General features: G+C 60.0%; 206 protein-coding genes and 2 tRNA genes (1 of these 208 cut by a window edge). 92 read left to right on the plus strand and 116 right to left on the minus strand.

Features of this window, described 5'->3' with window-relative positions:
* The 6 genes from V1T76_RS03395 to V1T76_RS03420 form a co-directional block, all read left to right on the plus strand.
* On the plus strand, positions 1–1,115 hold the 3' portion of the coding sequence (locus V1T76_RS03395; RefSeq protein ID WP_330559198.1) for an aspartate aminotransferase family protein. It extends 280 nt beyond the left edge of the window; the window shows 1,115 of its 1,395 coding nt (coding positions 281–1,395); its start codon lies beyond the left edge, outside the window; its stop codon occupies positions 1,113–1,115.
* Between the two features lie 185 nt (positions 1,116–1,300).
* Positions 1,301–2,284, plus strand: coding sequence for an iron exporter MbfA (gene mbfA / locus V1T76_RS03400; RefSeq protein ID WP_330559199.1), 984 nt, complete (start codon positions 1,301–1,303; stop codon positions 2,282–2,284).
* 164 nt (positions 2,285–2,448) lie between these two features.
* Positions 2,449–2,841 carry a YciI family protein gene (locus tag V1T76_RS03405; RefSeq protein WP_148585369.1) on the plus strand — a complete coding sequence of 131 codons (393 nt, stop codon included), beginning with the start codon at positions 2,449–2,451 and terminating at the stop codon, positions 2,839–2,841.
* Positions 2,810–4,054 carry an RNA polymerase sigma factor gene (locus V1T76_RS03410; RefSeq protein ID WP_330559200.1) on the plus strand — a complete coding sequence of 415 codons (1,245 nt, stop codon included), beginning with the start codon at positions 2,810–2,812 and terminating at the stop codon, positions 4,052–4,054. The genes V1T76_RS03405 and V1T76_RS03410 overlap by 32 nt, the downstream gene beginning before the upstream one ends.
* A 141-nt stretch (positions 4,055–4,195) precedes the next feature.
* On the plus strand, positions 4,196–4,579 hold the full coding sequence (locus V1T76_RS03415) for a VOC family protein (RefSeq protein ID WP_330559201.1): 384 nt from the start codon (positions 4,196–4,198) through the stop codon (positions 4,577–4,579).
* 122 nt (positions 4,580–4,701) lie between these two features.
* Positions 4,702–5,103, plus strand: coding sequence for an MAPEG family protein (locus V1T76_RS03420; protein ID WP_330559202.1), 402 nt, complete (start codon positions 4,702–4,704; stop codon positions 5,101–5,103).
* 24 nt (positions 5,104–5,127) lie between these two features.
* Here V1T76_RS03420 and V1T76_RS03425 read toward each other — a convergent pair whose 3' ends face one another.
* Entirely contained in the window at positions 5,128–5,922 is a 795-nt protein-coding gene (locus V1T76_RS03425; RefSeq protein ID WP_330559203.1) for a MipA/OmpV family protein, read from the minus strand.
* A 229-nt stretch (positions 5,923–6,151) separates the two neighbouring features.
* Here V1T76_RS03425 and V1T76_RS03430 point away from each other — a divergent pair, with 229 nt between their 5' ends.
* Positions 6,152–6,640, plus strand: a complete 489-nt coding sequence (locus tag V1T76_RS03430) for a TetR-like C-terminal domain-containing protein (protein WP_330559204.1) — start codon at positions 6,152–6,154, stop codon at positions 6,638–6,640.
* Positions 6,641–6,659: 19 nt separating this feature from the next.
* On the opposite strand, the gene V1T76_RS03435 is transcribed toward V1T76_RS03430, so the two are convergent.
* The 8 genes from V1T76_RS03435 to V1T76_RS03470 all read right to left on the minus strand — a co-directional run bounded on the left by V1T76_RS03435 (position 6,660) and on the right by V1T76_RS03470 (position 14,645).
* Complete coding sequence (locus V1T76_RS03435; protein ID WP_330559205.1) at positions 6,660–8,132, minus strand: GGDEF domain-containing protein; 1,473 nt, start codon at positions 8,130–8,132, stop codon at positions 6,660–6,662.
* A gap of 318 nt (positions 8,133–8,450) precedes the next feature.
* The gene (locus tag V1T76_RS03440; protein WP_330559206.1) at positions 8,451–9,224 is read right to left on the minus strand and encodes an enoyl-ACP reductase FabI; all 774 of its coding nucleotides are present in this window, start codon (positions 9,222–9,224) and stop codon (positions 8,451–8,453) included.
* A 374-nt stretch (positions 9,225–9,598) separates the two neighbouring features.
* On the minus strand, positions 9,599–10,132 hold the full coding sequence (locus V1T76_RS03445; protein WP_330559207.1) for a DUF934 domain-containing protein: 534 nt from the start codon (positions 10,130–10,132) through the stop codon (positions 9,599–9,601).
* A 34-nt stretch (positions 10,133–10,166) separates the two neighbouring features.
* Positions 10,167–10,928 carry a phosphoadenylyl-sulfate reductase gene (locus tag V1T76_RS03450; RefSeq protein ID WP_330559208.1) on the minus strand — a complete coding sequence of 254 codons (762 nt, stop codon included), beginning with the start codon at positions 10,926–10,928 and terminating at the stop codon, positions 10,167–10,169.
* Positions 10,915–12,573, minus strand: a complete 1,659-nt coding sequence (locus tag V1T76_RS03455; protein ID WP_330559209.1) for a nitrite/sulfite reductase — start codon at positions 12,571–12,573, stop codon at positions 10,915–10,917. The genes V1T76_RS03450 and V1T76_RS03455 overlap by 14 nt, the downstream gene beginning before the upstream one ends.
* Before the next feature lie 60 nt (positions 12,574–12,633).
* Positions 12,634–12,933 (minus strand): DUF2849 domain-containing protein, encoded by a 300-nt coding sequence (locus tag V1T76_RS03460; protein ID WP_330559210.1) that lies wholly within the window; start codon positions 12,931–12,933, stop codon positions 12,634–12,636.
* A gap of 21 nt (positions 12,934–12,954) precedes the next feature.
* Positions 12,955–14,418, minus strand: a complete 1,464-nt coding sequence (cysG, locus tag V1T76_RS03465; RefSeq protein ID WP_330559211.1) for a siroheme synthase CysG — start codon at positions 14,416–14,418, stop codon at positions 12,955–12,957.
* 2 nt (positions 14,419–14,420) lie between these two features.
* Positions 14,421–14,645, minus strand: a complete 225-nt coding sequence (locus tag V1T76_RS03470; RefSeq protein WP_330559212.1) for a hypothetical protein — start codon at positions 14,643–14,645, stop codon at positions 14,421–14,423.
* 50 nt (positions 14,646–14,695) lie between these two features.
* Here V1T76_RS03470 and V1T76_RS03475 point away from each other — a divergent pair, with 50 nt between their 5' ends.
* Positions 14,696–15,793, plus strand: coding sequence for a hypothetical protein (locus V1T76_RS03475; RefSeq protein ID WP_330559213.1), 1,098 nt, complete (start codon positions 14,696–14,698; stop codon positions 15,791–15,793).
* 142 nt (positions 15,794–15,935) lie between these two features.
* Here the strand turns inward: V1T76_RS03475 and V1T76_RS03480 are convergent, their stop codons facing one another.
* Both V1T76_RS03480 and V1T76_RS03485 read right to left on the minus strand, forming a co-directional pair.
* The gene (locus tag V1T76_RS03480) at positions 15,936–17,663 is read right to left on the minus strand and encodes a methyl-accepting chemotaxis protein (protein WP_330559214.1); all 1,728 of its coding nucleotides are present in this window, start codon (positions 17,661–17,663) and stop codon (positions 15,936–15,938) included.
* Between the two features lie 214 nt (positions 17,664–17,877).
* Positions 17,878–19,044, minus strand: coding sequence for an acetyl-CoA acetyltransferase (locus V1T76_RS03485; protein WP_330559215.1), 1,167 nt, complete (start codon positions 19,042–19,044; stop codon positions 17,878–17,880).
* A 573-nt stretch (positions 19,045–19,617) separates the two neighbouring features.
* Between V1T76_RS03485 and V1T76_RS03490 the strand changes: the two genes are divergently transcribed.
* On the plus strand, positions 19,618–21,288 hold the full coding sequence (locus V1T76_RS03490; RefSeq protein WP_330559216.1) for an alpha-glucosidase family protein: 1,671 nt from the start codon (positions 19,618–19,620) through the stop codon (positions 21,286–21,288).
* 89 nt (positions 21,289–21,377) lie between these two features.
* Positions 21,378–22,166 carry a glycosyltransferase family 2 protein gene (locus tag V1T76_RS03495; protein ID WP_330559217.1) on the plus strand — a complete coding sequence of 263 codons (789 nt, stop codon included), beginning with the start codon at positions 21,378–21,380 and terminating at the stop codon, positions 22,164–22,166.
* Positions 22,167–22,206: 40 nt separating this feature from the next.
* Here the strand turns inward: V1T76_RS03495 and V1T76_RS03500 are convergent, their stop codons facing one another.
* A complete protein-coding gene (locus tag V1T76_RS03500; protein ID WP_330559218.1) occupies positions 22,207–23,400 on the minus strand; it encodes an HD domain-containing phosphohydrolase in 1,194 nt (397 codons plus the stop codon).
* Positions 23,401–23,575: 175 nt separating this feature from the next.
* On the opposite strand from V1T76_RS03500, the gene V1T76_RS03505 reads away from it, so the two are divergent.
* Positions 23,576–24,832, plus strand: a complete 1,257-nt coding sequence (locus V1T76_RS03505) for an NAD(P)/FAD-dependent oxidoreductase (RefSeq protein ID WP_330559219.1) — start codon at positions 23,576–23,578, stop codon at positions 24,830–24,832.
* On the plus strand, positions 24,829–25,284 hold the full coding sequence (locus V1T76_RS03510) for a YaiI/YqxD family protein (RefSeq protein WP_330559220.1): 456 nt from the start codon (positions 24,829–24,831) through the stop codon (positions 25,282–25,284). The genes V1T76_RS03505 and V1T76_RS03510 overlap by 4 nt, the downstream gene beginning before the upstream one ends.
* A gap of 150 nt (positions 25,285–25,434) precedes the next feature.
* Here the strand turns inward: V1T76_RS03510 and V1T76_RS03515 are convergent, their stop codons facing one another.
* Positions 25,435–25,794 (minus strand): BA14K family protein, encoded by a 360-nt coding sequence (locus tag V1T76_RS03515; protein WP_330559221.1) that lies wholly within the window; start codon positions 25,792–25,794, stop codon positions 25,435–25,437.
* Positions 25,795–26,177: 383 nt separating this feature from the next.
* On the opposite strand from V1T76_RS03515, the gene V1T76_RS03520 reads away from it, so the two are divergent.
* Positions 26,178–26,390, plus strand: a complete 213-nt coding sequence (locus tag V1T76_RS03520) for a cold-shock protein (protein WP_006934329.1) — start codon at positions 26,178–26,180, stop codon at positions 26,388–26,390.
* 225 nt (positions 26,391–26,615) lie between these two features.
* Here the strand turns inward: V1T76_RS03520 and choV are convergent, their stop codons facing one another.
* The 3 genes from choV to V1T76_RS03535 all read right to left on the minus strand — a co-directional run bounded on the left by choV (position 26,616) and on the right by V1T76_RS03535 (position 29,523).
* Positions 26,616–27,659 carry a choline ABC transporter ATP-binding protein gene (gene choV, locus V1T76_RS03525; RefSeq protein ID WP_330559222.1) on the minus strand — a complete coding sequence of 348 codons (1,044 nt, stop codon included), beginning with the start codon at positions 27,657–27,659 and terminating at the stop codon, positions 26,616–26,618.
* On the minus strand, positions 27,656–28,501 hold the full coding sequence (gene choW / locus V1T76_RS03530; protein ID WP_330559223.1) for a choline ABC transporter permease subunit: 846 nt from the start codon (positions 28,499–28,501) through the stop codon (positions 27,656–27,658). Before choW ends, choV begins: the two co-directional genes overlap by 4 nt.
* A gap of 77 nt (positions 28,502–28,578) precedes the next feature.
* The gene (locus tag V1T76_RS03535) at positions 28,579–29,523 is read right to left on the minus strand and encodes a choline ABC transporter substrate-binding protein (protein WP_330559224.1); all 945 of its coding nucleotides are present in this window, start codon (positions 29,521–29,523) and stop codon (positions 28,579–28,581) included.
* A gap of 362 nt (positions 29,524–29,885) precedes the next feature.
* Between V1T76_RS03535 and betI the strand changes: the two genes are divergently transcribed.
* The 4 genes from betI (at position 29,886) to V1T76_RS03555 (ending at position 35,264) form a co-directional block, all read left to right on the plus strand.
* Positions 29,886–30,488: a transcriptional regulator BetI gene (gene betI / locus V1T76_RS03540; protein ID WP_330559225.1), complete on the plus strand. Its 603-nt coding sequence runs from the start codon at positions 29,886–29,888 to the stop codon at positions 30,486–30,488.
* 15 nt (positions 30,489–30,503) lie between these two features.
* Positions 30,504–32,162, plus strand: a complete 1,659-nt coding sequence (gene betA / locus V1T76_RS03545) for a choline dehydrogenase (protein WP_330559226.1) — start codon at positions 30,504–30,506, stop codon at positions 32,160–32,162.
* A gap of 58 nt (positions 32,163–32,220) precedes the next feature.
* On the plus strand, positions 32,221–33,684 hold the full coding sequence (betB, locus tag V1T76_RS03550) for a betaine-aldehyde dehydrogenase (RefSeq protein ID WP_330559227.1): 1,464 nt from the start codon (positions 32,221–32,223) through the stop codon (positions 33,682–33,684).
* 296 nt (positions 33,685–33,980) lie between these two features.
* Positions 33,981–35,264, plus strand: coding sequence for an adenylate/guanylate cyclase domain-containing protein (locus V1T76_RS03555; RefSeq protein WP_330559228.1), 1,284 nt, complete (start codon positions 33,981–33,983; stop codon positions 35,262–35,264).
* A 138-nt stretch (positions 35,265–35,402) separates the two neighbouring features.
* On the opposite strand, the gene hemP is transcribed toward V1T76_RS03555, so the two are convergent.
* The 11 genes from hemP to kynB form a co-directional block, all read right to left on the minus strand.
* On the minus strand, positions 35,403–35,618 hold the full coding sequence (hemP, locus tag V1T76_RS03560; protein ID WP_330559229.1) for a hemin uptake protein HemP: 216 nt from the start codon (positions 35,616–35,618) through the stop codon (positions 35,403–35,405).
* 508 nt (positions 35,619–36,126) lie between these two features.
* A complete protein-coding gene (rirA, locus tag V1T76_RS03565) occupies positions 36,127–36,591 on the minus strand; it encodes an iron-responsive transcriptional regulator RirA (RefSeq protein WP_006934312.1) in 465 nt (154 codons plus the stop codon).
* A gap of 101 nt (positions 36,592–36,692) precedes the next feature.
* Positions 36,693–37,760, minus strand: coding sequence for a LacI family DNA-binding transcriptional regulator (locus V1T76_RS03570; protein WP_330559230.1), 1,068 nt, complete (start codon positions 37,758–37,760; stop codon positions 36,693–36,695).
* Between the two features lie 295 nt (positions 37,761–38,055).
* Complete coding sequence (locus tag V1T76_RS03575; protein WP_330559231.1) at positions 38,056–39,234, minus strand: NAD(P)/FAD-dependent oxidoreductase; 1,179 nt, start codon at positions 39,232–39,234, stop codon at positions 38,056–38,058.
* A gap of 187 nt (positions 39,235–39,421) precedes the next feature.
* On the minus strand, positions 39,422–39,973 hold the full coding sequence (locus tag V1T76_RS03580) for a GrpB family protein (RefSeq protein WP_330559232.1): 552 nt from the start codon (positions 39,971–39,973) through the stop codon (positions 39,422–39,424).
* Positions 39,974–40,236: 263 nt separating this feature from the next.
* Positions 40,237–41,442: an ABC transporter substrate-binding protein gene (locus V1T76_RS03585; protein WP_330559233.1), complete on the minus strand. Its 1,206-nt coding sequence runs from the start codon at positions 41,440–41,442 to the stop codon at positions 40,237–40,239.
* Positions 41,443–41,535: 93 nt separating this feature from the next.
* A complete protein-coding gene (locus V1T76_RS03590) occupies positions 41,536–42,522 on the minus strand; it encodes a branched-chain amino acid ABC transporter permease (protein ID WP_330559234.1) in 987 nt (328 codons plus the stop codon).
* A 16-nt stretch (positions 42,523–42,538) separates the two neighbouring features.
* Complete coding sequence (locus tag V1T76_RS03595) at positions 42,539–43,411, minus strand: branched-chain amino acid ABC transporter permease (protein ID WP_330559235.1); 873 nt, start codon at positions 43,409–43,411, stop codon at positions 42,539–42,541.
* A 5-nt stretch (positions 43,412–43,416) separates the two neighbouring features.
* Positions 43,417–44,124 carry an ABC transporter ATP-binding protein gene (locus tag V1T76_RS03600; RefSeq protein WP_330559236.1) on the minus strand — a complete coding sequence of 236 codons (708 nt, stop codon included), beginning with the start codon at positions 44,122–44,124 and terminating at the stop codon, positions 43,417–43,419.
* A complete protein-coding gene (locus tag V1T76_RS03605; RefSeq protein WP_330559237.1) occupies positions 44,121–44,891 on the minus strand; it encodes an ABC transporter ATP-binding protein in 771 nt (256 codons plus the stop codon). Before V1T76_RS03605 ends, V1T76_RS03600 begins: the two co-directional genes overlap by 4 nt.
* 70 nt (positions 44,892–44,961) lie before the next feature.
* Positions 44,962–45,600 (minus strand): arylformamidase, encoded by a 639-nt coding sequence (kynB, locus tag V1T76_RS03610; RefSeq protein WP_330559418.1) that lies wholly within the window; start codon positions 45,598–45,600, stop codon positions 44,962–44,964.
* Positions 45,601–46,017: 417 nt separating this feature from the next.
* Between kynB and V1T76_RS03615 the strand changes: the two genes are divergently transcribed.
* Positions 46,018–48,096, plus strand: a complete 2,079-nt coding sequence (locus V1T76_RS03615) for a putative bifunctional diguanylate cyclase/phosphodiesterase (RefSeq protein ID WP_330559238.1) — start codon at positions 46,018–46,020, stop codon at positions 48,094–48,096.
* Here V1T76_RS03615 and kynU read toward each other — a convergent pair.
* Positions 48,089–49,309: a kynureninase gene (gene kynU / locus V1T76_RS03620; RefSeq protein WP_330559239.1), complete on the minus strand. Its 1,221-nt coding sequence runs from the start codon at positions 49,307–49,309 to the stop codon at positions 48,089–48,091. The two genes, V1T76_RS03615 and kynU, sit on opposite strands and share 8 nt — an antisense overlap.
* A 249-nt stretch (positions 49,310–49,558) precedes the next feature.
* Between kynU and V1T76_RS03625 the strand changes: the two genes are divergently transcribed.
* Entirely contained in the window at positions 49,559–50,953 is a 1,395-nt protein-coding gene (locus tag V1T76_RS03625; protein ID WP_330559240.1) for an L-serine ammonia-lyase, read from the plus strand.
* A gap of 94 nt (positions 50,954–51,047) precedes the next feature.
* Positions 51,048–51,452: an MAPEG family protein gene (locus tag V1T76_RS03630; protein ID WP_330559241.1), complete on the plus strand. Its 405-nt coding sequence runs from the start codon at positions 51,048–51,050 to the stop codon at positions 51,450–51,452.
* Here the strand turns inward: V1T76_RS03630 and V1T76_RS03635 are convergent, their stop codons facing one another.
* The 5 genes from V1T76_RS03635 to V1T76_RS03655 form a co-directional block, all read right to left on the minus strand.
* Positions 51,453–52,070 carry a GntR family transcriptional regulator gene (locus V1T76_RS03635; RefSeq protein ID WP_330559242.1) on the minus strand — a complete coding sequence of 206 codons (618 nt, stop codon included), beginning with the start codon at positions 52,068–52,070 and terminating at the stop codon, positions 51,453–51,455.
* Between the two features lie 83 nt (positions 52,071–52,153).
* Positions 52,154–53,242: an anhydro-N-acetylmuramic acid kinase gene (locus tag V1T76_RS03640; RefSeq protein WP_330559243.1), complete on the minus strand. Its 1,089-nt coding sequence runs from the start codon at positions 53,240–53,242 to the stop codon at positions 52,154–52,156.
* Positions 53,239–54,591 (minus strand): aspartate aminotransferase family protein, encoded by a 1,353-nt coding sequence (locus V1T76_RS03645; protein WP_330559244.1) that lies wholly within the window; start codon positions 54,589–54,591, stop codon positions 53,239–53,241. Before V1T76_RS03645 ends, V1T76_RS03640 begins: the two co-directional genes overlap by 4 nt.
* A gap of 380 nt (positions 54,592–54,971) precedes the next feature.
* Entirely contained in the window at positions 54,972–56,873 is a 1,902-nt protein-coding gene (locus tag V1T76_RS03650) for a CHASE2 domain-containing protein (protein WP_330559245.1), read from the minus strand.
* Entirely contained in the window at positions 56,870–57,388 is a 519-nt protein-coding gene (locus tag V1T76_RS03655; protein ID WP_330559246.1) for a FecR family protein, read from the minus strand. Before V1T76_RS03655 ends, V1T76_RS03650 begins: the two co-directional genes overlap by 4 nt.
* 124 nt (positions 57,389–57,512) lie before the next feature.
* On the opposite strand from V1T76_RS03655, the gene V1T76_RS03660 reads away from it, so the two are divergent.
* Positions 57,513–58,214, plus strand: coding sequence for a Crp/Fnr family transcriptional regulator (locus V1T76_RS03660; protein WP_330559247.1), 702 nt, complete (start codon positions 57,513–57,515; stop codon positions 58,212–58,214).
* A gap of 165 nt (positions 58,215–58,379) precedes the next feature.
* On the plus strand, positions 58,380–58,646 hold the full coding sequence (locus V1T76_RS03665) for a BA14K family protein (protein WP_330559248.1): 267 nt from the start codon (positions 58,380–58,382) through the stop codon (positions 58,644–58,646).
* Here the strand turns inward: V1T76_RS03665 and V1T76_RS03670 are convergent.
* Positions 58,636–58,809, minus strand: a complete 174-nt coding sequence (locus V1T76_RS03670) for a hypothetical protein (RefSeq protein WP_330559249.1) — start codon at positions 58,807–58,809, stop codon at positions 58,636–58,638. The two genes, V1T76_RS03665 and V1T76_RS03670, sit on opposite strands and share 11 nt — an antisense overlap.
* Before the next feature lie 263 nt (positions 58,810–59,072).
* Between V1T76_RS03670 and V1T76_RS03675 the strand changes: the two genes are divergently transcribed.
* Complete coding sequence (locus V1T76_RS03675; RefSeq protein ID WP_006934282.1) at positions 59,073–59,282, plus strand: cold-shock protein; 210 nt, start codon at positions 59,073–59,075, stop codon at positions 59,280–59,282.
* A gap of 231 nt (positions 59,283–59,513) precedes the next feature.
* On the plus strand, positions 59,514–59,762 hold the full coding sequence (locus V1T76_RS03680) for a hypothetical protein (protein WP_330559250.1): 249 nt from the start codon (positions 59,514–59,516) through the stop codon (positions 59,760–59,762).
* A 70-nt stretch (positions 59,763–59,832) separates the two neighbouring features.
* On the opposite strand, the gene V1T76_RS03685 is transcribed toward V1T76_RS03680, so the two are convergent.
* From V1T76_RS03685 to V1T76_RS03710, 6 genes are all read right to left on the minus strand, one after another.
* The gene (locus V1T76_RS03685) at positions 59,833–60,603 is read right to left on the minus strand and encodes a GNAT family N-acetyltransferase (RefSeq protein ID WP_330559251.1); all 771 of its coding nucleotides are present in this window, start codon (positions 60,601–60,603) and stop codon (positions 59,833–59,835) included.
* A complete protein-coding gene (locus V1T76_RS03690) occupies positions 60,539–60,847 on the minus strand; it encodes a hypothetical protein (RefSeq protein ID WP_050789366.1) in 309 nt (102 codons plus the stop codon). Before V1T76_RS03690 ends, V1T76_RS03685 begins: the two co-directional genes overlap by 65 nt.
* 648 nt (positions 60,848–61,495) lie before the next feature.
* Positions 61,496–61,572 (minus strand) — tRNA-Arg (locus V1T76_RS03695).
* Positions 61,573–61,786: 214 nt separating this feature from the next.
* Complete coding sequence (locus V1T76_RS03700; RefSeq protein ID WP_330559252.1) at positions 61,787–63,259, minus strand: sensor histidine kinase; 1,473 nt, start codon at positions 63,257–63,259, stop codon at positions 61,787–61,789.
* An 81-nt stretch (positions 63,260–63,340) separates the two neighbouring features.
* On the minus strand, positions 63,341–64,771 hold the full coding sequence (locus tag V1T76_RS03705; protein WP_330559253.1) for a dihydrolipoyl dehydrogenase family protein: 1,431 nt from the start codon (positions 64,769–64,771) through the stop codon (positions 63,341–63,343).
* Between the two features lie 37 nt (positions 64,772–64,808).
* The gene (locus V1T76_RS03710; RefSeq protein ID WP_330559254.1) at positions 64,809–65,618 is read right to left on the minus strand and encodes a TVP38/TMEM64 family protein; all 810 of its coding nucleotides are present in this window, start codon (positions 65,616–65,618) and stop codon (positions 64,809–64,811) included.
* Positions 65,619–65,954: 336 nt separating this feature from the next.
* On the opposite strand from V1T76_RS03710, the gene rpmH reads away from it, so the two are divergent.
* The 12 genes from rpmH (at position 65,955) to V1T76_RS03770 (ending at position 76,537) form a co-directional block, all read left to right on the plus strand.
* Positions 65,955–66,089 carry a 50S ribosomal protein L34 gene (gene rpmH / locus V1T76_RS03715; protein WP_006934271.1) on the plus strand — a complete coding sequence of 45 codons (135 nt, stop codon included), beginning with the start codon at positions 65,955–65,957 and terminating at the stop codon, positions 66,087–66,089.
* Positions 66,090–66,148: 59 nt separating this feature from the next.
* The gene (gene rnpA, locus V1T76_RS03720; protein ID WP_006934270.1) at positions 66,149–66,550 is read left to right on the plus strand and encodes a ribonuclease P protein component; all 402 of its coding nucleotides are present in this window, start codon (positions 66,149–66,151) and stop codon (positions 66,548–66,550) included.
* Positions 66,551–66,556: 6 nt separating this feature from the next.
* On the plus strand, positions 66,557–68,377 hold the full coding sequence (gene yidC / locus V1T76_RS03725; RefSeq protein WP_330559256.1) for a membrane protein insertase YidC: 1,821 nt from the start codon (positions 66,557–66,559) through the stop codon (positions 68,375–68,377).
* A gap of 461 nt (positions 68,378–68,838) precedes the next feature.
* Positions 68,839–69,846 carry a hypothetical protein gene (locus V1T76_RS03730; protein ID WP_330559258.1) on the plus strand — a complete coding sequence of 336 codons (1,008 nt, stop codon included), beginning with the start codon at positions 68,839–68,841 and terminating at the stop codon, positions 69,844–69,846.
* A 226-nt stretch (positions 69,847–70,072) separates the two neighbouring features.
* Positions 70,073–70,732: a transglycosylase domain-containing protein gene (locus tag V1T76_RS03735; RefSeq protein ID WP_330559259.1), complete on the plus strand. Its 660-nt coding sequence runs from the start codon at positions 70,073–70,075 to the stop codon at positions 70,730–70,732.
* Positions 70,733–70,975: 243 nt separating this feature from the next.
* Complete coding sequence (locus V1T76_RS03740; RefSeq protein ID WP_330559260.1) at positions 70,976–71,653, plus strand: CatB-related O-acetyltransferase; 678 nt, start codon at positions 70,976–70,978, stop codon at positions 71,651–71,653.
* A gap of 34 nt (positions 71,654–71,687) precedes the next feature.
* Positions 71,688–72,335 carry a ribosome biogenesis GTP-binding protein YihA/YsxC gene (yihA, locus tag V1T76_RS03745; RefSeq protein WP_330559261.1) on the plus strand — a complete coding sequence of 216 codons (648 nt, stop codon included), beginning with the start codon at positions 71,688–71,690 and terminating at the stop codon, positions 72,333–72,335.
* 99 nt (positions 72,336–72,434) lie between these two features.
* Positions 72,435–73,322, plus strand: a complete 888-nt coding sequence (argB, locus tag V1T76_RS03750) for an acetylglutamate kinase (protein WP_006934251.1) — start codon at positions 72,435–72,437, stop codon at positions 73,320–73,322.
* Positions 73,319–74,062 carry a pyrimidine 5'-nucleotidase gene (locus tag V1T76_RS03755; RefSeq protein WP_330559262.1) on the plus strand — a complete coding sequence of 248 codons (744 nt, stop codon included), beginning with the start codon at positions 73,319–73,321 and terminating at the stop codon, positions 74,060–74,062. Before argB ends, V1T76_RS03755 begins: the two co-directional genes overlap by 4 nt.
* Positions 74,063–74,196: 134 nt before the next feature.
* On the plus strand, positions 74,197–75,099 hold the full coding sequence (locus V1T76_RS03760; RefSeq protein ID WP_330559263.1) for a DUF817 domain-containing protein: 903 nt from the start codon (positions 74,197–74,199) through the stop codon (positions 75,097–75,099).
* A 63-nt stretch (positions 75,100–75,162) separates the two neighbouring features.
* Positions 75,163–76,026, plus strand: coding sequence for a LysR substrate-binding domain-containing protein (locus V1T76_RS03765; RefSeq protein WP_330559264.1), 864 nt, complete (start codon positions 75,163–75,165; stop codon positions 76,024–76,026).
* 130 nt (positions 76,027–76,156) lie between these two features.
* Entirely contained in the window at positions 76,157–76,537 is a 381-nt protein-coding gene (locus V1T76_RS03770) for a hypothetical protein (RefSeq protein ID WP_330559265.1), read from the plus strand.
* Between the two features lie 65 nt (positions 76,538–76,602).
* Here the strand turns inward: V1T76_RS03770 and pcaF are convergent, their stop codons facing one another.
* Genes pcaF through V1T76_RS03785 form a run of 3 tightly spaced genes read right to left on the minus strand, consistent with a single transcriptional unit; the run spans position 76,603 to position 79,208 of the window.
* On the minus strand, positions 76,603–77,805 hold the full coding sequence (gene pcaF, locus V1T76_RS03775) for a 3-oxoadipyl-CoA thiolase (RefSeq protein ID WP_330559266.1): 1,203 nt from the start codon (positions 77,803–77,805) through the stop codon (positions 76,603–76,605).
* Position 77,806: 1 nt separating this feature from the next.
* Positions 77,807–78,475 carry a 3-oxoacid CoA-transferase subunit B gene (locus V1T76_RS03780; protein ID WP_330559267.1) on the minus strand — a complete coding sequence of 223 codons (669 nt, stop codon included), beginning with the start codon at positions 78,473–78,475 and terminating at the stop codon, positions 77,807–77,809.
* Position 78,476: 1 nt separating this feature from the next.
* Positions 78,477–79,208: a 3-oxoacid CoA-transferase subunit A gene (locus tag V1T76_RS03785; protein WP_330559419.1), complete on the minus strand. Its 732-nt coding sequence runs from the start codon at positions 79,206–79,208 to the stop codon at positions 78,477–78,479.
* Positions 79,209–79,412: 204 nt separating this feature from the next.
* On the opposite strand from V1T76_RS03785, the gene V1T76_RS03790 reads away from it, so the two are divergent.
* Entirely contained in the window at positions 79,413–80,171 is a 759-nt protein-coding gene (locus tag V1T76_RS03790) for an IclR family transcriptional regulator domain-containing protein (RefSeq protein ID WP_330559269.1), read from the plus strand.
* Between the two features lie 266 nt (positions 80,172–80,437).
* On the opposite strand, the gene V1T76_RS03795 is transcribed toward V1T76_RS03790, so the two are convergent.
* The 5 genes from V1T76_RS03795 to V1T76_RS03815 all read right to left on the minus strand — a co-directional run bounded on the left by V1T76_RS03795 (position 80,438) and on the right by V1T76_RS03815 (position 84,817).
* On the minus strand, positions 80,438–81,931 hold the full coding sequence (locus V1T76_RS03795; protein WP_330559270.1) for a TIGR01777 family oxidoreductase: 1,494 nt from the start codon (positions 81,929–81,931) through the stop codon (positions 80,438–80,440).
* A 2-nt stretch (positions 81,932–81,933) separates the two neighbouring features.
* Positions 81,934–82,581, minus strand: coding sequence for a DUF4166 domain-containing protein (locus tag V1T76_RS03800; protein WP_330559271.1), 648 nt, complete (start codon positions 82,579–82,581; stop codon positions 81,934–81,936).
* A gap of 189 nt (positions 82,582–82,770) precedes the next feature.
* Positions 82,771–83,328, minus strand: coding sequence for a GbsR/MarR family transcriptional regulator (locus V1T76_RS03805; RefSeq protein ID WP_330559272.1), 558 nt, complete (start codon positions 83,326–83,328; stop codon positions 82,771–82,773).
* A gap of 89 nt (positions 83,329–83,417) precedes the next feature.
* Entirely contained in the window at positions 83,418–83,903 is a 486-nt protein-coding gene (locus V1T76_RS03810; protein WP_330559273.1) for a MerR family transcriptional regulator, read from the minus strand.
* A 140-nt stretch (positions 83,904–84,043) separates the two neighbouring features.
* Positions 84,044–84,817 carry an SDR family NAD(P)-dependent oxidoreductase gene (locus tag V1T76_RS03815; protein WP_330559275.1) on the minus strand — a complete coding sequence of 258 codons (774 nt, stop codon included), beginning with the start codon at positions 84,815–84,817 and terminating at the stop codon, positions 84,044–84,046.
* Positions 84,818–85,013: 196 nt separating this feature from the next.
* Between V1T76_RS03815 and dgoD the strand changes: the two genes are divergently transcribed.
* On the plus strand, positions 85,014–86,162 hold the full coding sequence (gene dgoD, locus V1T76_RS03820; protein ID WP_330559276.1) for a galactonate dehydratase: 1,149 nt from the start codon (positions 85,014–85,016) through the stop codon (positions 86,160–86,162).
* Positions 86,163–86,197: 35 nt separating this feature from the next.
* On the opposite strand, the gene V1T76_RS03825 is transcribed toward dgoD, so the two are convergent.
* Together V1T76_RS03825 and V1T76_RS03830 are read right to left on the minus strand one after the other, a co-directional pair.
* A complete protein-coding gene (locus V1T76_RS03825; RefSeq protein WP_330559277.1) occupies positions 86,198–88,873 on the minus strand; it encodes a bifunctional diguanylate cyclase/phosphodiesterase in 2,676 nt (891 codons plus the stop codon).
* A gap of 164 nt (positions 88,874–89,037) precedes the next feature.
* Positions 89,038–89,943 (minus strand): EamA family transporter, encoded by a 906-nt coding sequence (locus V1T76_RS03830; protein ID WP_330559278.1) that lies wholly within the window; start codon positions 89,941–89,943, stop codon positions 89,038–89,040.
* Positions 89,944–90,205: 262 nt separating this feature from the next.
* On the opposite strand from V1T76_RS03830, the gene dapD reads away from it, so the two are divergent.
* Positions 90,206–91,060, plus strand: a complete 855-nt coding sequence (gene dapD / locus V1T76_RS03835) for a 2,3,4,5-tetrahydropyridine-2,6-dicarboxylate N-succinyltransferase (RefSeq protein ID WP_330559420.1) — start codon at positions 90,206–90,208, stop codon at positions 91,058–91,060.
* Positions 91,061–91,134: 74 nt separating this feature from the next.
* Here the strand turns inward: dapD and V1T76_RS03840 are convergent, their stop codons facing one another.
* From V1T76_RS03840 to V1T76_RS03850, 3 genes are read right to left on the minus strand one after another with little or no spacing between them, the layout of a single operon-like run.
* Positions 91,135–91,728 (minus strand): hypothetical protein, encoded by a 594-nt coding sequence (locus V1T76_RS03840; protein WP_330559279.1) that lies wholly within the window; start codon positions 91,726–91,728, stop codon positions 91,135–91,137.
* Positions 91,725–92,897 carry a succinyl-diaminopimelate desuccinylase gene (gene dapE / locus V1T76_RS03845; protein WP_330559280.1) on the minus strand — a complete coding sequence of 391 codons (1,173 nt, stop codon included), beginning with the start codon at positions 92,895–92,897 and terminating at the stop codon, positions 91,725–91,727. The genes V1T76_RS03840 and dapE overlap by 4 nt, the downstream gene beginning before the upstream one ends.
* A gap of 44 nt (positions 92,898–92,941) precedes the next feature.
* Positions 92,942–93,367 (minus strand): DUF805 domain-containing protein, encoded by a 426-nt coding sequence (locus V1T76_RS03850; RefSeq protein WP_330559281.1) that lies wholly within the window; start codon positions 93,365–93,367, stop codon positions 92,942–92,944.
* Between the two features lie 360 nt (positions 93,368–93,727).
* On the opposite strand from V1T76_RS03850, the gene V1T76_RS03855 reads away from it, so the two are divergent.
* Positions 93,728–95,845: a mechanosensitive ion channel domain-containing protein gene (locus V1T76_RS03855; RefSeq protein WP_330559282.1), complete on the plus strand. Its 2,118-nt coding sequence runs from the start codon at positions 93,728–93,730 to the stop codon at positions 95,843–95,845.
* 364 nt (positions 95,846–96,209) lie between these two features.
* Positions 96,210–97,031 carry a DUF2189 domain-containing protein gene (locus V1T76_RS03860; RefSeq protein ID WP_330559283.1) on the plus strand — a complete coding sequence of 274 codons (822 nt, stop codon included), beginning with the start codon at positions 96,210–96,212 and terminating at the stop codon, positions 97,029–97,031.
* 102 nt (positions 97,032–97,133) lie between these two features.
* On the opposite strand, the gene V1T76_RS03865 is transcribed toward V1T76_RS03860, so the two are convergent.
* Genes V1T76_RS03865 through V1T76_RS03875 form a run of 3 tightly spaced genes read right to left on the minus strand, consistent with a single transcriptional unit; the run spans position 97,134 to position 101,992 of the window.
* The gene (locus tag V1T76_RS03865; RefSeq protein ID WP_330559285.1) at positions 97,134–98,273 is read right to left on the minus strand and encodes an ABC transporter permease; all 1,140 of its coding nucleotides are present in this window, start codon (positions 98,271–98,273) and stop codon (positions 97,134–97,136) included.
* Between the two features lie 3 nt (positions 98,274–98,276).
* The gene (gene rbbA / locus V1T76_RS03870; RefSeq protein WP_330559286.1) at positions 98,277–100,970 is read right to left on the minus strand and encodes a ribosome-associated ATPase/putative transporter RbbA; all 2,694 of its coding nucleotides are present in this window, start codon (positions 100,968–100,970) and stop codon (positions 98,277–98,279) included.
* Positions 100,971–100,975: 5 nt separating this feature from the next.
* Positions 100,976–101,992 carry an HlyD family secretion protein gene (locus tag V1T76_RS03875; protein ID WP_330559287.1) on the minus strand — a complete coding sequence of 339 codons (1,017 nt, stop codon included), beginning with the start codon at positions 101,990–101,992 and terminating at the stop codon, positions 100,976–100,978.
* 667 nt (positions 101,993–102,659) lie between these two features.
* Between V1T76_RS03875 and V1T76_RS03885 the strand changes: the two genes are divergently transcribed.
* Positions 102,660–103,112 carry a hypothetical protein gene (locus V1T76_RS03885; protein WP_330559289.1) on the plus strand — a complete coding sequence of 151 codons (453 nt, stop codon included), beginning with the start codon at positions 102,660–102,662 and terminating at the stop codon, positions 103,110–103,112.
* 48 nt (positions 103,113–103,160) lie between these two features.
* Here the strand turns inward: V1T76_RS03885 and truA are convergent, their stop codons facing one another.
* The 4 genes from truA to def form a co-directional block, all read right to left on the minus strand.
* Positions 103,161–103,982 (minus strand): tRNA pseudouridine(38-40) synthase TruA, encoded by an 822-nt coding sequence (gene truA, locus V1T76_RS03890; protein WP_330559290.1) that lies wholly within the window; start codon positions 103,980–103,982, stop codon positions 103,161–103,163.
* Positions 103,982–104,521 (minus strand): GNAT family N-acetyltransferase, encoded by a 540-nt coding sequence (locus tag V1T76_RS03895; RefSeq protein ID WP_330559291.1) that lies wholly within the window; start codon positions 104,519–104,521, stop codon positions 103,982–103,984. The genes truA and V1T76_RS03895 overlap by 1 nt, the downstream gene beginning before the upstream one ends.
* A gap of 22 nt (positions 104,522–104,543) precedes the next feature.
* Positions 104,544–105,482, minus strand: coding sequence for a methionyl-tRNA formyltransferase (gene fmt / locus V1T76_RS03900; RefSeq protein WP_330559292.1), 939 nt, complete (start codon positions 105,480–105,482; stop codon positions 104,544–104,546).
* Positions 105,483–105,773: 291 nt separating this feature from the next.
* Complete coding sequence (gene def / locus V1T76_RS03905; RefSeq protein ID WP_330559293.1) at positions 105,774–106,292, minus strand: peptide deformylase; 519 nt, start codon at positions 106,290–106,292, stop codon at positions 105,774–105,776.
* A gap of 160 nt (positions 106,293–106,452) precedes the next feature.
* Here def and V1T76_RS03910 point away from each other — a divergent pair, with 160 nt between their 5' ends.
* Together V1T76_RS03910 and V1T76_RS03915 are read left to right on the plus strand one after the other, a co-directional pair.
* Positions 106,453–107,640 (plus strand): DNA recombination protein RmuC, encoded by a 1,188-nt coding sequence (locus V1T76_RS03910; RefSeq protein ID WP_330559294.1) that lies wholly within the window; start codon positions 106,453–106,455, stop codon positions 107,638–107,640.
* Positions 107,641–107,732: 92 nt separating this feature from the next.
* The gene (locus tag V1T76_RS03915) at positions 107,733–108,299 is read left to right on the plus strand and encodes a hypothetical protein (protein ID WP_330559295.1); all 567 of its coding nucleotides are present in this window, start codon (positions 107,733–107,735) and stop codon (positions 108,297–108,299) included.
* Positions 108,300–108,408: 109 nt separating this feature from the next.
* Here V1T76_RS03915 and V1T76_RS03920 read toward each other — a convergent pair whose 3' ends face one another.
* The 3 genes from V1T76_RS03920 to V1T76_RS03930 all read right to left on the minus strand — a co-directional run bounded on the left by V1T76_RS03920 (position 108,409) and on the right by V1T76_RS03930 (position 111,119).
* A complete protein-coding gene (locus V1T76_RS03920; protein WP_330559296.1) occupies positions 108,409–109,281 on the minus strand; it encodes a C40 family peptidase in 873 nt (290 codons plus the stop codon).
* Positions 109,282–109,307: 26 nt separating this feature from the next.
* Entirely contained in the window at positions 109,308–109,658 is a 351-nt protein-coding gene (locus V1T76_RS03925) for a MarR family transcriptional regulator (RefSeq protein WP_006934185.1), read from the minus strand.
* A 72-nt stretch (positions 109,659–109,730) separates the two neighbouring features.
* Complete coding sequence (locus tag V1T76_RS03930) at positions 109,731–111,119, minus strand: leucyl aminopeptidase family protein (protein ID WP_330559297.1); 1,389 nt, start codon at positions 111,117–111,119, stop codon at positions 109,731–109,733.
* A 187-nt stretch (positions 111,120–111,306) separates the two neighbouring features.
* Between V1T76_RS03930 and V1T76_RS03935 the strand changes: the two genes are divergently transcribed.
* The gene (locus V1T76_RS03935) at positions 111,307–112,083 is read left to right on the plus strand and encodes a tetratricopeptide repeat protein (protein ID WP_330559298.1); all 777 of its coding nucleotides are present in this window, start codon (positions 111,307–111,309) and stop codon (positions 112,081–112,083) included.
* A 225-nt stretch (positions 112,084–112,308) separates the two neighbouring features.
* On the opposite strand, the gene V1T76_RS03940 is transcribed toward V1T76_RS03935, so the two are convergent.
* The 9 genes from V1T76_RS03940 to V1T76_RS03980 all read right to left on the minus strand — a co-directional run bounded on the left by V1T76_RS03940 (position 112,309) and on the right by V1T76_RS03980 (position 121,377).
* Positions 112,309–113,286 (minus strand): type II secretion system F family protein, encoded by a 978-nt coding sequence (locus V1T76_RS03940; protein WP_330559299.1) that lies wholly within the window; start codon positions 113,284–113,286, stop codon positions 112,309–112,311.
* A gap of 8 nt (positions 113,287–113,294) precedes the next feature.
* Entirely contained in the window at positions 113,295–114,317 is a 1,023-nt protein-coding gene (locus V1T76_RS03945) for a type II secretion system F family protein (protein WP_330559300.1), read from the minus strand.
* 7 nt (positions 114,318–114,324) lie between these two features.
* A complete protein-coding gene (locus tag V1T76_RS03950) occupies positions 114,325–115,836 on the minus strand; it encodes a CpaF family protein (protein WP_330559301.1) in 1,512 nt (503 codons plus the stop codon).
* 31 nt (positions 115,837–115,867) lie between these two features.
* A complete protein-coding gene (locus V1T76_RS03955) occupies positions 115,868–117,175 on the minus strand; it encodes an AAA family ATPase (RefSeq protein ID WP_330559302.1) in 1,308 nt (435 codons plus the stop codon).
* Positions 117,176–117,184: 9 nt separating this feature from the next.
* Positions 117,185–117,895, minus strand: a complete 711-nt coding sequence (locus V1T76_RS03960; RefSeq protein WP_330559303.1) for a CpaD family pilus assembly protein — start codon at positions 117,893–117,895, stop codon at positions 117,185–117,187.
* A gap of 16 nt (positions 117,896–117,911) precedes the next feature.
* On the minus strand, positions 117,912–119,321 hold the full coding sequence (locus V1T76_RS03965) for a type II and III secretion system protein family protein (protein ID WP_330559304.1): 1,410 nt from the start codon (positions 119,319–119,321) through the stop codon (positions 117,912–117,914).
* A gap of 38 nt (positions 119,322–119,359) precedes the next feature.
* On the minus strand, positions 119,360–120,130 hold the full coding sequence (gene cpaB, locus V1T76_RS03970) for a Flp pilus assembly protein CpaB (RefSeq protein ID WP_330559305.1): 771 nt from the start codon (positions 120,128–120,130) through the stop codon (positions 119,360–119,362).
* A 400-nt stretch (positions 120,131–120,530) separates the two neighbouring features.
* The gene (locus tag V1T76_RS03975; RefSeq protein WP_330559306.1) at positions 120,531–121,037 is read right to left on the minus strand and encodes an A24 family peptidase; all 507 of its coding nucleotides are present in this window, start codon (positions 121,035–121,037) and stop codon (positions 120,531–120,533) included.
* A gap of 151 nt (positions 121,038–121,188) precedes the next feature.
* Entirely contained in the window at positions 121,189–121,377 is a 189-nt protein-coding gene (locus V1T76_RS03980; RefSeq protein WP_006934161.1) for a Flp family type IVb pilin, read from the minus strand.
* 526 nt (positions 121,378–121,903) lie between these two features.
* On the opposite strand from V1T76_RS03980, the gene V1T76_RS03985 reads away from it, so the two are divergent.
* The 5 genes from V1T76_RS03985 to V1T76_RS04005 all read left to right on the plus strand — a co-directional run bounded on the left by V1T76_RS03985 (position 121,904) and on the right by V1T76_RS04005 (position 126,328).
* A complete protein-coding gene (locus tag V1T76_RS03985; protein ID WP_330559307.1) occupies positions 121,904–122,368 on the plus strand; it encodes a pilus assembly protein N-terminal domain-containing protein in 465 nt (154 codons plus the stop codon).
* 27 nt (positions 122,369–122,395) lie between these two features.
* The gene (locus V1T76_RS03990) at positions 122,396–122,950 is read left to right on the plus strand and encodes a TadE/TadG family type IV pilus assembly protein (protein WP_330559308.1); all 555 of its coding nucleotides are present in this window, start codon (positions 122,396–122,398) and stop codon (positions 122,948–122,950) included.
* Complete coding sequence (locus V1T76_RS03995) at positions 122,934–123,542, plus strand: TadE/TadG family type IV pilus assembly protein (protein WP_330559310.1); 609 nt, start codon at positions 122,934–122,936, stop codon at positions 123,540–123,542. Before V1T76_RS03990 ends, V1T76_RS03995 begins: the two co-directional genes overlap by 17 nt.
* A gap of 195 nt (positions 123,543–123,737) precedes the next feature.
* The gene (locus V1T76_RS04000) at positions 123,738–125,153 is read left to right on the plus strand and encodes a bifunctional enoyl-CoA hydratase/phosphate acetyltransferase (RefSeq protein ID WP_330559312.1); all 1,416 of its coding nucleotides are present in this window, start codon (positions 123,738–123,740) and stop codon (positions 125,151–125,153) included.
* Positions 125,153–126,328, plus strand: coding sequence for an acetate/propionate family kinase (locus V1T76_RS04005; RefSeq protein WP_330559314.1), 1,176 nt, complete (start codon positions 125,153–125,155; stop codon positions 126,326–126,328). The genes V1T76_RS04000 and V1T76_RS04005 overlap by 1 nt, the downstream gene beginning before the upstream one ends.
* A 37-nt stretch (positions 126,329–126,365) precedes the next feature.
* On the opposite strand, the gene V1T76_RS04010 is transcribed toward V1T76_RS04005, so the two are convergent.
* Positions 126,366–127,340 carry a PhnD/SsuA/transferrin family substrate-binding protein gene (locus V1T76_RS04010; protein WP_330559315.1) on the minus strand — a complete coding sequence of 325 codons (975 nt, stop codon included), beginning with the start codon at positions 127,338–127,340 and terminating at the stop codon, positions 126,366–126,368.
* 51 nt (positions 127,341–127,391) lie between these two features.
* Here V1T76_RS04010 and V1T76_RS04015 point away from each other — a divergent pair, with 51 nt between their 5' ends.
* Positions 127,392–128,012, plus strand: coding sequence for an HAD family hydrolase (locus tag V1T76_RS04015; protein ID WP_330559316.1), 621 nt, complete (start codon positions 127,392–127,394; stop codon positions 128,010–128,012).
* A 45-nt stretch (positions 128,013–128,057) separates the two neighbouring features.
* Here the strand turns inward: V1T76_RS04015 and V1T76_RS04020 are convergent, their stop codons facing one another.
* The 7 genes from V1T76_RS04020 to V1T76_RS04050 form a co-directional block, all read right to left on the minus strand.
* The gene (locus V1T76_RS04020) at positions 128,058–129,086 is read right to left on the minus strand and encodes a histone deacetylase family protein (protein WP_330559317.1); all 1,029 of its coding nucleotides are present in this window, start codon (positions 129,084–129,086) and stop codon (positions 128,058–128,060) included.
* 53 nt (positions 129,087–129,139) lie between these two features.
* Positions 129,140–130,138 (minus strand): aldose epimerase family protein, encoded by a 999-nt coding sequence (locus V1T76_RS04025; protein ID WP_330559318.1) that lies wholly within the window; start codon positions 130,136–130,138, stop codon positions 129,140–129,142.
* 81 nt (positions 130,139–130,219) lie between these two features.
* The gene (locus V1T76_RS04030) at positions 130,220–131,719 is read right to left on the minus strand and encodes a phosphomannomutase/phosphoglucomutase (protein ID WP_330559319.1); all 1,500 of its coding nucleotides are present in this window, start codon (positions 131,717–131,719) and stop codon (positions 130,220–130,222) included.
* A 63-nt stretch (positions 131,720–131,782) separates the two neighbouring features.
* Positions 131,783–132,310, minus strand: coding sequence for a retropepsin-like aspartic protease family protein (locus V1T76_RS04035; RefSeq protein ID WP_330559321.1), 528 nt, complete (start codon positions 132,308–132,310; stop codon positions 131,783–131,785).
* Between the two features lie 66 nt (positions 132,311–132,376).
* A complete protein-coding gene (locus V1T76_RS04040) occupies positions 132,377–133,276 on the minus strand; it encodes a ribokinase (RefSeq protein WP_330559322.1) in 900 nt (299 codons plus the stop codon).
* A 107-nt stretch (positions 133,277–133,383) separates the two neighbouring features.
* On the minus strand, positions 133,384–134,013 hold the full coding sequence (gene upp, locus V1T76_RS04045) for a uracil phosphoribosyltransferase (protein WP_006934144.1): 630 nt from the start codon (positions 134,011–134,013) through the stop codon (positions 133,384–133,386).
* 65 nt (positions 134,014–134,078) lie between these two features.
* Positions 134,079–135,320: a DUF1688 family protein gene (locus V1T76_RS04050; RefSeq protein WP_330559324.1), complete on the minus strand. Its 1,242-nt coding sequence runs from the start codon at positions 135,318–135,320 to the stop codon at positions 134,079–134,081.
* Positions 135,321–135,468: 148 nt separating this feature from the next.
* Here V1T76_RS04050 and V1T76_RS04055 point away from each other — a divergent pair, with 148 nt between their 5' ends.
* Positions 135,469–136,725, plus strand: coding sequence for an MFS transporter (locus tag V1T76_RS04055; RefSeq protein WP_330559325.1), 1,257 nt, complete (start codon positions 135,469–135,471; stop codon positions 136,723–136,725).
* A gap of 324 nt (positions 136,726–137,049) precedes the next feature.
* Here the strand turns inward: V1T76_RS04055 and V1T76_RS04060 are convergent, their stop codons facing one another.
* The 13 genes from V1T76_RS04060 to V1T76_RS04120 all read right to left on the minus strand — a co-directional run bounded on the left by V1T76_RS04060 (position 137,050) and on the right by V1T76_RS04120 (position 150,295).
* Positions 137,050–138,054, minus strand: a complete 1,005-nt coding sequence (locus V1T76_RS04060; RefSeq protein WP_330559326.1) for an adenosine deaminase — start codon at positions 138,052–138,054, stop codon at positions 137,050–137,052.
* Positions 138,055–138,175: 121 nt separating this feature from the next.
* Positions 138,176–139,396: a phosphopentomutase gene (locus V1T76_RS04065; protein ID WP_330559327.1), complete on the minus strand. Its 1,221-nt coding sequence runs from the start codon at positions 139,394–139,396 to the stop codon at positions 138,176–138,178.
* 83 nt (positions 139,397–139,479) lie between these two features.
* On the minus strand, positions 139,480–140,796 hold the full coding sequence (gene deoA, locus V1T76_RS04070) for a thymidine phosphorylase (RefSeq protein WP_330559328.1): 1,317 nt from the start codon (positions 140,794–140,796) through the stop codon (positions 139,480–139,482).
* Positions 140,797–140,819: 23 nt separating this feature from the next.
* A complete protein-coding gene (deoC, locus tag V1T76_RS04075) occupies positions 140,820–141,602 on the minus strand; it encodes a deoxyribose-phosphate aldolase (protein ID WP_330559329.1) in 783 nt (260 codons plus the stop codon).
* The gene (locus V1T76_RS04080) at positions 141,599–142,408 is read right to left on the minus strand and encodes a purine-nucleoside phosphorylase (RefSeq protein WP_022999730.1); all 810 of its coding nucleotides are present in this window, start codon (positions 142,406–142,408) and stop codon (positions 141,599–141,601) included. Before V1T76_RS04080 ends, deoC begins: the two co-directional genes overlap by 4 nt.
* Positions 142,409–142,424: 16 nt before the next feature.
* Positions 142,425–142,823, minus strand: coding sequence for a cytidine deaminase (locus tag V1T76_RS04085; RefSeq protein WP_006934135.1), 399 nt, complete (start codon positions 142,821–142,823; stop codon positions 142,425–142,427).
* Positions 142,820–143,788, minus strand: a complete 969-nt coding sequence (locus V1T76_RS04090; RefSeq protein ID WP_330559330.1) for an ABC transporter permease — start codon at positions 143,786–143,788, stop codon at positions 142,820–142,822. Before V1T76_RS04090 ends, V1T76_RS04085 begins: the two co-directional genes overlap by 4 nt.
* 2 nt (positions 143,789–143,790) lie before the next feature.
* A complete protein-coding gene (locus V1T76_RS04095) occupies positions 143,791–144,897 on the minus strand; it encodes an ABC transporter permease (protein WP_330559331.1) in 1,107 nt (368 codons plus the stop codon).
* On the minus strand, positions 144,894–146,450 hold the full coding sequence (locus V1T76_RS04100; RefSeq protein ID WP_330559332.1) for an ABC transporter ATP-binding protein: 1,557 nt from the start codon (positions 146,448–146,450) through the stop codon (positions 144,894–144,896). Before V1T76_RS04100 ends, V1T76_RS04095 begins: the two co-directional genes overlap by 4 nt.
* A gap of 72 nt (positions 146,451–146,522) precedes the next feature.
* Positions 146,523–147,515: a BMP family lipoprotein gene (locus V1T76_RS04105; protein WP_330559333.1), complete on the minus strand. Its 993-nt coding sequence runs from the start codon at positions 147,513–147,515 to the stop codon at positions 146,523–146,525.
* A gap of 85 nt (positions 147,516–147,600) precedes the next feature.
* Positions 147,601–148,602, minus strand: coding sequence for a BMP family lipoprotein (locus V1T76_RS04110; RefSeq protein ID WP_330559334.1), 1,002 nt, complete (start codon positions 148,600–148,602; stop codon positions 147,601–147,603).
* Between the two features lie 68 nt (positions 148,603–148,670).
* Positions 148,671–149,654: a sugar-binding transcriptional regulator gene (locus V1T76_RS04115; protein WP_330559335.1), complete on the minus strand. Its 984-nt coding sequence runs from the start codon at positions 149,652–149,654 to the stop codon at positions 148,671–148,673.
* Positions 149,655–149,713: 59 nt separating this feature from the next.
* On the minus strand, positions 149,714–150,295 hold the full coding sequence (locus V1T76_RS04120) for a hypothetical protein (protein ID WP_330559336.1): 582 nt from the start codon (positions 150,293–150,295) through the stop codon (positions 149,714–149,716).
* Between the two features lie 407 nt (positions 150,296–150,702).
* Here V1T76_RS04120 and V1T76_RS04125 point away from each other — a divergent pair, with 407 nt between their 5' ends.
* The 5 genes from V1T76_RS04125 to V1T76_RS04145 all read left to right on the plus strand — a co-directional run bounded on the left by V1T76_RS04125 (position 150,703) and on the right by V1T76_RS04145 (position 156,674).
* The gene (locus tag V1T76_RS04125) at positions 150,703–151,437 is read left to right on the plus strand and encodes a DUF1194 domain-containing protein (RefSeq protein ID WP_330559337.1); all 735 of its coding nucleotides are present in this window, start codon (positions 150,703–150,705) and stop codon (positions 151,435–151,437) included.
* A gap of 295 nt (positions 151,438–151,732) precedes the next feature.
* A complete protein-coding gene (locus tag V1T76_RS04130; protein WP_006934126.1) occupies positions 151,733–152,164 on the plus strand; it encodes a methylglyoxal synthase in 432 nt (143 codons plus the stop codon).
* Positions 152,161–153,201, plus strand: coding sequence for an ROK family protein (locus tag V1T76_RS04135; RefSeq protein WP_330559338.1), 1,041 nt, complete (start codon positions 152,161–152,163; stop codon positions 153,199–153,201). Before V1T76_RS04130 ends, V1T76_RS04135 begins: the two co-directional genes overlap by 4 nt.
* An 11-nt stretch (positions 153,202–153,212) precedes the next feature.
* On the plus strand, positions 153,213–155,684 hold the full coding sequence (gene hrpB, locus V1T76_RS04140; RefSeq protein ID WP_330559339.1) for an ATP-dependent helicase HrpB: 2,472 nt from the start codon (positions 153,213–153,215) through the stop codon (positions 155,682–155,684).
* Positions 155,685–155,789: 105 nt separating this feature from the next.
* Entirely contained in the window at positions 155,790–156,674 is an 885-nt protein-coding gene (locus tag V1T76_RS04145) for a hypothetical protein (protein ID WP_330559340.1), read from the plus strand.
* A gap of 520 nt (positions 156,675–157,194) precedes the next feature.
* Here V1T76_RS04145 and putA read toward each other — a convergent pair.
* Positions 157,195–160,335: a bifunctional proline dehydrogenase/L-glutamate gamma-semialdehyde dehydrogenase PutA gene (gene putA / locus V1T76_RS04150; RefSeq protein WP_330559341.1), complete on the minus strand. Its 3,141-nt coding sequence runs from the start codon at positions 160,333–160,335 to the stop codon at positions 157,195–157,197.
* 140 nt (positions 160,336–160,475) lie between these two features.
* On the opposite strand from putA, the gene V1T76_RS04155 reads away from it, so the two are divergent.
* The 4 genes from V1T76_RS04155 (at position 160,476) to V1T76_RS04170 (ending at position 164,675) form a co-directional block, all read left to right on the plus strand.
* Entirely contained in the window at positions 160,476–160,931 is a 456-nt protein-coding gene (locus V1T76_RS04155) for a winged helix-turn-helix transcriptional regulator (protein ID WP_006934117.1), read from the plus strand.
* Between the two features lie 120 nt (positions 160,932–161,051).
* Positions 161,052–162,275, plus strand: coding sequence for an ABC transporter substrate-binding protein (locus V1T76_RS04160; protein WP_330559342.1), 1,224 nt, complete (start codon positions 161,052–161,054; stop codon positions 162,273–162,275).
* Positions 162,276–162,285: 10 nt separating this feature from the next.
* Positions 162,286–163,989 carry an ABC transporter permease gene (locus tag V1T76_RS04165; RefSeq protein WP_330559343.1) on the plus strand — a complete coding sequence of 568 codons (1,704 nt, stop codon included), beginning with the start codon at positions 162,286–162,288 and terminating at the stop codon, positions 163,987–163,989.
* A gap of 8 nt (positions 163,990–163,997) precedes the next feature.
* On the plus strand, positions 163,998–164,675 hold the full coding sequence (locus tag V1T76_RS04170) for an ATP-binding cassette domain-containing protein (RefSeq protein WP_330559344.1): 678 nt from the start codon (positions 163,998–164,000) through the stop codon (positions 164,673–164,675).
* Between the two features lie 307 nt (positions 164,676–164,982).
* Here the strand turns inward: V1T76_RS04170 and bfr are convergent, their stop codons facing one another.
* Entirely contained in the window at positions 164,983–165,468 is a 486-nt protein-coding gene (bfr, locus tag V1T76_RS04175) for a bacterioferritin (protein WP_330559345.1), read from the minus strand.
* A gap of 112 nt (positions 165,469–165,580) precedes the next feature.
* Positions 165,581–165,823, minus strand: coding sequence for a (2Fe-2S)-binding protein (locus tag V1T76_RS04180; protein WP_330559346.1), 243 nt, complete (start codon positions 165,821–165,823; stop codon positions 165,581–165,583).
* Positions 165,824–165,948: 125 nt separating this feature from the next.
* Here V1T76_RS04180 and V1T76_RS04185 point away from each other — a divergent pair, with 125 nt between their 5' ends.
* The 5 genes from V1T76_RS04185 to V1T76_RS04205 all read left to right on the plus strand — a co-directional run bounded on the left by V1T76_RS04185 (position 165,949) and on the right by V1T76_RS04205 (position 172,237).
* On the plus strand, positions 165,949–166,707 hold the full coding sequence (locus V1T76_RS04185; protein ID WP_330559347.1) for an SDR family NAD(P)-dependent oxidoreductase: 759 nt from the start codon (positions 165,949–165,951) through the stop codon (positions 166,705–166,707).
* A gap of 191 nt (positions 166,708–166,898) precedes the next feature.
* A complete protein-coding gene (locus tag V1T76_RS04190) occupies positions 166,899–169,334 on the plus strand; it encodes a methyl-accepting chemotaxis protein (protein WP_330559348.1) in 2,436 nt (811 codons plus the stop codon).
* 262 nt (positions 169,335–169,596) lie between these two features.
* Complete coding sequence (locus V1T76_RS04195; protein ID WP_330559349.1) at positions 169,597–170,550, plus strand: class I SAM-dependent methyltransferase; 954 nt, start codon at positions 169,597–169,599, stop codon at positions 170,548–170,550.
* Entirely contained in the window at positions 170,547–171,374 is an 828-nt protein-coding gene (locus V1T76_RS04200; RefSeq protein ID WP_330559350.1) for a TrmH family RNA methyltransferase, read from the plus strand. Before V1T76_RS04195 ends, V1T76_RS04200 begins: the two co-directional genes overlap by 4 nt.
* Positions 171,375–171,379: 5 nt before the next feature.
* Positions 171,380–172,237 (plus strand): SDR family oxidoreductase, encoded by an 858-nt coding sequence (locus V1T76_RS04205; RefSeq protein ID WP_330559351.1) that lies wholly within the window; start codon positions 171,380–171,382, stop codon positions 172,235–172,237.
* A 78-nt stretch (positions 172,238–172,315) separates the two neighbouring features.
* Here the strand turns inward: V1T76_RS04205 and V1T76_RS04210 are convergent, their stop codons facing one another.
* Positions 172,316–172,951 carry a peroxiredoxin gene (locus V1T76_RS04210; RefSeq protein WP_040439782.1) on the minus strand — a complete coding sequence of 212 codons (636 nt, stop codon included), beginning with the start codon at positions 172,949–172,951 and terminating at the stop codon, positions 172,316–172,318.
* Between the two features lie 211 nt (positions 172,952–173,162).
* Here V1T76_RS04210 and V1T76_RS04215 point away from each other — a divergent pair, with 211 nt between their 5' ends.
* From V1T76_RS04215 to V1T76_RS04245, 7 genes are all read left to right on the plus strand, one after another.
* Positions 173,163–173,621 (plus strand): YtoQ family protein, encoded by a 459-nt coding sequence (locus tag V1T76_RS04215; protein WP_330559352.1) that lies wholly within the window; start codon positions 173,163–173,165, stop codon positions 173,619–173,621.
* Positions 173,622–173,890: 269 nt separating this feature from the next.
* Positions 173,891–174,091 (plus strand): cold-shock protein, encoded by a 201-nt coding sequence (locus V1T76_RS04220; protein ID WP_006934095.1) that lies wholly within the window; start codon positions 173,891–173,893, stop codon positions 174,089–174,091.
* Between the two features lie 79 nt (positions 174,092–174,170).
* Positions 174,171–175,484, plus strand: a complete 1,314-nt coding sequence (locus V1T76_RS04225; RefSeq protein ID WP_330559353.1) for a tetratricopeptide repeat protein — start codon at positions 174,171–174,173, stop codon at positions 175,482–175,484.
* Positions 175,485–175,594: 110 nt separating this feature from the next.
* Positions 175,595–177,196, plus strand: a complete 1,602-nt coding sequence (locus V1T76_RS04230; RefSeq protein ID WP_330559354.1) for a B12-binding domain-containing radical SAM protein — start codon at positions 175,595–175,597, stop codon at positions 177,194–177,196.
* Positions 177,197–177,243: 47 nt separating this feature from the next.
* Positions 177,244–178,509 (plus strand): TCR/Tet family MFS transporter, encoded by a 1,266-nt coding sequence (locus V1T76_RS04235; protein WP_330559355.1) that lies wholly within the window; start codon positions 177,244–177,246, stop codon positions 178,507–178,509.
* 15 nt (positions 178,510–178,524) lie between these two features.
* Complete coding sequence (locus tag V1T76_RS04240) at positions 178,525–179,205, plus strand: alpha/beta hydrolase (RefSeq protein ID WP_330559356.1); 681 nt, start codon at positions 178,525–178,527, stop codon at positions 179,203–179,205.
* A gap of 44 nt (positions 179,206–179,249) precedes the next feature.
* Positions 179,250–179,921 (plus strand): hypothetical protein, encoded by a 672-nt coding sequence (locus tag V1T76_RS04245; RefSeq protein WP_330559357.1) that lies wholly within the window; start codon positions 179,250–179,252, stop codon positions 179,919–179,921.
* Positions 179,922–180,132: 211 nt separating this feature from the next.
* Here the strand turns inward: V1T76_RS04245 and V1T76_RS04250 are convergent, their stop codons facing one another.
* Entirely contained in the window at positions 180,133–181,176 is a 1,044-nt protein-coding gene (locus tag V1T76_RS04250) for a M42 family metallopeptidase (protein ID WP_330559358.1), read from the minus strand.
* Positions 181,177–181,389: 213 nt separating this feature from the next.
* On the opposite strand from V1T76_RS04250, the gene V1T76_RS04255 reads away from it, so the two are divergent.
* The 3 genes from V1T76_RS04255 (at position 181,390) to mepA (ending at position 184,647) form a co-directional block, all read left to right on the plus strand.
* Positions 181,390–182,199: an alpha/beta fold hydrolase gene (locus V1T76_RS04255; protein ID WP_330559359.1), complete on the plus strand. Its 810-nt coding sequence runs from the start codon at positions 181,390–181,392 to the stop codon at positions 182,197–182,199.
* A gap of 212 nt (positions 182,200–182,411) precedes the next feature.
* Positions 182,412–183,497: a patatin-like phospholipase family protein gene (locus V1T76_RS04260; RefSeq protein WP_330559360.1), complete on the plus strand. Its 1,086-nt coding sequence runs from the start codon at positions 182,412–182,414 to the stop codon at positions 183,495–183,497.
* A gap of 19 nt (positions 183,498–183,516) precedes the next feature.
* Complete coding sequence (gene mepA / locus V1T76_RS04265; RefSeq protein WP_330559361.1) at positions 183,517–184,647, plus strand: penicillin-insensitive murein endopeptidase; 1,131 nt, start codon at positions 183,517–183,519, stop codon at positions 184,645–184,647.
* A 17-nt stretch (positions 184,648–184,664) separates the two neighbouring features.
* Here the strand turns inward: mepA and V1T76_RS04270 are convergent, their stop codons facing one another.
* The gene (locus V1T76_RS04270; protein ID WP_330559362.1) at positions 184,665–185,180 is read right to left on the minus strand and encodes a GNAT family N-acetyltransferase; all 516 of its coding nucleotides are present in this window, start codon (positions 185,178–185,180) and stop codon (positions 184,665–184,667) included.
* Positions 185,181–185,419: 239 nt separating this feature from the next.
* On the opposite strand from V1T76_RS04270, the gene lepA reads away from it, so the two are divergent.
* Entirely contained in the window at positions 185,420–187,225 is a 1,806-nt protein-coding gene (lepA, locus tag V1T76_RS04275) for a translation elongation factor 4 (RefSeq protein WP_330559363.1), read from the plus strand.
* A 239-nt stretch (positions 187,226–187,464) separates the two neighbouring features.
* Positions 187,465–188,049, plus strand: a complete 585-nt coding sequence (locus V1T76_RS04280; RefSeq protein WP_330559364.1) for a PhnA domain-containing protein — start codon at positions 187,465–187,467, stop codon at positions 188,047–188,049.
* 17 nt (positions 188,050–188,066) lie between these two features.
* On the opposite strand, the gene V1T76_RS04285 is transcribed toward V1T76_RS04280, so the two are convergent.
* The 3 genes from V1T76_RS04285 to V1T76_RS04295 all read right to left on the minus strand — a co-directional run bounded on the left by V1T76_RS04285 (position 188,067) and on the right by V1T76_RS04295 (position 189,923).
* Complete coding sequence (locus tag V1T76_RS04285) at positions 188,067–188,666, minus strand: short chain dehydrogenase (RefSeq protein WP_330559365.1); 600 nt, start codon at positions 188,664–188,666, stop codon at positions 188,067–188,069.
* Positions 188,663–189,025 (minus strand): MerR family transcriptional regulator, encoded by a 363-nt coding sequence (locus V1T76_RS04290; RefSeq protein ID WP_330559366.1) that lies wholly within the window; start codon positions 189,023–189,025, stop codon positions 188,663–188,665. Before V1T76_RS04290 ends, V1T76_RS04285 begins: the two co-directional genes overlap by 4 nt.
* A 61-nt stretch (positions 189,026–189,086) precedes the next feature.
* Positions 189,087–189,923 (minus strand): LysR family transcriptional regulator, encoded by an 837-nt coding sequence (locus V1T76_RS04295; RefSeq protein ID WP_330559367.1) that lies wholly within the window; start codon positions 189,921–189,923, stop codon positions 189,087–189,089.
* 98 nt (positions 189,924–190,021) lie between these two features.
* Between V1T76_RS04295 and V1T76_RS04300 the strand changes: the two genes are divergently transcribed.
* A complete protein-coding gene (locus V1T76_RS04300) occupies positions 190,022–190,429 on the plus strand; it encodes a tautomerase family protein (RefSeq protein ID WP_330559368.1) in 408 nt (135 codons plus the stop codon).
* Positions 190,430–190,601: 172 nt separating this feature from the next.
* Here the strand turns inward: V1T76_RS04300 and V1T76_RS04305 are convergent, their stop codons facing one another.
* Positions 190,602–190,739, minus strand: a complete 138-nt coding sequence (locus V1T76_RS04305) for a hypothetical protein (RefSeq protein WP_006934065.1) — start codon at positions 190,737–190,739, stop codon at positions 190,602–190,604.
* 132 nt (positions 190,740–190,871) lie between these two features.
* Here V1T76_RS04305 and V1T76_RS04310 point away from each other — a divergent pair, with 132 nt between their 5' ends.
* Positions 190,872–191,789 (plus strand): LysR substrate-binding domain-containing protein, encoded by a 918-nt coding sequence (locus V1T76_RS04310; RefSeq protein ID WP_330559369.1) that lies wholly within the window; start codon positions 190,872–190,874, stop codon positions 191,787–191,789.
* Between the two features lie 39 nt (positions 191,790–191,828).
* On the opposite strand, the gene V1T76_RS04315 is transcribed toward V1T76_RS04310, so the two are convergent.
* The gene (locus V1T76_RS04315) at positions 191,829–192,782 is read right to left on the minus strand and encodes a YihY/virulence factor BrkB family protein (RefSeq protein ID WP_330559370.1); all 954 of its coding nucleotides are present in this window, start codon (positions 192,780–192,782) and stop codon (positions 191,829–191,831) included.
* Between the two features lie 199 nt (positions 192,783–192,981).
* Here V1T76_RS04315 and V1T76_RS04320 point away from each other — a divergent pair, with 199 nt between their 5' ends.
* From V1T76_RS04320 to pheT, 4 genes are all read left to right on the plus strand, one after another.
* Positions 192,982–193,104, plus strand: coding sequence for a hypothetical protein (locus tag V1T76_RS04320; RefSeq protein WP_330559371.1), 123 nt, complete (start codon positions 192,982–192,984; stop codon positions 193,102–193,104).
* Between the two features lie 152 nt (positions 193,105–193,256).
* Positions 193,257–194,339 carry a phenylalanine--tRNA ligase subunit alpha gene (gene pheS / locus V1T76_RS04325; RefSeq protein ID WP_330559372.1) on the plus strand — a complete coding sequence of 361 codons (1,083 nt, stop codon included), beginning with the start codon at positions 193,257–193,259 and terminating at the stop codon, positions 194,337–194,339.
* A gap of 25 nt (positions 194,340–194,364) precedes the next feature.
* Positions 194,365–195,018: a phenylalanyl-tRNA synthetase subunit alpha gene (locus V1T76_RS04330; RefSeq protein WP_330559373.1), complete on the plus strand. Its 654-nt coding sequence runs from the start codon at positions 194,365–194,367 to the stop codon at positions 195,016–195,018.
* A 58-nt stretch (positions 195,019–195,076) separates the two neighbouring features.
* The gene (pheT, locus tag V1T76_RS04335) at positions 195,077–197,494 is read left to right on the plus strand and encodes a phenylalanine--tRNA ligase subunit beta (RefSeq protein ID WP_330559374.1); all 2,418 of its coding nucleotides are present in this window, start codon (positions 195,077–195,079) and stop codon (positions 197,492–197,494) included.
* A 60-nt stretch (positions 197,495–197,554) separates the two neighbouring features.
* Here pheT and V1T76_RS04340 read toward each other — a convergent pair whose 3' ends face one another.
* Together V1T76_RS04340 and V1T76_RS04345 are read right to left on the minus strand one after the other, a co-directional pair.
* Complete coding sequence (locus V1T76_RS04340; RefSeq protein ID WP_330559375.1) at positions 197,555–197,893, minus strand: hypothetical protein; 339 nt, start codon at positions 197,891–197,893, stop codon at positions 197,555–197,557.
* Positions 197,894–198,211: 318 nt separating this feature from the next.
* Positions 198,212–198,529, minus strand: coding sequence for a hypothetical protein (locus V1T76_RS04345; protein WP_330559376.1), 318 nt, complete (start codon positions 198,527–198,529; stop codon positions 198,212–198,214).
* Between the two features lie 195 nt (positions 198,530–198,724).
* Between V1T76_RS04345 and V1T76_RS04350 the strand changes: the two genes are divergently transcribed.
* On the plus strand, positions 198,725–199,369 hold the full coding sequence (locus tag V1T76_RS04350) for a nucleotidyltransferase family protein (protein WP_330559377.1): 645 nt from the start codon (positions 198,725–198,727) through the stop codon (positions 199,367–199,369).
* Between the two features lie 31 nt (positions 199,370–199,400).
* On the opposite strand, the gene pabB is transcribed toward V1T76_RS04350, so the two are convergent.
* From pabB to V1T76_RS04375, 5 genes are all read right to left on the minus strand, one after another.
* Positions 199,401–201,257: an aminodeoxychorismate synthase component I gene (pabB, locus tag V1T76_RS04355; protein ID WP_330559378.1), complete on the minus strand. Its 1,857-nt coding sequence runs from the start codon at positions 201,255–201,257 to the stop codon at positions 199,401–199,403.
* Positions 201,258–201,458: 201 nt separating this feature from the next.
* Positions 201,459–202,958, minus strand: coding sequence for a methyl-accepting chemotaxis protein (locus V1T76_RS04360; protein ID WP_330559379.1), 1,500 nt, complete (start codon positions 202,956–202,958; stop codon positions 201,459–201,461).
* On the minus strand, positions 202,955–203,278 hold the full coding sequence (locus V1T76_RS04365; protein ID WP_330559380.1) for a hypothetical protein: 324 nt from the start codon (positions 203,276–203,278) through the stop codon (positions 202,955–202,957). Before V1T76_RS04365 ends, V1T76_RS04360 begins: the two co-directional genes overlap by 4 nt.
* A 294-nt stretch (positions 203,279–203,572) precedes the next feature.
* Positions 203,573–204,238, minus strand: a complete 666-nt coding sequence (msrA, locus tag V1T76_RS04370; protein WP_330559381.1) for a peptide-methionine (S)-S-oxide reductase MsrA — start codon at positions 204,236–204,238, stop codon at positions 203,573–203,575.
* A gap of 171 nt (positions 204,239–204,409) precedes the next feature.
* On the minus strand, positions 204,410–204,724 hold the full coding sequence (locus tag V1T76_RS04375; RefSeq protein ID WP_157139774.1) for a hypothetical protein: 315 nt from the start codon (positions 204,722–204,724) through the stop codon (positions 204,410–204,412).
* Between the two features lie 655 nt (positions 204,725–205,379).
* Here V1T76_RS04375 and V1T76_RS04380 point away from each other — a divergent pair.
* Positions 205,380–205,469: transfer RNA gene (locus tag V1T76_RS04380), tRNA-Ser, on the plus strand.
* Between the two features lie 245 nt (positions 205,470–205,714).
* Here the strand turns inward: V1T76_RS04380 and V1T76_RS04385 are convergent.
* From V1T76_RS04385 to V1T76_RS04395, 3 genes are all read right to left on the minus strand, one after another.
* Complete coding sequence (locus V1T76_RS04385; protein ID WP_330559382.1) at positions 205,715–207,088, minus strand: NAD-dependent succinate-semialdehyde dehydrogenase; 1,374 nt, start codon at positions 207,086–207,088, stop codon at positions 205,715–205,717.
* Between the two features lie 50 nt (positions 207,089–207,138).
* The gene (locus tag V1T76_RS04390; protein ID WP_330559383.1) at positions 207,139–207,900 is read right to left on the minus strand and encodes a hypothetical protein; all 762 of its coding nucleotides are present in this window, start codon (positions 207,898–207,900) and stop codon (positions 207,139–207,141) included.
* A 421-nt stretch (positions 207,901–208,321) separates the two neighbouring features.
* A complete protein-coding gene (locus tag V1T76_RS04395) occupies positions 208,322–210,169 on the minus strand; it encodes an ABC transporter ATP-binding protein (RefSeq protein ID WP_330559384.1) in 1,848 nt (615 codons plus the stop codon).
* A 585-nt stretch (positions 210,170–210,754) separates the two neighbouring features.
* Here V1T76_RS04395 and V1T76_RS04400 point away from each other — a divergent pair.
* Together V1T76_RS04400 and V1T76_RS04405 are read left to right on the plus strand one after the other, a co-directional pair.
* Positions 210,755–212,059, plus strand: coding sequence for a hypothetical protein (locus tag V1T76_RS04400; protein ID WP_330559385.1), 1,305 nt, complete (start codon positions 210,755–210,757; stop codon positions 212,057–212,059).
* A gap of 6 nt (positions 212,060–212,065) precedes the next feature.
* Positions 212,066–212,857 (plus strand): hypothetical protein, encoded by a 792-nt coding sequence (locus tag V1T76_RS04405; RefSeq protein WP_330559386.1) that lies wholly within the window; start codon positions 212,066–212,068, stop codon positions 212,855–212,857.
* 253 nt (positions 212,858–213,110) lie between these two features.
* On the opposite strand, the gene V1T76_RS04410 is transcribed toward V1T76_RS04405, so the two are convergent.
* A complete protein-coding gene (locus V1T76_RS04410; RefSeq protein ID WP_330559421.1) occupies positions 213,111–213,596 on the minus strand; it encodes a hypothetical protein in 486 nt (161 codons plus the stop codon).
* A gap of 181 nt (positions 213,597–213,777) precedes the next feature.
* Here V1T76_RS04410 and V1T76_RS04415 point away from each other — a divergent pair, with 181 nt between their 5' ends.
* Positions 213,778–214,677 (plus strand): LysR family transcriptional regulator, encoded by a 900-nt coding sequence (locus V1T76_RS04415; protein WP_330559387.1) that lies wholly within the window; start codon positions 213,778–213,780, stop codon positions 214,675–214,677.
* A 135-nt stretch (positions 214,678–214,812) separates the two neighbouring features.
* Here V1T76_RS04415 and V1T76_RS04420 read toward each other — a convergent pair whose 3' ends face one another.
* Positions 214,813–215,466 (minus strand): peroxiredoxin-like family protein, encoded by a 654-nt coding sequence (locus tag V1T76_RS04420; protein ID WP_206910896.1) that lies wholly within the window; start codon positions 215,464–215,466, stop codon positions 214,813–214,815.
* Between the two features lie 454 nt (positions 215,467–215,920).
* Between V1T76_RS04420 and V1T76_RS04425 the strand changes: the two genes are divergently transcribed.
* The 3 genes from V1T76_RS04425 (at position 215,921) to V1T76_RS04435 (ending at position 218,618) form a co-directional block, all read left to right on the plus strand.
* The gene (locus tag V1T76_RS04425; RefSeq protein ID WP_330559388.1) at positions 215,921–216,301 is read left to right on the plus strand and encodes a hypothetical protein; all 381 of its coding nucleotides are present in this window, start codon (positions 215,921–215,923) and stop codon (positions 216,299–216,301) included.
* A 251-nt stretch (positions 216,302–216,552) separates the two neighbouring features.
* Positions 216,553–217,395 carry a sensor histidine kinase gene (locus V1T76_RS04430; RefSeq protein WP_330559389.1) on the plus strand — a complete coding sequence of 281 codons (843 nt, stop codon included), beginning with the start codon at positions 216,553–216,555 and terminating at the stop codon, positions 217,393–217,395.
* 431 nt (positions 217,396–217,826) lie between these two features.
* Positions 217,827–218,618, plus strand: a complete 792-nt coding sequence (locus tag V1T76_RS04435; RefSeq protein WP_330559390.1) for a carbohydrate deacetylase — start codon at positions 217,827–217,829, stop codon at positions 218,616–218,618.
* Positions 218,619–218,805 lie beyond the last annotated feature (187 nt).

Here is a 218,805-nt window from a genome sequence, read left to right on the forward strand (position 1 = left end):
CGACCCATCCGCCCGCGATTGCCCTGTCGGAAAAGCTGGCGAAACTGGCGCCCGACCACATCAACAAGGTCTTCTACTGCTCGTCCGGCTCCGAGGCCAACGACACCGTGTTCCGCATGGTCCGCACCTATTGGGACAAGATGGGCAAACCGGACAAGAAAGTGATCATCGGCCGCTGGAACGGCTATCACGGCTCCACGCTCGCCGGTACCAGCCTGGGCGGCATGAAGGGCATGCACGAGCAGGGTGATCTTCCCGTGCCTGGCGTCCATCACATCGACCAGCCATACTGGTTCGGTGAAGGCCACGAGATGAGCCCCGAAGAGTTCGGTGTCTTCGCCGCCCGCAAGCTGGAAGAAGCCATCGACGAACTCGGCGAAGACAAGGTCGCGGCCTTCATCGCAGAACCGATCCAGGGCGCGGGCGGTGTCATCATTCCGCCGGAGACCTACTGGCCGGAAATCCGCCGCATCCTCGACGAGCGCGATATCCTGTTCGTCTCCGACGAAGTCATCTGCGGCTTCGGCCGCCTCGGCGAATGGTTCGGCTCGACCCATTACGGCATGAAGCCTGACCTGATGCCGATCGCCAAGGGCCTGACCTCCGGGTATCTGCCCATGGGCGGTGTCATGGTGTCTGACCGCGTGGCCGAGGGCCTGATGATGTCGGGCGAGGAATTTTATCACGGCTACACATATTCCGGTCACCCGGCATGTGCCGCGGCTGCGCTCGCCAATCTGGAAATCATCGAGCGGGAAGGCCTTGTCGAGCGCGTCAAGACCGACATCGGTCCGTATCTCAAGGAACGCTGGCTTAAGCTGGGCGACCATCCGTTGATCGGCGAAGCCCGCATGGCGGGCCTAGTCGGTGCGCTGGAACTGGTGCCGGACAAGAAGAACCCGCATAAGCCCTTCAAGAACGTCGGCACGGCCGGCACCGTCTGCCGCGATATTTCCTTCGGCAACGGCATGGTCATGCGCGCGGTGCGCGACAGCCTGATTATCTCGCCGCCGCTGGTGCTGACCCATGAAGAAGCCGACATTCTGGTAAAGACCGCCGAGAAAACCCTCGACGAGACCTATCAGGTGCTGAAGCGCGACGGTTGGCTCGGCTGACAACGTTTGCCGGACCGGTTGCCATGACGATGGAACATGCGTCATCGTGGCACCGGTTCGGCATTGTTTTATTTGCTAACATCCGAACATAACCTGCCAGCGGCCAGTCCGGCTGTGGGCAGGCCATTTCTGCTGCGCCGGATGCGGAACTCCCGCACCATGGCATTCCATCGTGAGAGGCATTGATGTTCGGACGAGTTTTCAGATTTGGAAAGCGGGATTTCTCGTCCCTTTCCGAACAGGAAATCCTGGCGCTTGCGATTTCCTCCGAAGAAGACGATGCCCGCATCTACAAGGCTTATGCCGACGGTCTGCGCGAGCAGTTTCCACAATCTGCCAAGGTCTTCGACGACATGGCGGCAGAGGAAAACCAGCACAGGCAGTTGCTGATCGAACGGCATCGCACGCGGTTCGGCGAAACGATCCCGCTCATCCGCCGCGAGCACGTCAGTGGCTACTACGACCGCAAGCCCGACTGGCTCGTGCGCCCGCTTGGGCTGGAAAAGGTCCGGGCGATGGCAGAAGAAATGGAAGCCCAAGCCTACCGTTTCTATATCGAAGCTGCCAAGCGCACGTCTGACGCGGGAACCCGCAAGCTTCTCGGCGATCTTGCAATGGCCGAAAAGGGGCATGAAAGCCTTGCCCAGCGCCTGGGCGCAAAACACACGCCTGAGGACGTACAGGAGCAAGAGCGCCAGACGGAACGCCGGCAATTCATTCTGACCTATGTCCAGCCGGGTCTTGCCGGCCTGATGGACGGGTCCGTGTCGACGCTGGCCCCGATCTTCGCCGCCGCCTTCGCAACGCAGGATACCTGGCAGACCTTCCTTGTCGGCCTGTCGGCCTCGGTCGGGGCGGGTATCTCCATGGGCTTTACGGAAGCTGCCCATGACGATGGCGTGTTGTCCGGTCGCGGGTCGCCGCTGAAGCGCGGCCTTGCCTCCGGCATCATGACCGCGCTCGGCGGCCTTGGCCACGCCCTGCCCTATCTCATTCCCGAATTCTGGACAGCGACAAGCGTCGCGGCCGTCGTCGTTTTCTTCGAATTGTGGGCGATTGCCTGGATCCAGAACCGCTACATGGAAACACCGTTTCTGCGGGCGGCCTTTCAGGTTGTCCTTGGCGGTTCTCTGGTCTTTGCCGCAGGTGTTCTCATTGGCAATGCATAGGCGTAGGCTGAACGCTGTCCGCTGACGAGACAAGCGCCTGCCCCTTTTTTGCGCAGCAGGGGTGAGGCTGGTGGACAAGATTTCTCTTTTTTTGGTCCGGCTGTCGGCTAAGCTCGCCCCTGAACGTTCCTCGGGTATCAATCCAAGGAACCGGAGGGACCGACATGCTGTTTTCCGTATTGATTTATGCCAGTGAAGATTTCATCGACGCTCTGCCACCGGAAGAGCTTGCCACCATCTATCAGAAACACGGCGCCTTTCACGAACACACCAAGACAAACAAGTCCTTCGCCGCTGCCACCAGACTGATGTCGACGGGAACATCCGTCACCATCAACAAGAACAACGACGACTTTGTTGTTACCGACGGGCCCTTTGCGGAGACGAAAGAGCAGTTCATGGGCTTTTACCTGATCGACTGCCCGACACTGGAAGAGGCAATCGAGGCGGTGAAGATCCTGCCGCTCGATCATGGCCGCATTGAAATCCGCCCGGTGCAGTTCTTCGAGGGAGCTGATTTCAAGAATGCCGAGCGCCTGGTTATCAACGCATCTTAGGGCGGCCCGCCCACGCGTGCTGGCGGCTCTCAATCGTGTCTTCGGCGACATCGACCTTGCCGAGGACGCGTTTCAGGAGGCCTCGCTCAGAGCCCTCAAGACCTGGTCACCCGACCAGATGCCGGGCGATCCGGTTTCCTGGCTGATCGTCGCAGGACGCAATGCCGGCGTCGATGCCTTGCGCAAACGCAAGAGGGAAACGCTCACGGCACCGGACGATCTCGCCCCGCTATCAAAAGGCCCTCATCCGGAAGATGACCTGACGCAATCACTGGATCATTCTGTCTACCGGGACGACATTCTGCGTCTTCTGTTTACCTGCTGTCACCCGGTGCTGCGCCGGGACCAGCAGATTGCCCTTTCGCTGAAAATCGTCGCCGGTCTCACGGTCGAGGAAATTGCCCGTGCGTTTCTTGTCCAGCCCAAGACCATGGAACAGCGCATCACGCGGGCCAAAAAACGGCTGCAGGCGGCGAACCTCACCTATGAAGAGCCGGACAGGAGCGCTCGTTCCGAACGGCTTTCAGCCGTTGCCAATGCCATCTATCTGATCTTCAACGAAGGTTATTGCGCATCGCAGGGAGAAGAGCTGATCCGTGAGCCGCTGTGCGAGGAAGCGATCCGCCTTGCCCGCCTGATCGTTCGGCTTTTTCCCGAAGAACCGGAACTGCGCGGGCTGCTTGCCCTGTGCCTGGTCCAGCATTCCCGCCGCAGCGCGCGGCTCAGTGAGGATGGCAGTGCCATTACGCTTGAAGATCAGGACCGTTCGCTCTGGGACCGGACACTGATCGCGGAGGGCAACGTTCTTCTTGAAGCTGCCCTGCTCAAGGCACGGCCCGGGCCCTTCCAGATCGAGGCGGCCATCGCCGCGACGCACACCCAGGCGGCCACCTATGCACGGACCGACTGGGCGGAGATCGACCGGCTCTACCGGGCACTGCAACATATCCGGCCTTCGCCTGTTGTCGCGCTCAACCGTGCCGTGGTCCAGGCAAAGCTGAAAGGGTCGCTGGAAGCATTGGGCAGCCTGGAAAAGCTTGCCAGCTCTCTGGAGCGCTACCCGAATTTCCATGTTGTGCGCGCCACGTTTCTGCAAGACCTGGGCAGATACGAAGAGGCTCTGGCGGGTTTTCGGACCGCCCTGGACTTTGCCGGTACCGATGTCGACCGCGCCCACATCCTCAAGAAGATGAACGGTCTTCCCAGAAAGTGACCACGTCTCCAGCTGTCGCTGCCTGAGACCAAATCTGCCCAGAATTTTTTTTTGCAGCTCCTGTCGGATCTCTCCCTTCCCCGCCGTCCTCTGATCACCTGGCTTGACCAGGTGACCTGTTCAACGATGAGGATGAAAGACATGAGCACTCCGTCGCAAACCCATGGCGCATTCAGCTGGATGGAACTTCACTGCGCCGACGCCGCCAAGGCGCAGGCCTTCTATTCCAACCTGCTCGGCTGGGAAACAAAAACCGTGGATATGGGTGTCGGCCCCTACACGATGATCCTGAACAATGAGGAGATGATTGGTGGCTTTCCTGCGATGGAAACCGACAACCCGCGCTGGCTGCCCTACGTGACGGTCGACAATGTCGATGCGCGCGTCGAAAAGGCGCGCGGGCTCGGTGCAACGGTGGCAATGGAACCGATGGACATTCCAAACGTCGGCCGCATGGCGACGATCATCGATCCGCTCGGCGGTGTTATCGCGATGATCAAATACAGTGAACCCGCCGACGCATGAATGCGCCTGGCGATTGGCACATGACGCCCCGCCCTTCAGCCGCCCCGGCCTTGCGCCGGGGTTCCCCTGGGGCGAGCAACCTGCGTCCGTCTTTCGACAGGACTTTCTCGAAGGAATTCCCTATGCAACCGATGACTTTTCTGCCGGTGACGGCTCTCTTTGTTGCTGTGTTTGCCCTGCTGCAGGTGCCTATGACCGTGGCCGTCGGCCCCCGGCGGGCCAAAAGCGGTATCCAGTTTATGGATGGAGGTGATGAGACCCTCCTGAAGCGCATGCGGGCGCATGGCAATTTTACGGAAACCGCGCCGATGAGCCTGCTGGCCATGGGCGCCGCGGAACTCGCCGGAGCACCGGGGGTGTTGCTCTGGTCCGTCGGCGGCGCCTTGCTGGTCGGCCGCATTCTGCATTACGGCACGCTGGTCACGTCCGGTTTCGGCATCGGCCGGGCCATCGGCATGATTCTGACGCTGGCGCCTCTACTGATCTTTCCTGGCTTTGTGCTGGCACAGCTTTTCCGTCAGTGAAAGGTGAGCCGTGCCCACTGGCGATCAGAACTTGTACCAGAGAAACAGGCCGCCATGGCCGCTCAGCGCTTCGCCGCGGTCTTCGACAATCGGGCTGTCGGCCATGCTGCCGAGAAGCACCGAGCCGCCAACAAGACCGCCGACGCCCCAATGTTCGGTAACCGCGAACCTTGAGGACACATCCAAGCTCACGTCCCGGAACCCGGCGTCGGCCTTGTATTCCTTCAGGCCGCTTGCGGCCGCGCCTTTTGCGGTCACGGAATAATAGGCATCGGCATAGGCCCCGTCAGCAAAGGTCGTCGACACATCGAGGCCAAAGGCCAAACGCTGTGTGGCATTGATTTCATAGCCCAGACTGAATGTTGCCGTGGTGCCGCTGTCGCCGATGACGTCATGGGCGATGTCGACACTTGCCCCGAGCGAGTCGCGATCCAGCAGCAGACCGGCATAGCCGCCGCCAACCGTGGCCCCGACCCACAATTCCTCGTCAACATCCGGAAGTTTGTCGACAACCTTGTCGGACACATCCTTGCGGCCGCTGCCGTAGCCAATCAGGGGACCGGCATAAAAGTTCTCGAACGGCAGCACGTTGGCGGTTGCCGTCAGGCCGTTGAACTTGACGAAATACGGCCCTTTTTGCACCGACGCGATGATGCCGGGAACGAACCCATAATCCTTTGACCCCAGATACTCCGGGCCAAAGAAGGGGCCGGCGCCGACCAGGACGCTCCAGTCCGTCTGCTCCTCCCCCCTGGCCGGAACTGCGGCAAGGGCGAGACTTGCAAGGAGGCTAGCCCGCACATAACACTTAGACGACATAAGACAACCCTTCTGCATTGCGACCCCAGCAATGTTGTCACTGTCTATATACCGAATTCCATCCCGTCAACGAAAATGTTGACAGTGTCTATTTTGGAGAAAAAAGCTGAGCGACCCGAAATATCATCACGGCAACCTGAAAGAGGCCCTGATCCAGGCTGGACTGGAAATTCTGCGCGACGATGGTCTGGAAGCGCTTTCGCTTCGGGCCTGTGCCGCGCGTGCCGGTGTGTCGCACGGGGCGCCGAAGAACCACTTCGCCAATCTCGCGGTTCTCCAGGCCGCCATCGCAACGGAAGGCTTCAGGGAGTTTGCCGGGACGATGCGCCGCCACATGGCGGACGCCGAGAAAGACGCCCGCTCGCAGATCCTTGCCAGCGCACGCGGTTACATCGCTTTCGTGGAAGACAACCCGCATCTGTTCCGGCTGATGTTTTCCATGGAACGGCGGATCGATATCTATCCGGATCTTCAGCCGGCCAGCCAGGAAGCCTATGCGGTTCTAAGGGAGGTGTCGGAAGGGCTGTCTGCGGACAATTGCGAAAATCCGGTGCATCGGACATCCGTTGAAACCATGCTGTGGGCCTTCATCCACGGCTATGCCAACCTGAAGGCCAATCGGCAGTTCTACACCGCCATTGCGGAAACCGGACGGGATCCGGCGCTGGAAGAGATCTTTCCGCAGTTGCGCTATCTGACGGGAAAGACAGACGGCTGACGCAGCCGGGCGGGAAGCCTCACGTCTCTGCAGCGGCTTCCACGCGGTTGCGGCCGCGTTTCTTTGCCAGATAACAAAGCCGGTCGGCCTCGGCCAGCAGTGTGTCCAGACTGTCTGGGTCGCCATGCTCTACAGCAACGACGCCCAGGCTTGCGGTGACCTGAACTTCCTTGCCGTCTCCGGCGGGAAGCGGCTTCGTCCCGACGCTTTGACGGATATTTTCCGCTTCGGCCACGGCATCAACCTGCCGGCAGTCCGGGATCAGGACGGCAAATTCCTCACCGCCCATGCGGCCAAGAAGGCTTCCAGACGGCAGGGTACTTTTCACCCGCTGAACGAAATTGACCAGCACGGTGTCACCGGTGGCATGTCCATGGGTGTCGTTGACCCCCTTGAAGTCATCGAGATCAACCATCAGCAGAGCAAAGCCGCTCGTTCCGAGAGCAAGCCTGCGGGCGGCCTCTTCACGAAAGGCACTCCGGTTCAGCACGTTCGTAAGCTGATCGTGGCTGGCAAGATATTGCAGTCGGCCCACCAGCGCATTCCGGTTTTGCGTGACACAGGACAGCATGATCGGGGCCAGCGCGACCAGGGAAATGCCCAGCCGGATAGAGATAAGCGTCATCACGTCGAGTTCGAGCGAGCTGCTGTCGCCAAGCCCATTTGAAAGGATGACCAGCCCCCAGACGCCGATGCAGAGTGTGAGGATGGAGGTCGGGAACACCGGATAGACAAGACCGCACCACAGCAGCGCCGGTACCGGGAAGGCAATGGCGCCGGGGCCGCCGACAAGTGCCCCGGCGATGCAGGACACCAGAAGCAATACCAGAGGTGGCCATTTTTCGTGCCGAAACCGCGTGATCAGCACGGAAAAATCGGTTTGGATCCCATCCAGTTTCGGAGCGGAAAGCACAACCGGCAGGAAAGAGATGTAATTGACCAATTCGGTGGTCGACCAGAAGATCCATCCCGGAAAGATGCTCCCGCCGAACAGGATCGGATTTGCAATGCCGCCGACGATTCCTGCAACGGATGAGGCTATTGCCGAAACCATCGCAAGATGGAGAAGGGAAGCCGGGTGTTGGAGCCGGCTGGAAGCTGCGGGCAGATACTTGTAGACCTGATACCCGGCAATGACCCCGGCCATGTTTGCGGCATTCAGGAGCGCCGCCTTTTCCAGTGTCGACCCGGCCAACAGATCGGCCGCCATATAGGCAACAGCGGCGGCAAGCCAACCCTGCCATCCGGCCGATTTCGGCATGCGTATCATCAGGCCGAGGAGAACCGCGTTGGCTGGCCAGATCGCGGCGAGAAAGCCAACAGGTCGCGTCAGAATACCAAAGAGACAGATCAGGAAAACAACAAGGCCCAGCAACAGCGGTACACAGAGGTCGAACCTTGCGATGCGGTCCAGGACACCACCCTTTCTGCATATATTTGCGACCACAGCATTCTCCATCTCCGGCAGCGCGAATATAAATAGTTCAGGCATTCGCTGCCGGGCGTTCCACACTTCCTGAAATGCGCTTTTGTTTTGGAAGGTTCCGGTCGTCGAGCCGTTGAACCATGGACCGTGTAATGACGGTGTTAGTCTAAAGATCTAATAAAACTGCACCAGAAAGTATGCATTAAATTTGTGCGTCGCGGGTTTTATAAGCCCCGTCGTTTAAACTCGCCGTTTGCCCTGGAGAGTATTTGGCCATGACCAGACCGCTCCGCACGCAGAAGCGGCCGTTATCTCATGAAGGATATCAGGAAGACACAACCCTGGTTGCGCCTGCTGCAAACAGCGTGGAACGGGTTGGGGCCGTTACAGCACCGTGTGACGCAATCCGCCGTTGACCTGCAGGATTTCACCCGTCATCCCGCCGGACACGTCACTGAGCAGATAGGCTGTGGCTCCGGCGACTTCCTCTGCGGTAACGCCCCGGCGCAGGAACGATTGGCGCGACAGAACCTCATGGACCTTGCGGAAATCGGGCAGAACACGGGACGACGTGGTCGGAACCGCGCCGGCGGAAACCCCGTTCACACGCACGTTCTCGTGCCCCAGTTCCGAGGCGAGCGCCCGGACGGAATGCTCAAGCGCTGCCTTGGCGACACCAAGGACCTCATAACCGGGGACGACCCGTTCGCCGCCCAGAAAGGTCAGAGCGACAACAGACCGGAGATTCGGATTGCGCCGCTGCACCTCGCGCACGAGGGCAATGAAGGCATAACAACTGGTGCTGATGGTCTTCAGAAAGTTCTCTTCGCTCGTGCCCAGAAGACCGCCCTGCCCGGCCTCGGTCACGTCGGTCTTGGCAAGACAGAACACCATGCCCGTGAGGTCGGTCAGATCGTCGATCGCATCAATGGACTGCGGATAGTCCAGAAAACGGATGTCGTGATGCGGCGTTTTCGCAGCCAGTTTTTCAGGCCGTCGCGACGTCAGAACCGTCTCCCAGCCGTTCTGATGCATGTGTTCACCGATTGCCAGACCGAGCGATCGCTTGGAACTGACCCCGACCACTAGCACCTTGTTGGTCTTGACGGCGGGCTTCCTGAGATCGAAGAGCGTTTCGAGAGTGCGAGCGACGGCCATTGAGCGACATTCCTGCTGGGGACCGAAACCGGCCTGCGGTAGTGAATTCCGGGAAACGACAGGCAAGGCCCCGGCATCTCGATTTGCCGCCACTTTGCCTGATCAGCGGCGACCGGTTCGCCGGCAAATTACTTCGCCGCCAGACCATAAGGCGTATAATAAGTCAGTCTTGTGACAACGCGATTCACACCCTGTAACCGGATGTTTCAATCCACTGACGAACTGCGATCCGGTTTCTGACCCGCCGGCAAAGGTGTGCCCGCAACGATAAAAGGGACCCCGCCTGACGAGGTCCCTTGAAACGTTCATTCGTATTGAGGTGCTGAACGCGACACGGCCATGTGGCCAACAATGCCAAAACAGGCTTGTGCGGATTATTCCGCAGCAACCGCCAGATCCCGGTGGGAGCGACGTGCCCAGGGGCGCGTACCTTCCGGGATTTCGTCCACGGTTCCGACCGGCTGCAAGTATTTGGTCACTTCGGGCCATTCACCGGCTTTCAGGGCTTTCAGAACTTCCGGCTTGGAAATTTCGAACGTCGACACACCGCAACGACGTGCCAGCGGCACCTGATCAAGAATGTAATTGCCGATTGCACGGATATCGCCCTTGTAGCCGATCTGCTCGCGCAGGATGCGGGCTGCGGAGAAACCGCGTCCATCTGAGAAGCTCGGGAAGTCGACGGCAACCAGCGCCAGCCGGTCGAGGTATTTTTCAATCAGCTCGACATCGTCCCCGGCTTCAATGATGACAGCGGTCTTGCCGTCACGGGCCAGGAACGCATCGGGATCGACCAGAAACACGGTCATCGGCACAAGCGCGTCGCCTTGGACTGCAGCGCCGGTTTCCGTGTCCGTCCGTACCCAGGTTTCCTCGACGAAATCGCCGTCCTTGAAAATCGTTGCCATTCTTTGCGTCCTCAAAATCCTTTACCGGCAGCGGTCAGATACCGCTGCCGTCAACTTCCTTGCCATGGGTTGGCCAGTGAATGCCGCATTCCGTCTTGTCCTGGCCGCGCCACCGTCCGGACCGGGGGTCCTCGCCGGGGGCAACCTTGCTGGTGCAGGGCAAGCAGCCGATAGAGGGGTAGCCTTGCGCGACCAGCGGATGCGGCGGCAAATCGTGGGTCTTGGCATAGTCCAGAATTTCGGCAGCCGTCCAGTCCGCAAGCGGATTGACCTTCACCCGGCCTTCATCGATCTCGAAGAACTCCAGGCTGGAGCGGCTCGCGCTCTGGAACCGCTTGCGGCCGGAAATCCAGGCTTCAAACCCATTCAGGGCCTCGGCCAGCGGCACCACCTTGCGGATGTGGCAGCAGGCGTCGGTGTCGCTCATCCAGAGCATGCCAGCCGGATCTTCCTTGGACAGTTCGTCCTTGTTCGGCTTCTGGGTGCGAACATCTGTCAGACCCAGTTTCGCGATCAGCTCGTCCCGGTACAGCAGCGTTGCCGGAAACAGCTTGACCGTGTCGATGAAGATCACCGGTGTCGACGGATCGATCTGGGCAACCATGTGCAACAGCACGGCGGAATCTGCGCCGAAGCTGGAGACCATGGCAATGCCACCGGCAAACTGGTGGCGGATGGCCGCTCTCAGAACGTCGTCCGCGGTAGCGTCCTCGAACTGGGCATTGAGGGCGGCGACTTCCGCCTGCAAGCCCAACTCAGGATCAGCACCCAGGCTGAATGTTTCATGCAGCGCCATAAAGTGCCTCCTTGAAGGGATCCTCCCCGACCCGGCGATAAGCTTCCAGGAAGGTCTCTTCTTTGCCGGTCCGCAGGCCGAGATAGGTATCGACCAGCTTCTCGATGGCATCGACCACTTCTTCCGACGAGAAGCCGCGGCCGACGATTTCACCAATGGACGCGTTTTCGTTGGCGGAGCCGCCAAGCGTCACCTGATAGAATTCCTCGCCCTTCTTCTCCAGGCCGAGGATGCCGATGTGGCCAACGTGGTGATGGCCACAGGCGTTGATGCAGCCGGAAATCTTGATCTTCAGCTCGCCGATTTCCGCCTGCCGTTCCGCAGCACCGAAACGTTCAGAGATCCGCTGCGCCACCGGAATGGAGCGGGCGGTCGCCAGGGCGCAGTAGTCCATGCCCGGGCAGGCGATGATGTCGGTGATCAGACCGGCATTGCCTTCGGCGATTTCTGCTGCCACCAGCTGGTCGAACAGTGCCGGCAGGTCGTCCAGTTTCACATGCGGCAGGATCACGTTCTGCTCGTGGCTGATGCGGATCTCGTCATGACCGTATTTTTCGGCGAGCTCCGCGATCACGTCCATCTGCCTGTCGGACGCATCACCCGGAATGCCGCCGATCGGTTTCATCGACAGGGTGGCGGAGGTGTAGCCCGGCACCCGGTGTGGGTTGAGGTTATGAGCCACGAATTGCGCAAAAGCAGCATCCGTTGCCTTGCGGGCCTCAACGGCATCCGAAGTGGCGTTGCCCACTTCCAGCGGAGGCGGTGCGAAGTAGGCTTCGATACGGCGGACTTCCTCGTCCGGAAGACGCAGCACGCCGAAACGGATCTTTTCGAACTCGGCCTCGATATCCGCCTTCAGTTCGTCCAGGCCGGTTTCATGAACCAGGATCTTGATGCGGGCCTTGTACTTGTTGTCGCGGCGGCCATAGCGGTTATAGACGCGCAGGATCGCCTCCGAATAGGCAAGCAGATCTTCCTCGGGCAGGAAGTCGCGCACCTTGCGGCCGATCATCGGCGTACGGCCAAGACCACCTCCGACGAACACCACGAAACCGATCTCACCTTCTTCGTTCCGGGCCAGCTGCAGGCCGATGTCGTGCACCTGCACGGCCGCCCGGTCGTTCGGGGCGCCGGTGATGGCGATCTTGAACTTGCGCGGCAGGAACGAGAATTCCGGATGCAGCGACGACCACTGACGCAGGATCTCCGCATAGGGGCGCGGGTCAGCGATCTCGTCGGCGGCAGCGCCGGCGAAATGGTCCGCGGTCACGTTTCGAATGCAGTTGCCCGACGTCTGGATGGCATGCATCTCGACTTCTGCCAGCTCTTCCAGGATCTTCGGCGTATCTTCCAGTTTCGGCCAATTGAACTGGATGTTCTGGCGCGTGGTGAAGTGGCCGTAGCTCTGGTCGTACGTGCGGGCGATATGGGCAAGCTTGCGCATCTGCCGGCCGTTGAGCGTGCCATAGGGAATGGCGACGCGCAGCATGTAGGCATGGAGCTGCAGATAGAGACCGTTCATCAGGCGCAGCGGCTTGAACTCGTCCTCGGAAAGTTCGCCGGCCAGACGGCGGCGGACCTGATCCTTGAACTGCTCGGTGCGCTGGTTCACGAAGCTCGCGTCAAATTCGTCGTAACGGTACATGTCTCAATCTCTCCTCAGCGGGCGCTGCCATGGAAGGCGCAGCCCTGCCCTTGTGTTATCTCAGGCGGAAACGGCCTGGGCCTGCTTGCCCAGTTCCGGATGGGTGGTCGGGCCGGTTGCACGGATTTTCTCGCGCAGGCGCACCGGAACGATGACGCCGTCCTCAACGGTCACGTCCATCTCGTAGACGCCAACGACTTTCTGGTTTTTCTCGGCCTCAAAGCCTTCTGCCAGGGCCGCGGCAACGGCTTCCTTGCCGTCATAAACCTTCGCCAGGGCAATGCGCTCGACCCAGGACCCGTTTTCCGCGAGCCAGACGACATCGCCGTTCAGAAGGCGGTTGGCGGTGATGACTTTCATGTGCGTCCACTCTCTTCAGATTCAGGCGGCAAAGACCCGGGCGGCAAGCTGCGGCGCCAGGGGTTCGGCCTTGTCCATTGCGGCATGGCCCACGGCCTCGCCGATCACGATCAGAACCGGTCCGTCGATTTCCGCACGGTTTTCCAGAACCGCGAGTTCGGACAGGGTTCCGGCAAATTGGCGTTCGTCCGGGTGTGCCGCATTCTCGATCACGGCAACCGGCGTTTCAGGTCTCAGGCCGGCACCGATCATCTTTTCGGCAACGGCGGCCGCCACGGACCGACCCATGTAGACAGCCACCGTCGCACCCTTGAGCGCGAGCCCCGCCCAATCCGGCAGGGTTTCCGACTTGGCATTGTGGCCGGTTGCGAAAACCAGGTTGGAGGCGACCCCACGCAATGTGAGCGGGATCTGGGCCGAAGCTGCCGCAGCGAAGGCTGCAGTGACGCCAGGAACAATTTCAAAGCCGACGCCCCCTTCGCGAAGCGCGTCCATTTCTTCCGCCGCCCGGCCGAAGATCATCGGGTCACCCGCTTTCAGGCGCACGACTTTCAGCCCCTTGCGGCCAAGCTCGACGAGAAGCTCGCAGATTTCGGACTGCGGCACGGAATGAGCGCCCTTGCGCTTGCCGACGGAAATGCGTTCCGCGTCGCGGCGGCCCATTGCAACGACATTTGCCGGCACCAGCGCATCATGAACGATGACGTCGGCTTCCTGCAGCAGGCGCTGCGCGCGCAGGGTCAACAGGTCTTCCGCGCCCGGACCGGCCCCAACCAGCCAGACAAATCCAGGCTCGTCCGCCATCGAATTCAGCAGCCGCTGCGCTTCGGAGCGGGCGACATCAGTCTTGCCGGCATAAAGATTGGTTGCGACCGAACCGGAGAAGAAGCGTGCCCAGAAGCTGCGGCGCAGGCCGCCATCGCGGATCACCTTGGTGGCGGCGTCGCGAAAACTCTCGGCAAGACGCGCCAGCTCGCCGGTGGAACGCGGCAGCATGGCTTCGATGCGCGCACGGATGTGACGCGACAGAACTGGACCCACGCCTGTAGATGTAATCGCCACCGCTATCGGCGCACGGTTGACCAGCGCACCGGTGTAAAAGTCGCAAAGCTCCGGCTTGTCGACGGCATTGACCGGAACGCCCGCCGCGCGGGCCGCATCGACAACCGCTTGGTCGAGGTCCCAGTCTTCGCGGGCGGAGAACACCAGGGCAGCACCGTTCAGATGAGCAGGCTGGAAATCTTCGGCAAGATGCTCAGCCTCGAATAGGCTGACAGCATCCTGGAGGTCCGGTTCGATGGTTCTGGAAACGACCACGATCCGGGCATTGGTTTCCCCAAGGAGACGGACTTTCGCGGCGGCTTCGCCGCCGTGGCCCACAACAAGCACACGCCGGCCGGCCACCTTCATGAAGGCCGGGAACACATCGAGCCGGTCTTCCGGCTTTTTCAGTGTTTTCAGAGTGTCGCCGCTGCGGCTTGCCATCGTCAGGGTCTCCAGTCCCAGTTTGATGGGTCTAATGTAATCGGCTGCCCGGCCCAGCGCCGGGCACCGGATTTCAAAGCTGGAAACAGAAGCGGAATAGTTTTTTGCAATCGTCTGGTTTGACCAATTTCAATTCCCGGCTGTCTGCCCAGAGCGATGCGCTGCAAATGAAAAGGCATGAAGTCTTTTGCGAAGGGCGCCCTTCTTGCTGCCGCAGCGGAAATCACTTAGCCTTTCCAAGCGGCTGGAACCGGCCGCTGTGGCATCTGGGGGGGGTATGATGCGTCTCGTTCACTTATTGGTTGCTGCAGGACTTTTGTTCCTCAGCGGCCTCGGAATTGGTCACGCTGCCATCGTCGACAGTTTCCGTGTCGGCAGCTGGAACGGAAGCGCCTTTACAGACGATCAGACTGGCGCGTTTACGACCTGTGTCGCATCGGCAAACTATCGAAGCGGCATTACGCTGTATGTGCAGGTCGACACCACCTACAACTGGGCCATCGGCTTTTCAGCCCCGCACTGGAACATGAAGGTGGGTGCGGATATTCCGCTTCAATATCGCATCGACCGGGGCGCGTGGCAGAGCGGCGTTGCCAAGGCGACGTCCAAGGACCTGGCCCGCATGCAGATGCCGCAAGGCGGCTACATCATCACCCGGTTTCGACGCGGCCGGACCCTGTACGTGCGGGACGGTACCTACGATTACCAATTCCGCCTGACAGGAACGTCCCGCCTGATGGCCCGCCTTGCCAAATGCGTGGAACGCAACATTGCCCGCCACGGCGCCGCACCCGGCACAGGCACAACCGCAGCAGCCGGCCCGCAAGGTGGCCTCGGCCAGTCCGCGCCAGCCAAAGAAGACGCACCGGCCACCAGCGCGGCTGCCGATCCGCAACTTGCCATCGAAGCCACCCAGGCTCTCTTCAACCTTATGGGCAGTGCGGGCATTTCCGGGCTGAAGCTGATCCCGGACGGCCAGCGCGAGGAAGACCTCAACGGCTTGTACGCGGTTGCCGCCGACGATGCCCGAACACTTGTGGCGCATATCTTCCCGGTGGGCAGCTATCAATCGGAAGAAGAGCTCATGGCGATTGTTGTCGCCGACAGCCAGAAGGCTTGCACAGAAGGCCGATTTTCCTCCAGTTCGGAACGGATCAACGAGAACGGGAAAGCGATCTACACAAGCCATGCCAATTGCGAAGCAGGCGATTTCCAGTTGATCGAACGCGTCGCTATCGTTCCACGCAAGGCGGGCGGGGTCTTCATCTACGGTGTCGCGGATACCTATGTTGGCGAAAGCGGCGGTGCACCGGTCTCTCCGCCTGACCTGACGGACGCGGACCTTTATTCAGCAGTCGCAAGCGCGGCCGACTGAGGCAAGTTGTTCAACTGATCGCGTGACATTCAGTTTGGTGCTTTCCGTTTCACTGGTTCGTAACTGGGTGAGGGATTGCCAGAGTCTCAACAAAAAAAGCCAGCGAATACCGCTGGCTTTTCCTCGCGTATGTCGGTTTGCCTCAGGCAGCGAAAGACTTGATGAAATCCTCGATCTGATGGGTCAGCGTCTGGGTGCGCCCTGCAACCAGGTTTACCGCCTGCCGGACCTCCCCTGCCGCATCCTTGGACCGGACCGCGTTTTCCTTCATGCCAGACACGCTGTCGCTTGCGGTCCTGGTGCTGATGGATGCCTCGTTGACGCCGCGGGCAATTTCACCGGTCGCCGCGCTCTGTTCGGTCACAGCAGACGCGATTGCCGCGGTTTCGGCTGTAACATTCTCCATGATATCCGTGATCTGCTGGATCGAATGGGCCGCATCCGTGGTCGCCTCCTGAATGGCCACAATCTGCTGCGTGATGCTTTCCGTGGCTTTTGCCGTCTGGTTCGCCAGTTCCTTGACTTCCGAAGCCACGACCGCAAAACCTTTCCCGGCCTCACCCGCGCGAGCGGCCTCGATGGTGGCGTTGAGAGCCAGCAAGTTGGTCTGTTCGGCGATGGTCTGGATCAGTTGGACGACTTCGCCGATTTCCTGAGCCGCCGACGAAAGGGTCGCGACTTTTTCATTGGTCAGGCTGGTGGTTTCCGCAGCTTCGGAAACAACCGCGGATGTGGAAGCCACGCGCTGGTTGATTTCCTCGATCGAAACGGAAAGTTCTTCTGCGGCGGAAGCGACGGCTTCGACATGGCGCAGGGCCGAATTGGAGGAAGAGGCAGCCCCATCGGAATGCATAGTGGTGTCGCTGGCCACGCCGATCAGAACCGTCGCAGTATCTTCAAGCTGCGACATGGTGCCTGTTACATCAACGATGAGCGACGATACGCTGCTGCGGAAGGAAGCTGTGAGCTCCTCACGCTGCCGCATTCTCAGAATGCGCGCCTCGTCTTCCGCCTTTTGCGCGTTTACAAGTTCTTCGCGCTCGGAAGCACCGTCGCGCAGGACGTTGATCGCATTTGCGAGCTGTCCGATTTCATCTGTCCGCTCGCATTCGGAAAGGTGAATGCCATAGTCGCCCTTCGAAAGCCGGGCCACCGCCTCGGCAAAAGATCCGAGTGGCAGGATGACGGAACGCATGATGAAGAAACCGGCAGCGACCAGCGCCACTACAATAACCCCAAGGTTGGCGTAGGTCATCATGTCGGCATTCTGGGTCGCACTCCGATAGCTTGCCACTTCGGTTGCCAGCTCGGCCCGCTCCGTTTCCAGATGATCCTGATGAAGCTCAAGGGCGGCTTCCAATGCAGTCGTCAGGCTTTCAGCTTCGCCATCGAAAGACCCCATGAGCTTGTTGCCCTGCTCCGGACCGCCCGCGACATAGGCTTCCGCCATCGCTTTTCCGGCGAGGTAGTAAGACGGGAATTTCCCTTGAACGTCCTCAATCTTGCCAGCGAGATCCGTATACCCGAGTTTTTTGGCCAGGGCGATTGCCGCAGCACTTTCGCTTTTGAAGCTGTTGGAGAAGGTGGAAGCAAGTTCAAACCCGTCGTTCAGGCCATCGAGACCCCGCGTGGCGGATATGTCCGTCAGCCACTGCTGCACCTGGACGATGTCGAACTGCATCTTCTGCAAGGAAATGGCCAGGTTCACGCCGTCGGTAGCGAAGGTTTCCGCTTCTTTGCGCAGGTTCCCTGCATTTTCCTCAAGCACACCCAGATTGCGGATTGTGCCCAGGCTCAGTGCCGTTGCGACAACAAACAGAACCGCCAGCACTGCGATCATTTTTGATTTCAGGTTATTAAAAACGGACATGGTAAACCCAGTTTATGCCGCACCTGCCCCCTGCCGATGCGTTACTCTGGGTAACAACTTGATTATATAAGTTTTTCAAACAATTAATTCAGGTGAACACTACGCATGTTTTTACGAGTATATTTTATCTAAAAACTACTTTCATTTTCAACAAAAAGGCAAAGAGGGCGTTTTCTCGCCCTCTTCTGGAACTCATTAAATACAACTATAACGATTACTTCATCGCCTGCAGTACAGAGACGAAGTTCGCGACCGCGGCACCACCCATGTTGAAGATGCCGCCGATCTCGGCGTTCTTTACCTGGATTTCGCCGGCGGTGCCAGTCAGCTGCATGGCGGTAAGCACGTGCATGGAAACACCGGTGGCACCAATCGGATGCCCCTTGGCCTTCAGACCACCAGAGGGATTGACCGGCAGTTTGCCACCCATTTCCGTCCAGCCTTCCAGCACGGCGCGGGCGCCCTCGCCTTCTTTGGTGAGGCCCATGGCTTCATATTCGATCAGCTCTGCAATGGTGAAACAGTCGTGGGTCTCGACGAAGGAGAGGTCATCCAGCGCCAGGTTGGCATCGCCGAGCGCCTGGCCCCAGGCCTTGGAACAGCCTTCAAACTTCAGGATGTCGCGCTTCGACATGGGCAGGAAATCCTGAACATGGGCATGCGCGCGGAAGGCAACGGCCTTTTTCATGCCGAGTGCCGTTGCCGGATCGGTCAGGACGAGGGCGGCGGCACCGTCGGACACCAGCGAGCAGTCGGTGCGCTTCAGCGGACCGGCGACAAACGGGTTCTTTTCAGACTCTGCGCGGCAGAAGTCGAAACCGAGATCCTTGCGCATCTGGGCGTAGGGGTTGCCGACACCGTTCTTGTGGTTCTTCGCCGCGATCCTGGCCAGGGCATCTGACTGGTCGCCATATTTCTGGAAATAGGCATCGGCGATCTTGCCGAAGACACCGGCGAAGCCTGCCGGGATGTCCCCTTCTTCCTTCAAGTAGGAGGCCTTCAGCAGATTCTTGCCGATTTCCGGACCGGGCGTCGTGGTCATCTGCTCGACACCGACAACAAGCACGAAGCGCGCGTCGCCCGATGCAATGGCACGTACACCCTGATGCACGGCGGCAGAGCCGGTGGCGCAGGCGTTTTCAACGCGGGTTGCCGGTTTGAAGCGCAGGGCCGGATCGGCCTGCAGCACCAGCGACGCGGTGAAGTCCTGTGCGGAGAAACCGGCATTGAAATGGCCGAGCAAAATCTCGTCGACATCCCCCGGCTCGATGCCGGCGTCCTTGATGGCATCGACCGCCACCTTGACGATCATGCTTTCAACCGTCTCTTCCGAATGCTTGCCGAAGGGCATGTGTGCCCAACCCACCATGGCTGCCGTCATGACACTTCCTCCAGGTTCATGCCTGCAAGATTGATAAGGATTTCCGCCGGACCGCTGGTCCGGATCGGAGCTCCTCCATCTTACGTAAGTTCTGTGTGCCTGGACAGTTCCAGCTTCCATGTTGCTTTGCAAGAAGAAACTGACCTAAACGTCATAACAAAATTTTTTCCTATTTTATTTCATTAGCTTAATTGCATTAGTCCAAAGAGATAAAGCGGTCGCCAGCGGCGCTGCCGGCATGGCGCTGCCTTACTGCGTTTTGCCAGGAAGGCGAGGCAGACGGTCATATGCCTGTCACTTAAGCGGTATAGGTAGAACGCGTTCCGGACAAAATCCTTTTTCGTTCCTTTTCAGTCGCTCAACCGGTCCTGCCTCGCAGGGCCGGTTTTTGCATGTGCTCCTTGCTTCCTGACGGTCATGTGCGACGCAATTCACACATCGCTTACCGAAAGCGGTTGCCGCACGACTTTTTCATGACTGTTCACTTGACCTGAGAAGGCGCTGGATATAGCCATTCAAAGCGCTTTGAAACCCCATAAGACCGCCTCAGAAGCGGAACGGAGACACCCGGCAATGTTCGAAGAAGCCGAAACGGGCCTGGAGGCTGATGTGCCAGCAAACATGATCAAAGACCCGGATTGGTGGCGTGGGGCGGTGATCTATCAGATCTATCCCCGCTCCTTCAACGACACCAATGGCGATGGCATCGGCGACCTGAACGGCATCTGCGATCGGATGGACTACATCTCTTCGCTGGGAGTCGACGCCATCTGGCTGTCGCCTTTCTTCACCTCGCCGATGGACGACTTCGGTTACGATGTCTCCAACTACGAAGATGTCGACCCGATGTTCGGCACGCTTGCCGATTTCGACCGGATGCTGGCCGCCGCCCACGCACGCGGCCTCAAGGTGATCATCGACCTGGTGATTTCGCACACCTCCGACCAGCACCCCTGGTTTGTCGAGAGCCGCTCTTCGCGGGACAATGCCAAGGCCGACTGGTTCGTCTGGGCCGACGCCAAGCCGGACGGCACCGTGCCGACCAACTGGCTGTCGATCTTCGGCGGTCCTGCCTGGGAGTGGGACAGCCGCCGGTGCCAGTATTACATGCATAATTTCCTGACCAGCCAACCGGATCTGAACTTCCATAACCCGGACGTTCAGGACGCTGTGCTTGGCGCTGCCAAATTCTGGCTCGACCGGGGCGTAGACGGTTTCCGCCTCGATACGGTGAACTTCTATTTCCACGACAAGCAGCTCCGGGACAATCCGCCCCTGAGCGCGACTGAAATGCCGTCCACCGTCGATCCGACCAACCCCTACGGCTATCAGGACCACCTCTACGACAAGACCCAGCCGGAAAACCTGCTGTTTCTGGAGAAACTGCGGGCGCTCCTGGACAAATATCCGGGTGCAACGTCTGTGGGCGAGATCGGCGCCGACGGACAGGCGGTGGAACTGACTGCGTCCTATACGGAAGCGGGCAAGCGCATTCACATGGCCTACAGCTTCGACCTGCTGACGCCTCAACATTCTGCACCCTACATCCGCAAGATCGTGGAAGAGATGAACGCCGGCATCGGCTCCGGCTGGGCCTCCTGGGCCCTGTCGAACCATGATGTGAAGCGCGTTGCCAGCCGCTGGGGTGAGGATCTGGACATTGCCCGGTTCGCACCGCTTGAGACCGCGCTCTGCGCTTCGTTGCGCGGCACCCCCTGCCTTTACCAGGGCGAGGAACTGGGCCTGCCACAGGCCGATGTCCCGTTCGAGAAGCTGCAGGATCCATACGGCATCCGTTTCTGGCCGGAATACAAGGGCCGTGACGGCTGCCGGACGCCCATGCCCTGGGTCAAGGACAACGCCAACGCCGGTTTCTCCGAAGCCGAGCCGTGGCTTCCTGTCCCCCAGGACCATCTGGCCCTTGCTGCCTTCGAACAGGACAAGGACGAAACCTCCATCCTCAACCGGAACCGGGCCTTCTACGCCTGGCGGCAGTCCCATGAGCCCCTGAAGAAGGGCGACATGGTGTTTCTGGACAGCCAGGACAACACGCTGGTCTTCACCCGCAGCCATCAGGGTGAAACCGTTCTGTGTGCCTTCAACCTCGGCACCAAGCCGGCCACCGTCACCTTGAACGGACTTGAGCTGGAAAACCTCGATGCGCCGGGCTTCAGTGGCACGCTGGAAGGTGCCACGATCGCGCTTCAAGGCCTCGATGCACTGTTTGCTCGCGTGAAATCCTGATTTCCCGCCTTCAATTCAGGCTCCGGCACGGCTAAATAGTCGCGCCGGAGCTTTTCCGGCCACATCCCGTAAGCAAAGCCGGACCGTTCATGACCGACCGCCTGCCCCTTTCCGTTTTCATCATCGCCCGTGACGAGGCCGACCGGATCGCCCGGCCGATCGAAAGTGTCATTGGCTGGGTGGACGAGGTCATTGTCATCGACAGCGGATCCACCGACCAAACGGTGGCCGTGGCCGAAAAACTCGGGGCGCGGGTCGTTCACAACGATTGGCCTGGGTACGGTCCGCAAAAGCGGTTCGGCGAAGACCTGTGCCGCAACGACTGGCTGCTCAATCTGGATGCAGACGAAGAGGTGACGCCGGATCTGGCGGCAGAAATCAAAGCCAAATTCGCAGACGGCAGCTACGCGGACGCCGATGGCTGGCGCATTATGATCCGCGATCTTTATGCCCATGAAACCACCCCTGCCCCCTGGGCCTACGGGTATCATCAGATCCGCCTCTACGACCGACGCAAGGGCCGGTTTTCCGCTTCGACCGTGCATGACACGGTGCGCCCCGGAGACGGCGCGCGCATCGCGAACCTCTCCGGCATCATGGCGCACCGGTCGATCCGGTCACTGGATTTTCAGGTCGGCAAATACAATCGCTATTCCGGCATGCAGGTGGACGACATGCGCGTCCGTGGCCGCAAGTTGCCGAGAAGCCGCCTCCTGACCGAATTTCCGGTGAGCTTCCTCAAGGCCTATTTCGTGCGCAAGTACCGCAAATACGGCTGGTGGGGTTTTATCCTGGCCATGAACTACGCCCACGCCCGCTTCCTGCGCGTCGCGAAGGCCTATGAGGCCGAGTTGCTGGACAAGTCGAAGACAGACTGACGCTTTCACACTGTTCCCCAGCCACCCGCCCACGCTGTTCTCAGGCCGTGTCGCTCAGAACCTCTTCCGAGGCAGAATGGCGCTCGACGCGGATTGGCTGGCGCACACCTGCCGCCTGGTTGAAATGCTCCAGCCGCCGGATGGTGGTTGGCGTCAGCATATGTCCGCGGGACAGAACCAGTTCGTGCCCGTTTTCGGTCAACGCATCGTCGATCAGCACATCACCGGGCCGTAGCGAGCGGATGTAGCATTCGGCAACGAGCTTCTTGCGTTCTTCCGGGACGTTGTCCAGCAACGTGTCCCTGGCCAGATCCAGCAGCATCGGATCGTATTTGCGCTTGTTGATGGTGAGCGCCTCGAAGGCCGCCGCGTCCGGGCCGCTTTCCGGGCTGGCAAACCAGAGATCCGTCAGGAGCTTGAGAATGCGGGCGATCATCGGGATTTCCTTGCCCGTGGGCCCATCCTTGGGAAAACCCGACCCGTCAAAGCCGCGGCCTGACAGGAACAGGTATTCCGATACTTTTTCCAGTTGCGGAATGTTCTTCAAAAGGTCCCGGGTCTGGACAGGCGATCGGTCCAGTATGTTGCGCTCCTGCTCTGTCAGGCTGCGGGCGGCACGGTAGCGGGCGATGATCTGTTTCGGCAGCAACGCTTCGCCGAGCGGTGACAGCATCACCGACATTTCCAGCTCCCAAGTCTTTTTCATGCCAAGACGCTTGGCCAGCCGCAAGGCCTGTTTGCGGACTGTCGTCGTGCGACGGAAGGCTTCCGGGTGGAACAGCGCCAGCATATCGATGAGCAGCTTGACCGAGCCGGCCAAAGTGCGCTCCAGCAGCGCCCGGTCCTTGGCGAGCTGAACATGATGGGAGAGCGCCGTTTCCATGGCGCTAGCGAGATCCGCCGGCTTGCAGGGCTTTTCCAGATACATGAAGGCGTGGCCTTCATTGAGGGTTCTCTTGATGGCCTCGGCCGAGGTTTCCCGGGTCAGCATGACCCGCGCGGCTTGCGGGGCTATGGTCTCGGCAGCCCGCAGAAAGGCAATACCTCCGCGGCCGGGTAGGTTGAAACTGGAGAAAACAACCGCCGCACCATGGTTTTGCTTCAGAAACTGTAGGGCAGTTTCCGTTTCAGAGAAGCATACAACCCTCATGTGAGTGCCAAACAGGCGTTCAAAGCCCGTCTGAACCTCTTTATCCGGATCGGCAACGACTACCAGGTCCGTGTTTTTTTCCATTCACGGTTCCTTTCTCAAGAAGCAGACCCGCAAGAAAAACTTCCGCAGGTACGCCCCCTCTACGATAATCTCATGAGACTCATAACAAATACTTGCAGAAATCCGAGACTCTCACACATGGTCCTGGCGAAAATCCGGTGTGGTCATTGAGCCCCGCCTTGAACTATAAGGCCGCATGTTCGACGTCCTGATTGCCGGTGCCGGTCCGGCCGGTCTTTTTGCTGCGGAGCGCCTGTCCGAAAAAGGGTATAGCGTGGCGGTGATTGACCGCATGCCCTCGCCCGCGCGCAAATTTCTGATGGCTGGCCGCGGTGGCCTGAACCTGACCCACAGCGAAGACCTGACCGCTTTCCTGGCACGCTACCGGCAGGCAGAACCCTTTCTGGCGCCCATGATCAAGGACCTTTCTCCAGAAGCGCTGCGAAGCTGGTGCGAAGGCCTGGGCGAAGAAACCTTTGTCGGCAGCAGTGGCCGTGTGTTCCCAAAATCGATGAAGGCCTCTCCCCTGCTGCGCGCCTGGCTTCGCCGGCTGGACGGGAACGGCGTCCGCCTGCTGGCACGGCACGCGTTGTGCGGCATCGAAGGGCATGGACCGCTTCGGATCTTCACATCGAATGGAGATGATGCTGAGGCCAACACGGACGGAAACGGAGGCACGCAGTCCCTTTCCGCGCGCGCCTGCCTGTTGGCACTTGGCGGTGCGAGCTGGCCGAAACTCGGCACAGATGCCGCATGGGTGCCAATGCTGCAAGAGCGCGGCATCTGCATCAACCGGTTCCAACCGGCTAACTGCGGCTTTCAGACCCGTTGGAGCGATTATCTCAAAGAACGCTTCGCCGGCACGCCGCTGAAGCGCATCGCCCTGTCCCATGACGGCAAGAAAGTTCCCGGAGAAGCGGTCCTGTCTGCGCAGGGGCTTGAAGGCGGCGCGGTCTATGCCCTGTCCGCAGAACTGCGCGAGACGATCGAGCGCACCGGCTCGGCGACGTTGGAAATTGACCTGCGGCCGCAGTCCCGGATAGACGAACTGGCTGCAAAACTCTCAAGACCCCGCGGCAAGCAGTCCGCAGCCACCTTCCTGAAGAAGACCCTGCGGCTGAGTCCGGTGGAACTGGCGCTATTGCGCGAAACCGGCGATATTCCGCCGGAGGCCGAAAGCCTTGCGCGGCGCATCAAGTCTGTTCCTGTTGTCCTGACCGCCCCTTATTCCATCGACCGGGCGATATCGTCCGCCGGAGGCATTGCCCTGGACGAACTGGATGACGGGATGATGCTCCGGAAGATGCCAGGCGTCTTTGCAGCCGGTGAAATGCTGGACTGGGAAGCACCGACGGGAGGTTATCTGCTGCAGGCCTGTTTTGCGACAGGCGCGCGGGCGGCAGAGGGCATTGCGGCCTATCTCCAAAGTTCGAAACAGGAACAAGCAACATGACCGTGCTCTACATCGATGCAGACGCCTGCCCGGTCAAGGATGAAGCCGTTCGCGTGGGCGAGCGCCACAATGTACAGATAAAGTTCGTCTCGAACAGCTGGATGAGGCTTCCCGAAGGTGATCTCATCGAACGGGTAGTTGTGCCCGAAGGGCCGGACGAAGCTGACAACTGGATCGCGGAACGGGCCGTGGCAGGCGATGTGGTGGTGACCGCCGACGTGCCGCTGGCAGCACGCTGCGTGAAGGCAGGTGCGCTTGTCATCGGACCGACGGGCAAACCGTTCCGGGAGGATGCCATCGGCATGCGCCTTGCGATGCGCGATCTCAACACGCATCTGCGTGAAATCGGCGAGATCCGCGAAAGCGGCCCGGGCTTCACGAAGGCCGACCGCTCGCGCTTTCTCAACCAGCTTGAAACAACGATGCGCGCAGCAAAACGCATAACGCCTTAGGAAGCGGGCCTCGAACTTGCGGCCATCAAAGCTTCCAGGCTTCGTGCGACACTCAGACAAAAAACTCCCTGCAAGGTGGGAGGAAGACCTTGCAGGGAGTGGCCGGTGGCCCGTTGAGGCCCGTTGCGCCCGGCGAAGATGGAAACTGCCTTACTGGCAGAAGCGGTACTGCCCGGAGTAGGACAGGAAGTAACCGGTGTTCGGATTGAACGAGCGGTACTTGCGGCTGCAGTAATTGTACCAGGCCGGGCTCCAGGGAGCCGGACGGTAGACGACCGGGGCCGGAGCCGGATAGTAGGCCGGCGGGGCCGGGTAATAGGCCGGCGGCGGAGCCACATAACGCGGCTGGGAAAGAGCCGACCCCAGGATGGCACCGGCGGCCAGACCGCTGGCGACACCGACACCGACCTGCCAGCCCTTGGCGGCATGGGCAGGCGTTGCCTGAGAGGTCAAAGTAACGCCGGCAACAAGAGCCAGCGCGGAGGCGGTAACTGCGAACTTCTTGAACATGACGGTGTCCCTTCCTGTGTCGTGAGGCCCTGCTGTCCGCCTCAACTCATGAAACGAACTTAACCCGCCCCCCGGTCGGGCTCTGTGACTGGTGTCACATGCTGTCACTTTGTCACCCGAGCACGATTTACCGGCTTTATGGCCTCGGTTTGACCACTGCAAAAATCTTTCGCTTGCCGTAGGGCCCGGCTGGACCTACATTATTATTCATCGGTACGCGTTGTGCCGTACGGGACTGACGAAAGACCCGGTTAGACTGACTTCGGCAGGGCTCCATCAAGCGCTGCTCTGAATTTCCAAGCTTTCCGTTTCTTGTTGACTTCTCGTTTATCCGCGCCAGCCGGTAACGGGATGGCGCATCCAACCAGCGGAAAGGTTTCTCCATGCGCGAGAACGGCACCATTAAATTCTTCAACCATGACCGTGGCTTCGGCTTCATCACTCCGGAAAACGGTTCCAAGGACGTGTTCGTCCACATCACCGCATTCGAGCAGGCCGGTATCGGTACGCCCGTCGAAGGCGCGAAGATCTCCTTCGTTGCCGAAGACGACCGTCGCGGCCGCGGCAAGCAGGCTGCTCAGCTCGAGCTGCTCTAAGGTCTCAGACTGCTGCCTCCGTCTGCCGACGGCTGGCGCGGATCGACCAAAGAAAAACGGGGCCCTTCGGCCCCGTTTTTTGTTCTGTTTTGCGGCTTGGCAGCCAGTCTTCTAATACGCTTGCCTGCAGTCTGATATCCGCCCTCATCCTGAGGAGGACCTTCAGGTCCGTCTCGAAGGATGACGGTCACCGGGTTGAACCGCCTTCGTTTTGCCCCGCACGCCTTACGCCATGCAGTCCAGCAGTTCCTTCTCGCCGATGACGCCGACGATGGAGCCATTTGCCTTCACGACAACGGGATCCTTGCTGGATTTTTTCAGCTTCGCGACTTCGCGAACCGAGGCTTCGGGATCGCAGGTCAGGCCGCTGGCGAGCGAGCCCGGCAAGCTGCCGGGGGGCACCATGATGTCGCGGGCGCGCAGCACGTTGAGAGGATTCATGTGGCTGACGAATTCGGCGACATAGTTGGTTGCCGGCGTCTTGACGATCTCCTGCGATGTGCCGAGCTGGATCACCCGTCCGCCTTCCATGATCGCGATGCGTGAGCCGATCTTGGCGGCTTCATCGAGATCGTGGCTGACGAAGATGATCGTCCGGTTGAGTTCCTTCTGCAGATCGAGCAGCTCGTCCTGCAGCTTGTCGCGGATGAGCGGATCGAGCGCCGAGAACGGTTCGTCCATCAGCAGAAGAGGCGCGTCGGTTGCAAAGGCACGGGCAAGGCCAACACGCTGCTGCATGCCGCCGGAAAGTTCGTGCACCTGCTTTTCACCCCAACCGGTGAGGCCGACCAGTTTGAGCTGTGCCTCGACCTTGGCCGCTCTTTCCTTTGCGGGCATGCCCGCCAGCTCTAGGCCGAAGCCGACATTTTCCGCCACCGTGCGCCATGGCAACAGACCGAAGTGCTGAAAGACCATGCCGATCCGGTGCCGGCGGAGTTCGCGAAGGTCGTTTTCGGGGCAGGTTTCCGGATTGACGTAGCGCTTGCCATCATGCACCTGCACTTCGCCCCGGATAACGGGGTTGAGGCCGTTGACCGCGCGCAGCAGCGTGGACTTGCCTGAGCCGGACAGGCCCATCAACACGATCACTTCGCCTTCATGGATATCGAAGGTCGCACCGGCAACGCCGAGGATCTGACCGGTTTCCGCCTGGATTTCCTGCCGAGTCTTGCCGGCGTCGATCAGCGGCAGAGCCGACTGCGGCTTTTCGCCGAAGACGATGTCGACATCTCTGAAGGTGACGACGGGTGTCTTGGTTGCATCGCTCATTTCTTCTTGCCTCCAGACGGTGTGCGGAAGAAACGGTCGAGAACGATAGCGATCAGGACGATACAGACGCCCGCCTCAAAGCCGAGCGCGACGTTGGCCGTGTTCAGTGCCCGCAGCACCGGAACCCCGAGACCGTCGGCAGCAACAAGCGCGGCGATCACCACCATCGACAGGGACAGCATGATGGTCTGCGTCAGCCCGGCCATGATCTGTGGCAGTGCATAAGGCAATTCGATTTTCCAGAGAAGCTGTGAGTTCGTCGCGCCAAAGGCCTTTCCGGCTTCCAGGAGCGAAGTGGGCGTCGATGACACACCGAGCTGCGTGAGCCGGATTGGCGCTGGAATGGAAAAGATCACGGTCGCGATCAGGCCGGGCACCATGCCGAGGCCAAACAGGATGAGCGCCGGGATCAGATAAACGAAGGTCGGCAGTGTCTGCATCAGGTCGAGAACAGGACGCAGAACGGCGTAGACGCGCGGATGATGTGCCGCAACAACGCCGATCGGCACACCGATCGCCATGCAGACGATCGTCGAAGCCACGACCAGAGCCAGGGTTTCCGTCGTTTCTTCCCAGTAGCCCTGATTGATGATGAGCAACAGGGCGACCGCGACAAGGGCTGCGAACGTGATCGTGCGGTGAACGAAATAGGCCAGTGCGACAAAGATGGCGACCATCACAAGAGCAGGCGGCGCCTGAAGCACCCACAAGATCCCGTCGATGATCGTCAAGAGAAAGGCGGAAATGCCGTCGAACAACCAGTAAGCGTTGTCGGTTAGCCAATCGACCCCGGCTTTCGCCCAACTGCCGATCGGGATTTTTTGTTCAGTCAGCCACTCCAACGTGAGCCCCCTTGTGAATCCTGTTGCCACGAAAAAGGACGCCGCCGCAAGCGACGGCGTCCACTTCACAAGAGACGTTAGAGGCCAAGAGCGCTCTTGACGGCCGCGAAGCTGTCGCCGCCATCAAAGGTCTTCACGCCGACGAGCCAGTTTTCGAAGGTTGCCGGATGTTCCTTCAGCCAGGCGGCTGCCGCCTTGTTGGGGTCTTCGCCATCGATCAGGATCTTACCCATGATCTCGTTTTCCATCGGCAGCGAGAATTCAAGATTCTCCAGCAGCTTGCCGACGTTCGGGCATTCCTTTACGTAGCCTGCCCGCACGTTCGTGTAGACGGTTGCGCCGCCGTAGTCCGGGCCGAAGACATCATCGCCGCCTTCAAGATACTTCATCTTGAAATTGGCGTTCATCGGGTGCGGTTCCCAGCCAAGGAAGACGATGTCGGCATCGCGGCGGTTTGCACGGGCGACCTGCGCCAGCATGCCCTGCTCGGAGGATTCAACAACTTCGAAGCCCTCGAGGTCGAAGAGGTTTTGATCGATCATGCCGATGATCAGGCGGTTGCCATCGTTACCCGGCTCGATGCCGTAGATCTTGCCGTCGAGATCGTCCTTGAACTTGGCGATGTCCTGGAAGCTCTTCAGGCCTTTTTCATAGGTGTATTCCGGAACGGCCAGCGTGTATTTCGCGCCTTCCAGGTTTGCACGGACCGTTTCGACAGAGCCGTCCTCACGGTAATTCTTGATGTCGCCTTCCATGGTCGGCATCCAGTTGCCGAGGAAGACGTCGATGTCCTTGTTTTTCAGCGACGCGTAGGTCACGGGCACGGACAGAAGCTTGACATCCGGCTTGTAGCCGAGCGCTTCCAGCACGACGGAGGTCGCTGCGGTCGTTGCGGTAATATCCGTCCAGCCCACATCCGAGAAACGAACGGTCTGACAGCTTTCCGGCTCGTTCGCCAGGGCGGTTCCTGTGAGCATCAGCCCGAGCGCCAGGCCTCCAGCGAGTTTCGCTGCTACTTTCATATGCATACCTCCTATGGAAAGTCTTGTTTCTCGTTTCTTTGCAGAGCGTGGATCAGAAATGTTTCTACCGTCCGGAAGTTCCTTTGCCCACAGACTGCCTAACCATGATCCAAACATCCACGAGAAAAAAATGCAAGTTTTCATTGATTGACTGATCAATTAAAAATAAAACTCGGGTGTGAGATGACCTCGGCAAGGCGGAACGAAAGGCTCTGAGAAGGGCTATTCATTCACGTTGACGCTGCTGCACCAAGATGGTGACGATGGGCGAGCGGACTTGTGCTTGGCCGGAGTTGCCAACGCCAGATCAAAGGTCGGCAAGCCAAGCCGAATTCTTCTCTCACCAAGTGTCGGAGGTAAAAATGCCAAAGGTCGGAATGGAAGCAGAGCGGCGGCGCAGTCTGATTGACGCGACAGTCGATGCCATACACGAACGTGGCTACAGCGACGTGACCATGGCGCAGATCGCCAAGCGCGCGGGCGTCTCCGGCGGGCTTGTGCATCACTATTTCGGCTCGAAGGACCAGTTGCTGGCCGCCACCATGCGCCATCTCCTGACAGAACTCGGCCGCGCGATCCGCGAAAGCCTCGAAAAGGCGGAAACCCCGCGGGAGCGGATTTCCGCAATCATCGCCGGCAATTTTGCGGTCGACCAGTTTCAGCCTGCGGTGATTGCAGCCTGGCTCGCGTTCTATGTCCAGTCGCGCACCACCGACAGCAACAGCCGTCTTCTGAATATCTATGCCGCAAGGCTGGCCTCGAACCTGACCCACAACCTGCGGGCCTTCATGCCCCAGGACGAGGCCCGCCGGATTGCCGAGGGTACCGCATCGATGATCGACGGGGTGTGGATCCGGCAAGCGCTGCGCGACGGCAAGCCCAACCGCTCGGCCGCCATCGCCCTGGTCGAAGACTATGTGGAAACCCAGATTGCCGTCCACCTGGGGCGCATCACCAAGAATTGAGCAACTAGGATCAACATGAGCGACCAGTTCGACTTCATCATCGTCGGGGCCGGATCCGCCGGCTGCGCCATGGCCTACCGCCTGTCCGAAGACCCCGGCAACAGGGTGCTTGTGCTGGAATTCGGCGGCACGGACGTCGGTCCGCTCATCCAGATGCCTGCCGCCCTTTCCTATCCGATGAACATGCCGCTCTACGACTGGGGCTATGCCAGCGAACCGGAGCCCCACCTGGGCGGGCGGCGCCTGGCGACCCCGCGCGGCAAGGTTATCGGCGGGTCGTCCTCGATCAACGGCATGGTCTACGTGCGCGGACACGCCTGCGACTTCGACACCTGGGAAGAGATGGGTGCGAGCGGCTGGGGGTATCGCCACGTACTGCCCTATTACAAGCGCCAGGAACACAGCCATGGCGGCCAGGAGGACTGGCGCGGCACGGACGGCCCGCTGCACGTCCAGCGCGGAACCAAGTGGAACCCGTTGTTCAATGCCTTCAAGACAGCTGGAGAACAAGCCGGTTACGGCGTGACGGCCGATTACAACGGCGAGCGTCAGGAAGGCTTCGGCGACATGGAAATGACGGTCCATCGCGGCCGCCGCTGGTCCGCTGCAAACGCCTATCTGAAACCGGCCCTCAAGCGCGGCAACCTAACCCTTGTGAAAGGCGCCCTGGTGCGCCGCGTCCTGATCGAGGACAAGCGCGCGGTCGGTGTGGAATTCGAAACCGGCGGTGAAATCCGCGAGGCCAAGGCCGCGCGCGAGGTGATCCTGTCGGCGTCTTCCATCAACTCGCCGAAGATCCTGATGCAGTCTGGCATCGGTCCGGCGTCGCACCTGGCTGAAATGGGGATCGATGTCGTGGCCGACCGGCCGGGTGTTGGCGCAAACCTTCAGGACCATCTGGAACTTTATCTTCAGCAGGCCTGTACGCAGCCAATCACGCTCTACAAGCACTGGAACCTGTTCTCCAAGGCGGTGATCGGGGCGCAGTGGCTGTTCCTGAAGCAGGGCCTTGGCGCTTCGAACCAGTTCGAGAGCTGCGCCTTCATCCGTTCCAAGGCAGGCGTGAAATATCCGGACATCCAGTATCACTTCCTGCCCTTTGCCGTGCGTTACGATGGCCAGGCGGCCGCGGAAGGTCACGGTTTCCAGGCCCACGTCGGGCCGATGCGCTCCAAGTCGCGCGGCCGGGTCAAGCTGACCTCCAGTGATCCGAAGGCCAAGCCGTCGATCCTGTTCAACTACATGTCTCACGACGACGACTGGGAGGACTTCCGCACCTGCATTCGTCTGACCCGCGAGATCTTCGGCCAGGAAGCCTTCGCCCCCTATCGCGGCAAGGAAATCCAGCCGGGCGACGATGTGCAAAGCGATGAATCGCTTAACGACTTCATCCGCGAACACGTGGAAAGCGCCTATCACCCTTGCGGCACCTGCCGGATGGGGGCCAAGGACGATGCCATGGCCGTGGTCGATCCGGAATGCCGGGTCATCGGTGTCGATGGCCTGCGTGTCGCCGACAGTTCCATCTTTCCGCAAATCACCAATGGCAATCTGAATGCGCCCTCGATTATGGTCGGGGAAAAGGCATCGGACCATATTCTGGGCAAAACCCCGCTTCCCGCGTCAAACCAGGAACCGTGGATCCACCCGGAGTGGGAAACAAGCCAACGCTGACCTCTGGCAGACCAGACTTCTGGCAAACCAGGGCAGATAGAAATCAAGGAGCCAACCCATGCGCGCCCAACCGCAAGCGTCCCATTATGTCGGCGGCTCATATGCCGAGAGCCAGAGCGGCACACCTTTCGACTCGCTTTATCCTGCAACCGGTGAAGCGATTGCCCGGCTCCACGCCGCCGACGATGCGGTGATTGAAGCGGCAATCCGCTCCGCTCAGGAAGGCCAGAAGATCTGGGCAGCAACGCCTCCTGCCGAGCGCGGCCGGGTGCTGCGCCGTACGGCGGAAATCCTGCGCGAGAAGAACCGCGAACTCTCCATTCTGGAAACGCTGGATACCGGCAAACCCTTGCAGGAAACCCTGATTGCCGACGCGGCTTCCGGTGCCGACTGTCTGGAGTATTTCGGCGGTCTGGCTGCGACACTCACGGGTGAACATATAGATCTGGGCGGCTCCTTCGCCTACACAAAGCGCGAACCGCTCGGCATCTGCTTCGGCATCGGTGCCTGGAACTATCCGATCCAGATCGCCTGCTGGAAGGCGGCCCCGGCTCTCGTCTGCGGCAACGCGATGATCTTCAAGCCGTCGGAAGTCACCCCGCTGAGCGCGCTGAAGCTTGCCGAAGCCTTTACCGAGGCCGGTCTGCCGGACGGTGTCTTCAACGTGCTGCAGGGCTTTGGCGACGTCGGCGCGAAGCTGGTGGCCCACCCGGCAATTGCCAAGATTTCCCTCACCGGCTCCGTTCCCACGGGCGCAAAGGTGGCGGCCCTTGCCGGTGAACACCTTAAGAAGACAACGCTGGAACTCGGCGGCAAGTCGCCGCTGATCGTCTTTGACGATGCGGACATTGAAAACGCAGTGTCCGCTGCCATCAACGCCAACTTCTACTCAACCGGTCAGATCTGCTCCAACGGCACGCGCGTGTTCGTTCACGAGGCGATCAAGGAAGCCTTCCTGAAGCGGCTTGCGGAACGCACCGCCAATGCGGTGCTGGGCGATCCGCTGGACGAGGAAACCAACATCGGTCCGTTGGTGTCCAAACAGCAGCTCGACAAAGTGCTCCATTACATGAAGATCGGCCAGGACGAAGGCGCCCGTCTGGTCTGCGGTGGCGGCACGGCCTCGGTCGCCAGCTTCCCGGACGGCTATTTCGTGCAGCCGACTGTCTTTGCCGACGTGAAGGATGACATGCGCATTGCCCGCGAAGAAATTTTCGGCCCAGTTCTGAGCGTTCTCGACTTCACCGATGAGGACGATGTCGTCGCCCGTGCCAACGACACGGAATTCGGCCTTGCCGCAGGCGTATTCACCAAGGACATTCAGCGGGCGCACCGGGTGATCGACCAGTTGCAGGCCGGCACTTGCTGGATCAACACCTACAATCTGACCCCGATCGAAATGCCCTTCGGTGGCTACAAGAAGTCGGGAATCGGCCGCGAAAACGGCCATGCGGCGATCGAATATTACAGCCAGACGAAGAGCGTTTATGTCGAAATGGGCGGTGTCGAGGCGGCGTTCTAAATCGCCGCCTTCCCCGGCCCGGCAAACCATCTTTCGAGGCGCTGCTCACGCGGTTCCTCGGGAGGTGACGGACACGGCTGACGTGCAGCTCGTTTTCGGTAGACCTTCCGCTCTTATCCCGACGAAGCGGGAAGCCCCGTCGAGAGGGAGGGAGGGAGGGACGGAGTGTACCCTCCCCTGTTTTCTCCTTATCCCCCGTGCCGTTTCAAGGCGTTTTCTACCATTCGGTATTTTGCCGATTGAAGTTTGCTCGCCGGCGCCCGAGATATTACGTTAAGCCGTCTCACGGAGCCCCGATGAACAAAGCCTTTCTGGATCCATCCCCGCGCACCTACGCGCCCTACATCTATCTGACGGCACGCTCCCGCAGAGGTCCCGCCTGTGCGCCGGAAACGCTCAGCATCGACGAATTGAAATCGTGGCTCCTGCATGAGGCGACCCGGATCGATGATGTCATGCTGATGTTCGAGGAGTTCATGTGGCGCTGCAAGGCCGCAGGGGTCGCCATTGACCGGGCGACGCTGCACATCGGCACGCTGCACCCCCGTGTCATCGGTTTTTCATGGGTCTGGAACAGCCAGGACAAGTTTTGTGACGAGGTTGCTGCGGATGCAAACGCGCCCAAGTCGGAAGCCTTTACCCGCAATCCGCTGTTTCACGTCATCAACGAAGGGCAGACCATCAGGGTCAACCTGGAAAGTGTCGAGGGGGCGAATTCCGCCCCCCTGATGCGGGAGCTCGCCGACCAGGGATACACGGCCTATGTCGCCCTGCCGCTCAGCTCCTCGCACGAAAAACACAATGCCATGACCCTGGCGACCCGCAAGCCAGGTGGTTTGAACCAGCAGGAGAAGGACCTGATCCGCACTCTGATCGACCTGCTGGCCCTCCATATCGAACGCCATATCGTCCAGCGCATCGCCCGCAACGTTGCCGACACCTATCTCGGCCCCATCGCGGGACAGCGCGTGCTGGACGGCGAGATCAAGCGTGGCGACGGCGAGGCGATCACGGCCGTCGTCTTCATGGCAGACATGCGCGGCTTCACCCAGCTAGCCGACCGGCTGAGCGGACCGGAAGTGACCGCGATCCTGAACGCCTATTTCGACCGTATCTCGGACGCCGTTCTCAACAACGGTGGCGATATCCTTAAATTCATGGGCGACGGGATTCTTGCGGTGTTCGATCAGAAAACCCTGGGAGAAACAGCGGCCGCCAATGCGGCCATGAAGGCTGCCAGGGCAGCGCTGGAAGCCATCGACGAATTGAACCTCAATCCGCCTGAAGAGCTTCCGGACCCTGTTCACTGGCACCCGCTGAAGATCGGCATCGGCCTTCACCGGGGAGAGGTCTTTTTCGGCAATGTCGGCGGCGAGGAACGGCTCGACTTCACCGTGATCGGCCGCGCCGTCAACGAGACCAGCCGGGTGGAATCCCTGTGCAAGCCCCTCGGCCGCGCCCTGCTTCTGACCGAACCTGTGCGGAACGCCCTATCCGGCGACCTTCGGTCCAACCTCAGCGCCATGGGCGAACACGCCCTGCGCGGTGTCGGCAAACCCGTGGCGATTTTCGGGGCGTGACACAGAGATTTTGGTCTCCTCCCGGCTGACGTGTAGCGGAGAGCCGGGACCCTGGAGCCCCGGGCGATCGCCACTCCATCATCAGTGCGATGACGGGTCCTGAATCCTCGCTTTCGCGGGGTTCCAGGACCCGATTGATCACTTCGTCAAAATCAATTTGCCCTGCTTGGTGATGGACAGACGGTAGGTTTCGTCGTTGTGGCGGATCTGGATCTGGCGCTGGCCGCTGAACAGGTCGCGGGTGTCGAGTTCCGATTTGACCTCGCGCGGCGGCGTGGCCGCGAAGGCGCGCGAGGCGCGGCTGCTGGTACCCAGGGAGAGGCGGTGTTTCTGGCTGTTGGCGGTCGGTGTCATAGCGCGCATTCGGTCCTTGGCCTTTATGTCGCTCCTGAAACTGTTCAAAAAATCAGCTTGTTACAGGAGCAGTGGGACATCGGATTTAAAAGATGAGTTTCCAACTCAACTTTATACTTGACACTCATACTCATGTTTTCCTATCAAGGCAATGCCTGATCGAAACGGAACCGGAAATCGCGTCCTCTGGTTTCGGATTAGACAGGCCCTCCGGGAGACCGGAGTGACAAATGCCAGGCCAGCCAACCGCCCTCTCCTCTCCCTCAGCGGCAAGCCAGCCCGGCCTTTTCCCTGAACCCGGCCAGATGACACGTGCCGTGGCGACCTTTCCCCGAGAACCTGAAACGGATCGATCCCGCGGTCTGATCCAGTGTCAGCCGCGACCTTCGAAAGACCGTCTCTTTCAGAAGCGGCCCGGGTCATCGTTTCCTTACCTTGCGATTGCCCCAACAAAAAAGGCGCCGACCTTACGGTGGCGCCTTCGAAACCCTGATGTGCCGGCAAAGCCCTACGCGTTGGCCGCGATCGGAGCCTTTGTCATATCGATCTTCAAAAGATCGCGCATGCCGAAGCGGTCTTCCGAAAGGTCGGCAATCGACTTGCCGTCCAGAACTTCCATGAACGCTTCCAGCGCCTCATGCAGCAGGCCGTTAAAGCCGCAGGACATGATGAGCGGGCAATCCTTGCGACCACTGTCGAAACATTCCGCAAGAAGGAAACTTTCCTCAGCGGCACGTACAACTTCGCCAACCGAAATCTTTTCTGCAGGGCGTGCCAGCATAACCCCGCCGTTCCGGCCACGGATGGTCTTGATCAGATTTGCATCGACCAGGACTTTCATGATCTTGAACAGGTGGGTTTCGGACATGTCAAAGCTGGCTGCGATATCCGCAACCTTGCTGGGTTTGTCCGGGTTGACGGCGCAATACATCAGCGCGCGTACGGCATAGTTTGTCTGTTGTGTCAAACGCATGCACTAGATATGAGGTGCCGGCCCTGAAAGGTCAATTCAAAATTTGAGTGTGGGAGACCACTTTTTGGCGGAATCGTCCGAAAACTGCCCCGAACCCAGCTTCACGCAGGCTGCCCGGCGGGTGCGAAAGGCTCCAGTTCCCCGGGCAGGTTGTCCTTCAGAAACACATCTATGCCGATACGTTCCTGTCCCTCGATGATCGCAGCGCCATCGCAAAGAGCCTTCAACACGCGGATCGCGCTGCGGATCTCGTGGCCAGGGTCCTGGGCTATCACGGCATCAAGCACATCGTCCTGCAGCGCTTCACGCGTATAGGGGGTCAACTCGTGACCGACGAAAACGATATCCTTGCTGCGGCCGCTTTCCTTCAGAGCCGCGATCGTGCCCCGGTTGCCCGCCCCAATATTGTAAAGCCCGGCGAGATCAGGATGTTCGGTCAGAAGCTTGCGCATCAGGTCCGCGTTGCGGGCGTTGTCGTCCCTGCCCTCGCGCACCTTCAGCAATTCCAGATGAGGAAAGTCCTGCTCAATAACATCCCGGCAGCCCTGATAGCGCTCCGCGTGGTCGCGAAGGCCGAGTGAGCCGGCAATGATCCCGATCTTGGCCGGTACCCTGGGCAGGAAACGGCCGAGCAACCGCCCGGCGGTGCGCCCGGCGGCCACGTTGTCAATCCCGACGAAATGCCGGCGGGACGAGGATGGATGATCGGAAACGAGCGTGACCACGGGCACGCCCCTATCTTGCAGCCGGTCGATGGCTGCCTGCACTTCCGGAAACGCCGGCGCGACCACCGCGACACCGTCACACTGCGACCGATCGAGGATCGCCAGCGTGCCGGCAACCCTGTGGCCGTCGAAAGCGTCGATGGGCTCCACATGCACGTGCATGCGGTCGGCGCTCATGGTTTCGGCGTGAGACAGCGCTTCGCGGGTCAGGTCTTCCATGAAGGCGTTTGGGCCATTCGGAATGAGGAAGTGCAGACGGTAGACCCGCTTCTTGGCAAGGCCTGCGGCAAAGACATCCGGCTTGTAGTTGAGCGCATCAACCGCCTGCTTGACCTTTTCGATGGTGACCTTGCGCACACCCGGCCGGCCGTTCAGCACACGGTCAACCGTCGCCAGGCTGACGCCCGCCGTTTCGGCCACATCGTGAATGGTGACGCGCTTCATTCATCCCCCCGGACGACAGCCATAGCCGCTCTCTTTCACCCAGACGCAGAGCCCTTTCTCATCCCCGGGGAGACCGTCAGGTCCCTTCAGAAGGACGGGCCGTGCCTTCAGGCATTTGCCGCCTACCCTTCGAGACAGCGCTGACGCGCTTCCTCAGGCAGAGGGGCCATGGACACGGCGAAAGGGAGGTCTGGAGCCAAACCTTCTTTCCTGCCACTATAACCAGCTCTGAGGAGCGATCATCAAAAAATGCTGCGCCGCGCAAATCTCTTCAACGAAAGGATGAATGCAGCTGTCAGGCCACCTGGCCGGCGGCATGGCCGGACGACCAGGCCCACTGGAAATTGAATCCGCCGAGATGTCCAGTGACATCAACAACCTCGCCAATGAAATAGAGCCCCGGCACCTTCGTGCTTTCCATGGTCTTGGAGGAGAGTTCCTTCGTGTCGACGCCACCAAGCGTGACTTCCGCTGTGCGGTAGCCTTCGGTGCCGACTGGTGTGAGCTGCCAGCGGTTCAACTGTTCGGCTGCCCGGCGCAGAACCTTGTCCGACTGGTCGGCAAGGCGGCCTTTCAGGGCAAAGGCCTGCGACAACTCATCGGCCAGCCGGTTGGGCAGCAATCCGCCAAGGGCTGTCTTCAGGTCCTGTTTCGGGTTGTCCTGGCGAGCCGTCCGCAAGGCTACGAAGACATCGGCCTCCGGCGTTAGGTTCACCGAAATCGGCTTGCCTTCCTGCCAGTAGGACGAAATCTGCAGCACCGAGGGCCCGGACAGGCCACGATGCGTGAAGAGCAGGCCTTCGCGAAACGATGTCTTTTGAAAGGAAACGACCGCATCCACCGAGACACCGGCAAGCCGGCCGCACAGTTCCTTGTTGGCATCGGAAAAAGTCAGTGGCACGAGTGCCGCGCGCGGGGCAATGACGTTGTGGCCGAAGCGCTTGGCCAGATCATAGCCAAAGCCTGTTGCGCCCATCTTCGGGATCGACGGTCCGCCGGTCGCCACCACAAGTGATGCTGCCCGCAACGGCCCCTTGGACGTCGATACCGAGAACCGGTCGTCCGGTTTTTCAATCGCCTTGATCTCCGTTTCCAGCTGCAACGTGCCCCCGGCTGCTTCCAGCTCGTCCAGCAGCATGCGGATGATGTCCTTCGCACTGTCGTCGCAAAAGAGCTGGCCGAGTGTTTTTTCGTGCCAGGATATCCGGTGCTTTTCGACCAGTTTCAGGAAGTCCTGCTGGGTGTAGCGCTTCAGCGCCGAGACACAGAACCTCGGGTTCTGCGACAGAAAATTAGCCGGCGAACAATGGATGTTGGTAAAGTTGCAGCGCCCCCCGCCGGAAATGCGGATCTTCTCCGCCGGTTTCCCGGCATGGTCGACCACAAGCACCTTGCGCCCACGCTTCGCCGCCTCAATTGCACACATCAACCCGGCGGCGCCGCCACCAAGCACAAGAACATCCAGATCACGCATGGCGGGGTGTATAGCGGGAAAATCGCGTTGGGGTAAGTAAGGAAGTTTGCCTCAGTCTGGCAAAGCGTACCCGGGTGATACTGCTGTGAACGGCTTCCCGCGCCTGAAATGAACGACGTGATGATTGCACCCACTGTGCCGGTATCAAGGTAATGGAGCTATTCTGCAATCATGAACACTTTCCGCATCATTGTTGGAAATGGTCCTCTTCCAGTGCCCGGCGCACGATTTCCAAGACAAATTGCCTCTTTCCTGAGGTATAGCGATCGCCGTCATATGGAAACTTTTGTGCAAGTTGCGCTTTCAAGGCAGCGTATCTGCAGGCTGCCTCCTGATGCTGACGAAGGTAATCGCGAAATATGAGGCGATGCTGATGCGTGCGATTTGCCGGTGGACAGAGATAAACTCTGAACTGAGGTGAAGTGGTTTTTAGAAGAAACGCCCAAACACCGTCGCCATAACGATTTCCGCGATTTTCATAGCCTTGATTGACGAGGTCTGTCGTAGCACTCGGAATATCTGTGGAACTCGACAGAGTTACATCGATGTCTATGACAGGCTTGGCAGCCAACCCGGGAACGGAGGTACTTCCGACATGATCGACAGCAATGACTCGGTCGCCAAGCAAGCCTTTCAGCACAGCCTCCGCCATGGAAAACTGCGATATCCAATCCGGATCATATGAAACAATTTCGACCAGTGTCGGCAAGGCGTTATCCTGCGAGAAAACATCGATCAAGTTGCATCTTGATGACGTCGCGACCCAAACTCAATAAAGTCCATCGCTGAATGCTGGCTGATACTACGCGGAGGGATCTTGATGCAGAGAAAGAAAACCAGCCGTGCTTTCAGCGCGAAACATGTCTGGATTCCGGATCTGCGTTCAGCTTTGCCTCGCTTGTCCGGAATGACCGCAGTGGAAGATTGCATGGCTTCTCAAACCAAAAAACCGGCGGCCCTTTCGAGCCGCCGGTTTCCTGCAAACGCTTCGTGTGAAGTCGCTTACTTCATTTCGGTCAGGACTTCGAAGCCGTTGGTGCCGACTTCCCAAAGGGCGTAGGTGCCCGGGACGTCGCCGTTTTCGTCGAAGTTGTGGTCACCGGCTGCGCCCTTGTAGTCGATGGCTTTGCCGGCTGCGATCAGTTCCTTGGCTTTCTTCCACTCGCCCGGACGGATGGTTTCGCCTTCGCCGTTGGAGACTTCGGCCATGGCCGCTGCAACGTCTTCCTTCTTGCCGCCGGCCTTTTCGACCGCCAGAGCCAGCAGGAACGCCGCGTCATAGGACGTGGTGGCAAAGATCGCATCCGGATCGCCGCCGATGTTCTTGAAGGCTTCGTTGAAGATGTCGAGCGAAGCGGACTGTTCGCCAACCGGAGAAGACGACACGAAGGTCGCGAGGTTTTCGACGCCCAGTTCGTTGATCACCGCTTCGGACTTCATCCCGTCGCCGCCGACGAACTTTTCAAAGAAGCCGTTTTCAAGAGCCTGACGCAGAATGGTGAGGCCGGTGCCGTCGCCGTAGTCGAAGATGACCAGCGTGTCCGCACCGCCCTTGGCGAGTTCGGCAAGGTTGGAGCGATAGGAGGCCTTGCCTTCCTCGTGCGCTGCGAACTGGGTGATTTCGCCGCCGAGTTCATCGACGAATTCCGCCTTGAACGCGTTGGCAAGACCCGTGCCGTAGTCATTATTGAGGTAGGCAACAGCGACCTTCTCGTAGCCCTGCTCCTTCAGGGTACGTGCCAGTGCCCGGCCCTGATAGTCGTCGGACGGCACGGTGCGGAACACGGTGCCCTTGTCGTCGAGCGTGGAGATTTCCGGCGAGGTGCCGGACGGAGTGATCATGGTGATACCGGCCGGAATGGTGACCGAACCGGCTGCAGCCAGAACCGCACCCGAGCAATGCGGACCGACGACGCCGATGACGCCTTCGATGTTCACGGCCTTGGTGGCGGCGTCGGTGCCGTTCTGCGGGTTACAGGCACTGTCGCCGACAACGCCGACCAGCTGTTCGCCGTCGCCAATGCCGCCTTGCTCGTTGACCTGCTGGAAAGCGAGCTGCGCCGCATCGATCATGGCCGGAGCCATGGCTGCGATCGGGCCGGAAATGCCGCCGAGCAGGCCGATCTTGACATCAGCCTTTGCCGGTACGGATGCCAGCGCGGTCGCGGTCATCAGACCTGCAGCAAGTGCGAGAATCTTGGTTTTCATCAAAGTACCTCCTCAATATTCCGGTCTTCGCCGGGACTTTGGTTTTTCAAGGCTCTGCCTCCCGAAACCGGAAAGCTAGCCTGAGGAACGGACCTAAGTGTGATCCGCACCGGATTTTGGTGCCCGCCGGTCGCCTCTCAGAGGTTCCGGCAGCAGGCCTTCGGGACGGAAGCGCAGCACAAGCTGCAGCATCAGACCGATCAGGAACAGACGAATGTATTTCGCCTGGATGGCATATTCCGTGGGCAGGCGGTCGGTCGCGATTTCCGACATGGACCAGATGATCCAGACCACCGCGGCGCCCAGTATGGCCCCCCGGTTGTTGCCGCTGCCCCCCAGGATCAGCATGATCCAGACCAGGAAGGTTGCCACCATCGGGTCGATGGCTTCCGGGGTGATGGAGCGGTTGAAATGCGCGAACAGCGCCCCACCCAGCCCCATCAGAGCCGAACCGAAGATGAAGGCCTGCAGGCGGCGGAACTCGACGTCCTTGCCCATGGCCTTGGCCGCGCCTTCATTGTCGCGAATGGCGCGCATCATGCGGCCCCAGGGGGCATTGAACTGACGTTCCACCAGCATATAGGCCGCAACCAGCACGACGACCACGATGGCAAGATACGCTGCCTGTGATGCCAGATAGGCGGTTTCCTGCGCCATGGACGGAAACTCTGCCGCCGGACGCGGAATGCCGGAAATGCCACGAGCCCCGTTGGTCAGCACCGCTTCGGACTTGACCACCAGACGGATAATTTCGGCAATGCCGATGGACGCAATCGCCAGATAGTCGGAGCGGAACCGCAGACAGATCTTGCCGATGGGCCAGGCCACCAGAGCGGCGGCAATCATCGCACCGATCCAGCCGACGAAGAACGGCATGTCGAAGCCGCCGATACGGCCATCGGCATGTTCCGTCGTCAGGATTGCGGAGGTGTAGGCGCCAACCGCGAAAAATCCGGCAATGCCCGCGTTGAAAAGGCCCGCGAAACCCCACTGGATGTTGAGCCCCAGCGCCAGCAGCGCGTAGATGCCGATGAAGATCGCCATGAAGAGGGCGTAGTTGAGAAGACCGAGATATTCCATTTTCTCCTCCCTCCCCTTACAGCACTTTGCCCTTGAGCAGCCCGGTCGGGCGCACAAGCAGCATGAACAACAAAATGGCGAAAGCCATAGCGGCCTTGTATTCGCTCGGGATCACCAGAACCGACAGCTCTTCGGCGATCCCGACGATGAGCCCGCCAAGCACGGCGCCCTCGATCCGGCCGACCCCGCCCAGGATGGCGGCGGCGAACATCGGCAGCAGCATCTGCCAGCCCATCATCGATTTCAGCTCGGTGTTGAGCCCGAGAAAGACGCCCGAGGCGGCACAAAGTCCGCCGGCGATCACCCAGGTCAGCATCACGACCTTCTTGTTGTCGATGCCCGACAAAAGAGCCAGATTGGGGTTGTCCGACATGGCCCGCATCGCCTTGCCCCATTTAGAGCGCGTCAGGAAGAGTTGCAGCCCGCCGACGAGCGCGATCATGGCGATGACGGTCAGGATTTCACGGTCGCGGATGCGCAGGCCGAAATAGTTTTCCGGACGGACAATACCGCGCGAATAGGTTTCGGTATCGACACCCCAGACCACCTGCACCACGGCGCGGATCATGAGAGCGATCCCGAGCGAAGCCATCACGGTGACGATTTTCGGCCGCTCGCGCAGGTGCTCGTAGAACACCTTGTCGATGCCAACAGCAACGGCAGCGGTTGCGATGATGGCGATCGGCAGAGCCACCAGCGGCGAAACGCCAAGGCCCGTGACAACCGCAAGCGCGATGAAAGCACCAAGCGTCGCCAGATCGCCATGCGCCAGATGGGCATAGCGCAGAATGGCGAAGACCAGCGTGATGCCGACCGCGCCGAGCGCATAGATCGACCCAAGCACGATGCCCGGAATGACGTAGAAATTGATAAGCTCAAGAAAATCCATACCGCTCAGCCCCCCAGGAACATTTCGGCGACTTCACGGTCGGCCAGAAGATCGGCCCCGCTGCCTTCGTGGCGGTTCTTGCCGGCGGCCAGGACATAACCCCGGTCGGCAAAGGCAAGCGCCTGCTTGGCATGCTGCTCCACCAGAAGAATGGCGACACCCGTGTCGCGCACATCCCGGCAGATCTGGAAGATCTGTTCCATGTATTTGGGCGAAAGCCCGGCGGTCGGCTCATCAAGCAGAAGAAGCTTCGGGTCGAGCATCAAGGCCCGGCCCATGGCCACCATCTGGCGCTGACCGCCCGACAGGGAGCCGGCAAGCGTCTTGCGGCGCTCCTTCAGATCCGGAAACAGGGTGTAGACCCGGTCGTAGGCGGCGCTGAGGTCACCCTTCTTGAGGAAACCGCCCATTTCCAGATTCTCGTGGATCGACATCTCGCGGAAGATGTTGTCGACCTGCGGCACGTAACAGATGCCGCGCTGGACGATGCGGTTGGGCGCCCAGGTGGTGATGTCGTCGCCATCGAACAGCATGCGGCCGCCGCGGATGGTCAGAAGACCAAAGACGGACTTCATCGCCGTGGACTTGCCGGCGCCATTCGGTCCGACGATGACGACGATCTCGTCCGCATCCACATGCATGGAAACGTCCTGGAGGATGTCCGCATCGCCGTAGCCTCCGGTGATGCGGTCCATGGAAAGAAGCGCTGTCATGCTGCATCTCCCGTGGTCTCGCCCAGATAGGCTTCCAGCACCTGCGGATTGGAACGCACGGTCTGGAAATCCCCCTGGATCAGCACCCGGCCCTCGGCCATGCAGACAACGGGATCGCAGAGTTTCTCGATCATTTCCATATCGTGTTCGATCAGGATGAACGTGTAACCGCGCTCCTTGTTCAGGATCTCGATCTTGGTCTCGAGCTTGCGCAGAAGGGTGCGGTTGACGCCGGCCGCCGGTTCGTCCAGCAGCACGAGCCTGGCATCGGTCATCATGGTGCGGCCGAGTTCCAGAAGCTTCTTCTGGCCACCGGACAGGTTGCCGGCCGGCTCGTGCGCCACGTGTGTCAGCTCCAGAAATGCCAGGGTGTCATAGGCCTTTTTCTCGACCTCGGCTTCGGCCGCCTTCACTCGCCCCCAGGCAAGCCAATTGGAAAACAGGCTTTCACCGGGCTGCGACGGTGGCACCATCATCAGGTTTTCCAGGGCCGTCAGCTTGTGAAACTCGTGCGGGATCTGAAACGTCCGCACAAGTCCCTTGTGGAACAGCTCATGGCTGGCCAGGTTGGTGACATCCTCGCCCAGAAACCGGATCCGGCCGCTGGTCGGCTGCAACGCCCCTGCAATCAGGTTGAAAAGCGTTGTCTTGCCCGCCCCGTTCGGGCCGATCAATCCGGTAATACTGCCTTCCTCGACGCGGAACGAGCAGCCATTCACCGCCCTGAATCCGCTGAAATCCATTATGAGCTGATCAAGCTCCAGCATTCACGCTCCTTGCCGCTCCCTACGGTCAGCCTTTTTTCTTATTTCCTCTGCGCGTTCCCGTTTTCCGGGATTAGCGGAGCGGGCGCAAAATGGCCCGAACCGGCGCAGCGTCCAGCCCTTCTAACTTCATTGGCAGCGCAATCAACTCATAATCACCGGGTTCCACCGCAGAAAGAGCAAGATTTTCCAAAATGAGCATGTCGCGGGAACGTGCGATCCCACGACTGGGCAAGATTTCGGAAGTATCCGGGTCGACAGAAGGCACATCCACGCCGACGAGCTTTACCCCTCTGTCCGCCAGCAGGGTCATGGTTTCCGGCGCCAGAGCCCTGAACCCCTGAGGCCAGACCGTCACGTCCCGCTCATCGGCGAGCCGCACAAGCACGCGCGGCGGACAGCCCTCCAGGGAAGCTGCCAGTTCTTCGGGCCCGCAGAGCGGACCGGGTCCCCGGGCATCGAGAAGTCGCGCCGGACCGATGAAATCATGCAGGTCGAGCTGGTCGATCGGGCGCCCGTTCGCATCGTAGTGCAGCGGCGCATCGGCATGGGCACCGCAATGGCTGGACATGGAAAACTCACCCACATTCACCGGACATTCTGCCGAGATTTGCGCCGTCCACGAGGTGCGATAGGGCGCATCGCCAGGATAGACCGCGATACCAGGTCGAACCGGGGGTGTGATGTCAAAGAGGTCGCTCACGTCAACCATCCTGCTGAAAGGCATTTGCCGCGTATGGAACGTCGAGAAACAACCATGGCCTTCACGTGTTCTACAACTGAATTAACACGCTTGCGAGCGATTGACGCCTGTCACAACCTCGTCGGGAATTGTCCTTTCCCGGCATCGGCAACGCCAGCAAGGGTATGTAAGTTCTAGTAAAAAGTAGTTCGTGAACTTGCTGTAACTGTGTTCAATCGACGGCAGTCTACAACCAGAGACAGAAAGTATCACCCCGTCCCGTTAAGTTTGTCAGCGGTTTTCTGGATTTTAAATTGAATGATATATTCGTGTTCCATACACTTGCGCAGAGTCACGAAGTCGCGTTGCCGGACACGAACAGACGGCCCCGCCCGTCAAAAGATTTGATGTTGATTGCGTTCATCCTGGAGAACGACCCTGTCACATATGTCCGACCTATCCCTGACGCAGCGGGCAACCGAAAAAAAGAAGGCCGCCCCGACTTTTATACCCGCTGACGGCAAGGTGGATCAGGACCTGATCCTTTCAATTTACGACCGTCTCGACACCGGCGTCTGGATTTTCGATTTCGATGAAAAACGTATTCTCTGGGGCAATCGCAAGGCTCTCGAGATTACCGACGCCGATTCGCTGGAGGAATTGCGCGCGCGCGACATGGGCTCCGACATGTCGCATTCGGTGCAACAGCGCCTGCGCCAGTACCAGCAGGACTTCACAAAACACGACGTGAGCTTTTCGGAGATCTGGACCCTCTATCCAAAGGGCAAGGCACAGGTTCTGCAGGTCGTCATGAGCGGCATCCGGCTGAATGACGGGCGCATGGCGCTTTTGTGCGAAGGCCGTCCGCATCATGAGCAACAGCCGGAAACGCTTCGAAGCGCCGAAGCGCTGATGCATACCACGGTGATGATTTCGCTCTTCTCCGAAGACGGACATCCGCTTTATCGCAACACGGCCGCGCGGGCTGCCAGCACCGATCTTGAGTGCACCTTGTGGGACCATTTCATCGACAGGGCGCTCGCCAGAAAGGTGATGGGTGTCCTGAGCGACAAGGCCACCACCAAGTTCGTGGCGGAAGTGCTCACGTGCGACGGCCTGCGCTGGCACGAAATCACCATCCGCCGCTGCCACGACGCCGTAACGGGAAAGCCAGCCTTTCTTTTGAGCGAGATCGACGTCACCGAGCTTCACCAGACCAAGGAACGCGCGCAATATCTTGCCAGTCACGACGCGCTGACGGGTCTGTCGAACAGGACCTACCTGAAAGAGCGTCTGTTGCAGGTCAGGCAGACGGCGCAGGAAAACGATCTGATCGCAACGCTGTACCTTGTGGATCTGGACGACTTCAAGATGGTCAACGATACGCTTGGCCATGCTGCAGGCGACCATCTCCTTCAACTTGTCGCTTCCAGACTGAAGGAACTGGCGGGCAACAACGACATTGTGGCACGCCTTGGCGGTGACGAGTTTCTGATCTGCCACCTGTCTTCACCCGAAAGCCCGCGGCCCGACTGGTTCGGACAGGCCCTTTTGCAGGCGTTCGCCACGCCGCAGATGATCGAAGGCAAACCTCGCCATGTCGGGCTGAGCATCGGCTACGTTCATTATCCCATGGACGGCAGCGATATCGATGAGCTCATGCGGCATGCAGACCTTGCGCTTTACCAGGCCAAGTCGGAACGCAAGAACAAATGCGTCCGCTACAAGGAATTCATGCGCAAGCTTCGGGACAAGCATCTGTCCCTGAAGAAGGATCTCGAACGCGCGATCCGTGCGAATGAATTCCTTCTCTATTATCAGCCGATCGCCTGCACCCGCAGCCAACGGATCGTCGGCGCCGAGGCCCTGCTGCGCTGGCAGCACCCCGAAAGGGGCCTGGTCAGTCCTGACGACTTCGTGCCGGTTGCCGAGGAGACGGGTCTCATCAACGAAATCGGCACCTGGGTCAGCCGCAACGTTGCCGACATGCAGGCCCGGCTCAAGCTGCTCGACGTTGCCGTTCCGCTGTCGATGAATGTCTCACCCAAGCAGTTGTCTGACCCGAAGTTCCTGAAGCGGATGGAAACCCTTCCGAAGGAGACGGCCTGCAACGCGAACGAGATCTCGCTGGAAATCACCGAAAGTGTGCTGCTCGGCGATATTCCCCATGCCTATGAGACCCTGATGAAGCTCAAGGCGGCGGGCTACCGGATCGTCATCGATGATTTCGGCACCGGCTATTCGAACCTCGCCTATCTGCACAACTATCCGATCGACGGCATCAAGATCGACCGGATGTTCATGAGCGACATCGCAACGGGCGGCGCCATCGTCAGGCTGATCCTGTCGCTGGCCACCGCACTTGATGCCACGGTCGTTGCCGAAGGCGTGGAAACCGTCGAACAAAGAAGCTGGCTGTCGGAAAACGGCTGCAACCGCTTTCAGGGATTCCTCTATTCCAAGCCGGTGCCTGAAGAACAGTTCGTCGACATGCTTCAGGCCCAGATCCGCGCCGCGGCTATGTAACCTTCGCGCGGGTCTTGAACTCCGGCCGGTTCCAGCTGTCCGTCTCCAGAATGTCCTTCAGAATCCCGACCGCATCGACAATGTCCTGATGCGACAGGTAAAGCGGTGTGAAGCCGAAACGCATGACATCCGGTGCCCGGAAATCGCCGATTACGCCGCGGCTGATCAAGGCCTGCATGACGGCGTAGCCTTCCGCAAAGCGGAACGACACCTGACTGCCGCGGGCCTCCGGGTCGCGCGGACTGGCAAGCGTCAACTGCGGACATTTTTCCTCGACTTCGGCGATGAACAATTCACTGAGCGACACGGACTTGCGGCGGATATCCGCCATGTCGACGTCTTCGAACACGTCGAGGGCCGAATGAAGGCTTGAAAGCGCGAGAATGGCCGGGGTTCCGACCGTCATCCGGTTGATGCCAGCAACGGGACGGTAGTCGAGATCGAAGGCGAAGGGTGCTTCATGCCCCATCCATCCAGTCATCGGCGACGTCACCTTGTCCTGATGCTCGGGCGCAACATAGAGGAACGCCGGCGCTCCCGGGCCACCGTTCAGGTATTTGTAGCCACAGCCAACGGCGAAATCCGCACCGGCGCCGCTGAGGTCAACCGGGATCGCACCTGCCGAGTGGGCAAGATCCCAAATGGCAAGAGCGCCGGCATCATGAGCCGCGCGGGTAAGGTCCTTCATGTCGTGAAGCCGGCCGGTGCGATAGTCGACCTGGGTGAGCATCACCGCCGCAACGTCCTTGCCGATGGCATCCTTGACCGCTTCCGGATCGACGACCTTCAGTTCGTATCCCTTGTCGAGCAACCTGGTCAGCCCGGAAGCAACATAAAGATCGGTCGGAAAATTGCCGTTGTCGGACAGGATGACCTTCCGGTCCGGCCGCAGCGACAGAGCCGCGAACAGCACCTTGAACACATTGACCGAGGTGCTGTCGCAGGCCACGACCGTTCCGGCCGGGGCGCCAATAAGCTTGCCGATCCGGTCCCCCGTGCGGGTGGGCAGATCGATCCAGCTATGGGTGTTCCAGGCCCTGATCAGGCTGTTGCCCCACTCTTCACTGATGACCTGCGCGATGCGGGCAGGCACGTGCTTCGGCAGCACACCGAGCGAGTTGCCATCCAGATAGATCACCCCGTCCGGGATCTGAAACGCTTGCTTTTTGGAAGCCAGGCCATCTGCGATGTCTGCCGGGTGCTGCGAGGTCATGAGTAGCTCTTTTTTCGGATAGTTGCATTTGAAAGGAAGCCGCAAGCTATCAAAGCGGAATTTCGCAAACAACTGTTTCCGCGAACCGTTTGATCCGGTGAAAGCTGTACGGGAAACAATCTGTTTCGGCTGCATGTCGCAAATAACACAAAAATGCCCGTTTGAATGGAGGCTGGTCGGGCGTTATCTGTTAGCGTGGCCTCAAAGCACCGGTAGAGCCGGCGCGTCTTCATAACTGCGGTTCAAGAGATGTTCATAAGCGTCTTCGACATTTTCAAAATCGGCATCGGGCCGTCCAGTTCTCATACGGTGGGGCCGATGGTTGCCGTTCACCGCTACCTTGACCGGGTGCGGGGCCTGTCAGGTGCGGAGAGCCGTGCGACACGCCTGACCGTGATCTTGCACGGGTCACTGGCATTCACCGGCAAGGGGCACGCCACGGACAAGGCCGTGTGTCTCGGACTGCTTGGTGCCCGTCCCGACTCCATCGACCCGGACCAGGTCGAGCCCATGCTGGAAGAGCTGGAGCAGACCAAAAGGCTGAAGATCGACGGGCTGCCCGAGCTGGCTTTCGAACCGTCGCGAGACGTCATTTTCGATTATGGCCCGCCGCTCGATCTTCATGCCAACGGCATGACCTTTCACCTGCTTGATGCGGCCGGCTCGGTCATCGACACCTTCGTCTATTATTCCATCGGTGGCGGCTTTGTGGTCAGCGAATCCGAGCTGCGCAAGACCAGCAATGAACCGGTCAACGAACTTGCCAAGCAGGATGTGCCCTTTCCCTTTGCCAGCGCGAAGCAGATGCTGGAGATGGGCCGGGAATCAGAGCTCTCCATTGCCGAGATGAAGCTGCGAAACGAATGCAGCGACAAACCCCAGGCTGAAGTGGAAGAAGGCATCGACCGGCTATGGTCGGCCATGGATTCCTGCATCAACCGGGGTATCTCGCAGACCGGCATCCTGCCAGGCGGCTTGAAGGTCAAACGCCGGGCCGCAGATATCTATCAGAAACTCATCCGCGAAGGCCGCACCAACCCGCCCTTCGAGCATAACGTGGTTGACTGGCTCGGCGTTTACGCCATGGCCGTGAACGAGGAAAACGCGGCCGGGGGCCGTGTCGTAACGGCGCCGACCAATGGGGCTGCCGGAGTTATACCCGCCGTGACCCGCTATTACCTCGACCACTGTCCCGGGGCCGACCAGGCCGGCATCCGCACCTTTCTGCTGACGGCAGCGGCCGTCGGCGGCATCATCAAGGCAAATGCCTCGATCTCGGGAGCCGAAGTCGGGTGCCAGGGGGAAGTCGGTTCGGCCTCCGCGATGGCTGCCGCAGGTCTTTGCGCAGCCCTTGGCGGCACCAACGAGCAGATCGAGAATGCGGCGGAAATCGCCCTGGAACACCACCTCGGCATGACCTGCGATCCGATCGCGGGACTCGTGCAGGTTCCCTGTATCGAGCGCAATGCCCTCGGCGCGGTCAAGGCTGTCACGGCTGCCTCCCTCGCGCTGCGCGGCGATGGCTCTCATTTCGTGCCGCTGGATGGCTGCATCGAGACAATGCGCCAGACTGGGATGGACATGATGGAGCAATACAAGGAAACGTCCAAAGGCGGACTGGCCGTCAATATCGTCGAATGCTGATCCGCAGGTTTCCCCATGGCGTAAACACGGGGACTGCCTAAGGCATGCCCGGCGGCACTAGCCATCCGCCGGACCTCTCCTTCAAGGGGCCGACATGACAGTTTACATCACCCCGTTTTTCGCGGGCCTGCTGACACTCTTTTATATCGCGCTGAGCGTCCGGGTGATCGGTGTGCGCAACAGCGAACGCATCGGTCTGGGTGACGGTGGTCACGGCGGGCTGCAGAGGCGCATGCGCGCCCATGGCAACTTTGCCGAATATGCCCCGCTCGCCCTGCTTCTGATGTTGATGCTGGAGCTGACGGGCACCACACCGTGGCTGCTCTGGGCCCTCGGTCTGGCGTTACTCGTCGGCCGGACCCTGCACGCCTACAGCGTCAGCCAAGAGCCGGAGCCACTGAGGTTCCGGATCGCTGGTATGGGATTGACGTTCACCGTTCTTGCCGCTGCGGCGCTCATACTGATGCTGCAATCGGCAGGCTGGATCTTGAGCGTCTGATCAGATCTGCTGCAGCCGTGTCTTGTGCGCATGGGCAATGTGAAGCCGGGCAGCGGCTTCCGCGGCCGCACAGTCCCCCCGGGAAATCGCATCGACAATGGCGGCATGTTCCTCCACCGCTGTCTCGCGCCGCTCGGGCGTGTCCAGCGTGGTGCCCGCCATCAGGATGAGCGACAGGCGCAGGTGGTCGATCTGGTCGACCAGATAGCGGTTGTGCGAAGCCAGGCACAGACGGCGGTGAAACTCGCGGTTGGAGCGCACCAGACTGTCCTTGTCCGCGATGCGCTGGCGGTCCGCGGTGACGAGATCCTGCAGGATCTCCACTTCCGGCTTGGATGCATGTTTGGCGGCAAGCCCGGCTGCGGTTCCTTCCAGAACTTCCCGCATGAAATAGACTTCGTTGATCTGGCCATGATCCAGTGTCGGCACGACCATGCCGCGGTTGGGTTCATGTACGGCAAGGCCCTGCGCCTCCAGCCGTTTCAACCCTTCGCGGATCGGCGTTCTGGACACGCCAAACTCTTCCGCCAGATCCGCCTCGCGCAAGCGGTCCCCGGGTTTCAAGACCCGCTCTTCGATGAGGCCGATCAGCCGCTGGTAGATTTCAGATCCGTTCATGATGTCTGGTTAGCGGCAAGCACGGGCTGGTGCAAGCAAATGCAGATGCGGCGCGCGCCTTGTGTACGAGCCTTCGCGACTGTTCATTTGCCGGGCTGATAGAGTTTGCCGCCGACGACAGGCTGACTGACGCCGGTCGTTCCCGGAAAGGTGGTCGGCAGAGAGGCTTTCAGACGCGCGCCCAGAAACGCCATTGCCTGGGCTTCCAGAGCGTCTCCGTCAATGCGGTATTCGTCTGCTGAAACGACCCGTCCCTTCAGGCGTTCCGACAGGGCCTTCATCAGAACCGGATTGTGCCGGCCGCCACCGCAGACCAGCCAGAGCTTCGGTGCCTGCGGCAAGAGCTGTTCCGATGCTGCAATCGCTTCTGCGGTGAAGGCAAGCAGCGTTGCTGCACCGTCCTCAAGGGTGAGGCCTTCGGCAAACGCACCGGAGAAGCTGTAGCGGTCGAGAGACTTCGGGCCCGGTTCGGACAGGAACGGATGGGTCAATGCCGTGCGCAGCCGATCTTCATCGACCGTTCCCCTGGCCGAAATCTCGCCGCCTGCGTCATAGTCACCAGCACCATGTTTGTGGATCCAGTCATCCAGAAACGCGTTGCCCGGGCCAATGTCGAAGGCGAGCAGCTTGTCGCCCTCGATATAGGTGAGGTTGGAAACACCGCCGATATTCAGGAAACAAAGCGGTTCCAGGCGTTCGCCGACCAACGTCTTGGCGAGCGCCTGGTGATAGACGGGCACAAGCGGTGCCCCCTGCCCTCCAGCGGCCATATCGGCCAGACGCACATCGCCGATCACCGGCACGTTGAGATCCGTTGCCAGCGACTGCGGATCACCCAGTTGCACCGTTTCACCCTTTGCCGGGTCATGCCACACGGTCTGACCGTGAAACACCACAGCGTCGGGCGACAGGCCATGCTGTGCCAGAAAGGCCAGGATCGCCTCGGCATGATCGCGGGTAACGGCTGCGGCAATCTCCGGCCAGGTCTCCCGCCCGGATCCCTTGCGCGCAGCCGCATCCAGCACGCGGCGCCTGGTATCGGGCCGATAGCTGACTGTTTCCGCCGGACCGAAGCGGTCGACCGTCCGGCCGTCGGTCTCGATCCAGGCCAGATCGATGCCGTCGGCGGACGTGCCGGAGATGGTACCCAGTATGGAGTAGGTGCCGCTCACATGCTGTCCTGAACTGCCTTCAGACCGGCTTCAGCGATGTCGAACATCTCGTTCACCTGTGCCTCTGTGATGATCAGCGGCGGACAGAACGCCATGGCATCCAGCATGTTGCGCGAAATCAGTCCCTTTTCGTGGAACATTGCGTTGGTCTTTGCCCCCAGCGCTCCGGGCGTTGCCGCGAGCGCTTCATGCGTGAGTTCCGCCGCACCGATCAACCCGATCCCGCGGGTTTCGATCACCAGCGGGTTTTCCGCTAGACCGGCAAGACGCTTCTGGAAGGTTGGCGCAATGGCTTTGACGTGGCCGACCAGATCGCGCTCCTCGATGATCTTCAGGTTCTCCAGCGCAACGGCAGCGGCAACCGGGTGCCCGCTGCCAGTGTAGCCGTGGCCGAGCACGCCGATCTTGTGGCTTTCGTCCGCAATCGGCTGATAGACCTTGTCGTTGATCAGCAGCGCGGAAATCGGCTGGTAGGACGACGACAACGCTTTGGAGAGCGTCATCATGTCCGGCTGGAGGTTGTAGGTTTGCGTGCCGAACATATTGCCGGTCCGGCCGAACCCGCAGATGACCTCATCGGCGACGAACAAAATGTCATATTTCTTCAGGACCGGCTGAACAGCTTCCCAGTATCCGTCCGGCGGCACGACAACACCGCCTGCGCCCATCACCGGCTCGGCAAAAAAGGCCGCGATCGTTTCCGGGCCTTCCGACAGAATCAGGTCTTCGAGGTCCTGTGCACATCGCTTTGCGAAATCCGCCTCGCTTTCACCATCCTTTTTCATGGTGCGGTAATGCGGAGAGGTGGTGTGCAGGATCTGCGGCAGCGGCAGGTCGAACGAGCGGTGGTTGTTGGGCAGGCCCGTGAGACTGGCGGAAGCGATAGTCACGCCATGGTAGCCGCGCATGCGCGAGATGATCTTCTTGCGTTCCGGCTGACCAAGGGCGTTCGACCGGTACCAGATCAGCTTGATTGCCGTGTCGTTGGCTTCCGATCCGGAGTTGGTGAAATAGGCCTTCGACATCGGCACGGGCGCCATCTCGACCAGCTTTTCCGCAAGTTCGATGGAGGGTCCGTGGGTCTTGTAGGTGAAGGTGTGGTAGTAGGGCAGCTTCTCCATCTGCCGGACAGCGGCCTCCACCAGGCGCTTTTCCCCAAAGCCGACGGCAACGCTCCACAGACCGGCCATGCCTTCGATGTAACGCTTGCCGTTGATATCCTCGACATAAATGCCATCGCCCTTGTCGATCACCAGTGCGCCCGTTTCTTCCTGACGACGGGCGTCGGCGTAGGAATGGAGCTGAAATGCGGTATCGCGGGCTTCAAGGGAATTCGGCAGCTGTGCCATGGAGGGTCTCGTCTCAAATGCGGTTGGAAAGATCGGGCCGCAGGCGACTCGAAAGCTCCTGCGCGGTGCGGCACACGGTAGGCCATAGCCTGACAAAATTGAAGAGATTGCTTTGAGGAATTTCCCTGCTGACGGAACGCGAAACGGCGGGTGCCTGTCTCCATCGTCAAGGCATCCGACAAGCGGCAGAACGCTTCTTTGTGTGTGAGGGCCGTCACATGGCTGCAGGACGTTGCCGAGCTATTGACCGGCGGTCCGCTGAAACGGACGCATAACCGGTCGAAGCTCCCCACAAGCAGGTGGCCGGTACGCACGTCGGGCGGGAGCAGAAAGCTTCCGCCCGTACGCCTATTCCAGGTGATTGATTGCGCAACAATCATTCAGTCTGTCGCGGAAATCCCGCTGTGCTCCCGCACCGCTTCGTTCGCCGTCCAGAGCGCTACCTCCAGTTCCTGCACGCGGCCCCTGATGGCAACCGCCTCCAGACGCGGCGGCCTTGCCAGCACCTCTCGGAGTGTGTCGCCTGTTGCTGTCTGGCGCGTTGCGGTCTTGGCTGCCGTGGTCAGGGCCGTGGAAAGGACGATCGAGGCGCCGCGTGACTTGCCGACCTCCATCAGCCTGCTGGCGACGTTGACGCAATCGCCGGTCGCGGCGATCTGCTGCTGATTTTCATGGCCAAGCCGCGACAGCACCACCGGACCGTAATGGCCGCCGAGACGTACCTCGCGAATATCGGCATTCAGGCCGGATGTCTTGATCCAGTCGTGCACCGCGCCAACAAGATCGAACGCACAGCGGCAGGCGTCCTCCGCGTCCCGGGGGGCGGCATCCGGAATGCCGAAACCGATCATGGCGCCGTCGCCCATGAAATCCAGAACCAGCCCCCTGTTGCGAGCCGCCTCGTTGACCACCAGCGTATGAAAGGCCTTCAAGACATCGCGGGTGCGCGCAGGGCCCAGTTTTTCCGAAAGCGTGGTGTATCCGGCCAGGTCAATAAACAGGATCGCGACGGGCTGCTCTCGCGGGACTTGCAGAAAACCGGGATCATCGGCAATGCGCCGGGCAAGATCGGGGGCCTGAAACCGGCTGAGGGCCTCACGGGCGGCCATGAGGCGGCGCACCCGAAACCAATCGAAGCCTTCGCGCAGCACAGCCAGGGCGACGACCGGCGGCACGCTTGCCGCAAACGGTAAGGCTGCATTCAGCCAGATGCCCTGGTTGAACGCGATGACCGTGGCCGTCAGCCAGCCCAGAAGAAGCAGCAGATAGACTATGGTTGCGCTGGCCAGCGGCAGAAACACGATGAGGGCCATGCCAAGCAGCGTGAGGGAGACGGCGGCAATTGCATCGCAGAGGCGGACCTGGCTGTCGCGCAGCAGCACCGAACCGTCCAGCAGGTTGGCTATCCCCGTGGACAGCACCTCCACACCGGGCAGGATCGGGTCGAACGGCGTGGAAAAGCGGTCTCCAACAGCCGACGCCGTCACGCCGAGCAGCACCAGATGCCCTTCAAGGGCGACCTTGGCGGCAGCAGGGTCTTCGAGAAGCAATTGTGCGCTGATGGTTCTGATCGTGCCGCCCTTGCCGTAATAGTTGAGCGACTGCTGCCAGTGCAGATCCAGAGGCTGCACCCGCCCGCCGATCCGGATGCCTTCGGCCGTGACCGACGGCGGCGCCCCCAGGAACTTGCCGACAGCCTGCATGCCGAATGACGGGGCAAGGCCCTGTCCTGTCTTGAAAATGAGAGGAATATGACGCGGTGTGCCACCGGCATCTGTCGCGACATTGACAAGCCCCACGCTGGCAGCTTCAGAAAAGGCCTCATAGGGTCGCAGTTCGGTTTCTGGGGCGGGCACCAGAACCTCGGCGGCTTGTTCAAGCGGAAACTGACCCCCGGCCGCGATAACCGTGGGCAGCGAAGCAAGCGCCCTTGCCAGACCGGCGTCGGCAGCCTCATCCGATTTGCCAATCAGCAGGATGTCGACGGCCAGAGCTTTCGCACCGGCGTCCCGTATCCCCTCAACAAGCGCTGTCAGAAAATTTCTGCCGACCGGATATTGCCCCACAGCCGTGACGGTCTTGTCGTCAATGGCCACGATGACCACGTCCTGCGGCGCTTCACGCGGCCCCTTTATCAGGATGCGAAGATCCAGCAGCACCGTTTCCAGGCGGTCCAGCACGCTTGCCTGTCCGCCGATATGGCTCTGCGCCAGCCCGCCCGCCCAGATGGCGCCTGCCAGCATCAGCAGGGCCACAAGACAGGCATAGAGCTTCAGCTTCATTGACCGAAACGGGCCAGCAGCCCAGCAGCCCTTTCCGCCGACCAGGTGACTGGAGCAAAAGGCAGCCCTGGGGCAACGTCCGCACCTTCGCCGGCGGCCAGCAACACCGTATCTGAGCCGTCTGGTCGGGACACCGAAACATGACCGCGCACAACGAAGACGGAGGTCCGTTCCGCTCCGACGTCAACTGCATAGATCGTGCCGCGCACTGCAGCGATGGCGTGGGGTGTGCGCACCTGGAAGGGACCGCTACCGGGTTCGACCTCAATCAGCATCGCGTCGGCATCAAGATCGACCTCTGCCGGGCGCGCTGCACCGACGATGGTGTCGATGTTGAAGGCAGATGCGGCTTCGGCTTCGATCACGAGACCGTTCTCGCACTGAAAGACGATCCTTGGCGGGTCCTGGACTTGCGTCCGCTCGCAGCCGGTCACATCTTGCGCCATGGCCGTGGCCGATGCTGCGAACATCAACCCGACCAGGGTTAAGGCCAGTTTCAGTCGTCTTTTTGACATTGCATTTCCGATAGGTTTGTCAGGTTCGGGTAGGGCTTCATTGTCAAATATCACCTTGGTATGACATGGCAACCGTTGTAACCAACGTTCTGTTGTTGCGCTTATCATGCAAGAAAGAGAGACCATGGCCGCCGACGAGAGTTTGAACAAAGAAAAGCTCCTTGGACAGAGCTTTATTTTTGAAGCCCTGGACGAGCAGAGCCGAAAGGATCTGGCCGCTTTCGCCCATGTCAAGCGCTACACCGCCGGTGACGCCATCTTTGAAATGGGCACGCCGGGGCAGAGCATGATGGCGATTGCGGAAGGCTCGGTGCGTATCACCATGCCGACACCCAGCGCCCGCGATGTCACTTTGTCGGAACTGCATCCGGGAGATATTTTTGGTGAAATCGCCCTGCTCGATGGCGGCGAACGCTCTGCGAACGTCAGGGCTCTGACCAACTGCAAGCTCGTCGTGCTCGAACGGCGGTCGCTTCTTGAGGTTCTCAATCGTGACCCGGCCCTTTCCATCCGCCTGATCGAATTGCTTTGCAAACGGGTGCGCAGGTCGGACGAGAGGATGATGGAAATCGGTTTTCTCGGCCTGCCTGAACGCCTTGCCCGCCTGTTGCTTCGCATCACGGTCACGGCGCCCGGCAGCGAAGCGAAGCCGTTGACCAAACTGTCGCTTTCCCAATCGGAGATTGCCGAAATGATTGGCAATACGCGCGAAACCGTGAATCGGTGCCTGCGCAAGTTCCAGAAAGCGAACCTGATCGACCTGAAGGACGGTTGGCTGATCATTCTCGATCGGGATGGTCTGGAGGATGTCGCCGACTTCGTCTGAGCCTTTCCAGGACGCTGCCACACCTCAAGCCTCGTTTCCTGCCTCCTCGTCAGACAGGCCCTGCGAGGGCTGTGTCTCCTGTCACAGGTTCCAGCGAACGATCTCTCCTACGTAGGGGGTACCGGCGAACACCGCTTCGCCATCACCAGGCAAAGGAAGCCCCCAATGTTCAAGAAAACCCTCTTTACCGCCGTTGCTGCTGCAGCTCTGGCAACCACAACCTTCGCTCCGGCAGCCTTTGCCGGAGGCCATGGCAAAAATCATGGCCGCGACTATCAACATCCGTGGGCTTTCGGCGCGCGTGATGCGGCCGTGACGCGTCACATCGACTGGTGCCTGGGCCACTACAATTCCTATCGTGCGTCCGACAACACGTTCCTGTCGGGTCAGGGTGCCCGTCTGCAGTGTTCCTCGCCTTTCATCAGCCGCTGACGGAGAACAGGACAGGACGCATTTCCGGGTGAGGCAGGCACAGCACGAAACGTGTCTGCCAGGCCTGCCTCGCCGGAATGCTCCCCTGCCCGCCCGGATCCAATGCCGTGCTGCCGGAGACCAGTTCGCACAGGCGCTCGCCGGCAAAAGCTTGTTCTTCCAACCAAATCGGTCCTGAAGCAGGGTCAAAACGAATGAATGTTACCGAGATGGACGGCCTGAGATTCTTTTTACGGAAACAGCAAATACGCCTTGTTTTGAACACGGTTTCAACTTAGGTATAGGCAATCGATATTGTTTGTCGAACTTTGTGACTGCGCGGTTTACCGCGTTCTGAACGATCTTCCCATCAACGTCGACCTAACCGCGCCGCCCCGCACAAAGTGAGGCGCGCAAACTACCATGACCGATTGTAAGGAAATCGTTATGCCTGTAGGTACCGTAAAATTCTTCAACACCACCAAAGGCTTCGGCTTCATTCAGCCGGAAGATGGCGCGTCTGACGTATTCGTGCACATCTCCGCTGTTGAGCGCGCTGGCATGCGCAGCCTGGTCGAAGGCCAGAAGGTAAGCTTCGAAGTTGTCCAGGACCGCCGCTCCGGCAAGTCCGCTGCTGACAACCTTCAGGAAGTCTAATTCCGCATCCAACTCTGTCCGGTGACCACGGATGTACTGGCACCGGATGGCAGGATGAATAGAAAAGGCCGGGGTAACTCCCGGCCTTTTTGCATTTCAAGCAAATCGCGTTTAACCGGAAAAATCCTGCATCGCTTCTTGGGTTGAAATCTCCGATTTCAGTCAGCAAAAAGCGATCATGAAAAAACGCGACATGCTCTAGACCACCATTGACCGGTTGGAGATTCGCAGATGACTTCGTCCCAGGAAAAAGAAAACCCGCTTCGCACGCGGCGGGAAACCGCGGAAAGCAAAGCGGAAACGACCCGGCGCATTGCACGCGAAATCAATGAGGCAGAAGCATCGGCACGCGATGCCAAGACGGCCCGGCTGAAAGCAGCAAGACTGGCAAACCAGGCCCAGGAAACCACGGCAACCGATACAGCCAAGGGCAAAGCGGCCAAGGCGAAGCCACGTAAGCGCAGCGCCCCCAAGGCCTGACAGGCGCAGGCTCCCTCTTCCTTCACCAGACACCCAAGCCGGCATTGCCGGCAAGGTGAAAAACGGGCGCTCAGGAAGGGCGGTCTCTATCGGTATCCGCCTTCGCGGCTTGGCCCCCAGACCCCAGGTTCAAGCCCAGGTCCGTATCCATGGACTGCTCTAAGACCGTCGCGCGTTCCATGATCAGCGCAGGTTCATTGCAGCCGGGCAAGAGCTCGAAGTCCACCTGCTTCACAACTGCAAATCCCAGAGATCCATAAAAAGCGATCGCGCTCTTGCAGGCGCACAGTACGGTGACCTGAAGACGCTCTGCGCTTAAACCCGAACACAGAATGTGCCGGATCAATCTGCGTCCGATCCCCGATCTCTGCACTGCCTGGCTGATGTAACAGCCCCAGACATAGGCAACAGAATCGCGAGCCGCGTAGAGGCAGCTTCCAACGATCTGCTTCCCGCGAAACGCAAGAACCACCCGCTCGTCAACTGAAGGCAGAATGCCGCCCAGACCATCGTCCTCAAGGGTCGCGATCAACGCGGAGGTTGTGTCGGCACCCAACTCTTCGACATAGGTTTCCCGCCAGCAAGTCGCGAGAAAGGATCGCAGGTGCCATCTGGGAAAGCCGACTGACTGGCCGGTCTTGCAATCAAACTCAACCAGTTCCAGCACGTCGGGTTCCTGCTCCATCGCAAAAATGACAGGCGAGGAATACATCTTCTCGTGCTCAGGCGGAACCGGTTTCTCGCCCTGGAGCGTGTCGCGATTAACGCGATTTGCCCTAGCGGCGGCTTGAACCGAATGTTTTTTCAAGAAGAGCCGAGTTGGAACCGGGCGCGGCTGCACTGACTGCCTCAAGCTGGTCCTGCGTGGTCATGCGCTCATACGCTTCCCCATCGGACTGAATGCGATATTGCGGCAGGCCATCGCGGGCGGGCAATCTGCCTGTCACGCGGTACGTCAGACCTGACGTACTCTTGCCGCCGAATACATTTTTCAGACGCACAGCCTGCCCTATCCGGAAACTGTGGTCCGGAGAGCCGCCTGAAGCGTTGTCTGTGCTGGTGTTAGTGACCGTCTTTCTGGTCATGATAATCAGGTATCCTTTGTTTTGAAGAATTCGTCGGCGGAGATCCGCCATGTGAAGCAACGGTATCGTCTGATACGTCTGACCGGCTGCTCAACCGGAGAGCGGGCCAATGCTTCTGCAAACTGATTTGATCCGATGAAGCCTCATGCGCGACGGCAAGCAGCAGATATCAGCGCCTTAAAATGTGCGAGGACCGTTTCTTGCGGCCACAAATGTTTTGGAACGTCGCAGCCCAAAGCACGCACACCAACGTTGCAAATTGCACTTATGAACTTTGTATTTTCATGAAAAAATAAGCGAATGGGTGAATTTTTATTTTTTATGCGCTTACTTATCTTTCAGACAGGATACACAATTCACGGTAATAATCAAACAGCAAAATATTTTTCTGATTTTTATTTCAATGAATTCTTTTTGAAGAAGCCGGATTGGCATGCTTTCGGTCGTCGACTTTGCCTTGCAAGGCATGAACGGTTCACAGCAAGCTGTTTCCGTCACCGGATGGCAACGAAGCCCCGGCGGACGAACGCAACTGATGCGAAGACGAAAAATCAGACATGATCTGTTGGAGAGAGAAGGCGCAGGCAGACAAAGCTTGAGCGCAGTGCACTTAAGTGCAAGCAGGTCAAATACAGATTTTTGTGGGAATGGCGCACCGGGGAGGATTCGAACCCCCGACCCCCAGATTCGTAGTCTGGTGCTCTATCCAGCTGAGCTACCGGTGCGTATTTGCGAAGAACTTGTCATCTCGGTTGACCCTGACGATGACCGGTCTTGGCGCTGCGGGGCGTCTTGTGTGCCCCGGACAGGGCGCTTACCTACTGCGGTCCGGAGGGGATTGCAAGAACCTTTTTGAACTTTTTTTCAAGGAACTGTCACACAGTTCCGAAAGCCGCAAAATTCCGCAAGTCTTAGCGGTGAATAAGTTCGCCCCCTCACTTACGGCTTGCGGTCGGGAACCTCGAAACAGAAACAAGTGCCGGTCTGATTGTCTTCCAGTCTCACCGATCCGCCATGGGCCTTGAGCAGTTCGGCGACAATCGCCAGCCCCAGACCGATGCCGCCGTTCTTCGAGCCGCTGTGAAAGGCCCTGAACAGCGCCTTGCGGATGTTGTCCGGAATGCCCGGCCCGGTGTCCGAGACCCGGACACGAACGCATGTGCCCTCACGCTCTGCCTCGACGGTGATCCGGCGCACGAGGGTTTCGTCCTTTTCCGCCTCCAGCGCCTGGAACGCGTTGCGGACAAGGTTGAGCAGGACACGGAAGATCTGTTCCGGATCAGCGTCGATCTCGATGTCCGCCGGCACCTTGTTATCGAAGCGCACGGTCGCATGGTCCACCAGCCCCAGAACATCCGCGACGTCGTCACCGACCCGCCGCAGCGCCAGCAACCGGCGTTGCGGCGCCCGTTCCTGGGCCTTGCCGTAGGACATCACCGCCTGGGTATAGCCCACTGCCCGGTCGAGCGTTGCCAGGATCTTGGGCGCGAGGCGTTTGACGGTCGGATCCGGCACATGCTCCAGGCGCTCCAGAAACAGTTGTGCAGAGGCCAGCAGGTTGCGCAGGTCGTGGTTGATCTTCGAAACGGCCAGGCCAAGGTCAGCGAGCCTCTGCTTTTGGTGAAGTGCTCTGGACAGAGCCTCCTCCATGCCTGCAAGGCGTATTTCCGCGTCACCCAGTTCGTCCCGGCGGCCGGAGATCGGCATGATGCGAGACGCGTCTTCCGGGCTTTCGGCAAAGCGTTCCATGGAGCACGTCAGGCGGCGCAGCGGCCGGATGAACAATGCGCGAAGGGTGATGTAGACAAGACTGGCGGTGATGATCGAAATCACCAGCGACAAGCCAAGGATGCGGCCCGAGAATGCAAGCATGTCCTTCTGCAGCAGGCGCACCGGCAGGACAACGTCCACATGCTCGGTGTGGCCCATCTGACCGACGCCGATGATCCGCATGGCGCCGTCGCCCCGATAGGTGAGGATCTCGAAACTGTGCCGGATCGCCGACCATGGGGTGACCTCGGCCATATCGACGACGAAATCCATCTCTGACGGCACGTTGCTCATGGCAATGAGGCTGCGGCGCGCGCCTTCGTCGAGCGAAATGGCAAGGGCACCGGTCGCGCGCAGCAGCTCTTCCTGAAGCCGCGGCGCGATGGTGTTGGTTTCGGCCAGCACGGAAGCTGCCACACCGGCGGTGGTCAGCCGATCCATGAGCCAGGTGTTTCTGTAATTGGCAATCGAGGGCACATAGATGAGGACTTCCGCCAGCATGACGAAGAGCACAGTCATCAACAGAAGCTTGCCCGACAGGCCGCCGAACCGGTATTGCCCGAAGCTCTCGCCGCGTGACACGGGCGTGGCGTCGAGCTCCTGCGGGACAACCGACCCTTGCGGTGCACCCTCATGTTTCATGTCACGTCTTTCCAAATTCCAAGGCCCCGGCCCCGCAAAGCGATGGCACCACGGCTCCTCTCAAGCCGGCTGTGCCGACGGTTACCCGAACAGGCGCAGGAAACCGATCGCTGAGCGCAGCCAAGCATTTTTGGGCGCTTCCGCATAGTAAGAAATTGCCGCACGGCGCACCAGTTCTCCCAATGTGGGATAGGGGGCGATGAATCCGGCAAGATCTTTCATGGTCATCTTCTGCGACAGGGCGAGCGACAGGAGATTGATAACCTCCCCTGCCTGGGCGCCGACAATATCCGCGCCAAGCAGCCTGCCGCGCGGTCCCGCGATCAGTTTCAGGCGCCCCCTGGTGAGGCCTTCGGCCTGGGCTCTGTCATTGCCGTCATAGTCCGCCGTCAGAACCTTGACCCTGCTGCCGTAGCGCGCCCTGGCCTCAGATTCGGACAGGCCGACATGACCGAGTTCCGGTGAGGTGTAGGTCACCCAGGGAACGATGTCGTCGTTCATGGAAACCGGCAGGCGGAACAGGAGGGAGCGAATCACGAGCCCGGCCTGGTAGCCGGCGACATGGGTGAACTGCAGCCCGCCGGCAATATCGCCGATGGCATAGACACGCCGGTTGCTCGTGCGCAGTCCCTTGTCGACCGCAATGCCCTTTCGGTCATGGTCGATCCCGGCTTCATCGAGCCCTAGCCCTTCGACGTTGGGCGCGCGGCCTGTCGCGACCAGAAGATGGGAGGCCTCGATCGTAACCGGCTTTCCGTCGGCGTCCTTTGCGCCGATCACAAGGCCCGTGCCAGATCGGCTCACCTGCTCGACGGCCGTTTGCTCCAGAATCCGGATGCCCTCGGCACGCAAAGTGTCCAGCACGACGGCCGCCAGGTCCGGATCATCCTTGCCGAGAGCCTTCTGCGCTTCGAAGACGGTCACCCTGGACCCGAGGCGCCGATGGGCCTGTGCCATTTCAAGGCCGATCGGCCCGCCGCCGATGATCGCCAGATGGTCCGGCCGCTCGCGCAGCTGAAACAGCGTCTCGTTGGTCAGAAAAGGAACGTCTTCCAGACCGGGGATGGGCGGAATGAAGGCCGAAGAGCCGGTTGCGACGACGAAACGCCGTGCCTTGATCCGGACTGCCCCGGCCAGCACCTCGTCAGGGCTTGTGAACCTTGCCGCCTCGCGCAGAACGGTGACGCCAAGACCCTCGAAGCGTTCCTGGGAATCATGCGGCGCGATGGCGGCGATGACCTTGCGAACGTGATCGTTCGCACTGGCGAAATCGACCTCCCGCCGCCCGCCATGCACACCGAAGCGCTGTTCGGATTGCTGCGCATGCGCGGCTTTGGCGGCTGCCAGCAGTGCCTTGGACGGCACGCAGCCGTAATTGAGGCAGTCGCCGCCCATCAGCCCCCTTTCAATCAACACCACGTCGACACCGAAGGCTGCCGCAGCAGCGGCAACGGAGAGGCCCGCCGATCCAGCGCCGATCACGCAAATATCCGGGGTCAGTATATCGGCCATGGCAGGCTCCAGGGTTTTAAGGCGAATGGCGGCAGGTTTAACGGTTGCGGAGTTTTTTCAAGATCACCGGAATGAGGCTGGCAACCCCCAGCGCAAAGAACGCCGCCAGCAATTGTGGCGTAACCAGCGCAGCCACATCGACCTGACAGGTGCCGGAGGCAGCGCAGCCGGGATTGGCAGCTTCCTGCGCAGCAATGACACTGTCGAGGCCGGAACCGATGAAGGTGAAGGCAAAGGTGCCCGGAATGATGCCGATGAACGTGGCGAGTGTGTAAGACGGCAAGGGCATTGCAAATATGGCGGGTGCGATGTTGACCAGCCAGAAAGGGAACACGGGCGTCAGCCGCAGGAACAGAAGATAGTGGAACGCATCCTTGCGGAACCCTTCGGCCAGACGGGCCAGAAAGGGGCCGGCACGCTGGGTGAGCACTTCACCGAGGGAGGATCGTGCGACCAGAAAGACAGCACATGCGCCAATGGTTGCGCCCAGGACCGTTGCGAATCCGCCAAGTATCCAGCCGAAAAGAAAGCCACCCGCGATTGTCAGCAACGATGCGCCGGGAAACGACAGGGCAACGGCCAGCGTGTAGGCGGCCAGATAGACCAGAACGGCGAGCGCCAGGTTCTGGTCGACATAGCCGGCAAGTTCCTGCCGCTGCATGATGAGGTTGGACAAGGTAAGCTGCTTGTGCAGACCAAGGGCGAAGCCGATCACCATCAACACCGCGAGAACCGCCAGCGGAAGCCACGTCTTGAGCCTGTCGGCCCCTGTGCGCACCTGCGTCTTTCCGCCAGTCTGCCCCGTATCCTTAGGCGGCGTCATCCTGTTGGCCTCTTCACCCAGCATCCACGTTTCCATCAGCTCGTTTTTGTCGCAGGGGCGTCCCGCTTTTCTGATCTGATAGGCAGATGTACCTTAAACTGGGTAAAAAGAACTGTGCTTCACCGATAAGTGACGCTTGCCGCTTTGCGCTTCACCTGTGCGTGATCGAAAGGAAAACGCAGAATCTTAGGCCTGCAAAGTTGACTTGGGGCGGCATGGCCCGTATAAGCGCGCTCGACCGGGACATGCATTCGGACCCAAGGCTGTATAAGCCGCGCTCTTCATGGCGCTTCGAGTGCTTCCACCAAAGAATTTATAAAATGAACAAGGGCCGCGCTCTTAGTCGCGCGGGGAAGAACAATGAAGCGTACGTATCAACCGAGCCGTCTTGTCCGCAAGCGTCGCCACGGCTTCCGCGCACGTATGGCCACCAAGAATGGCCGTCAGGTGCTTGCTCGCCGCCGTGCAAAGGGTCGCAAGAGCCTCAGCGCCTAATCGGCGACCAGCCCGCAGTGCGCCGGGTTGGCGGCCACTGCCAACACCAATCCGCCGCTATGGACACTTTGAAAAAGCGCTCCGAATTCCTGGCGGTCGCCAAAGGCGGCCGGCTGGGCCGGCGCGCTTTTGTCGTTCAGGGCTTGAAACGCGACAGCGACGACGCGTCGCGGGTAGGCTACACGGTTACCAAGAAAACCGGCAATTCGGTCGTGCGCAGCCGCATAAAGCGGCGGCTTCGAGCCGCCGTGGCCGAACTCGTGCCTGAAGATATCCCGCAAAGAGCGGATTTCGTGCTTGTCGCCCGCGACAGTGCACTCACTCTTCCCTTTGAAAAAATCGTTGCAGACCTTAAGTCTGGCCTCAGCCAGGTGCTGGATCCGCAAACGCCGCGCGGACGGGGAAAGCCGCGCCGGCAGGGCTCGCAAGCCCAATCGACACAGCGCAGGAAACAGGGGTAAATCCAGTTGATTTCTGAAAACCGCAATACGATTCTCGCAATCGTTCTGTCCCTGATTGTTCTGCTCGGCTGGCAATACTTCGTTGCCGCGCCTCAGTTGGAACGCCAGCAGGCCGAACTTCAGGCGCAGCAGGAAGCCGCACAACAGACGGCAACCGACAGCGCGAACCCAAGCCAGCCGCAACCAACCGGAACGCAGGGCGCAAACACCGCCGCGCCGGTGGCTGGACAGCAGGCGGCCTTCGCCAACCGGGAGGCCGCCCTTGCCGCTTCCCAGCGCGTGACCATCGAAACGCCCAGTCTGGAAGGTTCCGTCAATCTGAAGGGCGGCCGTCTCGACGACATCCGGCTGAAGGACTATCACGAAACCGTCGACAAGAGCAGCCCGACCATCGTGCTGTTCTCCCCGTCCGGCAGCCCCAAGCCGTACTATGCGGATTACGGCTGGGTGGGTGACCCGGGCACGAACCTTGCCCTGCCCGGCCCCGATACGGTCTGGTCCGTTGACGGCGAGGCGACACTGACCCCGTCGACGCCTCTGACGCTGTCCTGGGACAATGGCGCCGGTCTCGTCTTCAAACGCACATTCTCCGTTGACGACAACTACATGTTCACCGTCAATCAGTCGGTTGAGAACACCGGCAGCGACGCGGTGACGCTTTATCCCTACGGCCTGATTGCCCGCAAGGGCATGCCGGAAACCAAGGGCATCTACATTCTCCATGAAGGTCTGCTTGGCGTGTTCGGCGAAGAAGGCCTGAAGGAAGTCGATTACGACGATCTGGTGGAAGAGAGCTCGATCCGGCCGGCCAAGGTCGACCAGGGCTGGCTTGGCATTACCGACAAGTATTGGGCCGCAACGCTGATCCCGACCCCCGGTCAGGAATTTCAGCCGGGCTTCAGCCATTCGGCCACCACCGACGTCTTCCAGGCAGACTATCTCGGCAACGGTGTGACCGTCGCAGGCGGTTCGACCGGTGAAACCAGTTCGTATCTATTTGCCGGAGCCAAGGAAACCAAACTTCTCGACGGATATGAAGAAGCGCTGAGCATCGAGCGGTTCGAACTTTTGATCGACTGGGGCTGGTTCTACTTCCTGACCAAGCCGATGTTCTTTGCCATCGACTATTTCTTCCACCTGTTCGGCAATTTCGGCGTCGCCATTCTGGTCGTCACCGTTATCGTCAAGCTGATCTTCTTCCCGCTGGCCAACAAGTCCTACGTCTCCATGAGCAAGATGAAGCTCGTGCAGCCGCAGATGACGGAAATTCGGGAGAAATATTCCGACGACCGGCAGAAGCAGCAACAGGCGCTGATGGAGCTCTACAAGAAAGAGAAGATCAATCCGCTTGCGGGCTGTCTGCCGATCGTTGTGCAGATCCCGGTGTTCTTCTCGCTCTACAAGGTGCTCTACGTCACCATTGAAATGCGGCATGCACCGTTTTTCGGCTGGATCCAGGATCTCTCGGCTCCGGACCCGACCACCCTCTTCAATCTGTTCGGCCTGATCCCCTGGGATCCGCCGCAGATGCTAATGCTGGGCGTCTGGCCGCTGATCATGGGTATCACCATGTTCATCCAGATGAAGATGAACCCGGCACCACCCGATCCGACCCAGCAGATGATCTTCACCTGGATGCCCGTGATCTTCACCTTCATGCTGGCCTCTTTCCCGGCCGGTCTGGTGATCTACTGGGCATGGAACAACACCCTGTCCGTGACGCAGCAATATGTGATCATGCGCCGTCAGGGAGCCAAGGTGGAGCTCTGGGACAATCTGGGAGCGCTCTTCAAGCGCAAGAAATCAGCTCCCGACGACAAGAGCTAGTCCCTCTGCAGTTGCCTGAAAACATTAAGCCCCGCCATCCGGCGGGGCTTATACATTGAGAGGCCGGTCATCGAATCTTCTTATGTTTTGATGATGCCCCCTGGCTTCCGTCGGCAGGACGTTGCCGACTTGGCCCCGCCCGCCTGTCGAATGAATGTTCGGTTTGGAAATGACCGGCAAGAATTCGCCATTTCACGACAAGATCCAGCGCTGACCATTTGAAGGCCCTTGCGAGCACAGTGACGGGCGTCACTCGCCATTTGGCCGCTCTCCCATCAAATTGTCTGTCAGAAACGCAACAGCTTACGCGGCCGGGTGCTCGCAGCCGAAAACGCCTGCTCAATATCCGGTGGCACAAGCAAGCCAGCCAACACCTGAAACAGAAACCGGCACACAGCAAAGCGTGCGCCTGAACCCTTTTGTGCGGCCGCAAGCACGGCCACATCGTGGAGAACGTGAACATGTACGCAGACTACAAAGCCTTCAAAGCAGCGGTTGAGCCTCACTGGCAGCGTTACTGGGACGACAACGCGTGGGTTCAAAGCTGGACCAACTGGCAGGATCCGGAAAAAATGGACCAGTTTTGCCAAGCTGCTTACAATCTGTACAAGGCTGCCGCAAATAACCGAATGCCATATACCTTGCTTGGCGGTACCGGTATCCGGATGTGCAAAAACCTGATCACAAACTTCGGTGTGACGGCTGCCAGCGGTATCCAGGAAGACGTAACCAAGAAGTATGTCCAGTTGGAACAAAGAGCCCGCAACGAGGAAAAAAAACTTGCGCAAACTGAAGCACACAAAAATATCGTCCCTCCCGTGCCCGTCACCGGAGGCGCCATCCTGAGTGAAAAGAAGTGGACACCCCTTCTCAACGATGCACTCATCATCGGTGCGATCACTGCCCACAAGACCTTCAGTCTGACGCTGGAAACTGCTGAGTCCGGCCTGTTTCGCCAGTGCGGGGAGGATGTGCTGGACGACGAGGTTCAGAAACTGCAGCAGGTGCTGCCGCATGTGACCGACCGGAGAGCTGCAGAGAACCTTGTAAAGGGAACCGTGGACTATCAAAAAAACCACTGGAAGGAGTTCATGAACCGGAACGCCGGCATGTTCTGGACGTTCGGACAGTACACGGACAGACGAACAAACAGGAAAGCATCATTCCAGAACCCGCGTGTGCTGGCGCGCGAACTGCTTGGCCTGGCGTTTTTCGGCTATCAGCCTGTGTTCGGAAAAGGTGAGCTGTATTTCAAGCCGCCGAAGGACAACGCCCCGGACCCGACGTTCCAGGCTTATGTGAAAGGGCTCAACGATATCGGATTTCACGAAGGCAATGTACAGACACGCATCAGGTTGATGTCGAAAATCTCTGAATTCCTGTTCAACGACTCGAGAGCAGTCCAAATGCCGCAGGACAGGACTTATGGCGAAAGGCGTGTCGACGCGCGGGTTCGCATTCCCACCTGAACGCAACTCCAGAAACCGGCACCACCTGTCTAGTCCGCTTTCGACGCGGCTCTCGATCACCCCGAAGACCTCCACTCAAGCGGGTCTTTTGGAGTTGTCGCCTACCAGACAACCCGCAGCCCCCTACGTGAGAAACGCAGGAAAGTGCCGTCTTCAGGCCTTGTTTCCATCATGACAGTGCCTGTTTTTCCCGACACGGTCCGAACCATATTTCCGGAGGTGTCCCTTGCGCGTTCTCAAAGTCCTTTCCGCCCTCGTCCTGCTTCTCACCGCTGCTGCCCTGATTTACGGATTTATCGGCTATCACGATGCACGATCAGATGCCCCACGCCTGTCGGCCAGGGCTGACAACCTCATCGCAGGCGGCCGTAGCGGGGTCGATCTCGGGCCAAAGCAACTGGCGAAACTGCTCCTGGTGGAGGACCCAGGCTTCGTGGAACATTCCGGCGTCGATGTTTCCAGCGCCGGTGGTGGCCTCACGACGATTACCCAGTCGCTTGCCAAACGCGTCGGTTTCGAAACCTTCAAACCCGGCATCGCGAAGATCCGGCAGACCGGATACGCGATCGGGCTGGAACATGAGCTTTCCAAGGATCAGATACTGGCGCTTTGGCTCGACACCCTGGAAATGGGTCCCGGGCCTGACGGCTGGATGACAGGGTTCTTCAAGGCCAGCAATACCATCTACGGCAAACCTCCGGCAGACCTTTCCGACAAGGAATTCCTCTCCCTTGTCGCGGTGCTCATCGCCCCTTCCACGTATCGTCTTGGAGAGGACGATCCGAAACTTGAAGACCGTGTTGCCCGTATCGAACGCATGGTTGCCGGCAGTTGCAACCCGCTGGGCAATGGCGATGTCTGGCTGGAAGGCTGCCGGAAGGACTAGGGCGTGGCCACATGAGGGAAGACGAAATGGGTTCCACCTTGACCAGTGCCGGAACCTCGTGTTTTATCCCTCACCTTGGCGCGAAGATCTCGCGTCATTCAATCGATCCCATATTGGAGTGCCTGGACCAATGATCCAGTAAAGCAAGACCTGTTCCGCAAGGCGAAGCCGCTCTCCGGCAGGTCAACCGCGTCCGACACGCGTTTTCCTCTTCCCTTGTTTTCTTGCTTTCAAGGAGGCTCCATGCACGGCCCTTCTCCCGATACGATCCATCCGTTCAACGGCGAACCGCACACGGTTTTTCTAAAGAACCTCGTTACCCGACCGACGATCGAGATCGGCGACTTCACCTATTACAATGATGAACGACATGCAGCGGAGTTCGAGAACCGCAACGTGCGCTATCATTTCGACTTTCTCGGGGACCGGCTGAAGATCGGAAAGTTCTGCGCACTCGCGCAGGGAACAACCTTCATCATGAGCGGCGCCAACCACGCGATGACCGGGTTTTCGACCTACCCGTTCAACATCTTTCACAATGGCTGGGAACAGGGCTTCGATCCGGCGACCATTTTCGATCACCTGAAGGGTGATACGATTGTCGGGCATGATGTCTGGTTCGGAACCAATGCAACGGTCATGCCCGGCGTCACCATCTGTTCGGGGGCTATCATCGGTGCGCATGCGGTCGTTGCGTCCGACGTGCCGCCCTATGCGGTGGTGGTCGGAAATCCTGGACGGGTCGTGAAACTCCGGTTCGATGAAGCGACCATCGAACGGCTGCTTGAAATCGCCTGGTGGAATTGGCCCGTCGAAACGATTTCCCGGAACCTCGATGCAATCCGCGGTGCGGATATCGATGCGCTTGAGTCTGTCGCAACAGAGTTGAGCGTTGAGCGCGATACGGCACGCCAAAACTAGTGACGGTTGCTTTCAGGCAGGGTAGAAGGCGCTTATGAGCGAAGACCAAAAATATTCCGATGAAGACCTTGAAGCCGGCCGGCTGATGTTCTGCCGGCCGTGGGACTTTCTGACCAGCGTCACCGACATGGCCAATCTGCCCGAGGCAGCCGGCGCGGAGATCGCCTTTGCAGGCCGGTCGAATGTCGGCAAGTCCAGCCTGATCAACTCGCTGACAGGGCGCAAGGATCTGGCTCGCACTTCGGCAACGCCGGGCCGGACGCAAATGCTGAACTTCTTCATAGCGCCCGAGACGCCGCTGACAATCGTCGACATGCCCGGTTACGGTTATGCTCAGGCGCCCAAGGAACTGGTGGAAGCCTGGACCCAGCTGGTGTTTTCCTATCTGCGCGGACGGCCGAACCTGCGCCGGGTGATCCTTCTGATCGACAGCCGCCACGGCATCAAGAAGAACGATCTGGAAGCGATGGATCTGCTCGACAAGGCAGCCGTCGTCTATCAGGTCGTCCTGACCAAGGCCGACAAGATCAAGCCGCCGCAGCTCGTTCGCCTGATCGAGGAAACCCAGGCGATCCTGCGCAAGCGTGTGGCCGCCCATCCGGAAATCCTGGCCACATCTTCTGAAAAGAACCGCGGCGTCGACGAACTGCGGGCGGAGCTGTTTCTTCTGGCCACCCAATGACCCGTCTCTCCTGCGCCGATTGTGAAGCCACTTCAAACCGGCTATAGCAGGGGGCTTTCGCGAGACTTTTTTTCCAGCCACGGTGAGTATTTCAGTTCCATGACCACGCCTGACACCGCCACACGCGCCAACATCATTGCCCATGCCCTGCCCTACATGCAGCGCTACGACAACAAGACGGTTGTCGTGAAATACGGCGGCCATGCCATGGGCGATCCGGAACTCGGCCAGGCCTTCGCGCGCGACATCACGCTGCTGCGCCAGTCCGGTGTCAATCCGGTGGTGGTGCATGGCGGCGGGCCGCAGATCGGCAAGATGCTGCAGCGGCTGAACATCGTCAGCGAGTTCAAGGGCGGCCTGCGCGTCACCGACAGGGCGACGGTGGAAGTGGTCGAGATGGTTCTTGCCGGGTCGATCAACAAGGAAATCGTCCAGTTGATCAATGCCGAAGGCGGCCGTGCGGTTGGCCTGTGCGGCAAGGACGGCAACCTTGTGACCGCCCGCAAGCTGACCCGTACTGTGGTCGACCCGGACAGCAACATCGAAAGCGTTCTCGATCTCGGCTTCGTCGGCGAACCGGACAAGGTCGACCCGACGGTTCTGAAGCTGGTGCTGAAGGAAGACATCATACCGGTTGTCGCCCCCGTCGCGCCTGGCGAAGACGGCGAAACCTACAACATCAACGCCGACACCGCCGCCGGTGCCATTGCGGGATCTCTTAACGCCAAACGGCTCTTGTTCCTGACGGACGTGCCCGGCGTTCTGGACAAGGAAGGTAACCTGATCAAACAGCTCACGGTTGCCAAGGCGCATGAGCTGATTGCCGACGGTACCATTTCCGGCGGTATGATCCCGAAGGTCGAAACCTGCATCGAGGCGCTGGAGCGTGGTGTCGAAGGCGTGGTCATCCTGAACGGCAAGGTGCCGCATGCGGTGCTGCTGGAACTCTTCACCGACGGTGGCGCAGGGACGTTGATCCGCCCGTGACCGGAAAACGCCCCCTGCCCCATGAGGGCCCGCAGGCTCATCGCCGCGATCTGAGGATCTTCAAAGGCGTTGAGGCCTGGGTCTTCGATCTGGACAATACGCTTTATCCGCACGAGAGCGATCTGTTCCCGCAGATCAACGAACAGATCTCGCGCTATGTGCAGAAGACCCTGAACCTGCCGCCCGACGAGGCGATGGCGCATCAGAAGGAACTCTATCACGAGTTCGGCACGACCCTGCGCGGCCTGATGAGCAATCACGATATCGACCCGGACGACTACCTGCGTTTCGTCCACGATATCGATTATTCGACCCTGAAACCCGATCCGGAGCTTGCCGCCGCGATCGAGGCCCTGCCGGGGCGGAAATTCATCTTCACCAACGGCGACCGCCCGCATGCGGAACGCACGGCAGCCGCGCTTGGCATCGCGGATCACTTCGAGGACATCTTCGACATCGTCTCGGCGGATCTGGTGCCCAAGCCCAACAAGGTCACCTACGAACGGTTTCTGACACATACGGGCGTCGCCCCGGCGCGCGCCGCCATGTTCGAGGATCTGGCCAAGAACCTGACTGTGCCGCACGCCCTCGGCATGTGCACGACGCTGATCCTGCCGACCGGCACACGCGAGGTGTTCGAAGAGACCTGGGACATGGAAGGCGAACCCTATCCGCATGTGGATTTCGTCACCGATGAGCTGACAGGGTTCCTGAAGGCCGTGCTCGGCGCCATCGGCTAACGCTCAACCGCACAGCAAACCCTCATATTCCCAATAACTGTGAAACTGCTGCACAGTTCCTGCACATCGCCCGATGCATAGAAGACCTGCCGGACCGGATACGGACCGGCCAGTTTCTTCAGCAGAGGCGTCACATGTTACCCACCGGGCTAGTCCAACCGCTCCAATCCCCTGCCCGTCCCGGCTCCGGAACGGAAAGGCTCATCAACCGCCTTCTGCATGGGCTGCGTCCGGTCTTGGGAACCGGCCTCTTCGGCCTGGCTGCGACGGAGTTTCTCGCCTTTGGCCTGAAGCAGGCCTATGCCTGCATCTTCGGCGGCCTGCTGCTCGCGATTATCCTTCTGACGCGGTTCGTCTATCCAGATGATGTCGCTCTCACCCGCTACGATTTCCTGTTTCTTGCTGCCGTTGGTCTTCAGATCGCGATGCTTACCACGCGTCTGGAAACGCTGGACGAAGCCAGGATCATCCTGATCTTTCACGTGGTCGGCACGGTCATGGAAATCTTCAAGACATCCGCCGGGTCCTGGGTCTATCCTGAGGAAAGCCTCTTCCGCATCGGTGGCGTGCCCCTGTTCACCGGGTTCATGTATGCCTCCGTCGGCAGCTATCTGGCCCGGGTCTCCCGGATATTCCACTTCGCCTACACCGGCTATCCGCCCTTTTGGACCACATGGCTGTTTGCGCTCGCGATCTATGTGAACTTCTTCAGCCACCATTTCATCATCGATCTGCGGCTTGGTCTGTTTGCCCTGCTTTTTCTGCTCTATGGGCGCACCTGGGTTCATTATTCGGTGTTCCGCTACCGCCACAAGATGCCTTTGGTGCTCGGCTTCTTCCTGGTTGCCCTGTTCATCTGGATTGCGGAGAATATCGGCACCTTCGCCCGCGCCTGGCAGTATCCGGACCAGGCCGACGCCTGGACCTTGGTCTCCATTGCAAAGTTGAATGCCTGGGTGCTCCTGATGATCATTTCCTTCGTGCTGGTCACGCTCGTGAACAGGCCGAAACGGGAAAGTTCCGCCGAAAAGACCTGATCCATCTCGACAGGGTCTGCGGGCTTCATTATTGAAGTATGTTCAACCTTCCGGAGATCGATCATGGCGTCCCTGCGCGCGCTTCACGCCTTTTCCCTGCTGGCTCGTCATGGACGCGCATCGCTTGCGGCGGAAAAGCTCGGCGTTTCGCCGTCGGCCTTATCCCACCTGATGCGCAAGCTGGAAAACGAGCTGGGTGCGACCCTTGTCAACCGGGACGGGCGCGGTCTTACCCTCACCGAAGAGGGCCAGCGGCTGGCGCTGAGCATGGGGGATGCCTTTGACCGGATAGAAGAAGCGGTCGACAGCTTCCGCCGGCGCGGACGCACGGAATTGAGGATCAGCACAGTATCCACCTTTGCCACCCGCTGGCTGATCCCGCGGCTGCCTCAGTTCCAGGCGAACCAACCGGATGTGGAGCTGCTGTTGTCCGCCTCCACCCGGATGGTCGACCTCGACCGCGAGAACTACGACTGCGCGATACGGCTGGGCACCGGCAACTGGCCAAGTGTCGAAAGCCACCTCTTGTGGAAGGAACACCTGGCGGTGGCGATGGCACCGGGCCTGCTTCGCGGGAAAGATGCCGCAGATACCTCCGTCCTGAGTGGCCTCAGGCTTCTGCACAGCGCCTCCCGGCGCGGCGACTGGACGCGATGGCTGGAGGAGAGCGGGCTGAGCCACTCGGACACGAAATCAGGAACCGTGCTGCAGAGCCGGGATCTCGCCATCCAGGCCGCCATTGCAGGCATGGGCGCGATCGTGATCGACAGGCGCTTCGTTTCCCAGGAACTGGACGCGGGCCATCTGATCATGCCGGACTGGAACCTGGTTGAGCTGGAGACCGGATACTGGTTCGTGCGCTCGCCTGCCCGCACGCTGACCCGGCCTGTCGCCGCGTTCCGGGACTGGCTGCAAACCACTGCGTGAAGACCGGAAATGGCAGCGCACGCTTGCGTTCCCCTTCCAAAAGGCCCCATTGTTTGCACGGGCTGCCGGATTTCCATTCAAGGAATGGTCTGATGCAGCTCTCCATGGGGGATACTTTGGGGGAAGTATTATGCGTAAGGGGCTTTTGAGCGCCGTCTTGTTGGCGTTCTCTTTCGTTTATTTTGCTGGTGCCACAGCACCGGCATCCGCGGAAACGCTGCACTGGCGGTTTGAAAGCAAACATCCGAACATTGTCGATGTAGAGCTTTATTCCGACACCCGGCGCGGACATGTCTGGCCGGGCAACAAGAAGATCTACGTGCTCGACGATTTTTCGACAAAGACGATCAACATCTCGTGCCAGCGCGGCGAGAGGGTTTGCTACGGCGCCTGGGTGCGCAATCGCAGCAATCTTTACTGGGGCGTCGGCTACAAGAACCGCAACCGCTGTTCAAGCTGCTGCTACACCTGCAACGGCGGCCAGACCAAGGTGATCGTGCTCAATCCGTGAGGGACGAAACAGCAACGGCCGGGTGTGATGCCCGGCCGTTCGTCTTGATGGCGGAATTCCGACGATCAGACGCTTTCCAGAGCGATCGCGATACCCTGACCGACGCCGATGCACATGGTGGCAAGCGCCCGTTTGGCACCGCGAAGCTGCATTTCCAGAGCCGCCGTGCCGGCAATACGCGCACCTGACATGCCGAGCGGATGGCCAAGCGCGATGGCACCGCCGTTCGGATTGACATGGTCCGCATCCACGGCAATTCCGAGCTGGCGCAGCACTGCGATGCCCTGGCTTGCGAAGGCTTCATTCAGTTCGACAACGTCGAAATCGGTTGGCTTGATGCCGAGCCGCTCGCACAGCTTCTTGGTTGCCGGTGCCGGGCCAATGCCCATGATGCGCGGTTCGACACCTGCCGTTGCGCCGCCGGAAATGCGGGCAATTGGCGTCAGGCCGTATTTGCGGGCAGCGGCTTCAGAGGCAACGATCAGCGCGGCTGCACCGTCGTTCACGCCAGACGCGTTGCCAGCGGTGACGCTGCCGCCTTCGCGGAAGGGCGCGCGCAGTTTTGCCAGAGCTTCCAGCGAGGTTGCCCGCGGATGCTCGTCCTTGTCGACGACTACGGGATCACCCTTGCGCTGGGGAATGGTCACCGGCGTGATTTCCCGCGCCAGACGACCATTTTCCTGAGCTGCCGCTGCCTTCTCCTGCGAGCGCAGGGCAAAGGCGTCCTGGTCTTCGCGGGAGACGTTATAATCTTCGGCAACGTTCTCGCCGGTCTCCGGCATGGAATCGATGCCGTATTGCTTCTTCATCAAAGGATTGACGAAGCGCCAGCCGATGGTGGTGTCAAAAATCTCGTTCTGACGCGAGAAAGCGGTTTCCGCCTTCGGCATGACGAACGGTGCGCGGGACATGGATTCCACGCCGCCGGCAATCGCCAGTTCCATTTCACCGGCCTTGATGGCCCGGGCGGCGCTGATGACCGCATCCATGCCCGAACCGCACAGGCGGTTCAAGGTGGTGCCGGGCACGGTCTCCGGCAGCCCGGCAAGCAGCAGGCTCATGCGCGCCACGTTGCGGTTGTCTTCACCAGCCTGGTTGGCGCAGCCGAAAAACACTTCCTCGACCGCTGCCCAATCCATGTTCTGATGACGCTCCATCAGTGCCTTCAGCGGAATGGCGCCAAGGTCATCGGCACGGACAGAGGACAGCGCCCCGCCAAAGCGGCCGATGGGCGTACGGATATAATCGCAAATAAAGGCTTCAGCCATTTTATACCTCGGGAACAACAAGATCGGCGACAGCGCCGGGAACAAGAAGCTCTGCGCCGGTGACCGCCTGAAGATCTTCAAGCGAGAGGCCGGGCAGTTTTTCACGCAGCACAAAGCGGCCGTTCTCGATATCGATCACCGCCAGGCTGGTGTAGACACGGGTCACACAGCCGACACCGGTGAGCGGCAGCGAGCAGCGCTTGACCAGTTTCGGCTGGCCGTTCTTGGTGACGTGGTCGGTGATAACGGCAACCCGCTTGGCACCATGCACGAGATCCATCGCCCCGCCGACCGCCGGAACGCCCTTCGGGCCGGTCGACCAGTTGGCAAGGTCGCCATTTTCGGCAACTTCATAAGCGCCCAGGATGGCCACATCCAGATGACCGCCGCGCACCATGGCGAAACTGTCGGCATGGTGGAAGAAGGCGGCACCCGGCTTCAGCGTGACGGCTTTCTTGCCGGCGTTGATCAGATCCCAGTCTTCCGAGCCCGCTTCAGGCGCCTGGCCGAAGCCGAGAAGCCCGTTCTCGGTGTGAAAGATCGCTTCCCGGCCCTCAGGCTGAAACTGGGCGACCTTCTCGGGAAAGCCAATGCCGAGGTTCACATAGGCGCCATCGGCAATATCCTGTGCCGCGCGCCAGGCGATCTGGTTGTTTGACAGTTTTTCCATCTCAGGCCTCCAGCGGATAGGCGGCATTGGCGCGGTTGAGGTCTTCTTCCTGCAGCGGATTGGCGACCTCAACGACCTTTTGAACGAAGATACCCGGCGTGACCACGACTTCTGGGTCGATCCGGCCGGCATCGACAATCCGGCTGGCCTGCACGATGGCTTCTGCCGCGGCCATGCACATCAGCGGATTGAAATTCCGGGCCGCCATCCGGTAGGTCAGATTGCCGAAGGTATCAGCCGTTTCGGCCTTAACCAGCGCAACGTCGGCCTTCAGCCAGCGTTCCTGCACATACATGCGGCCGTCGAATTCGGCGACCGGCTTGTCCTTTGCCAGATCCGTTCCGTAAGAGGAGGGCGTGTAAAAGGCGGGAATGCCCGCACCGCCCGCGCGGATCCTTTCCGCCAGCGTGCCCTGGGGGACCAGTTCCAGCTCGATACCGCCTGCCAGGTACATCTCGGTGAAGACCACCGGATCGGCAGAGCGCGGGAAGGAGCAGATCAGCTTGCGCACCATGCCCGCCTCGATGAGCGCGGCCAGGCCCACATGACCGTTGCCGGCGTTGTTGTTGATGACGACGAGGTCCTTCGGATGCCCCGTCTCGTGATAGCGGTCAATCAGCGCATGGATCAGCTCGATGGGAGATCCGGAACCGCCGAAGCCGCCGATCATCACCGTCATGCCGTCCTCGATCCCCGCCACGGCGGTGGCAAGGTCGGAAACCGTCTTGTCCATCATTGTCTCCTTCTCGGGCATCACCCTAAGCGGCCGGCGCTTGCAAGAAGACAGGATGTCTCCTGAACTCTGGGCCAGCCCGCCCACAGGCTTTGCAGTGCTCAAGGAGATAGCGACGGCAGGTGTCTTTCGTCCAACTGATTTGTGCGATATGCTGTATTTGTTTACATATCGCACAAATCGACACCACATGAGACGGCACACATGATTGCGGAACGGGACATCATGGGCGGTCTGGCCAAGGGGTTGCAGGTTATCGAGACCTTTACCGCCGACCGGCCCCGTCAATCGATCACCGAGGTCGCGAACGCGTCCGGTCTCGATCGGGCAACCTCCCGTCGGTGCCTGCTGACACTGGCGCATCTGGGATATGCCGACTGGGACGGCAAGTTCTTCACCCTGACGCCGCAGGTGCTGCGGCTGGGGACCGCCTGTCTTGCCACCATGCCCCTGCCCCGTGTTGTACAGCCTCTGCTCGATCGCCTGTCGGAACAGATCGGCGAAAGCTCGTCGGTGTCGATCCTCGACGGCGACGAGATCGTTTATGTGGCCCGCGCCGCCCGAACGAAAGTCATGTCGATTGCCCTGATGCCGGGCTCCCGGCTGCCGGCCCATTGCTCGTCCATGGGCCGCGTCATGCTGGCCGCCCTGCCAGAGAGTGAGGCCAAGGCGCGGCTGGAGGCCATGACCCTGACAGCGCTGACACCAAAGACCCTCACAAATGTGGACGCCATTCTGGCCGAACTCGCGAGCATCCGGAGCCAGGGGTTCGCCATGATCGATCAGGAGGTCGAACCCGGACTGTGCTCCATCGCTGTTCCGGTTCAAAATTCCCACGGCCACACGATTGCCGCGCTCAATGTCGGGTATGCCAGCACGTCCGCCGCTCCGGAAACGGCAAAAACAAAGTTCCTGCCCGCCCTCCTCAAGATCCAGTCAGAATTGCGCCCGCTGCTGACGTGAGGTGCATTTAAGAGTGGGTCAGGTACTCGTGCCTGCGAAACCTCTATCTCCCGGCCGCACTGCCCCTAAGGTTGGCACATCCCCTTCTCCCTCGCCCTCTCCGTCGTCATCCCGGACGCAGCGCAGCGAAGATCCGGGATCGGAGAGCCGAGGTCTTTCCAGTAGAGGACAATGCAGCACTGTCTGTGGCTCTCCGATCCCGGCTCGCGCTTCGCTTGGCCGGGATGACGATGGAGACTTTGTCAAATTGGGGAAGCAGTGCTTTCTCAAGCCAATGACCGGGCCTTTTGTTCTGCGCCGTGCGTGCCCCCTTCCTTCGCGCCCGTGATCACCTGCAGCATTGGGGCCAGCTCCGGGTGGCGAAACCTGAAACCTGCGGCGACCAGTTTTGCCGGCACCACACGCTGGCCGGCCAGCATCGTCTCCCGGCCCATGTCGCCGAGTGCCGTCGACAGAAGCCAGGCAGGCAGGCGCACGAATACCGGTCGGTGAAGCGCCTTGGCCAGAGCCTTGGTGAAGTCTGCATTTCGGACCGGCACAGGTGCCGTGGCGTTGACGGCGCCGGTCAGGGTTTCATCGGCCACCGCACGGGCAATGATGCGGACGAGATCGTCCCGCTCGATCCACGACATCCACTGACGACCGGAACCCATCGCGCCGCCGCCGCCAAATTCGAACGGCGTCAGCAGCTTTGCCAGAATGCCGCCCTCGACACCCAGGACAAGGCCGATCCGCAACAGCACGACACGCACACCGTCCTGCTCCAGCGGGCGAGCGGCCTGCTCCCAGCGCGCGCAGACGTCATGAACGAAGGCGGGCTTGAATGAGGCCTCTTCGGTCAGGGTTTCATCATCGTGCAGACCGTACCAGCCGATGGCCGAACCGTTGATCAGGCAGGCCGGCTTGTTGTCGAGACGCCCGACCAGAGCCTTTAGCGCTTCGGTCATTTCAACGCGTGAGTTGATGATCCGGGCACGTTTTCGGCTCGTCCACAATCCGTTCGCGATCGGATCTCCAGCCAGATTGACGATGGCATCGATACGGTCGGCGTTGTGGATCTGGTCAAGACAGGTGATCAAACGGACAGGATGAGCCAAGCCCTCCCCCTTGCGAAGATCGCGGGTCAAAACCGTGACGAAATGGCCGCCTCTCACCAGTGCTTCCACCAGCCGCTGACCGATAAAGCCGGTGCCGCCCGTGACGAGGATGTGCAGACGCGGCGGCAAGGCCGCAACCAGACCTGCCGGATCAGCGCCGCCAAGTCTGTCGCTGCGCGCGGCCGCAAACAGATCACGCGCGCTGAACAGTCCGACACCCAGTGCCGAAACGGTGGAAAGCACACTCCACCAGCCATAGCTGACGGGGATCAGCGCGCTTGGCAGGAACGACCATTGCCACAGCACCGGCGCGGCCAGAGCCAGGATGGCGCCATAGTTCAAGGCCAGCAGCGTGTGATTGATCCGCTCGGTCCAGGGCAGCTTGCGGGTCATGTCTTCCTCGACAAAATCCCAGAGCGTGATCAGCACCTCGGCGACAAGGATAGCGGTCAACAACATGGTGTAGACCCCATGCGGTTCCAGCCAGCCGAAACAGAGGAAGATCACTGCGTAGAAGAAATTTCGCACGCCGTGCAGCCGCAACTCGGTTTTCTGCGACGGACGCCAAGCCAGGCGCTCGCTGCCTTCGTGGTGCACAAGCGTATCGAATGCGCCCATGAATATCTGGATGGAGATCAACGTCCAGAGAACGGGATTGTCCATGATCAAGTCTCCATGTCGTGAAAGAGCGCGTCCTGGCGAACCAGTTCGCCGAAAACGCGGCTCTTGAGGGAAAGGGTGAACAGGAAGCGGTCCTCGCCAAGATCCCGGTGCGTGATTGTCAGCGCTCCGGGACGGAGCCAGGCGGGCAGCCGCAGCCGCCACCCACCGGCTTGCAGAAAATAGTGATCGCTTTCGAAACTGAGACCGTCTGCGAGGGCATTCACCCGCAGCGCCATGCCGATCCCTGCGCCGATGTATTCCTCAATGCCGGTTGGGCCTTCGAACCGCTTGGAACTGTGGATCACCTGCGGAAAGCCCGAGGCGCGGCCGTATTGGCGGGTCCAGAACTGGCCGTCGCTGGAGATATCCTCGGTGACGGAAACAACGGCTGGCTGGTTGAGAGAGGATCTGTCGTAGGGAAGCGGACCACCGACAAGCCGCGCGAGGTGCGCCAGAATGTTTCCGGCAAGGTTCAGTCGCATGGTTATCACCAGCCCCTGATAGACGACGCTTGCCCCGCCGCTCAGGCGTTTACCGAACCGGCGGCGGACAGCAGCAGGCAGGCGGTGCCAGGCGGCTTCTCCCAGGAGATCGCGGAAACGTCGGTCGCCAGCTTCGGGCTGCTCTACAGTGGCGCTTGCGTTTCGCATTTCCAATCCCTCCTGTTATGTCGGTTATTTCTGTATAAAGAGAAATTACTTTTCAAAATTTTTTGGACTTATGCCGGGCGGCAAGCCGGCAGGCGTCTCACCCTATCCGTATGTCGCTGACCGCGGCTCCCGCCTTATCTGTCCTGACAAGGTGGAGGCTGAACGCACGAATGGCCCAGCCCTCGTTCCTCAGCCCTTCTTGCCGCCGATCTTGAGCAGCGAGAGAACCTTGTCGCCCATCTTCATCAAGCTGGCGAGTTTCGACTTCGGCACACTCAACATCTGCTCGGACCAGCGGTCAGCCGTCGTCAGAAACTGATGCATCTCCTGCATTCGCTCCAGCGCGACGGGGTGAAGTGTCTTCTCCTTTTCCGCCTGGCGCACACAGACATCAATCGCGCGGATTGCCGGGTCGATCTCCCGTTCCTTGCGGCCTTTTGCAATCAGCAGTGCCATTTCCCAAACGTCTGTCTCGGCCACGAAATGCTCCCGGCGATCCCCTGCGACAGGCACTCGCTGGATCAGCCGCCATCCAACCAGTTCCTTCAGGGAGTTGGAGACATTGGACCGCGCAATGCCCAGTTCCTCGGAAATCTGCTCCGCATTCATCGGCTCCGGGCTCAGGAACAGCAGCGCATGGATCTGCGCCACCGAACGGTTGACGCTCCACTGGCTGCCCATGTCGCCCCAATAGAGGATGAACTTCTCTTTTGCCGAAGGATCGGATTTGTCGGTAATTTCTGTCATGACAGAAATTTGTGACGAAAATCAGCTGATGTCAATGACGAAGTTCTTCAGTGGGTGAGGCGAATTTCAAAAATGGGCAAGATCGCCGGTCAGCGCCCGCTTGCACGAGGCTCAAGATCGGTATGGTGCCCACCGGACGCGCCAGGACCAAGGCCTGATAGAGAGTTATCCCCCCGAGCTTGTGCGTGGACCTTTTCCTCTGTCCGGACCGGGAAAACATCCTCCAATACGGCCAGACGGTCGAGAATGGCTTCCCGTTTGGCTTCAAGATCGGCGGTGAGCCGGTCGATGTGCTCGAGCTTTTTCAGGAGCTGCGGAATACCGCCCTCGCAAGGGCCGGCCCCTTCGTCGGAAAGACATGCGGCCATCGCACGAACTTCGCGCGTTGAAAAACCCGTGGCAATGAAATCGCGGATCCGGGCGGCCCGGCGAAGGTCCACGGCGCTGTAGCTGCGATAGCCGTTTTCCGAACGGCGAGCTTCCATCAGGCCCGACTTTTCATAGTGGCGCAGCATCCGTTCCGTAATGCCAAGCCGTTCGGCTGCTTCCTTGATCTGCATGTCTACCCCTTTCATCGCCGGTCTAGCACCTTGACGCTAGTGTCAGGGTCAATCCCTGTTTTTTCAGGAACGCTCGGACCAGATCCTCAGGTGGCGAAGGACACCCTCCGCATCAAGAGGAGGGTGCCACTGATTTGGTGTTTGACCGGAGACCTTCAAATGCCCTGGCCGCGGAGCGACCAGCCACCATCAATCGTGATCACCTGTGCGGTCAGCCACTCGTTATCAGAACTGCCGAGCCGCAGGATCCATGGAACTAGATCGGAGGTCAGTCCGCGCCGCCCCAGAGGAACCTGTGCTGCTTCGGTTTCCTCGATGGTTTGCGCGACTTCCGGCGGCAGACCCATCATGCCCGTGAGCGCGCCGCTCTTCACAGGGCCGGGAGAGACGGCATTCACCCGTACTCCGTCCCCGGCCAGCTCAATGGCCCAGGAGCGTGTCAGATGCCCAAGCGCCGCCTTGGTGGCCGCATAATGCGCCAGGCCCGGCGCCGCATTCTGAGAGACTGCGGTTCCGATGTTGACGACCGCCCCCTTGCTGTCCCGCAAGGCCGATTGGGCTTCCTTCAACAGAAGGGACGGCGCAACGATGTTCACCGCACAGATTTGCGAGAGCGTCTCGGCATCATAGGCCTCGATAGGCAGCGGTCTGCCCGCGCCTGCATTGTTGACGACAAGGTCCAGACGACCCCATCGGCCCATTGCCGCCTCGACGGCACGTCGGCTGCCGGCCGGATCGGCGCTGTCGGCTTGCACGGCCTCGATCGCCGCACTTTTGCCTGCAACACCGGCAAGCTTTGCAGCATCACGCCCCGTGATGACCACATTCGCGCCCTGCCCGGTCAATGCCAACGCGGTGGCCTCTCCGATCCCAGAACTTCCGCCTGTCACGATGGCGACCTTGCCCTGCCAGTTTGTTCGTTCATTCATCTTGGCTTGCTTTCCTGAAATAATGCCTGCGCAATGCGCGCCAAGCCGGTGTTAGCCGGTTGACGTTAGTGTCAGGGTCAAGCCCGATTTTTTAAAGAAGCCCCGCCTCAGGCCAGGTGCTGCTGGGCGCTGAGGCCACCGTCGACCGTCAGGAATGCGGCGTTCATGAAGAGGCATTCGTCGGAAGCGTATCAAAATGAAGATCACCAAATTCACGACCTATATCGTGCCGCCGCGCTGGCTGTTCCTGAAGATAGAGACCGATGAGGGCGTCACCGGCTGGGGCGAACCCGTCGTCGAAGGCCGCACCCTGACCACGGAAGCGGCCGTGCATGAACTTGCCGACTATCTGATCGGCAAGGATCCCTTCCTGATCGAAGACCATTGGACGGTGCTTTATCGCGGCGGTTTCTACAGGGGCGGCGCCATTCACATGAGCGCCCTTGCCGGGATCGATCAGGCCTTGTGGGACATCAAGGGAAAGGCCCTCGGGCAACCGGTTCACTCTCTCCTCGGCGGGCAGGTGCGCGACAGGATCAAGGTCTATTCCTGGATCGGAGGCGACAGGCCTTCCGAGCTTGCGGACAATGCCAGACAGGTGGTTGAGCGCGGATTCAAGGCGCTGAAAATGAACGGCTGCGCCGAGTTGCAGATCGTCGACAGCAATACGCGGCTGAACAAAGCGGTGGAGGCTATCGCGAGCGTGCGCGAGGCCGTTGGTCCAGACATCGGCATTGCGGTGGACTTCCACGGGCGGGTGCACAAGCCCATGGCCAAGGTGCTGGCCCGGGAACTCGACCCGTACAAGCTGATGTTCATCGAAGAGCCGGTGCTTTCGGAGAACCGGGAAGCTCTTCGGGACATCGTCAATCACACATCGACACCGATTGCCCTCGGCGAGAGGCTCTATTCCCGCTGGGACTTCAAGTCGGTTCTGTCCGACGGCTATGTGGACATCATCCAGCCGGATCTGTCTCACGCGGGCGGGATCACGGAATGCCGCAAGATCGCCGCCATGGCCGAGGCCTATGACGTTGCTCTGGCGCCCCATTGCCCGCTTGGGCCCATTGCCCTTGCGGCCTGTCTTCAGCTCGATGCGGTGTCCTACAATGCCTTCATTCAGGAACAGAGCCTCGGCATCCACTACAACCAGTCCAACGACCTGCTGGACTACATCACCAATGCAGAAGTCTTCGCCTATGCGGACGGTTTTGCCGCCATCCCCCAGGGGCCAGGTCTTGGTGTCGAGGTGAACGAGGCGTATGTCATCGAGCGCGCCAGGGAAGGTCATCGCTGGCGCAGCCCGATCTGGCGTCACGAAGACGGAAGCCTCGCCGAGTGGTGATCTGAGCGGCCTTCAACGAATATGGGCGGAGCGTCTCAGGACGCCTCACGCCACCGCTCTTCGCGGACAAACTCCATCAGCCTGTCGGAAGGCATTGCCGGTGCGAAGGCATAGCCCTGAAGGGTGTCGCAGCCGAGATCGCGCAGGATCCTGGCATGCTGCATGGTTTCCACCCCCTCGGCGACAACCTTGATGCCGAGCGACTGGCCGATATCTATGATCGATGCAACGAGGCGGCGCTGGCTTTCCGAATGGGTGATGGGAATGACGAGCTGGCGATCGATCTTCAGCCGTTTCGGACGCAGGTGAATGAGGCTGACGATAGAGGCATAGCCGGTGCCGAAGTCGTCGATCTCGATATCGATGCCCATTTCCCGCAGCCGATCGAAATTGGCGGTGATGAGATCGTTCTTTTCGTCCAGGAAGATGGATTCCAGAAGTTCGAAGGAAAGCGATCCCGGTTCAAAGACGAGGCCATCCAGGCTCTGGATAAGCTGAACATCATTCAGCCTGCCCGCTGACACGTTGACCGACATTTTGGGAATATGAAGTCCGGCCGCTTTCCAGCGCGTCGATTGCCACAGTGTCTGCTCGAGGATGAGCCGGTCGATCAGATGCACCACATTGAGTTCGTCGGCCGTCTTCAGGAACCTGTCCGGCGTCAGGATGCCTTCGGACGGATGGTTCCAGCGCGCCAGCGCCTCGACGCCGCTGATTGCCAGCGTCCTGGCGTCGAACTGTGGCTGGAAGTACGGCATGAACTCCTGACGTTCCAGCGCAAACAGGATGTCATCGGCAACCTGCTTGTTGTGAAAGATTTCTGATTTCAGCGTGTCGGAGAAGAATTCGAACCGGTTGCGGCCGTTGCTCTTGGCCCGGTAAAGGGCAATGTCCGCATCGACCAGCAAATGGCGACCGTAGTCGCTCAGTGTCGTGTCGGCCATGGCGATGCCGATGGACACGCCAAAGCGGCATTGGTGGTTTTCGAAGGGCACCGGCCGGCGCATCTGCGCGATGATCCTGTCCGCACGTGCAGCCAGGCTTGCTTCGTCCGCCGGTTCGGTGATGGCGATGACGAATTCATCGCCGCCGATGCGGGCGACAAAGTCGCTGTCGCTGACGTTTTCCTTCAATACGGACGCCGCGTGCGTGAGCATCGCGTCGCCGGCCGCATGACCCAGCGTATCGTTGATGTGCTTGAAACGGTCCAGATCGATGTGCAGAAGCGCCGTCGGTCTTTGCGGGGCCTCTTCATCCAGAAGCTCCTGGTCCAGAAACCGGCGGTTCGGAAGACCTGTCAGACTGTCGTGGAGCGAGTAGTGCTCCATCAGGGCCCGGGCATCCTCCAGTTCGCGGTTGCGGTCCTCGGCACTCTGCTTGGCTTTCAGCAAGCGGGTCTTGAGCTGAAAATCATTGGAGACGTCCCAATTGACGCCCAGGATGTATTTCTGGCCATGGGCGTTGGTGTGGACTGCGCCGATGGCCCGGATCCAGCGGATAGAGCCGTCCTGATGAATGACCCGGAAGTCCGACTGATAGGTCCCACCGGCCTCGATTGCGTCCCAGTATTCTTTTTCGGCGCGTTTCAGATCATCCGGGTGCAGACAATCAACCCAGACATTGTATTGCGTCGTGTCCCGCCCTGCCGGGATATCGTAGAGTTCCAGCATGCGGCTGTCCCAGGTCAGCACACCGGTGTCCAGATTGAGTTCCCAGATGCCGATCTTGGACGTGTCGAGCGCCAGTTTCAGGCGCTGGGACAGGCCTTCCATCTGGAGCTGGCGTCGTTTGAGTTCGCGGATATGCCCGCGCCGCTGGTCGTAGAGCTGGCCTGCGATGAAGATCGGCAGCAGAACAAGCAGACCGCCGGCCACGGTCAGAAGCCGGGTCTTCCAGGCATTCGCAGGCACCGCTGACCAGCCCCCACGCGGGATCGCCGCGATCTGCCAGCGGCCGGTCGGCAAAACGACGTTCGACAGCACAGGCTCCTGATTCAGGATCGTTTCATCGCCGAAGAAAACCGTCTTGTCCGTCATGGTGGCGTCACGGCCCAGGATTGCGATTTCAACCGGCAGGTCCGGATCAAGCAGGCCGCTGTCCGCGTAGAGCGCATCAGCATCGACGACAGCCGCGACGAGCCCCCACAGACGCCGAGTACCGTCTTCGGTCCTCGTGAACACGGGAAACCGCGCGGCAAAGCCCGTCCCGCCCTGAAGCAGGTCAACCGGGCCTGCCAGCACCATCTCGCCCGATTTGACCGCCCGCAGGGCAGTGTCGCGATGCGGCTCGCTTTGCCGGTAGTCGAGACCGACGACTTTTTCGGTGCCCTGTGTCGGGTAAATCAGACTGACGACCAGATCGGGAGCGCCCGCAACACTGCGAAGCTGCGAGTGTTTCCCGATGAAGCTGCTGGAGATACGGGCAAACTGGTTCTGGTCGATGTCCGGCTGGGTTGCGATCAGCGCGACGAGGCCGCGTACGAGCTGCAGATTGCTGTTGATGTTGCCTTCCAGCCGGGCACGGACAACACCAAGTTGCTCGGCGACATTCGCGCGCGCACGTTGCAGATGAACAGACCGGTTCTGGACTTCCCAGGAAATTCCCGCCGCAGCGATAACAGCAACTGCAACAGCCATCGCGAGGATACTGGCCAGGCTGGGCCGCGTCAGAAAATGTCTGGCTTTAAGTCTGGGAAAATTGAACTTCGGCATCTCATCTCGTCGGGTCGAGAAATCTGAACGCACCACAGATCGGGACATCGCAGTCTTGGCTTACATCTCAGATTATCTTTAAAACCGAAACAAATGCCTAAAGCACACTCTACAGTTTGACTGAAGGAAATTTACCCTTTTTCTTTGCTACTTCGAACGCCGTACTATCGCAGCAGGATTATCCCCACGACCGCCGCGACAATGAGGAAGCAGCCGAAGATTTCAGACCGGGCAATCGCCTCCTTGAACACCAGCCATGAAACCAGAAAGGTGAAGACCAGTTCGACCTGAGCGAGCGCCCGGACATAGGCAACGTTTTGAAGCGTCATGGCGGTGAACCAGCCAACGGACCCCGCCACCCCGGAGGCACCGACCCAAACGGCAGCCCGCCAGGCGCGAACGCTTGCCCGCAACTGGTCGGGCTCGCGCAGCACCATCCAGACCGCCATGACGATTGTCTGGAAGGAGGTGGCATAGACGAGCGCGTAGGCGGCCTGCATCGGAACACCGGTTCCTTCAAGAGACAGCGAGGCCGTGCGGTAGGCCACGGCGGACGCTCCGAAAAAAGCCGCGGAGGCCAGGCCTATCAGCGCTGGCCGCCCGACCAGCGACGTGCGGACGGCAGACAGCGTCAAAGGGACCCGGGCGAGAGAAATGACCACCACGCCAACGACCCCGAGCAGAATGAACAGCCCGGCTGTCAGGGAAATATGTTCGCCCAGAACCACAAAGCCGAACAGGGCTGCCTGGATCGGTTCTGTCTTGGAATAGGCCGTCCCGACCGCAAAGTTGCGGAAGGAGAACAGGTAGATCAAAAGAAACGTTCCGAGGATCTGTGCCAGTCCGCCCAGGGCACCGGCAACGAGGAGCGTCGGCGTGGGCGCAGGCAGCGGAAATTCGAACACGGTGTGCAGTACGATGGCATAGGCAATCGCGAACGGCACACCGTAGCCGAACCGAACGAATGTCGCCCCGGTGGTCCCGAGCTGACCCTTAAGGTGTTTTTGCAGGGCCGTGCGCAGGTTTTGGCAAAACGCCGCCGCAATGGTGATCGGGATCCATAATTCCACGAGAAGCACTCTTTCAGGATTTATTGAAGTGATTTCACACTAGAGATTTACGCCCCGCTTTAAACTGCCGTAATCGCAATCCATTGTTTATCTTTTCTCACCATACGCACAGGAACCGCTTGCCTTTTCAGCCGCGCGCGACCTGGCGACCGCCTTTCAGTTTGACGGCAAGAGGACATCTGCAGACCCTCCCGTGCTTGACAGCACCTTGCCGGGCAGCTTAGGTCCGCGCCAGAATTGTTAACGCCCGGAGACCATCTGCCTGATGACCCACGATCTCGCTTCCCTGTCCAAGATTATCGACGCTGCCTTCGAAGACCGTGCCGCCATCGACACGACAACCACTGGCGAGATCCGGGAGGCGGTCGAGGAAACCCTGAACCTGCTCGACCGGGGCCAGTTGCGTGTTGCGGAAAAGAAAGACGGCGACTGGACAGTCAACCAGTGGGCCAAGAAAGCCGTGCTGCTGTCGTTCCGTCTGAACCCGATGGACATCATCAAGGGTGGCCCTGGCGATGCAACGTGGTGGGACAAGGTGCCGTCGAAATTTGACGGCTGGCGCGGCATGGATTTCGAAAAGGCCGGGTTCCGCGCCGTTCCGAACTGCATCGTCCGTCGCTCGGCGTTCATCGGCAAGGGCGTTGTCCTGATGCCGTCTTTTGTCAACCTCGGCGCCTTTGTTGACGAAGGCACGATGGTCGATACCTGGGCAACCGTTGGTTCCTGCGCCCAGATCGGCAAGAACGTTCACCTGTCCGGGGGCGTCGGCATCGGCGGCGTTCTGGAACCGCTCCAGGCCGGTCCGGTGATCATCGAAGACAATTGCTTCATCGGCGCACGGTCGGAAGTGGTGGAAGGCTGCATCGTGCGCGAAGGCTCCGTGCTCGGCATGGGCGTCTTTATCGGCCAGTCCACCAAGATCGTCAATCGCGCAACCGGCGAGATCACGTACGGTGAAGTGCCGCCTTACTCCGTGGTGGTTGCCGGCTCCATGCCGGGCAACAAGGTAATGGGCAACGGCGAAGCTGCACCGAACCTTTATTGCGCCGTTATCGTGAAGACGGTCGATGAAAAGACCCGTTCTAAGACCGGTATCAACGAACTTCTGCGCGACTGACGCAAACAACGGAGTGCCGCGAGCACTCCGTCACCCGTACTCTGGAAAGCCCCGCCCTCACCCGGCGGGGTTTTTCATGCGCCCCACAAGAGCCCTACGGCCTGGGAGATGACGAGCGTCAGCAACACATCCAGGACCACCACGCCGATGGTCAGGCTGACGGTCGTCTGAAGCACGATGCGGGCGACCTGGTATCGGTACCAGATGACGACGACAAGGCAGGTCAGCGACAACAGCACGACGATGCCAGGCGAGATGATGTCCAGAAGAAACAGGACGTAAGTGAAAATGTACGGCACCGAGGCCAGCAGGCTGGTCCAGTTGCGCACGACGATAAACGGCACATAGCGGTGTGAAATGCCGAGAGGTGCGGCCAGGAGCGCCAGCAGCAGCGGCAGCGCCAGCCAGTCGACGCCCATGCCCAGGAACTGGGCGAACCAGTAACTGCCATCGGGAAAGGCATCCGGATGATAGAGGTTCTCGGCGAAGAAGAGCCGCTTTTCCGCAAGGCAGCTGACCACATAGACCGGCAACAGCAGGAAGATGACGGAAAACGAGCGCCAGAAGCCCTGGACGGACTGGTCGAAGAACGCCATTCCCTCAGGACGATTGCGCAGAAGCAGCCAGGACCCGTCCAGTGCCGCACGAATTTCGACCTTGCTGATCAATTCCCGTCTGCTCCAGAAAAATAGCTGAAGAGGAATTTCTTGTAGATTGCAGCGAGCCGGTCAAGGTCATCGACCGCGACACATTCATCAACCTTGTGCATTGTCTGGCCGACCAGGCCGAATTCGACAACCGGGCAATAGTCCTTGATGAAGCGGGCGTCGGAGGTTCCTCCGCCCGTCGAAAGCTCCGGAACGCGGCCGGTTTCCGCTTCCACAGCCTTGCTCAGGGCGTCGATCAGAACTTCATCCCGCGTCAGGAAGGATTCGCTGGAATCACGCTTGAATTCCAATTCAAGGGCGAGCTTGTCGAGATCGACGCTCTCAAGCGTTTCCGTGATGCGGGCCTTGAGGCTCTCCAGCGTCCATTCGTCATTGTAGCGAATGTTGAAACGGGCCTCCGCCCGGGCCGGGATGACGTTGAAAGCAGGATTGCCGACATCCACGGAGACGATCTCCAGATTGGACGGCTGAAAGCGTTCGTTGCCCTTGTCCAGCTCCAGCGCATCAAGCGCGGCCAGAAGGCGGACAAGGCCAGTGATCGGATTGTCCGCCAGATGCGGATAGGCGACATGGCCCTGAACACCGCGAACGGTGACCGAACCGGACAGCGACCCACGCCGGCCGACCTTGATGGCGTCGCCGAGCATTTCCGGATTTGTCGGCTCACCGACGATGCATGCATCGAACACATGGCCCTGGTCGCTGGCCCATTGCAGCAACTTGACGGTGCCGTTGACCGCCGGGCCTTCCTCGTCACCGGTTATGAGGAAGGAAATCGTGCCGCCGATTTCCGGGCCTTTTTCCGCGACATAGTCGAGCGCGGCTGCCGCGAAAGCCGCAATGCCGCCTTTCATGTCGACAGCACCGCGGCCGAACAGCATGCCGTTATCGATCGCTCCCTCGAAGGGGCCGTGACGCCAGTCGCTCTCCGCGCCGGCCGGAACGACATCCGTATGGCCCGCGAAGACGAAATGCGGCGCGCCACTGCCAATGGATGCAAAGAGGTTCTCCACGTCCGGGGTGTCCTCGTCCTGGAACGTGACCCGCGAGACATTGAACCCGGCCTTGCCCAGCAGCGCCTCCAGCGAGGCCAGCGCGCCACCTTCGGCAGGGGTCACGGAGGGACAACGGATCAGGTCCTGTGCGATGGCGACGGCGGAAGTGGGCATGAAACAGTCTCTTGAGGTTAATCGTATGCGGGGCTCACGCGCGCTCAGCGCTTGCGCCAGTAACTGTTGGGCATCGGGCCATGGCGGTTCGGCTCAGCCTGGCTGGGCACAACACCCAGGAAGATCAGCATGATCACGTTCAGGATCGGTACGAAGATCAGCAATGCGAGGAAGCCGCTCTGGCCGATATCCTGCAGGCGCTTGACGACCAGCGCCAGCTCAATCCATTGCAGAACGAAAAACAACACCGGGAACAGCGGGTTAGTGCCGATATATTCGCCGGATATCATCGATTCCGGCGTCGGCGTTTCAGCGGAGGAAAGCCACCAGATCCGAAGCGCGATACCGAAGATGATCCAGCTGATCAGGAAACACAGCCAATAAGGTTCCCGGCCCATACGGCCGATGGGACTCAAAAGGGCCCAGATCGGCCCCGGGGCAGTGTTTGCGCTCTGTGGGGGCGTTGTCATTCCATCCAGCTTTGGTTCGATTGATCTGGCAACGAGGTAGACGCATACGCGGGCCGGATCAAGCTCTGTTACACAGTCGCACCGGTCTTTGCCAGTCCGTAATCCTGCGAATTGTGCCAGCCGCGGGGATTGCAGGCCATGACCCTGGGTAATTTTAATGGATTTTGCACGTCCGGCGTGCCAATCCTAACCTCAGGGGTTGACTGCCGACGAGGGGGCTCGCTGATGACCGGTGACTGGAAGACAAAGCTAACGGCTTGTACATTCTCGCTTTTTCTGGGTTTTTTGACGATTTTTTCCCTGCCGGCCAACGCTCAGGACACCGGGAAAAGCCTTCCGTCGCAATTACAACCTCAAGCCATGGAAAAGCTGGTTTCCGATCTTGATCCGGAACAGGTGAAGGCGCTCACCGACCTGATGACCCTGCTGCAGCAAGGTGCCGCAGCCAAGAGCCAACAGCCCACGCCCCCGTCCGAGGAAGTCGAGCTGATCGAAAGTGTGCAGAAGGCTGCTGACGAATTCGGCGCGCAGATCGCCAACAACTTCAAAAGCCTGCCGGAGCTCTTCACCAGCCTGTTCGCCAGTATCGGTGCGCTTTTCGAAGGATCTGTCGCCGGGCCGGTGCATATTCTGCTTGGGGCGATCGCGCTGATCCTGGCAGCCGGTTTCGCCGCCGAATTCCTGGTCAACCGGCTATTCGCCTCCCGCCGCGACCAGATCCGGAGCCACGCTCCTGGCAGTCTCTTTGAAACGGTCAAACTCGTCTCGACACGCGCCGCGCTCGATCTGGGCGGACTGATTGTTTTCGCCATCGTGGGCTTTGCGGTCGGAAAGATTGCTATCCTCGATCCAGTCGCTCGGACGTTTGCGTTTCAGGCGGTGTACTGGATCGTCTTCCTGCCGCGTACTGTGGCTGCCCTGCTCCGTTTCGCCCTCGCGCCTCATCGCAGCGAGTTGCGCCTTGTCACCGCGGACGACACCACTGCCAAATCGCTCTACCGCAGCTTCACCAGCCTTTTCACCTTTGTCGGCATCACCTTCTTCCTGCGCAACGTGATGCTGGAGGCCGGGTACGGCGACGTCGCCGAAACCTTCCGCTTCTTCATCGGCTTCGGTGTCAATCTGTGGATCGCCATTGTCATCTGGAACACCCGGCATGGCCTGACGAGCATCATCCTGGGCGACGAGCACCATCCGACCAGCGGGCTGGAACGCATGGCCCGCTTCTGGCCCTATTTCTCGATTGCCTTCATCGCCTTCAACTGGCTTCTCGTTCAGATAACCACAAGCATGGGCATCGAAGCGCTGACGGCGGGACGGTCGCTTGCGGTGATTTCCCTGGTGGTGTTCGCGCCTTTCCTCGACACGATGGTCCGCGGCATCGTCGCGCACATCATCCCGCCCATGCGTGGCGAAGGCCCGGTTGCCGAGGCCGCGCACATGCAGACACGGCACAGTTACGTCCGCATCGCCCGGGTCGCGCTGCTGGCGTTCCTGGTGCTCATGGTCGGCAGGATCTATGGCCTCAACCTGCTTGCAATCGGTGCGGCGGACGGCTCATCGGTCGCCCGGCATACGGTCATCTTCCTGCTTATTCTGGCGGCCGGTTACCTCGCCTGGGAAATCACCAACCTCTGGGTTGCTCACCAGCTTGCCAAGGATTCTCCGCCGCCTTCCAACGAAGACGAAGATGCGGAAATGGGCGGGGCCGGCAAGTCGCGCCTGGCGACAATCCTGCCGCTGATCCGCGTCGTCGTGCAGATCACGATCCTCACCCTGACGTTACTGCTCGCGCTCAGTCAGCTTGGCATCAACATCACCCCTCTTCTGGCTGGTGCCGGTGTCGTCGGCCTCGCTGTCGGCTTCGGCGCGCAGACCCTGGTGCGCGATGTCGTTTCGGGTGTCTTCTTCCTGATGGACGACGCCTTCCGTCTGGGCGAATTCATCGATGCGGGCGGAACGCAGGGGACCATCGAGAAAATCTCGATCAGATCGCTGCAACTGCGCGGCACGCGCGGTGCCGTTCATATCGTCCCCTACGGCGAAATTCCGAAGCTCACCAACCTGTCCCGCGACTGGGTGATCATGAAGCTGAAGTTCACCGTGCCTTTCGATACGGATGTCGAAAAGGTCCGCAAGCTGTTCAAGCGGATCGGCCAGGACATCATGGAGATGGACGAATTCAAGGACGACATTCTGGCCCCGTTCAAGGGACAGGGTGTCGCCGATGTCGACGACGTCGGGATCGTGGTGCGCGGCAAATACACCACGAAACCCGGCAAGCAGTTCGGTATCCGCAAGGAAATCTACAAGCGCGTCCAGCAGGCGTTTGAAGAAAACGGCATCCAGTTCGCGCGCAAGGAAGTGCGGGTCAACATTCCCGACACCGCCAAGCTGGACGACAAGCAGAAGGAAGCCGTCACTGCGGCCGCCGCTGCCGCGGCCGCCGACATGGACAAGAAACCGGCTGCGGAGTGAGACCCTGCTTCACAAATCGGCCTGCCGCTTCTTCTGTGTGAGCGGTGGGCCCAGCGTTTGTGGCCCATCCTTCGAGACGCCGCTATCGCGGCTCCTCAGGATGAGGCGATACGGGCAAGAAAGGCTTCGGCAAACCGCAACCTCATTCTGAGGAGGCCGCCAGGCCGTCTCGAAGGATGGGCCCAAAGCTCCTGCTCCCATTTTCACGACCGGATAACCCGACACGCAGGACAGCCGTTGCACCAAGTCGGATTTAACCGGCGTATACGCCCTTCTCCCGATTGAGCCGGACGCCGTTCCGTGCCTAAGATTGCATGTCCGCGGGAGGCGGGCAGGCAAAATGCTTTTGGGAGGAAGCCGCCTGATGAGTGACAACACGTCGACCCCGCATGGCGGCGGGGCATCTGCGAGTGATGGGCTGCGGCCCATGCCCAAGGTCAACACGATCACCGTCAACGACGTGATCGACGCGTTTGCGGCAGGCGTTGCAGATTTCCGCAGGGCGCCGGTCTACGGGCTTGCCATCGGCGCGTTTTTCGCTCTCGGCGGCCTGTTCGTCATCCTGAGCGCAGCCGCCCTCAACATGAGTTACCTGTCCTATCCGGCGGCGGCCGGATTCGTGCTGATCGGTCCGTTTGCCGCGGTCGGCCTCTACGAGGTCAGCCGGCGTCTTCAAAACGGCGAGACGCTGTCCTGGTCCTGCATCTTCGGCACCATGTGGGCGCAGAAGAGCCGCGAGCTTTCCTGGATGGCCTTTGTTGTTCTGTTCATCCAGATCATGTGGATGTATCAGGTGCGCCTGCTGCTGGCGCTGTTCCTCGGCTTCCGGTCGTTTGCCTCGTTCGACGAGTTCCTGACCCAGGTCATTACCACGCCGGAAGGCCTGATGTTCCTGGCCGTCGGTCATGTGGTCGGTGCGATCCTGTCGCTGATCCTGTTTTCGCTGACCGTGGTATCTTTTCCGCTGCTGATGGAAGAAGACCGGGACTTCATCACTGCCATGATCACCAGTGTGCGGGCCGTTTTCGCCTCGCCCGTGCCGATGATCGGCTGGGCCTTTATCGTGACGGCCGTGCTGATCGTGTCGATGGCACCAGCCTTCCTTGGCCTTATCGTATCCCTGCCGATCCTCGGTCATACGACCTGGCATCTCTACAAGAAGTGCGTGGAGACGCCTGAGGCCTGATCATGGGAAGGCCTGCCCCGCAGAAGGCGCGCAAGCGCCGGCCGGGGAAACGAAACTCGTGCGACTGTGCAATGGCGCGTTCTGGCAATCGCAGCGCGAGCGTCAGGCAGACAGGATCTTGCGGAAGCGCAGCAGCACAATGACCAGGGCCGCTGCGGACATCGCGCTCATCGCCAGCATTTCCCCACCGACCAGTCCGAAACCGCTGCCCCTGTAAAGGACAGACTGGGTAAAGCGGACAAAATGCGGCGACGGGCTGACAGTTAGGATGACCGCCTGCAGCCAGCCGGGCATCGACTCCAGCGGCGTCATTCCGCCCGACAGCAGGATCATGACGATGATGACGGGGATCACGAGCAGGCCGAACTGCCCCATCGACCGGGTGAAGCTGGCCAGAAGCAGACCGATGCTGGCGATGGCGGCAATATAGATCGCAGACCCCGCCACAAAGAGTCCGAGCGATCCCGCAACAGGCACCCCGATCAGAAATTCGACCACGAAGATGAGGCTCAGCACTGTTGCCGCCAGGATGACGAGGGCCGTTGCCAGGATTTTCGAGACGACGATCTCATGCGGGCGGACCGGCATCACCAACACATGTTCGATGGTTCCGTGTTCCCGTTCACGGATCATCGATGCACCCGAGAGGATCAGGGTCAAAATGGTGATGGAGTTCATGAGCTGCATCACCGAAGTGAACCATTCCGGTGTCAGGTTCGGATTGTATCGGTTGCGGAAGACCACATCGACCAGCCCTGTCCCTCTGCCCGGCAGATCGAAATAGCGTGCGATTTCCTCGGACAACAAACTGGTCATGAACGTCGCGCCGTTGCCTGCGTGGGCAACCGCCGTGGCGTCGATGTCGAGTTCGAGCGTCGCTTTCCTGCCGGCGCGCAGATCGCGCTCGAAGTTAGGCGGGATCGACAGGATCAGGACATGATCGCCCCGCTTCAGGGCTGCCTCTGCTTCTTTTGGATCGAGCTGGACGGGAGCCGCGAAGAGCGGTGGCTGGACCACGTCGGCCAGTCGTCTCGACAACATGCTGTGATCTTCGTCGACCACGGCGGTCGACAGGTCCTTGATGTCGGTCGAGACCGCGTAGCTCACCATGTAGGTCGCAATGGTGAAGACATAGACGATCAGAGCCAGCATCAGCTTGTCACCGCGTATGGCGCGCAGCTCCTTTACCGTCAGCAGGAGGATGTGTCTGAAACTGGCGATCATCGAAAGAAACCCACGCATCGCTCAGCGCTCCTGCTTGCGCAAGGCGAGGACGGACAGCGCGAGATAGATGACCACGAACCCGCAGAGCATCGCCGCGCTCCAGCCGATATCAGCCCAGCCGAAGGCCTTGACGAAAGACCCCACGCTCACCTCCTGATACCAGGCGCCGGGAAACATCTTTCCCAGAAGCTGACTGGATGGTGTCAGCGAGGAGACCGGCACGATGAGGCCGGAAAAATTCACTGTCGGAATGATGGTGATCACGGCTGTGGCAAACACGGCGGACACCTGTGTGCGCGTGAAACTTGAAACAAGCTGCCCCAAACCGGTCGTTGCGATCACGTAGATGACGGAGACGGTGAAGAGCGCGAAGAGATTGCCCGTGAAGGGAACCCCGAACAGAAGCCGGCCCATCAGGTAGAGCGTCCAGAAATTCAGCACTGCGACGGCGATATAGGGAAGCTGCTTTCCGGTCAGGAACTCCAGCCGGGTGACTGGCGTGGAGCGGAAATTGGCAATCGTTCCGGTTTCCTTCTCCCGGGCGACGCCGATGGCGGCCATGATCGCGGGGGTCAGCATGAGGATGAGCATGACCACGGACGGCACCATGGCATAGGCGCTCTTGAAGGCCTGATTGAACCGGTATCGCGTTTCGATGCCGACCGTGGCTCCCGGTGTCCTGCCGCTTTCTTTCGCCAGCAGGTCCGAAAACAGGTTCAGAACGCCAAGCGCATAGCCGTGCGCCGTTTCCGCGCGAAAGGGCATGGACCCGTCCACCCACAGCGAGACTTCCGGCACATGACCGCGATGCAAATCCCGTCCGAAGCCGCTCGGGATCTCAAGCGCCACGGTGAGCGTGCCGCGACCCATGCGAGCGTCAATCTCCGTCGGGCTTGAAATTGGTGGCCCCTCGTCGAACTGGCGGATCGAGGTGAATTGCTCACTCAGACGCCGGCTCTCCGGGCTCTGGTCCTGATCGTAGACCGCAAAGGTGATGTGGTCGACATCGAAGGATATGCCGTAGCCGATGGTGAACAGCAGGATTGCCGGCCCCATAAAGGCAAAGAACAGGCGTACGGGGTCCCGCATGAGCTCGAGCGTTTCCCGCGCGGCATAGGCCCAGAGCCGGGTGAGCGGGCGGTTCTTGTCCTTGCGGTCCGGGCTGAGAGCCAACTCGCCCGCGGGCTCAGTGGCGCGCTCGCCGGTCTCGTCTTCCAGCCAGCCGATAAAGGCTTCTTCCAGCGTGCTGCTGCCCCTTTTCTCAGTAAGCTCGGCGGGCGTCCCGACGGCCAGAACCTTGCCGGCATGCATCAGCGAGACGCGGTCGCAGCGTTCCGCCTCGTTCATGAAATGGGTGGAGATGAAGATCGTCACCCCCTTGTCGCGGGAGAGCGAGATCAGCTTGCGCCAGAAACTGTCACGGGCCACCGGGTCGACCCCCGAAGTCGGTTCGTCGAGGATGAGAATTCGTGGCTCATGGATGGTGGCGACGGCAAGCTGCAGGCGCTGCCGGATGCCCAGCGGCAGGCTTTCCGGCTGCTGATCCGCGACCTCCGCGAGATCGAATTCCTGCAGCACGTCACCAACGCGTGTTACCGCGACCCCGTAGAGGCGAGCATGGAGTGCCAGATTCTGCCGGACGGTCAGCTCCGAATAGAGCGAGAAGCTCTGCGACATGTAGCCGATACCGAGCCGGGCCTCCATGTCCGCATTTGCCAGTTGTTTTCCGAAGAGACGCGTCTCACCTTCCGTCGGCTCCAGCAGGCCGGTGAGCATCTTCATCGTTGTGGACTTTCCGCAGCCGTTCGAGCCCAGGAACCCGAAGATCTCGCCTTCCTCGATCTCGAAACTGACATTGTCCACCGCGGTGAAATCGCCGAAACGTTTCGTCAGCCCGGTCGCCGAAATGGCCGGGTCCGCGTCCGGACGCTCCTTGCGGGGTTGCGACTCGACCGGCCTGTGCCGGCCGCGCTCGCTCTCCGGCAGGAGATTGACAAAAGCCTCCTCCAGCGTAGCGGCGCCGGCAATGTTCTTCAATTCCTCCGGAGACCCTGACGAAATGATCCGGCCGCCGTTCATGGCCGCCAGCCAGTCGAAGCGCTCTGCCTCTTCCATATAGGCCGTTGCCACGATCACGCTCATGGAACTCATCCGCACCCGCATGCGGTCGATCAGCTCCCAGAACTGAAGGCGCGACAGCGGATCGACGCCGGTCGTCGGCTCGTCCAGAATCAGAAGGGCAGGATCGTGGATGAGTGCGCAACACAGGCTGAGCTTCTGCTTCATGCCGCCCGACAGCTTGCCCGCCGGGCGGTCCGGAAACGGATCAAGGCCCGTCGCCTCAAGCAGCATGGCGATGCGCTCGGCGCGCTCGCGGGCCGGTTGGCCGAACAGACGGCCGAAGAAGTCGAGGTTCTCGCGTACCGACAGCGTGGGGTAGAGATTGCGTCCGAGCCCCTGCGGCATATAGGCGATGCGTGGCATGATCGACGCGCGGGCACGGGCGGAGGCGATATCGGTGCCGAGGGTGACGATCCGGCCGGATTGCAGCCGCCGCACGCCGGCCAGAAGCGCAAGAAGGGTGGACTTGCCGACGCCATCCGGGCCGATCAACCCGGCCATGACACCTGCCGGGATCTGCAGATGCACGTCGTCAAGCGCTACCGCCGGGCCGTAGCGATGGCCTACCCCTTCGAGTTCGCACGCCCAGCCCATCGCACTCACTGCGGCAGCTTGACTTGCAGATCGTCCGGCCAGGCAGCCGCGGGGTCGGAGCGCACGAAGCCGACGCCGCGGATGCCCACCTTCACCCTGTCCTCGAACTGGCTCAGCAGATCACGCGGCACGGTCAGCTTGACCCGGAACACAAGTTGCGAGCGCTCCTCATGTGTTTCAACGCTCTTGGGCGTGAACTGTGCCTGGGATTCGATGAAGGTAACGCGTGCCGGAATGACATATTGTGGTACGGGGTCAAGCACCATCCTGGCTTCATCGTTGATCGACAGAACGCCTACCACGTCTGCCGGCAGATAGAGGTTCATATAGACATCTGTCAGATCAAGGAGCGTCACCACCGGCGTTCCGGCATCGATGACCTCTCCCGGCTCGTGGAGGCGGTATTCGACGCGCCCGCGGATCGGCGAGCGGATGGTCAGATCATCGAGCTGAACATTGATCTCTTCAACGTTTGCCTCGGCTGCGGCAATCAGCGCATCGCCGCTGCTGACCTGGGCGTGCGCCTGAGCCAGCGATGCTTCAGCAGCCTTGAGCGTATTTGTGGCATCATCCAGTTCGGCCTGGGAAACATGCCCCTCCGCCTTCAGCCCTTCGATGCGCTTGTAGGTGGAGCGCGCAAGCGACAAGGCGCTCTCGGCCTGGCTGACAGCCGCTTCCGCCTGCTGTTTCGAAGCCTTGCCCTGCAGGACCGAGGCTTTCGCGGCCAGAAGCTTCGCCTGAATGTCCCTGTCGTCCAGCGTTGCCAGCACGTCGCCCGCTTCAACTGTCTGGCCTTCGCGTGCAAGCACTTGCGTCAACCGGCCGGGATATTTTCCCGCAACATCAACGTTCTGGGCCTCGATGCGACCATTGGAACTGGCAATGTCTTTATTACCCAGGTTCCCGCGCAGCTTCTGCACGATCCGGTCAAAGGCGTTTTCGGCAAGAGCTGGCGGCGCAGAAAACGCAATCGCGGAAAGGCAGGCAAACAGAATCGCAAGTTTTCTGGAACCGATCGACATTTTCACTCGCTTCAGGACTGGGGAACCTCGACTGCCGCTCTCCCGTTCGCAGGCCACGGCAGGGCTGTGGCGGTTACTCACGGAGGAAGGCGTTCACTTGACCGGAACCGGCCATTCTAGAGTGTGGGCTCAGAAATGAAGACCAAATGGCATGAGACATTGCGAAACCACGTGAGAACGGGTCGCGGAGCGGGCTTGTTGCCCGATCAGGCAGGCTGGCGACATGCGGTGAGACCATTTCATCTTCATTTATGAGTCCACACCCTAGCCTTATCACTCTTCAGGGTTGTTTTTCATGCGCTAAATCGTCTTCGCCTCAAGATCTTCCCCTGCCGCAAGGTAATCAACGCGGGTGAGGTACAGACCATCGGCCGGCGCCGCCGGGCCACAGGCGTTCCGGTCATAAGCCTGCAGGGCGTTCCTGGGTCTGATCGTCTCTCTGCCGATCCTCGATCATACAACCTGGCATCTCTAAAAGAAGTGCGTGGGGATGACTGAGGAATGAACGGCGTCTTTCCGTCAAGCGGAACACCGGAGCTTTTCCCCACAGGAGAAAAACACAGCACAGCTAGCTGACACGCAGCGTTCTGCACAGTGGTACCTTGCTTCCATACATGGCATTCTTGCACCTTGTTGTAATTGAACAAATGGCTGCGGGCAGAACCTGATGAACCAGACGCGTATCGCAAGAAGGCCATGGACAGGGTCCATCGGCTTGCTTCTGGGGGCAATTGCTCTTGTGATGGCAGTCTTCCATTTCTCGGCCGGTCCCCTGGACCCTCAACCGACCATCGGACAGTCAATCGGTGAGATTGCCGCCGATATCCGGAAATCCGCGATCAAGGGCCTGAAAGGTGAGCCGCTCCCCGAGCCGCAATCTGCGCCCTGGAGCCTGGACCGAATGCTCAAGGCGTCTGCCTATGTGCTTGGTGGCCTCGCCATCGTTCTGGGAACGCTGGGCTTCGTCCTCAAGGAAAACAGACGGCTGGCCGTTTGTGCCGTCAGTCTGGGCGCTGGTGCAATTGGCTTTCAGCTCTTTACCTGGGTGATCCTGTTGATCGTGGGAGTGGTCGTTCTGATCGCGATTTTTCAGAATCTGGGAGAAATTCTCGAGGGCTGAGTCCATACCTAGGGTGTGGACCCATTTCTCCGCCTATCGACCGTCAGCTCAATCCTCCGCGTCGTCTTCCGCTTCCGGGGCCGCTTTGCGGGACTGCCAGTCCTTCTTGAGCTGGATGTCCATTTCCGCCGGGCGGTAGTCGACACGTGTCAGATAAAGCCCGTCGGCCGGCGCAACGGGGCCGCAGGCGTTCCGGTCGCGGGCTTTCAGGGCTTTGGTGACATCACCCGGCCCCCATTTGCCGTCGCCAACCAGCCGCAGCGAGCCCACCATGGAGCGCACCTGGTTGTGCAGGAAGGACCGGGAGGAACATTCGGCAATCACGAGCTCGCCTTCGCGGTAGACCCTGAATTCGTCCAGCGTCTTTTCCGGGCTTTTGGCCTGGCAGCGCGTGTGGCGGAAGGTGGTGAAGTCATGATGGCCGACAAACTCCTGCGCGGCAGCATGCATGGCATCGGCATCGAGATCCGACTTCACGTGCCAGGCAAGCCCGCGCTGATGGGTCAGCGGCGGGACACGGTTGTGAATGCGATACCGATAGGACCGGCGGATCGCCGAAAAACGGGCGTCGAAGCCCTCATGCATCTCTTCCGCGTCCAGAATAACCACCGGGTGGGGCTGACAATGGAAATTCAGCGCACCCATGACTGTTCTTGCGTCCCAGGTCTTCGAAAGATCCACGTGGCAGACCTGACCGGTGGCATGGACGCCGGTATCGGTGCGACCGGCGCCGCCGATGGTGACCTCCTCGCCGGAGAACGCCTTGACAGCACGCTCGATCACCGCCTGCACGGACGGCGCGTTCGCCTGACGCTGCCAGCCGCTGAACGGCCTTCCATCGTATTCCACCGTCAGCTTGTAGCGTGGCATTATTCGAATTCTTGGAAAGGCGTCGCGAAGGCGACCTCGATGGGCAGGTCGCGCGATCCGGCTTCCGTCAGCGCTAGTGCCATGAACGCGTCGCCCGCATAAGGCCCCTGCACCTTGCGCGCCAGAACGGGGTCGAAGCCGAAGCGCGGATAATAGGACGGCGGGCCGAGCACCAGAACAAGGTCCTCTCCGAGATCCTTCAGACTTTCCAGAGATGTCTTGATCAAAGCCGAGCCGATGCCGGTTTTCTGGCGATCCGGCCAGACAGAGACCGGTGCCAGGCAGACGACCTGCATGCCCTGCCCCGGTCCGATGGCAGCCGGCGTGACGCGGCTATAGGCGATATGTCCGACGATCCGGCCGGCGGCATCGACCGCGACCTGTTCGAGCACAAGGGCACCGCAATGGCGCAGCGTATGCACCAGCCGGGCTTCCGTACCAGACGGAAAGGCGGCGGTCACCAACTCTCTGACAGTGGTTTCATCGGCAGGAATTACATTCCTGATGGCAAGTCCGGTAGCTTCGGCAGCTTGGGTCATGTCGGTCTCCTCAAACGCCAGCTTAGTCCAGAACCGTGGCGTCAGAAAGCGATGCGCCGCGCAGAAACTCAGCGCCGCTCATTGGTTTTTTACCGGCCCGCTGCACCTGTTCCAGACGCACCGAGCCTGTTCCGCAACACACCACTGGAACATCTGCACCGGTCTGGACGGAGCCCGGCTTGCCGGACCCTTCGCCAAGCGTGCTGCGCAAGACCTTGACCCGCTCCGCCTTGCCGCCGAGCGGCATTTCGCACCAGGCACCCGGGAAGGGCGACAGGCCGCGAATGTGGTTGTGAACCTCCGCAGCCGGTTTCGACCAGTCGATCCGTGTTTCCTGCTTGGAGAGTTTGGCCGCGTAGCTGACGCCCTCTTCGGCCTGCGCCTGATCGCCAAGTGCCCCGCGCGACAAGGCTGCCAGGGCCCGGACCATCAGATCGCCGCCGAGCGAAGACAGTTTGTCATGAAGATCTCCGGCGGTCATGTTTTCGCCGATCGCGACGGTTTCCGACATGCACACGGGGCCAGTATCAAGCCCCTCTTCCATGCGCATCACCTGAACCGCGGTTTCGGTGTCTCCGGCCATGATTGCCCGGTTGATCGGCGCCGCGCCCCGCCAGCGCGGCAGCATGGACGCGTGCAGATTGAGACAACCGTATTGCGGTGCTTCCAGAATGGCTTTCGGCAAAAGAAGGCCGTAGGCGACCACCACCGCGACATCTGCGTTGAGAGCCGCAAAGGCTTCCTGTTCCTCCGCCCCTTTCAGGCTCTGCGGTGTGAACACCGGGATGCCGAAGGATTCCGCAGCCTCATGAACCGGCGATTTCTTCAGATCCATGCCCCGGCCCGCAGGACGCGGAGGCTGTGAATAGCAGGCGACAACATCGTGGCCCTGGCCGACGATTTCCATGAGGGTCGGCACCGAGAAATCCGGGGTGCCCATGAAGATGACACGTAAGGACATGAGGCTCCTGAGGCGTTTTGAAGAACTGCGCCCTTATTGCGTTTCACGCCGGGTGTTGCAAGGGGCGCGGGCGCTGTTTGCCACGCGTCCAATTGGCGCCATCTCCCCTGAAGGCCGAATTTGCGAGTTCGAACCCGACCGTGGGCCAGTGGGGACAGTCATGGCACCCCACGCCCCGTCCTGCTTGTTTGCTTCCGGCTTCGTGATAGCAAAGAGAACAGCGAGGTGTTGCAGGAACGGAGCGGTCCTCATATTTACCGCCGCCACGTCTCTCGGGCGGGCGGCGCCGGATCAGAGTTTTCCGGCCATCTTCGCCTGCTTGGTGAATTTCTTGACCACGCGGTCGCGCTTCAGTTTCGACAGGTAGTCGATGAACAGCTTGCCGTTCAGATGGTCCAGCTCGTGTTGAATACAGGTTGCCAGAAGACCGTCGGCCTTGATCTCCTGTTCGGCGCCTTCCCTGTTGAGAAACTGAACCGTTACTTCGGCAGGCCGCTCGACCTCCTCGTAGTAATCGGGGATCGACAAACAGCCTTCCTGATAGACGGACAGATCCTCGCTCGACCAGACGATCTTCGGATTGATGAACACCATCGGCTCCTTCGGAGCGTCGTCCTTGGCGACATCAAGTACAAAGATACGGTGCAACAGCCCGATCTGGCTGGCGGCAAGACCGATGCCGGGCGCATCGTACATGGTTTCCAGCATATCGTCGGCCAGCTTGCGGACGTCGTCGTCGACGGTCGCGACAGGTGCACAGACCTCGCGCAGGACCGGATCGGGGATGGTGATGATCGGGCGTATTGTCATTTGCCTGACATAAGAAATCGCGGCGCGGCGGTCAACGCGGAAATAGCGCGGGGACCTCCCGTTTTCAACGCTTTCGACCAGACCGATCACTTGCAATAGACCACAGCCCTCTGCAGCCGCGCGGATGGGCCTTCGCCCCGAATCGTTCTATGTTTGTTTCATGAATGAGATCCTGTTCGAGTTGAGTGGCCGTCCGGTGACGGTCCTGGAGGCTGCCATTGCCGGTGGCCTGTTTCTTCTGGCCCTGATTGTCTGGCTGGTTCTGAAGACCATGCGGGAGATCCGCCTGCGCGCCGAGTCGGACGCGGTGGCGGGCGAACGTATTCACGAGCTGGAAAGCCATCTCTCCCAGCTTCTGAAGTCCCAGGGGGAAATGACCGGCCGCATGCAGACGATGGCGGAAGTGTTCGGTTCGCGGCAATCCGACATGATGCGCGCCGTCAACGAACGACTGGACGGCATGGGCCACAAGCTGAACCTCTCGATGGCCGACACCAGCAAACGCACCCAGGATGGCCTCAGACACCTGCATGAGCGGCTGGCGGTGATTGACCGGGCACAGCGCACGATTACCGATCTTTCGGGCCAGGTCGGCCAGTTGCAGGCGATCCTGTCCAACAAGCAGACCCGGGGCGCTTTCGGGCAAGGCCGGATGGAGGCAATCGTCCAGGACCAGATGGCGCCCAGCACCTATTCCTTTCAGGCAACGCTGTCCAACAACAGCCGCCCGGATTGCCTGATCCACATGCCCAACGGGGCACCGTCGCTGGCCATCGACGCCAAGTTCCCGCTGGAAGCCTTCAACCTGTTGCGGAAAGCGGAAACGGACGATCAGCTTAAATATGCGCAGGCCCAGTTCCGCCGCGACTTCACGAAACACATTCAGGATGTCGGCGAGAAATATCTGCTGCCGGGCGAAACCCAGGACACTGCTTTCCTGTTCGTGCCGTCTGAAAGCGTCTTTGCCGAGCTGAACGAGAGCTTCGAGGATCTCATTCAGAAAGCGCACCGCGCACGGGTCGTGATCGTCTCGCCGTCGCTGCTGATGCTCTCGATCCAGGTGATCCAGTCAGTCTTGCGCGATGCCAAGATGCGCGAACAGGCCCATCTGATCCAGGCTGAGGTCGGTCATCTGATTGCAGATGTCAGCCGGCTGAACGACCGGGTCGGCAAGCTTCAGGCCCATTTCGCGCAGGCGAACAAGGATATCGACCAGATCCTGATTTCCTCCGACAAGATCTCCAAGCGCAGCCGTCGTATCGAGGATCTGGAACTGGGTGAAGTGGAAAGCGCGGCAAAGGAAGATGCCAGCGCGGAACCCAAGCTGGCGCTGACGCCCCAAGGGTGATTCAGCAAGCGTCACGCAGCAATTCTGTTGCTGCTGTTACAAGCCGGGTCTACAGTCCCGCCGGCTCGATCCGAGTCGATTTGGAGGCTGGTATGTCGTTCCGGAATTCTCTTTTTTCCAAGGCACTTAACATTGCTCTCACCAGCCTGGCGCTTGGTGTATTCGCGCTCCCGCTGAGCCAGAAGGCGGCCGCGGAAGAGTGCAGCCAAGCCGTCGAAACTGTCTGGCTGGACACCTATTCGGTTGAAGCCGATGCGCAAGGCGAATGCGGGTCCGCGGAAATCTCTATTGCGGTCTTCAATCCGTCCGGCGGCATTGAATATCAGGCCACCTTCGATCAGAACGACCTCTTCGGTTTTTACGGCATCGAAAGCCTGAGCGACATGCAGGCAGCCCTGCTGGACTGGGTCAGCGACTACACGGACGTCGCCACCTCCGCCAAGCTGCCGGTTTGGCCGGAAGGCGCTGAAGGTCCGCAGGCGGGAGAGTTTCCCTTTTACGCCGAAGAAGGTGTGACACGGGAGATCTATGAACGGGCCCGCCAGGAAGACCGCCCCATGGTGTGCTTTATCCAGGGCACCGAAAGCCAGCTTTGCCTGGTGAAGAATCCGACGTCCGGCGCGCTTGAGTCCATCGGCGTGCAGACCTTTCCGGGCTGATAAAACAGCCACAGAAGCCAGCGACAAACGTCCAACAATGGCATGTCATCAGGCTGACAGGCTCCGGGCTGGCATTGCGAAGCCCGGAGCAATGCCGCTTAAAGTCCGCTTAAAGAACCGACAGGCGCCGGGCGCTGGTGATCGCACCCCATTCCGTTGCCGCGATGCGGTCGGTCGCCTTGTCCAGAGGCTCGTAAGCGACGGTCATCGTATGGCCATTGGCGTGCAGCAGGCAGTTGTCGCCCGTGATGATGCCGACGTGGCCTTTCCAGAACAGCAGATCACCGCGTTTCAACGAGGACGGGTCGTCATGCGGAATAGCCTCGCCGGCTTCCGCTTCCTGCATGTCGCTGTCACGCGGCAGGTCGTGCCCGCCGGCCTGAGCGGCAAGCTGTACCAGCGCCGAGCAATCGAGGCCAAGGCTGGATCGTCCGCCCCAGCGGTAGGGCGTACCGACAAACTCTTCGGCAACAGCCACCCAATCGTCTTCGATCGTGTCCACGGGCACGAGATGTTTTGCGACGACCGCCGAACCGTCGCTCAGAAGCGCATAGGTGAGCCCCCGTGTTTCGGTTTCCCCTGTCACCGTGACAAGAGAGCCGATCGACAGGAGACCAAGCGGCGGGAACTTCAGGTCGGCAACCGGGTAGCGATACGTGCGCAGCGCCCGCACCCTGTGCGTCGCCGGTTTGACCGGCCCAAGACCATCGGAGGAAAACCAGCCGACATATCCATCCGTGTCGAGCTGCCCCCAGGCCCAGCCTTCCTGTGTCTGTTCATAGACCGTCACCCACTCGCCGCTGAGGGCTTCGGTGTCGATTGGCCTGTCCGGGCGCGGTTCGGGCCGGATCGGCAACTGATCGGCAATGACCTGAAATACGTCACCTTCGGCAAACCGGCTGGCGGTTATCCGGCCTTCATAGTCGATGGCGGCAAGGTCGGCACGAACCGGGTGGCGGCGGCGGTCGAAAGTCTCGGTCATGGTCGTTCCCGAACTGGGTTGGGCTGTCAGCGCGGCAGTTCCCTGGCCTTTTCAACCACAAGATCGCCGAGCTGCTCCAGATAAAGCGCGCCTTCCACCGTGCGTGTAATGATCACATTGCGTTTGTCGGCTTCATCGCGCTTGCGCGACAGAAGCCGCATACCGCCCAGAGTGTCAAGCGCCCGGGTGATAGCGGGTTTGGTGACGTTCAGCTTGGCTGCCAGACCGCGCACCGTGTGGGGCGGCGGCTCCAGATAAACCGTCATCAGGATTGTCAATTGGCGCGCGGAAAGATCCTGTTCGCTGTCGCGAACAAGCGCCAGATTGACTTCGTGCATCAGTTTCAGCGCCTGCGAGGCGCGCAATTCGACGGCCATGAGTTACAGGGTCCCATCCTTTTCCCCCATCCATCTCCATGACCATCGAAGCACGAAAACGTTTCGGAGCCGTTATTGTGCGACTGCAAATCGCTCGGAGATCACATCGAACAGGCCACGAATGCCCTGGGCTTCGCCGCCCATCGGTTTTCCCGGCTTTTCCATCGGGGTCCAGCCGAAAATGTCGAAGTGAACCCAACTGCCGGCGTTCTCTACGAAACGGGACAGGAACAGGGCAGCCGTGATGGAGCCCGCAAAACCGGCACCTGAGGTGTTGATGTGATTGATGTCGGCAACCTTGCTGTCGAGATACTTCAGATAGGGCTGCCAGAGTGGCATGCGCCACAGCGGGTCGGCAGTGGCCTCGGCCATCACCGCGATATCCTCGGCCAGTTCGTCGTCATCTGTGTAGTAAGGCGGCAGATCCGGTCCAAGCGCAACGCGTGCGGCGCCGGTGAGTGTTGCCATGTCGATCAGCATCTCCGGGCTTTCCTCATCGGCAAGCGCCAGCGCATCGGCCAGGATCAACCGGCCTTCGGCATCGGTGTTGCCGATTTCGACGGTCAGTCCCTTGCGGCTCGGCAGGATATCGCCCGGACGGAAGGCGTTGCCGGCAACGGCGTTTTCGACACACGGTACGATGACCCGCAGACGCACCGGAAGCTTTGCTGCCATGATCATGGACGCAAGTCCCAGAACATTTGCAGCCCCGCCCATGTCCTTCTTCATCAGCGCCATGGAGGAGCCCGGCTTCAGGTTCAGGCCACCGGTGTCGAAGATGACCCCCTTGCCCACCAGCGTGACCTTGGGTGCAGTTTCGTCACCCCAGGTGAAATCCGCCAGGCGCGGCGCCCGGCTGCTGGCCCTGCCGACCGCATGCACCATCGGAAAGTTTTCTTCCAGGAGATCTTCCCCGATAACGATCCGCCCGGTGCCGCCATGTTGCTTGAACAGCGCAACAACGGCCTGTGAGAGTTCGCCCGGTCCAAGATCGTTCGCGGGGGTGTTGATAAGATCACGCGCCAGCTTCACGCCGTCGAGAATCGTTCCGAGACGCTGGAGATCAACACTGTCGTCAACAGCCAGACGACGGGTCTTGCCTTCGCTTTTCAGGTAGCGGGTGAAGGAATAGCTGGAAAGCGCAAAACCAAGTGCTGCCTGTTCCGGATCCGGAAAGCCTTCGGCAAGATGGTAGTCCCCTTCCGGCAGTCCCGCGACCAGGCCGCCAAGTGCCAGCGGATGCGGCAGGGCGTCGTCCTCAACGCCGAACAGCACAGCTGTGCCGCCCTCTCCGGGAACAAGCAGAGACGTTGCGGGCTTTCCCGCAAAATCGTTGACCTTGCACCAGTTTGCAGCCGGCGCGCCGAGTCCGTCCAGAACCTGCGGAAGGCTTGCCTCGGTAACGGCATGGATGGGCGTGGAGCTGGCAACATCGCTCTTGCGGACTAGGCTTTCGCGCACGGGGGACCTCCGTTGGAGATTGGATTCGATCTTCAAGACCTAGGACGCCCCGCGTCCAGACGCAATATGGCGCTGAGCAATCCGCACCGCTTCTCGCAAATCGCAACGATGCTTAACCAAGCATTAGGGTTAATTATCTATTTCTCATAGGGACACATGAAAGCCGCCGACAACAAGGATGTTGGAAATGCAATCGCCCAGAATCGGTTCCGTTCGCCGTCGCACCCGTATCGCTACGACGCTGCTGGCCATGTCGGCGCTTGTCGTTGTCACCGGCTGTGCGTCCAACCGGGCCAACACGGGCACGCATTCCCCAGCCTCCGGCTACACCTCACCTGGCTCCTCCCAGGCATTGGCGCAGGTCTCCAAATGGTCCAAGGCCTATGAGCGTGACCGCAAGGATCGTAACGCCATCCTGGGATACTCCAGCGCCCTCAGCCAGAACGGACAGGTGCCCCAGGCCATGGCCGTGTTGCGTTCCGGCGTGATCGCCCATCCGAAGGACCGGGAAATCGCCTCGGCCTATGGCAAGGTGCTGGCGATGAACGGCCGTTTCGACGAGGCGCTGAACGTCATTCGCGGCGCCCAGCGCCCGGATACGCCGGACTGGAAACTGATGTCCGCGGAAGCCGCGATATACGATCAGACCGGCAGCCACGACAAGGCCCGCAGTCTTTACAAGCAGGCCCTCCTGATTGCCCCGAACGACCCGAGTCTTCTGAACAATCTGGGCCTGTCCTATCTGTTGTCGAACGACTTGCCCGACGCCGAATACACCTTGCGCAAGGCAGCCGCCCTGCCCGGCGCAGACAGCCGCGTTCGGCAGAATCTGGCTCTAGTCCTGGGCATCCAGGGCAAGTTCGACGAAGCCATACAGGTGGCCCAGGCGGAGATCGATCCGCAGCAGGCTCAGGCCAATATCGCCTATCTGCGCACCATGATGCAGAAACGCCAGCAAGGCTGACGCGCCTTTTCCTTCAGCAATCAAGCAGCTTTGTTCCTGACCGACCTGGTCGACGGCTCGTCCAGCCGGGGCCCGGCGCAGAACCGGCTCAAGAGTAAGCCGCCTGTGTCGCAGACGCAGCTTTCCTGCGCGTGATCTCACCGGGATTTCTGAAACCCCGGGCTCGTCTTTGGGGAGGGAGTTGTGGTCTCCGGCGAGCTATCGGCCGAAGACAATGGTCACAGCTTACCTGAAGGTATCCATCACCTGGATGACCGCCGGTCCCATGATGATGAAGAACAGCACCGGCAGAAAGAACATGATCATCGGCACCGTCAGTTTCGGTGGCAGGGACGCAGCCTTCTGCTCGGCCATCTGCATGCGCTGTTCGCGGGTGTCGTCCGCCATCGTGCGCAAGGCGGTTCCGACAGGCGTGCCGTAGCGTTCGGCCTGGATGAGCGCCATCATGACGTTCTTTACCCCGTCCACACCGGTTCGCTTCGCCAGGTTCTCGTAGGCGATGCGGCGATCACTGAGGTATGAAAGCTCCGCTGTCGTGAGCGACAGTTCTTCCGCCAACTCCACCGACTGAACGCCGACTTCCTCGGCAACGCGCCTGAAACCTTCTTCGATCGACATGCCCGATTCCACGCAGATCAGCATGAGATCGAGCGCATCCGGCCAGGCGCGCTGGATGGTCATTTTCCGTTTGTCGATCCTGTTCTTCAGATAAAGGTTCGGCATGAAAGCGCCGAGCCCGGCAAGCCCCAGACAGAAGCAGATCTTCGACAAGGCCGGCAGGTCATCGGGCAGGACAAGAAATGCATAGGCAACCGAGAAGGCGAAGATACCGGCAGGTATGACGATACGTGCAACCAGGAAATAATACAGCGGCGCCGCCCCGCGATAACCTGCCATCCTGAGGTTATCGACGGTCGTCTGGTCGGACAGCGCCTCCTTGAGGTTCAACCGGTCGACAAGGCTTTTCATCTGCGCTTTCGGCTGATTGCGCAAGGAGGCCTTCGCGTCCGCATGTGCCGCCTGAAGGCGTGCTCTTTCCTTGGCGCGAAGCTTGTTGCGTTCGATCGCGACCGATTTCATGCGTGACTTCAGGGTGTCCCGGGACAGAAGCGGCATCACGAGGGAGAAGATGGTTCCCGTGACCGCGATCATGGCCAGAACCGCTGCCAGAAACTGGCTGGATGCGAGGGTATCGATGTCCATGCCGTCTCCTAGAAGTCGAAGTTGATCATGGCGCGCATCACCATGATGCCGCAAAACATCCAGAACAGGCCACCGGCGATGATGATGTTACCTGCCGTCGTATCGAACAGGACCATGATGTACTTGGGCGAAATGAGATACATGATGCCACCGACGAAGAACGGCAGCGAACCGATGATCCCGGCAGAGGATTTTGCCTCGGCACTGAGTGCCTTGATCTTGCGTTTCATGGCCTTGCGGCCGCGCAGCACTTTGGACAGGTTGTTCAGCGCCTCGGCAAGGCCGCCACCCGCCTTCTGCTGAATGGCAACCACGATGGCGAAAAAGTTGGCTTCGGGCAGTGGAACACGTTCGGGCAACTTGCCGACTGCATCGGCGAGAGAGATCCCCATGATCTGGGTTTCGGTGATCTTGCGGAACTCCGTTGCGACCGGATCGCGGGCTTCGCGGGCAACCACCTTGATGCAGTCGCTGAGCGGCAGACCGGCCTTGACGCCGCGCACGATGATGTCGACGCCGTTTGGCAACTCTTCCAGAAAGGCGTTGAAGCGGCGCTTGCGTTTGCTGGCAACATACCAGCGGGGAAACCCGAGGCTTCCGGCAAAGCCGAATCCGGCAGCAATGTAAAGATTGCCGCCACCTATGATCAGCCCCAGAATCAGGAAGACAAGGCCCGCGACGATGCTGAAGATCACGAAATGATGGGTTTCCCAGGTCAGTCCGGCCTGCTCGATCTTGACCTTCAGCGGCACCTTCTGCTGCTTGTCCTGCTTGGCCTTTTGCCGTTCCTCGAATTCCTTCAGCTGGTCCTGGATCGACCGCTTCCGGCGGTCGACATCACGAAGGGCCTTGCGCTGGTTTTCGCTTTGGGGCCGGGCCGCAACCGCGTTGACACGCTGATCGCGCCGCTTGGAGCCGGACAGAGCGGGCTGAAACAGGCTGTAGATGATGCCACCCACGGCGAGCATCACGAGGAGCGCGACGGCCAGACCGGTGATTTCAGGCGAAAGAAACTCTTCAAATCCGGACATGGGGTCCTCAATCAGCTACGTATTCAGGCATCTCGGCAGCATCCAGAGCCTGTGCCAGACGGGCTTCTTCGCCGAAGTATCTGGCGCGTTCCCAGAATTTCGGCCGGCCGATCCCGGTTGAGCGGTGGCGCCCGATGATCTTGCCGTTGGGGTCTTCGCCGACAATGTCATAGAGGAAGACGTCCTGGGTCGTGATCACGTCGCCTTCCATGCCCATCACTTCGGTGACATGTGTAATGCGGCGTGAACCGTCGCGAAGACGCGCTGCCTGAACCACCACATCGATGGAAGAAACAATCATCTCGCGCAGGGTTCTGGAAGGAAGCGAGAAGCCGCCCATGGTGATCATGGATTCCAGACGGGACAGGGCCTCGCGCGGGGAGTTGGCGTGCAGCGTTCCCATCGAGCCGTCGTGACCGGTGTTCATGGCCTGGAGAAGGTCAAACGCCTCCGGGCCACGCACTTCGCCCACGATAATCCGTTCAGGACGCATACGCAGACAGTTCTTCACGAGATCGCGCATGGTGATCTCGCCTTCCCCTTCCAGGTTGGGCGGACGCGTTTCCAGGCGCACCACATGCGGCTGCTGCAGCTGCAGTTCGGCACTGTCTTCGCAGGTGATGATGCGTTCGGTGTTCTCGATATAGGCGGTCAGACAGTTGAGCAGGGTCGTCTTGCCCGAACCCGTACCGCCGGAGATCAGGACGTTACACCGCGAGCGGCCGATGATCTGCAGGATCGTCGCGCCTTCCGGCGTGATCGAGCCGAACTTCACAAGCTGGTCGAGGGTGAGCTTGTCCCGTTTGAATTTACGAATGGTCAGTGCAGGCCCGTCGATGGCGAGCGGCGGTGCGATGACGTTCACACGCGAGCCGTCGGGAAGACGGGCGTCACAGATCGGACTGCTGTCATCCACACGGCGGCCGACCTGGCTCACAATGCGCTGACAGATGTTCATGAGCTGCGCATTGTCGCGGAACGTCACTCCGGTCTGTTCGACCTTGCCCGAGGTTTCGATGTAGACCGTGTGGGCGCCGTTCACCATGATATCGGCGATGTCGTCGCGGGCCAGCAACGGTTCCAGAGGTCCGTAGCCCAGAACGTCGTTGCAGATGTCTTCCAGGAGGTCTTCCTGTTCGGAAATCGACATCACCACGTTTTTCAACGCGATGATGTCATTCACGACGTCGCGGATCTCGTCGCGCGCATCCTCGGCATCAAGCCGGGCAAGCTGCGACAGGTCGATGGCCTCGACCAGCGCGTTGAAGATCTGGGCTTTGGTCTCGTAATACTCGCTGTTTTTCTTGCGAGCTGCCGGCGCGGCCGGCTGAGGCTCGGGCGGCGGCGGAGGGGGCGGAGGTGTCGCCGGCTTGGGAGGTTCGGTCTGGATCGTCTGCGGCGCCGGTTGTTCCGGCTGTTTTGCCTGCTCCACAGGCGCAGGCGCGTCCTGCAGCCCAGGTACGCCACCTGGCCGGAGGGTCTGGGATCCAGACGATGAGCTGCCACGTCTACCAAACATAACGAACTATCTGCTCCGCTCTCAGGCCGGTCTAGCCGGCCTTCCGCTTCAATTTTGAAAGCAATCCGCCGAGGCTCGACCGCGACGCCCTGACGGGCTGCGCCTTGCCGGAAACGGTGTGTGCCAGGTCGTCAAACACGCGCGAAATCGCGTGTTTGGCGTCAATTTCGCCGATCATCTGGCCGTTGTTGGCCGCGGTTCCGAAAAGATGCGGCTCGAACGGAATGGTCGCATGCACCGTCAGTCCAAGCGCGCTGGCAAATTCGTCCGGCTTGATCTCGGGGCGTTTGGGGACATTGACCTTGTTCATGATGAGATGCGGCGGCCGGTCATTCGGCCGCAACTGCTTCAACATGTCGACAATGTTCTTCGCATTGCGCAGGTTGGCCAGGTCTGGTTCCGCCACAAGGACGATCTCGTCGACACCAAGCAGAGTGTTCTTGACCCAGGCATTCCAGGCATGCGGCACGTCCAGAACAACGCTCGGCACCCCGGCCCGCATCGTCTCCACCAACTGGTCGAAGGACTTCTCGCTGTAATCGTAAGTGCGCTCGAGCGTGGCCGGTGCGGCCAGCAGGCTCAGGTGATCGTTGCACTTGGACAGAATGCGGTCGAGATAGGTTTCGTCCAGACGCTCCGGGGAAGACACAGCTTCAAAAACGCCCTGCAAAGGGTCCTGATTGTAATCCAGGCCCGCGGTGCCGAATGGCAGATCGAGATCAGCCACGACGACTTCGCTTTGAAACACGCGGCCAAGGGCCCAGGCGCCGTTGTGCGCGATCGTCGAGGCGCCGCAGCCACCCTTGACGCCAAAAAACGCGATAGTGCGACCAAGCGGTTCGGCATCGGGGTCAGCATAAAGACTGGCGATGGAGCCGATGAGCTGAAACACATTGACCGGCGTGATCAGATACTCGCTGACACCGCGGGAGATCAGATCGCGATACAGCGTCACGTCATTGACATCGCCAATGACGATCACCTTGGTGCCCGGATCGCAATACTCTGCCAGATGGTCGAGGCTCGGCAGAAGATCTTCACGCCTGCCGGATGTCTCGACAACAATCAGGTTCGGTGTCGGGGCCTGCTCGAAGGTTTCGATCGCAGCGGGAATACCGCCCATGTCCAGTTTCAGATGTGCCTTCGCCATGCGCCGGTCTTCCATGGCAGCTTCCGCCACCCGCATGGTGGCGTCGGTCAGACAGAAGCCGTGCACGGTGATGCGCGGAATGGAACCGACATGAAGACCTTCGTCGCTGCCTGCATGGCTGTGCGGCGCAGGCTCGTAAACGGGCTCCATATAGCCGGACATGTCTTTGAAGTCTGGGTTGGCACTCATCGCTATCCCCTAGTCCTTGGCAACTTCAGCGCCGACACCTTCTTTGAAGTCACCCGCAGTTACCTCGCCCTTCCGGTATTTTTCTATGACCACCGCACGCCGGCCCTGATCGGATGGGTCGGATGCTCTCGGCGTGATCAGGTCGGACGGATTGTCGACCATTGCCGCCAGGTTCGCCTGGCTGGCACAACCGAAGTTCTCGTAGTTGATGTTTTCGCCGAAGCCGCCGCCGATGTTTCTGGGCCAGGCCCCGCATTCGCCCGCAGTTGCCTGCATGCGTGCGTAGGACAGGCGGATCGGGGCATCTGCACCGGGGTCTCCGACAGCATAGGACCGCGTGCTGATCCGGTTCCTGGAAACACCACCTTGCTGCAGCGCCTGGCGGATCTTGGGCGTGACGGAATGAACCGCCGCTTCGTTGGCCCCGCCTGAGGGAACGAGGATCTCCACAGATCCATTGCCCTTTTGCCGGGACTGCTGACCGAAGGCAGCAATGGTGCTTTCGATCGGCCCGTTGATGTTACGCGTGTTGCGTCCCACCGGCAGATCCAGCGTTTCCGGCTCCTCTGTGATCACGATCGGGTGCATCAGCCTGTAGTCGTGGGAGGCCAGCATCTGGCTCGTCGACTGCGACTGGTTCTGGCAGCCGGCGGCGGTCAGGCACCCAAAGACCACGAGGGCGGTTTGCGAGAGCGTCTTTCCGCGGACCATTTTCAACATGTTCATCCGTCCGTTCTCACTTGTAGATAAAGCCGACCTGACCGTGATAGGTGCCTTCGGCGGCGGCTCCGGTCGGGTTGTAGATCTTGTTCAGCCGATTGAGGAAAATCGTTTCGGCATCTGACGGTGCCATCAGGTTCTTGTCCGGGCGCTGCAGTTTGCTGACTGCAACCGGCTGAACCACGTAAGGCGTTACGAAAACTGCCAGTTCCGTCTGCTCGCGCAGAAAGTCCCGGCTCTTGAAGAGCGCGCCCAGAATGGGGATCTGCATCAGGCCCGGGATACCCTCGATGGCCTGCTGATAGGATTCCTGCAGGAGGCCCGCCATCACCAGCGTGCCGCCGGAGGGCAGTTCCATGGTCGATTCCGCGCGGCGCACTTTCAGGGCGGAAATGGTGATGCCACCAGCCGAAACCGCACCGTCGTTGCTCAGTTCGCTGACCTCGGTCTTCACCCGCAGGCTGATCCGGCCTTCGGACAGAACCACGGGCGTAAAATCGAGCCCCACACCGAACTTCTTGAACTCGACGCTGAGTTCGCCGTCCCTCTGGGAAATCGGGATCGGAAATTCGCCACCTGCGAGAAAGCTTGCATTCTCGCCGGAAATCGCGGTCAGGGTCGGCTCGGCCAGAGTGCGGATGACACCCTCACGCTGCAGGGCTTCCACCTGGGCGGTGATGCTCGTTGCGCCAGCGGTCAACTGGGTGCCCCCGACAGCCTGGTTAACGATTGTCGGGTTCACGGTGAAGTTCGGCAGGCTGGACATGAAGGGCGTGAAGTTGCCGACGCCGATCGTGCCCTGAAACTGCACCCCGAGCTGCTTGATGATCGACCGCTCGACTTCCGCGACCGTTACCTTGAGGTGAACCTGGTCCTTGCCGGCAACCGAGATCAGGTTGATGACTTCGCTTGCACTGGCGGCCCCTTGAAACTTGGCGGCGATATCTGCTGCCTGCTGGGCTTCCAGAGTGCTTTTGGCCGTACCGCTGAGCACCACGCTGCCGTTGATCGATTCTGCAGAAATATTCGATCCGGGGATCAGCTTCCGGATGATCCGGGTGATATCGGACGTGTCCTTTTCAACCCGGACATCGAAACTCGCCAGCTCCCGACCGCTTCGGCTGAACAGTACCAGGCGGGATTGACCCGCGGTGTTGCCGATCACAAAGATGCGGCGCGGCGTTCTGAGAACGGCGTCCGCGATTTCCGGATTTGACACCAGCACATCCGCCGCATCTTCGGCGAGATTGATCACGACCGACCGGCCGACACCGACATTCAGGATACGACCTGTCGCCCGTTCGCCGGCGGCGATATGGACCTGGCTTGGAAAATTGCCTTCCGCCAACGCTACGGGGGCGGACATTCCCATCAGCCCCCCCAGCAAAACCGCTGTGGCAGCCAGCTTGTAAAAATAGTGTTTCATCGCGCCCCTCTTGCCGGACGTCCTGTTTTCAAACGGGCTCATTGCGCACCTGCCTGGCTCGTCACGCCGTATTTCACGTAGCTGACACCCCTGCGGCGGCCGCTAACATCCTCCGCGTCGTCGGCGGAGTCCTGAGCACTGCGCAAGGCGAGCGCGATCGTGCCGATCTGCTGCGATTGGGCAATGATCTCCGACTGGGGTAACGACAGCTCCAGTGTGGCCGTGCGTTTGGGAGACAGGTTCTTCTGCTCCTGCTCGCCGGCGGTCGTGCTGTCGATTGCCAGGACGCGAATGTTCTCCAGGATCGTTTCGCTGACTGCGCTGGTGTCCGACTTGCGGGTCAAGATCACGTCGACCTTGTCGCCCGGAAGGATGAAGCCACCCGCGCTTGTTTCCTCCTCAACGCTGACCGCAATCGCGCGTTTGCCCTTTGGCAGGATTGCGGCCATGAAGCCCTTGTCGGTATTGATAAGACGCTCTGGGCGGACAGGCTCACCGGCGAAAATCGGTGCCCGGGCGATTCGGCCTGCATATTCCTCGTTCGCCAGGGGAGAGGCCTCTTTCGTCACAGCGCCGAAGGGGACGGCATCCTGAGGCCAGTTCGCCCACGACAAGTCGTCGGCGGACAGCTTGGAACCGAGCAAAATGTCCCTTCTGGCCACCAAAACCTGCGTTTTGGTCTGCTCGGCGGCAGGAGCCTCTACGGTCTGCGGCTCTGCAGGCTTGTTACCTGACATCATGACCATGCGGAAGGCGATGATGCCAGCCGCTACAGCAATTGCCAGGACGAAAATTCGCGCGATTTTCATGACCAAAACCCAATATTCCTATGCGCACATGCGCTGTTCCTGACTAGGATGACGGGTAATTGGTCAAAACATGGTTAATCAGATGTGGATGTTTTCAGTTAATATTCGTTAACTTTACTGAACACTTTCTTAAATCACTGCATTCTGCAACGTTTACTGCCTCATCCAGCACCCTGATCGTTTCAGGAGCGCTCTTTCTTTTGCTTGAAACGGAATTGGAAAAGATCGGAAGACGGGGCTGAAGGCCTCGATGCCAAGTCTGCAAGCCATTGGTTGCGGAATGCAGGTGATCGTCCGACCTCATTGCGGAGGCCAGCTTGGACGTTCACGCTGTTCGATAGCGGCAGGCAGACTGAAACAGGGGTTTCATATGCGCCGAAGCGCTTCTTCCGGAAAAACGTCAGCGGATGAGGTCAAACCAGTAAGTGGAAGAATACACCTGAAGACCGGCAATCGCGATCGCGATGCCGTAGGGAATACCGCTCTTACTGTCATGAAGGCGTGCGAACCATTCCTGGCGATACAGCACGGATGGCACGACGCTTTGCTGACGCATGACCAAAAGACCGAACGTCAGGAACATTCCATAGATAGCAACGAACAGCACGAACATCAGCAGTTCCTGGGAAAAGCCGATCCATAATGCGATGGCGCTGATGAACTTGACGTCGCCTCCCCCCATCCAGCCGAAGGCAAAGAACAGGAAACAGGGCGCGAAGATAACGGCGAAGGCCAGAGCATGCATACCCCAGGCCTGCAACGGCAAACCTGTCGCGACCGCCAGAATTGCAAAGCCCGCGATCAGCAGCAGGGATACCCGGTTCTGGATGGTCATTGTCAGCAGATCGGAAGCGCCGCCAAAAGCGACCAGCATCGGAAAAATGACGAGAATTGCAGCCTGAACCATGGAAACTTCGTCTCTTCGAAAAACCAATGTCTCAAGGTTAGGGGGGAGAAGTTAACATTTCGCGGAAAACCAACCTTGAGAAACAAAAAACGGGCGGAAAATCCGCCCGTTCTTGTTCGACTTCGTCGGCGGCTTTCGCCGCCGAGAGCGATTAGGAGCCGACCTTGGTCGCTGCGGTGTTCATTTCGCCCTGGATCTTCGTGAAGATGCCGCTGATGGACGTGCCGGTTGCAGCCACTGCACCGACAATCACGATGGACAGCAGGCCAGCGATCAGGCCGTATTCAATTGCAGTTGCGCCAGATTCGTCATTTACGAAACGGTTGATAAGAGATTTCATGTGTTTTGCTCCAAGTACCACTGAATTGACAGCTTCAAGTCCGTCGGATCTTTTGTGTCCGATTGGACATAGGCTCACCCTAGGATAGAGAGCTTTCCAACAAGTTAAATTTACCACCCCCCAGGAAAAGAATGCTGGCAATTATTACTATAGTTAACAATATGTATAAATAAAAATTTATTAATACGCTCTAAAAACTTTAATATAAACTCACAAAAATTGAATATATCGACATATATCTATCATTCTTCGAAATTTAATGCACTCATTTCTTAGTTCTTATTTGCGTTCTCGCGCCATTAATACGCGTATTTCTTTCCGAAATATTCCGGCCTGACACCGCGAAAAATATGCGGGCACAGAAAAACGTCCTCAAGCGCAGGAATAAAGTCCATCCGCGCGAATAACCGGACGGAATATCGAAACAAGATCCCTTCACACTTCTTTCGGACAGCCGTTAGCAGATCGTTCACCACGTTTGACGCATGATCTTCTAAGAAAATGCACAATTGGAGTATCCATAGGCATGTTTGCGCAGCTAATCAGATGGACTGGCCTGTTTGCCGTTGCCCTGAGCTCGACCGTAGCGGTCGCGCAGGACGGCCCGGTGCTCGTCACTGTCGATCGCGCCAAGGTCTTCAGGATCGAGGACGGCGCCGCGGCGGTGATTGTCGGCAATCCCTTTATCGCTGATGTGGCGATGTTCGATCAGAACACCGTTGTCATTACGGGCAAGAGCTACGGAACCACCAACCTTGTGATCCTGGACGGCGACAACAAGCCGATCGTGGACGAAACCATCACGGTCAAGGCGTCGGACGACGATGTGGTGTCGGTCTACCGAAAAGTCTCACGGGAATCTCTGTCCTGCAATCCGGCGTGCGAGCCAGTGCTGCGTCTGGGAGACTCGATAGAGGCCTTCAAGGAAACCGCCGACCAGGCAAGCGCGCGCAACGACCTGGCGATAAGGGCGGCCGGCGCGCCGCAGTAATGGACCAGTTGACGGAGTAGTCACCGAATGCGCGTGTTGAAGCGGCTTCTCACATCAAGACAGAATAGAGGGCGTGCCGCCTTTGGAAGGAATGAAAGCGGTGCGACCGCCGTCGAATTCGCGCTGATCGCAATTCCTTTTTTCACAGTCGTGTTCGGGATCATGGAAGTGGGCCTCTACCATTTCGTCAACCGGATGTTCGACAATGCCGTGATCACAGCGTCCCGCGAAATCCGCACTGGCCAGGCTCATGAGGGCGGCTTTAACGCCACGACCTTCAAGACACATATTTGCGACAATCTTCCGGATTTTCTGTGCTCCATGGACAGGCTGGTGGTCGATGTCGACAAGGTTGAAACCTTTGCCCTGGCAAAGTCCGCAAGTGAGAGCCTTTACGATGAAGACGGCAACCTGAAGGAAGAGTCCAATTACGAAGATGCCGGAGCGGGCGAAATCGTCGTTGTGAACGCCATCTACAAATGGCCGATGATCACATCGCTTCTGGCGCTGAATCTCGCAGATCACGGCAACGAGCGCTATCTCACCTCTACCATGGTGTTTCGAAATGAACCCTGGAACTAAGACGCGTCGTCATTTCCCACAGCGCCGGCGTTTCCTGACCGGATTGCGGAGCATCGGCGCCGACAAGCGGGCTGTTACCGCGATCGAATTTGCAATGATCCTGCCCTTCATGCTGATCCTGCTGATCGGCATGGAGGAAGTCACCGGAACCCTGGACCATGACCGAAAGGTCAGCCGTATCGCCAATTCTGTCGCCGACCTTGTCGCTCAGGGTCAGACCCTTACGCCTGCCGACCTGAAAGCCATGCTGGATATCGGTGGCAAGATCATTGATCCTTATCCTGACACAGACCTGGAAACGATCGTGGCCAGTGTCACGTTCGATGACGAGGGCACTCCGGCTGTCGATTGGAGTTATTCGTCGAAGGGTGGCGCTGCCTGGCCGAAGGGGTCCAAGCCACCGATCGAACTTCCGGAAACTGTAGCTGTCCCGAATTCGTCAATTGTTCTGGCTCAGGCGAACCTCAAGTACGTGCCGACGTTCTCCGGCATGTTCACCACGTATTTTGCCAGGGAATCCTCGATCGACCTGAGCGACTCCTATTACCTGCGCCCGAGGCTGACAGACACTGTCAAATGCCCGGCTTGCTGAGGAAACAAGCCTAAGGGCCGCCAGGCGGACATGGCGGCACCAAGAACCTGCCAGCGCGACCTGACATTCGCTGTTTCAACCGGCAGGACGCCTCTCTAAGCTAACTCCCGTATTTTTAACGTCGCACATTCCGGCTACTCTGCCTTCCAATGCTGCGTCGCAATATGCGCTTTTGAATATGGGATTTTTGAACCGATGGCGACTAACAAGACTTACGATCAGATCAAGGTCGGCGATACCGCGGAAATCGTGCGGGAATGCTCCTCCAACGACCTGCTGGTCTTTGCGCATGCATCCGGCAATCACAATCCGATACATCTGCCTGACACGGACTGGACCGGCGACGGCCATGTCGACAAACCCGTTGCGCCGGCCATGTGGGTCGGGGGGCTTGCCTCCGCCGTGCTCGGCAACATCCTTCCCGGGCCCGGCACGATCTACAAGGCCCAGTCGTTCCGCTTTCTGGGCGGCGCCGCTGTCGGCGACAAGCTGCATGTCCGGGTTACGGCAACCGAAAAACGGCCGAACAATATCGTCCTGTTCGACATGTCGGTAACACGGGGCGACGGCACCCGGCTTGTTGAAGGCGTTGCCGAGGTCGCCGCGCCGACAGAGCTCATCGAGTTCGACTCCAGCGATATTCCGGCGATCCTGGTGCAGCGGCACCGGCACTTCAACCGGATGATCGAACTGGCCAAGACCCTGCCTGCCCTGCCGACCGCGGTGGCCGCACCGGACGACCCCAACTCGCTGGAAGGGGCCCTGATAGCCGCCCGCGAAGGGTTGATCCACCCGATCCTGATCGGCGCAAGAAACCGGATTGAAGCCGCAGCCAAAGAACTTGATGAAGACCTCAGCCCCTATGAGCTGATCGATATCGAAGATGAAATGGAAGCAGCCGGCCGAGCCGTTGCGCTGGTGCATGAAGGCCGGGTCAAGGCCGTGATGAAGGGCCACCTTCACACCGACCACCTTCTGCACCACGTGGTCAAACGCGATGGCGGTCTCAGAACCAAGCGGCGTATCAGCCATGTCTTCGTCATGGATATTCCGGGCCGCAAGACCCCGGTCCTGATTTCGGACGCCGCAATCAACATCACGCCTGACCTCAACACCAAGGTCGACATCACCCAGAACGCCATCGACGCCGCCCTGTCTCTCGGCCTGGAAATGCCGCGCGTGGGCGTTCTGTCCGCAATCGAAACCGTGAACCCGGCGATCCCGTCCAGCCTTGATGCGGCGGTCCTTTCCAAGATGGCCGAACGCGGACAGATCACGGGCGCAATCGTCGACGGACCGCTGGCGATGGACAATGCGGTCGATGTGCAGGCAGCCCGGACCAAAGGCATTACCTCGCTGGTGGCCGGACATGCAGAGGTGCTGATCGTACCGAACCTGGAATCAGGCAACATGCTGGCGAAGGAACTGACCTTCATCGCTCATGCGGAAGCGGCCGGCCTGGTCATCGGCGCCAAGGTTCCCATCATGCTGACCAGTCGCGCCGACGACAGCCGGGCTCGCCTCGCCTCCTGCGCCCTTGCCCTGCTTTACATGCACTGGCAGGCAACCGGTAATCCGGCGGGCATTCTCGACAGGGAAGGTGACGGATAATGGACCCGGTCATTCTTGTCCTGAACTCGGGCTCATCATCTATCAAGTTTACGCTCTATTGGGGAGAAGCTGTTCAGTTCAAGGGGCAGATCTCCGGACTGGGGGCCACGCCGCGTATTTCCCTTGCCTCGCGGGTTTCCGATACGAAAGTGGACCGGGCACTTACCGCGGACGAAGGCCGGAGCCACGGGGCTGCACTCGCTGCCCTTCTGCCGGTCCTTGAACAGGAACTCGGTGAGCGGACTGTCGATGCTGTCGGCCACCGGGTGGTCCATGGCGGCGTAGCTCACACCGAACCTGTTCGGCTGACGAAAGAGGTGCTGGCGGATCTCAAGGCGCTCGAACCACTTGCTCCCCTGCATCAACCGCATAATCTGGCCGGGATCGCTGCCGCCCGGGAGGCCTTTCCCGAGGCCATGCAGGTCGCCTGTTTCGACACGGCATTCCATCGCAGCCACCCGTGGGTCAACGATACTTTTGCCCTGCCCCAGCCCCTTTATGACGAAGGCGTGCGCCGCTACGGTTTTCACGGGCTGTCTTACGAGTACATCTGCTCCTACCTTAAACAAGCCCATCCGGAGATCTACGCCGGCCGGCTGGTCGTGGCGCATCTGGGCAACGGTGCGTCCATGTGTGCCATCCGCGATGGCAAGAGCATCGGCTCGACCATGGGCTTTACAGCGCTCGACGGCTTGCCGATGGGAACGCGTTGCGGGCAGCTCGATCCCGGCGTGGTGCTGTACCTGCTGACAACCAAGGGCATGAGCCCCGATGCTGTCTCGGATCTGCTTTACAAGCAGTCAGGCCTCAAGGGGCTTTCCGGCATCAGCCAGGACATGCGCACCCTGACGCAAAGCAGCGATCCGAAAGCCGCTGAAGCCATCGAGTATTTCGTTTTCCGTATCCGGCGGGAACTGGGCGGCATGGCTGCGGTTCTGAGCGGTCTCGACACCGTTGTCTTTACCGGCGGCATCGGAGAGAACTCTGCTCTGATCCGGGAGAAGGTCTGTGAAGGACAAGAGTGGCTTGACCTTGAAATCGATCCGGCCAGGAACGCGGCGTGCGCAGAGGTTGTCTCGACCGATACCTCCCGCATCAATATTCTGGTTATCCCGACCGACGAGGAGGCCATGATCCGGCATCACACCGAAGAACTACTAGGGAACAGCCGCTGACGACAGACCATCGTTCTTCCGGTGAACGGCTATCCGCTCACCGGCCAGCCGGATCGAGCAGCGCCGCGTAGTCGTTTTCGTAGGTGCGCAGAACCGGCCGGTAATCGGCATGTACCACGGGCTCGAACCCACCGGGCAGGTCCGGTTCAATGGCCAGATAGGCGTCGGGCGCTTCGCGGCGCATGTCCATCAAGCCGGCCCTGAGGCGCCGTTTCAATGTGTCAGGCAAATCCTTGCGCACGGTGTGGGCTGAATAGGGGATCGGCGGCGAGCGCCACACGACTTCCAGATCCTTGAAGCCGCGTTCCCCTGAAACGTAAAAATCGTTAAGCGTGCCGGCCGTATATCCATTCTTTGCCTCGCCTGCCAGCGTCGACCAGCCCAGAGCCGCCTCGACCCGGCCATCCAGAATGGCACGGATACCTTCGACAGGATCCTTCACCTCGACAAGGGCACGGAAGTGGGCCCGCGCATCGACACCGTCCGCAGCCAGATTGGCAAGCGGAACGCGGTATCCAGTAACGGTGTGCGCACTACCGACGGCAAGGCGGGTGCCCTTGAGGTCAGACAGGGTCACCTGCTCGGCGCCTCGCCTGGCGACCAGAATTGCATAGAACCGGGCCGGAAAATCGTCCGGCGCAGCGGTCACCAACGGCTCCACACAGCTGCAAAGCTGGTACACAGCGGCATAAGCGGAGGGAGAGAGCCGGGCATAATCGATCTTGCCGTCAGCCAGCGCCTCGACGGCGTCTGCCATGGTGTCCATCAGAAAGAGGTCCACCGGCAAATCGGCGATTTCCTCCAGGGCAAGACGAAATGGCTCCACCCGATCGCGCGCGCCGTCTTCAGACGCGACCACCACGCCGAGCCGCAACCGGTCGGGCATGGATTGCTCGTCTTCTGCCTGCGCGGCGACGGTAAACAGGACCGCCGCCAGAAGGGGGGCAATCCATCGGAAAAGGCGCTTCACAAGCGCCACATTGCCGACATAACCTTCTGATGAAACTTGCAAAATAATTTCTCGCCTTTTGAACAACTTCCGCCAGAAAACCGGATCGGCCACATGAGCGATGCTATCACGACCGTCGTCTTCGATATAGGGAATGTCCTGATCGAATGGAATCCCGAATATCTCTATCGCGAGCTGATTCCTGATGCCGCCGCGCGTGAAGAGTTCCTGACGACGGTCTGCACAATGGAGTGGAACCTGCAGCAGGACCTTGGCCGCCCCTGGGCTGAGGCCGTCGATGTTCTGTCCCGCCAGCATCCGGATAAAGCAGAACTTATTGCAGCTTACGACGATTGCTGGCACGACATGGTTCCAGGTGAAATCCCCGGCACGCCCCAATTGCTCGCACAGCTCAAGACCCAGGGCACACCGCTCTACGCGATCACCAATTTTTCGGAAGACAAGTTTGCGCAGGCACAGGAACGGTTTCCGTTCCTGAAGACCAGCTTCCGCGACATCGTCGTCTCAGGCGCCGAAAGGGAGATCAAACCCGGGCTGCGCATCTACGAGATCCTGCTGGAGCGCAACGGACTGAAGGCGAATGACTGCCTGTTCATCGATGACAGCGAGCGCAATGTCGAAGCCGCCCGCAAGGCCGGCATGGCGGCACATCACTTCAAAGGGGCTGAAGGGCTGCGCGCGGAATTGAAGCAACTCGGATTGCTGAACGGATAATCCCGCCGAAGGACAGGCTGCGTGCCCTGTCCCGGCGGAGAGGATCTATCCCTCGAAGCCTTCCAGCACATTGACGCAATTTGTGCCCAGTGCCTCAACGGCGTAGCCGCCTTCCATCAGGAAAATGGTGGGTACGCCGACCTTGGCCAGCCTTTGTCCAAGCCGTATGTAGTCTTCGCTCTTGAACTTGAAGCCGGAGATCGGATCCTTCTCGTAGCAATCCATGCCGAGCGAGACGATCAATGCGTCCGGCTTGTAGACCAGCAGCCACCTGCACGCTTCCTCAAGGGCCGGCGAGTAGGCGTCCCAATCGGTGCCGAGCGGCAAGGGCCAATTTCGGGTGAAGCCGGTGCCGGCGTGCTCGCCGGTCTCGTCGGCAAAGCCGAGGAAATAGGGATACTCGTGCTTCGGATCGGCATGGATCGACAGGAACAGGACGTCCGGCCGATCATAGAACAGTGCCTGGGTGCCGTTGCCGTGGTGATAGTCGACATCCAGTATGGCGACGCGGTGCAGCCCATAGTCCCGCAGATACTGCGCTGCGACGGCGGCGTTGTTGAAGAAACAATAGCCGCCGAAGAAGTCATAACCGGCGTGATGTCCCGGTGGCCTGCACAGTGCGAAGACTGACTTTTCACCGTCGAGCAGCAGGCGGGCCGCCGTCAGCGCGGTGTCGGCGGAAGCGCGTGCGGCCTTGTAGGTGTGTTCGCCAAGCGGCGTCCCGGCATCCATCGAGTAGCGCCCGAGAAGACCGTCGATATGTTCGACCTCAACATCGTGGCGCAGGCTGCGGATGGGCCAGACGAAGGGGAAGGCTTCCCGTGTACGTCCAGCAGCCGTCCATTTTTCCCAGAAGCTTTCCAGAAACGAGACGTAATCGGGTGCATGCACCCGGTGCAGCGGGCGGACGGGAAATTCTTCCGGGGCGACGATTTCGCCAACGTTGCGCTGTCGAACGGTCTTGAGCACGATTTCGGCCCGGCTCGGGATCTCGACGGCAGGCTTCAGTTCGCCGTCGGATATCTCCTGCGCCGGTGCATGCGCGAGCTGGGTATTTGAAAAAACCGTCTTCACAAGCCGCCCCCAAGTCCCTGTTGTCTCACACCGCTGAGCTACTGTAACCCATTTCAGGAAAAACGGAATTCCGTAACATGCGTATAAGTCTCTGAAGGCCGTAACAAAACGGGGGTGAAGCCGTCATGGTTGACACTGTCCGGCCAGCGCTGCGCTTCCAGACAGAGCCCGGCATGCGGCCCATAGGACCTGCCGGCCAGACCTGGAACCGGCACAGTCATGTGTTGGGCATCGTAGAGCTGAAGCCCCGGTTCGGTTGTCCAGACCTCCATTCGCCGGTCACCGGAACTGTCTTCCAGCGCAGCCGCGAATTCGAGGGTATCGTGCGGGGCGTCTGTCAGGCAGAAATTGTGATCATAGAGCACGTTTTCCTCACCGGCCTTGCGCCGCAACTTGCGTCCGTCCCGGAAGTCGTAAGGTGTCCAGGCAACGTTGCGGATTTCGCCTGTCGGGATCAGCGCCTCGTCCACGGGCAGATAGGTCTCGGCCGCGATTTCCAGCGTGTGATCGAGTATCGTGCTGCTGCCATCCAGATTGAAATAGGCATGCTGGGTCAGGTTCACCGGTGTGGTCTTGTCGGTGGTTGCGGTGATTTTCAGACGCAGCGCACCGGCACCGGTCAATGTGTAGCGGGCAAGCACTTCCACCCGGCCTGGATAGCCCATCTCACCGTCTTCGGAGACAAGTTTCAACAGAACGCTGGCCTTGTCGTGCTGTTCCACCTGCCAGACACGGCGCGAAAAGCCGACCGAGCCGCCGTGAAGGTGGTTCTTTCCCCCTTCGTTCTGATCGAGCTGGTAGTCGACGCCCTCTATCGTCATCCTGCCTCCGGCGATGCGATTGGCGCAGCGCCCGGCGATCACGCCGAAATAGGGGGAATGATCCAGATAGCTCTGGAGATCCTCAAAGCCGAGCACCACTGACTCGCCGTCGACCTTGAGGTCACGGATGATGGCGCCGAGTGTGAGGATGGAGGCCGCCAGAGGTCCTTTTGCCAGCGTAATTTCCTGGACGGGTGTCCCGTCGGGCAGAACCCCAAATTCCTTGATCATGAAAGTCTCCGGCGAGAAGGCGGCAGGATGCACAAAAGGCGGCGGAACTATCCGCCGCCTTCCGTCAATCGGTCAAGTGGTTCAGAGCGTCTGGTTGTAGTCGCCCACTTCCGAATTTTCGCGCAGCACACCATCAACTGCCTTGAACATGGCGTGGAGGCGCTCTTCGGAAACCGGGCTCTCCACCACGACCACCAGTTCCGGCTTGTTGGAAGAGGCACGCACAAGGCCCCAGGTGCCATCTTCGCTGACGACGCGAACCCCATTGACGGTGATCAGGTCGGTGATTGCCTGTCCGGCAACCGTTTCGCCCTTGGCTTTCATGTCCTGGAACCGTGCGACAACCCGGTCGACGACGTCGTATTTGATTTCGTCGTCGCATTTGGGAGCCATGGTTGGCGATCCCCAGGTCTTGGGAAGGTCACGGCGCAGGTCTGCCATGGTCTTGTCCGGGTTCCGGTCAAGCATATCGAGAATTGCGATGGCCGAAACGAGCCCGTCGTCATAACCACGACCGATGGGCTTGTTGAAGAAATAGTGGCCCGACTTTTCGAAGCCGACCATGGCATTCAGCTCGGTGACGCGGCGCTTGATGTAGGAGTGGCCGGTCTTGAAGTAGTCGGTCTTGGCGCCGTTGGCCTTCAGCACGGGGTCCGTGTGGAAGAGACCGGTGGATTTCACATCGACCACGAACTGGGCACCTGGATGAAGCGCGGAGATATCGCGCGCCAGCATCACGCCGACCTTGTCGGCGAAGATCTCTTCGCCTTCGTTGTCGACGACGCCGCATCGGTCGCCATCGCCATCGAAGCCGAGGCCGACTTCCGCGCCGACTTCCAGCACCTTGTCACGAAGCGCGTGAAGCATCTTCATGTCTTCCGGGTTCGGATTGTAGCGTGGGAAAGTGTGGTCCAGTTCGGCGTCGAGCGGAATGACTTCGGCGCCGAGCGCTTCCAGGATCTTCGGTGCGAAGGCACCGGCCGTGCCATTGCCACAAGCGGCGACCACCTTGATCGGCCGTTTCAGCTTGGCCCTGTCGGTGAGATCCTTGAAATAGACATCCGGGAACCCGTCGACGAAGCGATAGCTGCCGCCACCCTTCAGATCGAAGGCAGCTTCCAGAACGATCTCCTTCAGCCGGCCCATTTCGTCCGGACCAAACGTCAGCGGGCGGTCGATGCCCATTTTGACGCCGGTCCAGCCGTTGTCGTTATGCGACGCGGTGATCATGGCGACCGCCGGAACGTCGAGCGCGAACTGCGCAAAATAGGCCATCGGCGACAGCGCCAGACCAATGTCGTGCACGTTGATGCCGGCAGCCAGCAAACCGTTGACCACCGCCATCTTGATCGAGGAGGAATAGCTGCGGAAGTCATGGCCGACCACGATATCCGGGCGTACACCGCGTTCGTGGATGAGCGTGCCGATGCCCATACCGAGCGCCTGCATGCCCATCAGGTTGATTTCCTTTTCGAAGAGCCAGCGGGCATCATATTCGCGGAAGCCCGTGGGCTTCACCATGGGAAAGGACTCATATTCAAAAGTGTTGGGAGTCAAATTCGGACGCGGTTTCGGAAACATCAATGCCTCTCGGAGCAATGGAGATGAACGGAACAGGAAAATCCCAAGGGACGGTATGACAATTCACTGCACCAGCACAAGCGTGCCATCGGAGATGTCGAACCGCTTGAGTTGATTGAGAACGGACATGCCAAGCAGGGGTTCCCCAAGGCTTTGATCTTTCAACACAAGTGTGTCGATATTACGTAACCGGATCTTTCCAATGCGCAAATTGTCAATGGTTGCCCTTGCGCCATGCACCGTGCCGTTTGCCGTCCGGATCGCGTGTTTATAGTCGGATGCGTTCAGGAAAATGCCGATGTTTTCGGCAAGCGACTCCGGCAAGACGGTAACGGTTGCACCTGTATCGACCAACATGTCCACCGCACGACCGTTCAGATAGGCATCGGCGACGAAGTGCCCTTGTCTGTTTGCCGAGATCCGATGACTCCGCTCGCCTGTTTCATTCGCGGTGCCGTCGTCTTCGTCGTCGGCGCGATAATCGGCAAAAGTGCCTCCGCTCACAAGCCCCGGAAACCTGTTCTCAAGCAGATAGGCCGCAAGCGGCGCGATCACGATACAGGCAAGGAAGATGATGACAAACCGCGACATTCAGGGTCCCGACGTTGCGTGAACCCCTCAAATATCACGGTTTCCTTAGCGGCCTGTAAAACGGGATCAGTCAATTGTATCTGCCAGCCGGGCGATGTCCTGCAGGTGCGGCGCGCTGGACTGGGCGCCTGTCACCGTGCAGGCGAGCGCGCCGGCAGCAGCCCCCTCCTTCAAGGCCCGATCAAAGGGGGCCTCGCGATCGAGCGCGGCAGCCAGAGCGCCGCAAAAGGCGTCGCCGGCGCCGGTGGAATCGACGGCCTTCACCACAGGCGTGCCAAAGCGGTAGCGCGTCGTGGGCGTGCGTGCCAGCACACCGTCTGCCCCAAGGGTGACGACGACAGACCGGCCGTCGGCGGCCAGTTTCTCGGCAAAGTCTTCCGGATCACCGGCGATGCCGAGGCGCTCCCCGATCTCCGACGCTTCGCTGAGGTTGACCACCACCGTTCCGGCAACGTCCAGGCAAGCCCTCAAATCCCCCGCCGGAACAGGTGCCGGGTTCCAGATGACGGAAGCTCCGGCATCACGGGCATGGCGAGCCCCTTCGACAACTTCAGCCATCGGAACTTCGCCCTGAACGAGCAGCGTGTCCCCAGGCCCGAACCGGCCCTCCAGCCAGGAGGCCTCGACGCGCGCATTGGTGCCACTGGCGACGATGATCTGGTTTTCTCCTGCCGGATCGATGCCGATCAGGGCAAGGCCCGTCGACCCGGCCATGGTGCGAAGTCCGGAAAGGTCGATACCGGCCTGCCGCAGGTTCAAAAGGGCCAGATCCGCAAAACTGTCCTGACCGACGGCGCCAATAAACCGCACATCGGCCCCTGCTCGCCTGGCTGCCAATGCCTGGTTGGCGCCTTTTCCACCCGGAAATGTCTGATGATCGCGGCCGCTGACCGTTTCGCCGGCGGTGGGAAGGCGGGGGACGGCGACGACCAGATCCAGATTGATGGAACCAAAGACTGTAATCATGCCGTTTCCCCTTTTGGATCGAAAGGTTAGACACAGCAGGCTGGAGCGCAACAAAAAAGCGCGGGGAGGCTGCTCCCCGCGCTGGCTTCCGTCCGTTTGTCGGCAGGTTACTTCGTGCCGTACATACGGTCGCCTGCGTCGCCGAGGCCTGGAACGATGTATCCCTTCTCGTTCAGCTTCTCGTCGATGGAGGCGGTGTAGACCGGAACGTCCGGATGGTTCTCGGTGAAATTCTTGACACCTTCGGGTGCTGCGAGCAGGCAGAGGAAGCGGATATTGTTGGCACCGCGCTCTTTCAATTTCTGAACCGCGGCAATCGCCGAGTTGGCGGTGGCCAGCATGGGATCGACCACGATCACCAGACGCTCGTTCAGGTCTTCCGGAGACTTGAAGTAATATTCAACCGGCTGCAGCGTCTGCGGATCGCGGTACAGGCCGATGTGCGCAACGCGCGCGGACGGAACCAGATCCAGCATGCCTTCCAGAAGTCCGTTCCCGGCGCGCAGCACCGAAGCAAACACCAGCTTCTTGCCTGCCAGGGTCGGGGCCTGCATTTCGGCCAGGGGCGTCTCGATGGTCTGGTAGACAAGCGGCAGGTCGCGGGTGACCTCGTAGCAGAGCAGCGTCGAGATTTCCCGCAGGAGCCGCCGGAATCCCTGTGTGGACGTTCCCTTGTCGCGCATGATGCTCAGTTTGTGCTGAACCAGCGGGTGGCTGATGACAGTGGCTCCGGACATATCTGCCTCTCTTTTCAATGGGGCCTTAACAGCGGCCCGGTCTCATAATTTTCCATGTTCGAGACCTATGCCCCGAACGGCAACCAAAAAACAGACCCCGGGTTCATGAAGTGCCCGAGTTTTTTCGCTTCCTGCGGATGTCTTTGCACATAAAGACCACCGGCGCGGCTGGTCCCGCCTTCCAGAATGCAGGTAAGCGGCAACTGATCCTGATGGACCTTGAGTTCGTGCCGCAGCAAGTCGGCCAGTCTGTCGGTCAGGGCAAGCGCGACCGCCCGGATTTCGATCATCCGATCGCGCGCCGCTTCCGGTGACAAGGCGGTGTCCGGTTCGAGGACCTTCAGCACCCCGGCCTCCAGAAAAAGGGCCGCGTGGGCAAGATCGGCCGGCGGCGTCAGCGCCTCCAGTCCGGAAACTTCGAACCCGGCCCATGCGAAAGGTTCGATCAGGGAATAGACCATCTCCTGGGCAGCCTGGTGGAACGGCACAATAAACGCGCCCGCTGTGCCATCCTGCCTAGAATGTTCAAAGCTGTCGCCGTAGACCATGTTGCCGTCACCGGCACCGCCTTCCCAGAGCGGACAGAAGGATTCCAGCAACCGGTCGAGCAGGTCCCGCGCCGAAACCACGCCATCGCTTTTCTTTGCCATCTGCACGGCAAGAAGACCGGGCCGGGTCACGTCGCCTTCACCAAAGAGATCCGGCCGCAGGGCAAGCGCCTCGCCGAAGCGTTTCAGATGGCGCTGCATCGCTTCGAGCAAGCCGTCGTTATCGCTTACGTCCCATTGCAGGCCTTCGGCAAGTTCCATCCGATCCATCTGCACAAGCGTTTGCGCATCGACACGGTAAGGGTCGGTCATCTCACCTGAAAAGGAACCGGCAGCGAACATGTGAAAGGCCGCAAGTGCCGAAGCCTCCTGCCCGGTTGCTTTCGTCCCGGTCATCTGGTCTTCGAAGACCCAGCCTTCGGGGTGACGGGTTTTCAGGTAGGTGCCGAGAATGGCAAGATCGGCGGCGGCAGCCAGCATTTCTTCGGCGGTTTCAAACCCGCGCGCATTTGCCAGCGCGCCCCAGCGGTCGATGCCGCCGGCTTCGAAATTCCGCCAGATGCCAAAGGGTGGAATGTGAAAGTCCGGGTAGTTTTCCCGTGTCGTTTCAAGCACTTTGGCCAGGGCCGTTTCGAGATGATCCGGAACCGCTTCGACGTGAGCGAGTTTGCCATCTGAGGCGAGCTTCAAAAGCTCATAGGCTTTTTCCCGCACGTGCTGAGGCCGGAACAGGGACAAGGCTGGTTGAGTGTCGTTCATCGAAGATCGCCGGAACTGGAAAGGATTGTGTGAAAAGTCGCTGCCCTCGCCTATCTGCACACCATAACCTTGTCAAACCGCTTCGTCATTGGTCATCATCTTCGTGATTTGAACCCAAGTCTTTCAACCGTCCCAAACCGGAAGTTTCATGTCTGCCGTTGTTTCAATTGCCGCCCTCCTCATCGGATCCGGACTGCTTTTGCTTGCCGGAGGCCTGCATGGCCTCCTGTTGCCGCTGGCAGGTCTCGCCAACGGCTTTTCCGATGCTTCGCTGGGTCTGCTCGGAACCGGCTGGGCTGCAGGGTACGTCAGCGGTTGTCTAGCCGTACCGGTCATCGTGAAGCGGGTCGGACATGTGCGGGCCTTCGGCGCACTTGCCTCGCTGGCCGGGATCTCCGTTCTCCTGAACCTCCTGTTCATGGATGCAGCCGTGTGGATCGTGCTACGGGCAATCACCGGCTTCTGCTTTTCCGGTGCGGCGATGATCGTGGAAAGCTGGCTGAACGAACGTTCGACCAGCGAAACGCGCGGCCGGATCTTCGGCATCTACACCATGATCAACCTGGGGGCGACCACCGCCGGACAAATGCTGCTGACGCTTGGCGACCCGTCCGGCTTTTTCTTCTTTGTGCTTGGCTCGATCATCTACTCGCTGTCGCTGCTGCCGACGGCGCTTTCCACCGCGGCATCCCCACAACCGCTGACCCAGGCGCGGCTCGATCCCAAGAAGCTCTGGCGCAACTCGCCAATCGCAGTGGTCGCGGTTTTCATGGTCGGTATTTCGAACGGATCCTTCGGCACGCTGGGGGCTGTTTACGGCCTTCGGATCGGCCTCGACGTTCCGGAAATTGCCATCATGATGAGCTTGGCGCTTCTGGCCGGCGCTGTGTTGCAAATCCCCGTCGGCATGCTCTCCGACAGGCTCGACCGGCGCCTGGTTCTGGTCGGCCTTGCCATTGCCGCGATGTCCTTCGGTTCCAGCCTGTCGTTCTTCGGCGGTGCCGATCCGACCCTCACGGTTCTCCTGATCGCGGGCTTCGGAGGTGTGGTCTATTCCATGTATCCGGTGATCGTCGCCCACGCGAGCGACCATGCCGAACCAGGTGATTTCCTCAGGATCAGTGGCGGCCTTCTGCTTATCTTCGGCGCCGGCACGATGGTCGGACCGCTGCTCGCATCAGGGTTGATGACCTTCACCTATCCGGGGGCTCTCTTCCAGGTGACGGCGGCGGCACACCTTTCCATGATGCTCTTTGCCCTCTGGCGCATGCGTCAGCGCGCTTCGCTTTCGCAGGAAGACAAGTCCGACTTCGTCATGGCCGTCTCGACCGCGCAGATCACAACCCCGGAGACCGTCAGCCTCGACCCTCGTACCGAAGTGGACGAGACAGGTGGGGACATCTGAGGGGGCCTGACGCCACCTTTACCTTCGGCATTCGTCTCCTTCTCCCCTCATCCCGAGGAGCCGCTTCAGCGGCGTCTCGAAGGATGGGCCGCTTGTTCCGGAGTATGCCGCCCATCCTTCGAGACGGACCTGTCGGTCCTCCTCAGGATGAGGTTTTGGAGATGAGAGGGCGAGAGGCGCACCAAAGTTCTCGCTGAATCAAGCCAACGCAAAGCACCCGCCCTTAGTGCCAACGTCATTGCGGACAAGCACGGTAAAGCTGTGCGCCGATCCGGAAACCAGATATCAGCGTGCGCGCGTCCGGCAGGGGGCTGAAAACCTGCCTCAGCCCGTCGGCACCTGCCTCGCGCTTTCCAGTCGTACCAGAAGTCTGGTGCGTGTCGGCTCGTCGCAGAAGGCGGCTTCGATGGCTGTGCGGGTGACGTCCATCTGATCGTCGAAACTCCAGCCGAAGGTTTCGGTGACCGATGCATATTCCTTGCCGAGCGTGGTGCCGAAAAAGGGCGGGTCGTCGGAGTTTAGCGTGATCTTCACGCCTTCCTTGCGCAGCATGTTGACCGGGTGGAAGCGCAGGTGGGTGTAGACACCAAGGGCGATGTTGGACCCTGGGCAAACCTCCAGAACGATCTCCTCGTCGACAAGGCGCTTGACCAGGTCCTTGTCCTCAATCGCCCGCACGCCGTGGCCGAGGCGTTTCACGCGCAGGAATTCGAGGGCCGCGGTTACACTGTCCGGCCCGCCGAATTCACCCGCGTGCGCCGTCGTTCCAAGCCCGGCTTCCGCCGCCATACGGAAGGCTTTCGCGAAATTGGCCGGGTGGCCGGAGCGTTCGTCGCCCGCAAGGCCGAAGCCGGTCACAAGGGGATGCGGATTGCCGACAACTTCCTTGACGACCCGTTCGACGGACGCCGAGCCGAAATGACGGACACCGATGGCGATCATGCGGCCTTCAATGGCGGTATCGGTCTTGGCGCGTTCAATGCCCGCGGCCAGTCCCTCGACGTAGGACCGGTAGGACAGGCCCGCGGCCTGGGCATGGTCGGGCGAGATGAAGATCTCTCCGTAGATCGCCCCTTCCGCCGCCAGCATGCGGAAATAGGTTTCCGCCAGAAGGGCATAGTCCGCCGGTGTCCTGAACACCGAGCTGGCAACATCATAGGCCTTCAGGAAGGTAGTGAAATCGGACCAGATGTATTTGCCATTGCCGTTGAGCACGGCGGAGACATCCACACCGCGCTTTTCGGCAAGACGCTTGACCAGGGTTGGCGGCGCGGCGCCTTCGATATGACAGTGCAATTCCGCCTTCGGAACCGTGATGGCGTCGCTCATGTCCCGCTGGTCCTCATTCGAGTGTGGTGCCGGCCAGCCCTCCGGCTTCCTGAAGGAAGGGTGGGGGAGCGGTCTGCGGCTATTGTGCCCGATTCACCGGCTTGCCGGAATGCGGATGCGGTCAGAGAAAACTCGTGCCGTTCGGCCCCACCGCGATACCCAGATGATCGGCGATACTTTCACCGATATCGGCGTAGGTCTTGCGGCCGCCGACGCTCCTGCCGGCAAGACCCGGGCCGGTTGCGATGACCGGAACATGCTCACGCGTATGGTCCGTGCCGCGCCAGGTCGGGTCACAGCCGTGATCGGCCGTCAGGATCAGAAGGTCGCCGTCCTTCATCCTGGCAATCATTTCCGGCAGGCGGCGGTCGAAATGCTCCAGAGCAGCGGCATAGCCGGGTACGTCCCGGCGGTGACCGTAAAGGGAGTCGAAATCGATGAAATTGGCAAAGATCATGTCACCGTCGGCAGCCTCATCCATGGCTTCCAGTGTCTTGTCGAAGAGCTGATCGTTACCCGCTCCCTTCAGCACCCTTGCAACGCCCTGATGCGCGAAGATGTCGGAAATCTTGCCGACGCCATAGACCGTGCGACCGGCCGCCGTCAACCTGTCGAGCAAGGTCGGTTCGGGCGGCAGCACAGAATAGTCGCGCCGGTTAGCCGTGCGCTGGAAGGTTTCGGCGCTTTCGCCAACAAACGGCCGCGCAATCACCCGGCCGATGTTGTAGGGATCGGCAAATTCACGCGCGATCTCGCAAAGCTCGTACAGCTTCTCCAGGCCGTAGTGCTCTTCATGAGCGGCGATCTGGATGACGGAGTCCGCCGATGTATAGAAGATCGGCTTGCCCGTGCGGATATGCTCTTCGCCGAGTTCGGCAATGATCTCCGTTCCGGAGGCGTGCTTGTTACCCAGGATGCCGTTGAGGCCGGCCTTCTCGCTGATCTTTGCAATCAGCTCTTCCGGAAAGGTCGGGATCGTTTCCGGGAAGTAGCCCCAGTCGAAACGCACCGGCACACCGGCAATTTCCCAATGGCCGGACGGCGTGTCCTTGCCGTTGGAAACTTCGGCCGCATAGCCCCACAGGCCTTCCGGCTCGCCGTCGAACTCAAGGCCCGGCACGTCCTTGCCGGTGGACAGACGTCCTGCCGCGCCCAGGCCGAGCCGGTCCATGTTCGGAACACTCAAGGGGCCAGAGCGCAGGCCGTCCTTATCGCCTTCACCGGCAGCGCACCGCGCCGCGATATGACCCAAAGTGTCGGCTCCGGCATCGCCGAAGGCTTCCGCATCCGCGGCGCCGCCGATACCAAAACTGTCCAGAACGCACAAAATTGCACGAGGCATGGACGTCTCCTCAATTTATCATTGCCGGCCGGTTCGACCGGAGAGGTTCCGGGCGACCATTCGCCCGGAACGCGTTTTCCCGGTCAGGGCGCGATGCGCTCGACGACGCTCGGCCTGTCCTCGACATCGGCTGCAGAGCCGATGGTATAGGCCTTGCGCACCGCCACGGCAGCCTCTTCGGCTTCCGCCTCGGTTCGGGCATGGACGATGGCCAGCGGGGCGTCCGCGTCCACGGTGTTGCCGACACCGGCAAGGCTGGTGAGGCCGACGGACGGATCGATCACGTCGGCCGCCGCCCGGCGTCCACCGCCAAGCGCGACCACAGCCACGCCGACCGCCCGGGCATCAACCCCCGTGACCACACCCTCGTGTTCGGCATAGACGGGCGCTTCCACCGGAGCTTTGGCGAGATAGAGTTCCGCCTTGTCCATGAAGTCGGCCGGGCCGCCGAGCGCGTGTACCATCTGCGCGAATTTCTCTGCCGCCTTGCCGCTCTGGAAAGCGTCGCGCATCATGTCGGAACCGGCCTGTGCATCAGCGGCGATACCGCCGGAAGCAAGCAGTTCACCACCCTGCGCCACGGTGACATCCCAAAGTCGGTTGTCGATGGCCGTGCCTTTCAGGAAGTCGACAGCGTTCTGCATTTCAACGGCATTGCCTGCGGCGGACGCCAGCGGCTCGTTCATGTCGGTCAGAAGCGCCGTGGTCTTCAGTCCCGCCCCGTTTGCGACCAGCACCAGGCTTTCGGCGAGCGCACGCGCATCTTCCAGCGTTGCCATGAACGCGCCCGTGCCCCACTTCACGTCCAGCACCAGACCTTGCAGTCCGGCTGCCAGCTTCTTGGACAGGATCGACGCGGTAATCAGATCGATGCTCTCGACCGTGCCGGTCACATCGCGAATGGCATAAAAACGCTTGTCGGCCGGGGCAAGGTTGCCGGTCTGGCCGATGACGGCGCAACCGATCTCCTTGACCACCTTCTTGAACAGCTGATTGTCCGGCTGCGTCTGATACCCCGGGATGCTGTCGAACTTGTCCAGCGTGCCGCCGGTATGGCCAAGGCCGCGCCCGGAGATCATCGGCACGGCAGCGCCACAGGCGGCCAATGCCGGTGCCAGCATCAAGGAGACGTTGTCGCCGACGCCACCGGTGGAATGCTTGTCGAGGATCGGTGCGTGGATGCCCGACCAGTCCATGACATCGCCGCTGTCGCGCATGGCAAGTGTCAGCGCCACACGCTCGTCAACGGTCAGCCCCTTGAAGAAGACGGCCATGGCAAGCGCCGCCACCTGGCCTTCCGTGACCGAGCCGTCGGCCAGGCCCTTGACGAAGAACTGGATCTCCGCCGCGTCCAGTGTTCCACCGTCGCGCTTCTTTCTGATGAGTTCTTGCGGCAGCATTTGTTGTCCTTCTTGAAGCCGTCTCAATAGCCGTGGTGGGAATGGTCTACGATTTCCTGGCCCTCTATCGTGGAGATCAGGGCATCCAGGAGACCACTGGCGCCAAAGCGGAACGTGTGTGCCGATACCCAGTTCTGGCCCATAATTTTGTCGGCAAGCGCCAGATAGGCGGCTGCGTCTTCGGCCGTCTTGATGCCGCCGGCCGGCTTGAAGCCGATCACACGCTCGGCGTTGTCGCGCCGGGCCTCTTCGATCGCGGTCAGCATGATTTCAGCCGCTTCCAGCGTCGCATTGACGGCCACCTTGCCGGTTGAGGTCTTGATGAAATCCGCCCCTGCACCGATGGCGATGTTGGAGGCAGCGTGGATCAGCAGCGGGTCCTTGATCTCGCCCGTTTCCAGGATGACCTTGAGCGACGCTGGTTCCGGAATGGCTGCCTTGACGCGGATGATCTGCTCTTCCGCAAAGCCTTTGCGGCCGTCGCAGAAGGCCTTGTAAGGCATCACCAGATCGATCTCGTCTGCACCATCGGCCAGAGCCTGCTTCGTCTCGGCAACAACAGCTTCCGTATCATCGCCACCTTCGGGAAAGTTGACCACGGTTGCCACCTTCACGCCGGTACCGGTCAGCTCCTGCGCCGCCTGGGCAACGAAACGCGGCCAGACGCAAACAGCGGCGACGGACCCATGATCCGTCACGGTGCGCCCGGTCAGCTTGGAAATATCCGCCGCCGTGCAGTCATCGTTGAGGTTGGTCAGGTCGACGAGCCCAAGGGCCCGTTTGGCGTTTTCGATCATGTCGCTCATTGGCCGATCTCCTTCACGAATGCCCGCACCAGCTGTTTCATGCGTTCCATGCCCTGCAGGGCGACGGACTTGGTTTCGTCGTGAGACAGCGCATGCGTCTGCATGCCTGCGCCGTAATTTGTGATGATCGACATGGCCGCGACACGCATGCCCAGGAACCGGGCCATGATGACTTCCGGCACTGTGGACATTCCAACGGCATCCGCACCCAGTGTCTTGGCCATGCGGATTTCGGCAGGCGTCTCGAAAGACGGGCCGGAGAACCACATGTAAACGCCCTCGGCAACCGGATCGCCGGTTTCCTCGGCCACCTTCTTCATAGCCGCACGCAGGTCAGCATCGTAGGCGGTGCTCATGTCGAGGAATCGCTTTTCGTCCTCTTCACCGATCAGCGGGTTCATGCCCGACCAGTTGATGTGGTCGGAAATCAGCATGGGCGAGCCGGGGGCCACTTCCTGGCGCAGCGAACCGGCCGCGTTGGTTGCCAGCAGGATCTCGCAACCGAGCTCCTTCAGCGTTTCCACCGGCGTACGCATGACCGTCGGATCGCCGCCCTCGTAATAATGGGCCCGGCCCGACAGGATCACCACCGGCACACCGGACAGCGTGCCGGCAACCAGCTCGCTGGAATGGGACGTGACGGTGGAAACCGGAAATTCGGTGAGGTGAGAATAGGGAATGCGGACAGCATCCTCGACTTCCTCGGCGAGCGCGCCGAGGCCGGAGCCGAGGATCATGCCAATCTTATACGAGCCCTCCCGGGCAGCGCGGACAATCTCCGCGCATTCACGGCCGAAACCACTCATTGTGGGTCAGTCCTTCTTATTTTGACGTGTATTCCAGTTCGAAGGCGGCAGGCAGCAGCTCATCCATCGTAAAGCTGCGCCGGATGCCGTCGAGATCCGCGACATGGACAACCAGTTCGTCCGTGCCGAATTCCTTCAGACGCTGGCGGCACATACCGCAGGGCGTGCACAGGGCCGCATCGCCAATGACGACGGCCTCCGCGATTTCGCGATAACCGGCCGCGATCATGGCGCTGACCGCCCCGCCTTCCGCACAGACGCTCACCGGATAGGACGCGTTCTCTACATTGCAGCCGGTGAAAACGGTGCCGTCCGGTGCGCGCAAGGCGGCGCCGACCAGGAAGTTGGAATAGGGTGCATATGCGTTTTCACGAACCGCTTTTGCGGCTTCGAACAACGCGTCCAGATCGCTCATGAACGCTCCTTGAGATACGGAATGCCAGCCGCCTTGGGCGGGATTGCCTTGCCGATGAAGCCTGCAAGCAGGATCACGGTGAGAATATAGGGCAGAGCCTGGAAGAACTGCACGGGAATTTCGCCGATACCGGGCAATTTCTGGCCCTGCATCCGGATGGCGACCGCGTCGAGGAAGCCGAACAACAGGCAGGCAAACATGGCGTTGGCCGGTTTCCACTTGGCGAAAATCAGCGCCGCAAGCGCAATGAAGCCCTTGCCTGCCGTCATGTCCTTGATGAAGCCCGAGGACTGGGCGATGGAGAGATAAGCTCCGGCAACACCGCACAGCGCACCACAGGCGATCACCGCCCGATAGCGAAGCCAGGTGACCGAAATACCGGCCGTATCGACAGCCGCCGGGTTTTCCCCGACCGCACGCAGGCGCAGACCGAAACGGGTACGGAACAACACCCACCAGGTCAGCGGGACGGCCAGGAAGGCCGCATAGACCAGAATGTTATGGCCGGACAGCAGCTCGCTGTAGAGGCCGCCGATGACCGGAACGTCGCGCAGTTCCTCCGCGTAGGGAAGGATGATGTCCCGGAACCGTCCGCCTTCCGGCAGTGAGGGCGTACGGCCACCCTGTCGGAACCAGGTCTGGCCGAGCAGCGCGGTCAGGCCCGCGGCCAGGAAGTTGATGGCGACACCGGAAACGATCTGGTTGCCGCGGTTGGTGATGGAGGCAAAGCCGTGGATCAGCGCCAGGCCGATGGAAACCGCCATGCCCGCCAGTAGACCGAGCCAGGCATTGCCGGTCATGTAAGCCACCGCACCCGCGCCGAAGGCGGCACCGAGCATCTTTCCTTCCAGGCCGATATCGACCACGCCGGAGCGTTCCGAATAGAGCCCCGCCAGACAGGCCAGCAGCAGCGGTGTCGACAGGCGGACGGTGGAATCGAGTGTCAGGATCACGATCTCGAACATGATCACGCCTCCTTCGCGGCAAGAGCCCGGGAGGGCGTGAACAGCTTGACGATGGCCGGACGGAACATGTGCTCAAGCGCACCGGCGAACAGGATCACGAGGCCCTGGATCACGATGATCATGTCTCGCGTGATGTTCGGCATTTCGAACGACAGCTCCGCGCCGCCCTGATAGAGCATGCCGAACAGGATCGATGCCAGAACGATGCCGACCGGATGCGCGCGGCCCATGAGCGCGACGGCGATGCCGACGAAGCCGTAGCCGGTCACGAAGTCGATCAGCAGCCGGTGCTGCGACCCCATGATTTCGTTGATTGCCATCATGCCGGCCAGACCGCCGGAGATGAGCATGGTGATGACGATTGTACGCACCGGCGAGATACCGGCATAGACCGCCGCCGTGGCATTGGCGCCGAACGAGCGGATCTCGAAGCCCAGTTTGGTGCGCCAGATCAGGAACCAGACCAGCACACAGGCTGCCAGCGCGACGAAGAGCGACAGGTTGACCGGGGCATAACCGAAGCCGAACGACGGGAAGATGTCGTTCAGGAACGGCAGACGGCCACCAGCTTCGAAGGTCCGCGTTTCCGGCTGCATCGATCCCGGTTTCTTCAACGCGTTGTTGAGCAGATAGACCATCAGCGACGAGGCGATGAAGTTGAACATGATGGTGGTGATCACCACGTGACTGCCCCGGGTGGCCTGCAGCCAGGCCGGAATGAACGCCCAGGCCGCCCCCATCAGCGCCGAGCCGATGATGGCAAATGGCAGGGTGACGTACCACGGTACGATATTGTCCAGCGCCAGACAGGCAAAGGCGACCCCGAGCCCGCCGATATAGGCCTGCCCCTCGCCGCCGATGTTGAACAACCCGGCATGGAAGGCGACGGCCACGGCAAGGCCGGTGAAGATGAAGTTGGTGGCATAAAACAGCGTGAAGCCGATGCCTTCGCCATATCCAACCGAACCCCAGACCAGGAGCTCCACCGCATCCAGCGGGTTTTCACCGATCAGGACAACGACGAGGCCCGACACCAGAAAGGCGGCGGCCAGGTTCAGGAACGGGATCAGGCCGTAATCGACCCAGCGCGGGAGCTGACCGGCACTCATCGGGCGCCTCCTTCAACAGCCATCTTGTTGTTATCTTCCACACCGGCCATCAGCAGGCCAAGTTCGCCTTCGTCCGCATCGCCGCCGCGTTCGCCGACGATCTTGCCGTCGAACATCACCAGCACCCGGTCGGACAATGCGCGGATTTCATCGAGTTCGACAGAGACCAGCAAAATGCCTTTGCCCGCATCGCGCATTTCCACGATCCGGCGGTGGATGAATTCGATGGCGCCGATGTCGACACCTCGCGTCGGCTGACCGACCAGAAGCACTTCCGGGTCACGCTCGATTTCGCGTGCCAGGACAATCTTCTGCTGGTTGCCACCCGAGAAATTTGCCGTCTTCAGCATCGGGTTGGGTGGGCGGATATCGTATTTCTCGATCTCGGCCACCGCATTCTTCTTGATGGCGGCAAGATCCATCAGAAGGCCCCTGGAATAGGCCGGATCGCGGTGATAGCCGAGGATGGAATTCTCGTATTCGGAGAAGGAATTGATGAGGCCCATGCGGTGCCGGTCTTCCGGCACGTGGCCCATGTTCTTGGCCCGCATGTCGGCAGCGTCGAGCGTGCTCGTTCCCAGATCGATGGTCTCGCCGTTGATCTTCAGCGTGCCTCTGGTCGCGCGGCGAATGCCTGCGAGCGTTTCCAGAAGTTCCGACTGGCCGTTGCCGGAGACACCGGCAATGCCGACGATCTCGCCCGCGCGCACGGTAAACGACACGTCCTTGACAACCTGAACGCCGCGGCTGTCGGTGACCGTCAGGTTCTCGACCTCCATGACCGGCGCTTTGGGTTGCGCCGGTTTCTTGTCGACGCGCAGCAGCACGCTGCGACCGACCATCAGCTCGGCGAGTTCTTCCATCGAGGTGTTTGCGGTTTCGCGCGTCGCCACCATTTCGCCGCGGCGCATGACAGATACGGTATCGGTCGCCGCCATGATCTCGCGCAGCTTGTGCGTGATCAGGAGAACCGTCTTGCCTTCGTTCTTCAGGACTTCGAGGATCTTGAACAGGTGATCGGCTTCGGCCGGTGTCAGAACGCCGGTCGGCTCGTCGAGGATCAGAACCTCGGCGCTGCGGTAGAGCGCCTTCAGGATCTCCACCCGCTGCTGCAGACCGACCGGCAGATCCTGGATCAGGGCGTCCGGATCGACCCGCAGTTCATATTCGTCTTCCAGGCGCTTGAGTTCGGTGCGGGCACGGTTGATGCCGCCGGACAGAAGCGCGCTGTCCTCGGCGCCCAGCACCACGTTTTCCAGAACGGAGAAATTGTCGACCAGCATGAAGTGCTGGTGCACCATGCCGATGCCCATGCCGATGGCAGCCTTGGAATCCGAAATGGTGACCTTCTTGCCATCGACCAGGATGTCACCTTCGTCGGCTTGATAAAAGCCGTAGAGAATGGACATGAGCGTCGATTTACCTGCCCCGTTCTCGCCGATGATGCCGTGGATGGACCCCTTCTTGACCACAAGGTCGATGTCCTTGTTGGCATGAACCGGGCCAAAGCGCTTGTTGATCTTGCGCAGTTCGATTGCCGGCGTATCGCTCATGCGTTCCCCCAGGCGTGACTGTTTTTCTTTGTCATTGTTATTGCCCCTCGCCGCTGCCTTGCGGTGTCCCGATCAGAAAGGACACGCTCCGTCCGTGACGACATCGTGAACCTTGACGCTGCCGTCGGAAATGGCGGCAACGGCAGCATCCGCCGCAGCCTTCATGTCCGGCGTAATCAGGTCCTCGTTGTTTTCGTCCAGCACCCAGTCCATGCCGCCGTCCGCGACGCCCAGCACCTTTATGCCGGGTTCGAAGGTCCCGTCCTTCGCCGCCTGAAAGCTGTCGTAGACGGCGTTGTCCACGCGCTTGCGGATAGAGGTCAGAACCTTGCCCGGGTGCAGGCCGTTCTGATTGCTGTCGGTGCCCATGCCGAGCACGCCCTTGTCTGCCGCCGCCTGCAGAACGCCGATGCCGGTTCCCCCGGCTGCCTGAATGATCACATCGGCGCCCTGGTTGATCTGGCCAATGGCCAGCTCGCTGCCGCGAACGGGATCGGCAAAGGCGGCCGGCGTATCGCCCGTCATGTTGGACAAAACACGGATATCCGCCCTAGCGGCTTGCGCGCCCTGCTTGTAGCCGCAAAGGAACCGCTGGATGATCGGTATATCCATGCCGCCGACAAAGCCGATGGTGCCGCTTCTGGAGGCCATGCCTGCCAGCAGGCCGCCGATATAGGCGCCTTCATGTTCCTTGAAGACGTAGGAACGAACGTTCGGCTGATCGACCACCATGTCTACAATTGCAAAATCCGTATCGGGGAAATTGGGCGCTACCTGGCCAAGCGAATTGGCCTGGTTAAAGCCGATTGCGACCACGGGCGACGCGCCCCGGCTGGCGAAATTCCGCAAGGCCTGAAGGCTCTGCGCATCACGTTCCAACTCGAACTCCCGGACGGTGCCGCCCTGTTCCTGAAACCGTTTGACACCTGCGAAGGCGCTTTCGTTGAATGAGCCATCGAACTTGCCGCCGACGGAATAAACGATGGCCGGTTCGGCCGCACTTGCCGTTGTCGCAACGAAGGCAGCACAGACAGCGGCAATGACGCCTGATGTGAAACGGAGCATCCTGGCCTCCGGAAACGGGTTGGGCACGCAGAAAAACAAAGGAGGACCTCCGCACGCGAGGGCGCGGAGGTCCGAATAAACTGCCTTACATCGGGCAGGACTGGTCAGACATGTAGTCGTGAACTTCAATCTCGCCGGAGATGATCTTCTGTGTCGCTTCTTCGACCTTGGCTTTCATCTCGTCGTTGACGAGTTCGGCATTGTTGTCGTCCAGCGCCCAGTCGACGCCGCCTTCCTTGAGGCCGAGCACTTCGAAGCCGGAAGACCAGCTATCGTTGGCAGCGTCTTCGAACGCCTGGTAGACGGCGATGTCAACGCGCTTCAGCATGGAAGTCAGAACCGAGCCCGGATGCAGGCCGTTCTGGTTGCTGTCCACGCCGATGCCGAGCTTGCCTGCGTCTGCGGCTGCCTGCAGAACACCGATGCCGGTGCCGCCAGCAGCGTGATAGACGACGTCAGCGCCACGGTCGAACTGGGACTTGGCCAGTTCGCCACCCTTGACCGGGTCGTTCCAGGCTGCGCCGGTGGTGCCGGTCATGTTCTCGAACACTTCGGCGTTCGGGTTTGCAGCCATCACGCCCTGCTTGTAGCCGCAGGAGAACTTGCGGATCAGCGGAATGTCCATGCCGCCGACGAAGCCGACCTTGCCGGTTTCGGACGCCATAGCGGCCAGCATGCCGACGATGTAGGAGCCTTCCTGCTCTTTGAACAGGATGGAGCGCACGTTCGGCAGGTCGACGACCATGTCGACGATCGCGAACTGCGTGTCCGGGAATTCCTTGGCAACTTTTTCCACGGCATTGGCCTGGGAGAAGCCGATGGCGACGATCGGGTTCATGCCACGCTTGGCGAAGTTGCGCAGAGCCTGTTCGCGCTGGCTGTCGTTCTGGATTTCGAAGTCGCGGTATTCGACGCCGGTGTCTTCCTGAAACTTTTCAGCGCCGTTGTAGGCGCCTTCGTTGAACGACTTGTCGAAACGGCCGCCCAGATCGTAAAGCACTGCCGGCTTGATATCGGCTGCAAGTGCGCCCACGGCGGTAAAGGCCAGGCCGGCAAGCGCGGTGCCGATGGTAAGAAGCTTTTTCACTTATATGTCCTCCGACATGCGGGGGCCTGCCTTGTGGCCGGCCCGTTTCCCCTCGTGACCCAGCCGCATCATGCGGACTGTGCCAGCTGCAATCCGGCCCGTGCCGTCAGAGCCCTCGCAAGGGTCTCGTCTGCCACAAGGTCGGTAATGACACCGGTACGCAGGGCCGCGAGCGTGGCTTCCACCTTGCTCTCCCCACCTACCAGCGCAATCACACGGCGCCCGCGCACTTCATCGAAATGCAGACCCACGGCGCAGTCGCCGAGCGGATCCGGGGCCAATTTTCCCTCGATCGTCAGAAAGCGCCCCATCAAATCACAGACGGCGCCACCCGACAGCAAATCTTCCTGTTCTTTTTTGGAAATCATGCCGCGCTGGACAAGATGCCCCTCGTTCTCGACGGAGCCGATGCCGATGAGGAAGGCATCCGACTGGCGCGCGCGCTCCATGAGGTCCTGCACGCTGCGCTGGGTCAGGAACATCGCCTTTTCGTCCTGGTTCTCGGCAAAATAGGGAACCGGCAGATAGTAGCCGATGCCGCCCGTGCGTTCCTGCATCTTCTGGACGATGTCATAGGGGTTGGCGGCGAGCGTGCGCGTCAGCGATCCGCAGATCGACATGATTTCCAGATCGCTTCGCGCGACCTTGGGCAAGGCCTCGACAGCCGCCGTCAGCGTGCGGCCCATGCCGACGCCCAGGCGAGTCACATTGTTGCCGCTGAGCAGGCCGGAGAGAAACTGTGCTGCGGACACCGCCACGGCCCTGAGCGCGCTGTCGTCATCGCCGCCGCCAAGATCGGGCGCGATGATGCAATTGGTCAGGCCGAAATGCTCCGTCAGCTCCTTTTCAAGCTGAAGGCATTCCATCGGCCGTCCATCGACCTGGAATTTGACGAAACCGGCTTTTTGCGCATGAGCGATCAGGCGATGCACCTTGGCAGGCGACACGCCAAGCTGTGAGGCAATCTCCCCCTGGGTACGGCCGCCCACAAAGGACAGCCACGCTGCCCGGATGGCCATATACGATGTCCAGTCGTCGTCGCGAGTCTGCATTCCGCGTCGAAACCTTCCCCTCCAGAGCCACTGCACACGCCTCGCGGCGGACAGGATGCTCAACCACTCTCAAAACGCCCGGCTTTCCGGCATTGCACCACGCTGGATGCAATACCCGCCTGTTCAGCCATGCGAAGCGGTTGACCGCAACGGTCCGGCTGTGCCCTGCTCTCTTTCGGAGCTTTTGTTTCCGGGGCCGCGAAGGCCTTACCGAAAAATTCTTCACCAAGTGAGAATTTCTTCAGATCATGACCAGCCTTGCCTTTGCCGTCAACTAAAAAAACTGCCAATTTTCTGGCTGGTTGCTGCATTTCTGAGCAGCAATATGCATCAGACACCACCCCTGAATGGCGGCAATTTCTGCCCAAGGCCGCGGAATTTTCGGACAGGATCGGCAAATTTTGCCTAGCTGCGCGGCAAATTTTGCCGGTGGATTTTCCGCATCTGCCAGACACCAGCGCATGGCCGGCCGGAACAGGGCCGCTTAAACAGATTACCAAGGACCCTGTCAAAGCTACTGAATTGACTGCTTTTTCGGGACACCGACCTGCAATCTCGCCAGAATTTCTCACGGGTTTGCGCGAAAATGTGACCGTCCCGGCGGTTTGATTTTCCTCGACAAAACACCACCTTACTTTCACGTAAGGCTGACCGTTCAGCCATTGCTGAAAAATTTGCCTAGCAAGCCGGGAACATATCCCGAGCCTGTGGATAGAACATGCACTGCGTGCACATTACTTTTGCCAGCTCGGGAATATTACGCTACGTTTGGCATGTAGCTTGCTAAGTAAATTTCAAAGCTGAACCAAGGCATTCAGCCAGCGCCTTGTTAGGAATCACGAGGAACGGAAAGATAAGGAATTAAACAACAAAATAAACAGGGGAGACGTGGCCATCCTGCCGAAAGGCTGACTTAAGGAGAAGAACCATGCGTCTCGATATAACAAGACTAGACTGTGCAACGACGGTTACAAAATTACTGCCACTTATTTGTGTGGCTTTCCTTTTTGCCGCGCCCGCCTCAGCCCGAGACTACCGTCCGGCACTGATGGCATCTTCGCAATACAGCTACAATCCGGCCAATGAAGTGGACGTCGAACTCGTCCTGGCCGTCGATATCTCTCAATCCATGGATACTGAGGAACAGGAAGTGCAGCGCGCCGGATATGTCGCCGCTCTCACCTCCAGGGAATTCCTCGACGCCATTCAGGTGGGTCCGATCGGCCGTGTTGCCGTGACCTACATGGAATGGGGTGGTGTCGATGAGCATTTCATCGTGGCCGACTGGACGGTGATCCAGGATGCAGGGTCTGCGGCTCACTTTGCTTCCAAGATTGCTGAAGCCCCGCTTCGGCAGGTCCAGCGAACCTCCATTGCCTCGGCGCTCGAAAAGTCAGTGTTTCTGGTCCAGAACAACCAGTATGAGGGTCTGCGCCGCGTGATTGACATTTCCGGTGACGGCCCGAACAACCAGGGCGGTTCGGTGACGGCCATGCGCGACCGGATGGTGGCGGCCGGCGTAACCATCAACGGTCTGCCGCTGATGATGAAATCGAACAAGAACACCTGGCAGGCAATGCTCAACCTCGACCACTATTACGAGGATTGCGTTATCGGCGGCCCAGGCTCCTTTGCCATTCCGGTCCGCAGCCAGGAAGCGTTCGCCGATGCGATCCGCATGAAGCTGGTGATGGAAATCGCCGGGCTGCACTTGCCGGAGCCCGACCCGTATTTCCAGCGTGTCGCCGGGCGCGAGCCAATTCGCTGCAATCTGTTCGACTGACCGCCACGTCTCCATTCTCCTTATCGCCTGCCGCGTTCCGGTCCGGAACGCGGCCTTTTCTTTTCCTTTCAGCCAGCAGTCTTCCCGGAGGGAACAGCTTCTGGGCCTGCCCCGTCATCTTCCTTTGCCTAAAGCTCTTTGAACGGCTAAACACTTTCCCTCTGCTGTCGCTTCCGGCCAGGGTGTCTTTTCGTCCGTTTTCATCAGTGCACGAACTGGCCTCCCGGGACTTTGGTTTCGATCAGCTTTCGGCTATTCAATCGATCCGGATTGCATAGAGCCCAGAGGACCCTTGATGCCTGCAACGCCCACTCTTGCGCTTGTCGCGCATGACGCCAAAAAAGACGCCATGGTCGAGTTCGCCAGACGGCACCAGGACAAGCTCTCTGTCTTCGATCTGGTCAGCACCGGCACCACCGGTGGCCGCATTCTGGAAGCCTGTCCTACCCTCAAGGTCACGCGGCTGAAAAGCGGTCCGCTCGGCGGCGACCAGCAGATCGGCGCGATGATTGCCGAAGGCAAGCTGCAGGGCCTGCTGTTCTTCGTCGACCCGCTGTCGCCCATGCCGCATGATGTCGACGTGAAGGCCCTGATGCGCCTTGCCGTCGTCTATGACATGCCCATGGCCCTCAATCCGTCGACCGCGGATATCCTGCTGCGCTCCGCCCGCCTGCAGGGCCTCAAGACCACGTCCGCGACACCTGAAGTTGGCTCCCTGTCCTCATGAGTTTTTCCAAGAACACAAAATCCTTTGCCTATCCGGTTCTGGTGGCCGACATCGGCGGCACCAATGCCCGTTTCGCTCTTGTTGACGACGCAGAGGCGCCCACCCGCATGTGCGGCAAGACGGCGACGGCGGATCACACTGACATTTCCTCCGCCATCCGCGACGTGGTTCTTCCGGAAACGACACCGAAGCCGCGCACCGCAATCATCGCGGTTGCCGGTCCCGTCACCGGTGACAAGATACCCCTGACCAATGCGGCCTGGGTCATCGAACCGTTGAAGATGATTGCTGATCTCGGTCTGGAAGAAGTCATCGTTCTCAATGATTTCGAAGCGCAGGCTTTGGCCCTGCCCGGGTACAGCGGCGGCGACATTGAACAGGTTGGCTCCGGAACCATCCGGGGTGAGAGCGCCAAGTTCGTGCTCGGCCCCGGCACCGGTCTCGGTGCTGCGGCCATGATCTATGCCGCACAGACCTGGATCCCGGTTCCCGGAGAAGGTGGCCATGTGGAACTCGGCCCGGTAACGCCGGAAGACGTTGCCATCTGGCCGCATATCGAACTTGTCGGCGGACGGCTGGGCGCAGAACAGATCCTGAGCGGCACCGGGCTGCCCCGTCTTGCCCGCGGCGTTGCCACCTATATGGGAGCGGACCGGCGTTTCGAGACCGCAGCCAGCATAACCATGGCCGCAGACGACAACGATCCGGTTGCGGTGAAAACGCTGGAGGTCTTCGCCCGGGCCCTTGGCCGCGTGGCGGGCGATTTCGCGCTCACGGTTCTGGCACGAGGCGGCGTTTATCTGACCGGTGGCGTCACGTCGCGGATCACGCGGTTTCTGACCGATGGCGGCTTCCGTGCGGCGTTCGAGGCCAAGGCCCCCCATGAAGCCTTGATGGCCAAGATCCCGACCTTCATCGTCCGTCACCCGGACCCGGCCCTGGAGGGCCTTGCCTCCTTCGCACGCGCGCCGGAAGCCTTTGCGGTGGACATGCAGGGCAGGCAATGGATCGCAGGTGCCGAACCGGGCGCGAGCTGACACGGGCGCCCATGTCCTCCGTCCCCGCCTTTGCAGACGCGCTGCCAATCGACGGTGTCCTGCCGGAGCTTCTGGCAACGCTTGAGGCAGGCTCCAATGCGGTTCTGGTTGCCGAACCGGGTGCGGGCAAGACGACCCGCGTTCCGCTGGCCCTTTTGAACGCAGCCTGGCGCGGGGATGGCAAGATCCTGGTCCTGGAGCCAAGACGTCTGGCAGCGCGTGCCGCCGCGCGCCGGATGGCGAGTGAACTGGGCGAGAAACCGGGCGAGACGGTGGGCTACCGGGTGCGCATGGAGACCAGGGTAAGTGCTCGCACGCGCATCGAGGTCATCACGGAGGGTGTTTTCACCCGGCTCATTCTTGAGGATCCGGAACTGACGGGCGTTGCCGCCATTCTCTTTGACGAATTTCACGAACGCTCGCTTGATGGCGACCTTGGCCTGGCCCTTGCGCTGGATGTGCAGTCGGCGCTGCGCGACGATCTGCGGCTGCTGCCGATGTCCGCAACGCTCGATGCCGCCGGCATTTCGCGCCTTCTCGGCGACGCGCCGGTGATCGAAAGCACGGGCCGCAGCTACCCTGTCGAAACGCGTTACCTGGGGCGAACGCCGAACGAGCGCATCGAATCGCAGACGGTGCGGGCCATCCGGCAGGCTCTTTCTGAAGAAACAGGTTCCATGCTGGTGTTTCTGCCCGGTCAGGGCGAGATCCGCCGTACCGCCGAGATGCTGGAGGGAAAGCTTCCCGACAATTGCCAGGTGGCGCCGCTTTACGGTGGTCTGGACGCCAAGGCCCAGGACGCAGCCATCCGGCCGGCCGATGCAGGCATCCGCAAGATCGTGCTGGCGAGTGCCATCGCCCAGACCTCGCTGACCATCGAAGGTGTGCGTGTCGTCATCGACAGCGGTCTGGCGCGCGTGCCGAAATACGAGCCGCAGACCGGGCTGACCCGGCTGGAAACCGTGCGTGTTTCCCGCGCGTCCGCCGATCAGCGCCGGGGCCGCGCCGGGCGTACAGAGCCCGGTGTCTGCTACAGGCTCTGGGACGAAGCGCAGACCGTGGCCCTGCCTCAGGCCGAAGCACCGGAAATCCTGGAAGCGGATCTGACCGGCCTGGTGCTGGACCTTGCGGCCTGGGGGACGCTCGATCCGCAGGCTCTCGCCTTTGCCGACCCGCCGCCGCAAGCCGCCTGGACCGAAGCAAAGGCATTGCTGCAGGATCTGCATGCATTGGATGACCACGGACGCCTGACCGGAGACGGCAAGGCCCTCGCCAGGCTCCCGCTGCATCCGCGCCTCGCACATATGGTGATCGAAGGCGTTGCCCGCGATCTCGGCTTTACCGCCGCCATGATCGCGCTTGTGCTGTCCGAACCGGGCCTTGGCGGCCGGGATCCGGATCTGCGTGCACGTTTGCAATCCTTGCGTCACGACAAGAGCCAGCGTGTAAAAGACGGCCGCCAGTTGGCCGAACGGTGGCTGAAGCAGGCTGGCGGGTCTGGCAAGGAGATTGAGCCGGAGAGCGCCGGACTTCTGCTCACCCTTGCCTATCCCGACCGGGTTGCCCAGCAACGCGGGCAGACCGGCCGCTTCCGCCTTGCAAACGGCCGGGGCGCGGAGTTGGAGGCGGAACATGCCCTTTCCCGGGAAGCCTTCCTGACCGTCGCCGATATTCAGGGCAAGGCCGCAAGCGGGCGCATTCAGCTTTGCGCGCCGATCTCCAAGGCCGATATCGAGGTTCTGTTTGCTGCCGACATTGTCGAGCAGGATGAAGTCCAGTTGACAGGCGATGGTGCGCTGAAGGCACGGCGTGTCACCCGCTACAAGGCGGTCGAACTGAAGTCCGTCCAGATTCAGTCAGCGGATCCGGAAGCCGTTGAACGGGCCCTGATAGCCGAAATCCGCCGTCGCGGCGTCTCCCGCCTGCCCTGGAGCAAGGATCAGGAACGCCTGAAGAAACGTGTCGCCTATGCCCTTGAGAACGGCGCGCAGGATCTGCCCGACCTTTCCGACGGCACATTGACGGAGACACTGGAATCCTGGCTGCAGCCCTATCTCTCCGGCTGCACGAGCCTTGCTGCAATCGATACAGCTGTGCTGGGCAACGCGCTTGCAGCGCTCCTGCCCTACGATGTATCTGCGCGGCTGGACAGCCTTGCCCCCTCGCACTTCACGGCCCCGACAGGCAGCAAGGTGCCGATCGACTATGGCGCTGCCGCAGGTCCGACGCTGTCCATTCGCGTGCAGGAACTCTTCGGCCTCAAGGATCATCCGAGCGTCTGCGACGGCAGACTGCCGCTGATCCTGGAACTTCTCTCCCCGGCACAACGGCCGATCCAGATCACCAAGGATCTCCCCGGTTTCTGGCAGGGTTCCTGGGCGGATGTGAAAGCCGACATGAAAGGCCGCTACCCAAGGCACCCCTGGCCGGACGACCCGACCGAGGCCGAAGCCACAAGACGGGCTAAGCCGCGGGGGAGCTAAGGCAGAAAGCCTTTCACTATAGAGCCAGCAATTTCTGATTGTGCTTGATGATCGACTGGTGTTACCTAGGTGTAATGCCTTGCTGATTAAAGTTATTTTCTCCTCATGAGAACTCTTCCCTTCCTGGTTTTTTTTCTGATTATGGCATCTGGTGCACCGGCAGCGACACGTCTCGTCACGAAAGACGAGGCGAAGCTAATCGTTTCAGAAATGCTGGAGCAAGCCGAGCCTTTACATCTCGAGTTGTTCGATCTCGACCCGTCCCTGGAGGACGTTCTCCTCAAGGGGAAAATCATATCGATCGGCAACAAGTTGAGCGCCATCTCGACTTCCTACACACAAGCGCTGGAACGAGACCTTGCGTCAGGCGCGACTATGCATCCTGCCGGAGGAAAACAATCGCAGCTTGCCTCATTATGGATGTGCGAAAATGCGGTCTCGCAACTTTCGAAGTTTGCAGAGACCTTGGTGGATGTTGATCGTCAGATTCAGAACCCGATGTATCTTGCCCGGACCTATTTCGGTTTCTTGAGCAATCGCGAAGATTGCAGGTACCAGATGGGCGAAGATCCTCCTGAAAATCTGAAGCAGCCGTCAGATCTTTACCGAAAGTATCTTGACCGCCTGAAAAACACTCTTCTCGACATGCGAAAACTCGACGATCCGGTTTTTTTCAAGGAGGCCAGATCCGATCCGGCAGAGTGGGTCTTGTTGCAGCGGAAACTGTTCTGGACTCTGCAAATCGGGCAGCGCTGGCCCCTCTACAAACTCCATTCGATCATGTCCAATCCGAGACCTTACTCGCCGGAGAAACAGAAAATCGTCGATCGTTTTCGCGCCTGCCAATCCCTGCAGACGTCATTTGACCGGCTATTCGACCGGTTCACAGCCAGCATCTTCTTCAACCAGGCTCCCTTGCTTGACTCTAGGTCCCTGTCAAAGCTGCTCGGGGAAATGAACGAGTGCGAAGACCTTCTGGCTGACCGATAGACCGGCGGCACTCAGGTGCTATCCGCCAAACGTTATCTCGGAGAGCTCACTATCCGACTCGTTACCCTCCGTCATTGCCGAACTTTATTCGGAAATCCGTGCTGGACTCGTTGAAACGACAAACCATCACATTGTTGATGAAGCGTCGAGGATGCCATAGTCGAGCCCATTGGTGTCCGGTTTAAGTTCAGTGATTGGAGCTAACTCGCTGTCTTTTTTCCGAAACATTCGCTCTTCAGGGGCCTGGGATACGGTCCTCCTTCTCTCGGTTGTCATCCCGGTTTGGCGCGTAGCGTCAAGACCGGGACCCAGGATTCCGTGTGGCTGGCGATAGACAAACTAAGCTAAGTCATGAAGATACTGGATCCCGGATCTCCGCTTCGCTCCGTCCAGGATGACAATCAAAAAACCGACCCATGCTTGAAATCCCTTTCCGGTTCTTTGAACCAGGCAACAGTAGATCACCTCCGGCCATGACGCAGGAGAGGTTGAACGCGGTTTCGCGACGGCCCGTTTCCCCTCAATCGTCCGAGGCTGCCACCAGGCTTGCGTTACCGCCGGCAGCGGCCGTGTTGATGGAGACCACCTGTTCCAGGGCAAAGCGGTACAGGTAGGCCGGGCCGCCGGCCTTGGGGCCGGTGCCGGACAGGCCGGAGCCGCCGAAGGGCTGGGTGCCGACGACCGCGCCGATGGTGTTGCGGTTGACATAGACGTTGCCGACGGACAGCCGGTCGACGACCTTCTTCACCGTTGCATCGATACGGCTGTGAACGCCGAGCGTCAGGCCGTAGCCAGTGCCCGCGATCTGTTCCAGCACCTTGTCCAGGTCGCCCGCCTTGTAGCGGACCACATGCAGGACCGGGCCGAAGACTTCCCGCGTCAGGGCCTCGGCCTTGTCCAGTTCTATGATGTGCGGAGCAACCCAGGAGCCATTGGCCAGCTTGCCGTGTGGCGTCTTGCCGGCATAGCGCAGTTTCTGGCTCTCCTTCATGTCGTCGACATGGGAGAGAATGTTGTCGCGTGCTTCCTCGTCGATCACCGGGCCAATATCGGTGGACGGCAGGCGCGGGTCACCCAGGCTGAGTTCCCTGGCCGCGCCTTCCAGCATGTCCAGCAGATGATCGGCGACGTCTTCCTGCACATAAAGCAAACGCAGTGCCGAGCAGCGCTGACCGGCGGAACGGAAGGCGGACATCATGACGTCATCGCAAACCTGTTCCGGCAGGGCCGTCGCATCGACAATCATCGCGTTGATGCCACCGGTTTCTGCAATGAGCGGTACGATCGGGCCGCGCTTTGCAGCCAGCGTGCCGTTGATCAGCCAGGCAGTTTCGGTCGATCCGGTAAAGGCCACCCCGGCAACGGCCGGATGCGAGGTCAGCGCGGCACCGACATCGCCTTCACCCGGGAGCAGGTAAAAGACATCTTCCGGGATACCGGCCTGATACATCAGCTTGGCTGTTTCATAAGCGATCAGCGGTGTCTGTTCCGCAGGCTTGGCCACAACGGCATTGCCCGCCATCAGGGCGGCGCTGATCTGGCCGAGGAAGATCGCCAGCGGGAAGTTCCACGGCGAAATACAGACGAAGACGCCGCGGCCCCGATAGCGGTAACGGTTTTCCTCGCCTGTCGGTCCTGGCATAAGCCTGCCTTCGCCGAACAGGTTTCTGGCTTCGGCTGCGTAGTAACGGCAGAAGTCTACCGCCTCACGGATTTCGGCAATGCCATCGGTCAGACACTTGCCGGCTTCCATGGAGAGGATCGTCATCAGGCGGTCCCGGTTTGCCTCCAGCAGATCGCCAACCTTGTCGATGGCGGCCGCGCGCTCTTCAACCGGTCTGCGCGACCATTTCTCGAACCCCTTCTGGGCATTTTCGACAGCAAGGCGTGCCGTCTCGCTGTCCGCGAAACGCACCGTGCCGACCTTGGTGGTGCCGTCCATCGGGGCAAACACCGGATTTGCGTCGCCCGACGGTTTCAACCCGGCGCCCAGTGGGGCAGCATCGGTGAAGGGAGCCGTGGTCTTGGCCATGCCGGATATCAGCAGGTTGCGCTCCGCCGCATGACCGAACTCCACGCCATCGGAATTGCGGCGGCTGTCGCCGTAAAGGTCCTTCGGCAGCGGGATCGAGCGGTTGACGGCATGGTGGCCGTTGTCCAGCAGCTCTTTCGGCCGCTTGAGCATCTTTTCGACCGGTACGGAAGCATCCCCCACGATCGTGACGAAAGAGGAGTTGGCACCGTTTTCCAGAAGACGGCGCACGAGATAGGCCAAGAGGTCCTTGTGACCGCCGACCGGGGCGTAGATCCGGCACGGAAAGCCGTCACGCTCGACAACAGACTTGTAGAGGCTCTCGCCCATGCCATGGAGGCGCTGGAACTCGTAACCTTCAACCTTGCTGCCGGACAGTTCGATGATCTGTGCGACGGTCAGTGCGTTGTGTGTGGCGAATTGCGGGTAAAGCACATCACGCGCCGCCAGCATGCGCTTGGCACAGCACAGGTACGACAAATCCGTTGCCGCCTTGCGCGAGAACACCGGATAACCTTCGGCCCCGCCTTCCTGAGCGTGCTTGATTTCCGTATCCCAATAGGCGCCCTTGACGAGGCGGACCATCAGTTTGCGGTTGGTCTTGCGGGCTGCGTTGACGAGCCAGTCGATCACGTGAATGCCGCGCTTCTGATAGGCCTGAACCGCAAGGCCAAAACCGTCCCAGCCTTCGGTGACCGGATCGGTCAGCATGGCCGCAATGATATCCAGAGAGATCTCCAGCCGGTCGGCTTCTTCGGCATCGACGGTGAAGTTGAGGTTGTGGTCCTTGGCCATCTGCGCCAGTTCGCGCAACTTCGGCAGAAGCTCGTCGCGCACGCGCTCGCCGTTGACAGCCTGATAGCGCGGATGCAGCGCGGAAAGCTTCACCGAAATGCCCGGACGATCCGGCAATTGCTTGTCGCCTGCGGCCTTGCCGATGGCAGCAATCGCCTTGGCATAGGACTGGAAGTAACGCTCTGCATCCTTCTGGGTGCGTGCGCCTTCACCCAGCATGTCGTAGGAATAGCGATAGCCCTTCGCTTCCTGGGTCCTGGCGCGCTCCAGAGCCTTCTGGATGGTTTCACCGAGAACGAACTGATGACCGAGCAGGCGCATTGCCTTTCGGGTCGCCATACGCACGGTCGGCATGCCCATGCGCTTGACGAGGCTGGACAGGATCGACTGGGGCGTGTCGCCCGGGTGCAGCAGACGGGAGGTGACGCCCAGCGCCCAGGAAGAAGCGGAGACAAGCCAGGTGTCGGATTTCGGGCCTGAGGGATCGTCGAAGCGGGCGGCCGCCAGCTTGTCCTCAATCAGCTTGTCGGCGGTCTTGGCATCCGGAACGCGCAGCAGCGCTTCTGCCAACACCATCATGGCCAGGCCTTCGCGGGTGGTCAGGCCGAATTCGCGCATGAAGTCTTCCACGCCGCCGAGACCCACCTGGACCGACCGCATGTCCTGAATATAACCGCGGGCACGCTGATCGATCAGCTTCTCCACCACCGGGTCGGTGTTGGCTTCCTTCAGAAGCGCTTCGACAAGCGTTTTGTCATCGGGGGCATATGCCGGGCGAAACGGCTCGAGTTCGGTCGAATTGACTGTCTTCATGGCTGCAACGGTTGCGGTCATGAGAACCTCCCAAAGGGGCCCCGCGGGGCCGGGTCACTAGATCCCCCAAAATATCTTGAATCAAAGACCGCTTTTCGCTGTTTTTTGGCCCATTCTCCGTGTATTTCTCTAGTAATCTCGTTTTTATAGGGAAATTATCCATGCTTGACGCTACAGATCGGCGGATTCTGAAGGTTCTCCAGCAAGACGGCCGTATCACCAACACGGACCTTGCCGAACGGGTGCATCTTTCGGCAACCGCGACGGCCGAACGCATGAAGCGGCTGGTGCGGGAAGGTTACATCGAACATTTCTCCGCCAGCCTCAATCCGAAGATGGTGGACCGGGGCTTGCTGGTCTTCGTCGAAATCCGTCTCGACCGCACATCCCCGGAGATTTTCGACGCTTTCAAGGTTGCCGTCGAGCGGTCGACCGATATCATGGAATGTCACATGGTGGCAGGCGGCTTCGACTATCTCATGAAAAGCCGCGTCAAGGATATGGAAGCCTATCGGGCCTTTCTGTCAGATGTCGTGTTGGCTCTACCGGGTGTACGTGAAACGCATACTTATGCCGTGATGGAAGAGATCAAGGACACGCATATCCTGCCGGTGTAATTTCCTGCACGACCACACAAGCCCGAACACTCCTCGTTCACAAAGCCTTGTCTTGACCGCGCAATGCGCCTTGCGCGAGGGAACGGAGATCGGACACGATCCGCAACAGGGGAAATTCTGATGAAACGCACGCTTGCCGCAACGCTTGGCCTTCTCGGAGCACTCTTGGCACCGGTTGCTTCTCCAGCACAGGAAGCTGCCACTGATCCGGCGTGGCAGGCCGTCCTGGACGATGCCAAAGGCGAGACCGTCTATTTTCATGCCTGGGGTGGTGAACCGCGTATCAACGCCTATATCGCCTGGGCCGCAAGGGAAGTCGCGAACACTTTTGACGTTCGCGTGCTTCAGGTAAAGGTCAGCGACACGGGTTCTGTCGTCTCGCAGGTTCTTGCAGAAAAATCGGTCGGCAAAACCAGTGGCGGTGCCGTCGATCTTGTCTGGATCAACGGCGAGAACTTTGCGGCCATGAAGGAACAGGACCTGCTGGCGGCCCCGGGATGGGTGCAGTCCTTGCCGAACTGGCGCTACGTCGACGTGGAGAACAAGCCGACCGTCGTTCAGGACTTCACCGTTCCGACGGATGGCCAGGAAAGCCCGTGGGGCATGGCCAAGCTCGTGTTCATGTATGACAGCGCGCGCCTCGACACGCCGCCTGCAACGCTTGACGGGCTCCTGAGCTACGCCAAGGCGCATCCGGGCCGCTTCGCCTATCCCCAACCGCCCAACTTCTATGGCACGACCTTCCTGAAGCAGGTTCTCGTCAGCACGGTTCCCGACAAGGCTGCCCTGACGAAGCCGGTGGACGAAGCGCGCTTCGCAGAAATGACCGCGCCACTGTTTGCCTATCTGGACGAATTGCATGGCGCGCTCTGGCGTCAGGGCCGCGCCTTCCCGAAGGACGCCGCGCACATGCGTCAGCTCCTGGCAGACGGGGAGCTGGACATCGCATTTTCCTTCAATCCGTCCGATGCCTCAAGCGCCATTGCCAACGGCGAACTGCCGCGCAGTGTGCGCTCCTTCGTTCTGGACGGCGGCACCATCGGCAACACCCACTTCGTTGCGATCCCGTTCAACAGTTCCAGCCAGGCGGGGGCCAAGGTCTTTGCCAATTTCCTTCTGTCGCCTGCGGCACAGGCCCGCAAACAGGATCCCGACATCTGGGGAGATCCGACCGTGCTGAACGTCGCCGGGCTGCCTGAAACCGAGAAGGTTCTCTTCGACACACTCGACCTTGGACCGGCAACCCTCACACCCGAACAGCTCGGCCCGGTGCTGCCCGAACCTCACCCGAGCTGGGTCAGCGCACTGGAAGAGGCCTGGACCGCCCGCTACGGCGCCGAGTGAGCCGGAGGACGTGACGACGAAGCCGAGAGCGGGTCCTGCCGTACCGGTCATCCTGGTATCGGTGTTACTGGCCGGGCCGGTGCTTGCCGGCCTTGCGGGTACTCTCCTGCCCGCCTTCGGTTACTTGCCGGCGCTGGGCCGCACCGGATTATCCGTTGAACCAATCCGGCAGCTTTTCCACCAACCAGGCCTGATGACTTCGGTCTGGCTCAGCCTTGCCACGGGCCTCACGGCCTCCGTCCTTTCTTTGGCGATCGTGCTGCTGTTCGTGGCGGGCTGGTCCGGCACGAGGACGTTCCGACGCCTGACACGGTTTCTGTCGCCGCTGCTGTCCGTACCGCACGCGGCAGCAGCCATCGGACTTGCCTTTCTTATCGCGCCTTCCGGATTTCTGGTTCGGCTGGTGTCGCCGTGGGCGACCGGCTGGACCCGGCCGCCGGATGTTCTGATCCTCAACGATCCGCTCGGCATTGCCATGACCATGGGCCTTGTCGCCAAGGAAGTGCCTTTTCTGTTCCTGATGACACTCGCCGCGCTCAACCGTCCTCAGATCCAGGAATATTTCAAGGCAGGGGCCAGTCTTGGCTATGGCCGTGTTGCAACCTTCTTCACAATCGTACTGCCGCAGATCTACCCGCTGATCCGGCTGCCGGTTCTGGCGGTGATCGCCTATGCCACATCCGTTGTCGATGTTGCCGCCATCCTCGGGCCGACGACACCCGCCCCGCTTGCCCCGCGCCTCGTGAGCTGGATGAACGATCCGGATCTGGCCTACCGCCTGATGGCATCCGCCGGAGCCTTGTTGCAACTTGCCGTCAGCGCGGTTGCGCTCGGAACCTATCTGGCTGGCGAAAGACTGATTGCGGCTGCCTCCAGGCGCCGTCTCGTCACAGGACATCGTCACTTGCGCGAGCGCGCCGCCAGATATGGCGGACTTCTGGTGATGGTCACCATCATTGCGGCCATGGTCCTGTCTCTCATGCTTCTCGGCCTGTGGTCCGCAGCTCGCTCGTGGTGGTTTCCTGCCGTTCTTCCTCAGGCCTGGAATGTCATGCGAATGTTCGACTCGCTCGGCATGAGCCTGGGTCTTCTCGGCACGACGGTCGCTCTGGCATCGGCCTCCGCTCTTGTCGCGACCGCCCTCACCCTGTGGCTGCTGGAAGATCGCGATCACCGCAAGACATCCTCTTCCCGCGGTCTCAAGACACTTGTCTTCCTGCCGCTGCTGCTGCCGCAGATCAGTTTTCTGTTCGGTTTGCAGTTGCTGTTCCTGTCGGCTGATTTCAGCGGCACCTTCACCGCCGTTCTGCTGGCCCACCTGGTTTTTGTCTTGCCATACGCCTTCCTTGCCCTGAGCGATCCCTGGGCCCGCCTCGATCCACGCTATGCCAAAGCGGCCGCCGCCATTGGCGCGTCCCGTGCCCGCATCTTCTGGCAGATCCGTTTGCCGTTGCTGCTGCGGCCTGTGCTGGTAACGCTTGCCGTCGCAGCCGCGGTCTCCGTCGGCCAGTATCTGCCAACCCTGATGATCGGTGCGGGCCGGATTGTCACGGTCACCACCGAAAGCGTCGCGCTTGCGAGTGGAGGCAGCCGGCAGTCCGCCGCCTTGCTGGCCCTGCTGCAGCTTGGCGTTCCGCTGATGGGCTTTGTGCTGGCCGCACTGCTGCCGGCCCTGCTTCACCGCAACCGGGCTGCAATGCGGCTGGAAAGGTGAGTCCGCCGATGCGCACCGATGGACAGACAACCGGCCTTGTTCTTCAGAATGTCGCCCTGCACCTGGGCGAAGCGCTGCTGCTTGAGATCGACTGCCGGATAGAGCCCGGAACGGTGCTTACCGTCATGGGGGAAAGCGGCAGCGGCAAATCCAGCCTGCTCGATTTCATTGCCGGTTTCCTGCGACCGGACTTTCAGGCAAGCGGCAAGATCCTGCTGGACGGGCAGGATCTCACGCCCCTTAATCCGCAAGAGCGGCACATCGGCCTGATGTTCCAGTCACCGCTTTTGTTTCCGCATATGTCGGTCTTGCAGAACCTGATGTTTGCCATTCCCGCAAGCGTCCGAAAGAGGTCGATCCGGCGGGACCTGGCGCAACAGGCGCTTGACGATGCCGGGCTTGCCGGGTTCGGTAGCCGAGACCCTGCGACCCTGTCCGGCGGTCAGCAAACCCGGGTCGCGCTTATGCGAACCCTTCTCGCCGAACCGCACGCGCTGTTGCTGGACGAACCTTTCTCAAGTCTCGACACGGCCCGGCGTGCGGACATCCGCGCGCTGGTCTTCGATGCGGCGAGACAAAAGGGATTGCCGGTGCTTCTGGTCACGCATGACGAGGAGGACGCGGTCGCGGCTGGCGGCAAGGTTCATGTTCTCGATGAGAGCGGACCGGGCAACGGCTGCGCCTGAAGTTTGGCGTGCTGTCTATCTGATACAGCCAAGTCTACTTTCTTCACGCCCTGTGAGCGTAGGCTAGTGGAACGCTTTGGGGAAAACGAAGCTTACGTCGGGATCCGGCCCCGCGAGTGGGCTTTAGATCTGCGCTTCGCTCGTCCGGGATGACACCGGAAAGATGATCTGGATGTCGTACCAGACAAGCAGGTCACATAGATGCAAGTGCCTACGCTCTTGGGGACAGACAATACATCCCTGCCGTTCCCGGATTGGCTCCGACGACGGCAGGGGAACATCGGGCTTGCGAATCCTGGTGCTTAGCTTATTCGGCGGTGTCCGCGGACTTCGCCTGCAGCAGGGAGTAGTTGTCGATGCCGATCCGTTCGATCAGGTCTAGCTGGGTTTCGAGGAAATCGATGTGGCTTTCCTCATCGCTCAGGAGCTGTTCAAACAGTGCCATGGAGACATAGTCGCCAAGCTCGCGACAGACTTCGCGCGCTTCGTGATAAAGAGCGCGCGCAACGTATTCGGCGGCAAGATCGCCTTCCAGGCATTCCTTAACCGACTGGCCGATGCGCAGCGGATCAAGCGTCTGAAGATTGGGCAGACCTTCCAGGAAGATGATCCGGTCCATCAGGTCCTGGGCGTGCTGGCGCTCCTCGTCAGCTTCCGCCAGTTCCTTGTCGGCCAACTTGCTGAAACCCCAGTCGGCCAGAAGCCGGGCATGGACCCAATACTGGTTGACCGCTGTCAACTCGTGCCGCAGGGCCTTGTTGAGATACTCGATTACGCGCGCTTCGCCCTTCATGACCCTCTCCTTATGAGATCAACCAGGGGCCACTCATCAAGCGAGCAGGCCCGGAGCTGATCGAAATCTGTGTGCCGGCGCATGCCTTTTCCGAAGCAAGTGCCGGTCTCTTCTAGCGGTTCGCGGCCTGCTTCAACGGAGCGGGCGACTCTTCCGGCTGCGGTTGCTCTTCAGAACTTTTTTCGTGAATGATGTCAATGACTGACGGAAAGCAGCTTCCGCAGCGCGGCCGGCAACCCAGATGACGGAACACAGCTCCGGGCGTTGGCACCTTGCCATTCGGGTCTGCACGCATTTCTTTCGCGGCTTCGCGAAGTTGCTTGTCAGACAGTACGTTACAGGAGCAAATGATCATTGTAGGATCCGGCGCGCGTCCTCATATGCGAACATATTGGCATTGACGAATTCCAGCGCAATAACGAAACTCGAATGCAAGAGTCAACTTTTTCCACGACTTTTGCGTGCCAGCAGGGAAATAACATGACCGGCCAGGGTATACCCGACGAGCGTCCGACACTCGTGCTGACAGGTGCGAGCCGCGGTATCGGACACGCCACCGTCAAGCGGTTTTCCGCGGAAGGCTGGCGGGTGATCACTTGTTCCCGGCAGGCGTTTTCCGACAAGTGTCCCTGGCCGATGGGCCCGGAGGATCATATCCAGGTGGATCTGTCCGATCCGGAAAACCTGGGCTATGCCACGCAGGAAATCCGCAAACGGCTGGAGCCGAACGGTTCGCGTCTCAACGCACTGGTCAACAACGCCGGCATCAGCCCGAAAGGGACCGACGGGGAGCGGCTTGATTCGCTGACAACGCCCATGCACGAGTGGCGCAACGTCTTTCAGGTCAACTTCTTCGCACCCATCCTTCTGGGCCGTGGCCTTTTCAAGGAGCTGAAGAACGCCAAGGGATCCGTCGTCAACGTCACGTCGATCGCCGGCATGCGCGTGCATCCGTTCGCCGGCACCGCCTACTCCACCTCCAAGGCCGCGCTTGCGGCGCTGACCCGGGAAATGGCGGCTGACTTCGGGCCACACGGCATTCGTGTCAACGCCATCGCCCCCGGCGAGATCGATACATCCATCCTGTCGCCAGGGACGGAAAAGATGATCGAAGACATTCCGCTGCGCCGCCTCGGCCTGCCGGACGAAGTCGCCGACACGATCTATTACCTGTGCTCGGAAAAGTCTTCTTACGTTAGTGGTGCAGAAATCCACATCAACGGCGGACAGCATGTATAGATCGGCTATACGACCTGTTTTTCTTTGAGCCCGCATTTCTATTTGACGGAAATAGGCCAGATTTTCAAAGGAAGCTGTTTCTTCTTCTAAATATTACCTGAACCCCGAATTGCGCGATTTACCTAATGTTCATCGAGCTCCGCAATACTGACGCGACGACAGTGCAGTTGTTCCGGCTGTGTGGGGAGAAGATGAAAAGAATATTGAAGGTTCTGACCGACTTGAGATTCGGCTTCAAGGTCGGAGGTGGTTTTCTCGCTGTCCTGCTTTTGACCGCAGTCGTCGGCGGCGTGGGGTTCCTGGCCATTCACGGCCTGTCCTCGCGGTTCGTCGTCGCCGATCACGCCGCGACGATTGCCGGCAAGATGCAGGCAACGTCCCTGACGCGCGAAGACTATCTCAACAATCCGTCAGAAGACCTCCGCAATTCGGTGCTTGAAGGCGTGGCAGCGCTTCAGAGCGAGCTTAAGGTCCTGACCGACGAAGTTGCTGGTGACGCTGAAGCGGAAGCCCAGGTTGCCGAGGCCGAGGACGCGGTCTCGCGCTTCTCGACAACTTTCGAGCAGGTCACCGTGCAGACCACGCAGCAGGCAGAACGCCTTGCCACGCTGCAGGAAAGCACAAGCAATCTGGAAGTGTTGGCAACGAACATCAGCGACGCCGTTCTGACGGAAGAAAAGCGTATCAGCGCCGAAGCCTTTGCCGCGAACAGCCAGTTAGACGATGCCAACCAGCTTCAGCGGGCCGTGTTTGAACTGAAGGACGAAGTTGTCCAGGTTCACATGCTCTACCTGCAGGGCAGCGGCAATATCGACGGCGAAGACCTCACCACCGCCATTGATACCGCGCGCAACCTCGTCTCTTCCACGAAGCAGATGAAGTACAAGCAGATCGAGGGAATCGATCGCAAAACCGTCAGTTCGCTGGCTGCGCAGGCAAACAAGCTGAACGCAGCCCTGGAAAACCTGACCAAGGATCTCGGTTTTTCCGAAGCCTATGAAGCGCGCCTGGCCGTCGGCAACGCGATCGAAGGCATGAACAGCCTGACCGAGGACATACTCTCGCAGGTACACCCGGTTGTTTCCAAGGCCAAAACGGACGCGTTGACCGCTTCGACCCGTCTGGCGACGGTGCGCTCCATTGCCGAGAAAGCCGTCAGCCTGAACGAGATGGCTTTGGCTGCCCGCGCGGAGACGCTCTACCTCTTCGGTGCATTCGGTTCCAGCGACGCGTCGCTGGTGGAAGAACAGATTGCAAAACTGAATGCCCTCGAAAAGGAGATGATCAAGTACGCGATGATCCTGCCGGCGGCAGCCGATGCGATCAACGGTATTCCCGCGTCTGTTGCAACGCTCGACAAGTCCTTCCGCGAAATGCTGGTCACCAAGGCTGATCTGGCCGCAAAACGCGCAGAACTTGACGACTTGACCCGTCAGGTCGGTGCCGATATCGCGTCAATCTCCACGGCCCAGTCGCAGGCCGCCAATTCGGCAGCCACAGCCGCACAGATGCAGATTGCCGTTACGATCCTGCTCGCCATCATGGGCGGCGTCGGCCTGGCCTTCATCCTGAATCTGGCTATCACCCGCCCGATCCGCACGATCACCGGTGTCATGGACCGCCTTGCAAACGGCGATAACGAAGTGGCAATCCCGGGGATCGACCGCGGCGACGAGATCGGCGACATGAGCCGGACGGTGCAGGTGTTCCGCGACAACGCCGTCGAACGGGCCCAGTTGCAGGAGCAGAATGCCCGCGAGGAAGCTGCCCGGCAGGAACGCCAGGCGCGTATCGACAACCTGATCCATTCTTTCCGGTCCAAGGCGGAGGAAGCACTCGGCTCGGTGGAAACAACCGCAGGCGGTCTCGACTCCACTGCCCAGGCGCTGACGGAAATCGCCCGGGACAGCGCAGGCTATGCCAGCGAGACCCAGAACTCGTCGAACGAGACCACCAACAACGTTCAGACCGTGGCAAGCGCCGCTGAAGAACTGGCGGCTTCCATCGGCGAGATCTCCCGCCAGGTTGCCCAGACGACCGAAATCGTCGACCGGGCCACCACTGGAACGCGGATCACCAACCAGAAGGTCGAAGGCCTGGCGGAAGCCGCCACCAAGATCGGCGAAGTGGTGACCCTCATCCAGGCGATTGCGGAACAGACCAACCTGTTGGCGCTGAACGCCACCATCGAGGCGGCACGCGCTGGCGAAGCCGGCAGGGGCTTTGCGGTTGTTGCAGCCGAGGTCAAGGAACTGGCCACCCAGACGTCCAAGGCCACGGAAGAGATCTCCAGCCAGATCACCGAGATCCAGAACGCCACCAAGGAATCGGTAGTCGCCATTGGCGAGATCGCGGAAACCATGACCGAGGTAAACACCTACACCACGGCCATCGCGTCGGCTGTCGAGCAGCAGGGCGCTGCTACGGCGGAAATTTCGCAGAACGTGCAGCGCGCGGCGGAAGGAACCGGTGCCGTGTCCTCGTCCATGTCGCAGCTCTCCCAGGCTGTCGACCAGACGTCCTCGTCTGCCGACATGGTGCTTTCGGCCTCCGGTGAACTGACCCAGAAGACCCACGAACTGAAGCGTGAAGTCGAACAGTTCCTCTCCGAGGTCGCCGCGGCCTGATCGCGCCTTTCAGACCTTAAAAGGGGCGGGTAAGCTTCGGCTGCCCGCCCCTTTTCGTATGCGAACGACCGCCCCCTGACCGCGGCAGATAGTTGCCTTTGCGGTGCTCAGGCGCACGGTCACCAAACGCCGAACCGGGCACGTTGGATGGCCGAAAGGCGCACCACATCCCCCTGCCCGGACATCTAATCTACTTTCAAATGGAAGCAGGATGTTTTATGGCGGAACAAACTTCAAACCAGACAGAAAACGAGTGAGACCCGTGGCGGATCAGACCAGTGCCTCCACCTATGCCCCGTCCGGCAAGCCTGCACACCAGAGCTGGCCGGTGATCCTGGAAACCAAGGGCTGGAAGGATTATCGGCTTCTGGACATGGGACAGGGCGAAAAGCTGGAGCGCTACGGCCGGTTCACCATCGTGCGTCCGGAACCGCAGGCCATGGGGTCGCGCCGGCTGAAGGAAAGTGTCTGGAACCGTGCCGATGCGGTCTTTTCCGGCGATACGGAAGAAGAAGGCCCGGGCCGCTGGAAGTTCTCCGGCAGCGTTCCGGAAACCTGGCCGATGTCCTATGGCCCGGTGCGCTACAACGGCCGCTTCATGTCGTTCCGCCATGTCGGCGTCTTTCCCGAACAGGCTGCCCACTGGGACTGGGTCAACGGCAAGATCCGCGCCGAGCGCGAACGCGCACCGGAAAAGCCGCTGAAGATCCTCAACCTCTTCGGCTACACCGGCCTTGCCTCCCTGCTGCCGGCAACCGAAGGGGCTCAGGTCACCCATGTGGACGCCTCCAAGAAAGCCATCGGCTATGCCCGGGAAAACCAGGAGATGTCCGGTCTAGAAGATCTGCCGATCCGCTGGATCTGCGAGGACGCTTCCAAATTCGTGGCTCGCGAAGTCCGGCGCGGCAACACCTATGACGGGATCATTCTGGACCCGCCGAAATACGGCCGTGGCCCGAAGGGTGAAGTCTGGGACATCTATACCAGCCTGCCGGGCATGCTGGCCGACCTGAAGCAGCTTCTGGCCAAGGACGCCCTGTTCATGATCCTGACCGCATATGCGATCCGCTCGAGCTTCGTGTCCATTCATGAACTGATGGCCGAAACCCTGGACACCGAAGGCGGCCTGCTGGAGTCCGGCGAACTGGTCATCCGCGAGGAAGACGGCAAGCGCGCGCTGTCGACGTCGCTCTTTTCCCGCTGGAGCAGCAGATGATCGAAAAACGCCAGGGTGCGGTGAAACAGATCACCAGCCATTCCAACCCGATCGTCAAGGAAATCAAGGGGCTCGTCGCGCAGCGCAAGCACCGCAGCCAGTCCGGCCTGTTCGTGGCTGAAGGCCTGAAGCTGGCGACCGATGCGCTGGAAGCCGGCTGGGGCATTCGCTATCTGGCGCTTGGTCCGGAAGCCCGCGACAATCCTGTTGCGCAAAAGGCTGCCGCTGCCGCAAAGGCGCGCGGTGCACTGATCCTGGAAGTGTCAACCGCCGTCATGTCCGCGATGACCCGCAAAGACAATCCGCAGATGGTCGTCGGCGTCTACGAGCAGCAGCTTCTGGGAGCACGCGACATCGAGCCCTCCGGCACCACGCTCTGGGTCGCGCTCGACCGGGTCCGCGATCCGGGCAACCTTGGCACCATCATCCGTACGGTGGATGCCGTCGGCGGTGCCGGTGTCATGCTGGTTGGTGATTGCACCGACCCCTTCGCGGTTGAAGCGGTGCGCGCCACCATGGGCTCGCTGTTTCATGTGCCGCTGGCGAAACTCGGCAAGGACGAGTTCAAGTCGCTGGCCGCAACGTGGCCCGGCACCGTCGCTGCAACCCATCTGAAAGGGGCGGTAGACTATCGCACACCCGACTACGCCGAGCCGGTTCTGCTGGTCATGGGCAATGAGCAAAAAGGGCTGGAAGACGATATGGCAGCCGCCTGCCCGACGCTGATCCGCATTCCGCAGGTCGGCCAGGCCGACAGTCTGAATCTTGCCGTTGCCACAGGCGTCGCGCTTTATGAAATCCGCCGCAAACATCTGGAGCTCTAGAACGCATGCGTCTGTTTATCTTTGGCACCGGGTTTTCCTCAAAGGCATTCGTGGAGGAAGTGCGCGACCAGTTCGACTGGATCGGCGGTACGACACGCTCCACGGAAAAGGCTGATGCGCTCCGGAACCTTGGGGTCGAGCCGTTTATCTTCGACGGGGAAACGCAGGGCGAAGGCATTGCTGACGCCCTGATATCCGCGACCCATGTTCTGGTGTCGATCGCCCCGAACGATGCTGGCGACCCTGTTCTGAACCAGTATGCCAGCGAGATTGCAGCCGCAAAACCGCAATGGATCGGGTATCTGTCCACCGTCGGCGTCTATGGCAATCACGATGGTGCCTGGGTCGATGAAGAGACGCCGCTGAACCCGGTTTCGAAACGCTCCGTGCAGCGGGTTGAGGCGGAACAAGCGTGGCTCGCATTTGCACAAGAGAACGACGTTCCCGTGCAAATCTTCCGCCTCTCCGGCATTTATGGCCCGGGCCGGAATGCTTTCGAGAACTTCAAGAAAGGCACCGCGCGGCGTCTGGTGAAACCGGGACAGGTGTTCAACCGCATTCATGTTGCCGATATTGCCGGTGCCTTGCAGGCGGCCTTCGCAAAGCCGTCAACGCGTGTGTTCAACGTGACGGACGATGAACCGGCCCCGCCGCAGGATGTGGTTGCCTTTGCCGCGCAGCTTCTGGGTGTCGAAGCGCCGCCGGAAATTCCTTTCGAAACCGCCGATCTTTCGCCGATGGCCAGATCCTTCTACGGCGAGAACAAGCGGGTTTCCAACCAGCGCGTCAAGGAAGAGCTTGGGTATTCGTTTCGTTATCCGGACTACCGCACCGCTTTGAAGGCCTTGTTGAAAACGGTGTGATCCCGTCGCGTTTTCCAGTTTTGCCTAAATCGTAAGGCGGCGGCAGCCATTTCAGGCGCCGCCGCTTTTCTTGGCGTTTTACTTGGGCTGCGGCACAACACGCAGGTAGGGCTTCAGGGTCTTCCAGCCTTCGGGGAACTTCTCCTTAGCCTCTTCATCGCTTACGGCCGGAACGATGATGACATCTTCACCGGACACCCAGTTGGCCGGCGTTGCGACCTTGTGAGCGGAGGTGAGCTGCAGGCTGTCGATCACGCGGATGACTTCGTCGAAGTTACGGCCCGTCGAAGCCGGGTATTCAATCTTCAGCTTGATCTTCTTGTCCGGACCGATGACGAACAGCGACCGCACGGTAAGCGTGTCGTTGGCGTTCGGATGGATCATGCCATAGGCGGTCGCCACCTTGCGATCGGGATCGGCGATCAGCGGAAAGTTCAGGGCGACGCCCTGCGTATCGGCGATATCCCCCACCCAGGCGCGATGATCCTCGATAGGGTCGACCGAAACGCCGAAAACCTTGACGCCACGGGCTTCGAACTTGTCCTTGAGCTTGGCGGTCATTCCAAGTTCAGTGGTGCAGACCGGCGTGAAGTCCTTCGGGTGGGAAAACAGAACCGCCCAGGATCCCTCGATCGCTTCGTGAAAACGGATCGGACCATCCGTGCTGTCGGCTTCGAAATCCGGTGCCTCGTCTCCGAGCAATAATGCAGACATGAATGAGCTCCTTAAAATTACGGACCGCAATGTCAGCTTCGCGGCAGTTTACCCTTCAGTTTTTGCGCAGTCTTGTCGAGTCTTCCAGCCTGTTCCGGCCATGGGCAAATGAACGCAGGGGTTGACGTTGACCGGTTCAGCCCCCAGTTTCCAGTCACAATAAGGCGGGACTTTTCGCCACATAATTCAAAAACTTGCATGGGAGAACCTTATGACCACCTGGCGCGTCTACCTGTCCGGCGAAATCCATACCGACTGGCGGGACAAGATCATGGAAGGCGCAGCAACGCTCAAGTTGCCGGTGGAATTTTCCTCTCCCGTAACTGATCACGATGCCAGCGACGATTGCGGTGCAGCCATTCTGGGCGGTGAGGACAACAAGTTCTGGTACGACCACAAGGGCGCGAAGGTGAATGCGATCCGGACGCGGTCGTTGCTGGAGAAGGCCGACATCGTGGTCGTCCGCTTTGGCGATAAATACAAGCAGTGGAATGCGGCGTTCGATGCCGGCTATGCGGCCGCGCTCGGAAAGTCGCTGATCGTCATGCACGACCCGTCGCTGACGCACCCGCTGAAGGAAGTTGACGCAGCTGCGCTTGCGGTTGCCGAAACGTCTGAACAAGTCGTCGATATTCTCAAATATGTTATACTGGGAAAGCTCGACCGCTGAGCAGGTCTTGAAATTAACAATTTCATTACCATACTAATAGACACTATGGAAAAGCCCGGGGTTTTTACCGGGCAACCAGACCTCAGCCAAATGGAACGGCATCTTGAAGCGAGGCAGTCGCGAGAAGACTGCGTGCGCCGATGTCCAGTTTCGAGCAGGGTCTGAGAAGTACTTTAGTATTATCATCAACACTGTCATCAAGGCGTTGAAAAAGGCAGATATGAATGCCGCTCATATGCCAGGATGACGAAAATTAGAAAGAAGACTCCATGCTGCATGGAAACGTGAAATGGTTCGATAATCGCCGAGGTATCGGTACGATCGAACCGCAAGACGGCGAGGACATCCTCGTCGACATTTCGGCTCTGCGCCGGTCCGGTATCGACACTCTGACGGAAGGCCAGCTCGTGGCATTCGACCTTGAGTGGCGCCGCGGTCAGATGGTGGCTGAAGACCTGAAAGTCCTGTAAGGTCGCTTACAGGTCTTTGCCAGATACAAGGGCGGTTCGACCGCCCTTTTTTATTGCGCGATTTTTTTCGGAGACGTCCATGGAACTCGATGCCAGGCTGCAGGAAGGGATAACCGCACACCGCAGCGGCAATCTGGAGGCAGCCCTGGCGGCCTACAAGGATGTCCTGACTGCCGACCCGGACCATGCCGACGGCCTGCATTTCCTCGGCCTGCTTCATTTCGATGCGGGCAAGGCGGACAATGCGATCGTCCTGATCCGCAAGTCGCTGGAAAACAACAAGAGCAATGCGGCGGCATACAACAATCTGGGCAATATCCTGAAGCTTGAAGGCAAGTCCGACGAAGCCCTCGAGGCCTATGTTCGCGCGGTGGAAATCGAACCACGGCATCAGGACGCCTGGAGCAACATCACCGTGATGCTGGAAGGCTCGACAAACAACGACGACCTCTTGCCGATCCTGACGGAAATCGTCCGGCTGGATCCGGACAATCCGAATGCCTGGCACAATTATGGCCTTTCCCTGATGCTGGCCGGACGCCGGCACGAAGCGGCCGACGCGCTGGAACGCTGCCTGGAATTCGGGGCGGACGTCTGGTCCGACCCGGTCTGGCATGCGCGGGTCCTGTGCTCTCTCGGCCGCAAGGACCGAGCAATCGAGCACCTGGAAGGTGTCGTTGCCGCCGATCCCAACAACAAGGTTGCCCTCTATCAGTTGGCCGCCGTGCGTGGCGACAGGATGGACCACGCGCCCGAAGACTATGTCAAAGACCATTTCGACAGTTTCTCCGAAAGCTTCGACGAGGTGTTGACGAACCTTGGCTACCGCGCGCCGGAACTGGTCGCAGCGGAAGTCGCCGAACTGGCCGCCACCCGGCAGAACCCGTTTCAGGATGTGGTCGATCTGGGTTGCGGCACCGGCCTGTGCGGGCCCTTGATCCGCGAACATTGCGTCAAGCTCACGGGCATCGATCTGTCGCCCGGAATGCTGCGCAAGGCGGCTGCGTTGAACGTGTTCGATTTTCTGGTTGAAGGCGAACTGGTCGGGTTTCTGACATCCGATCTGCCAACCAGGTTCGACCTTGGCGTTTGCGTCGATACCCTGTGTTACATCGGCGATCTGCAGCCTTTCATGAATGCGCTCGCCGGCGCCTTGCAGCCGGACGGCGTCCTGATCGCCAGCGTGGAACACCTCGACGAACCGTCTGGCCCCGATTACAGGGTCGACCCGACGGGACGGTATGCCCACACGCCGGCCTATCTCAGGCGCGCCGCGGAGACCGCCGGGATGATTTACGAAACAGAGAAACCCGTGGTGCTGCGCCAGGAGCTTGGCAACGAAGTCCATGGTTTGATCTTCCGCTTGCGAAAGCCTGGCATCAGTTCACGTTGACAGGCTGTGCAGGCGGGAAGCCACGAAAGCTGTTTTATGCGGTTGTGCCGAAGCGTAAAGTTGCTACGGTGTCGCCGTTGGGAACAAGTGTCCGTTTGGAGGGACCATTAATGTCGGAATGCAATGTTCTGCTGGTGTATCCGCGCTTCAATGCCGGTTCATTCTGGAACTATGGTGCAACCTGCGAAATGGTGGGGGCCAAATACCCCGCTCCTCCTCTCGGCCTCATCACCGTTGCCGCAATGCTGCCGGACACCTGGAACGTGCGTCTGATCGATCGCAACACCGGCGAACTGACCAATGACGACCTCGACTGGGCCGATATGGTGATGACGGGCGGCATGCTGCCCCAGCAGGCCGATTGCCTTGCCGTCATTCGCCGGTCTCAGGCAAAGAATGTTCCCGTTGTTGTCGGCGGCCCGGACGCCACGTCTTCTCCGGAAGTTTACGAGGCAGCCGATTTCCTGGTGCTTGGCGAAGCCGAAGGCATTCTCACCACCTTTATTGACGCCTGGAAGGAAGGCGTGCGCAACGGCCGTTTCTCCGCCGAGAAATTCAAGGCAGACGTTGCCTCCAGCCCCGTGCCGCGTTTCGATCTTCTGAAATTCGACGATTATGTGCAAATCGGCGTGCAATATTCGCGCGGCTGCCCGTTCACCTGTGAATTCTGCGACATCATCGAGCTTTATGGCCGCGTGCCGCGCACCAAGACCAATGACCAGATGCTGGCCGAACTCGACCGGCTGTACGAGCTCGGGTACCGGGGTCATGTCGACTTCGTCGACGACAACCTGATCGGCAACAAGAAGGCCGTGAAGGGCTTTCTTCCCGAACTGGCAAAATGGCAGAAGGAACGAAACTATCCGTTCGAAATGTCGACAGAAGCGTCCCTGAACCTTGCCGATGACGAAGCCCTTTTGAAGATGATGCAGCAGGCCGGGTATTTCTCCGTCTTCATCGGCATCGAAAGCCCGGATCCCGAAGTTCTGGTGGCAACGCGCAAGAAGCAGAACACCCGCCGCGACATCGCCAAGAGCGTCCACAAGATCTACGACGCCGGCATCTTCGTGCTGGCAGGCTTCATCGTCGGCTTCGACGAGGAAAGCGACAAGGTGGCCGACGAGATCTCGGCGCTGATCGAGGAAGCCGCGATCCCGGTGGCCATGACCGGGCTGCTCTATGCCCTGCCCAACACCCAGTTGACCCGCCGGCTGGCCAAGGAAGGCCGCCTACATGCCGACTTCGCCACCGATGATCCGGATACGGAGCATGGCGACCAGTGTACCGCCGGCCTCAACTTCACCACTGTGCGCCCGCGCGCGCAGATCCTGGAAGACTTCAAGCAGGTCATCGACCGGGTCTATGGGCCGGAAGCCTATTTCGGCCGTGTCCAGAGAGTGGCGTCCATGCTCGACATGAGCGGTGCCAACGGCTCGATTTTCGGTGCTGGTTTCTTCCATGACATCAAGATGTTCGGCCGCCTGATCCTGGCGATGACCTTCAAGGAGACGACCTACCGCGGCCCGTTCTGGAAAACCCTGGCCAAGACCGCCTTCACCAATTTCCGGGCGATCAAGCCGGTGTTGATGATGCTTGCGCTCTATGTGCACCTGGGGCCGTTCTCCCGGTTCGTCATAGCGCAGATCGACAAGCAGATCGCCGAAATCGAAAAAGGCAACTGGGAACAGCCGGCACTGGTGGCCGCCGAATAATCGGAAAAGGTCACCCGTCCTTCGTTCGCAGGATTGGCGGAAAAGAGTTGCGGTCCGGTACCTCCAAACGCAGCGCGCTGGGGTTTATCCTGGTCACGCTTGTTCTCAACTCCATGGGCATCGGCCTGATGATGCCGGTCATGCCTTCGCTTCTGACCGAACTCACGTCCCTGCCCGTGAGCGAAGCCGCCCGCTGGGGTGGCGCGCTCAGTGTCGTCTACGCCTTTATGCAATTCGCATTCGGCCCGACGCTCGGCAACCTGTCCGACCGGTTCGGCCGCCGTCAGGTGCTGCTGGTGTCCATGTTCACCATGGCTGTCGATTATCTGATCATGGCACTGTCCTGGCATCTTGCCGTTCTGTTTGTCGGCAGAACGCTTTCAGGTGTTGCCGGAGCAACCTACTCGGCGGCCTCCGCCTACATCGCCGATGTGTCGTCCAAGCAGGACAGGGCGAAGAACTTCGGACTTGTCGGGGCCGGATTTGGCGTCGGTTTCGTACTTGGGCCGATGATCGGCGGTTTTCTCGGTGAATATGGATCCCGCGCGCCGTTTTATGCGGCTGCGGGCCTTTCGTTCGTCAATTTTCTGTTCGGCTATTTCATGCTGCCGGAAACTCTGAAGGACGAAAACAGAAGACACTTCGACTGGAAACGGGCCAATCCGTTCGGCGCGCTGAAGCAGATCGCCGTTTATCCCTCGGTGCGCACGCTGCTTCTTGCCATCTTCCTGCTCGACATCGCCCATTACGTCTATCCATCCGTCTGGAGCTACTATGCGGAGGAAGTCTTTGCCTGGAGCCCCGGCGATATCGGCCTGTCGCTGGCTGCTGTCGGCGTCGGCTTTGCCTTCGTTCAGGGATATCTGATCCGGGTTCTAGAACCGAAGCTCGGGCCCGGCCGGACGCTCTTCATCGGCCTGGCAGCCAATCTCATAGCCTTCGCCGGTCTTGCCGTCGCCGATGCGGGCTGGATGGCCTATCTGCTGATCTCCTTTGCGGCGCTTGGCGCGATGGCAACGCCTGCCTTCACCGGCCTGATGTCGGTTCGCGTGCCGGACAATGCGCAAGGTGAATTGCAGGGTCTGATCGCAAGTGCCGCTGGCCTTTCCATGGTCATCAGTCCCCTTGTGATGACGCAGGCCTTCGCCATGTTTTCCGGACCCGGCGCGGTGGTGTTCTTTCCGGGCGCGCCGTTCGCCCTGGCAGGCCTGCTGATCCTCGCCGCCATGCTGATTGCCCTTCCCTTCATGCGTCTTCACGAAAAATTGCCGTCTTCTTCCGAGTTGGGCGATCGGAAGACGCCAGCCGAATAGTCAGGTTTCCCCGACATGTCAGCCACTTTCCCTTCCCTTCTCGATGGTCCTCGCCTTGCGCCCGCCTCCGGCAATCCCGCCCGCCAACTGGTGGTGATCCTGCACGGCTATGGGGCAGATGGCCCGGACCTGATCGATCTTGGACGTGCCTGGCAGGGACAGCTTCCCGACGCCGCCTTTGTTGCGCCAAACGCTCCGGAGCACCTTCCTTTTGAAGCGCTCGGCGGGCGGCAATGGTTTGCGCTCCAGGAACGCGACCTCAACGAATACCGCCTTGGCGCACAAGCCGCCCAACCGGTGCTCGACCGGTTTCTGGACGACGAACTGTCCCGACTTTCTCTCGATGACAGCTCGCTGGCCCTGGTCGGCTTCAGCCAGGGCGCCATGATGACCTTTCAATGCGGCCTGCGCCGCCGGTCTCCTCCGGCAGCGCTTATCGGCTATTCCGGACTGTTGCCGGGAGCAAGCCAGCTTGATGGGATCAACACGCAAAGCCCGGTGCTGATCGTGCATGGCCAGGAAGACGATGTCGTTGCCAGCTATCACGCGGAGGCGGCGCAACAGGCGCTTGACGAGGCCGGAGTGTCCTTGAGCCTGCATCTGTTGTCTGGCCTCGGCCATTCCATCGATGAACGCGGCATGGTGCTGGGCGGGCGGTTTCTCGAAAAGGCCTTCGGTTGCGGCAGACCGACGTGAAGTCCGCCCGATATTGGTTAATGGCCTGTTAACGGTTTTGGAGGATGATTTCTGCAACTGTGCCGGACCAGGAAGGGCCGGACAAGACGGGATCCGAAGCCATGCAGATTTCCATCGAAACCACCACGCAAAGCGCCAGCCTGTTTTCGGCGTCCTTTTCAAGTGGCGGTGCTGAAGGCCAGAAGAACGATCCCAAGGGCAACGCCTATGGCCACGAGATCGGCCAGCGCAATGGCCACGACAAGTCCCCCGCAGTCAGCGTTCTGGAAGCCGCCAACAAACAGGCCGAGGAAGACGCTGTCGTCATCGCCGCGCTTCAGGATGCGGTCGAAAAAGGCAAGGGCAAGGACGATGATAAAGACAAGGACGGCGCGCTTGCGACCGTCGAGGACTACCAGAAGACCGCCGGCAAACTGAAGGCGGCTCTTGGTGAAGAGGACAGCGGCGCGTCGGCCAATGTGGCCTATGAAAGCGCGACCATTTCAACGACCACGATCGAAGCCGAGATTGACGGCGAAACCGTCTCCGCTCAGTTCGTGTCCTTCGAACGGGTTTCCTACGACAGCGAAACCGGTCTTTCAGTCCGCTCCGCAAACGCCTCTTCCATCGAAGGCAACTTCGACAACGGTTCCTTCAGCTACCAGAGCGCAGCCGTCAGCGAACTATATGCAGGCACGGGCGACCAGGTGTCCAACCTGTTGGGCCTGGTCGCCTGAAGCGACACGCTTCCATGCGTTTTCCCGCATCTTGAGGGGCTGATTGGCCTCTAAATACGGCCGTAAGGGCCTGTGCTGAATGCGGTCTTGCCGCTGAGGCGACAAACCGGGATGACACGCCATGGAGGATCCACCGAGGTTCCAACCCAAGGACTTCGGAACTCCCGCCAAGTAGCAAAAAGGGGAGCCGAAGCTCCCCTTTCCCAGTGCCTCAGGCCTTTTTCAGGTAGGCGACGATGATGTCGAGCGCTGCCTGAAGATCGCCCTTGTCGATCATTTCGGTGACCGTGTGGATGTAGCGGGTCCCGACGACGATGCCGATTGCCTTGGCACCGGCAGCCGCCTGCTGGGCAGCCGCGCCGTCCTGACCGCCGGCTGCCAGCATGGTGCGCTGGAACGGGATCTTTTCCTTGACCGCGATGGCTTCGAATTCCTTCACCAGGTCCCGGTCGGCGATGAAGCTGGAATCCTTGACGTGGAGACCGAAGCCCTCACCCTGCACCGTGGTGCGGTCCTGTTCGGGAACGCCCGGTGTGTCGCAGGAAAGCGTGGTGTCGATGCCGAGCCCGATGTCCGGTGCAATGGCGAAGGAGGCTGTGCGTGCCCCGCGCAGACCCACTTCTTCCTGACAGGTGAAGGCGACATGGATCTCGCATTCATGCTTTGCCTTGCCCAGGCCCTTGATCGCCTCGATGCCGAGCCAGCACGCAATGCGGTTGTCGAGCGCCTTGGAGACGACCTTGTCGCCGATCTCGATCAGCGGCTCGTCCATGGTGACCATATCGCCAACCTTGACGATGTCCTTGGTCTTTTCGCCAAGGCCCATGTCGATGACAAATTCCTTGGGTTCCGGCACCTTCTTGCGCTCTTCCGGCGAAGAAATGTGGATCGGTTTGCCACCCGGGTTCATCACGCCCTTGAAGTCGCCTTCGTCGGTAGACACAAGCACGCGGCGGGAAAACAGGTTGCGGGCATCGAAGCCGCCGACCGGCTGCACATGGACGAAGCCCTTGTCCGTGACATGAGAGACCAGAAAGCCGATCTCATCCATATGACACAGGAGCATGACCTTCTTCGGAGTGCCCTTCTTGGTGGACTTGCGGCTGTCCCGGCGGCAAAGCAGCGAGCCCATCGGGTCGACGGTAACCTCGTCGAACAAGCCCTTGATTTCCGCCCGGATCAGGTCCCGGACCCGGTGTTCGTGACCCGGAACACCCGGCGTTTCGCAAAGACGGCGAAGAAGATCGATATTCATGAAACTTCCTGTGAAGGTTGAAAAATCGGCACGATCCTAGTCCGAAAGGCCGCGCGGGATAAAGAGCCAAGAGGGAATAGTTCTAAAAGAGAGGCTTGTTGCAGACCCGCAGCCTGCGATAAGCCTCGGCGAAACACAGCACGCGCGCCCTCGGGAACCACCTTCCTTCCCACCGCCTGAAGGCACAGCGCTTCCCCTTTAATGGAAAGGCAATTGACGTTGACCTCTCTCTGTTCCGACACCGTTCACGTTGAAACACGCGCCGTCCCGGTCGGCAGCAGCACCGTTCTCGTTCGCATCTGGACACCTGAAGACCGTTTGCCCGGCAAGGTGCCGGTGCTTCTGTTTCACGATTCTCTTGGATGTATTGCCCTCTGGCGCGATTTTCCCGAACGCCTTGCCCTTGCCAGCGGACGGGTCGTCATTGCCTATGACAGGCCCGGTTTCGGGCAGTCTTCTGCGCGCAGCGATATATTGCCTGCCAGCTTCATTGCGGATGAAGGCAGAACGGTGGTGCCCGCGCTGTGCGACCAGTTGGGTGTCGGCCGGTTCGTTGCCTGCGGCCACAGCGTGGGGGGCGGCATGGCCGTGCACACGGCCGCGCAGCATCCGGATAAGGTCACGGCCCTGGTGACGATAGCCGCTCAGGCCCTGATCGAGCACCGCACGCTGGAAGGTGTCCGGGAAGCACGCACCGCCTTTGCCGATCCGGAGGCGTTCGAGAGGCTGACCCGTTACCACGGCGCGAAAGCGCGCTGGGTTCTGAATGCCTGGACGGAATCATGGCTCTCGCCTGCCTTTGCCGATTGGTCGCTTGATGATGCGCTTGCCGGTGTCCGCTGCAGCACAATCGCCATCCACGGCGCGCTCGACGAATACGGCTCGCCGCGCCACCCGGAACACATTGCCAGGATCACTGGTGGACAAAAGGTCGTGCTGCCGGATACGGGCCACATTCCTCACAGGGAGTGTCCCGAGGTGCTGGTCGAAACCATTTGCGGGTTTCTAGCGAACGCTTCCTGAGGCCGGTTTCGGCTAATCTGCGCAGAGTCTTCGCAGATTGACCGGTCCGGTTTAACTTCTTGCTCGTCAATTTCGAAAAATCGTCCACCTGTTTTTCGCTTTGCCATTGCAGTGTCGCATTTGATGACAACATTCTATCGGTAAGCAAAAAGCGTCTCCCGTCTTTGCGGAGAGATGTATCGCCTTCCATTGCGACGACCCCGGGGAACCCCATGGCCCAGAAAAAACGTTTTATTCTTTCCATTGACGGTGGCGGCATTCGCGGCCTTATTCCGCTTCGCCTGCTTGAGACTCTCGAGAGCCGATTGAGTCAGCGCGGCGTCAGCACGCCCCTGCACCAGATTTTCGATCTGATGGCCGGGTCGTCGACCGGTGGCCTGATTGCCGCCGGCCTTTCCGCCCCGCGTCCTGGCGGTTCCGCCGGTGCTCCCGCAGCATCGATCAGCGAACTCCGCTGCTTTTTCGAGCGCGAAGCTCGGGAGATCTTCAAGTCTTCGATCTCGGCGCGGTTGGCACGCACCGTTACCAGTTCGCTCGGCCTGTTTGACGAAACCTACGATCCGCGTCCGCTTGAAAGAATGCTGAAAGAGCGGTTCGGCTGGACGTCCATGGCCAGTGGTCTCACCCATCTCGTGCTGACCGCCTACGACCTGGAACAACGCAAGGCGGTGTTCCTGACGAACGGTGTCGAAGCCAGCGGCAGCCGACCGGACGACTATTACTTCTGGCAGGCCGTGCGCGCGACCACCGCAACCCCGTCCTATTTCGAACCGGCGCGCGTTGAAAACCTCAGCCGCCGTCGCGAGGAAGCCTTGATCGACGGAACGGTGTTCATGAAGGACCCGACCGTGGCGGCTTATCTGGAAGCCCGTAATCTCGGTTGGGGTGACGACGAGATCGTCATCCTGTCGCTTGGCACCGGCCGGGCGCCCAGCCGGCCCTTCCTTTACAAGGATGCCGTCGGCTGGGGGGCTCTCGGCTGGCTGCAGCCCTCCAAGGGGGCGCCGCTGATGTCGATCCTGGCCGATGCGCAAAGCCAGACGACCTCCGACCAGGCACACCAGCTTTTCGCCGAACTGCCGAACGTGAGCTACCACAGGCTCGATGGCGAACTGCCAGCGGAAGCCGAGGACATCGACAATGCCCGGCCTGGCAACATCATCACGCTGAACGGTGCGGCGGACCGGGTGATCCGGGACAACACCGTGTTCCTGGATGCCTTCGCCGACATGATCGCCGCGCATGTGGATAATAGCGAATCGGATGCGGAGACGCCCGATTTGGTGCATGCTGCCTGAGGATTGAAATGGCCGGCGCATGGCGCGGCCAGACACCCAGACTGGCGCACGAGGTTTCGACGTGAAAGCGGGCAAAACAGGCAAGCGAACCGGCTGGACCTTTGCGGTGTCCGGCCTGATGGCATTTGCGGCGGCTCTTCAGGTTTCCTGCCTTGTCGCGTCAGCCACGCCGGTGCCCTCCGTCAAGCCTGCCGATCCTGCAGCCGAAGCCTATTCACCAACCGTGGAAATCGTGGCCGGCGTCCCGGTTCCGGCAAAGAAACGCGACGTGCCCGAAGGCTATGTCGCGAAGAGACCGAACCTTGCCCTTCGTGGTGACCAGCCTGCCCGCGACTACTTCGGGGCCGCCAACGGCCCTGCCCATCTGAAGGCCCGTTCGATCGGGTCCTACGCCAAAGGGTGCCTTGCAGGCGGCGCAGAGCTGCCGACGGACGGACCGACCTGGCAGGCGATGCGCCTGTCACGCAATCGCAACTGGGGCCACCCTGTCCTGATCGACTATCTCAAGGACCTGGCGAATGACGCTCCGAAAGTCGGCTGGAACGGGCTGCTTGTCGGCGATATCGCCCAGCCACGTGGAGGTCCGATGACATCCGGCCATGCCAGCCACCAGATCGGCCTCGACGCCGACATCTGGCTGACGGAAATGCCGAACCGCCGTCTGACCGCACAGGAGCGAGAAGACATCTCCGCCATTTCGATGCTGATCGGCCCGATGGACGTCAAGGGTGCGGACCGGCGGGTGGATCCCAAGAAATGGTCCAACAAGCACGCCAGACTGATCCGGCGCGCTGCTTCAGACCAGCGTGTGGCGCGTATCTTCGTCAGTCCGACGATCAAGAAGGCCCTGTGCGATTTCCAGAAGGGCGGCGACCGCTCCTGGCTGCGCAAGGTGCGGCCATGGTGGGGACATCACTATCATTTCCATGTACGCCTATCCTGCCCCAAGGGCAGTGTTGGCTGCGAAAACCAGAACCCGCCGCCCCCCGGCGACGGCTGCGGCGCCGACCTTGCCTACTGGCTGTCGGATGAACCCTGGGTGCCGAAGAACCCGCCCAAGCCGGGCGAGCCTCCGAAGGTGGTCAAGAAACGCCCCATGGCGCTGGCTGCCCTGCCGAATGACTGCCGGGATGTGCTGACGGCCAATTGAGACGGACTGGATAGCGCCTAATCTTCCGGCGACTGCATCGGTCCCAGAACCTTGGCGACGAAGACCAGATCCAGCCAGCGGCCAAACTTTGTGCCGGCTTCCGGCAAGCGCCCGGCGACATGAAAACCGAGTTTCTCGTGCAGGGCGATAGAGGCCGCGTTGCCGCCGTCGATCACGCCAACCAGCACATGCAGGTTCTTGGCGATGGCAATCTCAATCAGGCGCTCCAGCAGCGCGCGGCCAATGCCGCGGCGCTGTGCCGCCGGGTCGACATAGACCGAGTGTTCCGCCGTCAGGCGATAGCCTTCGCGCGGCCGGAACGGCCCGAAACTGGCAAAACCAAGCACGGCATCCGTGTCGTCCACCGCCACCAGAACCGGAAGATCCTGCTTCATCCGCCCCTCAAACCAGGTCAGTCTTTCGTCCAGCGTTTCCTCGCGATTTGTCCAGGCAGCCGTCGTCTCGCGCACGGCCTGGTTATAACGCGTCAGAATTGCCGGGACGTCTTTCGGTTCTGCATTGCGGATCAACATCGGACACTCTTGTGGGGCTGTTCAACTCGTCTCTGCCGATACAATCTAGATCACACTTTAAGATTGAATTGCCAAGACAAATGTCTGCCGCGAACTACGTCATTTGTCGGGGGCGACAGATCCCGTTGGCCATGGGGGACCCCGGCATTCCGCTGAGGGTACAAAAAAGCACCGGAATTCAACGCCCGCGGGCTTCAATCCACTAGGCGAAATCGAATTGCAGTGGTAAAGGGGCGGCCATGACGACGAAGAAGCTTTCCAACATCCGCAACTTTTCCATCGTGGCTCATATCGATCACGGCAAGTCGACGCTGGCCGACCGCCTGATCCAGATGACCGGCACGCTGACCGACCGCGAAATGACAGAGCAGGTGCTCGATTCGATGGATATCGAACGCGAGCGCGGCATTACGATCAAGGCGCAAACAGTGCGCCTGATCTACAATGCCAAGGACGGCGAACAATATACGCTGAACCTGATCGACACGCCGGGCCACGTGGACTTTGCCTATGAAGTGTCCCGCTCGCTTGCGGCCTGTGAAGGCTCGCTGCTGGTGGTCGATGCCTCGCAGGGTGTGGAAGCGCAGACGCTTGCCAACGTCTATCAGGCCATCGACAACGATCATGAGATCGTCACCGTCCTCAACAAGATCGACCTGCCCGCGGCCGAACCGGACCGCATCAAGGAGCAGATCGAGGATGTGATCGGCATCGATGCGTCGGAAGCCTGCATGATCTCCGCCAAGACGGGTCTTGGCGTCGATGACGTGCTGGAGGCGATCGTCAAAAAGCTGCCGCCACCGGAAGGCGACCCGGACGCCACGCTAAAGGCGATGCTGGTCGACAGCTGGTACGACACCTACCTTGGCGTTATGGTGCTTGTCCGGGTCATAGACGGGTCCCTCAAGCGTGGCCAGAAGATCAAGATGATGGGCACGGGCGCTGCCTATGACGTTGACCGCGTCGGCGTCATGACCCCGAAATTCCTGCAGGTGGACGAACTGAAAGCCGGCGAGATCGGCGTTATCACAGGGTCCATCAAGGAAGTTGCCGACACCCGTGTCGGCGATACCATCACCCTGGAAAAGAAACCCTGTGCGGAAGCCCTGCCGGGCTTCAAGCCGGCTCAGCCGGTCGTGTTCTGCGGTCTTTTCCCGGTCGATGCAAACGACTTCGAAGACCTGCGCGCTGCCATGGGCAAGCTGCGCCTCAACGATGCCTCGTTCTCCTTCGAAATGGAAACCTCCGCCGCTCTCGGCTTCGGCTTCCGCTGCGGCTTCCTCGGCCTGCTGCATCTGGAAATCATCCAGGAACGGCTCTACCGCGAGTTCGACCTCGACCTGATCGCCACCGCCCCGTCGGTGGTCTACCAGATGTCCCTGACGGACGGTTCGGACGTTGAACTTCACAACCCGGCCGATATGCCGGACATCGTGAAGATCGCCGAAATCCGCGAGCCATGGATCCGCGCAACCATCATGACCCCGGACGAATATCTGGGCGGCATTTTGAAACTGTGCCAGGAACGGCGCGGTCTTCAGATCGACCTGTCCTACGTCGGCTCCCGCGCGATGGTGACCTACGACCTGCCGCTCAACGAAGTCGTGTTCGACTTCTACGACCGTCTGAAGTCGATCTCCAAGGGTTATGCATCGTTCGATTATCAGATTTCGGACTATCGGGCCGGCGATCTCGTCAGGATGTCGATCCTGGTCAACGAAGAACCTGTCGATGCGCTTTCCGTGCTCGTGCACCGCAGCCAGGCGGAACGCCGCGGCCGCGCCATGTGCGAAAAGCTGAAAGAGCTGATCCCGCGGCACATGTTCAAGATCCCGATCCAGGCAGCCATCGGCGGCCGGGTGATTGCCCGCGAGACCATCTCGGCCCTGCGCAAGGACGTGACCGCCAAGTGTTACGGCGGTGATGCCACCCGTAAGCGCAAGCTGCTGGAAAAGCAGAAGGCCGGCAAGAAGAAGATGCGTCAGTTCGGCAAGGTCGAAATCCCGCAGGAAGCCTTTATCCAGGCCCTGAAAATGGACGATTGAGAACCCGCTTGGCGCAACGCGCCAAGCCAAAGCTCCAGCGGACCTACGGCGGTTTTCGAACGGCGGGCGATGCACGGCTTTCCGTGACAAGAGGTATCAGCGCCAAGGTTTGCAAGGCCCAGGTCTTGCCTTCGGCAAACCGGCGTGACAAACGTTGCTCCTCTTTGCCCTCCTGATTGAAGCGCCATAGACCGGCTGAAAAAGCCCGCCCGCGGCGCCCCCCCAAGCAAGGCCTTGCCATGACTATCGAACAGACCCTTTCCGACCGCGCCGGCAATGCCTGCGAATTCTGCGGTGCCACCGATGCGTTGCAGCCGCTCGACGTTGGCCCGGATGCTGACGGCACCGCGGAGATGGCGGTTCTCGCATGCACGACGTGCGCGGATCAGATTTCAGGCGCTGCCGATGTCGATCCCAAACACTGGCTCTGCCTGAATGAAGCTGCCTGGAGCCAGGTGCCACCGGTTCAGGTTGTTGCCTACCGCATGCTTTCAAGAATGCCTGATGAAAGCTGGGCGCGAGATCTCCTGGACATGCTGTATCTGGAAGAGGATACACTTGCCTGGGCAAAGGCCGGTCTTGGCGTCGCCAGCACGAACGACGATGACGGTGTGGTCCACAAGGATACCCACGGCGCTGTTCTTGCTGCCGGCGACACGGTGACCCTGATCAAGGATCTCAAGGTCAAGGGCGCCAACTTCACCGCCAAACGCGGTACCGCCGTGCGCAACATCTCCCTTGTTGCGGACAACGCCTCCCAGATTGAAGGGCGTGTGAACGATCAGCGCATCGTCATCCTGACGGAATTCGTGAAGAAGGCCTGAGTGCTCCGGCAGGCTCGTCAGTCCACAGGCACGACCAGCCCCGTCGCGCCTCCCTCGACGCATTTGGCGTAGGCAAGACCGACACGCCGGGACGAGACGTGTTCGTGACCGGGGAACATGGCACCGTAGCGGTTGGCCGAGACCTCCAGAAGTCCGGGACTCACGACATTGATCCTGAGACCACGTGGCATGTCGATGGCCGCCGCTTTGACAAAGCCGCCGAGCGCGCCGTTGGTGGTGGCCGAGCCCGAACCGACCCGGATCGGGTCCCTGTCCAGAATTCCGCTGGTCAGGGTGAACGATCCGCCCTCGCTCACAACCTTCAGGCCCTTCAGAACGAGATTGATCTGAGTAAGCACCTTGTTCTTCAGGCTGTAGAGATATTTTTCGCCGGTCATCTCCGCCAACCGGCCGAAAGCAACCTCCCCGGCAGCACAGATAACCGCATCCACGAGGCCGGCTTCCGCATACATGGCCTCGATGCTTTCCTCATCGGCAAGGTCCACCTTGATATCACCCGCTGAGCGCCCGGCAGTGATGATCTCATGACGGGTGGAGAGCTCGGCACAGGCTGCCTGCCCGATCGCTCCGGCTGCACCAACAATGATGATCTTCATGGGCGTTGTCCTTCCAGTTTGTCGTAAATGGCAAGCTTCTCGGCAAGAACCTCTTCGCGGCGGTCGAGATCGGCGCGTTTGCGTTTGAGGGCTTCGGCATGCCCAAGCAGCAAAGCCTTGCGCTCGCTGACGGTGCGCCCGCCCTCGCGGTAAAGCGCAGCGAAGCGCTGCATGTCCTTCATCGACATGCCGGTCTTGCGCAGCCAGTAGAGCAGCGTGAGCCACTCCACATTCTCGGGAGAAAACCGGCGCAGGCCGTCCGCCCCGCGGTCTATGGCAGGAACGATCCCGGACTTCTCGTAGTACCGGATCGTATCGGCGCTCAGGCCGCTTCTGACGGAGGCTTCCGAGATCAGCATGGGTTCCACTCTTGTTGGTCAGGTGAACCCTAGCTCCCTGGAGCAACTCCAGGTCAAGGGCTCAAAGATGTTCCCTGAAAGCGCCGAGAATCGCCGAGGCGATGTCGTCCTCGCGGCAGAAGAGCGTCATCTTTGTCTTCGGCAAGACCGGAAGCTGATAGAGGTCGCCAACCTCACGGCAGCCGGCCGGAATGTTGCGCCTGTCGAGGCAGGCGATACCGAGGCCGGCACTGACCGCTGCCTGGATGGCGCCGACACCAGTGCCGGTGAAGGCGTCTTCATAGGAGATCCCGGCGTCCTTCAGCGTGCCTTCCGCCAGGCGCCTGAGGGCGCATGTCTCGGACAGGGCGACAAGGGGAAGTGCCGCGCCCGCCTTCCAGGCAAATTCGCGGGAGGCCGTCCAGACAAGGTTCTCCTCGAAGGCCACACGGCCGGTACCCTCGACATCTTCGGAGCGCACCATGACCGCGCTGAACAGCCCTGCCTTGAAATCAGTATAGAGCGTATCGGAATAACCGACAGCGACGTGCAGACGGTGCTCCGGCAGAGCCTTGCTGAGCGAGGTGATAATGGCCGGCAGGCGGCCTCCGGCGGCATGATCGCTGATGCCGCAACGCAGCTGTCTTTGAACGGATGGGCCGGAAACACGGGCTGCCACACTGTCATGCAGGTCGATCAGGCTGCGTGCATCGTTCAGAAACCGTGCGCCGAAACTCGTCAGCCGGACGGAGCGTGGCGACCGGCTGAGGAGGGTGTTGCCGAGACGGTCTTCCAGCTTCTTGATCTTGACGCTGATAGCAGACTGGCTTGCGCCCGTCATCTGCCCTGCCCGGGTAAAGCTGCCTGTTTCGGCAACGCGCACGAAAGCGCGCAGAAGATCCATATCGAGATCGGTCATTCAATCATTCTAATTTATGATTTTTGAAATATCAAAGATTTGTTTCTATTATCTTCAGCACCCCGATAAAATTGGCTCATTCCCGAAAGACGGAGGACATGATGCCGCTTACCAACGTTTCCCTGCTGAAGGGCTCCAAAACCGCAGCCCAGAAAGCCTCGATTCTGGATGAAATCTATCAGTCCATGCGCGAGACCTTCGGTGTGCCGCAAGACGACAAGTTCATGATGATCACCGAACATGCGCGCGAGGATTTCCTGTTCGGCCGTCATTTCATGAACATCGACCGGTCTGATGACCTTATCATCATTCAACTGACCGTCAGCGACACGCGCAGCGTCGAGCAGAAGAAGGCGCTGTTTGCACGGATCGCCAGAGGCCTTGCCCGCGAAGTCGGCATTCGGTCCGAGGACATCTTCATCAATCTGGTGGAGACCAAGCTGGAGAACTGGTCGTTCGGACACGGCGTCGCGCAATTTGCCGACAGGCAGCCGGTTGCGGTTTGAGCACATCCCTGGGCAGCAGCAACAGGCCGCTTCGCCCACCCAAAAACAGAAACGGCGCCGGGTTTATGGCCCAGGCGCCGTTTTCTGATTTGCAGATCTTGTCCAACCGGCCATCCATCGCGGAGGGTCGATCGGAAGGGTCACAGACCGGCCTTTCAGCCGGCCTTCGGCCTTAGCGCCGGTTGAGCGGCAGATCGGCCAGCTCGCGCTGGGACATACGCACGATTGCCGGATGGGACAGCGGGTCGGTGCGGTCATAAGCGGATGCCGGACGGGCCGTCATGTAGCGGCGCATAAACAGTTTCATCATGAGGTTCAGTCTCCTTATTATTGTTTTTTGCATGGCCAAATTCCTTCTTTGAATTTAGCTATGCTCTCTATATAGACGCTCCCATCCGCTAAAAAAATCGACTTATTCTGATTTTCAGTTTAGTTTTTCTAAATGAAGAACCTCAACAGCATTCACCTGTCCGGCCTTCGCGCCGTTGAAGCCGTCGCCCGACTGGGCTCCGCCAAGGCGGCTGCAAACGAACTCGGGGTCACGGTTGGAGCCGTCAGCCAGCAACTTCACAAGACCGAAGCGCAGCTAGGGGTGCAACTGTTCGAGCGGCAGAACCGCCTGTTGCTGCCGACCGCACATGTGCTTGCAATGCAACCGCATCTGACCAGCGCCATGTCCTCCCTCTCGACCGCCATCGCCACCACCCAGCGCGGACGCGAGGATGCGCTGACGATCTCCGTTGCGCCGGTTTTTGCCGGCAAGTGGCTGGTGTGGCACCTCAAGAACTTCAACAAGGCACATCCGGGCATCAGGGTTCGGGTAGAAGCAACGGTGGATCTGGTCGATCCGGACATGAGCGATGTCGACCTTTGCATCCGCGTCGGCAAGGGGCCCTATCCGGGCGTGAGGGCAGAACAACTGCTGCACCAGCGGGTGTTTCCCGTGTGCAGCCCGGCGCTGGCGGAACAGATCAGGGAACCGAAGGACATCGGCAAGCTGCCGATCATCCGCGACCCCGGGCAAATGTTTACCTGGAAGACCTGGCTGGATCTCTTCGGCCTTGATGAAAGCATCCTGCAGGACGGTCCGACCTTCTCTGACGGCTCCCTGTGCCTCGATGCGGCGATTGCCGGCCATGGGGTGTTCCTGGCCTGGGAAACGCTGGCCGTCTATGCCGTCAAATCCGGTCAGGTGATCGCGCCCTTCCCGGAACGGCCGGCCACCGGCAGCGCCTACTGGCTGATCAGTGGCAAGAACGCCCCGCAGACCAGAGCCAAGAAAGCCTTCGGCGACTGGCTGCGCGAAGAACTGCAGGGCTCCATCGGCAGACCGAAGGGGGCAGATGCGGTGGAGGCATAAGCCAAGCTGATCGCAGCTCACCTCCGGCAGAGCCCTCGGCTAGTCGACACCCGCGATGGATTTGCCCAGAACGTCGGCCTTCACCGCCCCCCGCGAGCCCATTGGCCGCTCCGGCCCGACGGTGCTGTCCCGTTTTGTCTGCGCCTCCATCTCGCCATTCAGCTCGGCGCCGAGCAGGACGATATAGGCCGATATCCAGAGCCACATGAGCAGGATGATGACACCTGCAAGACTGCCGAAGGTTCTGTTGTAGCTGGCGAAGTTCGATACATAGACCGAAAAGCCGTAGGACGCGGCAAGCCACAGCAGGCAGGCGATAACGGCACCGGGCGTTATCCATTTCCATTTTGCGTCGGTTCTGGAGGGCCCGAACCTGTAGACGAAAGAGAGCCCGGTAACGGTCAGAAACCCGAGAATGATCCAGCGCGCAGAGGACAGGACCCGCTCGAGCCACTCCGGCAGGGCGAGGTAACTGAAAACGACCGGCAGCAGCAGCGCGGAAATTATGCCCATCATAAACGCAAGAACGAGCAGCAAGGTCATTGCCAACGTCCGGGCCTTCAGCGCAATGAAGCCGCGCTTTTCGACCTCGTCATAGGCAACGTTGAGCCCCTCCATGATGCTGGCCATGCCCTTGGAGGTGGAGTAGATCGCAATACCCAGACCGATGACGAATGCAAAGCCGAGCCCGGTGTTCTCGCTGCCGGCGACATCGGCGGCCTGCGCCAGAATGATCTGCGACGCTTCCTGAGGGAGGAAATTCTTGATCAGCTCCAGCTGACGGCTCACCTCCACGGGCTCAACAACCAGTCCGGACAATGCGGTGAGAGCGGTTATGGCGGGGAAGATGGCCAGAAGGCCGTAGAAGGCGACGCCTGCCGCGATCAGGTCGATATGGTCGCGCTGGACCGCGTTCCAGACGCGCACGGCTATGTCCAGCCAGCCAACCGGCGGGATATCTTCCGGACTGACGGCTTCTCTTCCACGTGTCATGCATGCCCCCTCTGGTACCTGAACGCCCGGCTGTCCACGGACGTCGGCAAACAGCAGGGAACTCAGCAAGTGAACGCCTGTGCGGGAAATGAGTTCCTCTACGTGGCAATCGGCCCCTTCCCCCTGCCCTCGGCCCCGTTGCGCGGTGGACTGCCTTTTCCGCTTGCCATCGCCCCGCCTTTCGCTACATTGACGCCCCATGAGCGATCGTACAGCACATATCCGCCGTTCCGGACTTCCCGAAGGCTGTCAGGCCCTGTCCGGGATCGACGTGCGTCTCATTGAGCTGCAGGGCCCCGCCTGCGGGCGATTTACGCGCTAACGCGCTTTAATTCCGGCGCTTTCCATCTCTTCGGGAACTCACGCAATAATGCGCATGAGGCCGTGGCAATCGCTGCGATTATTCGCTAAAAGACCCCGACTTTCTGTTTCGACACCTCCGCGCGCAACGCGCGAACCGATGACCGAGTACGCATGTCCAACCTCGACACTCTTGAAACCGATCTTCTGGCCGCCATCGAAGGCGCCGGGACCGAAGCCGCCCTGGAAGACATCCGCGTTGCCGCCCTTGGCAAGAAGGGCTCCATCTCCGAGCAGATGAAAACGCTCGGCAAGATGACGCCGGAAGAGCGCCAGGTGATGGGCCCTGCCCTCAACGGCCTGAAGGCGAAAATCACCGACGCAATCGCCGCCCGCAAGGACGTGCTGGCGGAAGCTGCGCTGGAAGCGCGTCTGACCAGCGAGCGGGTGGATATCACCCTGCCCCTGCGCCCCACACCCGTGGAAACCGGCCGCATTCATCCGGTCAGCCAGGTTATCGACGAGCTGACGGCGATCTTTGCCGACATGGGCTTTTCCATCGCCGAAGGCCCGGATATTGAAACGGATGAACTGAACTTCACCGCGCTGAACTTTCCCGAAGGCCATCCGGCGCGCGAGATGCACGACACGTTCTTCTTCAATCCGAAGGAAGACGGCGAACGACTGCTGCTGCGCACGCACACCTCGCCGGTGCAGATCCGGACCATGCGCAGCCAGGAACCGCCCATCCGCGTCATCACGCCGGGACGGACCTACCGCTGTGACAGCGACCAGACCCACACGCCGATGTTCCACCAGGTGGAAGGTCTCGTGATCGACAAGGGCAGCCATTTCGGCCACCTCAAATGGGTCCTGCGCGAATTCTGCAAGGCCTTCTTCGAAGTTGACGACATCAAGATGCGTTTCCGCCCGAGCTTCTTCCCGTTCACCGAACCGTCCATGGAACTCGACATCCAGTGCGACCGGTCCGGCGGCGAAGTGAAGATCGGCCAGGGTGAGGACTGGCTGGAAATTCTCGGCTGCGGCATGGTTCATCCGAACGTCATCCGTAATTGCGGGCTCGACCCGGATGTCTACCAGGGGTTCGCCTGGGGCATGGGGATCGACCGTATCGCGATGCTCAAATATGGCATGCCGGACCTGCGCGCCTTCTTCGATGCCGACGTCCGCTGGATCCAGCATTACGGCTTCCGACCACTCGACCTGCCGACGCTGTTCGGTGGTCTGTCCAGTTAACCGCCTGAATTTGGGGGGCGCCACCATGTCTATGCTGATCCGCATCGTCCTTGCCGTCCTGCTGACCGCTGCCGCCCTGTTGCCGGCAGCGGCACAGACCGCCGACAAGGATACGCGCGTTGCGACGCCGACCTCGTTCCTGGAGGCTTGCGCCGAAAAGATCGAGAACCGGGGCCGCCTTCGCTTCTGCGACACCTATTTCCGCGAAAAACTGGGCACCGAAGCCGATGCGCTGCTGTATCTTCGGGACCGGATCACGCGTCTGCGGGCCGGCCATGAAGAAAGCTCGACCGAGAAGTACCACAGCTTCCTGCAGGCGATTTATATCGTAGCCTTCCTGACCATCGCTTCGATCGTTCTGATCGCCAGCGATCGCCGGATCGGTGGCACCGCAAAGTGGGCCGGCCTAACCAGCACCGCTGCTCTTCTGGTGATGGTGGTCATTGTCGCCATGGGCTGGCTCGGCAAATACCGGGCCGAATACTCTGCCCAGATCGAGCTAGGCATCCTGCGGGACCGGATCGAGACGGAAGCGGCCCAGGCGATCGCCACCAAACAGCAGATCACGCCGGAGATGGTGCGCGGCTGGACCCGTGACTTTTCCGATATCGGCCGCCGTTTTGCCGAGAATTACGGCGCTGCGACCATCATTCCCGAAGTGGACCGGCTCGGCAACTGACGCCTCCACATCCCGTTTCGCGGTTCTGACGCCGCACCAAGTTTGAAGAGATCGAAAGATGAAATTCACCCTTTCCTGGCTCAAGGAGCATCTGGAAACCGACGCCAGCCTTGAGGAGATCGTTGAACGTCTCACCCTTATCGGCTTGGAAGTCGAGGAAGTCACCAACCGTGCCGACCGCCTGAAGCCGTTCAAGATCGCGAAGGTTCTGGAAGCCGAGCAGCATCCGAATGCAGACCGCCTGCGCGTTCTGAAGGTGGACACCGGCGAAGGCGATCCGGTTCAGGTTGTCTGCGGGGCTCCCAATGCCCGCGCCGGTCTTGTCGGCGTGCTCGGCAAGCCGGGCGACTATGTTCCCGGGCTCGACGTCACGCTGTCGGTCGGCAAGATCCGCGACGTGGAAAGCTTCGGCATGATGTGCTCGGAGCGTGAGCTGGAACTTTCCAACGAACATGACGGCATCATCGACCTGCCGGCGGATGCGCCGGTCGGCATGACCTATGCCGAGTGGGCAGGACTTGACGAGCCGGTCATTGAAATCGGCCTGACCCCGAACCGTCCGGATTGCACAGGCGTCTACGGCATTGCCCGCGACCTTGCCGCTGCCGGTCTCGGCAAGCTGAAGGAACGCAGCAATGATCAGGTTCGCGGCACCTTCCCCTGCCCGGTCGGCGTCACTCTGGACTTCGGCGACACCAAACCGATGTGCAAGGCCTTTGGCCTGCGCCTTGTCAAGGGCGTGAAGAACGGCCCGTCGCCGAAATGGCTGCAGGACCGCCTGACCGCCATCGGCCTCAGGCCGATCAACGCCCTTGTCGACATGACCAACTACATCACCTTCGACCAGGGCCGGCCGCTGCATGTGTTCGACGCGGACAAGGTGCATGGCAATCTTGTTGTGCGCCGTGGCAGGCCTGGCGAGACGATCGACGGCCTCAACGGCAAGACCTATGAGCTCGACGATACGGTCTGCGTCATTTCCGACGACAACGGCGTGGAAAGCCTTGGCGGCATTCTGGGCGGGGAGCCTTCGGGCTGCAAGGAAGAAACCGTCAATGTGCTGATCGAATCCGCTCTGTGGGACGAAGACGACATTGCTGCCACCGGCCGCAAGCTCGGCGTCAACACGGATGCCCGTTACCGCTTCGAGCGCGGCGTCGATCCGGACTACATGATGCCTGGCCTGGAATACGCCACGCGCATGGTTCTGGACCTGTGCGGTGGTGAGGCCTCGGAAACGGTTCAGGCCGGGTCCGTGCCGGAAACCAGCAAGATCATCGAATTCCCCTATTCGGAAATCAAGCGCCTGTCCGGTGTCGACGTTCAGCCTGCGGAGGCCAATGTCACGCTGAAATCGCTCGGCTTCTGGGTTTCCGGCTCCGGCGACACGGTCAAGGTGGCCGCGCCGAGCTGGCGCCCGGATATCGAAGGCAAGGCCGACCTCGTGGAAGAGGTGGTGCGGATCATCGGTCTGGACCGGGTGCCGTTCACGCCGCTGCCGCGCACCGGCACCGTGGGTCAGAAAGTGCTGACCACCGGCCAGATCCGCCGCAACAAGGCGCGTCGGGCCCTGGCCGCCCGTGGCTTCAATGAAGCGGTCACATGGTCGTTCATCGCCAAGGATCACGCCGAGCTCTTCGGCGGCGGCAGCGCCGCGCTGGCGCTGGCCAATCCGATTTCCACCGAGATGTCGGACATGCGCCCGAGCCTGCTTCCGGGCCTGCTCGTGGCTGCGCAGCGCAATGCCGACCGCGGATACGGTAATGTTGCCCTGTTCGAGGTCGGTCAGGTGTTCGAGAACGACACTCCGGAAGGCCAGAAGATGGTCGCGACCGGCGTTCGCCGCGGGTCTGCGAAGCTACAGGGTGCCGGCCGGCACTGGTCTGGCGTTTCCCAGACCGTTGACGTGTTCGACGCCAAGGCGGATGCCGAAGCGGCGCTGGCGGCCATCGGTGCTCCGGTGGACAAATTGATGGTGTCGGCAGACGCTCCGGCAACGTTCCATCCAGGCCGGTCGGGCTGCCTCAAGCTCGGCCCGAAAAACGTGCTGGCGGTGTTCGGTGAAATTCATCCGCGCACGCTGCAGATGCTCGACATCGAAGGGCCGCTGGTCGCGTTCGAGATCTACCTGGATGCCTTGCCCGAACCCAAGGGCAAGGGCGGCCGGTCCAAGGGCGCGCTCAATGTCAGCGGTCTGATGCCGGTCCAGCGCGACTTCGCCTTCCTTCTCGGCAAGGACGTTTCGGCCGAGGCACTGCTGAAAGCCGCCCGCGGTGCAGACAAGACCCTGATCAGCGATGTCACGCTGTTCGATATCTACGAAGGCCAGGGCGTGCCTGAAGGGCAGAAGTCCGTCGCGATCGACGTGACGCTGCAGCCGCGTCAGAAAACCCTGACGGACGAAGAAATCGACGCGGTGGCGAAGAAGATCATCGCCAATGTCGAAAAGGCGACCGGCGGCACGCTGAGAGGCTGATCGGCTTTACAGAAGACGGAATGAAAGAAGGCTGCGCGAAACACCATCGCGCGGCCTTTTTTACTGGCGGGTCTGCCCCATTTCGGCGCACACCAGAACGGAACACTTCGGATCGTCCTTCGTCGGTACGAAGGTCGGGCGCACGGTCTGCCCCGAAAAACACTGGTTCCGACCGGCCACGAAGCGGTCGAACTTGTAGGGCCCGGATTTCAGATTGATGCCACCGAATCTCTTGATCAGATCCTGGGTCTGGGCACAGGTCAGTTGGGTCGTGTCCGGCTGGCGCCGGGTCTGCGCTTCGGCCTGCAGTGCAGGCACAATAGCCGCCCCCATGAACAGGCCTGCCTTTAGCGCGAACTTCGCGATTATTAGCGGTTTTCTTGTATTATTCTCGTTCATCGCAAGGCCTTTCCTGAGTATTCAGGCGAAGTCATGTATTAAATGTCTGAGATTTCCAGCAGTAGGCAATCCGCATTTCATATTTGTGGAACGGTTTCCAATTGCAACACAGCATTGCCCCGTCAGCTTGTGAAATAGCAAGAAAAGACTGCAAGGCGGTTAAGACATCTGCCTCAGTTCGCTGTTTTGGAGTGCTCTCGTTAAACGCACCATCCGGGCGTATGACCATCTGTAACCGGCAGGGTGTTAAAGCCTGTCAAGGCTGGCACTGAATACCTATTGCGACGACGTGGCCAATGAGCTTTGACAGGCAGTCGCTCAATCGTACCGCCAGGGCTGGGGATTGATGCAGCGAAGCACGTAGCATTTCGCATTGTCCTTCGTCGGGATGTAGTCCCGGCGCGTAACCTCGCCGTGCTGACAGAAGCTCCGGTTCGCCACGTAACGATCGAACGTGTAGCGTCCTGTGCTCATCACGACAGCACCGCGCTGATTGATCATGGACTGGGCCTGGCCGCACGACATGGTGGTGGAATTCGGCCGTGCGGATTGAGCGGCGGACGGGAGAGTGGCCGCAAGCACCGCTCCGCAAGTGGCCAGTGCAGCGATCAGATGTTTGCGTGGCAAGGTGTTCATCGGCAATTCCTGAAGTCTCAATGCGCCCCTGAAAGAGATGGCGTCGTCATGGCTCATGTCAAGTCGGCGCTGCGCCCATCCGGTAGGTTTGCGTGCCTTCGCGCGGCTACTTCCGGCACGCTCTCTTCATTCTTCACGGCTCGCCATTCCCCCAGAATCGGATAGGTTGGCCCCTCGCCAAAAGAGGACCCGCACATGAGCGCCGAATTGCAGATGAACGAACGCGATGCATCGTTGGGTGACCCCTATTCGGCGAGTGAAGACGCGCGGCTGGCAAGGCTAGAGCAGATCATCCGATCCATCCCCCATGTGATGGAAATTCTGACGACACTCCGCGATCTTGACCTGCCGGATGCCTGGCTCGTATCGGGTGGCATCTACCAGACCGTCTGGAACGTCCTCACCAACCGCCCCATGCTGCATGGCATCAAGGACTTCGACATCATCTATTTCGATGGCCAGGACCTCTCCTACGAGGCCGAAGATGCCGTCATCGGCAAGGTCAACGAGGCTTTGCCGGAGTGGGTCAGCCTGCTGGAGGTGCGCAATCAGGCCCGTGTGCACCTGTGGTACCAGCAGCGTTTCAGAAGACCCTATCGCCCGCTCGACTGTGCAATGGATTCCCTGGTTACCTATGCCTCGCGCACCCATGCGGTGGCGGCGCGACTGACAAAGGACGGGCGCATGGTGCTGCATGCGCCCTTCGGCCTTGCCAACCTGTTCGGCATGCGTCTGGTGCCCAATTACACCCAGCCGAACGCAGAGACATACGTGGAAAAGGCGGAGCGGATGAAAGCGCTGTGGCCGGAGCTGACGGTTGTTCCCTGGGACAACGCCTGAGAAACTGGTGATCCCTCTGCGCTTCCGATTTTCAACCGGCCTTGCGCACGGCTTGGCCTTGCTGGCCTGCATCGATGCCCCAGAGTCCTGCCTCCTGTTCTGAAAGCAGGCGGGCTCGTATCAGTCCGCGCACGGAATTGCCGACGTAGACGTCTTCGGCTTCCCGCAGATCCTGGGGTGTCAGATCCGCTTCGCTGGCGAGGCCGCGCTCCAACAGGCCCGCCCGGAACGTGCCGGGCAGCAGCCCGTGGCGAAGCGCCGGCGTCAGCAGTCTGCCGTTCTTCCTGACGAAGAGGGTCGTGTAGCTGCCTTCGGTGAGGTAGCCATTCTCGTTCAGGAACAGCACCTCCTGGCAACCGGTTTGCGCCTGATAGCGCTGGCGTGTGTCGTCGTAAAAGGCACGGTTGGTGGTCTTGTGGAACAGGAACCTGTCAGCGGATTGCGTGCTTTCCTGCGCGATAACAAGATTGAAGACGGCCTCCTCGCCTGCCGGAGGCAAATCCGTCGAAGTCACCGAAACGCCGCCATCTGCCGAAAGCAGCAGACGCACACGACTTGAGCCGGCAAAGGCGCGGCTCTGACGCAGCAGTTCCGCGCGAATATCGTCTTCCTGGAAGCGGAAACCGAAATAGGCAGCTGAAGCCTGCAGACGCTGCATGTGCCGCTCCAGAAGCAGATAACCGTCGCCCGGGTGGTAGGCCAGTGTCTCGATCAGGTCGAAGGCAGGCGTTTCCTCGCTCATGAACCGCAGCTTCAGGGCACATTCGTCATATTCGGGAGACGCGCCGCTGTCGAAGATCACGCCGGACCCGGTTCCCGCTTCGCCGCTGCCGTCCTCTCGCAGCACCAGTGTCCGGATCGCGACGTTCAGGCGGAAGTCGCCACCGGGCGCAAGGTAACCGATGGAGCCGGTGTAGACGCCTCGCGGGCCTGTCTCCAGGTCGTGGGCAATCTGCATGGCGCTGAGCTTCGGCGCGCCGGTGATCGAACCGCAGGGAAACAGATGTTCGATGATGCTGGCAAACCCGACGTGCCCCGGTACCTCGGCCTCAACTGTGGAGGTCATCTGGTGAAGGCTCTGGTAGCGTTCGACCTCGCACAATTTGGTCACCGTCACCGAACCGGTTTCGGCAATGCGCGACAGGTCGTTGCGCATCAGATCCACGATCATCGTGTTTTCGGACCGCTGCTTGGGGTCGCTCGAAAGCATACGCGCAATTGTGCTGTCCTCAGAAGCGTATCGCCCCCGGGGCGCGGTACCCTTCATTGGCTTGGTTCGCAGGCGTGTTCCCTGACGTTCCAGAAACAGTTCCGGCGAAAGCGACAGTATCGTCCGGTCTTCAAGGCGCAGGAAGGCGGCAAACTCCACCGGCTGGCGGCGTAGCAGGGTCCGGAAGATCTGTTCAGGCGCTCCCTGGTGGCGAAACCTTGCGCGCATGGTCAGGTTGACCTGATAGATGTCGCCCTTCGCCAGATGGCCGCGCACGCGGGCGAAAGCCGTGTCGTAGGCGGCCCTGTCCATGTCGAAACCCGGTTTGCCGATGGCAGCCTCGGCCCCATCCGCAGCGCTTGCCAGCAGCGCTCTTGCTTCGGCAAGGTCCAGTTCCTCAGGCGCATCGTAAAGCCCGAACCACAGCAAAGGCTCACCGGTTTCCTGAAACCGCTGGCGCAGCTTTTCCTCGAAGGCGAACCCAAGTTCATAGGCGAGAAAGCCTGCGGCATAGCACCCGTCTTCTTGAGCGGCCTCCAGTCGTTCAAGACATCCCCTGACCTCATCGAGCCGGGTGCAGGTGATGATCTCCTGCGGCGCTTGAAACAGCAGCGCTGAACGCTGCTTCAACAGATCCAGCAAAAGGACCGATCCAGACTGGAAGGGAGAGGCAGGCATCGTTGGCGTCAGTGTCCGCGAGGGTGAAGATTGCTGTCAGCGTGGCACGTTTTCACCCGCCCCGCTGGTCCGTCAGCAGCGGCTCATGGCATTCAAGCGGCATAAGGTCAACCCGGCAGGCCCTCAGACCGGGAGACGCATGAAAAAACCGGCGGACCCGCCGCCGGTTTCAGGCAATCACATTTTGGCAAGGACGTTCCGTCAGGCCGCAACGTCCTTCAGGAAGGCGGTAATGGCCCGGCGCATGTCCTGGGTTTCCAGATCAAGGGTTTCGGCGGCTTCGACCATGGACCCGACGGAGTGGCTGGTGCGTTCGACCGATTCCCGCACGCCGTCGATGTTGTTGGCAACGCGTCCGGTTCCGTCAGCAGCTTCTGCCACGTTACGCGAGATTTCCTGTGTCGCCGAGCCCTGCTCACCGACAGCGGCGGCGATGGCGGCCGTGTAGCTGTTGACCTCGTCCATCGTCGCCGCGATCACGCCGATGGAGTCCACTGCATCCTTTGTTTCCGCCTGGATCGCCGCGATCTGGGCGCCGATCTCTTCCGTTGCCTTGGAGGTCTGCGTGGCCAGTTCCTTGACCTCGGCCGCGACAACCGCAAAGCCTCTGCCCGCTTCGCCTGCGCGGGCTGCCTCGATGGTGGCGTTGAGCGCCAGAAGATTGGTCTGCTCGGCGATCGCCTGGATCAGCGTGACGACCTCGCCGATCCTGTTGGCCGCATTGGCAAGGCCAGCGACCTTGCTGTTGCTGGTTTGCGCGTTTTCCGTCGCCCTGTTGACGATGCTGGTGGTCTGTTCGACCTGACGGGAAATTTCGGCAATCGAGGAAGACAGCTCCTCGGCGGCGGAGGCGACCATCTGGACGTTGGACGAGGCCGTTTCGGACGCGTCCGACACGGATCCGGCCCGCGCAGATGTGTTCTCGGCCACCGTTCCAAGTTCGGAAGCTGCGTCCCGCATTTCGCGCACCTTCAGGCCGACAGCATCAAGTTTGGCGGCGATATCGCTTTCAAAAGCAAGGATACGTTCGTTGATCGCCTGTTGCTTGTCGCGCTCCGTTTCATCGTGCAGCGCGGTTTGCTGTTGCAATGCCATTGACCGGGAACGGGCTGCCTCAGCCTCCTCGCGCGCCTTGTCGGACGTGGCGAACGCTCGTGCCAGGCTGTCGGTCATCCACCACAGGGCAGCGACTTCCGCAACCACGATGACCGCATGAAACACCACGCGGCTGAAATCCGCCCCGCCGGGGAAAACGGCCCAGGGCATAGCGAAATTCAGCACAAGGTGATGCACGGCAACCACGGCTGCGTAGGCAACCAGCGCACGCCAGTCGACCCAGCTTGCCAGGATCGCCAGAACGGCAAAGAAATACATATGCGCATCGAGCTGATAGGAGATCTGTCCGTCCGGCACGGCAAGAGCCGCCACCAGCAGGGCAACCAGACCGGCAAGGGACATGGATGTGGCCAGGCGTGTTTCGACGCTGGAACCGAATTTCACCCAGGTGCCGGTGGCCGCCACACCGAGCAGTAGTGCTGCCCCACAGACCGCTACAAGCGAAACGTTGCCGACCCACCAGGCTGTTCCCATGACCAGGAAGACGTTGATCCAGATAAAGTGGATCAGCATCCGGGCAAACTTCCGCCGGAACTGGTCCAGGCCGGACAGCTGATCCGCTTGAGACATTTCCACCATGTTCATTTCATCTGCTCCAGAGAGACACCGCTCAATCGCGCGCAGGCTTGCGCTATGAAGGATGAGGCCACAAATCCGGCCCCCGAACGGTAAAGACTTGCAATGGACTGCTGTTCGCCAGTCTCGGTGAGCGCCACCCAGTTTCGGTCGCCGACGAACACCACCGGACCGCCCGATCTGGCAACGACGGAAACCGCGCTGTCGCCCCAGGGCCAGGCGAACACCGCCACCGGCCCTTCACGGGCAGGCACCAGTGCGCCAGCAAGCATCAGCACACAGCTCGCCAGAAAATATCCCGCCACAAAGATTTTTGCCGAACGGCCCACCGAATCGATCCTTCAACGCACCTGCGTTCAACCGACGTTCGCAGCGTAACTTTAAGAAATTCTGAAATTTCTACTTATGGTAGTTATTACACGACGGAGCCCGAGAAGATGTTTTCTGCCGCAGAAACAGCGCCTCTGCGGAAAAAGCCCGCTCGTTCCAGAGTGCTCCATATCGCCCTGGCGCGCCTCAGGGCGCTTCGGCGCTTTCCCGGCGGACCGGGTCTGAACACAAAAAAGGGCAGCGCCCTTTAAGCGCTGCCCCTTGCAACAGGAAACCGGCTTTCGGTGTGGCCGTCAGGCGGTCTGACCCAACCCGACGGGGCACGAGACTCCCGTGCCGCCTATGCCGCAATAGCCGGCCGGGTTCTTGGCCAGGTACTGCTGGTGGTAGTCTTCGGCAAAGTAGAAACTATCCAGTTCCCGGATCTCGGTCGTGATGCTGCTGGTCACACCACCGGCCTTGAGGGCTGCCTGATAGGCTTGCCGGGACTGCTCGGCCTGCGCAAGATCGCCGCCATCCTTCACGTAGACCGCAGAGCGATACTGGGTGCCGGTATCATTGCCCTGGCGCATGCCCTGGGTCGGGTCGTGATTTTCCCAGAAGACCTTGAGCAGCTGCCCCAGAGAGATTTCCGCCGGGTCGTAGACGACCAGAACCACTTCGGTGTGGCCCGTGCGTCCGGTGCAGGTTTCATGATAGGTCGGGTTCGGCGTATAGCCGCCCGCATAGCCAACCGCCGTGACGTAGACACCCGGCAATTGCCAGAACAGGCGCTCGGCGCCCCAAAAGCAGCCCATACCGACGACAAGGGTTTTCATGTTGTCCGGATAGGGACCTGTCAGGGACCGTCCGTTGACGAAATGCGTCTCGGCCGGCCGGATCGCTTCGGAACGCCCCGGCAGGGCCTCGTCCTTGGCCGGCAGCGAAAACTTCTTTGTCAGCATCGTCATGAACGACATGGCACTCTCCCGCGTTTACCGGCACGCTCCCCAAAAACGTCACTGGGTTGGGCCGGCTGATTTCAGGAGCATAATGTGGCGCAGCTGCAGCCGGTTTCCAAGGGGCCCGTCACGCAAGAGTGTCCGGCCGTGAACCTTCGGGCCGCTCATGCCTGCCGGCAAATCCCCGTATCAGGCGTAAAGCGCGCGCTGGCTTCGCCGTTTTGCCCCGAGCCAGAGGAACACAAGCCCAATGGGGGCGAACACGGCCCAGACCGGCCATGTCAGCACAGTCTGTTTCAGGGTCTGCCAAACCGTCGCATCGAACGTGGCCACGATGTGGGCCTCCGCCACTGCAAGGGAAGCTGGCGAAAGGTCCTGCCAGACCTGGCCAAGCTGAGCCAGGTGAATTTCCGAAAGAGCAATCGAAGAACTTGCGTCGGATATGCCGGCGATAATTGCGACGGCGACAAAGCCATAGCCAAAGATGCGGAATAAAAACTTCAAAACACTGATCATCGTTCTGCTTTCAGCATTGCATATTAAAAACGGAGTGCCCTGCTCCAGTGAGGCTTTCAAATATTAGCCGCCGGATGTTGAGCATTCCTTTAGGGTAATAGCACCCGGCAGAGGAACAAGATTTGATATTCAACACATTCTTGTGACTTTGGTTCCCCGGCTTCGCAAGTGTTTTTCCTCTCGCTTGCTTGCACATGAGAGCTCCTAAATTAAAGGTTGCAGTGCGCCAACTCACGAAACACCTTGCACACGCCCCTCACACAAGCACCTATGGACGCGAAAGGGAACGCTTGCCTGTTCTGCCAGCTTCACGCGCGCAGCGAGACCTTGCAAGGACGCTATCCCGTAAATCTCGTCCCGCCAGCCGGGTTTCAACTCTGATTCTGTGCAGTCACAACCCTGCCGCCATGCCATTGAACCCACCCGGCCCAGCCTTGCCGGCAGGGTAGCACACATGATTTTTGGATCCGCGTCCTGGCGCTTTTCGTGGCGCGTTCCGGCGATTTTTCACCTGCTCGCTCGCTGCCTGAATGCCCCGGCAATCCACAACAACCGGGGACGATAAAAAAAACTTGTTCAAGTGCTTGCACTTGGTCGCGCCATGGGTATATTGCGCCCCACTCAAGCGGGTGACGCTTGCGACGGACAGGTGGCCGAGTGGTTGAAGGCGCACGCCTGGAACGCGTGTATACGGGCAACCGTATCGAGGGTTCGAATCCCTCTCTGTCCGCCATTTCCATCCTTGCGCTGCCGCCTTCGGCAACTTGAGCGCTTGGCTCCTGGTTTGGATTTTCTCCTCGCTTCTACGCACTTCCCGATTTCTTGGCGACCTGACATATGGTCTTGTGACCAGCGCTATCAGTCAGCTCGTGTCTGCACCGGCATAATCTCAATGGCAGGCCCCGATGTCCCTTTCTATGTCCCGACACAAAAAAGGGGCCGGTCGTGCCGGCCCCTCCTCGTGTCTTGCTTCTGCCGTCAACCGATGCGGATCGACTTGACGTTGACGAACTCCTTCAGCCCTTCCGGGCCATGCTCGCGCCCGTAGCCGGATGTCTTCACGCCGCCAAATGGCATCGTCGGGTAGGCGACGTTGAACGTATTGATGAAGACCATGCCGGTGTCGAAATGCTCCGTCGCCAGCTTGCGGGCGCGTTCGGTGTCCTTGCTGAAGATACCTCCGCCGAGACCGTAGCGACTGCTGTTCGCGATCCGCATGGCATCCTCTTCGTCCTTGGCGCGGATAATGGCAGCGGCCGGGCCGAACAACTCGTCCTCATAGGCGGGCTGCCCAGGCTTTACATCCGCCAGCACCGTGGCCGGATAGAACCAGCCTGTGCGGTCCGGGATCTCGCCGCCGACCACGAGCCGCGCACCCTTTTCGATGCTCTTTTGAACCTGATCGTGCAGTTCGTCGCGCTGCTTCTTCGTCACCATCGGGCCTAACTGTGTGTCTTCGTCGGACGGATCGCCGAGCTTGATCTCCTCGAAGGCCTTGGCATAGGCCTTGACGAAGGCATCGTAGTTCTTCTCGGTAACGATGAACCTTTTCGCGTTCACGCAGGTCTGGCCGTTGTTATAGAGACGCCCCTGCACGCAGGTTTTGACGGCAAGGTCGAGATCGGCGTCGTCCAGCACCAGATAGGCGTCGTTGGACCCCAGTTCGAGCACGGTCTTCTTCACCAGTTCGGCAGCCTTTGCCCCGACAACACGGCCGGCCTTGTCACTGCCGGTCAGCGTCACGCCGCGCACACGGTCGTCTTCAATGATCTTGTCCGACTGGTCGTGCGAGATCAGCAGCACACCGAACAGTCCCTTGGGCAGGCCGGCCCGCTCATAGAGATCGCGCAGGAACAGGCCGCTGCCGGTACAGGCCTCGGCATGTTTCAGCAGAACGCCGTTACCCGCCATCAGGCTGGCGATTGAATAACGGACAGCCTGATAGGCGGGAAAGTTCCAAGGCTGAATGCCGTAGACAACGCCGATGGGCGAGTGCGTGACATAGCCCTTGCCGCCGTCGACCTCGCGCTCTTCATCTGCCAGAGCGTCCGGACCTGTCTTGGCCGTATATTCGCAGATCGCGGCGCATAGGCTCACCTCACCAAGGCTGTCCTTGAGCAGCTTGCCCACTTCATCGGTCATCAGCCTGGCGAACTCGTCCTTCGACTTGCGCATTTCCGCAGCAATCGCCACGATCACTTCGGCACGCTCCTTCAGGCTTTTATGGCGCCATTCGAGGAATGCCTTGTGACTGGCCTCAACGACCGCCATGGCTTCCGCGTCAGACATATAGGGATAGGATTTGATTTCCTTCTCGGTCAGCGGATTGATCGTCGTGAGAGACTTCGACATGGAACTATTTCCTTCTGGTTCAGGTATTCGTTGAAACGGGGGCGAGACAGTCAGCCGTGGGTGTAGCGATGACTGGACAATGTCTTTTCGACATCCGCCAAAGCCCCCATGACCTCCTTGTGCCAAGTGCCCTCTGGCAGCTTGCGGATGGCGGAATGGGCAGCACACACGAAGGGCGTTCCGGACCATGCCTCTGCAAGGTCACGCGCCCATCGGTCGTAGTCGTCCGCGGCGCCTGCACGCTGCTGCAGTGCCTTGGCGAGCTGAGGATGGAACCTCAGTTTTGACTGCGGCAGAAGCTTGCCAAGAAAGCCCGGGGCCGCCAGCACATTGAGCGTGTCATCGACATGGACAATGCCGCTTTCCCGGTGGCGCACGAGGACCGAGGCAACGTGCACGTTCTTGTGGGGAGAGACGAAGTCGACACCCTGCGGCACCGAGAACTGGAGGTCGTTGGCAAACTCTTGCCAGGTCGCCTCCTGCTCGATGACACCCGTCTCCCAGGGCAGGTCCGGCGCCTGCTCCAGATGGCGGCGTGTGCCGATGAGGCGGGCATGAGGCAGAAGTGCGTGGACGGCAGAACAATGGAGTGTGTGGAACGGGTGCACGTTCAGGATGGCCTCGATGGCCCGCCCCTCGTCCGTCAAGGACAACAGCGCATTCCGGTCGTCTTCATCCAGGTCATAGCTGTCGAGAAGCAGAAACTTTCCACTTGCCCTCCGCACGAGCGACATATGGGTGCCGAAGTTGATGACCTTGGCAATTTTGAAATCGCCCCGAAACGTCCAGAAATTGTCGGCCAGTTGCCTCATAAGGCGGCTTTCCCTCCAATAAGGATGTGTGTCAGACGGGCACAACCGTCAGTCCTTAAACGGATTGGGGCGGGGTCCGTTCCCGCGACAAAATGGACCGGCCGCATCGCGCGGCAGACAATGACCATCTCCTGGATGTGCTTTGCGACCTCTGCCACGCGCATGCCAAAGGCTTCTCACCGCGGTTAAGGCGGTGTTCGTTTTCAGGCGGAAAAGCTGGCGGGATGCCCGCTCCAACGGGCAGGCAAGAGATGACAAAGCCGCGCAAGTGCCGGTATCGCAGGCGGCCTGCAAGCAACAAGGCCGAGGACCCGGGCGCAGCTTTTGCCTCGCCTCCCCCGTGATGCTTTGCTGACGCGAGAGACGCAATTAATCCAAAGCTCAAAGAATAGTCCCGCAATCCGAAGATTGCGGGAGGTTCCTAGGCCACTTCGGCCGGGTCCAGAAAGCCGCCGGACTGTCTGTTCCAGAGCTGGGCATAGACCCCGCCCTTTTCCAGAAGCCTCTGGTGGGAGCCTTCTTCGATGATCCGGCCCTGATCCATGATGATGAGCCGGTCCATTGCCGCGATGGTGGACAGGCGGTGGGCAATGGCGATGACCGTTTTGCCCTTCATCAGATCAAACAGGCTCTCCTGGATTGCGGCCTCGACTTCCGAGTCCAGAGCCGACGTCGCCTCGTCCAGGATCAGGATCGGCGCATCCTTCAACAGAACACGGGCAATCGCGATCCGCTGACGCTGCCCGCCTGAGAGCTTGACGCCACGCTCGCCGACATGCGCGTCAAGTCCGCGCCGGCCCCTGAAATCCTGAAGGTCAGGAATGAAGGACATGGCGTGGGCCTTTTCCGCTGCCACGATTGCCTCTTCCCGGGTCGCGCCGGAGCGGCCGTAGACGATGTTTTCCAGCACCGACCGGTGCAGCAGCGACGTGTCCTGGGTGACCATGCCGATCTGCGCCCGCAGGCTGTCCTGGGTGACGGCGCTGATGTCCTGGCCATCGATCAGGATACGCCCGCCTTCCAGGTCGTAGAAGCGCAACAGCAGATTGACCAGCGTCGACTTGCCTGCACCGGACCGCCCGACCAGCCCCACCTTCTCGCCGGGTTCGATCCGAAGCGACAGATCCTCGATGACGCCCTTGTCCTTGCCGTAGTGGAAGCGGATACGGTCGAAGACGATTTCGCCCCTGGAAACGGCCAGCGGCCTGGCGTCCTCACGATCCACCAGAGTGTGCGGTTGGGATATCGTTGACATGCCTTCCTGCACCGTTCCGACATTTTCGAAAATGTCGGTCGTGATCCACATGATCCAGGCAGACATGTTGACGATGCGCACCGACAGCGTGATGGCCAGCGTCAGCGACCCGACCGTGACGAGACCACTCTGCCAGAGGCTGATCCCAAGCGCACTCAGGGACGCGATGAAGATGCCGTTGACGATCCACAGCAGGATGACCATCTGCGACAGCGGCCGCAGGATGTCGTAGAATTTCCTGGTGTGATCTTCCAGCGACTCGCGGGTATAGGCTTCCTCATTGCGGCCAGCGGCGAACAGTTTGACGGTCAGGATGTTGGTGTAGCTGTCGACGATCCGCCCGGTCAGGCTCGAGCGCGCTTCGGACATGATCGCCGAGCGTTCCTTGATCTTGGGAACGAAGTAGCTCAACAGCCCCACGTAAATCGTGAGCCAGCCGGCAAGCGGCAGGATCAGCCAGGCATCGACACCGGCAAACAGATAGATGGCCGACACGACGTAGATCAGCACAAACCAGATCGCATCGATCAGCGACACGACGGAGCCGCGCAGGGAGGGTCCTGTCTGAATGATCTTGTTCGCAATCCGGCCGGCGAAATCGTTGTTGAAGTAGGATAACGACTGCCCCAGAACGTGCTTATGCGTCTGCCAGCGAACGAGGTTCGTCATGGCCGGCTCGATGATCTGAAACTTGATCATCGTGTGGCCCGAGCCAAACAGCGGACGCAGGATCACGACCACCACCAGCATCCAGACCAGTTCACCACCGTGCTCGGCAAGCAGCCGGTCGGGACCTGTCGTGTTCAGATAGTCGATGATCCGTCCGAGGTAATCGAACAGCGCGACCTCGATGATGGAAACCACGAAACCAAACGCCATGAGCCATGCCAGAGGCTTCCAGATCTGCCGGATGAAATGCCAGTAAAACGCGCTCAGTTCGGAAGGGGGCGGGGTTCCGTCATGGTGCTTGAAAGGGGAAACAAGACTTTCGAGATAAGAAAAGACCGTGTTCATCGGTCAGGTGCTCCGTTCAAAGGTAGAGATTTACGAAAAAAATCGTACCGGGACGGAGATGCTCATCAGAGATTCGGGTCGCGGGCGGTACGGATGAAATGCTGATACCGACACGGGAACCGAATTTGGTCTGCGTGCCGGTCTAGTTTTGACCGAGGGTTCGCATAGGGATCTCTTGAGTTGTGATTGCTGTTGAACACGAAGGCCGGCGCCCGCGCAAAATGTGCACGCTGTCCGACGTTGCAACCTTAGCGACAGTTTATGTCAGATCAAGTTGAAAATGTGAGGGGAGGCGACAGACAGGTGCACACGTGTGAATTGCGCCACACTTTCGATACATGATCCCCCGGCACTGCCGGCCTTGCCGGATCAGCAAACGGCAGCAGCCCCGGCTCGCGCAGAAGTTTGGCCGCGTGCCTGACTGTTGATAGAAGGATGGGAGGCAAGACACAGTTCAAGCACTATATGGGAAGGCAAAGACAACACGTCTGAACAAAGGGGGCCCTCGGAATTGAGTTTACTCCTGGAACGTGACCTATATCCGTTGGCCCAACGAAGCTGGCTGCAAGCGTGTGAGGAAATGCCATGAACGAAAGCCAGACGAAATTGACTGCTGCGGAAGCAAAAGGCCTTCGCACCGCCAAGGAGCTTGAGGCTCATCTTTCATGGCTTGAAACCTTCACACCTGCGGCGCTCGGAGTTCTCGCCATCGCGTCGGGTATCTACACCTACCTGGGTGTATCCTCCTTGCTGGAGGATACGGGGGCGATGAGTTTCTTCGCGGCCGTGGCCTATTCGGTCGCGGTGTCGGTCGGCATATTCGTATTCTGGAGTTACATGCTTCGGCTCATGCCTGCGATGCGCAGCGCGGCGGGGTTCATAGGGCTTTCGATTTCGATGCTCGTGGGATCAGCGGCGATCATTGCCATGTCGAGCTGGCTCAACGCCGCCGCCCTTGCGGGATCGGCGGCTGTCGAACAACACCTGGACACGACAGTGCGTGACTATCAGGCGGCTTTGGAGCAGGCACATGAAATCGCCCTCTCGGGCCAGGCTCTCGGACGCGAGGTTCAACGTGCCAAGGAAACATTCGAAGCACTGGCCCAACAGGAACGCTCCGGCGAGCTGTCGGGCGCAGCAGGCGAAGGCGCGGTCTTTCGTGTTCTGACGCAAAAAACAGAAGAGCTCCAGAACCTTGAAGCGCAAATTGCGGAACAGCAGCCCCTGATCGACTCTGCCTTTGACCAGGGCAACCAGATCCTTGGACGCATGCGAGCCCTGACGGTTGCCCCCGGCCCGGTTGAGCAAAGGTCGGTCGCGTTTTCGGAGGAAAGCGTGCGTCTTGCCGGTGTCATTGCCAGCCTGAACCAATACTCCGTTGCGCCGCTCGTCGCGCGCGCTGCCGAGGACCTGCCGGCATCTGTCGTGCTTCCCGAACTTGATGGGCGAAACAGCAGCGTGCGAGACGCGCAATCAAGCACCATCACATCCGTGTTGAACGCACTCGACCAACGCAGCCAAACCCTGAGGCGCGCCGCTGACGAGGTGCTGGCGTTGGAGCCGCCACAGGAGACGGCCTATAATCCGATCTCAAGCGCTGACGCTGTGATCAGATACGCAGGCAATTTTGTCCCCTCCTGGGCTGGAGCCATTGCGATTGACCTTCTGCCGGCTGTTCTGGTCTTTATCCTGGCGATCACCCAATCCGCCATCCGCAGCGGCCGAGATGGACTGAGCATCGAGGAAACGCTCACGCTTGCAGACCTGAAGGCGGCGATCAACGCGATGAAAGATGTTGAGGCTTCGATGGGGGCGGCAGACAAGGAAGTCTTGCGCCGTGTCGCAGATACGGAAACGTCCGAGCCTGCAAACCTGAATGCCGCGGAGTAGCACGACGTGTTTTCCGAGCGCTATGATACGTCACGGATAACCATCCAGCGCAGCTTGAAGTGGGTTCTGATCGCACAGGCGCTTCTGGCGGTCGTTCTGGTGCTTCTGGATTTGCCAACGCAATGGATGCCGCGGCTCGGTGGGAACGATGCCCTGCCTACCGGCCCGACGGCTCCCGGCGATCAGGTAAGGCGTTACGAGCCAACCCGAAGCTTTCCCGACTTTACTCAAAAACCTCCCCCGTCGACTGTCGAAATTCCTGGTGAGATGCCTCCCAGGCTCCAGTTCAAGGTCGTCGACGGCGGCGAACAGGAGGACGCAATTTTCATGAATGGCCGGATCTCATCCGGTGACGCTCAACGCTTTGAAAGCTTCCTGGCCAGCCTGGAGGACATCCCCAAGGTGGTTACGCTCCATAGCCCCGGCGGAAATGTGAGTGAGGCATTGGCAATAGGCCGGAGCCTGCGCGCAGCTGACCTGGAGACCGCCATGCAGCCCGGTCTGGTCTGCCTGTCTTCGTGTCCTTACATCTTTGCGGCCGGCGTGAAGCGTTCAGCGTCCAAAACGTCAGCCATCGGCATGCACCAGCATTTCTATGATGCCCCCGGCTACATGCCGGTTTTCCTGGCGGTGGAAGAGATTCAGTACGGCCAGGGGGATACCATGAAATACCTCATCGAAATGGGTATCGACCCAGGCCTGATGGTGCATTCTCTCAACACGCCCCCCAAGGAAATCTACATTCTGGCTGAAGATGAACTTCTCGATACCAAGCTTGCGACGGACATTCAGGACTGAGCACTGTTGAGCAGAGGTCGTATCGACACCCCTGACTGCCGGCCTGCGGGCGCATTGCCGATCGTCGGCCAGATTCCCCCACTCCGCCGTCCTGGAACGAGCTCAAGACGGGAATGACAGCTTGTTTGCTTCGATCGCGTTTAGCCGACATTCTCGTCTCGTAAATGCCCGGGCGTTTCCGGCCCTGAGTCGACATTCGCTGCGCGTTGAACGAATGTCCGGAATAAAGGCGAAGTGACCTGGGGAAAGTCGGTCAGTCGTAAGCTTGCCTCTCTCGCAGCTTGACCACTGCGGCGATTACCAGCCCGAATAGCATATGACCAATGAGCGAAGCCCAAGTTAGTTTGATAAAGCCGAGAAAAGGTGGCAATCCAGCGAATAGATGCGCCATGAAATAAAGCGCGAAAACCCATAGACCGATGCCATATCCCAAGCCCACCATCCACCAGGGTAAGAACGGGGTGATAACGCGAGCAACCGGACGGGAGATGAACAGATAACCCAGTGGGTAGAATACGACGCCGACGATTGCATGAATAAACTCTGCAATAAGCAGGTTTTGAAAGCCAAATACGGATTGCACCAATGCAGCCGGCTGAAGCGGTCCACCTACCCAGAGCGGTGTGATCATGCGAGCCCAGAACTCCCAAGTGATATCGGCCGCGGCTCCTGCAAGAACCGCTGATGCGAGTACCCCGAGAGAGAACTCAGGAAAGTGGGAGCGTATACCTCCGTTCATTTCGAGTGCACTATTCATGACCATTCTCCTCAATTGTTCACCGAACTGCGGTATGGAAGTTCATCTAAAGTGCCTCTAGTCTAGGCCTCAGAAGCGGAATCGCGCCAATATCTACGACCAATGAATTCGATAGGCTGCCGCTATCGTGCCGTATTAGAGTCGGTTCAATTTGAGGTTCCGGATGGAAATGCATCAGGTTCGGTATTTTCTGGCGGTCGCGCGTAATTTGAACTTCACACGCGCCGCGGAGGAGTGCCATGTATCGCAACCTTCTTTGACCCGGGCCATCAAGAATCTCGAGATTGAACTGGGTGGGGAATTGTTCCGCCGGGAACGGTCCAACAGCCATTTAACCGAGCTAGGGCAAGTAATGTTGCCGCTTTTGAAAAACAGCTACGAGAGCGCTTTGGCTGCTAAGTCCCAGGCTGAGAAAATGAAGTCCGGTGCTCTGGCTTCTCTGCGGATCGCTTTGACCCAGTCTGTCGACTTCGACATCGTTTCGGACAGCTTGCAAGAAGTCGGGCGCAGTTTTGAGGAAATAAACATTACTTGTCAGCGCCTTTCAGGTGAAGGCGTTCTGAAAGGCTTGCGAAACGGCGACGTGGACATTTGTATTACAGGTGATCTGGAGGAAAGCTGGGATCGATTGGACACCTGGGAGTTATTTGTTGAACCTCACGCAGTGGCTCTGAGCGTTGAGCATCCGCTGGCTGCCAGAACCAGGCTAGATCTGACGGACCTTGCCAGTGAAAGACTGATCACGCGTCCATATTGTTCGATGTGGCCGACTTGTGCGTCAATATTGAGAGAGGTGGGTGTCGACATCGACCGCTGCCACGAAGCAGGTAGCGATCGGGATGTCATAAGATTGCTGGAAGCCGGACTTGGGGTCGCCTTGGTTCCGCTTAGCACCAGGATCGGTGACAGGTCATGCAAAATTCCATTGTCGCATGACTTCAAAAAGTCGATTCATTTATATGCCGTCGCCGGGCGCCAGCGGTCGAAAGCATTGAACGGATTGATCAATCTTCTTCGATCGGCTGACTGGGATCGCTTTCAAGATCTAGAGATTGCCAACTAAGGTGCCCAACAAGACAGGACTCCGCTTGAAAACACTGCGCGGGTTCGCCCCATACAAATACATCTGCAAAATTTAGTTAGCTGAACAACAAAGGGTGAGGCTCAAGCCAACCCATTGAATGCCGGTCCGGAACACCTATAGCGATTTCAACACGGCAAGAATGTCTTCAGGGTCTTTGCGTTTGCGAAAGTCAGCGTTGACATATCTATCCAGTATTCGTCCGTCAGATGCCACGACAAATGTTGCGGGAATGGGAACCACCCAGCCAGTCGTCGCGAGAACATGTACCAGGTCACTACCATTCTTCGTGAAAAGCGTTTTCAGTTCATCTCCCAGCCAAACTGCAAGTCCAAGCGAAAGGGCATAGCCATTGTCGACATCGGTCAGCACCGGGAAACTAAGCCCGCACCGATCTCTCAGTCTATTGGCATATGATCTCGATTCCGGAGTAATCGCGACGATACCAGCCCCGAGATCTGCAATTCGTTCAGAATACTTTTCGATTTGTGTCAATTCCAGCCGACAGACAGAACACCAATGTCCCCTGTTCATGCTTAGGACCAGAGGTCCATTTGTCAGCAGGTCTCCCAGGCTGATCAAGCGGCCTCTGTGGTCGGGAAGCTGAAATTCCGGGAGTTGATCGTCGATTTTCGGGCAAGTCTCCCCTGCTTCCGCAGCGACTAACCTCGAGACGATGTTCTGATATTCCTGCGAAACGGCGGGATGCCCGGTCTTCAGGCGTTCCTCGTTTTCCAACAATAGTTCTTTAAGTCGCTTGTTCTTGGCCATTAGTTATTTTGCCTACTTGGGAATTGGCCGGTAAAGCCTTCTACCAACAAACTTCATAGCTTGCAGCTATCAATTCAATTCCTTGCAACGCTTCGTCTTATGCAGCGCCAACTTAACCAATCGAATGCGTCGTTGTTCTGGAAAATAGGGCATGTCGGCTATCGACAGGGGCCTGGGACTTACCGCAGAGCTACGGTAACCTGAGACATTTTCGTGAAAGCGCCGCTGCTTCTGATCGAATTCCGTATTTGGATTGGACGCGTGTACTCAGCTCACACGGATAGCCGCCGGACATGACTGAATTAAGATTACCGTTGGCCTGCCAAATCTCGCTCAAAGAGCAAAACGAGTATAGCTGCTTGCTATGGAACGTATTGCCGAACGGCATTGGAGCTATGCAAAGACTATGGGTAACTTCCGTCTTGTCAACAACAAACCTTTACGGAGATTACTTATGAACACCACCAAGAAGATCCTGTCGTCCCTTTGCGCCGCAACGCTTCTTTCCACTGCCCTCATTGGACATGCATTCGCCGATCCGGATGATACCCGCTACAGCCTGACCGGCAACAAGGCTCTGACGGTGCGCCAGTCGCAGATTGTGAACGAACGAGCCCTACGGGCCGCCCGGACCCTGCCGACACAGACCCAGGAAAAAATCAATCACAGCACGACAGCCGATTATCCGGATCAGGCCTTTGGAGATGCCAATGGGGATACTCCAATTTCGGTTCGCCGGGCCAAAGCTGACAAAACAGCGCCCAATGGCCTCCCGATTTTGCCATTCCTCAGTGATTGGAATGGTCAGGCTGCCGCTGGTTTTCCCCATAAGTAAAACAGTGCGTCCGACTGGAGGTAATCCAGACACAGCCATCAACTATCCTTGCAATGACATGTGTGGCCCGCTGAGTTGCTCTGCGGGTCACACAGGCTATTTGACGTCAGCAGAGGGATTTCGACCAACGTTGCCAACATCGGCCATAGCCGCAAGCTATCAAAACTCGAGACAATCGGTATTTCAACAATCCACTTCGGATACTTAGCATCGCAGCATTCCGACTGAATTCATCTTGAAGGGAACTCAACATGATTGCCGCGCATATGACTATCAATCCGCACTCCGAAAATGACGAGGCACTTAAGGTTGATTTTCATAACCTCGCCAATAGACCCCGAAGCAGCCGGAACCCAGAACAAGTTTTTCCAAGTGCCTTGACATTGATCGCTCATGACCTGCGCGGGCCTTTGGCAACGCTCCGCTCCCTGATTGAATTGATTGAAGCCTATGACAAGGGAGCAAGACCGGAGAAAATAGAAGCTTGTACCAGGCGAGCCAGCGGGATTATTGACGGTTTGGATGACTTTCTGAATTCGATCCTTGAAAGAACCTTGAAGACCGGAGATCCGCTAAAATTTGAACCAACTGTACTTCAGCTAAACGAGGTTTTGGAAAGGGCAATTGAAAACAGTCAACCAACAAACGGTGACACCACAGTTTCGTTGCTCAATTTCACGAATGAAACGCTTCTGGTGCTAGGCGACGCGCAGTTGCTTTATCAAGCAATTGAGAACCTGATTGGCAACGCGGTTAAGCATTCCACTTCTGGAACGCAAGTTGATTGCAGTCTGAAACAGTACGATGACAAGGCTGTCCTCAGTATACAAGACAGAGGTACAGGCCTTTCCAGAATGGACATCCAAAGAGCATTCAAACCGTTTACAACGCTTTCCTCAAAACCTGCTGGTGAGTTAAGATCATGGGGATTAGGATTGTGGATAGTGAAGCTTATTGTCGAACAACACGGTGGTGACGTTTCCGTGGCATCGGCCGGACCGGGTAAAGGTTCGACATTTACTATTACGTTGCCTTTGCTTGCCGACATCAATCAGAAACAGGAAAAGAAGCCTCAAGCCCGTTCTCCAATCTGATTTTACGTATCTGGTATAGTTAACGAAACACTGACATTCTCCGCTGAGTATTTCCTTATCTCCAAAAAGACAAAAGCGTCCATGAGCGCGCTAGGGATGGAGTGTCAGCTTTGCTGGCCGAGCAACCGACTACCCCATCGTCTTCTCCCGACCCTTTTCAGTCGATCCTTTATCCCGCAGCGGACGACCGCTTCCCGCCCCATAAAGACCTTTGCTCGCCGTACAACGAACGGCGGCTTAGCTTGCGTCGAAGAAATCCTGCGAACGACCGGGATGGGTGCACCTTGCCGTCCTGCAATTTACGTGCAACGAAGGCCGGGTTGAGCCCATCCTCGCAATTTCTGCGGCGCGACATTTCATGGCAAATGAGATGCGTGCAACCATAGCTTCTGCGTGCAATCCTGACCCGAGATACCGATTGGGATCGAGTGATGCGCCGCGAAATTCGATTGCTCGTACGAGTAGATGATGCAGGATCGAGTTGGTCATCCAACATTGGATGTCTGCGCTCGTGCACCGAGGGAATCGCGCGGAGCGTCGAGGTCATGATGCCATGTCCATGGACGTCGCATGCTGCGACGCTTCTCAACGCGCATCGCGAGATCGACGTCGGTATTCATTTGACCCTGACAAGCGAGTGGGATGCAGTGAAATGGCGCCCGCTTACTCAGGCTGCAAGTCTCACCGACGAGACGGGAAACTTTCTTCCATTGCTGACGCCGAAAGACGGTGACAGCAGGCGTTGTCTGTCGGAGGCGAACTGGTCACTTGATGAAGTTGCCAACGAATTCAGAGCCCAAATCGTGCTCGGGCTCGGAATCTTCAAAAACGTTTCGCATGTCAGCTCCCATATGATCCGGCACTTCAAGGACTTCGATGCCAGGCTCGGTGACGTCATTTCCGACCTCTGCCTTGAATTTGGACTTGATGACGACGCCTTCGGTCACGGCCTCCCCAGGATTGAAGGGTATCCCAAGTTTCCAAGGGAAACCGGGCACCGGGTTGAAGCCTTCATGCAGCACCTCGATGAACTTGGTGAGGGCACATACATTTTCATAGATCATCCGGCTGTCCTCTCATCAGAGCTGAGCGCGACGGGGCACGTTGGATATGAGGACGTAGACGAGGATCGCGTGACCTGTCTGGAGACGCTGAGAAGCTCTGCTGTGCGAAAGCGCATCGACCAACTCGGTATTCACCTGATCAGCTACAGAGACCTTTGATCCAACGGAAGCAAGGTGCGCCCTGCTGACGTTGAAACCCTGGTGTCACGTGACCCGCTTTCGGAATACCAGCCAGAGCCTGCGAAGGTCCGAAACGGCGATCCCCCTCAGAACCTGATATTGACCCTTGCATTTGCTCCCTGGTCCCTTGCGTTTTCCCCGAAGGCTCCCTGGTAGGAAAGGCCGA

It is taken from the genome of Roseibium sp. FZY0029 (assembly GCF_036350355.1).
Classification (GTDB): Bacteria; Pseudomonadota; Alphaproteobacteria; order Rhizobiales; family Stappiaceae; genus Roseibium.

Coding starts and splice junctions, on each gene's coding strand:
- mbfA (WP_330559199.1), top strand. CDS start 1,301: ATGTTCGGACGAGTTTTCAGATTTGGAAAGCGGGATTTCTCGTCCCTT.
- V1T76_RS03405 (WP_148585369.1), top strand. CDS start 2,449: ATGCTGTTTTCCGTATTGATTTATGCCAGTGAAGATTTCATCGACGCT.
- V1T76_RS03410 (WP_330559200.1), top strand. CDS start 2,810: ATGCCGAGCGCCTGGTTATCAACGCATCTTAGGGCGGCCCGCCCACGC.
- V1T76_RS03415 (WP_330559201.1), top strand. CDS start 4,196: ATGAGCACTCCGTCGCAAACCCATGGCGCATTCAGCTGGATGGAACTT.
- V1T76_RS03420 (WP_330559202.1), top strand. CDS start 4,702: ATGCAACCGATGACTTTTCTGCCGGTGACGGCTCTCTTTGTTGCTGTG.
- V1T76_RS03425 (WP_330559203.1), bottom strand. CDS start 5,922: ATGTCGTCTAAGTGTTATGTGCGGGCTAGCCTCCTTGCAAGTCTCGCC.
- V1T76_RS03435 (WP_330559205.1), bottom strand. CDS start 8,132: ATGCCTGAACTATTTATATTCGCGCTGCCGGAGATGGAGAATGCTGTG.
- V1T76_RS03440 (WP_330559206.1), bottom strand. CDS start 9,224: ATGGCCGTCGCTCGCACTCTCGAAACGCTCTTCGATCTCAGGAAGCCC.
- V1T76_RS03445 (WP_330559207.1), bottom strand. CDS start 10,132: ATGGCAACGATTTTCAAGGACGGCGATTTCGTCGAGGAAACCTGGGTA.
- V1T76_RS03450 (WP_330559208.1), bottom strand. CDS start 10,928: ATGGCGCTGCATGAAACATTCAGCCTGGGTGCTGATCCTGAGTTGGGC.
- V1T76_RS03455 (WP_330559209.1), bottom strand. CDS start 12,573: ATGTACCGTTACGACGAATTTGACGCGAGCTTCGTGAACCAGCGCACC.
- V1T76_RS03460 (WP_330559210.1), bottom strand. CDS start 12,933: ATGAAAGTCATCACCGCCAACCGCCTTCTGAACGGCGATGTCGTCTGG.
- cysG (WP_330559211.1), bottom strand. CDS start 14,418: ATGGCAAGCCGCAGCGGCGACACTCTGAAAACACTGAAAAAGCCGGAA.
- V1T76_RS03475 (WP_330559213.1), top strand. CDS start 14,696: ATGATGCGTCTCGTTCACTTATTGGTTGCTGCAGGACTTTTGTTCCTC.
- V1T76_RS03480 (WP_330559214.1), bottom strand. CDS start 17,663: ATGTCCGTTTTTAATAACCTGAAATCAAAAATGATCGCAGTGCTGGCG.
- V1T76_RS03485 (WP_330559215.1), bottom strand. CDS start 19,044: ATGACGGCAGCCATGGTGGGTTGGGCACACATGCCCTTCGGCAAGCAT.
- V1T76_RS03490 (WP_330559216.1), top strand. CDS start 19,618: ATGTTCGAAGAAGCCGAAACGGGCCTGGAGGCTGATGTGCCAGCAAAC.
- V1T76_RS03495 (WP_330559217.1), top strand. CDS start 21,378: ATGACCGACCGCCTGCCCCTTTCCGTTTTCATCATCGCCCGTGACGAG.
- V1T76_RS03500 (WP_330559218.1), bottom strand. CDS start 23,400: ATGGAAAAAAACACGGACCTGGTAGTCGTTGCCGATCCGGATAAAGAG.
- V1T76_RS03505 (WP_330559219.1), top strand. CDS start 23,576: ATGTTCGACGTCCTGATTGCCGGTGCCGGTCCGGCCGGTCTTTTTGCT.
- V1T76_RS03510 (WP_330559220.1), top strand. CDS start 24,829: ATGACCGTGCTCTACATCGATGCAGACGCCTGCCCGGTCAAGGATGAA.
- V1T76_RS03515 (WP_330559221.1), bottom strand. CDS start 25,794: ATGTTCAAGAAGTTCGCAGTTACCGCCTCCGCGCTGGCTCTTGTTGCC.
- V1T76_RS03520 (WP_006934329.1), top strand. CDS start 26,178: ATGCGCGAGAACGGCACCATTAAATTCTTCAACCATGACCGTGGCTTC.
- choV (WP_330559222.1), bottom strand. CDS start 27,659: ATGAGCGATGCAACCAAGACACCCGTCGTCACCTTCAGAGATGTCGAC.
- V1T76_RS03535 (WP_330559224.1), bottom strand. CDS start 29,523: ATGAAAGTAGCAGCGAAACTCGCTGGAGGCCTGGCGCTCGGGCTGATG.
- betI (WP_330559225.1), top strand. CDS start 29,886: ATGCCAAAGGTCGGAATGGAAGCAGAGCGGCGGCGCAGTCTGATTGAC.
- betA (WP_330559226.1), top strand. CDS start 30,504: ATGAGCGACCAGTTCGACTTCATCATCGTCGGGGCCGGATCCGCCGGC.
- betB (WP_330559227.1), top strand. CDS start 32,221: ATGCGCGCCCAACCGCAAGCGTCCCATTATGTCGGCGGCTCATATGCC.
- V1T76_RS03555 (WP_330559228.1), top strand. CDS start 33,981: ATGAACAAAGCCTTTCTGGATCCATCCCCGCGCACCTACGCGCCCTAC.
- hemP (WP_330559229.1), bottom strand. CDS start 35,618: ATGACACCGACCGCCAACAGCCAGAAACACCGCCTCTCCCTGGGTACC.
- rirA (WP_006934312.1), bottom strand. CDS start 36,591: ATGCGTTTGACACAACAGACAAACTATGCCGTACGCGCGCTGATGTAT.
- V1T76_RS03570 (WP_330559230.1), bottom strand. CDS start 37,760: ATGAAGCGCGTCACCATTCACGATGTGGCCGAAACGGCGGGCGTCAGC.
- V1T76_RS03575 (WP_330559231.1), bottom strand. CDS start 39,234: ATGCGTGATCTGGATGTTCTTGTGCTTGGTGGCGGCGCCGCCGGGTTG.
- V1T76_RS03585 (WP_330559233.1), bottom strand. CDS start 41,442: ATGAAAACCAAGATTCTCGCACTTGCTGCAGGTCTGATGACCGCGACC.
- V1T76_RS03590 (WP_330559234.1), bottom strand. CDS start 42,522: ATGGAATATCTCGGTCTTCTCAACTACGCCCTCTTCATGGCGATCTTC.
- V1T76_RS03595 (WP_330559235.1), bottom strand. CDS start 43,411: ATGGATTTTCTTGAGCTTATCAATTTCTACGTCATTCCGGGCATCGTG.
- V1T76_RS03600 (WP_330559236.1), bottom strand. CDS start 44,124: ATGACAGCGCTTCTTTCCATGGACCGCATCACCGGAGGCTACGGCGAT.
- V1T76_RS03605 (WP_330559237.1), bottom strand. CDS start 44,891: ATGCTGGAGCTTGATCAGCTCATAATGGATTTCAGCGGATTCAGGGCG.
- kynB (WP_330559418.1), bottom strand. CDS start 45,600: ATGGTTGACGTGAGCGACCTCTTTGACATCACACCCCCGGTTCGACCT.
- V1T76_RS03615 (WP_330559238.1), top strand. CDS start 46,018: ATGTCCGACCTATCCCTGACGCAGCGGGCAACCGAAAAAAAGAAGGCC.
- kynU (WP_330559239.1), bottom strand. CDS start 49,309: ATGACCTCGCAGCACCCGGCAGACATCGCAGATGGCCTGGCTTCCAAA.
- V1T76_RS03625 (WP_330559240.1), top strand. CDS start 49,559: ATGTTCATAAGCGTCTTCGACATTTTCAAAATCGGCATCGGGCCGTCC.
- V1T76_RS03630 (WP_330559241.1), top strand. CDS start 51,048: ATGACAGTTTACATCACCCCGTTTTTCGCGGGCCTGCTGACACTCTTT.
- V1T76_RS03635 (WP_330559242.1), bottom strand. CDS start 52,070: ATGAACGGATCTGAAATCTACCAGCGGCTGATCGGCCTCATCGAAGAG.
- V1T76_RS03645 (WP_330559244.1), bottom strand. CDS start 54,591: ATGGCACAGCTGCCGAATTCCCTTGAAGCCCGCGATACCGCATTTCAG.
- V1T76_RS03650 (WP_330559245.1), bottom strand. CDS start 56,873: ATGAAGCTGAAGCTCTATGCCTGTCTTGTGGCCCTGCTGATGCTGGCA.
- V1T76_RS03655 (WP_330559246.1), bottom strand. CDS start 57,388: ATGTCAAAAAGACGACTGAAACTGGCCTTAACCCTGGTCGGGTTGATG.
- V1T76_RS03660 (WP_330559247.1), top strand. CDS start 57,513: ATGGCCGCCGACGAGAGTTTGAACAAAGAAAAGCTCCTTGGACAGAGC.
- V1T76_RS03665 (WP_330559248.1), top strand. CDS start 58,380: ATGTTCAAGAAAACCCTCTTTACCGCCGTTGCTGCTGCAGCTCTGGCA.
- V1T76_RS03675 (WP_006934282.1), top strand. CDS start 59,073: ATGCCTGTAGGTACCGTAAAATTCTTCAACACCACCAAAGGCTTCGGC.
- V1T76_RS03680 (WP_330559250.1), top strand. CDS start 59,514: ATGACTTCGTCCCAGGAAAAAGAAAACCCGCTTCGCACGCGGCGGGAA.
- V1T76_RS03690 (WP_050789366.1), bottom strand. CDS start 60,847: ATGACCAGAAAGACGGTCACTAACACCAGCACAGACAACGCTTCAGGC.
- V1T76_RS03700 (WP_330559252.1), bottom strand. CDS start 63,259: ATGAAACATGAGGGTGCACCGCAAGGGTCGGTTGTCCCGCAGGAGCTC.
- V1T76_RS03705 (WP_330559253.1), bottom strand. CDS start 64,771: ATGGCCGATATACTGACCCCGGATATTTGCGTGATCGGCGCTGGATCG.
- V1T76_RS03710 (WP_330559254.1), bottom strand. CDS start 65,618: ATGCTGGGTGAAGAGGCCAACAGGATGACGCCGCCTAAGGATACGGGG.
- rpmH (WP_006934271.1), top strand. CDS start 65,955: ATGAAGCGTACGTATCAACCGAGCCGTCTTGTCCGCAAGCGTCGCCAC.
- rnpA (WP_006934270.1), top strand. CDS start 66,149: ATGGACACTTTGAAAAAGCGCTCCGAATTCCTGGCGGTCGCCAAAGGC.
- V1T76_RS03730 (WP_330559258.1), top strand. CDS start 68,839: ATGTACGCAGACTACAAAGCCTTCAAAGCAGCGGTTGAGCCTCACTGG.
- V1T76_RS03740 (WP_330559260.1), top strand. CDS start 70,976: ATGCACGGCCCTTCTCCCGATACGATCCATCCGTTCAACGGCGAACCG.
- yihA (WP_330559261.1), top strand. CDS start 71,688: ATGAGCGAAGACCAAAAATATTCCGATGAAGACCTTGAAGCCGGCCGG.
- argB (WP_006934251.1), top strand. CDS start 72,435: ATGACCACGCCTGACACCGCCACACGCGCCAACATCATTGCCCATGCC.
- V1T76_RS03760 (WP_330559263.1), top strand. CDS start 74,197: ATGTTACCCACCGGGCTAGTCCAACCGCTCCAATCCCCTGCCCGTCCC.
- V1T76_RS03765 (WP_330559264.1), top strand. CDS start 75,163: ATGGCGTCCCTGCGCGCGCTTCACGCCTTTTCCCTGCTGGCTCGTCAT.
- V1T76_RS03770 (WP_330559265.1), top strand. CDS start 76,157: ATGCGTAAGGGGCTTTTGAGCGCCGTCTTGTTGGCGTTCTCTTTCGTT.
- pcaF (WP_330559266.1), bottom strand. CDS start 77,805: ATGGCTGAAGCCTTTATTTGCGATTATATCCGTACGCCCATCGGCCGC.
- V1T76_RS03780 (WP_330559267.1), bottom strand. CDS start 78,475: ATGGAAAAACTGTCAAACAACCAGATCGCCTGGCGCGCGGCACAGGAT.
- V1T76_RS03785 (WP_330559419.1), bottom strand. CDS start 79,208: ATGGACAAGACGGTTTCCGACCTTGCCACCGCCGTGGCGGGGATCGAG.
- V1T76_RS03790 (WP_330559269.1), top strand. CDS start 79,413: ATGATTGCGGAACGGGACATCATGGGCGGTCTGGCCAAGGGGTTGCAG.
- V1T76_RS03795 (WP_330559270.1), bottom strand. CDS start 81,931: ATGGACAATCCCGTTCTCTGGACGTTGATCTCCATCCAGATATTCATG.
- V1T76_RS03800 (WP_330559271.1), bottom strand. CDS start 82,581: ATGCGAAACGCAAGCGCCACTGTAGAGCAGCCCGAAGCTGGCGACCGA.
- V1T76_RS03805 (WP_330559272.1), bottom strand. CDS start 83,328: ATGACAGAAATTACCGACAAATCCGATCCTTCGGCAAAAGAGAAGTTC.
- V1T76_RS03810 (WP_330559273.1), bottom strand. CDS start 83,903: ATGAAAGGGGTAGACATGCAGATCAAGGAAGCAGCCGAACGGCTTGGC.
- V1T76_RS03815 (WP_330559275.1), bottom strand. CDS start 84,817: ATGAATGAACGAACAAACTGGCAGGGCAAGGTCGCCATCGTGACAGGC.
- dgoD (WP_330559276.1), top strand. CDS start 85,014: ATGAAGATCACCAAATTCACGACCTATATCGTGCCGCCGCGCTGGCTG.
- V1T76_RS03825 (WP_330559277.1), bottom strand. CDS start 88,873: ATGCCGAAGTTCAATTTTCCCAGACTTAAAGCCAGACATTTTCTGACG.
- dapE (WP_330559280.1), bottom strand. CDS start 92,897: ATGCCCACTTCCGCCGTCGCCATCGCACAGGACCTGATCCGTTGTCCC.
- V1T76_RS03850 (WP_330559281.1), bottom strand. CDS start 93,367: ATGACAACGCCCCCACAGAGCGCAAACACTGCCCCGGGGCCGATCTGG.
- V1T76_RS03855 (WP_330559282.1), top strand. CDS start 93,728: ATGGAAAAGCTGGTTTCCGATCTTGATCCGGAACAGGTGAAGGCGCTC.
- V1T76_RS03860 (WP_330559283.1), top strand. CDS start 96,210: ATGAGTGACAACACGTCGACCCCGCATGGCGGCGGGGCATCTGCGAGT.
- V1T76_RS03865 (WP_330559285.1), bottom strand. CDS start 98,273: ATGCGTGGGTTTCTTTCGATGATCGCCAGTTTCAGACACATCCTCCTG.
- rbbA (WP_330559286.1), bottom strand. CDS start 100,970: ATGGGCTGGGCGTGCGAACTCGAAGGGGTAGGCCATCGCTACGGCCCG.
- V1T76_RS03875 (WP_330559287.1), bottom strand. CDS start 101,992: ATGTCGATCGGTTCCAGAAAACTTGCGATTCTGTTTGCCTGCCTTTCC.
- V1T76_RS03885 (WP_330559289.1), top strand. CDS start 102,660: ATGAACCAGACGCGTATCGCAAGAAGGCCATGGACAGGGTCCATCGGC.
- truA (WP_330559290.1), bottom strand. CDS start 103,982: ATGCCACGCTACAAGCTGACGGTGGAATACGATGGAAGGCCGTTCAGC.
- V1T76_RS03895 (WP_330559291.1), bottom strand. CDS start 104,521: ATGACCCAAGCTGCCGAAGCTACCGGACTTGCCATCAGGAATGTAATT.
- fmt (WP_330559292.1), bottom strand. CDS start 105,482: ATGTCCTTACGTGTCATCTTCATGGGCACCCCGGATTTCTCGGTGCCG.
- def (WP_330559293.1), bottom strand. CDS start 106,292: ATGACAATACGCCCGATCATCACCATCCCCGATCCGGTCCTGCGCGAG.
- V1T76_RS03910 (WP_330559294.1), top strand. CDS start 106,453: ATGAATGAGATCCTGTTCGAGTTGAGTGGCCGTCCGGTGACGGTCCTG.
- V1T76_RS03915 (WP_330559295.1), top strand. CDS start 107,733: ATGTCGTTCCGGAATTCTCTTTTTTCCAAGGCACTTAACATTGCTCTC.
- V1T76_RS03920 (WP_330559296.1), bottom strand. CDS start 109,281: ATGACCGAGACTTTCGACCGCCGCCGCCACCCGGTTCGTGCCGACCTT.
- V1T76_RS03925 (WP_006934185.1), bottom strand. CDS start 109,658: ATGGCCGTCGAATTGCGCGCCTCGCAGGCGCTGAAACTGATGCACGAA.
- V1T76_RS03935 (WP_330559298.1), top strand. CDS start 111,307: ATGCAATCGCCCAGAATCGGTTCCGTTCGCCGTCGCACCCGTATCGCT.
- V1T76_RS03940 (WP_330559299.1), bottom strand. CDS start 113,286: ATGGACATCGATACCCTCGCATCCAGCCAGTTTCTGGCAGCGGTTCTG.
- V1T76_RS03945 (WP_330559300.1), bottom strand. CDS start 114,317: ATGTCCGGATTTGAAGAGTTTCTTTCGCCTGAAATCACCGGTCTGGCC.
- V1T76_RS03950 (WP_330559301.1), bottom strand. CDS start 115,836: ATGTTTGGTAGACGTGGCAGCTCATCGTCTGGATCCCAGACCCTCCGG.
- V1T76_RS03955 (WP_330559302.1), bottom strand. CDS start 117,175: ATGAGTGCCAACCCAGACTTCAAAGACATGTCCGGCTATATGGAGCCC.
- V1T76_RS03960 (WP_330559303.1), bottom strand. CDS start 117,895: ATGTTGAAAATGGTCCGCGGAAAGACGCTCTCGCAAACCGCCCTCGTG.
- V1T76_RS03965 (WP_330559304.1), bottom strand. CDS start 119,321: ATGAAACACTATTTTTACAAGCTGGCTGCCACAGCGGTTTTGCTGGGG.
- cpaB (WP_330559305.1), bottom strand. CDS start 120,130: ATGAAAATCGCGCGAATTTTCGTCCTGGCAATTGCTGTAGCGGCTGGC.
- V1T76_RS03975 (WP_330559306.1), bottom strand. CDS start 121,037: ATGGTTCAGGCTGCAATTCTCGTCATTTTTCCGATGCTGGTCGCTTTT.
- V1T76_RS03980 (WP_006934161.1), bottom strand. CDS start 121,377: ATGAAATCTCTTATCAACCGTTTCGTAAATGACGAATCTGGCGCAACT.
- V1T76_RS03985 (WP_330559307.1), top strand. CDS start 121,904: ATGTTTGCGCAGCTAATCAGATGGACTGGCCTGTTTGCCGTTGCCCTG.
- V1T76_RS03990 (WP_330559308.1), top strand. CDS start 122,396: ATGCGCGTGTTGAAGCGGCTTCTCACATCAAGACAGAATAGAGGGCGT.
- V1T76_RS03995 (WP_330559310.1), top strand. CDS start 122,934: ATGAACCCTGGAACTAAGACGCGTCGTCATTTCCCACAGCGCCGGCGT.
- V1T76_RS04000 (WP_330559312.1), top strand. CDS start 123,738: ATGGCGACTAACAAGACTTACGATCAGATCAAGGTCGGCGATACCGCG.
- V1T76_RS04005 (WP_330559314.1), top strand. CDS start 125,153: ATGGACCCGGTCATTCTTGTCCTGAACTCGGGCTCATCATCTATCAAG.
- V1T76_RS04015 (WP_330559316.1), top strand. CDS start 127,392: ATGAGCGATGCTATCACGACCGTCGTCTTCGATATAGGGAATGTCCTG.
- V1T76_RS04025 (WP_330559318.1), bottom strand. CDS start 130,138: ATGATCAAGGAATTTGGGGTTCTGCCCGACGGGACACCCGTCCAGGAA.
- V1T76_RS04030 (WP_330559319.1), bottom strand. CDS start 131,719: ATGTTTCCGAAACCGCGTCCGAATTTGACTCCCAACACTTTTGAATAT.
- V1T76_RS04035 (WP_330559321.1), bottom strand. CDS start 132,310: ATGTCGCGGTTTGTCATCATCTTCCTTGCCTGTATCGTGATCGCGCCG.
- V1T76_RS04040 (WP_330559322.1), bottom strand. CDS start 133,276: ATGATTACAGTCTTTGGTTCCATCAATCTGGATCTGGTCGTCGCCGTC.
- upp (WP_006934144.1), bottom strand. CDS start 134,013: ATGTCCGGAGCCACTGTCATCAGCCACCCGCTGGTTCAGCACAAACTG.
- V1T76_RS04050 (WP_330559324.1), bottom strand. CDS start 135,320: ATGAACGACACTCAACCAGCCTTGTCCCTGTTCCGGCCTCAGCACGTG.
- V1T76_RS04055 (WP_330559325.1), top strand. CDS start 135,469: ATGTCTGCCGTTGTTTCAATTGCCGCCCTCCTCATCGGATCCGGACTG.
- V1T76_RS04060 (WP_330559326.1), bottom strand. CDS start 138,054: ATGAGCGACGCCATCACGGTTCCGAAGGCGGAATTGCACTGTCATATC.
- V1T76_RS04065 (WP_330559327.1), bottom strand. CDS start 139,396: ATGCCTCGTGCAATTTTGTGCGTTCTGGACAGTTTTGGTATCGGCGGC.
- deoA (WP_330559328.1), bottom strand. CDS start 140,796: ATGCTGCCGCAAGAACTCATCAGAAAGAAGCGCGACGGTGGAACACTG.
- deoC (WP_330559329.1), bottom strand. CDS start 141,602: ATGAGCGACATGATCGAAAACGCCAAACGGGCCCTTGGGCTCGTCGAC.
- V1T76_RS04080 (WP_022999730.1), bottom strand. CDS start 142,408: ATGAGTGGTTTCGGCCGTGAATGCGCGGAGATTGTCCGCGCTGCCCGG.
- V1T76_RS04085 (WP_006934135.1), bottom strand. CDS start 142,823: ATGAGCGATCTGGACGCGTTGTTCGAAGCCGCAAAAGCGGTTCGTGAA.
- V1T76_RS04090 (WP_330559330.1), bottom strand. CDS start 143,788: ATGTTCGAGATCGTGATCCTGACACTCGATTCCACCGTCCGCCTGTCG.
- V1T76_RS04095 (WP_330559331.1), bottom strand. CDS start 144,897: ATGAGTGCCGGTCAGCTCCCGCGCTGGGTCGATTACGGCCTGATCCCG.
- V1T76_RS04100 (WP_330559332.1), bottom strand. CDS start 146,450: ATGAGCGATACGCCGGCAATCGAACTGCGCAAGATCAACAAGCGCTTT.
- V1T76_RS04105 (WP_330559333.1), bottom strand. CDS start 147,515: ATGCTCCGTTTCACATCAGGCGTCATTGCCGCTGTCTGTGCTGCCTTC.
- V1T76_RS04115 (WP_330559335.1), bottom strand. CDS start 149,654: ATGCAGACTCGCGACGACGACTGGACATCGTATATGGCCATCCGGGCA.
- V1T76_RS04125 (WP_330559337.1), top strand. CDS start 150,703: ATGGCATCTTCGCAATACAGCTACAATCCGGCCAATGAAGTGGACGTC.
- V1T76_RS04130 (WP_006934126.1), top strand. CDS start 151,733: ATGCCTGCAACGCCCACTCTTGCGCTTGTCGCGCATGACGCCAAAAAA.
- V1T76_RS04135 (WP_330559338.1), top strand. CDS start 152,161: ATGAGTTTTTCCAAGAACACAAAATCCTTTGCCTATCCGGTTCTGGTG.
- hrpB (WP_330559339.1), top strand. CDS start 153,213: ATGTCCTCCGTCCCCGCCTTTGCAGACGCGCTGCCAATCGACGGTGTC.
- V1T76_RS04145 (WP_330559340.1), top strand. CDS start 155,790: ATGAGAACTCTTCCCTTCCTGGTTTTTTTTCTGATTATGGCATCTGGT.
- putA (WP_330559341.1), bottom strand. CDS start 160,335: ATGACCGCAACCGTTGCAGCCATGAAGACAGTCAATTCGACCGAACTC.
- V1T76_RS04155 (WP_006934117.1), top strand. CDS start 160,476: ATGCTTGACGCTACAGATCGGCGGATTCTGAAGGTTCTCCAGCAAGAC.
- V1T76_RS04160 (WP_330559342.1), top strand. CDS start 161,052: ATGAAACGCACGCTTGCCGCAACGCTTGGCCTTCTCGGAGCACTCTTG.
- V1T76_RS04170 (WP_330559344.1), top strand. CDS start 163,998: ATGCGCACCGATGGACAGACAACCGGCCTTGTTCTTCAGAATGTCGCC.
- bfr (WP_330559345.1), bottom strand. CDS start 165,468: ATGAAGGGCGAAGCGCGCGTAATCGAGTATCTCAACAAGGCCCTGCGG.
- V1T76_RS04180 (WP_330559346.1), bottom strand. CDS start 165,823: ATGATCATTTGCTCCTGTAACGTACTGTCTGACAAGCAACTTCGCGAA.
- V1T76_RS04185 (WP_330559347.1), top strand. CDS start 165,949: ATGACCGGCCAGGGTATACCCGACGAGCGTCCGACACTCGTGCTGACA.
- V1T76_RS04190 (WP_330559348.1), top strand. CDS start 166,899: ATGAAAAGAATATTGAAGGTTCTGACCGACTTGAGATTCGGCTTCAAG.
- V1T76_RS04200 (WP_330559350.1), top strand. CDS start 170,547: ATGATCGAAAAACGCCAGGGTGCGGTGAAACAGATCACCAGCCATTCC.
- V1T76_RS04205 (WP_330559351.1), top strand. CDS start 171,380: ATGCGTCTGTTTATCTTTGGCACCGGGTTTTCCTCAAAGGCATTCGTG.
- V1T76_RS04210 (WP_040439782.1), bottom strand. CDS start 172,951: ATGTCTGCATTATTGCTCGGAGACGAGGCACCGGATTTCGAAGCCGAC.
- V1T76_RS04215 (WP_330559352.1), top strand. CDS start 173,163: ATGACCACCTGGCGCGTCTACCTGTCCGGCGAAATCCATACCGACTGG.
- V1T76_RS04220 (WP_006934095.1), top strand. CDS start 173,891: ATGCTGCATGGAAACGTGAAATGGTTCGATAATCGCCGAGGTATCGGT.
- V1T76_RS04225 (WP_330559353.1), top strand. CDS start 174,171: ATGGAACTCGATGCCAGGCTGCAGGAAGGGATAACCGCACACCGCAGC.
- V1T76_RS04230 (WP_330559354.1), top strand. CDS start 175,595: ATGTCGGAATGCAATGTTCTGCTGGTGTATCCGCGCTTCAATGCCGGT.
- V1T76_RS04240 (WP_330559356.1), top strand. CDS start 178,525: ATGTCAGCCACTTTCCCTTCCCTTCTCGATGGTCCTCGCCTTGCGCCC.
- V1T76_RS04245 (WP_330559357.1), top strand. CDS start 179,250: ATGATTTCTGCAACTGTGCCGGACCAGGAAGGGCCGGACAAGACGGGA.
- V1T76_RS04250 (WP_330559358.1), bottom strand. CDS start 181,176: ATGAATATCGATCTTCTTCGCCGTCTTTGCGAAACGCCGGGTGTTCCG.
- V1T76_RS04260 (WP_330559360.1), top strand. CDS start 182,412: ATGGCCCAGAAAAAACGTTTTATTCTTTCCATTGACGGTGGCGGCATT.
- mepA (WP_330559361.1), top strand. CDS start 183,517: ATGGCGCGGCCAGACACCCAGACTGGCGCACGAGGTTTCGACGTGAAA.
- V1T76_RS04270 (WP_330559362.1), bottom strand. CDS start 185,180: ATGTTGATCCGCAATGCAGAACCGAAAGACGTCCCGGCAATTCTGACG.
- lepA (WP_330559363.1), top strand. CDS start 185,420: ATGACGACGAAGAAGCTTTCCAACATCCGCAACTTTTCCATCGTGGCT.
- V1T76_RS04280 (WP_330559364.1), top strand. CDS start 187,465: ATGACTATCGAACAGACCCTTTCCGACCGCGCCGGCAATGCCTGCGAA.
- V1T76_RS04285 (WP_330559365.1), bottom strand. CDS start 188,666: ATGAAGATCATCATTGTTGGTGCAGCCGGAGCGATCGGGCAGGCAGCC.
- V1T76_RS04290 (WP_330559366.1), bottom strand. CDS start 189,025: ATGCTGATCTCGGAAGCCTCCGTCAGAAGCGGCCTGAGCGCCGATACG.
- V1T76_RS04295 (WP_330559367.1), bottom strand. CDS start 189,923: ATGACCGATCTCGATATGGATCTTCTGCGCGCTTTCGTGCGCGTTGCC.
- V1T76_RS04300 (WP_330559368.1), top strand. CDS start 190,022: ATGATGCCGCTTACCAACGTTTCCCTGCTGAAGGGCTCCAAAACCGCA.
- V1T76_RS04305 (WP_006934065.1), bottom strand. CDS start 190,739: ATGATGAAACTGTTTATGCGCCGCTACATGACGGCCCGTCCGGCATCC.
- V1T76_RS04310 (WP_330559369.1), top strand. CDS start 190,872: ATGAAGAACCTCAACAGCATTCACCTGTCCGGCCTTCGCGCCGTTGAA.
- V1T76_RS04315 (WP_330559370.1), bottom strand. CDS start 192,782: ATGACACGTGGAAGAGAAGCCGTCAGTCCGGAAGATATCCCGCCGGTT.
- V1T76_RS04320 (WP_330559371.1), top strand. CDS start 192,982: ATGAGCGATCGTACAGCACATATCCGCCGTTCCGGACTTCCCGAAGGC.
- pheS (WP_330559372.1), top strand. CDS start 193,257: ATGTCCAACCTCGACACTCTTGAAACCGATCTTCTGGCCGCCATCGAA.
- V1T76_RS04330 (WP_330559373.1), top strand. CDS start 194,365: ATGTCTATGCTGATCCGCATCGTCCTTGCCGTCCTGCTGACCGCTGCC.
- pheT (WP_330559374.1), top strand. CDS start 195,077: ATGAAATTCACCCTTTCCTGGCTCAAGGAGCATCTGGAAACCGACGCC.
- V1T76_RS04340 (WP_330559375.1), bottom strand. CDS start 197,893: ATGAACGAGAATAATACAAGAAAACCGCTAATAATCGCGAAGTTCGCG.
- V1T76_RS04345 (WP_330559376.1), bottom strand. CDS start 198,529: ATGAACACCTTGCCACGCAAACATCTGATCGCTGCACTGGCCACTTGC.
- V1T76_RS04350 (WP_330559377.1), top strand. CDS start 198,725: ATGAGCGCCGAATTGCAGATGAACGAACGCGATGCATCGTTGGGTGAC.
- pabB (WP_330559378.1), bottom strand. CDS start 201,257: ATGCCTGCCTCTCCCTTCCAGTCTGGATCGGTCCTTTTGCTGGATCTG.
- V1T76_RS04360 (WP_330559379.1), bottom strand. CDS start 202,958: ATGAACATGGTGGAAATGTCTCAAGCGGATCAGCTGTCCGGCCTGGAC.
- msrA (WP_330559381.1), bottom strand. CDS start 204,238: ATGTCGTTCATGACGATGCTGACAAAGAAGTTTTCGCTGCCGGCCAAG.
- V1T76_RS04385 (WP_330559382.1), bottom strand. CDS start 207,088: ATGTCGAAGTCTCTCACGACGATCAATCCGCTGACCGAGAAGGAAATC.
- V1T76_RS04390 (WP_330559383.1), bottom strand. CDS start 207,900: ATGAGGCAACTGGCCGACAATTTCTGGACGTTTCGGGGCGATTTCAAA.
- V1T76_RS04395 (WP_330559384.1), bottom strand. CDS start 210,169: ATGAACACGGTCTTTTCTTATCTCGAAAGTCTTGTTTCCCCTTTCAAG.
- V1T76_RS04400 (WP_330559385.1), top strand. CDS start 210,755: ATGAACGAAAGCCAGACGAAATTGACTGCTGCGGAAGCAAAAGGCCTT.
- V1T76_RS04410 (WP_330559421.1), bottom strand. CDS start 213,596: ATGAACGGAGGTATACGCTCCCACTTTCCTGAGTTCTCTCTCGGGGTA.
- V1T76_RS04415 (WP_330559387.1), top strand. CDS start 213,778: ATGGAAATGCATCAGGTTCGGTATTTTCTGGCGGTCGCGCGTAATTTG.
- V1T76_RS04420 (WP_206910896.1), bottom strand. CDS start 215,466: ATGGCCAAGAACAAGCGACTTAAAGAACTATTGTTGGAAAACGAGGAA.
- V1T76_RS04425 (WP_330559388.1), top strand. CDS start 215,921: ATGAACACCACCAAGAAGATCCTGTCGTCCCTTTGCGCCGCAACGCTT.
- V1T76_RS04430 (WP_330559389.1), top strand. CDS start 216,553: ATGATTGCCGCGCATATGACTATCAATCCGCACTCCGAAAATGACGAG.
- V1T76_RS04435 (WP_330559390.1), top strand. CDS start 217,827: ATGCGCCGCGAAATTCGATTGCTCGTACGAGTAGATGATGCAGGATCG.